This window comes from Mesorhizobium japonicum MAFF 303099 (assembly GCF_000009625.1).
Lineage (GTDB): Bacteria > Pseudomonadota > Alphaproteobacteria > Rhizobiales > Rhizobiaceae > Mesorhizobium > Mesorhizobium japonicum.
The window spans coordinates 113964-343106 of record NC_002679.1 but is presented as its reverse complement, the minus strand read 5'-3'; the positions used below and the strand labels follow the sequence as shown (position 1 = coordinate 343106).

At 59.7% G+C, this 229143-nt stretch carries 208 protein-coding genes, 18 pseudogenes and 1 riboswitch (2 of these 227 running past the window's edge); of the genes and pseudogenes, 106 read left to right on the top strand and 120 right to left on the bottom strand.

The window, feature by feature from the left end:
• Positions 1-1532, top strand: partial view of a sigma-54-dependent Fis family transcriptional regulator gene (locus tag MAFF_RS36480; protein WP_010915926.1) — the 3' portion only. It extends 298 nt beyond the left edge of the window; only the last 1532 of its 1830 coding nucleotides appear in the window; its start codon lies off the left edge, out of view; the stop codon is at positions 1530-1532.
• A 478-nt stretch (positions 1533-2010) separates the two neighbouring features.
• Here MAFF_RS36480 and MAFF_RS36475 read toward each other — a convergent pair whose 3' ends face one another.
• From MAFF_RS36475 to MAFF_RS36440, 9 genes are read right to left on the bottom strand one after another with little or no spacing between them, the layout of a single operon-like run.
• Entirely contained in the window at positions 2011-2841 is an 831-nt protein-coding gene (locus MAFF_RS36475) for an ABC transporter permease (protein WP_010915785.1), read from the bottom strand.
• Between the two features lie 46 nt (positions 2842-2887).
• On the bottom strand, positions 2888-4228 hold the full coding sequence (locus MAFF_RS36470; RefSeq protein WP_010915786.1) for an MmgE/PrpD family protein: 1341 nt from the start codon (positions 4226-4228) through the stop codon (positions 2888-2890).
• A complete protein-coding gene (locus MAFF_RS36790; RefSeq protein ID WP_010915787.1) occupies positions 4228-5358 on the bottom strand; it encodes a Gfo/Idh/MocA family protein in 1131 nt (376 codons plus the stop codon). The genes MAFF_RS36470 and MAFF_RS36790 overlap by 1 nt, the downstream gene beginning before the upstream one ends.
• A complete protein-coding gene (locus MAFF_RS36460; protein ID WP_010915788.1) occupies positions 5355-6185 on the bottom strand; it encodes an ABC transporter permease in 831 nt (276 codons plus the stop codon). The genes MAFF_RS36790 and MAFF_RS36460 overlap by 4 nt, the downstream gene beginning before the upstream one ends.
• Positions 6186-6190: 5 nt before the next feature.
• Positions 6191-7291 (bottom strand): ABC transporter ATP-binding protein, encoded by a 1101-nt coding sequence (locus tag MAFF_RS36455; protein WP_010915789.1) that lies wholly within the window; start codon positions 7289-7291, stop codon positions 6191-6193.
• Between the two features lie 47 nt (positions 7292-7338).
• Positions 7339-8400 carry an extracellular solute-binding protein gene (locus tag MAFF_RS36450; protein ID WP_010915790.1) on the bottom strand — a complete coding sequence of 354 codons (1062 nt, stop codon included), beginning with the start codon at positions 8398-8400 and terminating at the stop codon, positions 7339-7341.
• Positions 8401-8429: 29 nt separating this feature from the next.
• Positions 8430-8684 (bottom strand): hypothetical protein, encoded by a 255-nt coding sequence (locus MAFF_RS39720; protein WP_096459693.1) that lies wholly within the window; start codon positions 8682-8684, stop codon positions 8430-8432.
• 23 nt (positions 8685-8707) lie between these two features.
• On the bottom strand, positions 8708-10027 hold the full coding sequence (gene hutI, locus MAFF_RS36445) for an imidazolonepropionase (RefSeq protein ID WP_010915791.1): 1320 nt from the start codon (positions 10025-10027) through the stop codon (positions 8708-8710).
• Entirely contained in the window at positions 10017-11156 is a 1140-nt protein-coding gene (locus tag MAFF_RS36440) for a M24 family metallopeptidase (RefSeq protein WP_010915792.1), read from the bottom strand. The genes hutI and MAFF_RS36440 overlap by 11 nt, the downstream gene beginning before the upstream one ends.
• A 251-nt stretch (positions 11157-11407) precedes the next feature.
• On the opposite strand from MAFF_RS36440, the gene dctP reads away from it, so the two are divergent.
• From dctP to MAFF_RS36425, 3 genes are all read left to right on the top strand, one after another.
• Positions 11408-12580: a TRAP transporter substrate-binding protein DctP gene (gene dctP, locus MAFF_RS36435; protein WP_044552287.1), complete on the top strand. Its 1173-nt coding sequence runs from the start codon at positions 11408-11410 to the stop codon at positions 12578-12580.
• Between the two features lie 73 nt (positions 12581-12653).
• On the top strand, positions 12654-13685 hold the full coding sequence (locus MAFF_RS36430) for a C45 family autoproteolytic acyltransferase/hydolase (protein WP_044552284.1): 1032 nt from the start codon (positions 12654-12656) through the stop codon (positions 13683-13685).
• A 28-nt stretch (positions 13686-13713) separates the two neighbouring features.
• Positions 13714-14862: a mandelate racemase/muconate lactonizing enzyme family protein gene (locus MAFF_RS36425; RefSeq protein WP_010915929.1), complete on the top strand. Its 1149-nt coding sequence runs from the start codon at positions 13714-13716 to the stop codon at positions 14860-14862.
• Positions 14863-15197: 335 nt separating this feature from the next.
• Here MAFF_RS36425 and MAFF_RS36420 read toward each other — a convergent pair whose 3' ends face one another.
• The 3 genes from MAFF_RS36420 to alr are packed head-to-tail and all read right to left on the bottom strand — an operon-like array spanning position 15198 to position 18170.
• The gene (locus MAFF_RS36420; RefSeq protein WP_044552282.1) at positions 15198-16073 is read right to left on the bottom strand and encodes a TIGR01459 family HAD-type hydrolase; all 876 of its coding nucleotides are present in this window, start codon (positions 16071-16073) and stop codon (positions 15198-15200) included.
• Positions 16066-16983: a DMT family transporter gene (locus tag MAFF_RS36415; RefSeq protein ID WP_048894856.1), complete on the bottom strand. Its 918-nt coding sequence runs from the start codon at positions 16981-16983 to the stop codon at positions 16066-16068. Before MAFF_RS36415 ends, MAFF_RS36420 begins: the two co-directional genes overlap by 8 nt.
• A 20-nt stretch (positions 16984-17003) precedes the next feature.
• Positions 17004-18170, bottom strand: coding sequence for an alanine racemase (gene alr, locus MAFF_RS36410; RefSeq protein WP_010915793.1), 1167 nt, complete (start codon positions 18168-18170; stop codon positions 17004-17006).
• 313 nt (positions 18171-18483) lie between these two features.
• Here alr and MAFF_RS36405 point away from each other — a divergent pair, with 313 nt between their 5' ends.
• Positions 18484-19638 (top strand): NAD-dependent epimerase/dehydratase family protein, encoded by a 1155-nt coding sequence (locus MAFF_RS36405; protein WP_244420869.1) that lies wholly within the window; start codon positions 18484-18486, stop codon positions 19636-19638.
• Between the two features lie 69 nt (positions 19639-19707).
• Here MAFF_RS36405 and MAFF_RS36400 read toward each other — a convergent pair whose 3' ends face one another.
• The gene (locus MAFF_RS36400) at positions 19708-20760 is read right to left on the bottom strand and encodes an RHE_PE00001 family protein (protein ID WP_010915794.1); all 1053 of its coding nucleotides are present in this window, start codon (positions 20758-20760) and stop codon (positions 19708-19710) included.
• 119 nt (positions 20761-20879) lie between these two features.
• Between MAFF_RS36400 and MAFF_RS36395 the strand changes: the two genes are divergently transcribed.
• The 4 genes from MAFF_RS36395 (at position 20880) to MAFF_RS41105 (ending at position 25320) form a co-directional block, all read left to right on the top strand.
• On the top strand, positions 20880-22532 hold the full coding sequence (locus tag MAFF_RS36395) for a Mu transposase C-terminal domain-containing protein (protein ID WP_010915931.1): 1653 nt from the start codon (positions 20880-20882) through the stop codon (positions 22530-22532).
• A 62-nt stretch (positions 22533-22594) separates the two neighbouring features.
• Positions 22595-22774 carry a hypothetical protein gene (locus MAFF_RS36390; protein WP_044552279.1) on the top strand — a complete coding sequence of 60 codons (180 nt, stop codon included), beginning with the start codon at positions 22595-22597 and terminating at the stop codon, positions 22772-22774.
• Positions 22771-23763 carry a TniQ family protein gene (locus MAFF_RS36385; RefSeq protein WP_010915932.1) on the top strand — a complete coding sequence of 331 codons (993 nt, stop codon included), beginning with the start codon at positions 22771-22773 and terminating at the stop codon, positions 23761-23763. The genes MAFF_RS36390 and MAFF_RS36385 overlap by 4 nt, the downstream gene beginning before the upstream one ends.
• A 255-nt stretch (positions 23764-24018) precedes the next feature.
• Complete coding sequence (locus MAFF_RS41105; RefSeq protein WP_044552277.1) at positions 24019-25320, top strand: DUF5623 domain-containing protein; 1302 nt, start codon at positions 24019-24021, stop codon at positions 25318-25320.
• Positions 25321-25356: 36 nt separating this feature from the next.
• On the opposite strand, the pseudogene scpB (MAFF_RS36375) reads toward MAFF_RS41105, so the two are convergent.
• Positions 25357-26065: pseudogene (scpB, locus tag MAFF_RS36375) on the bottom strand (SMC-Scp complex subunit ScpB).
• Between the two features lie 5 nt (positions 26066-26070).
• On the bottom strand, positions 26071-27024 hold the full coding sequence (locus tag MAFF_RS36370) for a DUF1403 family protein (RefSeq protein ID WP_244420867.1): 954 nt from the start codon (positions 27022-27024) through the stop codon (positions 26071-26073).
• Positions 27025-27806: 782 nt separating this feature from the next.
• Here MAFF_RS36370 and MAFF_RS36365 point away from each other — a divergent pair.
• The 7 genes from MAFF_RS36365 (at position 27807) to repC (ending at position 35430) form a co-directional block, all read left to right on the top strand.
• Positions 27807-28043, top strand: coding sequence for a type II toxin-antitoxin system VapB family antitoxin (locus MAFF_RS36365; protein ID WP_010915766.1), 237 nt, complete (start codon positions 27807-27809; stop codon positions 28041-28043).
• Between the two features lie 3 nt (positions 28044-28046).
• Positions 28047-28442, top strand: a complete 396-nt coding sequence (locus MAFF_RS36360; RefSeq protein ID WP_010915934.1) for a type II toxin-antitoxin system VapC family toxin — start codon at positions 28047-28049, stop codon at positions 28440-28442.
• Positions 28439-29608, top strand: coding sequence for a site-specific integrase (locus MAFF_RS36355; RefSeq protein WP_010915935.1), 1170 nt, complete (start codon positions 28439-28441; stop codon positions 29606-29608). Before MAFF_RS36360 ends, MAFF_RS36355 begins: the two co-directional genes overlap by 4 nt.
• Positions 29609-29805: 197 nt before the next feature.
• Positions 29806-30762: a hypothetical protein gene (locus tag MAFF_RS36350; protein ID WP_341872732.1), complete on the top strand. Its 957-nt coding sequence runs from the start codon at positions 29806-29808 to the stop codon at positions 30760-30762.
• A gap of 1098 nt (positions 30763-31860) precedes the next feature.
• Positions 31861-33075, top strand: a complete 1215-nt coding sequence (repA, locus tag MAFF_RS36340; protein ID WP_010915937.1) for a plasmid partitioning protein RepA — start codon at positions 31861-31863, stop codon at positions 33073-33075.
• Positions 33072-34070 carry a plasmid partitioning protein RepB gene (repB, locus tag MAFF_RS36335; RefSeq protein WP_010915938.1) on the top strand — a complete coding sequence of 333 codons (999 nt, stop codon included), beginning with the start codon at positions 33072-33074 and terminating at the stop codon, positions 34068-34070. The genes repA and repB overlap by 4 nt, the downstream gene beginning before the upstream one ends.
• A 154-nt stretch (positions 34071-34224) precedes the next feature.
• Complete coding sequence (gene repC, locus MAFF_RS36330) at positions 34225-35430, top strand: plasmid replication protein RepC (RefSeq protein ID WP_010915939.1); 1206 nt, start codon at positions 34225-34227, stop codon at positions 35428-35430.
• Between the two features lie 4 nt (positions 35431-35434).
• Here repC and pcm read toward each other — a convergent pair.
• Positions 35435-35939: pseudogene (pcm, locus tag MAFF_RS36325) on the bottom strand (protein-L-isoaspartate O-methyltransferase).
• A 377-nt stretch (positions 35940-36316) separates the two neighbouring features.
• Positions 36317-37483, bottom strand: a complete 1167-nt coding sequence (locus MAFF_RS36320; RefSeq protein WP_044552272.1) for an ATP-binding protein — start codon at positions 37481-37483, stop codon at positions 36317-36319.
• A gap of 329 nt (positions 37484-37812) precedes the next feature.
• On the opposite strand from MAFF_RS36320, the pseudogene MAFF_RS41585 reads away from it, so the two are divergent.
• Together MAFF_RS41585 and scpB (MAFF_RS36310) are read left to right on the top strand one after the other, a co-directional pair.
• Positions 37813-38797: pseudogene (locus MAFF_RS41585) on the top strand (DUF1403 family protein).
• A 5-nt stretch (positions 38798-38802) separates the two neighbouring features.
• Positions 38803-39495 (top strand): SMC-Scp complex subunit ScpB, encoded by a 693-nt coding sequence (gene scpB, locus MAFF_RS36310; RefSeq protein WP_044552270.1) that lies wholly within the window; start codon positions 38803-38805, stop codon positions 39493-39495.
• A 36-nt stretch (positions 39496-39531) separates the two neighbouring features.
• On the opposite strand, the gene MAFF_RS36305 is transcribed toward scpB (MAFF_RS36310), so the two are convergent.
• The 3 genes from MAFF_RS36305 to groES all read right to left on the bottom strand — a co-directional run bounded on the left by MAFF_RS36305 (position 39532) and on the right by groES (position 42340).
• Positions 39532-39831, bottom strand: a complete 300-nt coding sequence (locus MAFF_RS36305; RefSeq protein WP_244420866.1) for a DUF5623 domain-containing protein — start codon at positions 39829-39831, stop codon at positions 39532-39534.
• 499 nt (positions 39832-40330) lie between these two features.
• Positions 40331-41980: a chaperonin GroEL gene (groL, locus tag MAFF_RS36300; protein ID WP_010915800.1), complete on the bottom strand. Its 1650-nt coding sequence runs from the start codon at positions 41978-41980 to the stop codon at positions 40331-40333.
• Between the two features lie 63 nt (positions 41981-42043).
• Positions 42044-42340 carry a co-chaperone GroES gene (gene groES, locus MAFF_RS36295; RefSeq protein WP_006203049.1) on the bottom strand — a complete coding sequence of 99 codons (297 nt, stop codon included), beginning with the start codon at positions 42338-42340 and terminating at the stop codon, positions 42044-42046.
• A 374-nt stretch (positions 42341-42714) separates the two neighbouring features.
• Here groES and MAFF_RS36980 point away from each other — a divergent pair, with 374 nt between their 5' ends.
• The 6 genes and pseudogenes from MAFF_RS36980 to MAFF_RS36265 all read left to right on the top strand — a co-directional run.
• Positions 42715-43374 carry a hypothetical protein gene (locus tag MAFF_RS36980; protein WP_010915942.1) on the top strand — a complete coding sequence of 220 codons (660 nt, stop codon included), beginning with the start codon at positions 42715-42717 and terminating at the stop codon, positions 43372-43374.
• Between the two features lie 486 nt (positions 43375-43860).
• A complete protein-coding gene (locus MAFF_RS36285) occupies positions 43861-44049 on the top strand; it encodes a hypothetical protein (RefSeq protein WP_010915768.1) in 189 nt (62 codons plus the stop codon).
• A 182-nt stretch (positions 44050-44231) separates the two neighbouring features.
• Complete coding sequence (locus MAFF_RS36280; RefSeq protein WP_010915943.1) at positions 44232-45131, top strand: DUF3991 and toprim domain-containing protein; 900 nt, start codon at positions 44232-44234, stop codon at positions 45129-45131.
• A 328-nt stretch (positions 45132-45459) separates the two neighbouring features.
• Complete coding sequence (locus MAFF_RS36275; protein ID WP_010915944.1) at positions 45460-46065, top strand: DUF1419 domain-containing protein; 606 nt, start codon at positions 45460-45462, stop codon at positions 46063-46065.
• Positions 46066-46074: 9 nt separating this feature from the next.
• Positions 46075-46473 (top strand): DUF3085 domain-containing protein, encoded by a 399-nt coding sequence (locus MAFF_RS36270; protein ID WP_010915945.1) that lies wholly within the window; start codon positions 46075-46077, stop codon positions 46471-46473.
• Between the two features lie 83 nt (positions 46474-46556).
• Positions 46557-49319: pseudogene (locus MAFF_RS36265) on the top strand (lactate dehydrogenase); the annotation flags it as partial.
• A 371-nt stretch (positions 49320-49690) separates the two neighbouring features.
• On the opposite strand, the gene MAFF_RS39710 reads toward MAFF_RS36265, so the two are convergent.
• Positions 49691-50029, bottom strand: a complete 339-nt coding sequence (locus tag MAFF_RS39710; RefSeq protein WP_157866251.1) for a hypothetical protein — start codon at positions 50027-50029, stop codon at positions 49691-49693.
• 98 nt (positions 50030-50127) lie between these two features.
• Between MAFF_RS39710 and MAFF_RS36260 the strand changes: the two genes are divergently transcribed.
• From MAFF_RS36260 to MAFF_RS36250, 3 genes are read left to right on the top strand one after another with little or no spacing between them, the layout of a single operon-like run.
• Positions 50128-51366 carry a tyrosine-type recombinase/integrase gene (locus tag MAFF_RS36260; protein WP_010915947.1) on the top strand — a complete coding sequence of 413 codons (1239 nt, stop codon included), beginning with the start codon at positions 50128-50130 and terminating at the stop codon, positions 51364-51366.
• Entirely contained in the window at positions 51363-52334 is a 972-nt protein-coding gene (locus MAFF_RS36255) for a tyrosine-type recombinase/integrase (protein WP_010915948.1), read from the top strand. Before MAFF_RS36260 ends, MAFF_RS36255 begins: the two co-directional genes overlap by 4 nt.
• The gene (locus MAFF_RS36250; RefSeq protein WP_010915949.1) at positions 52331-53347 is read left to right on the top strand and encodes a site-specific integrase; all 1017 of its coding nucleotides are present in this window, start codon (positions 52331-52333) and stop codon (positions 53345-53347) included. The genes MAFF_RS36255 and MAFF_RS36250 overlap by 4 nt, the downstream gene beginning before the upstream one ends.
• 46 nt (positions 53348-53393) lie before the next feature.
• Here the strand turns inward: MAFF_RS36250 and MAFF_RS39865 are convergent, their stop codons facing one another.
• Positions 53394-53648, bottom strand: a complete 255-nt coding sequence (locus tag MAFF_RS39865; protein WP_162034380.1) for a hypothetical protein — start codon at positions 53646-53648, stop codon at positions 53394-53396.
• Here MAFF_RS39865 and MAFF_RS36245 point away from each other — a divergent pair.
• From MAFF_RS36245 to MAFF_RS39705, 3 genes and pseudogenes are all read left to right on the top strand, one after another.
• Positions 53614-54495: a site-specific integrase gene (locus MAFF_RS36245; RefSeq protein ID WP_044552253.1), complete on the top strand. Its 882-nt coding sequence runs from the start codon at positions 53614-53616 to the stop codon at positions 54493-54495. The two genes, MAFF_RS39865 and MAFF_RS36245, sit on opposite strands and share 35 nt — an antisense overlap.
• Before the next feature lie 30 nt (positions 54496-54525).
• Positions 54526-55710, top strand: coding sequence for an IS91 family transposase (locus MAFF_RS36240; RefSeq protein WP_010915951.1), 1185 nt, complete (start codon positions 54526-54528; stop codon positions 55708-55710).
• A 375-nt stretch (positions 55711-56085) separates the two neighbouring features.
• Positions 56086-56472, top strand: a pseudogene (locus MAFF_RS39705) (hypothetical protein); the annotation flags it as partial.
• A 90-nt stretch (positions 56473-56562) separates the two neighbouring features.
• Here MAFF_RS39705 and MAFF_RS38850 read toward each other — a convergent pair.
• From MAFF_RS38850 to MAFF_RS41580, 3 genes are read right to left on the bottom strand one after another with little or no spacing between them, the layout of a single operon-like run.
• The gene (locus MAFF_RS38850) at positions 56563-57573 is read right to left on the bottom strand and encodes a tyrosine-type recombinase/integrase (protein ID WP_010915801.1); all 1011 of its coding nucleotides are present in this window, start codon (positions 57571-57573) and stop codon (positions 56563-56565) included.
• On the bottom strand, positions 57563-58513 hold the full coding sequence (locus tag MAFF_RS36225; RefSeq protein WP_010915802.1) for a tyrosine-type recombinase/integrase: 951 nt from the start codon (positions 58511-58513) through the stop codon (positions 57563-57565). Before MAFF_RS36225 ends, MAFF_RS38850 begins: the two co-directional genes overlap by 11 nt.
• On the bottom strand, positions 58513-59373 hold the full coding sequence (locus tag MAFF_RS41580; protein ID WP_425280344.1) for a site-specific integrase: 861 nt from the start codon (positions 59371-59373) through the stop codon (positions 58513-58515). Before MAFF_RS41580 ends, MAFF_RS36225 begins: the two co-directional genes overlap by 1 nt.
• A gap of 563 nt (positions 59374-59936) precedes the next feature.
• Between MAFF_RS41580 and MAFF_RS36215 the strand changes: the two are divergent.
• From MAFF_RS36215 to MAFF_RS36175, 8 genes and pseudogenes are all read left to right on the top strand, one after another.
• Positions 59937-60536, top strand: a pseudogene (locus MAFF_RS36215) (lactate dehydrogenase); the annotation flags it as partial.
• A gap of 376 nt (positions 60537-60912) precedes the next feature.
• Positions 60913-61638, top strand: a pseudogene (locus MAFF_RS38835) (hypothetical protein); the annotation flags it as partial.
• Positions 61639-61987: 349 nt separating this feature from the next.
• Positions 61988-62176, top strand: a complete 189-nt coding sequence (locus MAFF_RS36200) for a hypothetical protein (RefSeq protein WP_006205775.1) — start codon at positions 61988-61990, stop codon at positions 62174-62176.
• Positions 62177-62596: 420 nt separating this feature from the next.
• A complete protein-coding gene (locus MAFF_RS36195; RefSeq protein ID WP_010915955.1) occupies positions 62597-63067 on the top strand; it encodes a MucR family transcriptional regulator in 471 nt (156 codons plus the stop codon).
• Positions 63068-64144: 1077 nt separating this feature from the next.
• Complete coding sequence (locus tag MAFF_RS36190) at positions 64145-65890, top strand: ParB N-terminal domain-containing protein (RefSeq protein WP_010915956.1); 1746 nt, start codon at positions 64145-64147, stop codon at positions 65888-65890.
• A gap of 94 nt (positions 65891-65984) precedes the next feature.
• Entirely contained in the window at positions 65985-66458 is a 474-nt protein-coding gene (locus tag MAFF_RS36185; RefSeq protein ID WP_010915957.1) for a hypothetical protein, read from the top strand.
• Positions 66455-67342 (top strand): DUF7007 domain-containing protein, encoded by an 888-nt coding sequence (locus MAFF_RS36180; protein WP_010915958.1) that lies wholly within the window; start codon positions 66455-66457, stop codon positions 67340-67342. Before MAFF_RS36185 ends, MAFF_RS36180 begins: the two co-directional genes overlap by 4 nt.
• Positions 67342-67665, top strand: coding sequence for a hypothetical protein (locus MAFF_RS36175; RefSeq protein WP_010915959.1), 324 nt, complete (start codon positions 67342-67344; stop codon positions 67663-67665). The genes MAFF_RS36180 and MAFF_RS36175 overlap by 1 nt, the downstream gene beginning before the upstream one ends.
• A 13-nt stretch (positions 67666-67678) precedes the next feature.
• Here the strand turns inward: MAFF_RS36175 and MAFF_RS36170 are convergent.
• A pseudogene (locus tag MAFF_RS36170) lies at positions 67679-67986 on the bottom strand (alkylphosphonate utilization protein).
• Positions 67987-68502: 516 nt separating this feature from the next.
• On the opposite strand from MAFF_RS36170, the gene MAFF_RS36160 reads away from it, so the two are divergent.
• From MAFF_RS36160 to MAFF_RS39695, 3 genes and pseudogenes are all read left to right on the top strand, one after another.
• Complete coding sequence (locus MAFF_RS36160; protein WP_010915960.1) at positions 68503-69090, top strand: hypothetical protein; 588 nt, start codon at positions 68503-68505, stop codon at positions 69088-69090.
• A gap of 325 nt (positions 69091-69415) precedes the next feature.
• Positions 69416-70036, top strand: a pseudogene (locus tag MAFF_RS39700) (ArdC family protein); the annotation flags it as partial.
• A gap of 33 nt (positions 70037-70069) precedes the next feature.
• A complete protein-coding gene (locus tag MAFF_RS39695; RefSeq protein ID WP_244420881.1) occupies positions 70070-70996 on the top strand; it encodes an ArdC family protein in 927 nt (308 codons plus the stop codon).
• Here the strand turns inward: MAFF_RS39695 and MAFF_RS36150 are convergent.
• From MAFF_RS36150 to MAFF_RS41090, 3 genes are read right to left on the bottom strand one after another with little or no spacing between them, the layout of a single operon-like run.
• Complete coding sequence (locus MAFF_RS36150; RefSeq protein WP_010915805.1) at positions 70980-71432, bottom strand: hypothetical protein; 453 nt, start codon at positions 71430-71432, stop codon at positions 70980-70982. The two genes, MAFF_RS39695 and MAFF_RS36150, sit on opposite strands and share 17 nt — an antisense overlap.
• On the bottom strand, positions 71416-72048 hold the full coding sequence (locus MAFF_RS41095) for a hypothetical protein (protein ID WP_244420865.1): 633 nt from the start codon (positions 72046-72048) through the stop codon (positions 71416-71418). Before MAFF_RS41095 ends, MAFF_RS36150 begins: the two co-directional genes overlap by 17 nt.
• Positions 71981-72658 (bottom strand): hypothetical protein, encoded by a 678-nt coding sequence (locus tag MAFF_RS41090; RefSeq protein ID WP_010915807.1) that lies wholly within the window; start codon positions 72656-72658, stop codon positions 71981-71983. Before MAFF_RS41090 ends, MAFF_RS41095 begins: the two co-directional genes overlap by 68 nt.
• Before the next feature lie 594 nt (positions 72659-73252).
• Here MAFF_RS41090 and MAFF_RS36140 point away from each other — a divergent pair.
• Positions 73253-73564, top strand: a complete 312-nt coding sequence (locus tag MAFF_RS36140) for a DUF736 domain-containing protein (RefSeq protein ID WP_010915962.1) — start codon at positions 73253-73255, stop codon at positions 73562-73564.
• A 195-nt stretch (positions 73565-73759) separates the two neighbouring features.
• Here MAFF_RS36140 and MAFF_RS36135 read toward each other — a convergent pair whose 3' ends face one another.
• From MAFF_RS36135 to MAFF_RS36125, 4 genes and pseudogenes are all read right to left on the bottom strand, one after another.
• Positions 73760-75055, bottom strand: a complete 1296-nt coding sequence (locus MAFF_RS36135; protein WP_044552237.1) for a DUF2130 domain-containing protein — start codon at positions 75053-75055, stop codon at positions 73760-73762.
• A gap of 583 nt (positions 75056-75638) precedes the next feature.
• Positions 75639-75924 (bottom strand): annotated as a pseudogene (locus MAFF_RS38805) (WGR domain-containing protein).
• Positions 75925-76138: 214 nt separating this feature from the next.
• Positions 76139-76480 (bottom strand): hypothetical protein, encoded by a 342-nt coding sequence (locus MAFF_RS36130; RefSeq protein WP_010915810.1) that lies wholly within the window; start codon positions 76478-76480, stop codon positions 76139-76141.
• A complete protein-coding gene (locus tag MAFF_RS36125) occupies positions 76477-77169 on the bottom strand; it encodes a ParA family protein (protein ID WP_010915811.1) in 693 nt (230 codons plus the stop codon). The genes MAFF_RS36130 and MAFF_RS36125 overlap by 4 nt, the downstream gene beginning before the upstream one ends.
• A 329-nt stretch (positions 77170-77498) precedes the next feature.
• Between MAFF_RS36125 and MAFF_RS36120 the strand changes: the two genes are divergently transcribed.
• Both MAFF_RS36120 and MAFF_RS36115 read left to right on the top strand, forming a co-directional pair.
• A complete protein-coding gene (locus MAFF_RS36120; protein ID WP_157866250.1) occupies positions 77499-77909 on the top strand; it encodes a hypothetical protein in 411 nt (136 codons plus the stop codon).
• Complete coding sequence (locus MAFF_RS36115; RefSeq protein ID WP_010915964.1) at positions 77906-80176, top strand: relaxase/mobilization nuclease domain-containing protein; 2271 nt, start codon at positions 77906-77908, stop codon at positions 80174-80176. The genes MAFF_RS36120 and MAFF_RS36115 overlap by 4 nt, the downstream gene beginning before the upstream one ends.
• Here the strand turns inward: MAFF_RS36115 and MAFF_RS38800 are convergent.
• From MAFF_RS38800 to MAFF_RS36110, 3 genes are all read right to left on the bottom strand, one after another.
• A complete protein-coding gene (locus tag MAFF_RS38800; RefSeq protein WP_080512165.1) occupies positions 80118-80348 on the bottom strand; it encodes a helix-turn-helix domain-containing protein in 231 nt (76 codons plus the stop codon). The genes MAFF_RS36115 and MAFF_RS38800 overlap by 59 nt on opposite strands.
• Positions 80345-80455, bottom strand: coding sequence for a DUF4158 domain-containing protein (locus MAFF_RS41575; RefSeq protein WP_157866249.1), 111 nt, complete (start codon positions 80453-80455; stop codon positions 80345-80347). The genes MAFF_RS38800 and MAFF_RS41575 overlap by 4 nt, the downstream gene beginning before the upstream one ends.
• Before the next feature lie 259 nt (positions 80456-80714).
• A complete protein-coding gene (locus tag MAFF_RS36110) occupies positions 80715-82901 on the bottom strand; it encodes a tetratricopeptide repeat protein (RefSeq protein ID WP_010915812.1) in 2187 nt (728 codons plus the stop codon).
• Between the two features lie 375 nt (positions 82902-83276).
• Between MAFF_RS36110 and MAFF_RS38795 the strand changes: the two are divergent.
• Positions 83277-83536 (top strand): annotated as a pseudogene (locus tag MAFF_RS38795) (transposase); the annotation flags it as partial.
• Here MAFF_RS38795 and phnN (MAFF_RS36105) read toward each other — a convergent pair.
• From phnN (MAFF_RS36105) to MAFF_RS35945, 33 genes and pseudogenes are all read right to left on the bottom strand, one after another.
• Positions 83508-84077 carry a phosphonate metabolism protein/1,5-bisphosphokinase (PRPP-forming) PhnN gene (phnN, locus tag MAFF_RS36105; RefSeq protein WP_010915813.1) on the bottom strand — a complete coding sequence of 190 codons (570 nt, stop codon included), beginning with the start codon at positions 84075-84077 and terminating at the stop codon, positions 83508-83510. The pseudogene MAFF_RS38795 and the gene phnN (MAFF_RS36105) sit on opposite strands and share 29 nt — an antisense overlap.
• Before the next feature lie 5 nt (positions 84078-84082).
• Positions 84083-84796, bottom strand: a complete 714-nt coding sequence (locus tag MAFF_RS36100; protein ID WP_010915814.1) for a DUF1045 domain-containing protein — start codon at positions 84794-84796, stop codon at positions 84083-84085.
• Entirely contained in the window at positions 84796-85530 is a 735-nt protein-coding gene (phnL, locus tag MAFF_RS36095) for a phosphonate C-P lyase system protein PhnL (RefSeq protein WP_010915815.1), read from the bottom strand. The genes MAFF_RS36100 and phnL (MAFF_RS36095) overlap by 1 nt, the downstream gene beginning before the upstream one ends.
• 16 nt (positions 85531-85546) lie before the next feature.
• A pseudogene (phnK, locus tag MAFF_RS36090) lies at positions 85547-86349 on the bottom strand (phosphonate C-P lyase system protein PhnK).
• Positions 86346-87239, bottom strand: a complete 894-nt coding sequence (locus MAFF_RS36085; protein ID WP_010915817.1) for an alpha-D-ribose 1-methylphosphonate 5-phosphate C-P-lyase PhnJ — start codon at positions 87237-87239, stop codon at positions 86346-86348. The pseudogene phnK (MAFF_RS36090) and the gene MAFF_RS36085 overlap by 4 nt, the downstream one beginning before the upstream one ends.
• Positions 87236-88345, bottom strand: coding sequence for a carbon-phosphorus lyase complex subunit PhnI (locus MAFF_RS36080; protein WP_010915818.1), 1110 nt, complete (start codon positions 88343-88345; stop codon positions 87236-87238). Before MAFF_RS36080 ends, MAFF_RS36085 begins: the two co-directional genes overlap by 4 nt.
• A complete protein-coding gene (gene phnH / locus MAFF_RS36075; RefSeq protein WP_044552231.1) occupies positions 88346-88921 on the bottom strand; it encodes a phosphonate C-P lyase system protein PhnH in 576 nt (191 codons plus the stop codon).
• 56 nt (positions 88922-88977) lie between these two features.
• Positions 88978-89442 (bottom strand): phosphonate C-P lyase system protein PhnG, encoded by a 465-nt coding sequence (phnG, locus tag MAFF_RS36070; RefSeq protein ID WP_010915820.1) that lies wholly within the window; start codon positions 89440-89442, stop codon positions 88978-88980.
• Between the two features lie 46 nt (positions 89443-89488).
• On the bottom strand, positions 89489-90631 hold the full coding sequence (gene phnM / locus MAFF_RS36065; RefSeq protein ID WP_010915821.1) for a phosphonate metabolism protein PhnM: 1143 nt from the start codon (positions 90629-90631) through the stop codon (positions 89489-89491).
• A 17-nt stretch (positions 90632-90648) separates the two neighbouring features.
• Complete coding sequence (locus tag MAFF_RS36060; protein ID WP_010915822.1) at positions 90649-91944, bottom strand: alkaline phosphatase family protein; 1296 nt, start codon at positions 91942-91944, stop codon at positions 90649-90651.
• Positions 91945-91956: 12 nt separating this feature from the next.
• Positions 91957-92790, bottom strand: a complete 834-nt coding sequence (locus MAFF_RS36055) for an ABC transporter permease (protein ID WP_010915823.1) — start codon at positions 92788-92790, stop codon at positions 91957-91959.
• 9 nt (positions 92791-92799) lie between these two features.
• Positions 92800-93741, bottom strand: coding sequence for an ABC transporter permease (locus MAFF_RS36050; protein ID WP_010915824.1), 942 nt, complete (start codon positions 93739-93741; stop codon positions 92800-92802).
• Complete coding sequence (locus MAFF_RS38790; protein ID WP_080512164.1) at positions 93738-94700, bottom strand: ABC transporter ATP-binding protein; 963 nt, start codon at positions 94698-94700, stop codon at positions 93738-93740. The genes MAFF_RS36050 and MAFF_RS38790 overlap by 4 nt, the downstream gene beginning before the upstream one ends.
• Positions 94697-95728 carry an ABC transporter ATP-binding protein gene (locus MAFF_RS36040; RefSeq protein WP_010915826.1) on the bottom strand — a complete coding sequence of 344 codons (1032 nt, stop codon included), beginning with the start codon at positions 95726-95728 and terminating at the stop codon, positions 94697-94699. Before MAFF_RS36040 ends, MAFF_RS38790 begins: the two co-directional genes overlap by 4 nt.
• 5 nt (positions 95729-95733) lie before the next feature.
• Positions 95734-97257, bottom strand: coding sequence for an ABC transporter substrate-binding protein (locus tag MAFF_RS36035; protein ID WP_244420864.1), 1524 nt, complete (start codon positions 97255-97257; stop codon positions 95734-95736).
• Positions 97258-97471: 214 nt separating this feature from the next.
• Positions 97472-97717 carry a hypothetical protein gene (locus MAFF_RS36030; RefSeq protein ID WP_044552222.1) on the bottom strand — a complete coding sequence of 82 codons (246 nt, stop codon included), beginning with the start codon at positions 97715-97717 and terminating at the stop codon, positions 97472-97474.
• A gap of 5 nt (positions 97718-97722) precedes the next feature.
• Positions 97723-99285 (bottom strand): ABC transporter substrate-binding protein, encoded by a 1563-nt coding sequence (locus tag MAFF_RS36025; protein WP_010915828.1) that lies wholly within the window; start codon positions 99283-99285, stop codon positions 97723-97725.
• Between the two features lie 201 nt (positions 99286-99486).
• Positions 99487-100263, bottom strand: a complete 777-nt coding sequence (locus MAFF_RS36020; RefSeq protein WP_010915829.1) for a DeoR/GlpR family DNA-binding transcription regulator — start codon at positions 100261-100263, stop codon at positions 99487-99489.
• Between the two features lie 27 nt (positions 100264-100290).
• The gene (locus tag MAFF_RS36015; RefSeq protein WP_044552219.1) at positions 100291-100872 is read right to left on the bottom strand and encodes a recombinase family protein; all 582 of its coding nucleotides are present in this window, start codon (positions 100870-100872) and stop codon (positions 100291-100293) included.
• A 228-nt stretch (positions 100873-101100) separates the two neighbouring features.
• Positions 101101-101397 carry a type II toxin-antitoxin system RelE/ParE family toxin gene (locus tag MAFF_RS36010; protein WP_010915743.1) on the bottom strand — a complete coding sequence of 99 codons (297 nt, stop codon included), beginning with the start codon at positions 101395-101397 and terminating at the stop codon, positions 101101-101103.
• Positions 101394-101660, bottom strand: coding sequence for a type II toxin-antitoxin system ParD family antitoxin (locus tag MAFF_RS36005; protein ID WP_010915831.1), 267 nt, complete (start codon positions 101658-101660; stop codon positions 101394-101396). Before MAFF_RS36005 ends, MAFF_RS36010 begins: the two co-directional genes overlap by 4 nt.
• Before the next feature lie 154 nt (positions 101661-101814).
• On the bottom strand, positions 101815-104142 hold the full coding sequence (locus MAFF_RS36000) for a type IV secretory system conjugative DNA transfer family protein (RefSeq protein ID WP_010915832.1): 2328 nt from the start codon (positions 104140-104142) through the stop codon (positions 101815-101817).
• Positions 104120-105166 carry a P-type DNA transfer ATPase VirB11 gene (virB11, locus tag MAFF_RS35995; RefSeq protein ID WP_010915833.1) on the bottom strand — a complete coding sequence of 349 codons (1047 nt, stop codon included), beginning with the start codon at positions 105164-105166 and terminating at the stop codon, positions 104120-104122. Before virB11 ends, MAFF_RS36000 begins: the two co-directional genes overlap by 23 nt.
• A complete protein-coding gene (virB10, locus tag MAFF_RS35990; RefSeq protein ID WP_244420863.1) occupies positions 105132-106466 on the bottom strand; it encodes a type IV secretion system protein VirB10 in 1335 nt (444 codons plus the stop codon). Before virB10 ends, virB11 begins: the two co-directional genes overlap by 35 nt.
• A 7-nt stretch (positions 106467-106473) precedes the next feature.
• Complete coding sequence (gene virB9, locus MAFF_RS35985; RefSeq protein WP_010915835.1) at positions 106474-107310, bottom strand: P-type conjugative transfer protein VirB9; 837 nt, start codon at positions 107308-107310, stop codon at positions 106474-106476.
• Entirely contained in the window at positions 107307-108038 is a 732-nt protein-coding gene (locus MAFF_RS35980) for a virB8 family protein (RefSeq protein ID WP_010915836.1), read from the bottom strand. Before MAFF_RS35980 ends, virB9 begins: the two co-directional genes overlap by 4 nt.
• Before the next feature lie 13 nt (positions 108039-108051).
• A complete protein-coding gene (locus MAFF_RS35975; RefSeq protein WP_010915837.1) occupies positions 108052-109122 on the bottom strand; it encodes a type IV secretion system protein in 1071 nt (356 codons plus the stop codon).
• Positions 109123-109348: 226 nt separating this feature from the next.
• On the bottom strand, positions 109349-110032 hold the full coding sequence (locus tag MAFF_RS35970) for a type IV secretion system protein (protein ID WP_244420862.1): 684 nt from the start codon (positions 110030-110032) through the stop codon (positions 109349-109351).
• Between the two features lie 42 nt (positions 110033-110074).
• On the bottom strand, positions 110075-110956 hold the full coding sequence (locus MAFF_RS35965; RefSeq protein WP_010915839.1) for a hypothetical protein: 882 nt from the start codon (positions 110954-110956) through the stop codon (positions 110075-110077).
• On the bottom strand, positions 110953-113364 hold the full coding sequence (locus tag MAFF_RS35960; RefSeq protein WP_010915840.1) for a VirB4 family type IV secretion system protein: 2412 nt from the start codon (positions 113362-113364) through the stop codon (positions 110953-110955). The genes MAFF_RS35965 and MAFF_RS35960 overlap by 4 nt, the downstream gene beginning before the upstream one ends.
• 2 nt (positions 113365-113366) lie before the next feature.
• Entirely contained in the window at positions 113367-113675 is a 309-nt protein-coding gene (locus tag MAFF_RS35955; RefSeq protein ID WP_010915841.1) for a type IV secretion system protein VirB3, read from the bottom strand.
• 5 nt (positions 113676-113680) lie between these two features.
• Positions 113681-113989, bottom strand: coding sequence for a TrbC/VirB2 family protein (locus MAFF_RS35950; RefSeq protein ID WP_010915842.1), 309 nt, complete (start codon positions 113987-113989; stop codon positions 113681-113683).
• A 12-nt stretch (positions 113990-114001) separates the two neighbouring features.
• Positions 114002-114853: a lytic transglycosylase domain-containing protein gene (locus MAFF_RS35945; RefSeq protein ID WP_010915843.1), complete on the bottom strand. Its 852-nt coding sequence runs from the start codon at positions 114851-114853 to the stop codon at positions 114002-114004.
• An 89-nt stretch (positions 114854-114942) separates the two neighbouring features.
• Here MAFF_RS35945 and MAFF_RS35940 point away from each other — a divergent pair, with 89 nt between their 5' ends.
• Both MAFF_RS35940 and MAFF_RS35935 read left to right on the top strand, forming a co-directional pair.
• The gene (locus MAFF_RS35940) at positions 114943-115482 is read left to right on the top strand and encodes a hypothetical protein (RefSeq protein ID WP_044552212.1); all 540 of its coding nucleotides are present in this window, start codon (positions 114943-114945) and stop codon (positions 115480-115482) included.
• Positions 115482-116081, top strand: coding sequence for a thermonuclease family protein (locus MAFF_RS35935; RefSeq protein ID WP_010915763.1), 600 nt, complete (start codon positions 115482-115484; stop codon positions 116079-116081). Before MAFF_RS35940 ends, MAFF_RS35935 begins: the two co-directional genes overlap by 1 nt.
• Here MAFF_RS35935 and MAFF_RS35930 read toward each other — a convergent pair.
• From MAFF_RS35930 to MAFF_RS35920, 3 genes are all read right to left on the bottom strand, one after another.
• The gene (locus tag MAFF_RS35930; protein WP_157866247.1) at positions 116038-116322 is read right to left on the bottom strand and encodes a hypothetical protein; all 285 of its coding nucleotides are present in this window, start codon (positions 116320-116322) and stop codon (positions 116038-116040) included. The genes MAFF_RS35935 and MAFF_RS35930 overlap by 44 nt on opposite strands.
• Positions 116323-116458: 136 nt before the next feature.
• Positions 116459-117697 carry a DUF1173 family protein gene (locus MAFF_RS35925; protein ID WP_010915845.1) on the bottom strand — a complete coding sequence of 413 codons (1239 nt, stop codon included), beginning with the start codon at positions 117695-117697 and terminating at the stop codon, positions 116459-116461.
• Between the two features lie 311 nt (positions 117698-118008).
• Positions 118009-118350, bottom strand: coding sequence for a hypothetical protein (locus MAFF_RS35920; protein WP_010915846.1), 342 nt, complete (start codon positions 118348-118350; stop codon positions 118009-118011).
• 727 nt (positions 118351-119077) lie between these two features.
• Here MAFF_RS35920 and MAFF_RS35915 point away from each other — a divergent pair.
• Together MAFF_RS35915 and MAFF_RS35910 are read left to right on the top strand one after the other, a co-directional pair.
• Positions 119078-119530, top strand: coding sequence for a helix-turn-helix domain-containing protein (locus tag MAFF_RS35915; protein WP_010915966.1), 453 nt, complete (start codon positions 119078-119080; stop codon positions 119528-119530).
• 146 nt (positions 119531-119676) lie between these two features.
• Positions 119677-120009, top strand: a complete 333-nt coding sequence (locus MAFF_RS35910) for a hypothetical protein (protein ID WP_010915967.1) — start codon at positions 119677-119679, stop codon at positions 120007-120009.
• A gap of 43 nt (positions 120010-120052) precedes the next feature.
• Here the strand turns inward: MAFF_RS35910 and MAFF_RS35905 are convergent, their stop codons facing one another.
• The 3 genes from MAFF_RS35905 to MAFF_RS35895 are packed head-to-tail and all read right to left on the bottom strand — an operon-like array spanning position 120053 to position 122107.
• Entirely contained in the window at positions 120053-120763 is a 711-nt protein-coding gene (locus tag MAFF_RS35905) for a hypothetical protein (protein WP_010915847.1), read from the bottom strand.
• Between the two features lie 10 nt (positions 120764-120773).
• The gene (locus tag MAFF_RS38785) at positions 120774-121460 is read right to left on the bottom strand and encodes a hypothetical protein (RefSeq protein WP_157866246.1); all 687 of its coding nucleotides are present in this window, start codon (positions 121458-121460) and stop codon (positions 120774-120776) included.
• A 56-nt stretch (positions 121461-121516) separates the two neighbouring features.
• Complete coding sequence (locus tag MAFF_RS35895; RefSeq protein WP_010915849.1) at positions 121517-122107, bottom strand: hypothetical protein; 591 nt, start codon at positions 122105-122107, stop codon at positions 121517-121519.
• 43 nt (positions 122108-122150) lie between these two features.
• Between MAFF_RS35895 and MAFF_RS35890 the strand changes: the two genes are divergently transcribed.
• Together MAFF_RS35890 and MAFF_RS35885 are read left to right on the top strand one after the other, a co-directional pair.
• A complete protein-coding gene (locus tag MAFF_RS35890; protein WP_010915968.1) occupies positions 122151-123245 on the top strand; it encodes an acyltransferase family protein in 1095 nt (364 codons plus the stop codon).
• Positions 123242-123517 (top strand): hypothetical protein, encoded by a 276-nt coding sequence (locus MAFF_RS35885; protein ID WP_044552204.1) that lies wholly within the window; start codon positions 123242-123244, stop codon positions 123515-123517. The genes MAFF_RS35890 and MAFF_RS35885 overlap by 4 nt, the downstream gene beginning before the upstream one ends.
• Before the next feature lie 230 nt (positions 123518-123747).
• Here the strand turns inward: MAFF_RS35885 and MAFF_RS41085 are convergent, their stop codons facing one another.
• The 4 genes and pseudogenes from MAFF_RS41085 to MAFF_RS41570 all read right to left on the bottom strand — a co-directional run.
• Entirely contained in the window at positions 123748-124023 is a 276-nt protein-coding gene (locus MAFF_RS41085; protein WP_244420860.1) for a hypothetical protein, read from the bottom strand.
• 347 nt (positions 124024-124370) lie between these two features.
• The gene (locus tag MAFF_RS39680; RefSeq protein WP_157866245.1) at positions 124371-124853 is read right to left on the bottom strand and encodes a thermonuclease family protein; all 483 of its coding nucleotides are present in this window, start codon (positions 124851-124853) and stop codon (positions 124371-124373) included.
• Between the two features lie 101 nt (positions 124854-124954).
• Complete coding sequence (locus MAFF_RS39675; protein WP_157866244.1) at positions 124955-125122, bottom strand: hypothetical protein; 168 nt, start codon at positions 125120-125122, stop codon at positions 124955-124957.
• Between the two features lie 252 nt (positions 125123-125374).
• Positions 125375-125830, bottom strand: a pseudogene (locus tag MAFF_RS41570) (ISNCY family transposase); the annotation flags it as partial.
• A gap of 18 nt (positions 125831-125848) precedes the next feature.
• On the opposite strand from MAFF_RS41570, the gene MAFF_RS35865 reads away from it, so the two are divergent.
• Positions 125849-126469, top strand: coding sequence for a helix-turn-helix domain-containing protein (locus MAFF_RS35865; RefSeq protein WP_010915969.1), 621 nt, complete (start codon positions 125849-125851; stop codon positions 126467-126469).
• Between the two features lie 50 nt (positions 126470-126519).
• Here the strand turns inward: MAFF_RS35865 and MAFF_RS36970 are convergent, their stop codons facing one another.
• The 3 genes and pseudogenes from MAFF_RS36970 to MAFF_RS38775 form a co-directional block, all read right to left on the bottom strand.
• On the bottom strand, positions 126520-127722 hold the full coding sequence (locus MAFF_RS36970) for a transposase (protein ID WP_010915852.1): 1203 nt from the start codon (positions 127720-127722) through the stop codon (positions 126520-126522).
• Between the two features lie 186 nt (positions 127723-127908).
• Positions 127909-129423: an ISNCY family transposase gene (locus MAFF_RS35855; RefSeq protein ID WP_010915853.1), complete on the bottom strand. Its 1515-nt coding sequence runs from the start codon at positions 129421-129423 to the stop codon at positions 127909-127911.
• 204 nt (positions 129424-129627) lie between these two features.
• Positions 129628-130059, bottom strand: a pseudogene (locus MAFF_RS38775) (recombinase family protein); the annotation flags it as partial.
• A gap of 447 nt (positions 130060-130506) precedes the next feature.
• On the opposite strand from MAFF_RS38775, the gene MAFF_RS35845 reads away from it, so the two are divergent.
• The 4 genes from MAFF_RS35845 to MAFF_RS35830 all read left to right on the top strand — a co-directional run bounded on the left by MAFF_RS35845 (position 130507) and on the right by MAFF_RS35830 (position 136245).
• Positions 130507-131550: a hypothetical protein gene (locus MAFF_RS35845; protein ID WP_157866243.1), complete on the top strand. Its 1044-nt coding sequence runs from the start codon at positions 130507-130509 to the stop codon at positions 131548-131550.
• A gap of 24 nt (positions 131551-131574) precedes the next feature.
• On the top strand, positions 131575-132630 hold the full coding sequence (locus MAFF_RS35840; RefSeq protein ID WP_010915972.1) for a cysteine synthase family protein: 1056 nt from the start codon (positions 131575-131577) through the stop codon (positions 132628-132630).
• Positions 132630-135347, top strand: a complete 2718-nt coding sequence (locus MAFF_RS35835; protein WP_010915973.1) for a lyase family protein — start codon at positions 132630-132632, stop codon at positions 135345-135347. Before MAFF_RS35840 ends, MAFF_RS35835 begins: the two co-directional genes overlap by 1 nt.
• Positions 135348-135768: 421 nt before the next feature.
• Complete coding sequence (locus MAFF_RS35830; RefSeq protein WP_010915974.1) at positions 135769-136245, top strand: Lrp/AsnC family transcriptional regulator; 477 nt, start codon at positions 135769-135771, stop codon at positions 136243-136245.
• A gap of 152 nt (positions 136246-136397) precedes the next feature.
• On the opposite strand, the gene MAFF_RS38770 is transcribed toward MAFF_RS35830, so the two are convergent.
• The 5 genes from MAFF_RS38770 to MAFF_RS35810 all read right to left on the bottom strand — a co-directional run bounded on the left by MAFF_RS38770 (position 136398) and on the right by MAFF_RS35810 (position 141758).
• Positions 136398-136889, bottom strand: coding sequence for a GNAT family N-acetyltransferase (locus MAFF_RS38770; RefSeq protein WP_157866241.1), 492 nt, complete (start codon positions 136887-136889; stop codon positions 136398-136400).
• Between the two features lie 540 nt (positions 136890-137429).
• Entirely contained in the window at positions 137430-137843 is a 414-nt protein-coding gene (locus tag MAFF_RS38765) for a Rieske (2Fe-2S) protein (RefSeq protein WP_080512162.1), read from the bottom strand.
• The gene (locus MAFF_RS35820; protein WP_010915854.1) at positions 137840-138955 is read right to left on the bottom strand and encodes an amidohydrolase family protein; all 1116 of its coding nucleotides are present in this window, start codon (positions 138953-138955) and stop codon (positions 137840-137842) included. Before MAFF_RS35820 ends, MAFF_RS38765 begins: the two co-directional genes overlap by 4 nt.
• Positions 138956-138980: 25 nt before the next feature.
• Positions 138981-140045: an amidohydrolase family protein gene (locus tag MAFF_RS35815; RefSeq protein WP_044552361.1), complete on the bottom strand. Its 1065-nt coding sequence runs from the start codon at positions 140043-140045 to the stop codon at positions 138981-138983.
• A gap of 294 nt (positions 140046-140339) precedes the next feature.
• Entirely contained in the window at positions 140340-141758 is a 1419-nt protein-coding gene (locus MAFF_RS35810) for a PLP-dependent aminotransferase family protein (RefSeq protein WP_010915856.1), read from the bottom strand.
• 74 nt (positions 141759-141832) lie between these two features.
• Between MAFF_RS35810 and MAFF_RS35805 the strand changes: the two genes are divergently transcribed.
• Both MAFF_RS35805 and MAFF_RS35800 read left to right on the top strand, forming a co-directional pair.
• Entirely contained in the window at positions 141833-143230 is a 1398-nt protein-coding gene (locus tag MAFF_RS35805) for an NAD(P)/FAD-dependent oxidoreductase (protein WP_244420859.1), read from the top strand.
• Complete coding sequence (locus tag MAFF_RS35800) at positions 143227-143550, top strand: non-heme iron oxygenase ferredoxin subunit (protein ID WP_157866240.1); 324 nt, start codon at positions 143227-143229, stop codon at positions 143548-143550. Before MAFF_RS35805 ends, MAFF_RS35800 begins: the two co-directional genes overlap by 4 nt.
• A gap of 65 nt (positions 143551-143615) precedes the next feature.
• Here the strand turns inward: MAFF_RS35800 and MAFF_RS35795 are convergent, their stop codons facing one another.
• From MAFF_RS35795 to MAFF_RS38760, 3 genes are all read right to left on the bottom strand, one after another.
• Complete coding sequence (locus MAFF_RS35795) at positions 143616-144908, bottom strand: LLM class flavin-dependent oxidoreductase (RefSeq protein ID WP_044552197.1); 1293 nt, start codon at positions 144906-144908, stop codon at positions 143616-143618.
• A gap of 733 nt (positions 144909-145641) precedes the next feature.
• Entirely contained in the window at positions 145642-146742 is a 1101-nt protein-coding gene (locus tag MAFF_RS35790) for an Ldh family oxidoreductase (protein ID WP_010915858.1), read from the bottom strand.
• A gap of 274 nt (positions 146743-147016) precedes the next feature.
• Complete coding sequence (locus MAFF_RS38760) at positions 147017-147817, bottom strand: CmcI family methyltransferase (RefSeq protein ID WP_157866239.1); 801 nt, start codon at positions 147815-147817, stop codon at positions 147017-147019.
• A gap of 245 nt (positions 147818-148062) precedes the next feature.
• Here MAFF_RS38760 and MAFF_RS35785 point away from each other — a divergent pair, with 245 nt between their 5' ends.
• On the top strand, positions 148063-148419 hold the full coding sequence (locus MAFF_RS35785) for a hypothetical protein (protein ID WP_157866238.1): 357 nt from the start codon (positions 148063-148065) through the stop codon (positions 148417-148419).
• A gap of 31 nt (positions 148420-148450) precedes the next feature.
• On the opposite strand, the gene MAFF_RS35780 is transcribed toward MAFF_RS35785, so the two are convergent.
• The 7 genes from MAFF_RS35780 to MAFF_RS35750 all read right to left on the bottom strand — a co-directional run bounded on the left by MAFF_RS35780 (position 148451) and on the right by MAFF_RS35750 (position 157259).
• Positions 148451-150106, bottom strand: a complete 1656-nt coding sequence (locus MAFF_RS35780; RefSeq protein ID WP_010915859.1) for an ABC transporter ATP-binding protein — start codon at positions 150104-150106, stop codon at positions 148451-148453.
• Positions 150106-150930, bottom strand: coding sequence for an ABC transporter permease (locus tag MAFF_RS35775; protein ID WP_010915860.1), 825 nt, complete (start codon positions 150928-150930; stop codon positions 150106-150108). The genes MAFF_RS35780 and MAFF_RS35775 overlap by 1 nt, the downstream gene beginning before the upstream one ends.
• A gap of 9 nt (positions 150931-150939) precedes the next feature.
• Complete coding sequence (locus tag MAFF_RS35770; RefSeq protein WP_010915861.1) at positions 150940-151899, bottom strand: ABC transporter permease; 960 nt, start codon at positions 151897-151899, stop codon at positions 150940-150942.
• 14 nt (positions 151900-151913) lie between these two features.
• Positions 151914-153497, bottom strand: a complete 1584-nt coding sequence (locus MAFF_RS35765; RefSeq protein ID WP_010915862.1) for an ABC transporter substrate-binding protein — start codon at positions 153495-153497, stop codon at positions 151914-151916.
• 195 nt (positions 153498-153692) lie between these two features.
• Positions 153693-154385, bottom strand: coding sequence for a hypothetical protein (locus tag MAFF_RS41075; protein WP_244420858.1), 693 nt, complete (start codon positions 154383-154385; stop codon positions 153693-153695).
• 506 nt (positions 154386-154891) lie between these two features.
• Positions 154892-155908 (bottom strand): 2-hydroxyacid dehydrogenase, encoded by a 1017-nt coding sequence (locus MAFF_RS35755; protein ID WP_010915863.1) that lies wholly within the window; start codon positions 155906-155908, stop codon positions 154892-154894.
• Positions 155909-156083: 175 nt separating this feature from the next.
• Complete coding sequence (locus tag MAFF_RS35750) at positions 156084-157259, bottom strand: amidohydrolase (RefSeq protein ID WP_010915864.1); 1176 nt, start codon at positions 157257-157259, stop codon at positions 156084-156086.
• Positions 157260-157506: 247 nt separating this feature from the next.
• On the opposite strand from MAFF_RS35750, the gene MAFF_RS35745 reads away from it, so the two are divergent.
• From MAFF_RS35745 to MAFF_RS35735, 3 genes are all read left to right on the top strand, one after another.
• Entirely contained in the window at positions 157507-157962 is a 456-nt protein-coding gene (locus MAFF_RS35745) for an Lrp/AsnC family transcriptional regulator (RefSeq protein WP_044552195.1), read from the top strand.
• A gap of 207 nt (positions 157963-158169) precedes the next feature.
• Positions 158170-159129, top strand: coding sequence for an aminotransferase class IV (locus tag MAFF_RS35740; protein ID WP_044552194.1), 960 nt, complete (start codon positions 158170-158172; stop codon positions 159127-159129).
• 66 nt (positions 159130-159195) lie between these two features.
• Positions 159196-160380 carry a glycine C-acetyltransferase gene (locus tag MAFF_RS35735; protein WP_010915979.1) on the top strand — a complete coding sequence of 395 codons (1185 nt, stop codon included), beginning with the start codon at positions 159196-159198 and terminating at the stop codon, positions 160378-160380.
• A 59-nt stretch (positions 160381-160439) separates the two neighbouring features.
• Here the strand turns inward: MAFF_RS35735 and MAFF_RS35730 are convergent, their stop codons facing one another.
• From MAFF_RS35730 to MAFF_RS35710, 5 genes are all read right to left on the bottom strand, one after another.
• The gene (locus tag MAFF_RS35730) at positions 160440-161609 is read right to left on the bottom strand and encodes a M24 family metallopeptidase (RefSeq protein WP_010915865.1); all 1170 of its coding nucleotides are present in this window, start codon (positions 161607-161609) and stop codon (positions 160440-160442) included.
• 189 nt (positions 161610-161798) lie between these two features.
• Complete coding sequence (locus tag MAFF_RS35725) at positions 161799-162230, bottom strand: GlcG/HbpS family heme-binding protein (protein WP_010915734.1); 432 nt, start codon at positions 162228-162230, stop codon at positions 161799-161801.
• 38 nt (positions 162231-162268) lie between these two features.
• Complete coding sequence (locus MAFF_RS35720) at positions 162269-163507, bottom strand: D-amino acid dehydrogenase (protein WP_010915866.1); 1239 nt, start codon at positions 163505-163507, stop codon at positions 162269-162271.
• 138 nt (positions 163508-163645) lie between these two features.
• Positions 163646-163735: riboswitch (glycine riboswitch) on the bottom strand.
• A 308-nt stretch (positions 163736-164043) separates the two neighbouring features.
• Positions 164044-164361, bottom strand: a complete 318-nt coding sequence (locus MAFF_RS35715) for a hypothetical protein (RefSeq protein WP_157866237.1) — start codon at positions 164359-164361, stop codon at positions 164044-164046.
• Between the two features lie 137 nt (positions 164362-164498).
• The gene (locus MAFF_RS35710; protein ID WP_044552188.1) at positions 164499-164690 is read right to left on the bottom strand and encodes a hypothetical protein; all 192 of its coding nucleotides are present in this window, start codon (positions 164688-164690) and stop codon (positions 164499-164501) included.
• Positions 164691-164810: 120 nt separating this feature from the next.
• Here MAFF_RS35710 and MAFF_RS35705 point away from each other — a divergent pair, with 120 nt between their 5' ends.
• Positions 164811-165098, top strand: a complete 288-nt coding sequence (locus MAFF_RS35705) for a hypothetical protein (protein ID WP_010915771.1) — start codon at positions 164811-164813, stop codon at positions 165096-165098.
• Between the two features lie 43 nt (positions 165099-165141).
• Here the strand turns inward: MAFF_RS35705 and MAFF_RS41070 are convergent.
• Positions 165142-165404: pseudogene (locus MAFF_RS41070) on the bottom strand (hypothetical protein).
• 259 nt (positions 165405-165663) lie between these two features.
• On the opposite strand from MAFF_RS41070, the gene MAFF_RS35695 reads away from it, so the two are divergent.
• On the top strand, positions 165664-166068 hold the full coding sequence (locus MAFF_RS35695; protein ID WP_010915980.1) for a Crp/Fnr family transcriptional regulator: 405 nt from the start codon (positions 165664-165666) through the stop codon (positions 166066-166068).
• Between the two features lie 126 nt (positions 166069-166194).
• A complete protein-coding gene (locus tag MAFF_RS35690) occupies positions 166195-167304 on the top strand; it encodes an IS110 family transposase (protein WP_010915981.1) in 1110 nt (369 codons plus the stop codon).
• 292 nt (positions 167305-167596) lie between these two features.
• On the opposite strand, the gene MAFF_RS35685 is transcribed toward MAFF_RS35690, so the two are convergent.
• The 12 genes from MAFF_RS35685 to MAFF_RS35635 form a co-directional block, all read right to left on the bottom strand.
• Complete coding sequence (locus MAFF_RS35685; RefSeq protein ID WP_010915867.1) at positions 167597-168553, bottom strand: HEAT repeat domain-containing protein; 957 nt, start codon at positions 168551-168553, stop codon at positions 167597-167599.
• Between the two features lies 1 nt (position 168554).
• Positions 168555-168788, bottom strand: a complete 234-nt coding sequence (locus tag MAFF_RS35680) for a 4Fe-4S dicluster domain-containing protein (RefSeq protein ID WP_010915747.1) — start codon at positions 168786-168788, stop codon at positions 168555-168557.
• An 11-nt stretch (positions 168789-168799) separates the two neighbouring features.
• Complete coding sequence (locus MAFF_RS35675; RefSeq protein ID WP_010915868.1) at positions 168800-170536, bottom strand: fumarate reductase/succinate dehydrogenase flavoprotein subunit; 1737 nt, start codon at positions 170534-170536, stop codon at positions 168800-168802.
• Between the two features lie 9 nt (positions 170537-170545).
• Positions 170546-170833: a gamma-butyrobetaine hydroxylase-like domain-containing protein gene (locus MAFF_RS35670; RefSeq protein WP_044552182.1), complete on the bottom strand. Its 288-nt coding sequence runs from the start codon at positions 170831-170833 to the stop codon at positions 170546-170548.
• A gap of 272 nt (positions 170834-171105) precedes the next feature.
• Positions 171106-171402, bottom strand: coding sequence for a type II toxin-antitoxin system RelE/ParE family toxin (locus MAFF_RS35665; protein WP_010915748.1), 297 nt, complete (start codon positions 171400-171402; stop codon positions 171106-171108).
• Positions 171403-171459: 57 nt separating this feature from the next.
• On the bottom strand, positions 171460-171720 hold the full coding sequence (locus MAFF_RS35660; RefSeq protein ID WP_010915869.1) for a ribbon-helix-helix domain-containing protein: 261 nt from the start codon (positions 171718-171720) through the stop codon (positions 171460-171462).
• A 167-nt stretch (positions 171721-171887) separates the two neighbouring features.
• A complete protein-coding gene (locus MAFF_RS39665; RefSeq protein WP_157866236.1) occupies positions 171888-172058 on the bottom strand; it encodes a hypothetical protein in 171 nt (56 codons plus the stop codon).
• 28 nt (positions 172059-172086) lie between these two features.
• Positions 172087-172305 (bottom strand): type II toxin-antitoxin system Phd/YefM family antitoxin, encoded by a 219-nt coding sequence (locus tag MAFF_RS35655; RefSeq protein ID WP_010915749.1) that lies wholly within the window; start codon positions 172303-172305, stop codon positions 172087-172089.
• A gap of 66 nt (positions 172306-172371) precedes the next feature.
• Complete coding sequence (locus MAFF_RS36780; protein ID WP_010915870.1) at positions 172372-173055, bottom strand: hypothetical protein; 684 nt, start codon at positions 173053-173055, stop codon at positions 172372-172374.
• Between the two features lie 166 nt (positions 173056-173221).
• The gene (locus MAFF_RS35645) at positions 173222-173470 is read right to left on the bottom strand and encodes a DUF982 domain-containing protein (RefSeq protein WP_044552179.1); all 249 of its coding nucleotides are present in this window, start codon (positions 173468-173470) and stop codon (positions 173222-173224) included.
• Between the two features lie 137 nt (positions 173471-173607).
• On the bottom strand, positions 173608-173910 hold the full coding sequence (locus tag MAFF_RS35640; protein WP_010915735.1) for a DUF982 domain-containing protein: 303 nt from the start codon (positions 173908-173910) through the stop codon (positions 173608-173610).
• Between the two features lie 528 nt (positions 173911-174438).
• Entirely contained in the window at positions 174439-176397 is a 1959-nt protein-coding gene (locus tag MAFF_RS35635) for a putative bifunctional diguanylate cyclase/phosphodiesterase (RefSeq protein ID WP_044552176.1), read from the bottom strand.
• Between the two features lie 245 nt (positions 176398-176642).
• Between MAFF_RS35635 and MAFF_RS38750 the strand changes: the two are divergent.
• The 7 genes and pseudogenes from MAFF_RS38750 to MAFF_RS35610 form a co-directional block, all read left to right on the top strand.
• A pseudogene (locus tag MAFF_RS38750) lies at positions 176643-176809 on the top strand (MucR family transcriptional regulator); the annotation flags it as partial.
• 476 nt (positions 176810-177285) lie between these two features.
• Positions 177286-177498 carry a hypothetical protein gene (locus tag MAFF_RS38745; protein WP_157866235.1) on the top strand — a complete coding sequence of 71 codons (213 nt, stop codon included), beginning with the start codon at positions 177286-177288 and terminating at the stop codon, positions 177496-177498.
• A gap of 291 nt (positions 177499-177789) precedes the next feature.
• Positions 177790-178842 carry an ABC transporter substrate-binding protein gene (locus MAFF_RS35630; protein ID WP_010915983.1) on the top strand — a complete coding sequence of 351 codons (1053 nt, stop codon included), beginning with the start codon at positions 177790-177792 and terminating at the stop codon, positions 178840-178842.
• A 31-nt stretch (positions 178843-178873) separates the two neighbouring features.
• Positions 178874-179755, top strand: a complete 882-nt coding sequence (locus MAFF_RS35625) for an ABC transporter permease (protein ID WP_010915984.1) — start codon at positions 178874-178876, stop codon at positions 179753-179755.
• A complete protein-coding gene (locus tag MAFF_RS35620) occupies positions 179731-180477 on the top strand; it encodes an ABC transporter ATP-binding protein (RefSeq protein WP_010915985.1) in 747 nt (248 codons plus the stop codon). Before MAFF_RS35625 ends, MAFF_RS35620 begins: the two co-directional genes overlap by 25 nt.
• A 49-nt stretch (positions 180478-180526) precedes the next feature.
• Positions 180527-181873, top strand: a complete 1347-nt coding sequence (locus tag MAFF_RS35615; RefSeq protein WP_010915986.1) for an LLM class flavin-dependent oxidoreductase — start codon at positions 180527-180529, stop codon at positions 181871-181873.
• Between the two features lie 190 nt (positions 181874-182063).
• The gene (locus MAFF_RS35610; protein WP_010915987.1) at positions 182064-182789 is read left to right on the top strand and encodes an antitoxin Xre/MbcA/ParS toxin-binding domain-containing protein; all 726 of its coding nucleotides are present in this window, start codon (positions 182064-182066) and stop codon (positions 182787-182789) included.
• A 655-nt stretch (positions 182790-183444) separates the two neighbouring features.
• On the opposite strand, the gene MAFF_RS35605 is transcribed toward MAFF_RS35610, so the two are convergent.
• Entirely contained in the window at positions 183445-184587 is a 1143-nt protein-coding gene (locus tag MAFF_RS35605; protein WP_044552341.1) for a helix-turn-helix transcriptional regulator, read from the bottom strand.
• A 156-nt stretch (positions 184588-184743) separates the two neighbouring features.
• Between MAFF_RS35605 and MAFF_RS35600 the strand changes: the two genes are divergently transcribed.
• On the top strand, positions 184744-184923 hold the full coding sequence (locus MAFF_RS35600) for a hypothetical protein (RefSeq protein ID WP_010915772.1): 180 nt from the start codon (positions 184744-184746) through the stop codon (positions 184921-184923).
• Here MAFF_RS35600 and MAFF_RS38740 read toward each other — a convergent pair.
• Positions 184917-185696, bottom strand: a complete 780-nt coding sequence (locus MAFF_RS38740) for a PAN domain-containing protein (protein ID WP_157866234.1) — start codon at positions 185694-185696, stop codon at positions 184917-184919. The two genes, MAFF_RS35600 and MAFF_RS38740, sit on opposite strands and share 7 nt — an antisense overlap.
• Positions 185697-186112: 416 nt before the next feature.
• Between MAFF_RS38740 and MAFF_RS36775 the strand changes: the two genes are divergently transcribed.
• The 11 genes and pseudogenes from MAFF_RS36775 to MAFF_RS35530 all read left to right on the top strand — a co-directional run.
• The gene (locus tag MAFF_RS36775; protein WP_010915988.1) at positions 186113-187771 is read left to right on the top strand and encodes a S1C family serine protease; all 1659 of its coding nucleotides are present in this window, start codon (positions 186113-186115) and stop codon (positions 187769-187771) included.
• The gene (locus tag MAFF_RS35585) at positions 187768-189093 is read left to right on the top strand and encodes a hypothetical protein (protein ID WP_044552171.1); all 1326 of its coding nucleotides are present in this window, start codon (positions 187768-187770) and stop codon (positions 189091-189093) included. The genes MAFF_RS36775 and MAFF_RS35585 overlap by 4 nt, the downstream gene beginning before the upstream one ends.
• A 76-nt stretch (positions 189094-189169) precedes the next feature.
• A complete protein-coding gene (locus MAFF_RS35580; protein WP_010915990.1) occupies positions 189170-192295 on the top strand; it encodes a virulence factor SrfB in 3126 nt (1041 codons plus the stop codon).
• Positions 192296-192310: 15 nt separating this feature from the next.
• The gene (locus tag MAFF_RS35575) at positions 192311-195016 is read left to right on the top strand and encodes a putative virulence factor (protein ID WP_010915991.1); all 2706 of its coding nucleotides are present in this window, start codon (positions 192311-192313) and stop codon (positions 195014-195016) included.
• Entirely contained in the window at positions 195013-195981 is a 969-nt protein-coding gene (locus MAFF_RS35570) for a hypothetical protein (RefSeq protein ID WP_010915992.1), read from the top strand. Before MAFF_RS35575 ends, MAFF_RS35570 begins: the two co-directional genes overlap by 4 nt.
• Before the next feature lie 62 nt (positions 195982-196043).
• Positions 196044-196763 (top strand): hypothetical protein, encoded by a 720-nt coding sequence (locus MAFF_RS35565; protein WP_157866233.1) that lies wholly within the window; start codon positions 196044-196046, stop codon positions 196761-196763.
• An 82-nt stretch (positions 196764-196845) separates the two neighbouring features.
• A complete protein-coding gene (locus tag MAFF_RS35560; RefSeq protein ID WP_162034382.1) occupies positions 196846-197688 on the top strand; it encodes a PAN domain-containing protein in 843 nt (280 codons plus the stop codon).
• Between the two features lie 2 nt (positions 197689-197690).
• The gene (locus tag MAFF_RS35555) at positions 197691-198875 is read left to right on the top strand and encodes a glycoside hydrolase family 3 N-terminal domain-containing protein (RefSeq protein ID WP_010915995.1); all 1185 of its coding nucleotides are present in this window, start codon (positions 197691-197693) and stop codon (positions 198873-198875) included.
• Positions 198876-198893: 18 nt separating this feature from the next.
• The gene (locus MAFF_RS36955) at positions 198894-199955 is read left to right on the top strand and encodes a PAN domain-containing protein (RefSeq protein WP_010915996.1); all 1062 of its coding nucleotides are present in this window, start codon (positions 198894-198896) and stop codon (positions 199953-199955) included.
• Between the two features lie 399 nt (positions 199956-200354).
• Positions 200355-201215: a PAN domain-containing protein gene (locus tag MAFF_RS35540; RefSeq protein ID WP_010915997.1), complete on the top strand. Its 861-nt coding sequence runs from the start codon at positions 200355-200357 to the stop codon at positions 201213-201215.
• A 960-nt stretch (positions 201216-202175) separates the two neighbouring features.
• Positions 202176-202814: pseudogene (locus tag MAFF_RS35530) on the top strand (IS110 family transposase); the annotation flags it as partial.
• 76 nt (positions 202815-202890) lie between these two features.
• Here the strand turns inward: MAFF_RS35530 and MAFF_RS41565 are convergent.
• Positions 202891-203280 (bottom strand): annotated as a pseudogene (locus MAFF_RS41565) (peptidylprolyl isomerase); the annotation flags it as partial.
• Here MAFF_RS41565 and MAFF_RS40200 point away from each other — a divergent pair.
• Positions 203200-203520, top strand: coding sequence for a hypothetical protein (locus MAFF_RS40200; protein ID WP_044552162.1), 321 nt, complete (start codon positions 203200-203202; stop codon positions 203518-203520). The pseudogene MAFF_RS41565 and the gene MAFF_RS40200 overlap by 81 nt on opposite strands.
• 143 nt (positions 203521-203663) lie before the next feature.
• Here the strand turns inward: MAFF_RS40200 and MAFF_RS35515 are convergent, their stop codons facing one another.
• Positions 203664-204914, bottom strand: coding sequence for a glycerophosphodiester phosphodiesterase family protein (locus MAFF_RS35515; protein WP_010915876.1), 1251 nt, complete (start codon positions 204912-204914; stop codon positions 203664-203666).
• A gap of 842 nt (positions 204915-205756) precedes the next feature.
• Positions 205757-206482, bottom strand: coding sequence for a phosphonate metabolism transcriptional regulator PhnF (phnF, locus tag MAFF_RS35510; protein WP_048894852.1), 726 nt, complete (start codon positions 206480-206482; stop codon positions 205757-205759).
• Between the two features lie 348 nt (positions 206483-206830).
• Between phnF and MAFF_RS35500 the strand changes: the two genes are divergently transcribed.
• The 21 genes from MAFF_RS35500 to MAFF_RS35400 all read left to right on the top strand — a co-directional run.
• Positions 206831-207973 carry an alpha-D-ribose 1-methylphosphonate 5-triphosphate diphosphatase gene (locus MAFF_RS35500; protein WP_010915999.1) on the top strand — a complete coding sequence of 381 codons (1143 nt, stop codon included), beginning with the start codon at positions 206831-206833 and terminating at the stop codon, positions 207971-207973.
• Between the two features lie 41 nt (positions 207974-208014).
• Positions 208015-208479, top strand: a complete 465-nt coding sequence (gene phnG, locus MAFF_RS35495) for a phosphonate C-P lyase system protein PhnG (protein WP_010916000.1) — start codon at positions 208015-208017, stop codon at positions 208477-208479.
• Entirely contained in the window at positions 208476-209111 is a 636-nt protein-coding gene (phnH, locus tag MAFF_RS35490; protein ID WP_157866231.1) for a phosphonate C-P lyase system protein PhnH, read from the top strand. Before phnG (MAFF_RS35495) ends, phnH (MAFF_RS35490) begins: the two co-directional genes overlap by 4 nt.
• A 1-nt stretch (position 209112) precedes the next feature.
• The gene (locus MAFF_RS35485) at positions 209113-210219 is read left to right on the top strand and encodes a carbon-phosphorus lyase complex subunit PhnI (RefSeq protein WP_010916002.1); all 1107 of its coding nucleotides are present in this window, start codon (positions 209113-209115) and stop codon (positions 210217-210219) included.
• Positions 210216-211106 carry an alpha-D-ribose 1-methylphosphonate 5-phosphate C-P-lyase PhnJ gene (locus MAFF_RS35480; protein WP_010916003.1) on the top strand — a complete coding sequence of 297 codons (891 nt, stop codon included), beginning with the start codon at positions 210216-210218 and terminating at the stop codon, positions 211104-211106. The genes MAFF_RS35485 and MAFF_RS35480 overlap by 4 nt, the downstream gene beginning before the upstream one ends.
• Positions 211107-211108: 2 nt before the next feature.
• The gene (gene phnK / locus MAFF_RS35475) at positions 211109-211906 is read left to right on the top strand and encodes a phosphonate C-P lyase system protein PhnK (RefSeq protein ID WP_010916004.1); all 798 of its coding nucleotides are present in this window, start codon (positions 211109-211111) and stop codon (positions 211904-211906) included.
• Between the two features lie 17 nt (positions 211907-211923).
• Entirely contained in the window at positions 211924-212655 is a 732-nt protein-coding gene (phnL, locus tag MAFF_RS35470; protein ID WP_010916005.1) for a phosphonate C-P lyase system protein PhnL, read from the top strand.
• A gap of 175 nt (positions 212656-212830) precedes the next feature.
• Entirely contained in the window at positions 212831-214381 is a 1551-nt protein-coding gene (locus MAFF_RS35465) for an ABC transporter substrate-binding protein (RefSeq protein ID WP_010916006.1), read from the top strand.
• A 124-nt stretch (positions 214382-214505) separates the two neighbouring features.
• On the top strand, positions 214506-215363 hold the full coding sequence (locus MAFF_RS35460; protein ID WP_044552154.1) for a phosphodiesterase: 858 nt from the start codon (positions 214506-214508) through the stop codon (positions 215361-215363).
• Positions 215364-215370: 7 nt separating this feature from the next.
• Positions 215371-216384: an ABC transporter ATP-binding protein gene (locus MAFF_RS35455; RefSeq protein WP_010916008.1), complete on the top strand. Its 1014-nt coding sequence runs from the start codon at positions 215371-215373 to the stop codon at positions 216382-216384.
• Positions 216381-217388, top strand: a complete 1008-nt coding sequence (locus MAFF_RS35450) for an ABC transporter ATP-binding protein (RefSeq protein ID WP_010916009.1) — start codon at positions 216381-216383, stop codon at positions 217386-217388. The genes MAFF_RS35455 and MAFF_RS35450 overlap by 4 nt, the downstream gene beginning before the upstream one ends.
• Positions 217388-218329 carry an ABC transporter permease gene (locus MAFF_RS35445; protein ID WP_010916010.1) on the top strand — a complete coding sequence of 314 codons (942 nt, stop codon included), beginning with the start codon at positions 217388-217390 and terminating at the stop codon, positions 218327-218329. Before MAFF_RS35450 ends, MAFF_RS35445 begins: the two co-directional genes overlap by 1 nt.
• Positions 218326-219216 carry an ABC transporter permease gene (locus MAFF_RS35440; protein ID WP_052292115.1) on the top strand — a complete coding sequence of 297 codons (891 nt, stop codon included), beginning with the start codon at positions 218326-218328 and terminating at the stop codon, positions 219214-219216. Before MAFF_RS35445 ends, MAFF_RS35440 begins: the two co-directional genes overlap by 4 nt.
• Before the next feature lie 92 nt (positions 219217-219308).
• Positions 219309-220031 (top strand): DUF1045 domain-containing protein, encoded by a 723-nt coding sequence (locus tag MAFF_RS35435; RefSeq protein WP_010916012.1) that lies wholly within the window; start codon positions 219309-219311, stop codon positions 220029-220031.
• Between the two features lie 4 nt (positions 220032-220035).
• A complete protein-coding gene (phnN, locus tag MAFF_RS35430) occupies positions 220036-220599 on the top strand; it encodes a phosphonate metabolism protein/1,5-bisphosphokinase (PRPP-forming) PhnN (protein ID WP_010916013.1) in 564 nt (187 codons plus the stop codon).
• Between the two features lie 135 nt (positions 220600-220734).
• Positions 220735-221229, top strand: coding sequence for an Lrp/AsnC family transcriptional regulator (locus tag MAFF_RS35425; RefSeq protein ID WP_044552151.1), 495 nt, complete (start codon positions 220735-220737; stop codon positions 221227-221229).
• Positions 221230-221698: 469 nt separating this feature from the next.
• Entirely contained in the window at positions 221699-222874 is a 1176-nt protein-coding gene (locus tag MAFF_RS35420; RefSeq protein WP_010916014.1) for a cystathionine beta-lyase, read from the top strand.
• A gap of 416 nt (positions 222875-223290) precedes the next feature.
• Complete coding sequence (locus MAFF_RS35415; RefSeq protein ID WP_244420877.1) at positions 223291-225564, top strand: helix-turn-helix transcriptional regulator; 2274 nt, start codon at positions 223291-223293, stop codon at positions 225562-225564.
• A 463-nt stretch (positions 225565-226027) separates the two neighbouring features.
• Positions 226028-227593: an ABC transporter substrate-binding protein gene (locus tag MAFF_RS35410; protein WP_010916016.1), complete on the top strand. Its 1566-nt coding sequence runs from the start codon at positions 226028-226030 to the stop codon at positions 227591-227593.
• A gap of 146 nt (positions 227594-227739) precedes the next feature.
• On the top strand, positions 227740-228753 hold the full coding sequence (locus tag MAFF_RS35405) for an ABC transporter permease (RefSeq protein WP_010916017.1): 1014 nt from the start codon (positions 227740-227742) through the stop codon (positions 228751-228753).
• Positions 228753-229143: the beginning of an ABC transporter permease gene (locus tag MAFF_RS35400; RefSeq protein WP_044552329.1), read on the top strand. The gene runs 497 nt beyond the window's last position; only the first 391 of its 888 coding nucleotides appear in the window; it begins with the start codon at positions 228753-228755; its stop codon lies beyond the right edge, outside the window. The genes MAFF_RS35405 and MAFF_RS35400 overlap by 1 nt, the downstream gene beginning before the upstream one ends.

Here is a 229143-nt window from a genome sequence, read left to right as displayed (position 1 = left end):
TGCCCTTCGCCAAAGTTCCCGTTTTCTTCGGCGCCTGTGCTTGTGATCCTCGGTGCTCGATAGAAGCTGAATTGCAAACAATTGCGGATGCCGGCTTTGGGGCGATCGTGAACTTCCCGACATGCATCTTCCTCGACGGCCGCTTTCGAGCTGACATCGAGAGAGCAGGCTTGGGGTTCCAGCGTGAACTCGAAATGCTCCGGGCCGCGCAGAACAAAAGCATGGCGACCCTCGCCTATGTTCGAACTGTGACAGAGGCACAGCAGGCGGCCGAAGCCGGCGTGGACATCATCAATCTCAATCTCGGCTGGAACGTCGGAGGAACCGTCGGAGGCCGCCCCGGGCTCAGCCTGACGCAGGCGGCCGAGTTTGCGAAGATCGTCTTTCGTCAGATACGCGGCATTTCAAAGGACACCCTATGTGTTCTGGAGGGCGGCCCTATCGTCAGCCCGGACCAGATGTACGAGGTCTCGGCGGCTTCCAAAGCCGACGGATATATCGGCGGCTCCACCATCGACCGAGTGCCCCTCGAGGCTTCGATTGAGCAGATCACATCGGCCTTTAAATCCGTCGGCACATTGCAAAAGCGGATTGATGAACTGGAGCGCCAACTCGAACATGTGCAGCGCGAATACTGGATCGTCGGGCGGTCGCCGTCGATCCAGCAGATCAAGCAACGGATCAAACAACTCGCAGCCTCTCCTCTCCCGGTCCTGATTACCGGGGAGGCCGGAACGGGAAAGAGGCTTCTGGCACGAGGCATTCATGAAGCTGCGAGACGGCCTGCCAGCAAGCTCATCAGTGCGAGCACCCCGGTGCCAAGCGGAAAGTCACTGTTCGGCTCTGCCCCCCCCGAGGGCGGCCGCAAGGTGCTTGGGCTGTTTCAGTACCATCCCAGGGCAACGTTGCTGATCGAGAATTTCGAAACCCTGTGCCTTGACGCCCAGGAACGGCTGGTGGAGGTCATTGAAACTGGTGTCTACCGGCGCCTAGGCGATAGCGACAAAGGGCGGTTCGAAGGACGCCTCATCCTGACATCGACGCAGCCGCTCTCCCAGCTCGGCGCAAGCGGGGTGCTGATACCTTCGCTAGAGTCGCGTCTCGCCCCCGGACACGTCTTCCTTCCCAAACTGCGCGATCGCCTAGAAGACCTTCCCCTTCTTGCGGAACACTTCCTCCAGGCCCTCCGAAAAGATCGTCGCAGCCGCAAACTGGCGGTTGACCACTCGGCCTATCGGGTTCTCATGACATATGGCTGGCCCGAGAACATCCGTGAGCTGCGCTCCGTGCTCGAGACCGCCGCCATTCATTGCGAAGGCGACTGGATCAAGGCCGAGCATCTGCCGCCCCTAAGCGATCCGGACGCGCCGAAGCCGAAGCCGGCAGACGAACGTGAATGGATACTCGACGCACTTCAGCGTCATCGTTTCCGCCGCGGAGAAACAGCGCGCTATCTCGCGATTTCGCGAAAGACCCTTTACAACAAAATGCGCGCTTACGGCCTAACTTTGCAGCCACGGACAAACGCGTAGGCCAAGGAACCCTGCCTGATCTACAAGACACTTTCAATTTATCGCGGACCGCTGCTCCGCTGATTGTGAATGCCCCTTCTAAGCATCGCAGTGGCGTCGATGCTGCGCGCTGATTCTCACCCGCCAAATGTTCAACATGCAAACGGCCGCAGCGCAGGCAATCGCTCCGACCGAAAGAGGAAGCCAAAATGATCGCTACAATCCAATCGAAAGGCTTCACCGGTAGCCAAGTGGCTGAAATTCGCGACTTGGGTGTCCTTAGTCCTTATGTTGGTTCCAGCTTGTGAGGACGGTGCAGCGCCCTGCCTGGGAGAGGTTGCCTGTGATGACGGGCACGCTTTGCGGGACCGGCTCCGTTGGCTTCCGAGCGGGCTGGCGCGATGCTGATGAATGGAAGGCGACGCCCCTGCTTCATGACGTGCCGCAAGGCTTCTCGAAAAAATCGAGATGCAGTTGCTGCTGGTCGTAGCCCATCATCTTATGTCGCGCCAGACGGGCTAAGCTTCACGCTTACCCTCAAGCGGCGCCAAAGCCACAAGAACGCGGCACCCTGGATCAGGATACCAATCCCAGTTACCATAGAGGCGACCGCGGCGATGCTGGGCGTAATCTCGAGATTGATGGAACGCCACATCAAGCTCGGAATAGTGAGTGTTCCGCCTTGTCCGACAAAAATGGCAATGACAGCTTCGTCGAACGAGTTCACGAACGCCAGCGCCGCGCCCACCACGATTGCAGGGACAACAAAGGGAAGCAAGACGGTCCGCCACGCGTAAGAACGTGACGCGCCAAGCGACTCCGCAGCTTCGATAAGCTGATCATCGAAATACTCGAGCGCGGTGGACACGGAAACGAAGACAAATGGCATGACGAGCAGGCCGTGCCCAATCGCCACACCAAATCGCGTCCCCACAACGCCGAGTTTGGCCAGCACGAAGAAAAGGGCGATAGCAAGTACGATGACAGGGACAATCATAGGGCCTGCGGCCGCCGACCTCACGAATGCCCGCCACCTAGGTGGAGCGTAATGGTTCGCGAGCGCCAGTCCGAGGCCGGCTGGAAGTGCAATAGAAACCGCGAGCAATGCTATTGAAAAAGAATTCAGAGCGGCTTGGCGCCACTGCCCGTTCGTAAGCACTTCTTGGTACCATCGAAGTGACAGTTCCTTGGGTATAGTGAGAAACTGCCCTGCAGAAAACGACATAATGACAATCACGGACAGCGGCAGCAAAAGGAAAAGAATTGTCATGATCGTCCAGAGGATCAGGAATCGCTCGCGCCATCCCTCTGCATCGAACGACCGTCTCATTGGTTTTCTCCGTGCGTTTGGCAGAGCTTCCGAACCGTCGGCCGATTCATGTTGGTAGGATAATTTCGGAGATGTGCTGAGTGACATTGTCAAGTGTCCTATCGTCTAGGATAGCGAAGGCAGTAGCAAGCCGGGCTGCTTTGGAAGGACCGTGACCAAAAGTGCAGAGCCGCTCAAATTTCTCCAAGAGTTCGGAGCGGGTCATTGCGTTGTCTGGCTCTCCCTTTGGGAAGTCGACTTGGTGTTCATAGACGCCTGATCGCGTCTCCACGACCAACCGGGCGCTAGTCCGAGCCGGAAAAAGGGCGTCGAGTTCGGGATCGATCCTTAGGTCGACCTTCCGCGCGAAGCTGATGAGATCCGATCGGTGAAGGACGGCAGGATCGGGCAGGACCAGGGCATTGCTTCCTTCAATCGCTGCCACCGCAAGGCAGAATGGAACACTGAACTGGGCCTCGAAATGTGCCGATGGATCCGGTTTGTTGTTCAATCGGACCGCGGGTCCGATCGTATGGACCCCCACGCGGGAGATATCACGTGCCAGCACCGCCTCGCGATCCATGATAATGCGCAGAGCATCAATGGCTGCGTGAATCCATCTGCAACACGAATAGGGCTTGGTGTAGGTGCGATCGATCTCGATCACCTCTCCCCAGTCGCGATCCAATGCGCTCCCATCGAAAAGCTCTGGTATATCGAAGATGTCGAGCGATGCAGTGAATCCATTCTGTGCAAGGTCGACCGCCACGAAGCCGGTGAAGGAAGCCCAAGCTATGCCCTCCTTAGCGTGTCCTAGCTGTTTGCTGGTCCCACTTGGCAGTTGCGCTGGGCGATGGGTCGCGGCTATCGCCAAGGCCTGCGCAACGCTCGCCCTGTCGAGGCGGCGGAGAAAGCCAAGCCCCGCAGCAACTGCGACAGGTGCCCACCGCCCCGTCGCATAGAGGCGGCTATCCTGTCTGTTGGACTGGGCTGAGGCGACACGGATGCCAGCCTCATATCCGACAACGATCGCGGCGAGCAGCTCCTCGGAACTCGCGCCGCGTGCTTCCGCTTCAGCGATCATGGCCGGAATGATTGCCGCACCCGGATGCCCGATCGCTCGCCGGTGTCCATCATCAATGTCGAGGGCAACTGCAGCCGCGCTATTTGCAAACGCAGCGGCGGCAGGTGAGAGCCTTTTGTCAGTGAACCAGCACAGTGCCAAGCCGGGAAAGAAGAGGCCTTGGCACACGGCGCGGGTTGCAGCGGCGGCCTCGGTGCGAGCCCCGGCCGCGGCGGCGCCAACGACGTCAATGACCAGATCGGATACCTTTCCACGCGTGGCCTGCGAAATGACCGAAGGATCAAATTCGGTGATGAGGCCCGCCAATTTTTCCGCCGACCACATCAGAGGATCCCCGATTTGCGTTCATCGGCCCGCGACCTCGCCGAGGTTTCGTCAAGGCTCACCCACCTCCGTTCCGCGAGCGAAATGCCGATGGCTTTAAGGGCGCGCTGGCTTTCGAGTCCGTCGTGAAAGCCCGGAGAGCGCCTAGGAGCCCCTGCGATCTCGGCGGTGAACTGATGGGCGAGGCCGCTCATGAAGCAAGCACGCCACGATTCCGCCCAACCGACACGGTCGGTATAGCGCCGGTCGATCTCGATCGGCTGCATCTCTCGCGTGGGATCGATACTTGACAGAACCTGGCAAAACGGCCAGCTTTCGGTCTTGCGCCAGCCTAAAGCTCCTTTCTGACCGAAGACCGCGAACTCGACGCCAAAGCTAAGACTGGAACTCCAGCTGACGTGGAATAGGCCCTCCGCCCCTCCGGAAAAGTTGGCAAGCCAGGAGCAGACTTCATCCACGTCGACCTTCTGCATGGCGCCTCCGACATCCGGCCGTTCGGGAACAAGCGTGCGTGCATTGGCGCACAATTCTGTAATATCTCCGGCCACGGATCGAGCGAGGTCCAGACCATGGCAGCCGTATTCGACTGACACGCCGCCGCCGGTGCGTTCGGCGTTCATTGTCCAGTGGCAGGGCGTCTGCGGATCGAAGAACTGAGCAAAATGCGAATGGTAAAGGATGCTGTGAATTGGACCCACAGCACCACTTTCAAGCAGCTCCTGCAACTGAAGGAAGGCTGGGCTGAAGCGCAACATAAAGCCCATGCAATCAACCACTCCGGCTGACCCGGCCATCTCCTTCAGTGTCGCAGCTTCGTCAACCGTGCGCGCCAGTGGCTTTTCGCACAGTACATGCACCCCCCGGCGCAGCGCCGCAGACGCTATCTGGAAATGCTGGTCAACAGGCACAGCAATCGTGACGGCGTCCACACCGCCGGCGAGCAGGTCTTCGTGATTGTCGTAGACGCTGGGTATACCAAAACGGCTGGCAAGCTCCCGCGCTCGATCGGTATTGGGGTCCGCGATGCCGACGATCTTAACTCCGCCGATGCGGGCAAATGCCGGCAGATGTGCTCGCGCAGCCCAAAGGCCGGCCCCCACGATGCCGAGCCGAATATGTTTCGAACTCATTGTCTTTGCCCCGCCCTGAAGACCCACTGCACCGCACTGAGCAAGAAAAGTGTAATCACCATCAGCAGGACGCCGGCCGCCGCCGCAAAGCCGAAATCACCGAACTTCGATATGCTGATGGCGATCAACTGCCCCAGCATCATTTCGCTTGGACCGCCAAGGAGCGCAGGGGTGATGAAGAATCCCAGCGCAATCACAAAGACTAGTGACCCGGCGTTGATGATGGAGGGCAGCGCAAGCGGAAAATAAACGGTACGCAGCGCGTACCAGCGCGATGCGCCAAGACCTTCAGCTGCTACCACCAGATCAAAGGGCATGTTGCGAAATCCCGCGAAAGCGGTCAGCGCGTAGATAGGAAGCAGGAAATGAATCATGCCGACAACCACTGCTACCTGGGTTGCGAGGAGGGTATGTACATCCAGCCCGGCTGCGTTGAGAATTGCCACGATCGGCCCCTGTGCTCCGAACAAGATCATCCAGGCGAACGCGCGTATGAGCGAACTCGTGAGAAACGAGAGCCCCAACACGGCGAGGGTAGCGACGACCAAGGCGCGACGCTTCGAATGGGCAATTGCATAGGCAACGGGCGTGCCGATGAGGACGCACCCGGACATTGCAAGGAAGGATATCCAGATGGTGCGCCACCCCACTCGGAGGTAAGTCTGGGACCCTAGTACCGCTTTATAGTTACCCAAGCCAAACTCTGGGTCTGTGAGACTGCGAACTGTTAAGTTGGCGAGCGGAATGGCAAAGAAGATGACGAGCAGAGCAATTCCGGGGGCAGCGGCGAGAACTATCGGATTGATTTTGATCCGGTGAGCTGGCATGGCAATCAACCCGCTGGCAGAACGATTAGATTTCCGGCGCGCCAGGCAACGTCTACTGATTGGCCAGGCGCATAGTCGTTGTTCAGGTGAGCTGTGATTTCCCCATGCCGGGTCGAAAAAACCACCTGGTAGTGCGTACCCATGAAGGTCGTGCTCAACACCGGCCCGGACATGGCGACCACGCTCGTATCGATACGGTAGCCAGTCTCGGCTTTCTCCGGTCGTAATAAGAGAAGCGATTTTTCGCCCACACCAAGCCGCTCAGTAACACCTGCCGGAATGGGAACACCGACCTCCGTCCCATCCCCGAGCTTGACCGTTGCGAGCCGCCCATTGCGAGCAGTGACGGAGCAACACACGATGTTGCTGTTGCCGATGAAGCCCGCTACAAAGCGAGAATTCGGTTCAAGATAGATCTGCTCGGGTGATCCCACCTGCTCCAGTCGACCATCACGCATAATGACCACCAGCGATGAAAGCGCCAGAGCCTCAGACTGATCGTGCGTAACGTGAACAAAGGTAATGCCGAGGTCTCGTTGCAACTCCTTCAGGAAGTCCTGCATCTGCCCGCGTAAATGTTTATCGAGCGCGCTCAGGGGCTCATCGAGCAACAGAAGCTTGGGTCGGTAAACCAGGCTGCGTGCCAAAGCCACGCGCTGCTGTTGTCCACCGGACAACTCGCGCGGATAGCGATCGGCCCACTCTGACAGGTGCACCCGCTCTAGGTATTCCAACGCACGTCGGCGTCGCTCCTCGCGCGGCAACCTGCGGACTTTAAGCGGGTACTCAACATTTTCTCTCGCCGTGAGATGGGGGAAAAGGGCATAGTTTTGGAAGACCATGCCGACATCCCTGGCGCGGGCAGCTCTGTCGGTTACGTCGACACCTGAAATGCTGACTGTCCCCTCACTAACACTGGCAAAACCAGCGATAATCCTGAGGAGGGTCGTTTTTCCAGAACCGCTCGGCCCAAGAAAGGTTGTGTAGGAACCTTCCGGAATTACAAGGTCGAGACCTCGCAACACTTCCACTGCGCCATAGCACTTCTTCAGTCGGCTGATCTGGATTGCGGGTGGCGACCCGCAATCCTTACTGGCGTTGGACACGATTGTTACCTCATTGCTTGCTATCGACCGTAGGCGATCGAACTCGCCTACTTGGTGAGCCATTCATTAAAGCGCGCGGTGACGTCCCGTGCGTTTTTTGCCCAATATTCGTCGTTCCACACGACGACGCCCTTCAGATTATTCGGGTCGACAGTGAACTTCTGATCGGCAGGCAGCAGGTCGTACGCCTTACGAAGGGCTGGAGCGTAGCCGATGCAGGTTGCGAATTTGGCCTGTCGTTCAGGGTTGTCGATGAAGGCAAGAAAACGAGCTCCGAGTTCGGAATTGCCCCCCTTTGGCAGAATCCAAAGATCCGGTTTAACGATCGCCTGCTCAGTGGAGAATTCGATCGTACCGCCGTCTCGCTGAAGGGCTTTCACTCGGCCGTCCCAGCCGGCCCCGATCACTGCGTCGCCTTGTTGCAAAAGCGCGACTTGCTGAGTTCCAAAATCATACCAAAGGATGTCGCTCTTGATAGAGTCCAACTTCTTCAGCGCACGGTCTACATCCAGCGGGTAGAGATTTTCAGGCGCGACCCCGTCGGCCAGAAGGGCAACTTCCAGCACTCCGAAGTCGACGGGGACGTTGGAAAACAAACGTTTGCCTGGGTACTTTTCGGCATTGAAGACATCAGCCCAGGTCTTGGGCTTGTCGCCCTTAAATGCCTTGGAATTGTAGGTGACGACAGTCGAGAAAATTTCGGTGGGTAGAGCATAGATTTTGCCATCAAACTTGGGCACGAGGCCCGGAAAATCGACGAGGCCTCCATTTTTATTAGGGAGTTCTGGATCAATCGGCATGACCCACCCATTTTGGACCAGCTGGCGCAACTGGCCGGGGTCCGATGTGGCAACGTCCCACTCGGTCTTCCCCGTCTCCTGCTGTGCCCGCCAAACACCGAGGTCCCATGCCCCACCGCCTACAACGACTTTAATGCCTGTCTCTTTCTCCCACCCGTCAAGATAGGCTGCCTTGACGCAGGCGTCGTATGACCCCCCCGAAGCAGAAATCGTAAGCGTCTCTTGGCTCTGCGCATGCGAGACATGGAGCAGCAGAGTAGCCACGATTGCTCCAATTGAAGTCTTCGAGATCGTTCCTATATTCTTCATATTTTCCTCCCAGGTTGCCTGAACTGAGGTCAGTTCAGGTAGACTTTCCCTTCTTGATTGTGGTTTTGACCAGCAGATGGTCGATCAAGCATGGGATTCTCTCGATATGACTCAGCCTCAAGGACGACGAAATCGGCGGGCCGTCCTATTTTTTGGCAGCCGGCCGCCTCTTCGAGGGCCAAGAGCACAGGCGGCACAGCGACCCCGTCCTCGATCAGCGTTCGCCTGTCAGGCAGCTTACGAGCCAATTTGTAGTGGTGGGTTACGGGCAGCAGCACGGCCACTTTATTCCCCTTTGTTGAAGTTGTTATTTTATGTGCTTGCCGAAGACAGCGCCGTCCTTAAGGGTGTATCGGATCAAGTTTTGGTCGATCAAATATGCTAGATCTCGATAGGTCGGCGTCTTTAGGACCACCAGGTCCGCTGGGCGCCCGATCGCTATTTGGCCCGCAGTTGAGGCGGCTCCGATGGCGTGGGCGGCGTTACACGTCGCCGCGACCAGCGCCTCGGCCGGATCCATTCGCAACCAGGAACATGCCAGACCCATGACGAACGGCATTGAAAGGGTCGGACTGCCTGGCCCATGATCTGTCCCGAGCGCTATCGCTACTCCGCCGTCAATGAGGTGGCGGGCGTCCGCGAACTTGGGAGCAAGCAGATAGTGACACGTCGCCGGAAGCAAGACGGCAACCGTTTGTGCCTTGGCCAGCGTTTGGGCAGTGTCTTTTCCCAGGAAGCATAAATGATCGGCTGAAACAGCGCCAAGCTCAGCTGCGAGTTCGGCACCGCCGGCGGCGGAAAATTCATCGGCGTGAATCTTGAAGTTTAAACCGCGCCTGCCCGCTGCGTGCAATATTTGCCGCGCCTCATCGTGCGAGAAGGCCCCGACATCGCAAACGACGTCGCAGAAGCGTGCATGGGAGGCAACGGACGGTAGAACGTAGTCGATGACGTATCTGGCATATTCCCCAGCTCCACCAAATCGTGCCGGCGTGCCCAACGCGACATGGAACGTCTGAACGAGATCGACTGGCTGAGACGCTGAGACTTCGGCGATGATACCCAGCGCCGCGCCTTCTCCTTCCGGGTCGACCCAGTAACCGGTTTTGATCTCCGCAGTCGTTGTCCCATTCAGCAACGCCTTCGCCAGCCGTACCGTCAACGCCTGCTTGAGTTCGCTTGAGGTTGCGTCACTGCTTTCGCGAATTGTGCGGGTGACGCCGCCGCCCCTGGAACTAATTTCGCCATAACTAGCGCCCGCGACCCGCATTGGGTACTCGTCGGCCCGCGAACCGCTATAGAGCAGGTGGGTATGGCAGTCGACGAAACCAGGTACCACCGCGCCTCCGGCTGCATCAAGAACTCTAGGCTCTGCTCCCTTCGGCAATCCGACCGCCACTCGTTCGGCAGGCCCAAAATCCCTTATCCGTCCGTCAACGACATGGATTGCAGCGTTCCTGATCGACTTTAGGTGTTTCAGGCCACCTCTCTGAGGACCCGGCCCGAATTCATCGAGGGGTGTTAGTTCCGCAATGTTCGTGATCAGCAGCCCGCCAGCCTCGCCCTTCCGAAGATTGGAATTCGGGCCGGAAGTGGCGCTGGTCGACGTGGTGGGGTTATTGGGCAATGTACAGCTCCCGCGGCAGGGAAGTCAGGCGTTCCGAACCCGTTTCCGTCACCAGAATAGTCTCGCTGAAGGAGATGCCGTTGGCATTGACGAGCATGTGAAAGATCATCCCCGCCTGGAGCAGCCAAGTATCGCCTGCCATGAAGTCGCATACTTCCCACTCACCGGAAACGGGGGGGAAGCCGATGCCCAAGGAATAGCCAACACGCGGATAATAGGTTTTCCGAAGTCCTGCCTCTAAGACCGGTTGACGTACGGCCGCGTCGACTTCGCCAGCAATTGCGCCTGGCTTCATGATGCTGAAGGCACGGTCCTGGCAGCTTATCAGCAGATCAGCGGCCTGAGCAATTTCGGCACTCGGCGCGCCCATCACCGCAGTGCGCATCATCGCTGCGCTGTAACGCTTCACGCAACTGGTGATCTCGAATTTGAGGAGGTCGCCGGCCTCGATCACCTTCTCGGTCGGCGTGGCATGACCGATCCTCATTCTATAACCAGATGAAAGGTAGTTCGGCAGGCTTGTGTACTCGGAACCGCCTAGGACTTGTTGTTCCTGGATCGCCGCTGCGATTTCGAGTTCTTCTTTCCCGACGGCGAGGGCCTCAAGTCCTGTACGCATCGCAATGTCGGTTATTTCGGCAGCTCGACGCGCATAAGCGATCTCCTGCGACGATTTGATGAGCCGCACGCGACCGACGATACCTGACCCATCGACTACTTTATTCGGCCTCGCAGCATGGCAAAGCTCCTCGTAGTCTCTTACTGCCAAATTGAAGCAGGTTTTTTCGACACCGATTGGGTCGCTGGCTGCCGTCCATCCAAGTTCAGCCAACCACCGACCCGTCACGGAAGCCGGATCTTCGTTGTCGAGATAAACGGCCTGCCGGTCGAGAGCCAGCCATGAATACTCGTCAGCATTGGTCCGTTCCAGTTCACGGACCAATAACAGCGGCTCGCCGTCGGCGGGGACGAACAGGACCTGGTAAGCGAAAAAGCCCGAGGTGTGATAGCCGGTGAGATAGCAGATATTATGCGGCGAATGCACGAGCAGGCCAACCATCCCGCGCTGTTGAATGGCGTTTTGGACCTTTGCCAGCCTTTCTCGATATTCTTGAGGCGAAAACGCCATATTCCGTCCAGTCACGGCTTTATCTTCTCTCTAAGTATGGCGCTGTGTCGATCACGGGCCTTGATGCCGCCTATGGGCACATGACTTTATTTTCTTGTCAAGAAAATTCTTGTGCATCTGCTACCATCTGTTTTTTCCGATCGGGACGTGTTAGGGGTGAACAAAGCGGCCCAGAGATTTCCCCTGCCTTCCCCCACACGCGTTAGGTGCAGTGTAGCGGCCGCGATCGAAGCAAGCGCGCAGGAGCGGTAATGGACGCAAGATCCGAAGTGGAAAAACAGATCAATGGCATGGTTGGAAAGCGGCTGCGCGAGGCCCGGAAGGCCAAGAGCCTTAGTCTCGAGGCCCTCGCTGGAAAGGTCGGCATGTCTGTGTCGCAGCTATCGAAGCTTGAAACGGGAAAGGCCCCGGCGTCGATCGCAGCTTTAGTGCGTTTCGGCCTGGAATTGGACCGATCAGCGCAATATTTTCTTCAGTCGGATTCTGAAATGCCGCGTTGTTTGGGCACTCTGGTACCGTCTTGGGATCCTGAGGGCAGAGCTATCGAGATGTTCTCGTCCCTAGTCAGCCAAAAAACAGGATACGATCTTGCGATTTCGGTATTTCCCGGGGGCCAACTTGGTCCCGCTGAAACTCAAGTGCGAGCCCTCGTCAATGGAATTATTGACATTTTTGTCGAAAGCCTGGGGTTTTTTCAGCACTATTCGGATCCCGTCAAACTAGCATCACTCCCGTTTTGCTTCGACGATGAAAAGCATCTGGAACGATTTTCGGAGAGCTCCTTGTTTGATCGAGAAGTCAGGCAGGCTCTCCGAAGCAATTCGGTCGAACTGCTAAATCCGAGCTTGAAGTGGAAGCGGGGCCCTTCCCTAGTTTTGTTATCGCGGACCCCTATCTTATCTCCGGATGACCTAAGAGACTTGCCCATAAGGTGCCCTGAAAACGATACCATGTTCCGCTATCTCGAGATTATGGGCTGCCGACCTGTAGTTGTCCCGTGGAATGAGGTGGGGGACGCGCTCCAGGACGGCAAATTTTCAGCGATGATTACCAATCTCAGTCATGTTGTGAGCATGCGTTTCACGCGATTTGCTCGGTTCATGACAGCATTGGACTACCGGCCGCTCGACCTGACATTTGCAATGAACCTACAGCGTTATCAAATTCTCGCTCCGCACATTCAAACCGGGCTGGAACAAGCTGCCATCGAGGCTGCAGAATTTTGTTCGAATTTGCTTGGCCACACGTGTGATCTTTTGCCTGCCCTATTGGAGGAGGACGGAGCGGTTTTGTGTAATGTCGGGGTAAAGGCGTGGCGCGCAAAGTCCCGCCAGGTTTTTGAAGAGATGGAAAAGGAGGGCGCCTGGCGTAGTGGTCTGGTCAAGGAGATCAGCGCACTAGCCCAAGTTGCAGGCGACACTTGAATTTTCTTGACAAGAAAATTTGGAGGGCTAAGACAGGCTAGTAATTTTCGTACTGACAAAGGCCGCGATTACGATGGCGTTTGCGCTACCTATTCCAATTATGGTATTGTCGGGATCTCCATACGAACGTGGTTTTCAGCATGGCAATCGGTTCGCTGACCTAATCAGTCAGGCCTTGGACCGTCGTTTAGCATCCTTGTCAGCCGCGGATTTGTCCCAAGCACACAAGCGCGCCAGCGATGTTCTGGCGACGATCGATGTGATGGCTCCTCATGTTGGAACCGAGTTGCGCGGAATCGCAGACGGTGCCGGCCGCGAGGTGTCGGGTATCGTCCTGCGCAGCTCATTTGAACTTCTTGCGTCGCCTACGGCGACGGGCTGCAGTGGTCTGGCAGTGCAAACGCGTGACGGAGCGCTGATTGCACAGAACTGGGACGGGCCGCTCGGGAGCGATGTGGAACAGGCCCTTTTCATTCATGTCGGTACAAGTGGCTTCGAATTCGCCACCGTGGCAGCCGTAGGTGCCCTCGGTTGGGTAGGGTTCAACCGAGCGGGCTTTGGTTTCGTCAACAATGACCTTGTCTTGAAGTCACGTTGCGATGGAATTCCAAGCCAAATCGTTCGCCGCGTTTTTCTTGGCTGCCCGGACGTGAATGCAGCAGTCGAAGCGGCAAAGTCGCTGCCGCATATGGCTGGTCGGGCATATCTTTTCGGCGATGCGTCAAACAAAATCGCCTCGATAGAGGTCTCTGCGAGACATGGCGTGTCGGTGTGCAGATCAGGTTCATTCCTTGCTCACACCAATCATGCCTTGAATGATCAAATTCGCGCTGACGAAGATGCTGAGCTTTTGGCCAGGCAATATCCGTCGAGCCAGAAGCGCCTCGAGGTTCTGAAGATGCGAGAAGCAGGCTGCGCAGACGCCTGCGAGGTCATGGATATTCTTCGGGATCGGACCAATGCACCTGACTCGGTCTGCAAGCAGACCTCTTTGCGTGAGCCGACTCAGACGGCCTTTTCGGTCGTCATGCAGTGCCGGAACAGAACCTTGTTTCTGGTTCGAGGAATGCCCTCAGCGACCGAGTATCAGCGCATCAGCCTTTAAGCTCACACCATCGGATTGCGAGGCGACTATGAAAATTACTGGTGTAAATATCTATTTGCTCAAATCTGGCCGCCTCCATCCTGTCTTGGTTGAAATCTCGACGGACGAAGGCATAACGGGGGCTGGCGAGGCGGGAATAGCCTATGGCGTTGGCGGGACCGCAGCGGCAGGGATGATCAAGGATCTCTCGGAAAGATTCTTAATCGGCAAAGACCCATCTCGGATCGAAGAGCTGTGGTCAACAATGTATGATCATTCATTTTGGGCAAAGAATGGTGGTGCGATTATCTTTGCCGGCATCAGCGCGATAGAGCAGGCTCTGTGGGACATCAAAGGCAAATGTCTCGGGGTCCCCGTTTATGAGCTTTTCGGCGGAAAAATCCGGGACCGTGTGCGCGCCTACGCGAACGGTTGGTACGGTGCGGCTGACACGCCGGACGAATTTGCCCGGGCGGTAGAACGCCCTCTGAAGGAGGGGTATGGGGCGCTCAAATTCTACCCTTTGGCACAGCGGGTCGGCTCGGCTTTACAGCACGTGACACGACGATCGATGTCCGCCGAAGCAATTGAGCTTGCATACCGCCGGGTCAAGGCTGTCCGTGATGCGGCCGGGCCCGAAATTGAGCTCATGGTCGATCTCAGTGGGGGCTTGACTACCGATGAGACGATTCGGTTTTGCCGAAAAATCGGTGAGCTCGATATTTGCTTTGTAGAAGAGCCATGCGATCCATTCGACAACGGGGCGCTGAAAGTAATTTCGGAACAAATTCCCTTGCCGATAGCGGTTGGAGAACGTGTCTATACCAGATTTGGGTTCCGTAAGATCTTCGAGTTGCAGGCTTGCGGGATTATCCAGCCTGATATTGGAACGGCGGGAGGCTTGATGGAGACGAAGAAGATTTGCGCAATGGCAGAAGCATACAATATGCGTGTAGCTCCACATGTGTGCGGAAGCAGCCTAATTGAAACTGCAACGCTCCAGCTTGAGGCTAATATCACGAATTTTATGATCCACGAGCATTATCCTGCTTTTAAGGCGGATGACGGATATGTTGAGGTTCTTGAGAATCCGCCGTCGATCAGTTCTGGATACTTTGAAATGCCCAACGGGCCCGGACTTGGAGCAGTTCTTATAAAACGAAACATCGAACCGTACCTCTGGGCTTCATGCACATAGGCATCCACTACCGATAGACTTCCGCGAGTACGGCTTTCGAGATGCGACCCGTGGCCTCATCGATGAGGACTGTCGAGGAGGCCCAATCGCTCACCTGGGGCGACCCTCGAATTGCTCTCGCCAGCCATCCATCAAGTTCAACCTGCTGCGTAGACGCTTGAGAACCGTGACCAAGTATTCGGCCGCGGTGGAACTGATCCGGGCGGCATCGTGAAAAACTCTATATCGACGCGCACCGTGGTTGTCCAAATCCGTCGGCTCAGATTCTCAAATCGAGATCATCCTTGAAATCAATTAACTTGCCAAGGGTGGTCGTTCTCGTCACCTTTCCTCTCCTACCACCTAAATTGGGAAGCAGCGAACGTGGGAACGACTGGTTCTCCGGCAAAGACCTGTTGGAGCAGCGCACTGGGGAATTTGCCCGCTTTGAAGTCATCAGCAGCGTCCCTATGTATGCCGCTGGCGATGAAGAGCACGTCCATACCCTCGTTTCGACCACCCGCAACGTCGGTCCGTAGCGAATCACCCACTGCGAGCACTTCATGTCTTTCGTAGCCGAGGAGGTCGAGGGCGCTTCGGTAAGCCGATGAATACGGCTTTCCATGATAGAAAACCTCCCCTCCCAACGCTTCGTATTGCTCGGCGAGCGCCCCCGCACAAACAACAAGTTGATCGCCAACTAGAACGACCAGATCGGGATTCGCGCAGACCATTGGAAGTTTGCGCGAAGCACATTCCTTCAACAGTGCCGCAACTTCATCTGGCGGCTGAGTGCTCCCCCCAGTGGTTAAAATAAAGTCGGCGTCCCGAGGTGAAAAGACCTCGAACCGATCTAACCCCCGGAGCAAGCCCGCCAGCTCAGGTGGTCCGATATGGAAGTAGCGAGCTGCTAGTGCTCTATGCCAGTCGTCTGAGGCATTTTCCAGCGCCTTGTAAACCAACTCTCCAGATGTGACAATATAGTTATATTGAGATGGCTCTATTCCCATCGACTTTAAGTGTTTAGCGACCTGGTAGGCACGACGGGGGGAGTTCGAAAGGAGACAGATATCAATCTTCTTGTTTCGCAAAGCATCCAGGGCAGTGATCGCGTGAGGAGAGGCAACGTTCCCGTCGTGTAAGACACCCCATAGATCAAGAATGACGGCACGATACTTTTCTATGACCGCCGCAATGCCTTCTATTATGATTGGCGCTTGCAAATTATTCATTGAGCTTAGCTTCCTTTTTCACGCCTTCCTGCAACTCCTGAGACGGCCAAACGTCAGCGTTACGTGCCGCGAGTCCGGCCATCGCTAGAAGGTATCCAACTGTTGATGCAGTAATGATCCCACCCCCAACGAGGGTCGACACGGAGGGTGTTTCGCCGAATGCGAGCCACACCCAAAATGGAGCGAGCGGCGTTTCTAGCGCTCCAATCAAGGAGGCTTGCGAAGCTGGAACGCGACGAGCGCCAGCCGAATAGAACACAAAAGCCAATCCCACTTGCACCAGGCCAAAAAGCGCAAGATATGCCAGATGTTTCAGACTTGGTGATAGCGGCGCAGCGAAGCACAAGCTGACCAGTGAGACGAAAACGTTGGCCGCGCAGATAGAAGCCAGAAGCGATTCTTTGCGGTGCCGGCGGATACACACAGCAACAAACGCGGTCATGAAGGTCATGGCGACGGCAAGAGCGTTGCCAACAAAGTCGGAGTCTAGACCTGTGCCCCAGACGAGCACGCCGGCACCTGCAGCCATCGTTACTATTGCCAACATGGTCGCAGGATGAATTTTCTCTCCCAGCCAAAGCCACCCCAGGATAGCCGTGAAGACCGGTGTCGTCCCATAGAGGGCTGCTACATTGGCGATCGAGGTTAACTGACACGCGGGGATGAACGCTAGCAGGGCGATTGCCAACGAGGCTGCAACAATCACCCCTCGCGCTGTTGGGCGGAGGCTATGTCTTGGCCCATCTACAAAGAGGTGAATTGCCAGGAAAGCCGCTGCAAACAGGCTGCGCCAGAACAAAATTGTCCAAGCGTCAAGTGGCAGAACTCTGACGAACAGCCCTGCGGTGCTCCACGCGACTGCAGAGATCGTGACAAAAAGAAGCCCTTTCGTATAACTATCTAGAAACAAGGCAGTCGGGCCTCTTCGCTCTAGCCAAGGATGGCGCGCGGATCGTGGCCAGGGCCCGCATTAGTCAAATTGCCCGGGAACCCCGCAGATGCAGAAGAACCATCCAGATACTGCCTTGCGCAACCGACACCAAGCCGCGTGAGCACTTCTTGTGGATGAACGCCAGCGGACGCGGCAAGGTCATCGACGGTGAAATCGTCACTCAGCAGTTCCACATTCGTACCCGGACCGCAAAGCGCTTCAGGAACATCCGTTACATCGATTGTTATGTATTCCATGGACACCCTTCCGACTAATGGAGCGGAATATCCAGCAAACCGGACGGATATCTTGTTGGCGCAGGCCCATGGAAGGCCATGCTTGTAGCCGATCCCGGCGATTGCTAGGCGGCTGGCTCGGCCCGTTCGAAAAGTCGCACCGTAGCCAACTGCCTCACTCCTTGCTACGTTGCGCGCGTCGAGTGTTTTTGCCTTGACGCCGACAACGGGCTTTAAAGGATTTGGCCGGATGCCGGCACTATTAAGTCCGTAAAGGGCCGAGCCCACCCGCACCATATCGAAGTGATAGCGCTTCCCTAGCCACACACCGGCGGAGGCCGCGAGACTGAGAAGTGTCGGTTTTAGCAGGTCTGACGTCGCCCGAAAGCGGTTCCATTGTAGCAGATTCATTGCGTCCCCAGCGCGTTCGCTGCATGCGAGGTGGCTGAGCACGACCGAAGGCGGACGCCGCTTGAAGATACCACCAAGATACCTGCGCCGTACATCATCGAAAGCGAGCCCAAGGCGAGAGAGCCCAGTCTCCACGTTGAGGAAGTATGCTTGCGGCTCCCGTGCGCCGCAAATGGCATCCAGTTCGACAGAATTGTTCACAACTGGTATGAGGCCGTTCGATCGATAGTGTTCGCCATACCTCGCAAACTCATCACAAAAAACCGCAACTGCCGCGCTAATGTGGGAAGATCTCAGAAGCAACGCTTCGTGCAGATTGCCGACGAAGAGCAGATCGCATCCGGCGTCAATGAGCGCGCCTGCAACCTTAACCAAGCCAAGCCCGTAGGCGTCGCTTTTGACGACAGCGGCTACCCTTACCTGTGGCCCAACGAGAGCCGATATAGTCTGAAAGTTCGCCTGAATTGCGCTGAGATCGATTTCGAGTACAACATCGGCAGGTCGTACCGAGGTCAACATGCCTTGCTCTCCACCGTCCTCGGTTCGCGCTTCGAAGCACCGCAATTCGTCGGGCGACATGTAAGCCGTTACATCAAAGGCTTAGTCGCACTCAATACCTCCCGCCACACGTCTGCAAGTATCAGCTTTGACAATGATATATGCCGATAAGAACAACAAGCCAGCCAAAAGTCCAGTAAATATAATGTAAAATAATGTAAAATTACATTGCACTATTGTTTCGCACGTTGGACATAAAATTCACGGAACTCTCCTTTCATCCTTGCAAATGTCACGTTACAACCCTCTTCGGCAACGAAGGTGGAGGTCTGCAGTGAATGGCCGGGTAAAGATACTGATTGTTGGGCATGGCGTACTTGGTGGGGCCGTTCTTGATTTTCTCTGCCAAAGTGGCAGACCCTACGATCTGCACGTTGGAGCACGAGATCTCCAGCGGGCCTCGTTGAGGGTCAACCTCTCAAAGTACACTGCCCTCAACCTCGGGCTCTCTCCTGCCATTGAGATAGTTCCGCTGGATTTGATGAATACAGAGGCGACAGCAGAGCGCCTAGCGGCCCTCCGTCCTGACATAATTTTTAATGCCACGACTTTGCATTCCTGGTGGCGGATAACGCAATTGCCGACCGATGCCTATCAGCAGATCGATCGAGCACGCGGCGGGGTATGGACGCCTATGCATCTAATGCTCATACGACGCCTCATGAAGGCTGTGCGGGAAGCTGGTGTGGAGAGCATCGTCGTAAACGCATCCTACCCTGACGTGACGAATGCCGCGCTTGCGGCCGAGGGTCTCTCGCCGACAATTGGGATCGGTAACATCGCAAACGCCGTGCCGGGCATCCGGTTGGCAGCCGCACATCTTCTGGGTTGCGAATTGAAAGCGGTGGATGTGCAGTTTTTTGCCCAACATTATGTCAGTTATCGTATGCCAAGCACCGGTTCCACGGACGGAGCGCCCTATCACTTGAGCATATATCGGAACGGCCAGGAAGTTAAGCCACAGGAACTGGGGCATGATGAGATCTTCGCGAACGTGGCCGGACGTTTCCGCCGGGTCAAAGGTCTTGCGGGCCAATCCGTCACCGCTTCGTCAGCGACAGCCATTCTACGTGCGTTTGCCGATCACTTGGAACGCGTTGTTCACGCGCCGGGACCACTAGGTCTCGTGGGAGGCTATCCCGTTAGGATTGCTCCAACTGGTATTTCGATCGAACTGCCTCAAGGCTTGTCATTGGACGATGCGGTGGAGATCAATTCACAATGCCAGAAGTACGATGGGATCGAGGCGGTCGAAAGCGACGGTACCGTGCGCTTCACGGTTGAATCGGCAGGAATCCTGCGTGAGTTGCTCGGCTATGATTGCGAAGCAATGCCGCTGGATGAGTGCGAAAAACGCGCCGAGGAGTTGGCAGCTAAATACGCCGAATATTGCGGTCGCCTTCAATCAGGCGCGATTCGCGCCGCCTGACTTCAAGCGTGCGTGTCCCAATGGCGTTGACCAAGCGCGCGATCCGCACGGGATGGCAGGCTTTTGGGATTACATAATCCCCCACGCCCGAAACCGTCCCCTGCCCGTCATCTCGCGCAGTCCTAGCTCGCCGACCAGGTTGAGCGCCCCCTGCTTCGAGACTTTTAGCACCTCCTGAACCATGCCGGTGGAGACAATCGGCCGCGACAGCACAAGCTCGAGCAGGTCAGGCAGTTTCGAGCTGGCGCGGCGTTGCTTGAGCCGCCGCTCCATCTGGCTTTTCGCCAGTACGAGACGGTCATGCTCCTTCAGGCCAGCCGCGGCTGCGTCGTGAATGGCATCGAGGGAGGCCAGCAGCCGGTCGCTCCGATTGCGCGCCCGCCGCCGCTCCCGCGGAATGGTTTTTGCCCCGACATGAAGTCCGGCGAGATGGTGCGCGGCAAGGCCCTCTTGCCGCAGCAGCGCTGCTACGAGCAGTGATCCAAGCCAGGTGGCATGCTGCAGCACCTCGATGTCTTGCCAGGCCTCGAGGAGGATCGCGGCGCGCATCACCAACGGCCACTTCCGCGTCTCGGAGAGCACGGCCTGCCATTCGGCCAGCCGTTCTTCTTCATTCCAGTCGAGATCGTAGATCAGGTATGGCCGATCGTCCGAACGCGGCGGCCTCGCCGGCACGTCGGCGCCGTTCAGGATCCTTGATGAGCGTGCCAGGACGGCATCGATCTCGGCAAATTCTTCGGCCAGAAGATCGGCCTCAGCATCCTCCCGAACATCGGCTTCAACGGAACTGGCTCCAGCCTCCTGCCCTTCCCGGTTTTTTTGGCCCTCCGCCGCCGGCATGGCGCCACCCCGGCCGGTCAGGGCCAAAAAACCGTCCCGGCCGAGCGCCCAGTCCGGCTTTTGCGACAGAATTCGCCGACGGGTCCGCAGCACCGCATGTGCCCGCGTGAGTTCATGGGTCGGGGTGCGGATGTCCATGTGGGCGTCGTGCAGAACGAGGTCCTCGAGGTGGACAAGCTCGCCCTCGAGCCACAGTGCTGCGGCCGCGTCAGCGAAGTGCTGGCGTTCGATGAACCCTTCGCGGACCAGCGAGCGGGCCAGCCGCTCGTCGAGCCGCGCCAAAACCTCGGTGGCTGTCGCTTTTACTTCCCGATTTCAAATGCCGGAATGTCATGTGGCGGTTAGGTTTGCACGCTATCGGAGGCGCAAATTTTCGCTAACGATTTCACTGAGCGCCCGATTTGCCGAACCGATTGCACAACCGAAAAGCGGTACCCGCCCCGTCGCATTCCGACGAAGCCTGGTCGGCGGCACGTCGTCTCGCTCGCGAGCTCGACAGGGTTCTCGACGGTTCGGGGCCACGACGCGCGGCGATCAACCGGGCTGCGGCCGAGCTGCGCCTCTCGACCCGGCAGGTTTACAATCTGCTCGCGCGCTACCGCATCGATCGGACCGTGACGTCGCTGCTGCGCAAGTTGGGTGGCAGCCGCAAGAAGCGCCTTGATCAAGGCATCGAGGCGATCATGGCGACAACACTACGAGAGCAGTGGCTCGTGCTGGAGGCTCCGCCGCTCGCTCCCGTCGTGACCGAAATCCGGGCTCGCTGCGAGGAGGCCGGCCTGGCCGCCCCGTCCTATCTCACCGTCGCCCGCCGAATACCGGGGCTGTTCAGCCCCGAGGAGATCGCGAGGAAACGGTCCGCCAATCCGAAGCATCTCCAGCGACTCAAACCTCGGCCAGGATACATCCAAGCGGCGCGCCCGCTCGATGTCTGCCAGATTGATCACACGCCTACCGACATCAATTTCGTGGAGGTTATCGACGGCGGCGGAACCTTCATCGGCCGGGCATATCTCACGATCGTCACCGACGTGGCCACCCGCTGCATTCTTGGCTTCTGCCTCACGCTCGAGAAACCGTCGGCGCTGTCGGTCGCACTCTGCCTGGCGCATGCCATGTGTCCAAGGGAGGCATGGTTGGCCGCACGCGGCATCGAGCATGGATGGCCGATGCTCGGTCGACCACGGTCGCTCGTCACCGACTCCGCAAAGGAGTTCAAAGGGCATGCCTTCCAGCGCGGGTGCGAGGACCACGGCATTCGGATCCGCTACCGGGATCGTGGCCGCGTCCACCAGGGCGGAGTGGTCGAAAGGCTGCTCGGGAAGCTCAACGCCGTTCTTGCGACGCAGCCCGGCTCGACGGGCAGATCCGTGGCGAACCGCGACCAATATCCCGCGCAACAGCGAGCCCGTCTCAGCTTCGCGGATCTCGAGCGATGCGTCGCGCTCGCGGTGATCGACCACAACCTTCAGGAAAACGCGAGGACATTGAAGGTGCCGGCCACAGAGTGGGAGCGGCAGGCGCATGATTTCTCCCGCTTTGACGATGATCCTGTGCGTGTCCTGCTGGCCTTCCTGCCCGGCGCAGAGCGACGCCTCTCGCCGCAGGGGATCAGCATGTTCGCGCAGGACTACTACTCGCCGTGGCTGGGCGGCCTGGTTCCGCAGCGAGACCGGCTGGGCAGGCTCGAAGTGCGGTACGACCCTCGCGATATCAGTCACATCTACATCCGGGATCCGGAGACCAGAGAATTTCGATCTGTGGAGCGGCGCGACGGCATGCTTGCTCCGATAACGTTGTGGGAGCACGAGGCCGACCGCCTGCAGCGACGCGCCGCGAACGCGCGCACGGACGTCGAGAAGGTGACGCTGCGCCGCCGGATCGCGGAGATTGCCGGCGGAACGAAGCCGTCGAAGGCGGAACTTCGTAATGCTGTGCGCAGAAGTCATGCCGCAGACGCCCCAAAGCCCTATGACGCGATGCGGCCGGCGGCGCCGGCACCCGCCGATCATCCCGCTCGCCCAAAGCGTCGCCTGCCGGTGGAGGATTGGTAAGATGACTGATCATCTTCTCGATCACGTTCGCCCGCATATCGACCACAGCACGGAAGAGCGGATTGCGTATATCCAGACGCCGCGATGGACTGATCGGCGAGATCGTGGCGATTGTCTCCGCGGCGGCCGCGGCCGCGGTGAGGTCCCGTGAGGAGCGGATCACGAAACCGGGGATCGAGGCGCTTCGCTACGTCCCGGTCTCGAAGCGCCGGCGGGCACCAGTGCGCGACGACCTGCTGTGATAGGTGATGGCGCACGGGCGGGCTTCGCGATCGAGATTCGCGAGCGATACGGCGACGTCGTTCCTAGTCGGTGGCCGGTTTCTGTCGACCCGCAGCCGGACGAGCTGCTGTCGAGCTGGATCAGCCGTCTCGCGCTCGCAAACGGAATCGCACCGCGGTCGTTCGCCAGCGTCCTCGGGCTCGGCAACGGGATGTGGTCGCCGCGCCTCGATCTTCATCTTCCACGCCACGTCGCCGCTTGGCTCGCTGATCAGACGAGTGTTCCGCGTGAAGAAATCATAACGATGACCATGACCGGTTGTGCGTTGATCCCGCTCCTGCTGCCTCTTCGCGAGAACGCGCACCGGAGCCGTTCCACCTGGATGCAGTATTGCCCTCTGTGTCTCGCCGACGACGAAGCACCGTATTTTCGCCGGCAGTGGCGGCTGTCATCTCGGATATCCTGCTTCATGCATCGTTGCAGCCTTCGCGATCGATGTCCCAACTGCCACGCCGGTGTCGCCTCTTTTGACCTAACTGAGCTCCGCCCACAGCATTTCTGCGCGCGATGCCGCTTCGATTTGCGTGGCGCCCCGAAGACCTCCATCAACGCAGCGTCGCGGCGGCTCGAACGTGCCATCGCGGACATCTGCAGCATCGAAATTGCCAAACGCTCGCCCACGATCAAAGATCTGGTGTCGCGCCTGCTGCATGCGCCAGTTGTCGCCGACATTCGCTCGGTAAAGCGCCTGACCAGCCTATCGGCTGCAACGCGCATCCACTGCTTCAACGCGCTTACGACGCAGCCTGCAGACTGGTTGTTCAGCAATGAGGATGGTGCCATCGCGCATCGACGTCGGGCTATTCTGTCTGAGGGCGGCCACTCAGAACTGATCGCTCGATTTACAGATATCCTGGAGAAGACTCAGCAATCGCAATTGTCAAAGCGCTCACCACCCCCGAATGCTGGCCTCATCGATCTGCTTGAGGCGTATTCGCGAGTCATTTGATCGGGATCCCCTCAGGGCAGCATCTCGTAAGCCGTCTCTGTGACCCTCGAAATTGGGGGGCAATGCAGTCGCCCAAACGCTTCTCACGAAGGGGGATCAATTGTATTCTGCGATTCGGTGCTCTGGCAGGAGCGCGCCGCCCGTCGTTGCGAAGCTGTTGACAGCACTGCCGTTGCTGACGCTCCCGTTCATGTCATGTTCGGGCTCGCGAGGTGGTTGACGGGCGACACTTCCCCACGAGCCAGGAGAACTGGCATGTCCAAGACAGATATTCAGCCGTCCTCGATTGAGGGCATAAAGCGCCTTGCCAAGGCGATCTCAAAGCGAGATTCGATCTCGCACAGCAAAGCCCTCGACACAGCATCACAAGCATCGGGCTTTGGCAATTTTCAGCATGCACGGCGATCGTTGACCGCATGTTCAGCGGAAGCCGGCTCGACGCGGCAGGCCGTCTACATCTCCACCTTCTGGCGCGATGGCCTAACAGGAGCCTCCGGCCGTGAGACGATCCGGGTATTCTTATCAACGCCACTCGATGAGCTGATCAAGCCATCTCAGTATCGATATGCTCATAAGCTCGGTCGTTTCCGACGTCATGCCTCAGACCATGTGGTCGATGAGTATCGACCGGACTCGGCGAGCGCGGCTCTGGAGCGCGCTTGCGGAGCCGCGAGGGTACTGCAGTTCATGGACATCACCGGCCTGCAGCCATCCAAGGCAGACGTCGAACGCGGAGCGGTATATTCGGCCCGCTTGCCTGGACGTGATCATGGAAGTGTCTGGTACGATCCAGTGGCAAAACATCATGTCGGCGCCGACGAACCTTACGCCGCGAGTGTTCCGTCGAAAATTGCCGAACGGGACGCCTGGGCGCGGCAGCACAACTGGTCGCTTGCAAGGCCGGAATGGGCGGGGATGTACTATCCGGAAGGCTGTGAACTTTATCTGTATGCCGATACGTCGAAGGGATATTCGCTGGATCGGCTCCTCAAGGCGCTTTCCAAGGCTCCTTCACCGATCGTGCCCGCGAATTGTGACAGGGTCGCCGTCGAGGGTCACGTTCCTTTTGTGACTCCGGGAGAGAGGGCTGAGGCCGAGGCGAAGCTCGCGAGAAACGTCCAACGAAAAGCTCCCGCGCCACGCGGTCCCAAAACCACTGTCGAGTACCGGCTGCCGCTCAGCGGTCAGCGCCGCCGGCGTCCGAAGGCGGCAATGCCCGTGGACGCGCATGCCAGGATAGGCACCCTGCTGAAGAGTGTGCTGACCGACACGCGAGCGCGCGCGGGCGTGTACAAGCGCGTTGATGCCGTCCGAAGCGAGCTTGATGACTGGGTTCAATGCGAACACGATCGGGCGGCCATGCCCGATGCGGTATTTTTCGACCTCTACTACGGAGAGAATTCCATTGAAGGAAAGCCAAAAGCTGGCGAACAGCACATCGAGAACCTCCGCCTCGCACAGTCCGTGCTGATGCAGCACTATCCGGATTGTGCGCCGTTGAGAGAGCTCATAGGGAAAATCGATCTTGCTGTCCGATCTCTCGAGAAGCTGCGGTGACGATGGCCGGTCGCCGCCGGCCCAGGCACAGGGCCTCTATTCGTCGGCGTCGGCATTATTCTCGCCGGGGCCCGAAAACCCCGGCATGATGTCGCCCGCAAGCAGCTTTTTCCTTCGACAGCAGCCCGGCATCCTCCAGCGCCTCGAAGTCGGGAAGATCGCGCAAGGTTTCGAGCCCGAACTCCAGCAGGAACTCTTTTGTCGTCACGTAGGTGTAGGGCGCGCCCGGGGTCGGGCTACGCGGACCGGAAGCGATCAGACCGGCACCGCGCAGATGACCAATAAAATCGCGACTGATCTCCTTGCCGAAGAATGACGACAACTCGGTGCGGGTGATTGGCTGGAAGTAGGCGATGCACATCAGCACCAGCACCTCTGACTGCGAGAGGTGTACCGCGCGATCGTTGCCGCCGGCTGCACTGCGGATGGCGTCGGCATAGGCAGGCCGGGTCAGGTGCTTCCAGCCACCGGCGACGGCGACGAGGTCATAGGGTCGGCCGCGCAATTCCTCGCGAATGTCGTCGATCAAAAGATCGATGCTGCAGCTTTTGCCGACAATCCGGGCGAGCGTTTCGCGTGTCACCGGTTGGCTGGCCGCAAAGATCGTTGCTTCGACACGGTTCATCCATTCGCGCCAGCGCGCCTCCGGCGGCAGGTGATCCAGCTCGCGATCAAACAAATGGTCATTTGGCCGGCCGTCGCCTCCTTGCGCCCCTCCCCTTCTCCTACGTGCACTCTCCACCATCGTCTTCACAGCCCGTAGATACGGAAGGCCGGACGGCCGGACAGCTCGCGCACGGCGCCGAGTTCGACCAGCCGGTCGAACAGGCGGCGCAGCCCACGGTCACTCATGCCGGCGATCTTTTCCGAGGCAACGATCGCGTCGTCGGACAGGAGCTTGTCGACAACAGCGTCCGCCGCCTTGGCCCTGAGTTTCGGGGCAACAGCAAGCAGCCGGCCCGCGCGGCGCTCAAGCTCGGCGGAAAGATCAATGGCGCGCAGGGCAGCGCGCGCCTGCGCGGCAAGCAGACTTTTGGCACGCTCAGGATCTGTCTCAATGCCTGTCGCCAGAGAGCTGGCTGCCGATCGACGCGGGCGGGCGCTTGTACCCAAGCCTGCCTCGGCGCCCAGCAGCGGCACCGCGTGGGCCCAACCCAGCCGATGCGCCAGCAGGGCGTCGGCGAGCCAGCATCCGAAGGCTCGTGCGAAGCCATATCTTTCGGCAGCCGTGAACGCGCCGGTCAGCATGCCGACCATTCCGATGCCCCCGGGGAGCTGTCGAAGATCGTCCGCCAAGTCGCTGACTGCGTCGTCGTCGCGGCGGAGACCGAGGTCATCCAGCACCGCGCCGATGCTGGCCTCGGTCAGCAGTTTCTCGGCAGGCGTGCTGGCCAGCCGGCGCCAAGCCAACAGCATCGATCCGGCGGGACCGACGGACAAAAAATCGCCCGGGCGTGTAAGCAGCACGGCGTCGCGCAGCGCGCTTTCGTCCTCGACGCGGCCGGCCTGCTTCGCCGTTGCCGCGGCCGCCGAAAGCGCCAGGCGCTGCCGCCAGGCGCCGGACCACCGCTCCTGCCGGCGGACCACGGCATCGAGCGCGCCTATGGCAGCGCCGACAACGAGCGCCACATCCTCTGCGTTTTTGCTCGCAAGGCCTTGTGCATCCGGGACGGCGCGGCGCAGCCAGGCCGGCACCGTTGTCATCGGCGCGGTCGAAGGGGCACCGGCAAGCGTGGCGTGGTGGCGCGGAGAGGGTTTGGGACGCAGAATCATCGAAAGCACGATGAATCACGACGGCGCTTTTGGCAAGCACATCACCTCCTAACCGCCGCGCCTGTCGTTTGCGTGTAATGAATGATAATCTTGCATTATCGTTCGTTGTGGAAATCCCTGTCGGTCATCCTGTGTCGCTCGCCCTGGATGGGTGGAAAAGCCGGCATTTGCGCGGTTTCAGGCGTCGGTTTCATCCCAGATCGGCGGATTCTCACCTTAATTGGGTGGACAGCGCGACCAAGATAGGTGGAATTCGCGGGACGCGACCGCCAGTTCGGCCGGTTTTGAATCGGTTTTCGTAAGACTGCGTGCCGGAAAAGTTCGTCAGCCGGCCGCTAACCTCTTGAACTACCTTGGTATTGTCCCACCCCTCCGGCAAAGACGCGCCTTGTCACGCAGTCTCACGATTTCCGACTCGGATTCACGTGGTCTCATGAAATCCGCTTCGCCCGCCGGTGGAACTAAAGCCAAATCGATCGTCCCTAGCGCCTCGATACCGGTCCTTCAGGTCGCTCCGGCTCCAAAAGACCAGTTTTGCCCGTTTTCGGCGGTAGCGCGCCCGTGGACGTTATTGTGGCCCCTTCCGAGAACTCGCCCGGGTAACGATTTGCAGCGCCTCTATTTCGCTTGCAACGGCATACAGGCCGCCTTGCCGGAGACGGCGGGAAGATCTATATATGATCGTATAGCCGTATAGAGCACAGGGTATGGAGATGGCATTTTCCGTCAAGGACGAAAGCACCGATGCGGCGGTCCGCAGACTGGCAAAGCTCAAGAACATGAGCCTTACCGACACGATCCGCGACGCCGTCGAACAGGAGTATCAACGCAGCCGCGGCGCAATCCCCCTGCCCCAGCGGCTGAAGGCGCTTGCCGAGCGTTATCGCGCCTTTCCCGAAACCAGCGCCCAAGCCGACAAGGCCTTTTTCGATGACCTGTCCGGAGAATAGCTGATGTTTGTCGACGCATCGGCCATCATCGCCATCATAGGCGACGAAGAGGATGGCTTGGCGCTTGCTGCGCGCCTTGGTCAGGCCGGGAGTGTCCGCGTCTCGCCGATCGTTGTGTATGAGGCCGTCGCCGGCCTGGCGCGCAAACGTGCCTGCCCGATCGAAGAGGCAGAAGAGCTTGTTACCCTTATGTTGGACGAGATTCCCGCGCAAATCATCGAGATCAATGGCGCGATCGGGCAGGAAGCCATCCGGGCGTTCCATCGGTTCGGTAAGGGCCGGCACAAGGCGGATTTGAATATGGGCGATTGTTTCGCCTACGCCTGTGCCAGGCTGTACGGCATTCCGCTGCTATTCAAGGGCAATGATTTCGTGCACACCGACATCGAGGTGGCATGATGGACCGGAAAGCAGAGGGCGAACATACCGCCGGAGAAGACAAGGCCAGCGACGACCTGCCAGATATCGTCGACGTGGTGATGGAAATGGGCCAAGCTCCCACCGATCCCCCCTCCCCTCCTCCGCAGCCGGCGTACCGGTCGCAGCCGGCGTCCAGTTCGGAGCCAACGTTGGGCCTTCCGGCTCATCTGGAACGGCTCGCTGACCACGCGCGAAAATATGTCCAGGCGGCGAGCTCCGCTAACACCCGCCGTGCCTACGCCGCCGACTGGAAGCACTTTGCCGCCTGGTGCAGGCGTCAGCATCTTGACCCCCTGCCACCGGATCCGCAGATCGTCGGCCTTTACATCACCGCCTGCGCGTCCGGTAAGGGAACAGGAGACAAGAAACCGAACTCCGTCTCAACGATCGAGCGACGTCTCTCCTCGCTGACCTGGAATTTTTCGCAGCGTGGCCAGCCGTTGGACAGAAAAGACCGGCATATCGCGACTGTGCTGGCCGGAATTCGCAACAGCCACGCCTCCCCTCCCCGGCAGAAAGAAGCCATTCTCCCCGAGGATCTGATTGCCATGCTCGAAACGCTAGACCGCGGTGCCCTGCGGGGCCTGCGTGACCGCGGCATGCTGCTGTTGGGCTTCGCCGGGGGCCTGCGCCGCTCCGAAATCGTCGGTCTCGACTGCGGCCGTGACCAGACCGAGGACGGTCGCGGCTGGATAGAGATTCTCGACAAAGGGATTTTGGTGACCTTGCGCGGAAAGACCGGTTGGCGTGAGGTCGAGATCGGCCGCGGCTCGTCGGATACTACCTGCCCCGTGGTCGCCCTGCAGACCTGGCTGAAACTCGCCCGCATCGCGCATGGACCGTTGTTTCGGCGTGTCACGGGGCAGGGCAAGGCGATTGGTTCCGAGCGGCTCAACGACCAAGAAGTGGCGCGGCTGGTCAAGCGCGCGGCACTCGCCGCCGGTGTTCGCGGGGATCTTTCCGAAGGCGAGCGTGCGACGAAGTTTTCGGGCCATTCGTTGCGCGCCGGCCTTGCCTCGTCGGCTGAGGTCGACGAGCGCTACGTGCAAAAGCAGCTCGGCCACACCACCGCCGAAATGACCCGGCGCTATCAGCGCCGAAGAGATCGATTCCGCGTCAATCTCACCAAGGCGAGTGGCCTTTAGTGGGGGGTCAGCGGCGGAATCTACGCGAGGCGGAGCGGCTTGCCCAGCGCGCCTGATGCTGCAGAGGAGTGTTGTGGCGCGGACGCAAAAAGCGGGAGCGCGCATCCATGGAAACTAGGATCATCTGACAACCGGAACGATTTTGCGCGATGACAATAGAGCCGATCCGCCTGCCCGATGCCGCCACCGTCGAGGCCGTGCTCGCCGGCCTCGATCCGACCTCGGCCGACACGGATCTGGCCCTTGCCCTGACGCAAACCTTTCCCGGCTTCCCGTTCACGGCCGCTGCGGTCGATGATTTTTACTGGCGCGGCGACGCCCGCACCATCTTGTCCGCCGACGGTACCCGCCTCGGCGACCATCGCGTCTGGGTCGAGCGCGAGTTAGCCGCGCTCGGCGGCAATCTCACCGCCTTCTGGAACCGGCACCGATCGGGTGACCAAAAATTCACCGAATGGCGTGGCACCAGCGTCTTTGCCTTCGCCCGCACCGGCCGCGGCGTCGCTGACTTCGTCCAGATCTCGCGCGGCCGCGACGTCGAATATCTGGCCGGGTCGGTCGTCGATCCGGACTACCGTCCCTACAGCGCCGACGATCTGTTCGACCCGTCCTGGGTTCGGCGCGAACCTGACACCGACGCGCCCGTGCTTGCCGGACCCGTCTACCGGCTGCGCGGCCGCACGGGTGGTGGCATCGTCCACATGAAGAGCTTTCTGGCGCGCCGGACCCGCATCGAAGCGGAGCAGCGGCAGGCGCAACGACCGGAGGCCGGCTTGATCCGCGAGGTCGGGCCGGACAGCGCACGTGACACACCATCCATGTATGCCAATCCCGAGTGGTTCGATTTCGTGCCGCGCGAAAACCGTTTTTTTGCGGACTGGGAACGACCGAGTGCGTCTGTCGAAAGAATTTTTGACCATTGGGCTTTCGACATCCACGATTTGGAGCATCGCGGCAGGCGCGAGATCGGTTTTATCCCGCGGCCGCTCAAAATGCCCCGCCGAGAAGCTGCTGTTGGACGACGGCGTTTCGGTGCACCACCTGATGGAGGGGACAGAGGCGGTAGACGCCGAGATTGGCCAGCCCTTCGCGTGGTTCTTTCTGATGACGCACGGGCACTGGGTCGATCCGGACGTCGGCGACGCGATCGCTAAAGGCCTGCGTCAAGGACGGGTGCGTTTGCCCAGTCGAGACGCCGCCGTACTGCTCGCCTGGGCCGGCCGGCGCTATCTGTTCTAAGCGCCACAGATGCACATCTCCCAAAAAGGCATCGGCGCGAATTCGCTGCGCGCCTGACCTCGGTTTCGGTTACCTCGAAGCACGGTCTCTGGCCGCAACCGACTATCCCTGCCCTGGCCGCCACCGGAAGCGCTGTTGGTATCGTCGCGCATCATCTGGGGACAGAGCCAGGCGCGAAGCCGATCCGGGCGCACGGCCTCGACGGTCCGCCGGCGGCGGCGAAGTGGGGCGGCTTGGCGGGAAAATTCAACGCACCGGGGCTGCAGAACGCCATCAAACCAAGCGAGCTGGCCGTGCGCGCCAGCGCCCGACCGCGCGGCGCAAGAGCAACGATGAGGTCATCGCCGATATTTTGCCCGCCCTCCTTGGCAGCCTTCGCTGGGAACCGTCTCCTCTCGGACTCGGCCACCGTGCCGTTTTGCTGGCTGCTCTCGCATCTGGTGGTCGCCGTCGCAGCGAAACTGCTACTCTCCCCGCGTCGAACAGGGTCGAGGAAGAGTCGGTGCCGGCCCGATCCCAAGGCGCACCCCGACGGCGAAAGGCTGCCCTGCCTGTCGATCCGCTGGCATCAAGACGACACAGGCCGGCAGCGACGCTTTCGTGCTGCCAGTCGCCCGGCAGGTGCCTTTGCCGCAGTCGTGGTTGGATCGGGCCGGGTAGTGGTCCAGCACAGGCGACAGCGCACTGGAGTAAACGTATGGCGGAAGGCCGGGAGGGTGGGTTCGCGCTGAGAGTGCCGCGGTGCTCGAGCGACTTCAGTCCTCCTTTTTCTTCACGTGAATCCAGAACGGAGCAGTTGGCCGCGGCCAACTTTGCAGGTTGACCGCGACAGAGGCACTATTGGCACCGGTGCGATTCGCACGAAAGAAGAGTTGGCCGCGGCCAACTTTTGACGGCCGACCACCGGAAACCGTTGAATCATAAGGGTTCTTGGCATGGTTACCGAATCGTGCCATGTTCGATACGGTTTTTTAGCAATTCGCCGCTAAAAAGCGCATCGAAAGGGGAAATCGATGTTGCAGACTCAAAACGTATCGACGGCCATTTCTTCCGACGCGCGGATTGCTCATCATGCGCGCCAGCTGTCTATGCAGCTGCAGTTACTGCGAGAGCGCCTGTTTCCGCCGTCCTCCCAGAAGATGTTGAAGACGTTCACCTCCGGCGAGGCCGCTCAGCTCGTCGGGGTATCGGACGGCTACCTACGGCAGCTTTCAATAGATGGCAAAGGCCCTTTGCCCGAGGTATCCCAGACGGGACGACGTTCGTACTCGCTCGCCCAAATTCATGATTTGCGGCAGTACATGGCTTCTATCAAGCCGAAGGATGCACTCACGTACCTTCCGTGGCGGCAGAGAGGCGAAAAGCTCCAGACGATTGCCGTTGCCAACTTCAAGGGCGGCAGTGCAAAGACAACGACATCCATCTACCTCGCACAGTATCTTGCCTTGCAGGGATATCGTGTTCTCGCGGTTGATCTCGACCCCCAGGCTTCGTTGTCGTCGATGCTCGGTGTTCAGCCGGAGTTCGATCTAGCGGAAGGCGATACGCTCTATGGTGCGATCCGTTACGACGAGAAACGGCGGCCGCTGAAGGAAATAATCAGAAAAACGTACTTCGCTGGCCTCGACCTCGTTCCCGGGAACTTGGAACTGATGGAGTTCGAGCACGAAACCCCGACTGCACTGATGGAGCAGCGGAAAGCAAGCAACAGCGAAATCTTCTTTCGGCGCGTCGGCATGGCCTTGGCCGAAGTCGAAGCCAATTATGACGTTGTGGTGGTCGACTGCCCGCCGCAGCTCGGATACCTGACGCTTGGTGCGGTTTGCGCAGCGACATCGCTTCTGATCACCGTCCATCCTCAGATGGTCGACGTGGCGTCAATGTCGCAGTTTCTGCTGATGACTTCCGACCTTCTGTCGGTCGTCCGGAAAGCAGGCGGCGATCTGAACCACGATTTCATCCGGTATGTCATAACGCGCCATGAGCCGCACGACGGTCCCCAGGCACAGATCGTTGCCTTGCTGAGAAGTCTTTTCGGGGACGAGGTTTTGGCGGCGACAGTGCTGAAATCGACGGCGATCGCCGATGCCGGGCTTACGAAACAGACACTCTATGAAATCGAACGAGGACAAGTCCGCCGCTCGACATTCGATAGGGCGATCGAATCCCTGGATGCAGTCAACGGGGAAATCCTCGGCGGCATCGAAAAGGCATGGGAGCGGTCATGAGCAGGCGAGACGTTCTGAACGGAATATTTGCCGATACGACCCGAGAGTTGGCCGCGGCCAACTTTTCCAAAGAGGCGGATGGCGGTCGTGTTCTGGCGGGTCCCGTAAGGACGATGGGACTTGCCCTCGACCGCATGGACCAGGAAGCCAGAGAACTTCGGGAAGCCTTGAAGTCCGGCGAGAGGGTTGTCGAACTCGATCCCGAACTCATTGACGGCTCATTCGTGCGTGATCGCCTCGACGGCGAGGTACCCGCTACGGACGATATTGTGAGGTCGATCGAGGAAAACGGCCAGGAAGTGCCCATCCTCGTCAGGCAGCACCCCGATCTCGAAGGACGATATCAGGTTGCCTATGGCCATAGGAGGCTTCGTGCTGTCCGGCTCCTCGGGCGGAAGGTAAGGGCGGTTGTCAGGCGATTATCGGACAATGAACTCGTCGTCGCACAAGGCATCGAAAACACTGCGAGAAAGGATCTCTCTTACATCGAGAGAGCGGTCTTTGCCTTAAGCCTCGAGACACACGGCTTCGGCCGCGATCTGATCATGCAGGCGTTAAGCACTGAGAAGACGGAACTGTCGAAATTGTTGTCCGTCGCCAAGGGCATTCCAGGCAGCCTAGTCAAAGCTATCGGTGCCGCACCCTCTATGGGCCGTCGCAGGTGGATGGATATTGCCGAAAAGATCACTGATCCCAAAGCGATGGAAGTCGCTAGAAATGCCATCCACAGGCCTGAATTCGAGGCCTTAGGCTCGGACGAACGCTTCATGATGGTTTTGGCTGAGGTTTCGAAGAAGCCGCCGCGAGAGCAGACCATCAGCGAGTGGAAACCGAACGGTGGCAAGGTTGCGGCAAAGATCAAGGACACCGGGAGGGCCTATACGCTCTCTCTCAAGACTGCCGAAGCCGATGAAGGCTTCGGCGCATATCTGACAAAACGGCTGGATGATCTCTATGCCGACTGGCAGGCAAACAGGAAATCGAAGCAGGAGTGAACCGCAAAAGAAAAAGGCCCCCAAACGACCTTAGTCGTGGAAGCCTCTCTCATGTTGTCGCAAACTGAGAATCGCATTTCCACGAATCACTGTCAAGAGTCTAGGCGTCGATTCGGCGAGCAGATTTCTTTTGCCTAATCGAGGGTGAAAGAAAATGGAGACGGGTATTGCAACGACGCCCTTTGGGCGGCGGCCGATGTCGCTTGCCATGCTGGCAGCGCAAAACGAGTCACGGGAGATCCCCAAGGGCAAGGTCATCGACAAGTGGCAGATCTATCGCAACCTCTGCGAGGGCAAGAGCATCGTCGGCATCGGCGATCGCGCCCTGGCCGTCCTGAATGCGTTGCTGTCATTCTATCCTGACAGCGAGCTGAGTGAGGAAAACGGCCTCATCGTCTTCCCCTCGAACGCACAGCTGTCCCTCAGGGCGCACGGCATGCCGGATTCCACCTTGCGGAGGAACCTGGCGGAACTGGTGGATTGCGGTCTAGTCATCCGTCGGGACAGCCCGAACGGCAAGCGTTATGCACGGAAGGGCAGGGGTGGGGAGATCGAGGAAGCATTTGGCTTTTCCCTGGCGCCGCTGCTGGCCCGTGCTCACGAGTTCGAGGCGGCGGCCGAGCGTGTTCGCGCCGACAACAGGGCGCTCAGGCTTATGAGGGAACGCATCACGCTACACCGCCGGGATATCCAGAAGTTGGTCGAGGCGGCCGTTGAGGAAGACGTGCCGGGCGACTGGGGAGGCCTGTGGAGGCGTTTCCGCGCCGTTGTGGAGGCAATTCCGCGCCGAGCATGCATTGCCGAGCTCGAACCGATCGTGGCCGATCTGGCCGCGCTGCGTGATGAGGTGGATAAGCTGCTGGAAATCCATATGAAATCCACGCATCCGAGCGGCAATGACTCTCAAAACGAGCGGCAGCAATCTGATTCAAATACCGACTCTATTTTTGAATTTGAACCTGCTTTAGAGAAAAGCGGGGCGACGGCCGAGCCAAGGACGAGGACCGCAGAGGCGCCGAAAACATACCCGCTGGGGATGGTGCTGAAGGCCTGCCCCGAAATTGCGGATTATGCCGTCGACGGGATCGGCAATTGGCGCGATCTCATGATAACGGCTGCCCAGGTGCGGGGATATCTGGGCGTTTCGCCGTCAGCGTATGAGGAGGCTTGCCATGTGATGGGCCAGGAGATCGCGGCGATCGTGATTGCCTGCATCCTGCAAAGGGCGCAGCACATCAACTCGGCCGGCGGCTATTTGCGGGTGCTGACCGAGAAGGCGAGGGCAGGGGAGTTTTCGGTCGGACCGATGCTCATGGCTGCTTTGAAAGCTAATGGGTCACCTACCAGGATGGCCGGGTAACCGGCTAATGTGACGATGGCCGCCGTCGCGGCTTGTTGATGACAGTCAGAAACTGTGCTTCTTCAGATCCCAACGGCAGGACCAGCCGTCCCCCCGGTTTGAGTTGCTTCACTAAAGCCGGCGGCGTCTGCTCAGCCGCCGCCGTGACCAGGATCTTGTCGAATGGGGCGTGCTCGGGCCAGCCGCGAGACCCGTCCCAGACACCAATGCCGACATTGGATAAATCGAGCCCCCTGCAGGAGAGCCTCTGCACTGCTTGCGAATTCCTCGACGATTTCGACGCTACAGACTTGCCCGGCGAGCTTCGCGAGAACTGCGGTTTGGTAGCCCAGGCCGGTGCCGATCTCGAGTACCGCCTCGTGCGGTTGCGGTGCAAGGAGATCGGTCATGAGAGCAACGATGAAGGGCTGCGAGACGGTTTTGTCAAAGCCGATCCACAGCGGCATGTCCTGGTAGGCGTAAGGCACAACCGATGCTGGCACGAAGCGATGCCGCGGCACCCGCCGCATCGCTGCCATCGCCCGCTCATCGAGCGCCGCCTTGCCAAGTTCTTCGCTTGCAAGGTCGGTATGGATTGCAATCATCTCGACCATGTGCCTGCGTAGAACCGCGAGGTGCTCTTCGGTCATTGGCTTCATGACGGACGGTGCTTTCCTCAACCATGCTTGCTGCCACTCAGCCTTATATCCTGTTGTCACAGCAACGCCCGCCATCGTTTCCAGTTGCAGGTGGCGCACTCGCTGAAACGAACTCAGACGTACGAACGACCGTTGAGGTCACGGACGATCGGGAGTGCCGCAGCCGTGGGAGTTATGGCCCTAAGAGCTCTCAGCCCTCTGCCCAATCTGGTCAGGCAAGGAACCCGCGCCGCTCGCCGGCTTTTGCATTATGCTTCGCCAAGCAGCGCCCGGCCTAAGTCCCGCAGGGGCATCGCTTCGATGCCATGCTTGAGCGGAAAACGCTCCGCTCCCGGAAAGACGACGATGCGCCGCTCCGGAGCAAGGTCCTCGCAGGCCTGATGGAAACCTTTTTCCACCTTCGGCGTCAGGCTACGCTTGACTTCGATGGCCCAGAGGCGCTGGCCCGGCAATGTAAGCAGCAGGTCGATCTCCGCGCCCGCGGCGGTTCGGTAGAAATGGCTCAGCGTGCCGGCGGGGGCGGCGGCAGTGAGGGTTTCGATGACAAAGCCTTCCCAGGAGGCGCCGGCCACCGGATGTCCAAGCACGTCTTCCTGCGTGGCGAGACCAAGCAGCGTATGGGTGATGCCGCTGTCGCGGACATAGACGCGCGGTGATTTGACCAAGCGCTTGCCGACGTTGGCGTGCCAAGGTTCCAGCCGGCGAACCAGCAGTAGATCGACAAGCAGGTCGAGATAAGACGCGACAGTCTTGCCGTCGACGCCGAGCGCGCGGGCGAACTCGGCGGCGTTGAGCAGGCCGGCCTGGTGGTGCGCCAGCATGGTCCAGAAGCGGCGCAGCGTCTCGGCCGGGATGCGCGGACCGAGGAGGGGGATATCGCGCTCCAGATAGGTGCGGATGAAATCCAACCGCCACCGCTGGCTGGCGCGGTCGCTGGCGGCCAGAAAGCTGTCGGGGAAGCCGCCGCGCACCCATAGCGGACCAAGATCGCCGGCGCCAACCTCGAGACCGTCGATCGGATGCATTTCGAGATAGGCGATGCGGCCGGCAAGGGTTTCGCCTGACTGCTTCAGAAGATCGATCGACGCCGATCCCAACAGCAGGAAGCGGCCAGCTTTGCGGCCGCTGCGCCGACCGCGGTCGATCAGCCCGCGCAGGTTCTGGAACAGGTTAGGTAGCCGGTGTACCTCATCCAGGATGACCAGCTTGTCCTCATGATCGGCCAGATAAAGTTCCGGCTCGGCAAGTCGGGCGCGGTCGGCGTCGGATTCGAGGTCGAGATAGATCGAAGGACGCCGTTCGGCTATTTCCAGCGCGAGAGTGGTCTTACCAACCTGACGCGGTCCGAGCAGCGCCACGGCGGGCATGCTGTCCAGCAACTCGGTGAGTTCGGTCGTGATGCGGCGCTCAATCATCCTTGCAATTATGGAGTGCAATTCCGATTGTGCAAGGAAGAATCGAGGCTCGCGCCGCGCGGGTTCGTAGGGGTTAGAGTCCGCTGGCTTTGGTGAGATTGACGTCGCGACGGCGGAAGCGTGACCAAGCTGCTTTTGCACATAGCGCTCGTCGAGCGCAGACGGTGCCAAAGCCATTTCGGGGTTTTGATCGACGAGAGAGGCCATCTCCTCTATAAGGAGTAAAACGAAAGTTAAGGCTTATCGTTCGTTTTAAACTGTCGACAGGGTGCGGCGGCTTTCGGCCATTTTCGTTGCCAGAAGCGCCGCGATGGGTCATCCTGTCGACGATGATTCTGCGCCCGAAACTGCTTCGCCATGCACCTGTGGCCGTCGGTGCAGCCCTGGCTGCGCTGGCCACTCCCGTGCCGACCTGGCTGCGCGCCGCGGCGGCCGGTCCGGACTCGGTTGAAGACGCTGCGTTTGCCGCGGCCGCGGCGCTGACCGCCCTCGACGCGGTGGTGCGCCGGCAGGAGCGATGGGCCGGCGTCTGGCGGCAGCGCCTGGCACTGGCGGCGGCAGCGGCAACGGCGAAACGCGCCGGCCGGGTCGAGGACGAAGCGGCGCTGCGCGACGCGCTGCTGCTCACCCGTCCCGGCGACGACGTTGGACCGGCCGGCCGTATGCTGCTTGCCTGGCGAACACTGGCATCGCGTCCGGTCGCGACGTTGGTCAGCGAGGCGGTGTTGGTCGATGTCGCCGCGGATCTGGGGAGCGCGCTTGACAAGGCGGCAGCCGGCCAAATCGGCGACGAAATCCAGGCTATGGCTGGCGCGGTCGGTAATGCAGTCGGTGGCGCGGTCGACGCCATCGCCCTGCTCGAGCGTCATGACAGTCGCGCCGCGCGTGAGCTTGGACCATGGCTTGCCGACGCTGTTCTGGCCGGCCGGCTGGGCTGGGCGCATGCGGTGCCCCTGTCTGGCTTGCACCCGGTGGCGGGCGGTCGTCGGTCACCACAATGCCGAACGGCAATCGGGGCAGGCGTCCCGGCAACGCATTTTGGCGGCTTATGCGCAGGCGGCGCTGCAGGCGATGGATCTTGCGGCCGAGCTCGGCCGCCGCGGCGACGGCCTGCTGGCTGTCGCCCCAAAACTGCGGGCGAAAGGATCGGATGCCGTCGTCGAAAAGCTGCTTTCTGACGATGCGGTCGTCGCCTCGGAAAAGATTGCCGGCATGAGCGACCGCGGTATGCGCCGCCTGTTCGACCGGCTGGTCGAACTCGGCGCCGTGCGTGAGCTGTCCGGCCGCCCGACCTTCCGCATCTACGGGCTGTGAGACCGATGGTGGAGCAGGCGCGCGGGAGAAGGGCGAAGGAGCGATCAGATGACCACCTGTTCGATCGCGAATTGGATCACCTGCCGCCGGAGGTGCGTTGGCGCGAATGGATGAACCGCGTCGAAGCAACCATCTTCGCCGCCGGCGAACCGATCAGCCGCGAGGTGCTTACCCGCATCGTCGGCAAGACCTGCAGCATCGACCTGCTGATCGACGACATCCGCGAGGAACTGCGCGGCCGGCCCTACGATCTGGTCGCGGTCGCCGGCGGTTTTCGGCACCTGACCCGCCCGGCCTATGCCGACGCCATCCGTATGGCCGTCGGCTCCAGCGAACGCGCCGTCGACCTCACGCAATCCGAAGTGCTGGTTTTGATGTGCATCGCCTTCTTCCAGCCGATCACGCGCGCCGAACTGTCGTCCTTCTTCGGCAAGGAGATCAGCCGCGACCTGATCGGCAATTTGCGCTCCTTCGGCCTGATCGCCTCCGGCCCGCGCAGCCCGACGCCGGGCGCCCCCTATACCTATGTCACGACAAAGGCGTTCCTGCTGGAATTCGGGCTTGAAACCTTGCGCGATCTCCCCGACTTCGAGGCGCTCGAGGATGCGGGGCTGCTGTCGAAGGAAAAGCTGCTCGCGGGCGACATCATGCCGGGGTTTTTGGGCCCTGGCGAGAGTGGTGCCGACGCCGACGAATAGAGGGCCTGTGCCTGAGCCGGAGGCGACCGACCATCGTCACCGCAACTTCTCGAGCGATCGGACAGCAAGATCGATTTTCCCTATGAGGTCCCTCAACGGCGCACAATCCGGATAGTGTTGCATCAGCATGGATTGTGCGAGGCGGAGGTCCTCGATGTGTTGTTCGCCAGCTTTTGACGTTCCTCCGGCGGAATTCTCTCCGTAGTAGAGGTCGAAAAACACCGCATCGGACATAGCCTGGCGATCGTGTTCGCATTGAACCCAGTCATCAAGCTCGCTTCGGACGGCATCAACGCGCTTGTAAACGCCCGCGCGCGCTCGCATGTCGGTCAGCACGCTTGATGCCCTCAACCGAGGACGGCTGAACATCTGTCTTGGACATGCCTGTTCTCCTGGCTCGTAGGGAAGCGTCGCCCGTCAACCACCTCGTGAGCCCGAACATGACATGAACGGGAGCATCAGCATCGGCAGCGCTGTCAACAGCTTCGCAACGACGGGCGGCGCGCTCCTGCCGGTGATCTTGGACATTGTTCCATCCTTTTCGAGGGGCGGCCGCAAAGCAAAGCCGCCTCCCTCATCTACGAAATCGCCACAACGGATTTATGAAACTGACATGAATTTTCGCGAGCGGGCTGCGCCCCGTGCCGCGCGAACTGGGGTTAGCGCAAGCATGATCCGCGTGACAGCGCGTTCTGCGGGCGTCTATCCGACATCGGCATGTGGCCCGGATATACAGGCGAGAAATTTCGCGAGCGCCGAACTTTTCCGACCGGATTTGCGCTAAAGAAAAGGGCGGCAATGCTGCCGCCCTTGAAGATGTTGAGATGCGTGGGCCTTAGAAACCACCCATACCGCCCATGCCGCCGCCGGGCATACCACCCGGCATGCCGCCGCCAGCCGACTCCTTCTTCGGAGCCTCCGCGATCATGGCTTCGGCGGTGACCAGCAGGCCGGCGACCGAGGCCGCGTCCTGGAGAGCCGTGCGCACGACCTTGACCGGATCGACGATGCCCATGGCGATCATGTCGCCATATTCGCCGGTCTGGGCGTTGTAGCCGTAGGTCGCGCCCTTGTTCTCAAGGATCTTGCCGGCAACGATCGAGGCTTCCGCACCGGCGTTGGCCGCGATCTGGCGGGCCGGAGCCTGCAGCGCACGACGCACGATGCTGATGCCAGCGGTCTGGTCGGAGTTTGCGCCGACAGCGTTGATGCTCAGCGAAGCGCGCAGCAGGGCAACGCCGCCGCCGGGAACGATGCCTTCTTCGACGGCTGCGCGTGTCGCGTTCAGCGCATCGTCAACGCGGTCCTTCTTTTCCTTGACTTCGACTTCCGTCGCGCCGCCGACGCGGATCACCGCAACGCCGCCCGCGAGCTTGGCGAGACGCTCCTGCAGCTTCTCCTTGTCGTAGTCCGAGGTGGTCTCCTCGATCTGCTGCTTGATCTGGGCAACGCGGCCCTGGATCTCGGCCTTCTTGCCGGCGCCGTCGACGATGGTGGTGTTCTCCTTGGAGATCGACACCTTCTTGGCGCGGCCGAGCATGTTGAGGCCGACGTTCTCGAGCTTGATGCCGAGGTCTTCGGAAATGACCTGGCCACCGGTGAGGATGGCGATGTCTTCCAGCATGGCCTTGCGGCGATCACCGAAGCCCGGCGCCTTGACGGCGGCGATCTTCAGGCCGCCACGCAGCTTGTTGACGACCAGCGTGGCCAGAGCCTCGCCTTCGACGTCTTCCGAGATGATGACCAGCGGCTTCGAGGTCTGTACGACAGCCTCGAGGATCGGCAGCATGGCCTGCAGGTTGGAGAGCTTCTTCTCGTGGAGAAGGATGTAGGCGTCTTCCAGATCCGCAACCATCTTGTCGGCGTTGGTGACGAAGTAGGGCGAGAGGTAGCCGCGGTCGAACTGCATGCCTTCGACGACTTCGAGTTCGGTCTCGGCGGTCTTGGCTTCCTCGACCGTGATGACGCCCTCATTGCCGACCTTCTGCATCGCTTCCGCGATCATCGAACCGACCGAGGAGTCGCCGTTGCCGGCGATGGTGCCGACCTGGGCAACCTCTTCCGAGGTCTTGATCTTCTTGGCGTTCTTGATCAGCGTCGCGACGACGTCGGCAACCGCGAGGTCGATGCCGCGCTTCAGGTCCATCGGGTTCATGCCGGCGGCAACCGCCTTGTGGCCTTCCTGGACGATCGACTGTGCCAGAACGGTTGCGGTCGTGGTGCCGTCGCCGGCGATGTCGTTGGTCTTCGAAGCAACTTCGCGGACCATCTGCGCGCCCATGTTCTCGAACTTGTCCTCAAGCTCGATTTCCTTGGCGACGGTGACGCCGTCCTTGGTGATGCGCGGGGCGCCGAACGACTTGTCGATGACGACGTTGCGGCCCTTGGGGCCGAGGGTCACCTTCACCGCGTCGGCGAGGATGTTCACGCCGCGCAGCATGCGCTCACGGGCGTCGCGGGAGAATTTTACGTCTTTGGCAGCCATGTTTTAGCTCCTGGCATGGGCTTGCGATCAAGCCCGAAATTCAGTTGACGGTGAGGCCGATAATCAGCCGATGATGCCCATAATGTCGGATTCCTTCATGATCAGAAGGTCTTCGCCATTGAGCTTGACTTCGGTGCCTGACCACTTGCCGAACAGGATGCGGTCGCCAGCCTTGACGTCCAGGGGAACCAGCTTGCCAGCTTCGTCACGAGCACCGGAGCCGACAGCGATGATCTCGCCTTCCTGCGGCTTTTCCTTTGCCGTATCCGGGATGATGATCCCGCCGGCGGTCTTGGATTCGGATTCGACCCGGCGGACGACCACGCGGTCATGAAGCGGGCGGAACTTCGACTTTGCCATTTTTTGGATATCCCTAGTACGGAGGTTGAGCGGTTCTCCGTTGCCGGAGAGCGGTTAGCACTCGGCAGAGGCGAGTGCTAACGTGGCGGTGAGATAGGCCACAGGTTGGTGCTAGTCAAGACGGAAGAGGGGACGCGCAAAGCGTATAAGATTTGGAATCGGCGCGCGAAAGCACCGGGATCCTTTGCGGGAGGACAAAGCTCTTTTTGCATCACCGACCGCGACTACCTCTCGGTCAGCCGACAGCACTTGACAGGTAAATGGCATACCCGTCCGTTCGAACTGGCCGGCCTGGTTCTGCCACGACGTGAGTCTGATGGGCCTTCCAAGCGCCGATTTGGCCGGTTAGGATTTGCAGGGGCGCGAACAACCGGATGACGAACGCGATGATGCTGGAAAAACTGCGCGCCTGTTGGGGGTTTACCCCGACCGTCGATAGGAACGTCGCCCTGGTGGATGGTTTTCTGAAGGGCAAGCGCTTCGCCGACCTGGCGCAGGAACATGACTTGTCGACATCGAGGGTGCGCCAAATCATCGAGAAGGCCGATCGGCTCGTGGGCGGCGGCATCCTAACCAAGGCTGAACCGTCCAAGGCCTCGCCTCGATCCGATTTCATGGTCGACTATCCGTATGTGTGGAACCTGGCCCAGATGCACCGGCTCGGTAGCGTCACGCCGCACCATTTCTTTGCGGAGTTGGAACGCGCCGGATCGCTGGAGCGGCTGGTCGACAAGATGAAGCGGTTGCCGAGCCGCGCACGAACAACACGTGAGCTGGTGCGCCTCGTTTGGCTAAAGGAAAGGGGCGAGAGCCCATGGCCTGCAATGAAGCGATCAAACATTGCGATCGTGCAACCAAGCTGCCCGGTCGACCATCCGGACCGCGGCCTTCAATGCCAGCTCGCCTTGGAACCGGCCCTTCAGCAATTGGTTCAGCGTGCAGCAGAATCCGGCTGGAGCGAGGACGAGGTAGCCTGCGCGCTCCTTGATCTCGCCGGCGCACGCCTCAAGGGACAGCTACCGAGCGGGGCGTGATTTGATCGGGATACAGGGACCTGGATACGCAGCATCTGCAGCTCCTTAACCGCCAACCCCCCAGGCGACAAACGCTATCGGCGGTCCGCCCGATCAGGCTTGATGTGTCTCTCGTATTCTCGTCGGCCATGGTGTTGCCCGGATGGGGTTCTTTGTGCGACGCCACTATCGTGGCGGCATCGTCGGAAGAACGGTTTTTTCGCCTAGACCTTGATGAAGCCGGCACAAGTAGCCGCAAGTGCCGCAGGCATGAATCCGCGAGGTTTCGTGGCAAGTGACTTGGCTCTATGCGGAGCCCATTTCCCGCTCTTTCGGCTTAATTCCCTTGTTCCAGCCCGGACCTTGCCGATCAACCCGCTGCGGGGTCGGACTACGCAAAGCGTGCCGTCGCTCATGGCTTCGCCATCGCGATGATCGCGGTCCCGGCTGGACCCGACGGGCGCCTGTCGAGCGGGGAATGGTCCCCGCGACCAAGGAGCCAAACAAATGTCGCACGAACTCAGCCTCGCTCAGAGCCACGCCTGGAACCTCGCTCGCATCCTGATGACGCCGGTCATCCTGTTCAAGGTCGATGACAACGAATACAGCGTTCTTCCTGCCGAAGACCTCGACGGCGACGAAGTCGACGCGATCGCCGAATGCTGCCCATACACAGGCGGTCGGCCGGTTCATTGAACCGGCCCTCTATGCCACGGCGTGCCGCTTGCGAGCGGCAGGCCGCAAGGGAGGCTGCGCCGCGGCGGAAGCCGCGCCCTTGCGCCCTTTGCTCTTCGCGGCGGTCGTGGAGTGTTCCCCAAATTGTGTGGAAAGAGATAGACTTGGAGAAAGGCCGGCCGGAAGGCTGCCGGGAGAGAAGAATGGAAAAGGCCGATATAGAAGAGCTGCGTGGCCAGGTCGGCTGTGCGGCGGTGCTGGAGACCGGCGGCTTCGCGGTCGACCTCAAGGAAAGCACCCGCAAGGCGGTCAAATACCGCCGTGGCGATGATATCATCATCGTCATCCATGATGGCAAGGGATGGTTCGACCCGTTGTCGGATGCAAAGGGCGATGTCTATTCTCTGGTGCAGCATCTGGACGGTGGCGATTTCCTGGAAGCCTTCGTGCAGGTGGCATCGCTTGTGGGTTTCGTGCCGAGCGAGCCCGAACGGAAACGGCATTCCCGGGAGACCGAACCCGACCAGTCCGTCCCGCAACGATGGGCGGCGCGACGCAAGCCGTGGCGCGGGTCGGCGACCTGGCGCTATTTGCGCGATGAGCGGCATATTCCCGAACGGGTCATCGCGACAGCGATCGCTCAGAACGTTCTGAGGGAAGGCCCGCGCGGCAGCATGTGGGCCGCCCACAGCGACGCGGCCGGTATCGTCACAGGCTGGGAGGAACGCGGCCCGCAATGGCGTGGTTTTGCGGCCGGAGGCGGCAAGGTGTTGTTCCGGTTGGGGACGGTGACAGCCACCCGCATCTGCGTCACCGAAGCGGCGATCGACGCCATGAGCCTGGCCGCGATCGAACGGATCCGGCGCGACACGCTGTATGCCAGCACCGGCGGCGGCTGGTCGCCGGCGACGGACACGGCTCTTCGCCTGTTAGGAGGAAGGCCGAACACGCGGCTTGTAGCAGCCACCGACGCCAACCCGCAGGGCGAGGCATTCGTGTCGAGGGTGCGTGAGCTTGCCGGCGACTTCGCCTGTGACTTTGAGCGGCTGAAGCCGCTCGCCGAAGACTGGAACGCGATGCTGCAGGACGCGGCGTCCGCCTGACGGCGCCGATCACTCAACCGCCAGGGCAGGATTGAAGATCGCCGGCCCGGGCTTTGCCATGGTCACGTCGACTCGAAAGGGTGCGCCCGCGCGGGCATGACAGTTCGCCGCCAAATTGGGGAGGGCAAAAGGGGAGAAAAGGAGGGGAAACCCGGCTGCCGCATGCCCGCCGGTCGCGTGCAAGGGTGAAGCTTCGCCCGGCTGCGCCGGCCCTTGACCCGCCCGGACGGAGAGGCGGCCGCAGGGGAGGGGTCATAAAGGGCTGAAGATGATGGACTTCCACGAGGGTGCTCCGCGCTCAGCCCGACGAGGCTGAAGGAGCCCGCCGATGAACCGCTTTTCTCCCAACCGTAAAGTCTACCAGGGCATTGCCGACCGCCGGCAGATGTTCCGTTTGTTCGACCGCCATGCGCAGCGCCCAAACCGGGATCACGTCGATGCCGGATCTCTGTATAGCGGGGAGTGGTTTGGAGTCGGCCGCGTCGAGCACGACTACATGCTGGAAATTCTGCCACCGCTCTGGATGCGAAGCGAGATGTTCGCGCTGCGCGAGTTCCTTACCGACAGCATCACCAGTGTCTTCTACACGCTGCGCATCGACGGTAGAACGCGTTACTATCATGCCTATTGCGACCTGAATGTCGCGCGATCGCCTGCCGAAATGCGCGATGCCATCGTCGAGCGCGAGTCCTGGCCGGTGAAGGCGATGACGCGCGAAGAGCGGCTGGAGCATATCTGGAGCGCCACGCACGACGATTACCGTGGCTATGCCGGGGACCGCTGGCTGCCGGAGCATCGCGGCAAGCGCACGGTGCTCTGTTATGGCGGCCGGCAGCGCACCATGCTGAAGCTGCTCGGCGAGCTGACTGATGATGAGATCGCGGCCAAGCTGCCGGTGCATCTGCGCCATCTCCCGATCCAGGCGGCGGCGTGAGGTGGGGCGATGTTCACTTTTCCCATTCTTGCAGTTCGCAAGGTGATCGATCGCGGCATTGCCGATGCCGCCGCCAATGGCGGCTTCCGCAATCCTTACTATGGGACGAAGCCTGGCGAGGGCGAGCGGCCCGGCCTCTGGCTGGTCGGCGACGAGGGTGTCTACCTATTGTCCAACGGCAAACTCGTCGAGGGCGCCCGCGCGCTCGTTGTCTATTCGGAACAATGCCACCCTGTCGGCAATCCCGACTGGTGGCACTACAAGCGCCGGCATTTCGGCGGCGATGACGGCATCGAATTCATCGAGGCCGAGCGGCTGACCCCGCTCTTCGACCGGAATTTTCGCGCAACGCACCTCAACGTGCAGCTCAGCGAGAGCGACATCTCCCTCTCGCTGATTAGACGCTGATCCCTCCAACCCGTGCCGCCGATCCTCCGGCCGATCCGCTCGGTCGGAGGTTTGCGCGCGGCTTCTCGCAAGGAACTATCTCAATGTCCAACGACGACCCCTTCACGCTCGATCTCTTCGGAAATACTGCCCTCTCGTCAGGCCTCGGTCTTGGCGTCACCGCCTTCGGCGACGAGCCTTCGCCCGCTCCTGTCGAACCAGAGCCGAAGACCAGTCCCCAAACTGCTCCCGGTTTCCAACGGGTAGACACATATGCGGCTCGAGGGGAGAACTTCTTTCTCGTAAGCGATCGTGGGCTGGCCCGTGGCTGGAAACAACGCGCCCGCGACAATCTCGCTGCGATCCGTCTCGCCGCCGATATCGAGGCAGCGGATCGTCCCGCGACAGTGGAAGAACAAGCTCGGCTGATCCGGTTCTCCGGCTTCGGTGCATCCGACCTTGCCAATGCCGTGTTCCGCCGGCCGGGCGAAAACGGGTTCCGGAAGGGCTGGGACGAAATAGGATTGGAGCTGCAGGATGCGGTGACAGCCCAGGAATATGCCTCGCTCGCGCGCTGCACGCAGTACGCGCATTTTACGCCGGAGTTCATCATTCGGGCAATCTGGGCGGGATTGCAGCGTCTCGGCTGGCGAGGGGGCCGTGTGCTCGAGCCCGGCATTGGCACGGGCCTGTTCCCGGCGCTGATGCCCGAAGACCGACGGGGCGTGAGCCATGTCACCGGTGTCGAGATCGATCCCGTCACGGCGCGCATTGCCAGGCTAGTGCAGCCTCGTGCCCGTATCGTGAATGGTGATTTCTCGTGCACCGACCTGCCGGCATATTTCGATCTTGCGATCGGCAATCCGCCGTTTTCGAATCGAACCGTGCGCTCCGACCGGACGTATCGGTCGATGGGATTGCGGCTGCATGACTACTTCATTGCCCGGTCGGTCGATCTGCTGAAGCCAGGGGCTCTGGCCGCCTTCGTCACCAGCTCTGGCACCATGGACAAGACAGACAGCATCGCGCGCAAGCACATTGCGAAGTCGGCCGACCTGATTGCCGCCATGCGCTTGCCCGAGGGTAGTTTCCGAACTGACGCCGGCACGGACGTCGTGGTCGACATCTTGTTCTTCCGCAAGCGCAAGGTCACTGAGCCCGAAGGGGATCTGTCCTGGCTCGACATCGAGGAAGTCCGCCAGGCAACACAGGATGAAGGCGCGATCCGCGTGAACCGCTGGTTCGCGCGCCAACCGGATTTCGTGCTCGGCACGCATGCCACGATCTCGGGGTCTTACGGAGAGACCTATTCCTGCCTGCCCCATCCCGGTGTCGATCTGGAGCGGGCGCTCACCGCAGCGATCTCCCTCCTTCCGGAAGCCATTTATGACGGCGCGCCGGACGAGATTGATCATGACGCCGCGCCCAGTGCCGATGTCGTCGATGCCCTGCCGGAAGGCTCCGGCGTGCGCGAGGGCAGTTTCTTCGTCGCGAAAAATACCGCCCTCGTGCAGATGATCGATGGCGCTGCTGTGACCATCACCGTGCGCAAGGGCGGGGCGAGCGAAGGCGTGCCGGAAAAGCATGCGCGTATCATTCGCAAATTGATCCCCATCCGTGATGCCGTGCGTGAAGTCCTGAAGGCCCAGGAGTTCGACCGGCCCTGGAAGCCGGCCCAGGTCAGGCTGCGCATCGCCTGGTCGAATTTTGTGCGCGACTTCGGCCCGATCAACACGACCGTCGTTTCCACCAGCGAGGACGCCGAGACCGGTGAGGTCCGCGAAGTGCATCGCCGGCCGAACCTGCAGCCCTTCCTCGACGATCCCGATTGCTGGCTAGTCGCCTCCATCGAAGACTACGATCTCGAAACCAATACCGCCCGGCCGGGTCCCATTTTTACCGAGCGCGTCATCGCGCCGCCCGCGGCACCTATCATCACAAGTGCCGCCGATGCGCTTGCCGTCGTGCTCAACGAACGCGGCCATGTCGACGTCGATCACATCGCCGAGCTGCTGCATGGGGATGTCGATGACGTCATTGACGAGCTGGGTGACGCCATCTTTCGTGATCCAGAGACCGGTTCCTGGCACACGGCCGACGCCTATCTCTCCGGCCAGGTCCGCGACAAGCTCAAGGCCGCAAAAGCCGCTGCCGCACTCGACCCCGTCTTCGAGCGCAATGTCCGTGCCCTGGTCGAGGTTCAGCCGGCCGATCTTCGGCCTTCCGATATTACCGCGCGTCTTGGCGCACCATGGATCCCAGCCGCCGATGTCGTCGCCTTCGTCCAGGAGACGATGAGTGCCGAGATCAGGATCCATCATATGCCGGAGCTGGCATCGTGGACCGTAGAGGCGCGGCAACTGGGATGGATGGCGGCCGGTACGTCCGAATGGGGCACCGATCGCCGTCATGCCGGCGAGCTCATAGCCGACGCGCTGAACAGCCGGGTGCCGCAGATCTTCGATACGGTGAAGGAGGACCATGCTGAAAAGCGCGTGCTCAATGTTGTGGATACGGAAGCCGCCAAGGAAAAGCTGCAGAAGATCAAGACCGCTTTCCAGAACTGGATCTGGTCCGATCCCGACCGGACCGACCGGCTGGCGCGGGTCTATAATGACCGCTTCAACAACATCGCCCCCCGACGATTCAACGGGGATCACCTGCGACTTCCAGGCGCCTCCGGCGCCTTTTCTCTTTATGGGCACCAAAAGCGCGGCATCTGGCGCATCGTCTCGGCCGGCTCGACCTACCTCGCCCATGCCGTCGGCGCCGGCAAGACCATGACGATTGCCGCGGCCGTCATGGAGCAGCGCCGGCTTGGCCTGATCGCCAAGGCCATGTTGGTCGTTCCCGGCCATTGCCTTGCGCATTATCTCACGTCCGGTTTTATCTGGGGTATTTTCAGCTATGTTATTGGTTGGCTGGAGTTTTCAGCGTGTTGGGCTCCAGATAAAGGTCGCGACCCCGGCGCAGAACGAATATGTTCGAGGGATCGACGTTGCAGATACCGTTACGCACCATCTCCACCAAGGAGAACTATGTTGCCACGGAAGAATGGAGCCGCGCACGGTTGTCTCATTGCCCACTCCATCCAAACGGTGGCTGTGCATTTCGACGACATGGCAGCTATGCTCGCCTAACCAGCCCCGGTGTCCGAATCGCTCGGTACTATTGTCCAGAAGGGCACGTGACGTTCAGCCTGCTCCCGGATTTTCTCTCCGCTCGGCTGCCGGATTCGCTAGCAGCGATTGAACAGGTCATCGGGGTGGCTGCATCCGCGAGAAGCATCGAACAGGCAGCAGATGCAGTGCGCGGTCCCGATATTTGCCTTCCAGGCGCTGTGCGTTGGCTTCGCCGTCGTATCGTAGCGGTGCGTAAATCCGTTGCTGCTGTCGGAGTAATGGCACCCGGGCTGTCGCACTTGGTAACGAACGAGACGCTGGCCCTTACGGATCTGCGGCGTGCCCTTCCTCCACAACTGCTGCTCGACATTCCGGTGCCCGTAGGCTTTCGCCTTGGTCCACGAACGAATGATTGCGGTGCGCTCGGATGCTTGGCTTCCGGTGATGTCGGACAAAAGGTTTCGATCGTGCCGCGGACAACCATTACCAACACGATGCGGGGCCTGATCTCACCGTCGCGGCTGGCTACAGTTTCACCAATCGAGGTGAAGCCATGTCCATTCATAACAAACGAAGCAGTGCAGCCATCGCTGCCGCGCCCACCACCGATGAGATTCGCCGCATCTGGAGCGGGGAGCGGCGGTTTGGTGCAGGAACGGCGGACAAATATCTGATATGTATCCAGCAGTTTCGTACCTATTGCAGCCAGCTGGGACTGATCGAGCGAGAAGAACTGACCCTGGAAGGCGCTAATCGGTTCATCGGCTGGTATGCGCGGCGCCGGAGCCGGCCTCGAAGATCCCACCAGAATTTCCGGAGTGCCCTGCGGTCGCTCGCCCGTGTCTACCACCGGATGGGAGTTGCTCCTCCCGACTGGCAACCACCAAGAGCGGTTCAACCTCCGCCTTCACCATTATTCGCGGAGTATGATGCGTATCTCGTGCAGCATTTGGGTCTTGCTGAGCGTACGATCCACAAGCAACTGAGCCATCTTAGCAAATTTTACAATTACCTTGTCCGGGCAGGAAAGGAATGGTATTCGATACAACTGACCGATGTCGATGCATTTCTTGTTGGTTGCTCAACTCAATACTCTCGATCCTATGTCAGCAACATCGCCTCCACGGTACGTTGCTTTTACCGCTTCCTGCACTGGAGCGGTAAAAACCCGATCGATATCAGCGAAGCCATCATTGCGCCTATACAACGACCGTTCGAGCGTCCCAGGCGCGCTCTGCCTTGGGAGGATGTGCAGCGGCTGCTGAATGCGGTGGATCGGTCGACGCCGGTGGGACTTCGCGATTACGCAATCCTGTTGATGCTAAGCACCTATGGCCTTGGCGCCGCCGAGGTCAATCGCCTTCAATTCCAGGCCATTGACTGGAACGCCAACACTTTGGCGGTGTATCGCCCGAAGACGGGGGTCTCATTTACGTTGCCGTTGTTGCCGCCGATCAGCGAGGCATTGGCGCATTATCTTCGTTATGGCCGGCCGGTTGACACCCCCACGCGTCATATCTTCGTGCAGATGCAGGTACCCTTCGAACCGTACGTCCGTTCGAGTGCGATCGGCCACATTGTGGCGAAGCATGCGAGGAAGGCGGGGATCAACGCACCCTCCCTGGGCAGTCATGTCCTGCGGCACAGCCATGCGGGACGTCAGATCGATTTAGGCACTCGACCGCAGGTATTGTCCGAACTGCTCGGCCACAGCGATCCGGAGTCGGTTTCCGCCTATGTGCGGATCGCCACGGATTCCCTTCGTGAGATTGCCCTACCGGTGCCCGCATGACCACAATCGTCACCTTGATCGAACTGAAGAACGACGCCGAGAGCTTCGTGACGTTCAAGCGAGCGATGGGCTACCGCTATCAACGCGGTGCCTACGAGATCGACCGCTTTCTTCGCTTTTTGAAGCAACAGTGGAACGATGTAGACGCTATCCCGCTGGCCGATGCGATCAGCAACTGGTGTGGGCGTCTTCCCGGCCGCAAGGCTATCTCGCTCAGTGGCGAGTTCGGGATAATCCGGCAATTTTGCCTGCATCGCCGCCGTCGTGATCCCACCTGTTATGTGCCCGAGCACGCCTTCGCACCGGTGAAGGAGTCACCCTTCTTCCCGTACATTTTCAGCCGCGAAGAGGTCCTACGGATCCTCGCCGCTGCATCCGCGCACGAAGGCCATTTCATATGGGCGTCTATGTTGCGGAGGTTGGTCCTCATGCTCTATTGCACCGGAATCAGGCTCGGCGAAGCCACGCGCCTCAAGATGGAGGATGTCGATCTCGAGCGTGGAACGCTGCTGATCCGCAACAGCAAACGGCGGACCCGGATAGTCCCCATTCGCGAAGATCTTATCGGCGAACTTCGGCTCTACCTTCACGATCGGCGTAGGTTGCTTCTCGACCTCCATCGTCCGGATCACGGTGCCTTCTTCATTCGTCAAAAAGGTGGGCCGTTGGATATCAGTGGAGCCTCGGTGGCCATTCGAGAGATCTTACGCCGCCTCGACATCAAGCCTGCACGCGGACGCGTTGGAGCGCGACCGTATGAGTTCAGGCACGCCTTTGCTGTCCACCGCCTCACAGCCTGGGCAGAAGAAGGCGCCGACATCCATGTGAAGCTTCCGTTTCTCTCCGCATATCTGGGACATCAGAACATCCTTGGCACCGAGGTTTATCTGAAGGCGACCCCGCAACTGCTGGAGCTGGCAAGCACCCGGTTCGAGCAACATGTACGAAGCGCGAGGCAGCCTCGATGAACACCGCCACGCCCAAAGCGCTCTTTGCCCTCGTGGAGTCATTTTTCATCAGCTATCTGCCACGGCAGCGTGGTGCAAGCCCGCATACGACACGTGCTTACCGCGACACGCTGAAGCTTCTATTCCAGTTTGTCGCCCAGCGCCGCGGACGGGAGATCGCCGATCTCGTGCTGGAGGACCTGAACGCCGATACGATTGCCGGTTTCCTCGACCATCTTGAAAGCGAAAGATCCAACTCTGCCGCCACGCGCAATTGCCGGCGCGCTGCCCTGCGCAGCTTTTTCAAGCACCTTCTTCGCAATGACCTGGACAACGCTCTCCGTTATACACGGGTGCTGGCGCTGCCGGCGAAGCGGATGAAGCAGAAGCCGGTGACCTACCTCGAAGCAGTTGATGTGCGAGCGATTATCGGCAACCCCGATCGCAGGACGCACGATGGTTGGCGCGATCACACGCTATTGCTCTTTCTCTATAATTCAGCAGCGCGAGTGAGTGAAGCGACCGGACTGTTGTGGCGTGATTTGCAGTTGACACCGCCGCGCCAGGTTCGGTTAAGAGGGAAAGGGCGCAAGGAGCGGCTTGTTCCAATATGGCGCGAGACGGCGGACGCGCTGGGCCGGCTACGAAAGCTATCAGGTGGCGCGGACCACGAGCATGTTTTCGTCAACCGCCACAACCAGCCTCTGACCCGCGACGGTGTAGCATATATCCTGGCCAAACATGCTGCGTCGGTCGCCCGCGGGCGGCCAAGGCTGGCACGTGACCGCATTACGCCACACGTTCTTCGACACAGCGCGGCCGTCGCCCTGCTGCAGTCGGGCACAGATGTGACTGTCATACGCGATTATCTCGGCCATTCGAGCATTGCCACCACCAACCGTTATATCTCAACGAACCTGAAGATGAGACGCGATGCGCTCGAAACGTTCTGGAAACATGCGGGCATCGAAGCGACCCACGACAAGCCGTGGAAACCGAAGCCGGATCTGCTCTCTTTTCTCCAGTCACTTTGACTTTATCTGGAGATGTGGCCCGGTCTTTTCCGGCAATTGACGACGTTCACGAACAGCTACCCCAGATAAAACCGGGCGTGAGATAATGAGCATTGGACGAACCCGCTTCGCGGGCAAGCCTTGCTCGGAGGTCATTGATCCGGTGCAGGCGAGGCATCCTGGCATGATGGGCCGGACGTAATCGGCCGGGTTCATAGGGGCTTGCTTCAGGCAAGGTGACGCTGCTGCCCACGCGCAGCGTCACCTCAATGCCAAGGAGCCCTTTAATGACCCCGCTTCGGTTACGCATGATAAACGACATGCAGGTCCGCAATCTGTCGCCGCATACGCAGGACTCGTATCTGCTGCAAGTTTCGCAGTTTGCCCGCCATTTTGCGAAGTCGCCCGCCTTGCTCTGTCAGGAAGATGTCCGCACCTACCAAGTCTATCTGACGAATGAGAAGAAGCTGGCGCCGAAGTCCATACACGTGGCCGTTTCGGCGCTCCGTTTTTTGTACCGCGTCACGCTCGGCTTTGAATGGGATTTCGACCGCATCATTCCGTGCCCCAGGGTGCCCAAGACACTCGCCGTCATCCTCAGCCCCGAAGAGGTATTACACTTTCTCGGCTGCGTGGAGAGCCTGAAGCATCAGACGATCCTGACGACATGCTACGCCGCCGGGCTGCGGATTTCCGAAGCGGTGCACCTGAGACCGGAGGCCATCGACCGACAACGAATGGTACTGCGCGTCGATCAAGGCAAGGGGCAGAAGGACCGTTACGTCATGCTCTCGGCGCGCTTGCTGGAGACGCTGACCGACTATTGGCGTGCCGTCCGGCCGAAGACGTGGATGTTTCCCGGCACCATCCCCAACGAACCGATATCGACCAATGCGGTGCAGAACGCCTGCGGCAAGGCGCACCGGCTGTCGGGCCTGGGCAAGCCCGTGACGCCGCATTCGTTGCGGCACGCCTTTGCCTGCCACCTACTTGAGGCCGGCACCGATATCCGTACCATCCAGCTTTTGCTCGGCCATCGCAGCCTGTCGACCACCTCGCAATATCTGCGGATCGCAACCAGCAAGGTCTGCGCGGCGACGAGTCCGCTGGAGTTGTTGCCACGGCCAGTCCCGAAGGCGGCACCACCGCTACCACCTGAACATTTCTGACGGTCGCCCCATGGGGCATCTGGTCCGGAGGTGGCGGATGTATTCCGCCGCTATGGTGCTGCTTGGCGTGAGCAGCACGGCGCCTCGCTGTCGACCGAACGGCGTGCAGCCATGACGGCCATCGAGCGCTGCCGCACGGCGGCGCTCGGTGGCCATGTCGAACAATGCGACCGATGCGGTGAGCGGCGGATCGCCTACAACAGCTGCCGTTCGCGCAACTGCCCCAAATGCCAGTCCCTGGCGCGTGCGGATTGGATCGAAGCGCGGCGGGCGGAGCTTCTCGACACGCAATATTTTCATGTCGTCTTCACCGTGCCCGACGAGATCGCGGCGATCGCCTTCCAGAATCCCGCTACGGTCTACGACATCCTATTCCGCGCGACCGCCGAGACGCTGCGCACCATCGCTGCCGATCCCCAGCATCTCGGTGCTCAGATCGGGTTCTTCGCGGTGCTTCACACCTGGGGACAAAACCTCTCCCATCACCCCCATCTCCACTGCGTCGTTCCGGGTGGCGGGCTGTCGCCGGACGGGAGCCGGTGGATAGAATGCCGTCCCCGCTTCTTCCTTCCGGTGGCTGTGCTCTCGCGGCTGTTTCGTCGGCTGTTCCTGGAAGACCTGCAGAAAGCCTTCACAGCCGGCAAGCTACGCTTCTTCTCGTCGCTGGCAGGGCTCAGCGACGCCGCTGCCTTCCGGCGTCATCTGGATCGGGTGCGCCACATCAACTGGGTGGTCTTCGCCAAGGCCCCCTTTGCCGGCGCCGAGCAGGTGCTGAGCTATGTCGGACGCTACACGCACCGTGTAGCGATCGCCAACAGTCGCATCGTCGACATTGAAGATGGCAAGGTCCGTTTTCGGTGGAAAGACTATCGTGACGGCGATCGGCAAAAGGTGATGACGCTGGAGGCCGGGGAGTTCATTCGACGCTTCCTGGTCCACGTCCTGCCCGACGGGTTCAAACGCATTCGCTATTACGGGCTCCTGGGCAACCGTCATCGCAAGGAGAAGCTTGCCCGTTGCCGCGAACTGCTTGGAATGGCGCGCGCCGATGTACAGGCGGAACCGAAAGACAGTGCCGATTATCACGACAAGGTCGAGAAACTGACCGGGGTTTCCCTGCGCGAGTGCCCGACCTGCCAACAGGGACGGATGGTGTGCATCGAGGTCCTGGTGCCGTCTTCATCGAAGGTCGTGCAATTTTCGGATACGTCATGACGAGCGGCTGCACGCAACCATCGTTGGTTCGCCATGCTGCCTGTCGCGTCAGGCAACGGGCACCCTGTTGCCGGGCTTCCGGAATTGACCGATCGACGCTTCGTACTCGCTGCCCTTGCGTGTCACGACAACATGCTTTGACGTGGATCTTTCGTCTTGATGCCGCGCTTGGCTACGTCCCTCGGCCAAATCAGCGCCGGCATGCGCAGGGGCACAGCATTCAAAACCCATAGCAGCAACGTCGCGCCCTGCGGCTTCGTCCAACACGTTTTTAGCTTACCGGCGCAGCCAATGTAGGCACTTGAATGGTTGGCGGCCGCTACAGCGCCGCCAACCTAAAAACGCTCTCTATTATCTCGAGCTCGAGATAATGTCCAGGCGGCCCGCGAATTTCTGGCGCTCTATCCGACCGCGCGAATCCTCGTGGCCGATGAGACGAATTTTTCCAAGGACAAGCGACATCGCTTCCTGTCACGGGCGGCGACCGCCGCTTGGGACGCGATCATCATCACGCACAGCGCCTTTCGCTTCATCGGCGTGCCGTCGGCATTCGAGCAACAGATGATCCACGACGAACTGGAACTCTACGAGAGGCTGCTGACCAAGGTCGAGAGCGACGACCGCGTCTCGCGCAAGCGTCTCGAGCGGCTGAAGGAGGGGCTCAAGGAACGGCTGGAGGCGCTGGCGACTCGCAAGGACGACCTGCTCACCATCTCCGAGATCGGCGTCGACCAGATCATCGTCGATGAAGCCCAGGAGTTCAGTTATGCGCAGATCGATATTATGTGCAGCTCACCGTGCGGCGTAAAAGTGCCAGCGCAATTGGCTAACGCTGAACTGCACATAATAAAGTTAGAGTGCCTGCAGGAACTGCATCAAGGCGTCGGGTGGCCTATAGCGGGTTCTCCCAGTTTGCAGAGGTTGGAGACGCGCAAGAGCGCGCTCCTTCATTGATAAATCAGCCTGAAGATAGTTGTGCGTCGTCGTCGGGCTTTCGTGGCCGAGCCAAAGCGCGATTACAGAGATATCAACTCCGGACTGCAGGAGGTGCATTGCTGTTGAATGTCGGAAGGTGTGAGGAGATATTGTCTTCGCAAGAAGTTGCGGTTTTTTCTCCGCCGCTTTCTTGACGTAAAGAGCGAGACGCTGTGTTACGTTTGATCGGGTCATTGCAACGCCATCCCGATTAGGGAAAAACGCTGCGGACCCCGCAACATCTCCGGCTTCACGCCTCCATGCCCGAAGCAGATTGGCCGAACTCCGCCACAGGGGAACTGTGCGCTGTTTGCGCCCTTTGCCATTGATATGGATGCACGCAGAACCGTCCAAAACGACATCGGAGACACGAAGGCCAATTAATTCCGATACTCGGCCTCCCGTATTGTACATCGTTGTGAAGAACGCTTGATCCCTTCGACCGGTCCATTCCAGCTGGTTCGGCGCATCGAGAATGGCCTGCATTTCCTCCCGAGAGAGAAACTCGAGCAGGGGTTTGTCGTAGCGCTTCTGAGGGATTGCCAAAGCTCGCTGGATGGTCGGCAAAGCGGTAACGTCATGATGGGAAGCGTAATGAAGAAAGGACCGGATTGCGGAAAGACGAACGTTGCGGCTGCGCGGGCCGTTGTCGCGCTCTCGCTCCAGATGGTCGAGAAAGGCGAGGATCAATTCCGAATCGAGATCCAGCAACTCGACATTTGCCGGGGCCTTGCCAATATGCCGCTCCGCGAAGCGCAGCAACAGGCGGAACGTATCCCGATAAGCCGCAATAGTCCGCGGACTGACCGCGCGCTGATTGGTAAGATGTTCGGTGAAGTACCGCTGTAGCAAGACCGCGAAGGAAGGGTGCGTTTTTCTATTCGGCATTTTCGGCCCCCCGCGCACTCTCAGCAAACGCCTCGAAGCGCTGGCCAACAACCGTCATGAGTTCAGGAATGCCGGTAAGGTACCAATAGGTGTATGTCACTGCCACGTGGCCGACGTAGGTCGAAACGTATAGCATTGCGTTATCGATGTCGGCTCCTTCCTTGTGCCATTGGGTCACTCGCCGGCATATGAATGTATGCCTCAAGTCATGAATTCGCGGAGCCCGCCAGTTGCCACGAGGCGCCCACCCCAATTTCGTGCGCAATCTGATGAACACGCCTTCGACTGTTCGGCGTGGAAGAAGACCCCCGGTCTGGGAGACGAAGAAGTAGCTCTCCGAGGTCAGTGGCAACTGTTGCCTGACACCAAGATATCGGGACAAAACCTCGCACACTGTAGCGTGCAGAGGAACCAGTCGCGATTTGCCCAGCTTTCCCTGACGCACTATCAGGCGTCCTGACCTCAGATCGACATCGGAACAACGTAGATGAAGCGCTTCTGAAAGGCGTAACCCTGTCGAGGCCAGAAGACCGAACAGCGTCTCATAAGTTGCCGATGGCAACGTGCCGGGTAGTTCCCTGGCCGCAGCCAGCAGTTCGGAGATTTCCAGTTCAGTATAGATGTGAGGTGTTGGTCTTCCCTTTGGTCGACCAAAGACATCAACCCGAGGTACTTCAGATTTGCCGTCCACTCGTGAGCAATGGCTTATAAAACGACGAATGTTGATTAAACGCTTCGTCCATGTAGTTGGCTTCTTGCTGTCAGTGCTTTGCGCCCAATCAAGAATGATGTCGGATGTCAGCGCTCCGGAGTGTCCGCGTTGATCGACAAACCGAGCAAATGACAGCAGGTAGGCACTTGTGGTGGTCAAGGCGTAGCCGAGACGACGGCTATCGTCGATATATTCTTCGGCTCTAGATTGCCAGGTTTCATTGCACATCAGACAACCCTCCCCGGCCACGGGAGTGCGACTGCGGCTAGGCGATCCGCGTCAACCTTCAAATACACCATCGATGTATTCAGGCTCCGATGTCGAAGGACATCGGAGATTTCCTTCAGAGGGGCTCCGTCCCGAAGAAGTTGGCTGGCGACGCTGTGACGGAGAATATGAGGTCGCGTGTGGGACCAACCGCAGCGGCGATAGGCTGCCTTGACGATATTATGCACCACCACTGTGCTGAGCGGCTTATCAAACGGCGCCTTGCACCGAACAAATAGCGCGCGGTTTGATGTCGCCGGACGCTCTTTCGATAAGTATTCCGCGATGGCACGACCCGTCTCGAATGGTAATGGAAGCATGTCCGTACGGCGACTTTTGCCCTTTACTATTCGCAACGTGCCGTTTCGCCAGTCGATATCGCTCAGCGTAAGTTTTAGAACTTCGCATCCCCTCAGTCCGAGGTCGGCCAGGCAGCGCAACATCGCATGGTCCCGCCGCGCGGATGGTAGAGATCCATCAGACGAGGCGAGAAGATCGGTGATTTCCGATTTTGAAAGTGTGACAGCGAGCTTTGCAAGTCGTCTGTTGGCCGGCCGCGGGATCGTTCCCGCTAACAACTCAACCGGATCGCCTGCAAGCGCTCGAAACCGAAGATAACAGGAGAGTGCCTGGCCCTTTACACGCGCAAGGCCGGTGCTCCGAGAGCCAGTCGGCACATCAAGAACGAACTTTCTAATGTCAGCGGCAGTTATCGCGGAAGCTACTACGCTGCCCCTGCCGAAGCGTGCAGTAAGAAAACGCGTGAGAAGGAGAACCCGTTGATGGCGCGTCCTTGAGGCAAGTCCCCTTACATTGTCCATGTACTGGTCGAATTTTATCATCTCCTCCGCGATAGCGGTCACTTCATCGGGAGCACAATGAAGGCGGCGTGACCTAATAACTCGGTAAAGTAGTGATATTGCTGCGTTATTGGTGTTACGCCATATAATCCGTGGAGGTGGACATTCGCAGCGCGGCAGGTGTTCTTCTATAAAACGGCGGCCGGAGGATTCATCAATCTCCTCTAATGGGATCTGCTCCGCGGCGATCCAACTGGCAAAATGTCCGACGCAACACAGATATCCGCGCCTGGTACTTTTGGCATACCGACCGTCGCAGAGAGCGGACTCGTAATCCACTGCGTAAGCTTCCAGAACTCCTCCCATCGGCGAGATGGGTAGCGGGGCTCTGTTCTTCATCACGTAAACCATATAGGGCTCCTGTTAGTTGAAAGCCCTCACAGCAGATCCCAAAATTATGTGCAGTGCGCGCGGAAAAAAGTGTGTCAGAACGACTAAAATACTTGCGCCAAATGCTTGGACTTAACTCATCGATGTTCATAATATCGATCTGCGCATAACTGAACTTAGGATAATATGTTCATAAATTCCGGAAGCTCAGCTTCGCCACCAACATGTCCACGCTCAAGGGCGTCGATCCGAACGGCTCGCAGCGCGCCTGGGACCTTTATGTCAACTCCCGGTTCGTGGAGACGAAGAATCCGGGCCGGGCGCTCGTGCTGGCCTCCGGCACGCCGATCACCAATACGCTTGGCGAGATGTTCTCGGTGCAGCGCTATCTCGGCTACGAAGCGCTGCTTCAGCGCGGCCTGCACGAGTTCGACGCCTGGGCTTCGACCTTCGGCGACGTCACGACTGAACTCGAATTGCAACCATCCTGCAAATACAAGCCGGTGACGCGCTTCGCCACCTTCGTCAACGTGCCGGAGCTGATCGCCATGTTCCGCTCCTTCGCGGATGTGGTGATGCCGCAAGACCTTCGTGAATATGTGAAGGTGCCGGCGCTTTCGACCGGAGCGCGTCAGATCATCACCGCCAAGCCGTCCGCGGCCTTCAAGCGCTACCAGATGGTGCTCGACGCCCGCATTAAGGCCATCGAGGAACGCGACCGTCCGGCAGAACCTGGTGACGACATCCTGCTCTCGGTTATCACCGATGGCCGGCACGCTGCTATCGATCTGCGGCCTCCGACTTCTTGAAATCCTGCATGAAGGCAATTTCCGATGCCGGAACGCCCAGGCGGACCAGCTCGTCGCGAATCCAGCGATAGGCCGAGAAGCCTCTGGTTTTCTCGACGCTGATCGTGCCGAGATCGGAAAAAATCATCTGCGCTGCGCCCGGAAGCTCGAACGGCTTGCCGTCGGAGCGGACATAGCTGCTTTCCGCTGTTTCTTGCCAGATACGGAAGGCATTGCCGATCAGGTCGTTGAGCTTGTTGTCCGGCTCGTTGTCGTCGTCCGGATCGATCAGGCCGTGTCTCCGGACAGGGCGGCCGCGATGAAGCGCGCCTTGCGCTCGTTGTTCTGCCACATCTGTGCGTCCATCGATCCTTCCGTGGCGTCCATTCGGCGGTTGGAGGATACGGGCGAGGGGCAGGCCAGCCAGTTCGCGATGGCCAAGGCGATCGCCTCGGGCGATCCGCGTCTGATGCAGAAGGCAGGTCTGGAGGCAGACATTGCCCGTCTGGAGCGCCTTCGCGCGGCCCACATTGATGATGAGCACGCCGTTCGACGGCAGATCCGCGATGCCGAGCGCGATATCCAATGCTCGACCCGGCGCATCGGCGAGGTAGGGAAAGATATCGAGCGCCTCGTGCCAACGACCGGCGATGGGTTCAGCATGGTGGTCGGGGGCGAGGCGTTCACGGAGCGCAAACTTGCCGGTCGCGCGCTGATGAAGGAAATCCTGACTCTCGTGCAGCTTCAGAAGGAAGGCGAAACCACTATCGCCTCCATCGGCGGGTTCGATTTCGAATATTCCGGCGAGCGTCTCGGCAAGGACGGCTACCGCTATGCCACCATGTTGATGCGCACCGGCGCAGATTGTGAAATCGAGCTCCCTGTGACCACCGCGCCGCTTGGTGCCATCGCCCGGCTCGAGCATGTCTTGGCCGGCTTCGAGAGCGAGCGGGAACGATATTGCCACCGTCTGGAGGAGGCCGAGCGCAGGCTCACCTCCTATCGCTCGCGTGAGGGCGGCGAGTTCGGATTCGCTGGTGAACTGGCTGAGAAGCGCCGGCAGCTTGCGGAGATCGAAACCGATCTTGCGTCTTCAATTGATGGCTAGGATCAACGTGCAGCCGCATAGTAGCCTCGACACAAGCTGCCGGTGATTGTCAGCCATTCACCGGCGGCAAAGGTTCAAGGCCACTCGGGTGCAGGCGATGCAGGAAGCGCGCCGAACTGCTTACCCACATGTTGATGCCACGTTTCGGTCATGCTCGGCTCCGGCCAGCCAGACCACATGACGTAACGTCAAGAATCAGCTAACTGGATCATTGCGGCGGACCTGATTGGACCGTCCGGCCGGCGCCTGCCAGAGCCCCCCGCAAAAGCAGGCGCCGGCCTTTCAGCGCTTGAAGGGCGAGCAGTCATATTGTTTCGTCTTGTCCCCATCCAGATACGAGGCAGTTGCGATGGACGACACCAAAGGTGGCGCAAACCACACGTCCGTTGAGATAGTCGAGGCCATGGGCGAATGGTTCGTCCGTGTTGTTGGGAACGGCGAAGAACTTACCCGATCATTCGACCTAGAATCGGTCGCCCTTGCCTTCGCTGAAGGCCAGCGGATACGTCTAGGGCTTAAGGACTTCAAGCGGATCTGACCGGACTTCCGCGTTCACACCATCGCCGCCTAAATTCAGTTTGCTATCGATCCGTTGCGGATGGCCCTGTGTCGTGCCGATCAACTTCCGTTCTTCACCATAAGACGGCAGGACCAAAGTCTTGCGCCATGCGAGCAAAGGCCTGACGTAACCGCTGTGGTTCCGTACTTGTCCGTTGGACGTTCCGTTATTTTAGCTAATCCGCATGTAATCGGCCCGTCACTTAGGTGGCTGACGGGCCGCCTGTTTTATTGGTCTACAGCTTAGTCACGGCCAAAAAGAACGCGTCAATTTCGGCGTCGCTCTTGCCCAGCGCCGCAAAGCCGGCCGCCATCATTGGCCTAGAATAGATCAGGCCCAGTTGCGTACTGGACATTGCTCAAATAGAGATGGGACAAATCAGACAAAAGGACCGACACATTGACAGAAGAATCCGACCACCGCGCCGCCGAACTAGCCGAGCTTACTGCGGAGATTGTGTCCGCCTACGTAAGTAAGAACCCTTTACCGGCTACCGGCCTGCCTGAACTAATCGCATCCGTGCACATGTCTCTGTCCGGGCTTGGCACGCCGACCGCGCCAGTCGTTGAGCCGCAAACTCCCGCGGTCAACCCGAAGAAGTCGGTGACGCCAGACTTCATTATCTGCCTCGAAGACGGCAAGAAGTTCAAATCCCTGAAGCGGCACCTTAGCACGGACTTCGGTTTGACGCCGGACGCCTATCGCGAGAAGTGGGGCTTGCCGCGCGACTATCCGATGACGGCTCCGAATTACGCCGCTCAGCGCTCGCAACTGGCGAAGTCCATCGGACTTGGCCGCAAGGCTGAACCCGTCGCGCCAGCCAAGAAAGCACCTGCGAAGCGGAAAGCCAAAGTGTCCGCCACCACCTGACGCGACGTAACAGCTATGTCAAGGCGCGGCGGATCCCAATCCCGCCCGTGGCGGGTGCCATTCGGATAAGCTTCAGCGAGGGCGCCGGCCTTTGTTCTTAGCGGGGCGGAACTCGCCGGGCGAAGAAACCCCAACCACCTCAAGCCCGGCGAGCCTACACGGGATCAACCCGCACCACGTCCGAAGCAAGAGCAATGCCAGCACTTTGGTCCCGAAATGGGACATACCGGGGTCCCCGCTAGCAGCCGGGTTTCTCTTCATAGAGAACAAACACAGAGCAAAACCTTCTGGGCTGTCGCCACGGAGCCGCCGCGCCGCGACAGAAAACCGTCCAACGACCCTGCGAGCGCTGATTGAGGTCCACAAGACAGCATACGCGGCGTTCGGCAAGGCCTCTACGAAGTGGGCGAAAACAGCCGTGACCAGGATAGAGCGAGCCGAGTTGAGGAAATGGCGCGGCTGGCCATCTGCGCCTATCCTGCGATCAGGGAAGGCAATGCTTGGCTAAGGCCCGATATCTTTTAGAGTTCGAGGCGCGCGGCTCCGCTCAACGATGTGGGAGGGTTGAGATAGACTGCCTGGTGGCCTCCATCAGATGGTTCGGAGTTCGCCGGTCGACGTCTTTCCGGAACGTCTGTCCTGCACGAGTTCGTAGCTGACCTCCTGACCATGAATGGGTGACCTCATGATCACAGCGCGACAGCTTCGAGCCGATAGAGGGCTCCTTGCAGCGTCCGTAGGTTCAAAGACGTTAACCTCCAGTTTGCCGTGCTAAATTCCGCTTATCCCCATACGACGGTCTACGTCGCAGGGATGAGGAAAGGAAAACGGAGGAAGAATAAAACCCGCTCGCAGATCGGGCGGACCGCTGACGCTGGCGCTCAACCGCGCCGCTCGCGATCCCGGCCGCGTCGTCCTGCGCAGGGCCCAAGAGCCCCGCTCGGCCAGCCGGGCAGGGATGCTCGGCCGCAGTTGCACCGGCCCGTCCGCTCCGCGGGCCGGGGGATGTCTTCGGGAAGAAGGCGAGGAAGGACGCTGCGATAGGCGGTGTCCGCAAACCCTTGAAGGAGCATCTCCATGGAACTGAAGTTTGTCGATCCGCGTGCGCTGAAGGATAACCCTGACAAGGCGCGACGCTCGAAGTCCAGCCCGCAGGCCGACGCGCTGCTGCTGGCTACCATTCGCGCCGTCGGCATCGTGCAGCCACCTGTCGTGGCGCTGGAGACGGATGGCGGCAATGGTTACGTCATAGATGCCGGCCATCGCCGGGTGAAGCAGGCGATTGCCGCGGGTCTGGAAGAGATCGCCGTCTTGGTGATCGAGAGGGCCGAGGATGGCGGCGCAATGCGGTCGCTGGCCGAGACGTTGGCGCATGAGCAGCTCAATCCCGTCGACCAATGGCGCGCGATCGAGCGACTGGTCGCGCTCGGCTGGATCGAGGAAGCGATCGCCATGGCGCTGGCGCTACCGGTACGCCAGATCAGGAAGCTGCGGCTGCTCGCCAACGTAATGCCAGCCATGCTCGACCACATGGCCAAGGGCGACATGCCGAACGAGCAGCAGTTGCGCACGATCGCGGCCGCATCGCTTGATGAGCAGAAAGAGGTCTGGAAGAAGCACAAGCCGTCCAAGGCTGATCCGCAGGTGTCGTGGTGGAGCGTGGCGCAGGGTCTGACGAAGCGCCGCATGTACGCGCGCGACGCCAGCTTCGGTGACGATCTCGCCCAGGCCTACGGCATTGCCTGGGTCGAGGACCTGTTTGCTCCGGCCGACGAGGACAGCCGCTATACCACGGATGTCGAGGCCTTCCTTGGCGCGCAGCAGGAGTGGATGGCAAACACTCTGCCCAAGCGTGGCGTGATTGTGGAAGCCGGTCAGTGGGGCGAGCCGAAGCTTCCGCCCAAGGCCGAGCGTGTGTACGGCAAGCCGTCAAAGTCCGATCACACCGCCATGTATGTCGACCGCGACGGCAAGGTGCAGTCGGTCGCGTACCGCATGCCGGCGGCCAAACAGCCCAAGGGCAGGAATGGCGCTGATGTTGAGGCCGATGGCGATGATATCGTCGTTACGGCAAAGCCGCGTCCGGACGTGACGCGCAAAGGCATGGAGATGATCGGCGACCTGCGTACAGACGCGCTGCACGAGGCGCTGTCGCGCGCACCGATCGAGGACGACACGCTGATGGCGCTGCTCGTTCTCGCCTTCGCGGGCCAGAATGTGACAGTGGCATCTGGTGCCCGCGACATCTCCTATTACGGTGCCGCAGGCCTTGGCGAACATGCCGCGCGCCTGTTCGACCAGGAGGGCAAGCTCGAGTTCGACATGGAAACGCTGCGCATTGCCGTGCGGTCCTTGCTGATCGAGGTTCTGTCCTGCAGGGAGAATCGCTCGGACAGCGGCATTGTCGCCCGTGTCGCCGGCGACGTCATCGCCGCCGACAACTTCCTGGCCAACATGGGGACGGAGGATTTCCTGTCATGCCTGTCGCGGCCGGCATTGGAAGCCGCCTGCGCGGATACATCCGTCCTGCCCCGTCAGAAGGTCAAGGATACCCGTGCGGCCCTGGTCGAGCACTTCAAGGAAGGCCGCTTCGTCCACCCGTCGGCGCTGTTTGCGCCCACTCCGGAAAAGCTCACCTCCTGGCTGAAGAAGAACGAGGCCAGGGAACAGCCTGAGGATAACGGCACGCCGGAGGACCAGGACGAGCTCGACGGCGATGCAGTTGTCGAGCCCGCGCACGACTACGTCGGCGAGGACCGCGCTCCGCAGGACCAGGACCTCACTGACGGACAGATCGAAGCTTACAAGGTGGCCGCCGAATAGCGGCGCGCGCCTTCTTCCTTCCGTTCGCATTCCCGCCGCCGGTGACCTAACCGGCGGCGGTTTTGTTTTCACCATGAGCAACACGGAGACCATCATGTCGGCTCAATTGATCTATGACCTCGTTCCACTCGGTTCGATCGTGAATTATTCCGACGGATCACCCCGCCCGGCAGACCGGCATCGCAAAAAGCTCGCAGCCTGGGAAAATCGCAACGGTGGCGGCCGCCTTATCCGCAAACAGGCCGAGGCCCGCGTCGGCAATACGACGCTGCCCTCGATCACCCTGCACAAGGGTGATTATGGCAGTCAGGGAACCATCGTGCTGCGCGTCCACCAGACGTTTTCGGTGAACAGCGACCTGAAGTTTTCGGCCAACGAACGGCCCGCCATAGGCACGGTTCTCGTTCTCGACCGCGCCGGCGACGATGCGGAGCTTGTCCATCTTGCCGCCAATCGCACGGGCGCCGAGGAATGGCTTACCCGCCACGGCTATCCGAACGCGGTTTTGCAGCAAGTCACGGCCAACACCGTAGCGGTGGATGCCGTAGAGGGGAGGACGGCAGCATGACTGCGCGAACTTCTGAAACCCATGTCGTCGAAACCACCCCCGGTTTTCCGGGAGTTTCTTTTGGCCGAAGCGCCGATGGGCTTTGCGTTGCCCTTGTTGGTGAGCACGCCTTTGCCATGGCTCCAGCGCGCGATGGCCGGCACTATCTTGTCACGGGCTGGCGTCTCCGCCGGCCCATGGCCGAATGGACGCGCGGCGATTTCTACGGTCATGCCGGTGAGCTTGCCGACGAGGCGGCGTTTCGCGCGCATGTCGAGGAAAACGCCCTCCACCAGCAGCAGCGCGCAGCTCTCGGACGTCGTGAGATCCACTCCCGTGCCCACACGCCATGGGGAAGGTCGCAGGGAGCGACCGTCTATGCCGAGGGCGTCGTGGCTCACTCAACGGCAGGCCATGGTGGGTTCCATCTGTCGGCGGAGCGAAATCGCAAAGTCCATGGCATGCTCCGTGCCAATGACGGTTGGTATGAAGAGGACTGCCATTGGGCGGCCGTCGCCCAAGCCTTCTCGCAGCTCTTCACGGACTTCGAGAAGGCTGGTGCGGAAAAGTCGATCCGCGACTGGTACCCGGATGCATGGGAGGCGATCCACGGGAGGGTGCTCGAACCCGGCCAATCCGCGAAAAAGGACGAGCGGGCATTTTTCGAGAAGCATACCGATGACTGGGTCGTAGTGTCGGCGCTCCGTTCCGAGCACCGGGCCGGTTTCACCGAAGTTATCGCGACCCCTGGCGGCAAGCGCGGACCGGGCACGGAGGAACGTCGCTTTCTCATCGCGACCGGCGAATACCATGTCGGCCGCTTTGGATTCGTCATCGATGTTGCACGCCACCGTGTCTATGGCGGGTCATCGAGCTTCACGGATTGGCAGGGGAGGGACACATAATGTCTATCCGCGATCGCCGCGCGCAGCTCTTTCGCATGGAAGAGGCTCGGCGCCAGACACAGCGCCAGCTCGATATGATCGACCGGCAGATCATAGGGCGGATGACGGCGATCATTCCGCAGCTCAGACCACAACGTGCCGGTTATCGACGCGGGAGCGGCCCGGAGCCGGCAATGTTTCTCGAACGATATCGGGCCAACCTTGCAGCAATCACACTGGAGAGGCAGCACGAGATCGACGCTCTCTCCCGCAAGCTCGCAAGGCAGGATGCTGCAATCGAGGTGCTGCGTGCCAGACTCCCACCGGACCTGATGCGCGCTTGATACCGCGGCCTGGTCAGCGCTTGCGGACGAACTCCGTTCGCAACACCAGCCCCTTGATCGCATCATGCCGACAATCGATTTCTTCGGGATTGTCGGTGAGGCGGATCGACTTGATCACCTGCCCTGCTTCAGGGTCTGGCCGGCACCCTTGACCTTGAGGTCCTTGACGAGGACGACGGAGTCGCCGTCGGCGAGCACGTTGCCGGCGGCATCGTGCACTTCGATGCTTCCGGCAGAAGCTGCAATGGCAGCCATCTCCGACGCTGGTCGCCATTCCCCTGTCGTATCGTCATAGACGTAATCGTCGTTATGATCGGTCATCGCTGCCCTCGCCTCGGGATTGAATGCAGTGCGCTGTCAGTCCGACGTGGGAGCAGGCCAAAGATCTGATCCACAACGGCGGACCGCGGCGCAGCTCATCTATACCAGCAGCAGCCGGCGTTCAAACCGCGGACGCCCAGCGTCATTGGACAGGCCGTGCGATGGCATGGCAGCGCGGGTCGACCGGGTGCTTATCCTTCCCGCATGCCGGTATCCGTGCCATCCCCTTGCCGGTCTTCCCGGCGGGTTGCTGCGGTCTGAACCCGCGGCTGTCCGCTTCAAGGCCGCTGTCGCGCCGCAGAGCGGCCGGAACCCGCTGATCTCGGCAAGGCTGGCCCGCGTCCCGCGCAGGGCCAGTGAAGAACTGGCCCCGCTTGTCCGCAAGCCAACCTCGCTCGCCTGGCAGGCTCCGGACCCTGAAGCGTCCAGCTTTCGCCGGTTCCTTTTGACCGCACCCGCAGGGAAAACCGGCAAGGGCCGGAACACCTGAAGGGCATCGCTAGAAAGGAAAGCTCAATGTCCAGTTCAACCCGCTCCACCAAGACCAAGGCCCGCGTCGTCCAGCTCCGCAAGGGCACCACCCTCGAAATGGTCCGGCTCTGCTGCCCGGACGGCCACCAGGCCATGCTCATCTCCGAAAGCTTCGGCCTTCCCATCCTCGACAGCGACGGCATCCGCGAATTCCACGAGCGCAGCTTGATCGACGGTGCCGACACACTCTCCGAGGGACTTTCCGACAAGGCGATGCAAATCCACCTGCAGAGGATCGTCGGCTCCTACGTCGGCTCCGCCTTTGGAGCAGGCCAGTTCTACTCGAAGGCCGTCACCGAGGCCAAGGACGCCACGGCCAAGCTCGCCAATGACACCCGCGACGAGGACATTGACGGTCCGGTCGGCTTCGACAGCAAGGCCCAGCGCAAGCGCGAATTCGCCGCCGAAATGGGCCTGCAGGCACACGCGCTGCGCATGGCGGCCGAGGGCGCCGTCGCCGCCTACGAGCACGTCGTCGGTGAAGCCTGGAAGCCCTACGAACGCCAGACCGAGAACCCCGGCCAGGGCGTAAGCCGCCAGGCGGCCGATCTCCAGATGTCGGCCCTTGGCTAAACCCTCAATGGGCGGAGCTTCGGCTCCGCTCTATCCTCTCACACGGAGGCTGGTGTCCCTTGAGGGCACCGGCCTCGTTGCTTGTGCCGAAGATGGAAATAGGCCTGTCGCCGAGACCGCGCCAATCGCGGCCGTCACGAATGATGGTCCTGCTCCGGTCCTCGTGCCGCGAAACGGCTGCGCCGTCCTCCACTGACGTTGCGGCCCGCAAGCGATGTTTCCCTGCCTTCCGATTGCTCTTCTGCGGGTTCGCGGACCTGCGGTCCTGCGCTTGCGGACCTCGTGACGGCCGCGATTGGCGCGGCCTCGAATGGAGGTTCGGAAAATGGACAGGAAAAATAACAAGCCCCGCGTCGACATCTACGCGAAAATCACCGATCGCATCGTCGCGGACCTGGAAAAGGGAGTGCGGCCCTGGGTCAAGCCCTGGAGCGGGGCGAACACCACGGGGCGTATAACGCGCCCGCTCCGTCACAACGGCCTGCCGTATCAGGGGATCAATACTCTGCTTTTGTGGTCGGAGACGGTCGCGAGGGGCTTTGTCTCTCCTGTCTGGATGACGTTCAAGCAGAGCGTCGAGCTTGGTGGCCATGTGCGCAAGGGCGAAACCGGTTCCATGGTTGTCTATGCCAGCCGCTTCACCCGGACCGAAACCGATGCCCAAGGCGAGGAGGTCGAGCGCGGCATTCCCTTCCTCAAGGCCTATACGGTGTTCTGCGCCGACCAGATTGACGGTCTCCCAGCACAGTTTTACGGCAACCCCGCGCCGGTAGCCGATCCTGTGGAGCGTATCGAAAATGCGGATGCCTTCTTCGCCAATACCGGGGCTGTCATCCGCCACGGCGGCGACAAGGCATATTTCAATCCAGCTCTCGATATTGTGCAAATGCCTGCGTTCGGAAGTTTTCGCGACGCGCCCAGCTACTATGCGACCCTCGGACACGAGTTAGGTTTCATCGCAAGTGTCCTCCTTGCCGCGATGCCTGTCGCTGGGGAGGGCCTGACCATGGCTTCTCTCGATCGCGCGGACGTTTACGCCCGCCTAACAGCCGAGATTGTTGCGGCTATCGAAGCCGGCGCCGGTGAGTATGTCATGCCTTGGCACCACAATGGCTCCTCGACGGCGCTGCCCGTCAATGTCGCGTCAGGCAAGGCCTATCGAGGCGTGAACACACTCGCCCTTTGGGTCGCGGCGCAAAGCGCCGCATATCCCATGGGCCTTTGGGGAACCTATCGCCAGTGGCAGGCGCTCGGGGCTCAGGTGCGCAAAGGAGAGCGCTCCACGACCGTTGTTTTCTGGAAGCAGATCGGCGGTGACTGCGACGAGGATGATAGCGGCTCGGATGATGGGGCTGAGCGCCGACGCTTCTTTGCTCGCGGCTATTCCGTTTTCAACTGCGCGCAGGTTGATGGCTACGAACCAGAACTCATTGTCGCTGCCTCGGACGAGGAGCGCATCGCCCATGCGGATGCTTTCTACGCCAACCTTGGCATCGCCACTGTCTATGGCGGTAACGAAGCCTATTATTTGCCATCAGCTGACCGGGTCCACGTCCCCAGTTTCAGTTCATTCAGGGATGCTGCGTCTCATTATAGTGTGCTTTTCCATGAAGGGCTCCATGCCACGGCAGCAAAGCATCGACTTGACCGCGATCTATCCGGACGGTTCGGCTCCGAGGCCTATGCCATGGAGGAGATCGTGGCCCAAGTAGGGTCATCGATGATCCTCGCAGACCTTAGGATTGCGGCGGGTCCACGACCTGATGACGCCTCGTACATCTCAAGTTGGTTAAAGGTCCTGCGCAATGACTCTTCTGCTATCTTCACCGCCGCCAGCAAGGCTCAACAGGCGGCCGACTGGATGCATGCTCGGCAGCCATCCAGCCAGGTCAGCGCAGCGGCCTGACAGACAGTTCAGCGGCGGGCGCCGTTGCCGCTCGCCGCTGCAATGAAGCCAGTTGCCCTTCGGCAACCCTTGCTCTGTGCAGAAGGGCAAGGTTCTCGGTCGCCAACTGGCGCTTTTCTTCGGCGTGCCGACGGGCGTCCGATCGCAGGAGCGCAATTTCTGCTTCCATCTCTTGCACTCTTGCAGCCAGATCCTTGGCCGGCCCCGGTGCCTGCGAAGCTGCCTCGATTTCATCGAGGATGTCGCGGTGTGTCGTGTAAAGCGGATTGCGGCTCTTGCCTGCCTCCCGTGCAACGGAAGCCGGACTGATCCGCACTACGCGACCCTGATGATCTGGGTGGCGTCCTTCGCCGCGGGCCAGACGGGCAAGAGCAGCACGATAGGAACGGGCAGCAGACATTGCTGACGGCGACCGCGGATCAGATGTGCTCATCATCTCCTCCGATCCTGTTCAACACGTATTCGCACTGGTCGATCGCTTCTATGAGAACGGCGGCCGTCATCCGATTGGCACCTGGCATCAAGGCTTCATTGCGGGCCCGCCGGTCCCGCCAATACGGCGCATGACGCGCCTCGATCACCATGTTGGCGCACTCCAGGCAGACCGAGGGGCTCCTGCCTGCCTCGCTCGGCGCAACTTCGCCGCCGCATCGGCTGGTTTCCGACTGGAAGACACACCAGCCGTAGTCACAGGCATGGATCCGCAGGTCCGTTTCCTTCAGCACGAACTCTATGTAATCGCGCCTCACTTGCTCGCCGGCGCGTCCCCGGAAGCGCGCGTTTCCCGCGACAATCCGGTCGCCCATCCGTCCCGCGAGCCGGTCGCTCACCAACAGCCTTTCCAGCGCTGTCGCTGTCTCTTCGCGGCTTTCATGGTTGACGAGCTGATGAAGATCGAAGTCGCTGCCGACATATCCGCGCGCGGTCATCGCGACCGACGCGTGCTTGTAATGCTCGGCCAGACCGAGGAGCTGCGATCGGTCTTTACGCGCGATGAAGCGAGCGAAGGTTTGCGGAACTGGTGAGTGCTGAAGGCCAAGGTTTTCCTTCATGCAATGGCACTCCGACATGACGGGCAAAGTCATTGATCCGCCAGCCGATGTGCATCTGGGTGACCGGTACGATCTCGCCGTACTGCGTATTTTTGACAAGGAAGAGCTCGCGCCTGCCCGACACCTCCCGGAACGGCGCGCTCAACTGCTCGAGCAGCTTGACCGCTGTCACGACAGGTTCCGGAGCTATCCAGCGTTCCAACCGTCCGCCATGCTGGTCGACGGTCTTGAAGAGCCTGGCCACGACATAGGCCTGCTTGACGCCGGTTTCGCCGATGGCGCGGAACTCGATTGCGCCAACCTCCATCGAGAGGATTTCGCTCACGCGCATGCCGACGAAGCCGGCGATGACGATGTAACAGGCCTCGACAAGATGGGTGGCGGCATGGCGTACGGCATATATCGATCGGGCGATCCACACCGGCCTGCGTGGCATACGCGGCGAGGTCTTCCTGCATCGCTCCGGCGTCCCCTCGGTGAAGCCGATTCGTCTACAGCGGCCGACCGCGGCCAGCTCAACCTCTGACCCAATGCGGTCGTATCGTCCCGCCTGGCACACGTCGGTGGCTTTAGCACACCGGCGCACTGCAGCCGCTGAAGACCCTGCCATGGCTCCGGTCAGTTCGGGTAGTACCCCAGCGGGCCGAGTCAGATCAGCCGGTCCGTGCGGACGTCCAGCCCGAGATGGTTATTTCCAAGACCGTGTAACGGACATCCATCTTGAAGGGGCAGACGCCGGACCCTTGGAGTTTCGCCAGTCGGCCGGTCGTCAACCGACCGAAGTGAGGAGCGGTCGCATCCCTTTCCGGTTGGACGGTCTGTCGTTATGCGATGGCGCCCGACGGGGAGAGACGGGTTTGATGGCGCCTCACCGTGGCTGCGGTTGCCGTGATCATGCCGATGGGTTGGCCTGTCGTCTGGCCGCGGTTTCATGGAAGGGCGCACCAACTGCGTCCTCGATGTGACGGGTCTGACCGAAGGCCGTCTTCGCTGCGCTCCGCCTCGTTCTCAAGCCCGCAACAGCCGGTCGCGACTTTCTTCCCCTGCTGGCTTCGCCATCATTCCTCGCGGGACAAGAAAGCCTCGCCCTGGCTGCCCTCCACTGCGTTGCGTCCCCTGCGGGGTGCGGGCCGATCGCCTCCGGTCTGTCGACCGCTATCGAGGTCGCGGTGGTCGCGGCCCGAGAAACTCAAGGAGACGACAAATGGCTACCATCGGCACTTTCACCTCAAACGGCAACTCCGGCTTCTCCGGAGCCATCAAGACCCTCAACCTCAACGTCAAGGCCAAGCTGATCCGCGTCGAGAACCCTTCCGACAAGGGCCCTCACTTCCGCGTCTACTCGGGTAGCGTCGATCTCGGAGCCGCCTGGCAGAAGGTCTCCAACGAGGGCCGCGACTATCTCTCGGTCAAGCTGGACGACCCGAGCTTCGCCGCTCCGATCTACGCCACCTTGATCGAGGTGGAAGGCGAGGAAGGCCTGCAGCTGATCTGGTCTCGCCCCAACCGGGACTGACCGCCTCGACGAGGGCTCCGCCGCAAGGCGGGGCCTTCGGCCTTTTCAAGCGAACGCCGGCAGGCGGAGGAGTCAGCGTGACGAAGCGACGGCTGCGGAGGGGGAGCTTGAGCTCCCTCTTTCAGCCGCGTCCTCTAGTTGCGGCTCAGTCGTTGTGAAGGCGTCCTTGATCACCTTGGCCGGCGTGAAGGTCACCTATTCGGTTTCGGGAGAAGAGGCTTCAATCGCCAGCACATCCAGCCCCTCAATCTCCTGCATTACTTTTCCGGCGATACCCTGCAAGTCACCATACATGCCGACGGTCGACTCGATCACCCCTTGGATCTGCGCCTCGCGCTTGGCCCACAGGCGTGTTGTGGCCTTGCGTTCCTTGGCGAGGTCCCCCTGCATATCCGAGAATTTCTCCACGATCGCCTCGACGCGGTGGCGGAACCGCGGACCGGTCAGGTAGCCGTAGACCTGCTCCATTTTGGTGGCCTGGCCGTTCTGGGCGAGGCGGGAGTTGGCCAGCTCGATCAGGGCTTGTCGAAGCATGATGGCGATCGGGATCGCACATTTGGGATGGGCGACATAGACTCCGTCCACAAGATCGAAGGTTTCCACGCCGAAAGGCAACGCTTCCGAGATCATCAGCGCGATATCAGCTTTCGCCGCGCGTTGATCCGACCGGAGCTTGCCCAGCCAGCCCTGGCTCCAGTTCTTGGTGCGTTTCGACTCCCACAAAATGGCGCCGCATGACTGGCCTCCCGGTCCGACCACGCGGTGCAGGACATCTCCGCCGAACTCGCCCTTGGCAACCGGTTCAATGATGTCCATCGGGAACCGGCTGGCAATGAGGGACTCCAGCTCCAGCTCGAGGACCTCGCCCTGCAGCTGCTGGGAGCCCTGTTCCGCACGGCGCTTCAGCTCCTCGATCTGGCGCTGCATGCCGGCGATCTGTTCTTCTTTTTCCGCAACCTTCATTTTGAGGCCGTCTTCGGCTTCGGACCTCGCCTTCACGCGAACGGCGTCCAATCCTTCCTGGATCTTCCTTTCGATGGTCAGCGCCATCTCCCGCTTTTCATCGTCAAGCGCACGCTGTTGTTTCAGGAATTCCGCCTGTTGCTGCTGGGCCTCGGCGAGCTTTTCGTCGCGCGCCTTCAACGTCGCCTCCAGCTCGGCAAGCTTGTTATCCCTGTCCTCCAGGTCTACCGACAGCAGCAATTTTGCCTTGCGGGCTTCCTCGACCACGATTGCGGCACGCTCAAGCTTGATTTGCTCAGCCACCCGGTTGCCGATGTCCTCTTTGGCGGCGGCGATCTCGGCCTGCTGGCGCTTAAGCTCCTCTTTTCTGGCAGCCATCGATGCGTCGCTCTGCGCCAGGCGGATTTCGTATTCTTCGCGCGTGGCGGCAACCAATGGGGCTGCGAGCGACTCGTTGAGCTTGATGTCGGCCTTGCAGCTTGGACAGCTGATGGTTGGTTCATTGAGAATCCTGGGCTGGATGGTCATTGGCGCTGACTCTGCTGAGGGCTGATGGAGTCTCAGACTATATATTGCCGGGCGCATTTGGAAAAGAACGAAGAGTGAACGTGAGTGTTATCCCCAGCGCAAGCACGGAACGGCGATTTCGTGGTCGACCGCGCTCAAGCAGTCCGCATCGGCTTGGTCAAACATCCTGAGATCGAGACAAGTCCGATCGCCATGAAGCCAAGGACGGCCTGCTCGCCGGCGCCCCAATCTCGTGGCCCATGTTCTCGCTCGCCGCGCGGTACCCGCAACTTCGTCTCCGAGATCGGTGTTCGCGTACCGATGGGAGGAAGCGCGATCGAGCTTGTGACACTTCCGATCCTCAAGATTCTGCAAGAGAACACCTGCACAACAGCCTCGCCGAAACTTGGCAGAAGCACGCAAGGGCATGACGGTCGCGGTCTTGGGCGCATTCACTGCACCAGTGGACGGACAACGCGGCATCGAGCGCTATAGCTCCAAAATCGTTGTCGGCGCCGTCGAATTCCCCGCTTGACTCAAGCCGCGACAGCTCCAACCAGAGCGAGGACAAGGACGACTTCGCCTGGCTCCCGTCGCCCAGCGGCTACCCTGTCAACCAGACGGGATCGATTTTGCGCGTCGGGTAGGCGGATCGCGGCTGATAGCCGCGCATCCGCTTGGCGCGCAGAAGCTCGAGGAAAAGCTCGATGGCTTCGCCCTCGGTATCGAAGGAGTGCTGTACCGTGCGGCCGGTGGTTCCGACGGCCCCAACGGCGGACCAGGCAGGTCTGGCCGAACAGGGTCTCCTCGATCGACAGCGCATAGAAGCGCGCCATGTTCCGATCCGCGTCGCGGCGTTCGATCCAGAGGCGATAGAGCTGCGTGGTCATGGCAGACAGAATCGCGCAGCCGGACGCGCGCGTCCAATGAATGGTTTGAATCAGCGGACGCGGATCGATTCACTCTCGTGATGGATAGAACCGAACGTTAATCGATCAGCAGCGTCTTTGATGGCCTTCCCCGGAGAGATGGAGCCAATCCTCTTTGGGCCCGAGTCATGGGCGGTCGGTCGTAACGAAAATCGACGCTGATTGGCGCGTCTGGCTACTTTCGCTGCCGCGCAAGGAATTCCGTTATCAGGCCCTGTACCACCTCCTGCATGGTTGTTCTATTGCGCGCGCAATGGACCTGCAGCTCGATCATCTGCGAGACCGGAATGCGTGTATGCAGCCGGGCTGTCCCGCCGTCAGCCTTTGGCCTTTCGAGCTTCGCTTTGGCCGCTCCAGCAGACTTGGTTCTCGTCTGCTGCTCGAGGCTGTCCGTTTCGCTGATGCTGGACTCCACGATGGCAGCCATGTTGCGTGAGAACGGATCATCCGAACGGGCACGCGGTTTCAAGGCGGGCAGCGGCAGCTGGTTTGCGGTCCGATCGCTTTTCTCGTTCATTGGGGGGTGGCTCCGTTCAGTTTGCTGATGATCTCGGCGGTCAGGGCATTCGTCTGGTCGCGAGCATCCTGCACGGCCTTGTTCACAGGCCGGACTTCGTAAAGCGTCCCGGCGGTTGCGATTGAGGCGAAGGTCGGCCGCTGCGACAAAAAGGTCTCAAGCACGCTGGCATCAGCCTGCCGCAGCAACTGGATCGCTGTGCGGAAGGCCATCGTGTTGTGCTCGATCCCCGAAACCATGTTGAGCATCACCGCGTAGGGAATTTCGCGGTGGCGTCCGCCAAGCGAGCGGATGTGCCGGATCAGACCGAGGCATTGCTTGACATCGAAGACGTGCGCTTTCGTCGGGATCAGAACGAAGTCGGCGTTGGCGACGGCCGGTCCGAGGGCGGCCACGGCCGTGCCCTGGACATCGACCAGCAGCAGGTCCTCGGCGTCGGATTGCGCGAGGCGATCGATAAGTTCGTCGGTCGAGCTGATCGGGATGACGTCGATGTTTGAAAGAGCGTATCCCGCGCGGCGGCTGTTTTTGCTCCATTCCACCGCGGACAGTTGCGGATCGGTGTCGAGCACCGTCACCCGATGACCAGCGGCGGCGAACTCGCCAGCGAGCAGGATGGTGGTCACGGTCTTGCCTACCCCGCCTTTGGGAGAGGCCACTGTGATTTGCACCGCGCGTTGTTCCGGCATTGCTTTTTCCCAATGTTCGCGTTCGACTTTGGCGTCAAGGCACATAGGCGATTTGGCGCCAAAGTGACTTTCTTGCATTATGCCTATGCGCCGATGCAACAGAGTGCAAAGGCACATAAGTGCCTATGTGATAATATGAATTTGCGCATCGGTGCAATGTTCCGGGATGCATAATTGGTTCCGGATTATTGAGACATCGCATCAGTATAATGCTGCATGGTGAATTGACAAGATACGCAATTTGGGTCCAAATTGGCTGAGCAGGTCGTCGCTTCGCTTGACCTGGACCGTCTTCGACGGGAGGCCCCATCCGCCATAGTGAGGAATTTTTGGACACCAGCGCCGCCCAGAAAGACGCTCGAAAGCGCTCCCGGATCGATCTCGGGCCGGAGGCGGGCGCGCTCCTGGACGAGGCTTGCAAGGTGTTCCAGCTTGACCGGGCGGAGACGTTGCGGCGCATTATCCGGGCCAGTCTGGATATCGGTCCCGCTCTGTCAGCTGAGAATGCACGCACTGTCGCGGCGTTGGCCTCGCAAGTCCGGATGGTCGGCCGAAACCTCAGCCAGCTTCTCCATGCCATTCATTCCGGCGATGCTGTTCCCATGGAGGCGGTGTTGCCGATATGGGAAGCACTGGATGAGAGGGTGAGAGCTGTCGACGCTGAACTGACGGCGATGACGATCGGCCATGGCCTGAAACTTCGGAAGGCGGCGCATCTGCTGGATGGTGAGGGCGCGTGAACCTCGACCAATCGTCCATACAGGCCATAGCCGATCGGATTCGCGCGAGCGCAGCTTTTGAAGACGAGAACCGCAAGCGCCGGCATCGGGCCATGTTGTCCTTTGCTGCGAATGACGATGATTGGTTGTTCAAGACGGTTCGCGGCCGGAAGGGGGAGGGCGGTTTCGGGGGAAGCCAGCCCTCGGAACCGGCCGTGCCGCGCTCGTCTGCCCGGGAGCTCGAGCCGCCGCGCGGTAAAGCCGGGCGATTAAACCTCGCTGTGCCAACGAAGCGGCGGAAGCTCGCCGGCGGACCTGTATCGAGGGCGGCTGCCGACAAGCTGGCGGCGGGGTATCAGCCGGCCGTTCTGAAGGTGATTTCCTACGGGCATGGCGTCGCGAGGGCAGCCGCCATCGGTCAATATATCCAGAAGGAGGGCGTCACGCTCGAAACTCATGATGCGCGCATCCTCGCAACGCAGGGGGCCGTTGCCGAGGAAATGAAACAGTGGGGCAAGGGCTTCGACAAGCGGCGGGAAAGCGAGGATGTGGCGACGTTCCGGCTTTCGCTGGCAGGGGAGGAGAGTGCCGAGCGCCTTTTACAGGCAGTTCAGGCCGGTTTCGCCGGCCACGGTTTCGCCTATCGCATCGACGCATTGCAGGATGGATCGAGCGCCGCGCGTGTTGTCGCGACAATGGCCGGACACAGCGTCGTGCAGAGTGAGAACGGGGACAAGAAGGTGAAGCATCGGTTTCACCTTTCCGATCGGCGCCAGCATGATCGCCAGTTCTCGGCACCAACCCGGGCCATGATCGCCTCGCGGATCTCCGAGGCGCTTGGTGTCAAGGAGGATGCCGTTTCGGTGAAGCCGCTCGGGGAACCCAGCCACGGCAAAGCCGGTGTCGTGTTCCAGCTCTCGCGCCTCACCCATGACGGAGCGGCGATCGGCGCCGACGGTGCGGCGATCGCGTCTGAGGGTGCGGTTCGGCAGACCGCGCAGTCCTGGGACAAGACCCTGAATTCCTACAAGCCTCGCGACACCATGCACATGATCCTATCGGCCAAGGCGGGCGAGGACAGGCAAGCTCTGGTGAGGGCCGCGCGTGGGTTCCTGCATGAGCAGTTCCCCAATCACAAATTCGCCTTCGGCATGCATGCCGACATGGCCGAGGAGGGCGGCCACATACATGTCCATGCCGTCGTCGCCGTGAAGGGTGAGGACGGTGAGCGCTTGCGACCAGGCCCAGCCAAGCTTCGCGAATGGCGCGCGCTCTACGCTCAGCACGCACAAGCGCAAGGTATGAAAATCGTCGCGACCTCCGCGGCCTATCGTGCGTCATCACAAAGCTATGGTCCGCGCGACAAGGCGATTGTGGCCGCAGCCGACAAGCCGCGGCCGGGCAGGGAGGCGCGGGACCGCGCCTATGCCCGTTCAAACCCGCATGTCATCGAGAAAGCTCGCCAGCGGATCAGCTACGCAAAGGCCAACCCGGTAAAGATTCCGATTTCGGCGCGCCAGCTGCAGGCCACCCAGACAAGCCTTCAGGACTGGCGCTCGGTCGCTGCTTCTCAGCCGAATAACGCGATGGTGAGTCAATTCATTGATCGGATGACGCAAGCCTTCCGATCCGGTACTGTTGTGGTCGCTATTCGAGATGGAAAGGGTGTTCAAATGAGTTCAGAAGCCACCGCGGCCCAGATGCGGGAAAACCTAAAACAGATCAACGAGACCGTTAACAAGACAGCGGCCATGATGAACGGCCAGACCAAAGCGGAGTTCTTGCGGCGCGCGGCGCCCACCATGGAGCTGCTTGCGATCCGGACGGATCTCAAATCCCTGCAGGAAGGTGGCGTCACGCATGTCAGTGAAGATCAGGCCCATCGGATTGCCGGCGCGCGCGCCGAAGCTTTGATCCATCGCGCACAGGAGATCGAGGCCGCTGAGCGGCTTGAGGCCGATCGCGCTCGCGAGATCCGCAACCGCGCCATCGAGCAGGAGATCCGCGACGAACGAGCTGGATCGGCTGATCCGACCTCGCTTGAGCAGGTTGCGCAAGACCGCGAAATGGTGCGCAACGCCGAAAGCATCGCTGCGAAGGAAGCCCGCCAGGCACAAGCCGCAAGCGAAGCCGCGCGTGCATTGGCGCAGAATCCTAACGAGCGGCTTGATCCCGAGATCGTCAAAGGCGAACGGCTCGAAGAACTGCAGCGCCTGCAGTCGAGGAGCATTAACACCGCTCCGGTCGAAGGCGAAGAGCCGGATTCACTAAAGCCGCAAAAGCAGTAGTTGCCTCGCCACTCGTTGCGGAAGCGGCGATGTTGACGAGCGCGTCAAGCGAGAAGTTGGCGAGCTTACCGCGCAGCAGATCAGTGGTGCGAGGGCGCGTCAGGCCGAGCCGCTTGGCGGCTTCCTCCTGGGGAATGTCCCAACGCTGGACTACCTTGGCCGAGCAATTCATGCGGGGATCGATTGATCGGCGCGCGGGCCAAACCCGGGATGGCGCAACAGACAGAGCTGGGCCGCAATGCCTATCCGATTGCGCGCCCCGCGCCTGGCAAGCGCCATTCAAGCTCCTTGGTATCGAGCGTATAGTGCCGAATGAGCCCATCACGGTCCGTTGGGATGCCAAATAGCAGTTGTCGTTCGTCGTCGGCGAGCAAGCCGCCAGCCATCCTTCCTCCCGGTACGCGCGATACCTGCCTTGCAGAAGCTGCCATGCTCGGCCGCCGGCCAGGAAATAGCGCAGATGGCAGAGCTCGAATGGGGGAGGCGTCTTCGCCATGACTCGCCTCATTTCGCTGCGCCATCTCGTGCAACAAGCAGACTAACTCGCCAATGCCATGCGGATATGGTTGCGCGTGGCCTCGTAGTCGGGATCGCCGGCAAAATCGACGGCTTGATTGGCATGCTCCAACGCCGCATCAGGCTGCTTGGCGTTGAACAGCTCAATTGCAAGGTTGTTGTGGGCCGGCGCATGACGGGGATCGATATCGAGGGCCTTCTGATAATGAGCGATGCTCTGCTCAGGCTTCTCCAACTCGGAATAGGCAAGACCCAAGTTGCTCTGCAGGTCCGCATGTGAGGGAACGAACTCAGCGGCAGCAAGGTAAGCTTCAATTGCAGCAGAAGGGTTTCCGGCTGAGAGAAGGATATTGCCTTTCTCCAGCAGAGCTCGCCATTCTTCGGGCTTGATCGACAGAGCGCGATCAAGATCGGAAAGCGCGCCTTGTGTATCACCGAGACGTTTACGGAGACCTGCCCGGTTCAAATGCGCCTCGTAGTAAGGCGGGCAGAGCTCGATCGCGCGCGCATATGCATTTGACGCGTGAACTTCACGGCCCGGGACTTTGCCGAGGAGATTGCCAAGATCGTTCTGGTATTCGCCGTAATAAGGATCAACCGCGATGACATCGCCAAGATTTTTCTCCGCCAGAGAAAGTTCGTTTACAAGCTCGTATACCTGACTGATATTATACATCAAGATTGACTGATGTAGTTTGAAGCGATTGTCGCCATATGTCTCTGACATTGTCGCCTTACCTTCCGTGCAAAGCTGGAGAGCTTCATCAAATTGACCCTGCCTTGCCTTGATATAGGCATAGGCGTTTTCCGCAAAAACCTTTATGTAATGGTATTTTTCGTGATATTTGAAATCGCGCTCAATTGTGTCGAGGTTTCGCAGCGCGTATTGTTCCGCCAATGGAAGGTTCACTGGCTGTTGATATCTGGCATAGGTCATTGACTGGGCGTAAAGCACCGTGGGCGTGTAGCGGCTTGATGGGAATTTCGAGTAGAAAAGATCGAGATAGGGAACCGAGACGCAGCCGCAGCCCAAGCTGTAAAGAACAAAGGCTGCGTTGATGAAAACCGCGTTGATCGCATCGTTTCCTGTTCCGTAAACGCGCAACTCGGGATCCGCAAACATTTCGCCGAAATAGCTGAACCAAGTGTCATAAAGCCCAATGCTCTTTAGAATTTCGCTTGGCTCCGCAATAAGCTCGAGCCGCTTGAATTTGTTGCGAACAGATAAGGCGTGGAATGTCACCAAGGGTGACTTTCCAGCGAGATATTTTTCAATTGCGGCCCGATGCATTTCTGCATGCAGACCGTCAGCATACCCCCGATCGAATGTCTCATAGTTGCGTTGGGCGATGAGATCGGTCGGGTTGCAGTCTGCTTCCACATAAGAGCGCAGCATCTCGCTGCGTTCCTCAGGGCTCAGGCTCGCCAGGTGCAAGTCGATAGCAGCATTGGAGCTCAAGTATCCAACAACGGGCATGCCGGCCTGATTGCAGGTGATCAGAGCGCGAAGGAGTAGCGGATTCCCGCGAGCCGCCTCAAAAATCAACCGCCGCTTCTGTGGTGCCATGTCAGGTTTAAAGAGACCGACCAGTTCATCTATCGAATAACAGCCGAAGTTGACTTCACAGGCCCCTTCAATGAACACGGAATTAGAATGGTCCACGAGAACAAAGCGGAAATGGCGTTCGCTGTCGAGCCGCCGCAACACTTTCACTAGGTTGACGGCCGTAGGTGACATCTCTGAAGCTCGATCGATGACCAGCACAAAGCGGAGACCGCTTCGGCTAGCATATTCGAGCAGATATTCGGCGAGCCCCACGAGCAGCTTGTTCTGATATTCGTGATGGTAGAACCGTGTTCGCTCTTCCTTGCTCGATGTGTTGGTGAGGTCTTTTGGAACGGTAAAGGCGGCGCTGGAGAGAAGCGGAAACAGGCGCTTAAGCGATTGCTGGTGCTTCTCGATCAGGTGCGGGCATTCTTTGGTCGTCCATTCCAAAGCCGCATCAACCAGGTTTTGGAATCCAGCGAGATAGCCGCCACGTTGCCAATCACCATCGGCAAACTCGACATTAGATCCACAGTCTGCAAGAGCTGTCGCGATGGTGGCTCGAGGAGCCATGCCTTTGCCAGCCTTGAGCACGGTTATTGTTGAGGCGCCAACCGCCTCCGAAATCAACGCCAAAGCGTGCGACTGTACAAAATCGGCCATATTGCTCCCCGTTCTTGGTTGAGGGAGGGTGGCGCATTGCCACCCTCCCAAGTCATCAGACCGTGCCTGTGTACGGCGTGGTCGTACGGATGACCGTGGTGGTTTCTGCGATCTTCTTCTTCATGGTGCATTCCTTTCTCGTGGTTTGGCGGATGCTACTCAGTGATGTTGCCGTACGCCGGCTTCCTGCTGTCAGCACCCTGCAAGGATGAACAGCAACTTTCGTGCCGCGCGTGTAGCGTCTTTGAAGAACCTCCGAAATTTCATGAGCGTTCTCAATTGCGCGGAAAAGGTTTGTCGCGCCGCTCCACCCTCGGGGCGGCAGAATTGTCGTGTGTGGGACAAATGTTGGCTACTTTCGGCGGTGCAATTCGCTGGGACAACCTGCCCGCCCACAAGGCCGCCGGCGTGCGCGACGCGATTGAGGCCGCAGGCGCGAGCCTGCTCTACCTGCCGCCCTACAGTCCCGACTCAATCCGATTGAGAACGCCTTCGCCTAACTCAAGGCGCTGCTGCGAGCAAAGGCCGAGAGAACCATGAAGGCTCTGCGGAACGCAGTCGGCGCGGTCGTCGACCACTTCACCCCAGCCGAATGTGCCAACTACTTCAAAACCGCAGGATATGAACCGGATTAAACAGGACGTGCTCTAGAAGGCGCTCGCCAGCAACCTCCGGCGCACCCGAATTGTTGATATGCACCACATCGTCACCTTGGACGCTTTGCTGCTCGCCTCGGATCAAACGCTGCCTGATGCTCTCCAGATTTTCGCGTCCCCGTTCGACCAGACGCAACGCCAAGACACCCATGGGCGCGGTGACATTGACCACGAGCAGTTGCGGGTATTTCCGCCGCGCGTCCGGCAAAATGGCTCGGGAGGCATTGGCTACCACGACGTCGCCGCGGTCCAGCCAGTCATCAATCTCCGACGGAATGCCGTAGGAAAGGCCGTGCGCCTGCCAGTCGAACGAGAAGCCGCCTTCGAGAGCACGACGGTTGAACTCGTCCGTATCGACGGGTTCGTGATCCTCACCCGGACCTGTCGGGCGGCTGATGATCCGGCGGACGAAGTGAACACGCTGATCGGCCCGAAGCCGTTCGCGCGCATAGTCGATGAGGGTGTCCTTGCCAGCGCCGCTGGGACCGACGACAAGGACAAGGCGGCCAAACAATTCCATGGGCGTCAGACCACCGACTTGAGGGCCGCGCCGGTCTTGAGCGCGAACTGCGATCGGACCACGAAATCGGCACTGCGGTGTTCCTGCACGAAGAGTGACATGGCATCGATGTGGTAATCTTCGGATAGATACGGCTCGAACCTCCCCTCCAGGCGCGCCCGCATCGCCTCGCGTCCATCTCGCGGCACGCGATCGGTCAAGGTCATGTGGAAGCGGAACAGGCCCAGGACATAAGGATAGCCCCAGGTGATGAGGTTGGTCGTTTCGACCTCGTCGACTTGGCGGCTCATGCGCCGCTCGAGGTCGTCTCCGTCCATCGGCGCCCGGAAGCGATCGAATTCTTCGACGGTCTGCGCCGCAAAACCGCGCAAGGTTGGGATAGGACTGGCGGGAACAAGCGCGAAGAAGTCGCCGAAAAGATCGATTTTGAACGGTCCGATCGGACAAGGAGGCCGCGAGGCAGCAAACCTGCCGAGCGCCTGTTCCAGTTCCTCAACCGAAGTGTCTTCTCTCAACCGGAAGGGTGCCTTGAGCGTGGCGTGAAAACCGTATCGGCGTGGTTCTGAGGTGATAAGGCCGCCAGCTTCCGGCCGGGCATCTCGGGTAGCATCAGCCTGAAACGCATCGCGGCCAAGCCATGAAATCGCCGCCACCGTCAGCGGATGTTCCCGAGCTGGGGTGTAGTAAATTCCGTAGCGAGGACTGCATGGTTCCGGCATCAGGCGCAGGCTCCCGCGCCGGCCAGAGCAGGCTCAACCGTGGTGGTCCCTTGACTGCCGACCTCGAACAGCCTGTCGGCAACGGTTTCTCGCACTTCCTCGTCATGGAAGATGCCAACGATCGCGGCACCGCGGGATTTCGCCTCGTTGATCAGGTCGACAACGGTCGCACGGTTGGAGGCGTCGAGCGAGGCTGTCGGTTCGTCGAGCAGCAGGACCGGATAGTCGACGATGAAGCCCCGGGCGATGTTGACCCGCTGCTGCTCACCACCGGAAAAGGTGGCCGGCGCCAGCGACCATAAACGTTCGGGAATTCGCAGGCGGGTCAGCAGGGTCGTGGCGAGCGCCCTGGCGTCCTTTGCCGGCATACCTTTGGCGATCACCGGTTCGGCTACGACATCAAGGGCGCCGACGCGCGGGATGACCCGCAGGAACTGGCTGACATAGCCGATGGTGCTGCGGCGGATCTCCACTACCTCCCAAGGCTCAGCAGCGAGCAGGTCCACGGTCTCGCCCATATGCTCGACGAGGATCTTGCCCTCATCCGGCTTGTAGTTGGCATAAAGCGAGCGCAGAAGCGTCGACTTGCCGGCGCCGGACGGCCCGTGCAGGCAGACGCATTCGCCGGACTTCACCGTAAGATCGATGTTGTCGAAGACGGGCAGGACGATGCCGCCCTGGGTGTGGAGCGTGAAGGTCTTGGTCAGACCCTTGGCGTGCAAACGAATGGTCATCAGTTGTCCTTTTGTCTCAAACCTGCAGGACGGAGGAGACAAGCAGTTGCGTATAGGGATGATGGGGGTCGTCGAGCACTTGGTCGGTCAGGCCCTGCTCAATGACGCCGCCGCGCTGCATGACCATCAACCGATCGGCGAGCAGCCGAACGACGGCAAGGTCATGGGTGACGATGATGACAGCGATACCGAGTTCGCGGACAAGTCCGTGTAACAATCGAGCAGGCGCGCCTGGACCGAGACGTCAAGTCCGCCGGTCGGCTCGTCCATGAAGACAAGCCGGGGACGGGTGACGAGATTGCGGGCGATCTGCAGACGCTGCTGCATGCCGCCGGAGAATGTGCGTGGCCTGTCGTCGGTGCGAGTAAGGTCGATTTCCACCTTCTGCAGCCAGTCCTGGGCCTCAGCCCGAATGTTGCCGTAATGGCGGGCGCCGATCGCCATCGGGCGTTCACCGATATTGCCGCCTGCCGAGACGTCCAGCCGTAGCCCGTCGCGCGGATTCTGGTGGACAATGCCCCAGTCGGTGCGGGCAAGCCGTCTCCGTTCGGGTTCGGAGAGGGTGAGAACATCGACCGGTCCCCGCTTCTTCATGTCGTAGGTTATCGTTCCGGCATCCGGCGTCAGCCGGCCGGAGAGGCAAGCGAGAAGCGTCGACTTTCCGGAACCACTTTCGCCGACGATGCCGAGCACCTCGCCTGGCCGGATCGCGAAAGACACATCGCGGCAGCCGATCTGGCCGCCATAGGACTTGCAAAGCCCGGAGACTTCAAGCAGCGGCGGCTTCGAAGTGAGCCTGCGGATCGCATTTGTGGTCAAGACTGCCCTCCGGCGGTCTTCGGTTGCGCCGCGGCCTCTCTCTGACGGGTGTTGCAGAAATCGGTGTCGGAGCAGACGAACATGCGCGAACCCTTGTCATCGGTAATCACCTCGTCGAGGTAACTCACCGTCGAGCCGCAGAGGGCGCAGCATCCCTTCCAGCTCTGCACCTCGAAGGGGTGGTCGTCGAAGTCGAGGCTGCGGACGGACGTGTAGGGCGGCACAGCATAGATGCGTTTTTCCCGGCCGGCGCCGAACAGCTGGATGGCCGGATTGTTTTCCATCTTCGGATTGTCGAACTTCGGAATCGGCGAAGGCGACATCAGATGCCTGCCGTTGATGATGGCCGGATAGTCGTAGGTTTTGGCTATGCGACCGAAACGGGAGATGTCCTCATAGAGCGTCACCTGCATGGCACCATATTCGGCATAGGCATGCATCTTGCGGGTCTCAGTCTCGCGCGGATCGATCTTCCTTAGTGGCTCCGGCTGCGGCACTTGATAGACCAGCACCTGGCCTTCCTTGAGTGGCGCCTCCGGGACGCGGTGGCGCGTCTGGACGATGGTTGCGTCTTCGGTGGATTCGGTGACGGCGACGTCGGCCACTGTCTGAAAAAAACGGCGGATGGAAACCGCATTGGTTGTGTCGTCGGCGCCCTGGTCGATCACCTTCAGACGATCGTTAGGTCCGATGACGGCCGCCGTCACCTGGATGCCACCGGTGCCCCAGCCATAGGCGAGCGGCATTTCGCGACCGCCGAAGGGCACCTGGTAGCCCGGAATGGACAGGGCCTTCAATAGCGAGCGGCGGATCATCCGCTTCGTCTGCTCATCGAGATAGGCGAAGTTGTAGCCTGTATCGCTGTGGTTCGTCGTCGTGCCAATGCTCATTCGGCGGCTTCCTTCTTCTGTCCTGCCCCGCGGGCGACCTGGTGCTCGGCCCGCAGTTGTCGGACAAGCATCAGTTCCGCCTGAAAATCGACGTAATGCGGCAGCTTGAAATGCGAGACCATGCCGCTCGTCTCGACATTGTCCGTATGGGCAAGGACGAATTCCTCATCCTGGGCGGGGTAGCGTACGTCCTCGGCAAGTTCGCGGGCGCGCATCGCCCGGTCGACTAATGACATGGCCATCGCCTTGCGCTCGTTGTGGCCGAAGGTGAGGCCATAACCGCGGGTGAACTGCGGCGGTCGGGCAACCGTGCCACGAAACTGGTTGATCATCTGGCATTCGGTGACGGCGATTTCCGCGACAACAATCGGAAAACCGAGCTCCTCGGGGACGATCTCGACCGTCACTTCACCCAATCTCAGTTCGCCGACGAAGGGATGCGCGCCGCCGTAACCACGGACTGTCGAATAAGCGAGCCCGAGCAGAAAACCCTCGTCGCCGCGCGCCAGGTTCTGCAGGCGCTGGTCGCGCCCTGCTGGAAAGCTCATCGGCTCGCGGGTGAGATCGAAGATTTCGCCCTGACCTTCGTCGCTTTCCTCTTCGATCAGACCTTCGCTGTCGAGCAGGTCGATGACCTGCGGCACATCTTGTTCGAGCGGCTCGGCGGCCAAACCTGCCTGGGGCCGCTGGAGGCCTTCGGCGGCGAGGGCAAAATCGAGCAGCCGGTGCGTGTAGTCGTAGGTGGGCCCAAGCACCTGGCCGCCCGGGATATCCTTGAACGTCGCCGAGATGCGCCGGCGGATCGTCATGCGCGACGTATCGACCGGTTCTGACAGCGCGATGCGCGGCAGCGTGGTGCGGTAGGCGCGCAGCAGGAAGATCGCCTCGGTCACATCACCCTGCGCCTGCTTGAGGGCAAGTGCGGCGAGTTCCCGGTCGTAGACCGATCCCTCTGTCATCACCCGGTCGACGGCCAGGCCGAACTGTTCGCTGATCTGGGCGAGCGTCAGTTCGGCCAAGGCCGGATCGCCGCGACGGGTTTCCGAGATCAGCCTGAGGGTGTTGAGGATGGCCTGTTCGCCACCCTTGACGGCAACATAAGCCATTTAAGCCTCCACCGCGATTGTGCGCGGCAGGCCCACCAGGGCATTGCCGTTCGTGAAGATGACGTCGATCCCGCGCGGGTAGAGTTCTCTATTCATCTCCCAGTCCGACCAGTACCAGAAGGGCAACCCGCCGATGCTTACGCGAGCGCTCGTCTTGATGCCGGGGCCGGTCCAGGTGGTCGCCGGCCCCTCGTTGAAGGACGGAACCTGGATGATCAGCGTCATCGAGCGATCAGGGTATTCCACGTCGCCTGGGTGAAATTCGACGAGGCGCGGCATTGTCAGCGCATCGGTCACGACAGCGAAACGCGCCTTCATAGGATCGTCTGTGACGGGCAGGCCGCAGTGAAAGCGGAGCCAGGCAACCGCCTCGCCGGATGCCGCCTGGCGGTCGAGCCAGGCCAGCGTCTCGAAATCCATGAGCGTCAGGCACAGTGCCGCGGTTGCCGATGAAAAAGGCCGCGGCGACGCCAATGCGCGATCGACTGGCACGACACGGCCGGGATAGGCGGTCGCAAGCAGGCTCGCGCGAAACACCGCCTGGGCATCGAAGACCGGATCGGCAAAGCCAGGCATCAGCGAAGTGCTCGTTGAGGATCGGTCATGCAAAGATGATGTTGAAGATTTTACCGTCACGCTGGGTCCTCCCCGCGAACCATGGTGAAGAACTCGACCTTGGTGGCTGCCGCCTTGCGGCTTTTTTCGAGCCGCCGGACTTCGGCTTTTTCCCGAAGCGGCTCGACCACCTTCGCCATGGTCTCGTCATGGCGGTCCGGCTGCTGCAACAGCGCATCGATGATAGCCGCCAGCTCCGCCTGGCGCTTGTTGCGGCCCTGGACGTAACCGTGCCCGACAGTGCCGTCTTCAAGCCGGACCGAGGCGCGGGTGACGGTCATCTCGCCGAGATTGAACACGTTGCCCGTACCACCAGCACGCCCCCGGACCATCACCAGGCCGACATCGCAAGTCCTCAGCCATTCAAATGCCACTCCGGTCGCCAGGTCAGCCGCCAAGGCCTCAAGCTCACTGCTAACACTGCGCGACAGGATACCAAGCCAGTCGGAGCGCTCTGCGATGGCAAGCTGCTCCGCTTCCATCTTCGTTTTTGAGTTCATTTTTTGTCCTGTGGCGCGTGAGCGCTCTTTACAGATACTGTCGACCGGCCACCCAGATGTTGCGGATCACCGGCACGCCTTCGACGAGGCGCACGCGGATCAAGTCGGCGCGAAGGCCCGGCGCAATGCGGCCGCGATCGGAAAAACCAAGCAGGTCGGCGGGGGTTTTCGTCACCATGGCAACCGCCTCCGGGAGATCGAACCCTTTGGCGGCCAGCGCGAATGCGGCATGCAGCAGACTTCCGGGCACGTAATCCGAGGTTAGCACGTCGAGGAGACCCCGATCTGCGAGCTCCAGGGCACTGACATTGCCGGAATGCGAACCGCCGAGAATGATGTTCGGCGAACCCATGACGATCTTCATGCCGAGTTCTCGCGCGCGGCTCGCGGCCTCGACAGTCGTCGGAAACTCGCTGATCGTGATCCCGTCGCCGCGGGATTCGTCGACATCCGCGGCTGCCGTGTCATCGTGGCTGGCGATGCGGATATCGCGCTCGCGGCAGAGGTGTCCGATCGTCGAACGGCCCGGCGGGACATATTGTTGCTGGTGTTCACGGCGTTCGGCGAGGTGGAGCGCGAATTCCTCCTCGTTCCACACCCGGGCGTTCTTCTTGCGGCGGAACTCGCGATAGAGTGTCAGATTGTGCCACTGCCGCTGGCCGGGCGTGTGATCCATCATGCTGATGAGCCTGAGGCCGGGATTATCGACATGCCGCTCGACGATCGGCAACAGGGCCGGATCGGAGAGTTCGCAACGAAAATGGAAGTAATGATCGGTCTTGAGAAGACCGCTCGCTCGCGCCTGCGTCAGCCCGTCGATTGCATCATTTAGCATGGCGGTGCGGGTGCCCCCGCTATCGTAATCGCCAAGTGCGAGCGCATCGAGCACCGTCGTGATGCCGCTGCCGAGCAGCTGCCAATCGTGTGCAAGCACGGCAGCAAGGGGCGACGGCCACTGCACGCCCGGCCGCGGTTGCATGAAGTGTTCGACACTGTCGGTATGCAGGTCGATCAGACCAGGCAGCAGGAAGTCGCCATCAAAATCGATAGCTTCCGCTTTCGAAGTCCCACCTTGTTCAAAACAGTCGATAAGGCCATCGCAGATTGCGAGGCCCGCCTCTACTAAATGATCTTCGCACACAATGCGCGCGTTGGAGATTTGTAACCACATTGGACATCTTCTTCGATTTACTTGAGGTGCAGTTCAAGCGATTGCGGGCTCCGCGCTATGGGGCTCTCTTCTGCGATCAGGGACCGCCCAGCGTAAGGCTCCAACGGCAGGCCGAGCACGCTCGCCAGCGTTGGTGCAAACTGATCGGCATCCGCCGCCTTAATGACTTTTGGTGCAATGCCGCCACCGGACAGGATGAACATGCGATCATCTTCCGGGCTGCCCGGCCGGAAGCCGTGGGTCGAAATGAGGTGCGGACTACCGGTCGCCACGAGCGGTCCGGATGCATCACTGGGCCGCTCTTCGAACGAATGCCGGGGTGGAGCGACAAACATTGCAACCGTCCCACGAAGATTTTCCGGCACGTGGTGGTCGTTCCAGAGCTCAACGCCATATGGCAAAAGCCGCTCGGTCACCCTCTCGAGATCGCCGGCGGCCTTGAGCGAAACGTAGAGGCTTGCGCCTTCCGTCATCCAGTGCATGTCGGGTATGATGGCTTCCGGAAAGATTGCCGTATCGACAAAGCCATGACCGTGATCGCTGGCGACGGCTATAACGTAATCCTCGCGGCGCCCGGTGCGCTCTAGGACGGCGAGCAAGTTGCCGATCAGCATGTCGGCGAACTCCACCGACCAAATTCCCGCCGGGCTGTCGTAGCCGAGATAATGCTGGAACGCATCCGGCATCTCGATCTCCGTCAGCAACAGATCCGGCGGCCGGTCGGAGCCAAGCAAGGCAACGACCGCGCGGTTGAGGAACTGGTCGAGCGCCAGGCCCGAGATCAGATGCGGAGCGCCGCCGTCGGCAGCATCCCTAAACGCGTCCATCTCCGTCAGCCCGGCCTTGGCTAGCCTATCTTCAGGATCGTGGATTGCTCGTGATGCCGCCAACGCTTCCGGCGTGACCATCTTGCTGAAACGATAGCCCGTCATGAAGCCGCGGAGCCACCAGGGCGAGACATAGACCGATGTATCGCGGGGATTGACCAGCGCCTGACCGATAGCAGCCACATCCAAGCCAGCCTGCCTGGCATGAGTTGCGATCGTCGGCACCAGCAGATCTTCGGCCAGCGGCGCCACGGAAGCGTCGCCGCGGAAGATATGGTTGCCATAGATGCCGTGAGTTTCCGGACCGACGCCGGTCAACATCGTCGCCCGTCCGGGGACAGAGGTGGCCGGAACGGCTGATTTCAGGCGGCGAACGCGCAAGCCCCTTTCCGCCAAATGGCGCATGTTGGGCAGGCGATGAGCATGCTTTTCGAAAGTGTCAGCGCTGACGCCGTCAACAAGGATGGAAATCAGTTTTTTCCGCATGGGAGATATCCGTTACTTGAGAGTGGGATCGAGTTTGTCGCGCAAGAAATCGCCCAAAACGCTGACGGCGACGGCCGTCAGCACGATGACGATGCTGGGGCTAAGCAACATCCAGGGCGCGCGCGTAATGTATTCGCGGCCAGTGCCGACCATGACGCCGAGGCTGGTCATAGGTGGCTGGACGCCGAGCCCGAGGAAGGACAGGCCGCTTTCGACCAGAATGATCTCCGGAAACGTGACCGTTGCCGCAACAAGAAGCGTTGCCGCGCTGTTGGGAAGGATGTGACGGAGATAGATGCGCAAGGGATGAGCGCCGAGCTGACGGGTCGCGCCCGCATATCCTTGCGCGCCGGCTGCAAGTGCGAGACCACGCGCGAGCCGCGCGTTGCGCTCCCATCCATAAAGGCCCATCAAGCCGACGACCAGCGGCAGCGAGTTGCCGAAGAACGCCAGCATCGCCAGCGCGACGATCAGGAAAGGCAGCGACGCCTGGACGTCGATGAGCAGCAACAGGAAATGCTCGATGAGGCCCCGGAAATAGGCGGCAAGAAAGCCGATCGCGGTTCCGACGAGGACGCTGATAACGGTTGCGCCAAAGGCGATGAGCAGGCTGGTGCGGATCGAGTAATAAAGACGCGAGGCGACATCGCGGCCAAGATCGTCGGAGCCGAACAGGTGGACGGCCGCGCCGCCGAAGCCGAAGGGCGGCGCCAGGCGATGACGCAAATCCATCGCGGTGATGTCATGCGGAGCGATCAGCGGCGCGGCCGCCGCGATCAGCAGCATCAGGCAAAGCCAGAGCGACGCAAAGAGCGTCGGCAGGTCAATCCGTGACTTCTTCTGCATCTGGCTTCCTCAGTGTGATCCCGGGCGCGCTTGTCGCAAGCGGGGATCGACGACGCCGTAGAGCAGATCCATCATCAGGTTCGCCGACGTCATGGTGAGTGCCACGAGCAGGAGGATGACCTGCACGACCGCGAGATCTCGATTGCCGACGGAGACCACGAGCAGTTGACCAATGCCCGGCCAGCCGAAGACGTTTTCGACCAGCACCGCCCCGGCCACCTGTCCGCCCAGCATCAGACCCAGCAATGTGAGAATCGGGATGATGGCGTTGGGGAAGGCGTGGTGGTGAATGACCTGGCGCCAGGTGACGCCCTTGGCGCTGGCGGCAACGACGTAGAGCTGCGACAGAACCTCGATCATGGCGCTACGCGTAAACCGCGCGAGCATTGCCGCCCCGCCTATGCCAAGCGTCAGCACCGGCAGAACAAAGCTTTGCCATTTGTCGGCCCCGCCTGAGGGAAACAGGCCGAGCGTCACCGAAAATATCAGGATGAACAGCAAGCCGAGCACGAAGCTTGGCACGGTAAAGCCGAGCACGGTCAGCATCATCACCGACCGGTCGATCCAGCTGTCTCGATGCATGGCCGCATAGGCGCCGACCGGGATGCCGATCAGCACGTTGAGCGCGAGTGCCGGCAGCATCAGGGCCAACGTCAAAGGCATTCGCCCAAGCACAAGCTCCGCGGCGGGCTTGCCGGCCAGCATCGAGTTGCCGAAATCGCCGTGCAACGCGCCCCAGAGATAGCGAAGATATTGAACGTGCAGGGGCTGATCCAATCCCCACCGCTGGCGAAACGCTTCGAGGTCGGGGGCGCGAGCGCCGGGCCCGAGAATCTGCAGGGCCGGATCTCCTGAAGCGCGTAGCACGAAGAATGTGATCGTCACGACGACGATGATCGAGAGCGCGGCCCGCAGAAGTTTGGGGCCGATGTAAGGGAGCAAGCCGGTCATGGAATTGATACCAGATGGCAGGCGACCCGCCGTTCTGGTCCGTGTGGAAGGAGTTCAGGTTGCGTCTGCCGGCAGATATCTTTTGCCAGACGACAGCGCGGATGGAATGGGCATCCCGAGGGCCGCTCAGTTGGGCTTGGCGGCTCGCCCGGCAAGGGCAGGTAATGATCGAAGCCACCGGCAAGCCTCGGCATGGCCGAGACGAGCGCCTGCGTATAGGGATGCAAGGGCTGGTCGATGACGGCATCGGCGCGCCCGTCCTCGACCACCCGGCCGAGATACATGACGACGATGCGATCGCTGACATGGCGCACCACCCTCAGATCATGGCTGATGAACAGGATGCCTACTCCAAGTTCCTGCTGAAGATCGACGAGCAGATTGACGATCTGCGCCTGGACGGAGACGTCGAGGGCCGAGACTGGCTCGTCGCAAACAAGAAGCGAGGGCTTCGGGGCGAGTGCACGTGCCAGAACCACGCGTTGGCGCTGCCCGCCGGAAAGCTGATGCGGATAAAGAGCGCGATGGTGCTCGCCCAGGCCAACGGCGTGCAGCAGATCGAGCACGCGCTGTTGACGGATTGCTCCGTCGCCGATTTCATGGATGACCAAAGGCTCCGCAATCAGATCACCGACTGTCATGCGCCGATCGAGCGCGGCCAGCGTATCCTGGTAGACCAGCTGCATCCGCTGACGCTTTGCGCGCCATTCCCGGGTGTCGGTCACCGCGAGCTCTTGACCTTCGAACAGGATTTGGCCGCTATCGGCCTGTTCCAGGCCGAGTGCCAGGCGTCCCGTGGTGGATTTTCCGCAGCCTGACTCGCCGACGACGCCTGTCGTCTGGCCTTTTCTGACCTCGAGCGACACCTGGTCGACAGCGGTCAGAGATTTCCGCGATCCAAAGACCGTGTTTCCGATCGGAAACCGACGGCTGACGTTTTGGAGCTGAAGTAGGGTCATTGACACATCCCTTCAGCAACGCGGAGGCAGCGGACGACATGGCGTGCCGATATCGTCCGCATATCCGGCCTTGTCATGCCGCATGCGGCGTCAGCACTGCGGCAGCGGGGCGCATAGGCACAACCTGCCGAAACGCCCCCATGGGGCGGGGCACCGGGGATGGCCGTCAACCGGACACGAGGGCCATCCGAGGGAGGGATCGCGCCGATCAGATCGCGCGTGTAGGGATGTTCCGGCCTGTTCAGAAGTGTATGCGTGGGTGCCGCCTCGATGATGCGGCCGGCATACATGACACAGACGCGGTCGCAGATGGCGGCCACCGCAGCAAGATCGTGGCTGATCATCACGAGCGCCATGCCGGTGTCGCGCTGGATGGTTTTCAAAAGCAGCAGGATTTGCGCCTGCACGGTGGCGTCGAGCGCCGTCGTCGGCTCGTCGGCGACCAGGAGTTCGGGTTCACCGGCGAGCGCGATGGCGATCATCACCCGCTGGTTCTGCCCGCCTGAGAGTTCGTGCGGATAGGCATTGAGCCTGCTGGTCGCATCAGGAATGCCAACCAGGTCCAACAGCCGCTGCGCCTCTGCGCGCGCTGCCGCGCCCGTGAGGCCACGATGCAGGCGAAGCGCCTCGGTGATCTGGGCGCCGACACGATGAACAGGATTGAGTGCACTTGCGGGATCCTGAAAGATCATCGCAATGCGTCCGCCGCGCACCTTATCAAGACTGGACTGGCTGGCGCCGGCGAGGTTGAAGCCATCCAGACGCGCTTCGCCCTTGACCTCAGCCGACTTTGGCAGGAGGCCCAGCACCGCACGCCAAGTCACGGACTTACCGCAGCCGGACTCTCCGACGATACCAATCGCCTCGCCCTTATCAACGGTCAGGTCGACGCCGTGGAGCACGGGGACACCGCTGAAGGATACGGTGAGGTCGTTGACCGTGAGAACGGGTCGTTTGCGGTGATCGACGACGTCCTGACTGGCGAACAGCGCGGCGTCCGCGCTGTTCGTGCTGAATGCGTTCAGCATCGGGCTCAAGCCACAGGTTCGGACGGCAACTTCGGGCCAAGCCACATCTGCGGCAACGGATTGGGCGTGAACTCCAGGCCCGTCTTTTGCCCGTAGATAAACGGCATGGAGTGCAGCGGCGTGATGCAGGGGTCATCGATTTCGACAATGTCCTGCATGCGCTTGAACGCTTCCTTGCGCTTGGCGAGGTCCAGCGTCGTCTCAAGCTGATTGCCGAGCGCATTGAATTCGGCATTGGTCCAGCCGCCCGAGGCCTGGAGGTCGTTTGTCGGACCGATGATCTGCCAGAGCATGGAGACAGGGTCGGCGTAGAAGGCGCCACCAGACGTGTCGTTGATACCGCCGATATTGCCGACCTGGTCCCAGTTCTCGCACATGATCAGCTTGACATTGATGCCCGCGGCTTTCCACATCTCCACCAGAGCCTGGTTGTCCGGAAGCTGCATGGGGTAATAGGTCCCGACGGTCGGATAAGGAATTTCCTCGCCCTTGTACGACGACTTGGCGAGCAGTTCCTTGACCAGGGCCGGGTCGTAGGACACGCCCTTGCGCTCGGGATCGTTGATCTCGCCGAAGATCGGCAACTGCCAGCTGGTCAGCGCCTTTGCGCGGCCGTTCCAGAGACCGTCAGCCAGCGCGTCCCGGTCGATCGCGAAGGCGAGCGCGCGGCGAAGATTGACATCTTTGAGAACAGGCGTCTTGAGCGGGGCAAAGGTCAGGAACCGGAACCACATGGCCTCGCCACCGGTGACGGAAAGCCCGCTGACGCCTTCAATCTCCGAGATATGGTCAGGCGTAATGTCGGTGACGATATCGTAGTCTCCGGCTTTGAGGCCGGCGATGCGCGCGGCAATCTCGGGCAAGCGCTTGAAGCGGATGGAGGCGAACGGCGGCTTACCACCCCAATATTCGTCATGGGCGATCAGGGTCATCTCATCGCCGCTGCGCACATCACCGATCTTGTAGGGGCCGGTACCAATCGGCTTTGCCGCCCATGCGTCGTAGCTGGCGGCGGCTTTCCAAGCGTTCGCGCTGATAATCTGAGTACCCCATGCGCCGAGACGATCGGTGAAGACCGGATCCTCAGTTTTGGTGAACAGGCGGACCGTGCGATCGTCGACCTTCTGCACATCGGCGAGCGAAGAGAGGAAGTTGGCAACCACCGCGGCACCCGGCGCCTTGTCGCCGCGCAACCGCTCGACGCCAAGCGAGAACGCCACGTCGTCAGCGGTCATCGTCGAGCCGTCGTGGAATTTCACATTGTCGCGCAGGACGATCTCATGGGTCTTCGCGTCGATCTGCTTCAATGATGTCGCGAGCGCGAAGTTGAGGCGGAAATTGTCGTTGTAGTCGGTCCGCAGCAGCTGATCAAAGATACTGTATTGCACCCGCCAGGAGACGTTGGCGATGGAAGAGCTGGCCACAGGCTCGAGGATCGTGCGCAGGTCCTGGACGGCGATGTTGAGGCTTGGCCGCTGGCCGGCTGCGGCCAGAAGCGAACGCGGCAAAGCCAGGGCGCCAGCAACCATGGCAGTCATGCTGAGAAATGATCGACGTGTTGTCTGCATAATCTAACCCTCTCGTTGTCAACCGGGAGAGCAAGCTGAAGAGTCAGGTGCGTCCCGAAGCCGGGAGACACATAGCGCAGCTGTATGACGGTTTTATGAGGGTTTAAGCCGGACTATGATGGATTTATCCGGCAACGCGACTTAAGTTCTTGTCGAAACAACGGGATATGTGTGCTCAAAGTTTTTGCCGAGCTGCACCATTTGCGGGATCATGACGGATTTTGACGGTGTAGAACTGCCCCGCCCGCGGCTTCCTCGGGCCCCGCCCTCGGCTTCCTCGTAGGTCATCGGTCGGATGCACGGCGTTGACGCCAATGAATGCGACCTCGATCCGCTGCTCGCGCAGCATACGCAAGGCGGCAAAATCGATCCTGTCGAACAGCGCGACATCCGCGCTGTTCGTGGTGAATGCGTTCAGCATCGGGCTCACGCCACAGGCTCGGGCGGCAACTTCGGGCCCAGCCACATCTGCGGCAACGGATTGGGCTGCCAAGAGATGTCCTTCCTTTGCCCATAGATGAACGGCATGGAGTGCAGCGGCGTGACGCAGGGATCTTCGATCTCGACAATGTCCTGCATGCGCTTGAACGCGGCTTTGCGCTTGGCGGGGTCCAGCGTCGTCTCAAGCTGATTGCCGAGCGCATTGAATTCGGCATTGGTCCAGCCGCCCGAGGCCTGCAGGTCGTTGGTGGGCCCGATGATCTGCCAGAGCATGGAGACGGGATCGGCGTAGAGGCCGCCACCGGACATATCATTGATGCCACCAATATTGCCAACCTGGTCCCAGTTCTCGCACATGATCAACTTGACATTGATGCCCGCGGCTTTCCACATCTCCACCAGAGCCTGGTTGTCCGCAAGCTGCATGGGGTAGTAGGTCCCGACGGTCGGATAGGGAATCTCCTCGCCCCTGTAGGACGACTTGGCCAGCAGCTCCTTGACGAGAACCGGGTCGTAGGACACGCCCTTGCGCTCGGGGTCATTGATTTCGCCGAAGATCGGCAGCTGCCAGCCGTTGAGCGCCTTCGCGCGGCCGTTCCAGAGGCCGTCTGCCAGCGCATCCCGATCGATGGCGGACGCAAGCGCACGTCGCAGATTGGTATCCTTCAGGACGGGAGTCCTGAGCGGAGCAAATGTGAGAAAGCGGAACCACATGGTTTCGCCACCAATAACTGAAAGGCCGTTGACGCCGTCAATCTCCGCAATGTGATCCGGGGTAATATCGGTGACGATATCGTAGTCACCAGCTTTGAGGCCGGCGATGCGCGCGGCAATCTCGGGCAAGCGCTTGAAGCGGATGGAGGCGAACGGCGGCTGGCCACCCCAATAGTCGTCGTGCGCGATCAGCGTTATCTCATCGCCCGTTCGCACTTCGCCGACCTTGTAAGGACCCGTGCCGATCGGCCGCGCTGCCCACGCGTTGTAATTCGTGGCGGCCTTCCATGCCTTGGCGCTGATGATCTGGGCGCCCCAGGCGCCGAGACGGTCGGTGAAGACCGGATCCCCCGTCTTGGTAACCAGACGGACGGTTCGATCATCGATCCTCTGCACATCGGCAAGCGAGGCAAGAAAGTTTCCAAACACTGCCGCGCCAGGCGCCTTCTCGCCGCGCAACCGCTCCACGCCAAGCGAGAACACCACGTCGGCGGCCGTCATTGTGGAACCGTCATGGAACTTCACATTGTCGCGCAGGCCAATCTCATAGGTCTTCGCGTCGATCTGCTTCAGCGACTTCGCGAGCGCGAAGTGCAGGCGATAGCTATCATTGTAATCGGTTCGCAGGATTTGATCATAGATACTGTACTGCACGCGCCAGGAAACATTGGCGTTAGAGGAGCTATCTACCGGTTCCAGAATGGTACGCAAGTCCTGAACGGCAATATTGAGGGTCGGCCGCTGGCCGGCTGCGGCCACGATGGACCGCGGCAATGCTATTGCGCCGGCGGCCAAGGCCGTCATGCCAAGAAATGTGCGACGTGATGCTTGCATGTCAGAAACCCTTCTCTCTGGCGGACGAACAGACAGTCCCGTCCCAACCGAGATATAGAGCAAGCATATGACAGTTTTTCGCGGGAGTACGACGGATCGTGATGGAGACAGGCAGGAGTGGCGGTTAAATTGTGTCAACCAAACAAGAATTTGAGGCATTTCTTCCCTCCGTACGCCGCTACGAAGGGTTTCAATGCGGTGTTATGACGGATTTTGCGGCGGATATAGGACGTCAGCGCCAGCGCCTTCGATGGCAGTCAGCACATGCGGTTCCGGTTGCTGATCGGTGATGATTGTAGCGATGGCAGAATGGGGCAGGGTTCGGTAACGCGCCGACCGCCCGAACTTGCTATGGTCGGCGAGCACAGTGATCTTCCGTGCCTGTTCTGCAAGCGTCGCTGCGAGTTCCTGCCCACCCTGCTCATGATCAAAAACGCCGAGCGTCGGGTGCACCGCATTGACCCCGATGAATGCGATATCGATCTGCTGTTCGCGAAGCGTGCGCAGCGCCGCAAATCCGGTCACGACGCGATAGTCGCCGTTGAAATCGCCGCCGAGCAAGACGACGCGATGCCGGCGGCCTTCGGAGGCGGCGATTGCAGTATCAACCATGTTGGTGACGATACGCATTTCCGGCAGCATGGATATCCGACGCGCCAGAGCCAGCACCGTGCTCCCCCCACCAAAGAAAAGATTCTGCCCCGGCTTCAAGAGGCCGAGCGCTATTTCGGCGATAACGTTCTTTTCTGCCAGCTCAGAAATGGCACGCGACGAGATCGTCAGGAGCTTCGGTTGCTGTGTGGCGACTGCACCGCCATGTACGCGCACGACCAACCCATCTTGCTCGAGTTGCTTGATGTCCCGTCGGGCGGTCTCTTCGGATACATTGAAATGCACCATCAGATCGCGGATCCGAACTTCGCCGTCCGTTTGGACCATCTCGATGAGCTTCTTATGACGATTGTGACTGAGCGACATTCTTCTCTCTTCTCTCGCGCGCAGAACTCATACCGGTTTGACGGTAGATGCGACTGACTTTTCGGCCTTCAGCGCTTCATAGAGCGCAGTTTTCCCTATTTTGACGCGCGCGGCAGCTTCGCGCACGTTGAGACCGGCTGCGAGCAACTGGCGAGCCCTTTCAAGTTTTTCAGGCGTCACGACAGCCTGCCGCCCACCGCGTCGGCCTCTTTCCCTTGCGGCTTGCAGGCCGGCGCGGGTTCTTTCCCTGATCAGATCGCGCTCGAATTGGGCCAAAGCGCCGAAAAAATGGAACACCAAGCTCCCGCCAGATGTCGTCGTATCGATATTTTCAGTAATGGATCGGAAACCGACGCCTTTAGCCTCCAATTCAGCGATGATCTCGATTAGGTGCTTCATCGAGCGGCCGAGGCGGTCCAGCTTCCAGACAGTGAGTGTGTCGCCCTCCCGGACATATCGAATGGCTTCGCCGAGACCAGGCCGATCAGTCTTCACGCCCGATGCTCTGTCTTCAAATACCCTATCACAGCCTGCTTTGCGCAATGCGTCGAGCTGCAGGGCAGTTTCCTGGTCGCCGGTGGAGACCCTTGCATAGCCGATGGCGGTCATGAGGCATGACGTGTCCGTTTTCTCGTTGAATTCGGACACTGTCCGATTTGCCGACGAATGGCAAGGTTTTCGGACAAATTCTGCGTACTCGTTCCAAAACGTCCCTACTGAAATCCTCTTTTGACCTCTGCTGCAGTCGTCTCCTGAAATCGACATCAGTACGGCAGCACGAGCCCGGTCGGCGCGCTGCCGAAGGATCACGCCGAGAACAGCCGGTGCCAATTTATGTTAGTCCTCAAACAGTATCGCGGCATAGTCAATCGCGCCGTGGAGGACATGGATGATCACAATCTGTTCGCGTTCAACACGGTAGAAAATCAAGTAACCGCCATGAACCCTGCGGCGAATGCCGTGCTGTTCATATCGAGGCACCAAAGGAGAGCCCTTTGGCGTCTCGGCTAAGGCTTCACATTTACCGCGTAGCTCTTGGATGAACGAAAGAGCACGACGAGGATTATCCTTCGCTATGTAGGCGGCAATCCGTTCAAGATCGCTTTCGGCTTCGTCCGAAAACTCAACGATCATGCTAACTTTTCGGCCTGTTCAGCCATAGAGCGATACTTTGCTTCAAGCCGGTCAAAAACGTCGCTCGCGGGTTTCGTTCGGCCTGCATCAGCATCGGCAATACCGCGCGTGATTGAGGCGTCAAGGGCAAGAAGGCGCGTCTCACGATCTTGAATCAGCCGCACGCCCTCCCGCAGCACTTCACTTTTCGAGCCATAGCGGCCCGTATCGACGAGCTGCTGGATATAGCTTTCGAGCTGTTTACCCAGATCGGCACTGATCATGTACGAAGCCTCCTTCGGACGAGCTGCTCTCAAGATAGGCCGTTTATCAACTATTATCAAGGAACCAGCGCCATCGGCCCGGCCGGGAATAGTGTGATGACCTCATGACTTCATGAGATCACGGCTTGCCTTAAGCAGTTTCGGCGGGCGTGTCCTAGCGATCGCCGTGACGTCTAATTTGATCCTGCAGCTCTTCAATTGCGGCTGACGGTACCCCGTCGACATCTCCGCTATCCACTGACGGCGACAGTGAACGAGCGCCGGCCTCCACCTCCTGATCGAGCGATGCGAGCAGCGCGGCGACCGACGTGGACTTGTTTCCCGGCCGGACTTGGAATTGCAAGACGCTTGCCTTGCCTTCAGACGCGCTCGGGTCGGACGCGTTTGATGCTGCCGGCGCCGATCGCCGGCCAAGGGTGGGAAGCGGTCGCGGCGCATTGTCGGCCGTCTGATCGGTCCGCTTCGGTTTCAACTCCGAAACTTCAGCGGCGTCCTCACTCTTTGCTTCAGCCTCGCCACTCGCTCGAAGGCCTGGGCTTGGCAGCGCCCGAGATGCGCCCGCGCTGTCGCTATCCACTTTCGGCTTTGGCCCAACAGGATCAACCCCGTCAGCGGCCGCACCGGTCGCCGGCGGCGCAGCATCGGCAAAGGCTTTATCGCCCGAAACCGGCGCTTCGACGGTATCGGGTTCCCGCAACTCGAAAGGCGCCGCTGGTGCGGTGTGAGCCGCCGCTTCGACGTCGGCCAGGGAGCGCAGCGGAAGATCCTGCCATCGGGAGAGAGGCGGAACCTTCAAGCGCCGGTGGCGAAATTCCTGATAGGTCGCCTTATAGGGAGCGTCCTTATAATAGGTGACCTTGCGCACCATGAAACCAGGTGCGCTCGGCACCAGAACCACGGCCTGCTTCGCTGGCATCTGTCGAAGCTCCGCCGCCGTCCGGAGCGGCCTTTCCTGATAACTTAAACTCTTGTCTCGGGCGCCGAATATACCTTGACCGGCTCTGATAATCGGTGTGGGCACCTCGATCGTGGTCGGTCCCAGCATTACAGAGACATATTCCGAGGTCTCCACGTCGTTCATGCGGATAAAAAGCTTCACCTGGCACGCGGACACCGTGGTCTGCCGCGTCGCTTTTCCATAGACTTCGTCGAGCTGGGCGAGGTCCTGCAGGACCAGGACCATGCGGAAGCCGTATCCCGCGTTGATCGCCAGCTTGGACACTATAGACTCCATTTTGCCGAGTTGGCGAAACTCGTCGATCATCACCAGGACCTGGTAGGGCTCGTCCGGGCCCGGCAAGGAGGCCATCAACACATCATGGATTTGCTGAACCAGGATTTTGATGATGGGCCGGAACACGTCGAGCTGCGCCACCGAGCAGCCGATGAAGAGAGCCGTCGGGTCCTTGCGAAGCTTCGAGATATCGAAATCGGTCGACGCCGTAGCGGCTGCAACGAGATCATTGGTCCAGGGGTTGAGAGCCGCCGTCAGGTTGAAGTAGGCCGAGTTTCGCGTTTCCTTTTCCAGCGCGATGAACTGGTTGAGCCCCTGCACGACCCACGAAGGCAGATATTTTTCCTCGTCATTACGGATATTCGTCAGTACCCTGAGAAAATCCACGCCGGTCGACAGAAGCATCGCGACAGCTCGCAAATGACGCTGCCCCTCATAGCGTGGCGATGTCAGGACATAGCCGATCATGGCCGTAAGCAGCTGCCGGCCGGCGCGCGCCCAGATCTCGGAACTCCCTGTGGCCTCCGGGATGATGAAGGAGGAGACCACCGCGCAGTCCGTCGGCATGCGCGCATCGGGCCGGATGAAATCCAGCGGATTATAGCGATGCGAGTCCCGCTCGCCGGGGGAAAAGAAAAAGACCTTGTCGCCGAGAGCCTGCCGGTGTGCACCGAACGCCTCGAAATTCTCCCGCTTCGGATCGAACCACACCGAGGATCCTCGCCACATATAACCGTTCGGAATGACAAAGCTGACGCCCTTGCCGGATCGGGTCGGCCCGACCACCAGGACGTGCGCGGGATCGTCCGAGCGGATCGTCGCCCCACCCATCTTGCCGAGGATCAAGCCTTGCTTTGCCAGCAGGTTTTTCCTTTCGGCGTCCATGATCGTGCCGAACCGCGCATCGCCGTAGTGCTTTGGCTTGCGATTGATCAGGCTTGCAAAGATCAGGCCGACGCCGATCGCCACGACAACCGCGGCCGCGATCGCGCCGCGGATGATCGTCTCGCCCTGCGTGGGACGATAGGCCAGGCGCTGGCTGAAATGCTGCCAGGCAACCAACAGGCCGCTTAGGCTGCGTTGCGCATTCTGGTATTTTAGAAGCCCCCAGCGCGAGGCGCCTTCGGAAGGGAGGGCGGGGTTCCACCGCCATGTCGCCACCAGCTCGTAGGCCAGGCTCCAAAGGGCGAAGAAGGCGGCGAGGCCCATGAGGCCGAGGAAAAGCCTATAAGCCAATACGCGCGACATTCTGGGAAACCTTTCTGGCGGCTCTCCATTCGGTCATGCGGCTGAACCAGATCGCCGAAGTTCCACGCCAGCCGCCCCGGCGCGTCTGTTGGATGACAATCGGCAGGACCGCCCGCACGTAATCGATGATCTCTGCCTTCCTCAGCCCGAGCCCAGCCTGCATGACCATCAAGGCTAACTGCTCGAACGCACCGGTGGGGCTGTCGGCATGGATCGTCGTGATCGATCCTGGATGGCCCGTGTTGACGGCGCGCAAGAACGAATAGGCTTCCGCTCCCCGGATCTCGCCCAGGAAGATTCGATCCGGCCGCAAGCGCATGGCCGCCTGCAGCAGCGTTTCAACGGTCACGTGCGCCAGGCCCTGGTCGCCCTTTGACACGACGAGGGGCAGATAGTTGGGCTGGCGTGGTTTGACTTCTCTCGTATCCTCAATGGTGAGGATCCGCTCATCCGAGGGCACCTCGTGCAAAATCGCGTTCAGGAACGTCGTTTTGCCCGACGATGTGCCTCCTGAAAGTAAGATCGAATACCGTTCCCGCACGGCCAAGCGGAGGAAATCCTCGATCTTGCCGGCGTCGAGATATTCGCAAAGGGCGCTGTCGGTCTCGCTCAATTCGCCGGGATCCTGGACGGAGATCGTATCGAACGACCCCCGCTTCCGGTAATCATCAAGGCGCATATCCTTCACGACCTGCTTGCGGATCGCGAAGGCGCCTCCTGTCGGCGTCGCCGGCGCAAGCACGCCCTGGAAGCGTTCGCCGCCGGGGAGGGCGGCCGAAAGCAAGGGATTTTCCTCGCTGATCGATTGCGAGGATGATGCCGCTATACGTTCCATGAGGTAAGTGATCGCGGCGCGGTCGAGCTCGGGCACGTCGAAGGGCTCCATATGTGTCGAGCCAACAATTTCGACCCACACAAGTCCAGGCCCGTTTGCGCAGATTTCGACCACGCGATCGTCGTCGAGCCAGCGCCGCACCGGCTCCAGCGCCTTATTTAGAAAGACGGTTCTTTGCTGCCCGCTCACGTCGTATCTCCGTCAACGCCTCGCGTACCGGGTCCGGATAGAACTCCGAAAAATCGAGGTCGCGGCGCACGAACACCATTATTCGCGATCCCTGATCGACATGGATCGTCGGCGCGATATTGATCGAATTGCGAAGCGCCTCTTCAGCAATGCGGTTGAGGCTTTGTGAGACCTGTTGCGCGCCGATCTGGCGCGCGTTCTGCACGTACTGATTGGGTTGCGTCTGGATTGTCACCGTCTGTCCGGTCTGCGGATCAGTATAGGTCTGATTGGTGTTCGACCCGTTCTGATCAGTGCCAAGGTTGGCGATGAACTGCGTCGCGCCACCCACGACACTTAAAAGGATCGCCGAGCCGAACCGCTCGAAATAATGGTTGTCGACCTCGCCCGGCATGCCGCTGCGACCGAGCTCGTCGGTGCCGGTCGAACCGAGCTGCACCGACATGCCGTCCGATCGAAGCAGGCGTGTCCACACAATGAACACCCGCGTTTGGCCGGTTGCGAGGCCACTGCGATATTCACCGATAAGGCGGGAGCCACCGGGGATCAAAACCCTGCGACCGTCGAACGACCACACATCCTCCGACACGACGGCCCGAACCATACCGGCAAGATCGCTCTGGATCGCGGTCTCGAGTACGCCCTTGATCATCGTCCCTTGGGCGACCAGAGCGTCCGTGCGCGGGTTCATCGTGGCCTTCGATGTATCCGCTCCGCTCTGGCTCGCCCTTGCCAAAAAACGCCGATTGGGGTCCTCCTCGCCCTCGCCTGCGTTTCCGGCCGCCGCTGCATCCGTACCATTGCCGCCCAATGCTGACGCGCTGCCAGGCGCATCGCCGCTATCGACGACGAGCTGCTTGGCGCGCAAGCGCTCCCATTTGCGGCGCTCCTCTTCTTCCTGCCTGCGCCGTTCTTCCTCAGCCAGACGACGGGCCTCGGAATCGTCCTGAACCTGCGGTGGAGCTGCAGGCGGTTGCAATGCTGGCGGAGGTGGAGGGGGAGCCTCGATCGTCGACGGCGGCTGCGCCGGCGCAGCCGGCGGCTCCTCGGGAGCCGTCGGGATCTTCAGGGTGCCGTTGTCAAGCTGGGGACGCGGCGTATCGAGCCCAGGTGCGGGAAACTGTGTGGTGTGAAACTCCTCGCCATCCGACGCCGTCAACAGCGGCTTGTCCGGCGCACGCGTCGCCGCATAGATCATCCAGCCGGCGAAGACCACCGCGCCCAGCGGCACCGCGATCTTGAAGAATGTGCTCGCCCCGAATTTTGGCGCGGCGACCGCCGTGCCTTCCTCAGCGAGCATTCTGTACTCATTGGGAGATGGCATCGGGTCCCCTCACTTTCTGAACAACCCCACCACCGACACGCTGTGGCTGGTAAGGTTCAAGCCCGGTCGGTTCGTTCACATTGTTCAGTCTCAGATTGAAGACGCAGGTTGCGTCGTGTCCGTTGCGCAAGGTCCATTGGAAATTGACCTTGTCGACGACGATGTACGCGCCCTCGCGGCGATAATTCACAAGGGTCTCATTGCGCTCGCTGTCGACGACATAGATCGCCGGCACTTCCCTTGCCGGATCGAAGCGGAACCAGGTCTTCACGCCGTCGTCGTAGATCACGAGCGGCTTATTTGCCGACGAACCCTTATAGGCATAGGACGAGTTGGCATTTTCGGCCTTGAAGCCCTGCCGGTTCGGTTGTGATGCCCGGGCCCGGGCTTCGTCCATCAGCGCCGCGTCCGAGGCCTCTTCGGGATAGCGGAACTTGATCGCATAGACCTGTTGCGCAACCGGCCGAAACTCGCCCTTCAGGAAGAACACATAGCTGCGCTTGTTGGTCAGGACGTTGAGATTCCCGCCCGCATTCTTCTCGATCGGTTTCACAAACAGCACGTTGCCCTTCTTGTTGGGCTCGATGCTCCAGGCCGGGACGTCGCCGGCGCCGAGGGTTTCGATTTTCTCGTCATCGCCGAATTCGATCATGGTCGAGGCGCCATAGCTGGCCGGCACCGACACCACATCGTCCTTCTGATACCAGACGAAGCGAATGCGACTGTCACGAGATCCCGCCCGAGGAGTCTGTTCGGCAAGGGCCGGCTGAACCGCGCAAACGCCGAGCCCGATTGCCATCAGGATGCCGGCGACGTTCATTGCGGTGTCTCCGCGGTGGGTGCCGGCGCCGTCTCCTGATCGCGCCGATATTCGAGCACCTGGAAGCCGAGCGGATTTTGAAAGCGGATCTCGTTTTTAGCTGGCACGCCGGTGTAGCGGAACCGGATCAACGACACCCAATGCCGCTGCACGGTGTTCGCCTGGCTCTTTTCCTCAGTCATGAACCGGACCAGGGCGGTCCTCTGGTTGGGAAATGTCACGGACTTCACGGTCACAGCCACGACGGTGTTTCGCCCGTAGAGCACGACCGGGTTCGTCACCTTGTTCGCCGGGCTGAAAAGCTCGACGAGCTCCCTCGAGGCATCGCCGGTGCTCAGCAATTGCGCGAGATCGAAGTTGTCCTTCAGCGCCTTCGGATCGTAGGTCTCGCGAGCCTTCACATAACGGACGATATCGAACATCCCCATCGACTCGTCCTGCTGCAAAGGACCGTCGGCCAGCGGCCGCTTGACCTCGACAAACCCGGTGGATTTGTCGACCACCACCATGTAGGGCTCATAAGTCTTGAGCGGCAGCGCAAGGATCAGCGCGCCCACCGCTGCAACGGCAATGACCGAGGCGACGCTTGCCACACACCACGCCAGAGATCGCGACCAGCGATTGCGCCGCGCGATATCTTTTTCCCAGATTGCCGCATCCACGTAGTACGGCAATGGAGACTCGGTTTCCTTCGCCGGTCCCCCAGCGCTTTCCTTCACATCGCTCATTGGTGCCCCAAACCTATGCGGGATCCGTCAGCTTTCGGGAAAGCCGTGCATATTCCGCTGAATCCTCGTACCTTCTCTGTGCGAGGCTCACGCGCGCCCGCTCGCGACCCGCCAAGCGTTCCTGCCTCGTGCTCCAGCCCATCCGTCCCATCAGCGCCCGCTGACCGGCTTGGCCCATCGATCCGAAAGCGCCGCCGTAGAACCGCCCAAACGAAGGAGTTCCAATACCAATTCCGCCCGCGAGAGAGGCGGCAACGTTTGTGATTTGCGACAGCAGCAGCACGCCGACGAGGCAGATCAGGATGAGCGGCGCGGCTTCGGTCAATGTCGTTGTCGCAGCACCGTTCGACCGGTTGACCGCGTCGAAATAGGTCTGGGTGATCGAGATGAAAAATGCGCAGAAGGCGTAGACCAGAATCTGCACACACATGTACTGCACGATCGCGGTTACCCAGCCAGCGAAGAACCGGGTCGTGTAGCCGAACAGCATGAGAATGATGAACACTGGGGCGAGCGCCAGCAAAAGCCAAAGAAAGATCTTCGACAGGATGATGAGGAAGATCGCGTAACCGATGAGCAGCGCGCCGACGACCAGGATGATCGCCGCCAGTACGTAGCCGCCGAAGTTCAACACCCCAAGGCTCTTGATAAAGGCAGACGTGGAATTGGCAAGCGAATCCCAGATATTTTGCAGGGCCGTCTGCACGGAGTTGACGGAGTTCAGCCCGGCCGATGTCCCGGTCACATTGGCCGACACGCTCGTGAGCAGGCTGTTCCCGATCGCCGAAGGTGTCTCATTCGCGAACGAATAGGCATATGTTTGAAAGTCCCCCCAACTCGTCGCCAGAGCGTAGATGACGAAGGCGCGGAACAGGCGCCAGACCATCTCCTTTCCCGATCCGGTCGAGGTTCCCTGCCAGATGCTGATAGCCCAGAATATCACGTACAGCGTCAGCATCAGGCCGGCCACACCCACCTGTCCCCCGCCGGTCAGGGCCGACGCGAGGTTCTGGTAGGCTTGCGATACATAGTTATTGCCGAACCTGTCGACCTGTTGCAGAAGCGTCGTGATATTGAAGTTCATTTTTTCGCCATCCCACCTGGAAACAGAGATGGATCGCTATTGAGTGCCTTCATCGGACCGCACCCAAATGGCCTCGCCGGTTCTGTTTTTGGGTCGAGCGCCGCGAACGCCAGTGGCTGCATCGGTCCCTCCTCACGAGAGCACGGAGCCTTGAGTGGCTTGTGGCTGCATCCCGAGGTCGCGACAGCGCCAATAATGGCGGCCGCCAATAGAAGAAAGCGCACCGTCATTGGCCGGACTTGTATTCGAGCCCCCGCGAGGCCTGCGTGATCAGGTTCATACGATCGATGTTTTCCTGATTGGCGGCCGCCGTCGCGGTGTTCACCGCGCCGATCAGCTCGTTCACGGTCAGACCGGTTTGCACCATGATCTGGCTGTTCTGATCGATCGAGCCCTTGATGTCCTGCGCCGTTCCGATCCGCTGAGCGCCCGACTGAAAAGCGCTGGAACGGGTCTTCACCCCATTTTGCGAGGAGTCGACCAGTCCGGTGACCGTGGCCGCGACGTTGACCAGGGCGCTGTAGTTCTTATCCATCTGCGTCGTCTGGCCATTGATCAGGCCCGAAATCGTTTTCACCAGCTGCAAGCCGTTGATCATGTTCGAAACGATGCCCTGCGATCCATTGCCGAGGCCGGCGAACGACAACGAGCCGCCCGAGATCACGCTACCAAGCGAAGGCGCGCTCCCCATGGAGAAGCCGCCATCGCCCAAGGCCATCTGCGCGAGCTGGCCCGCCTGGCTCGAACGGTCGCCCGTGACGGCCTGGAGCGTCTTTTGTGTATAGTTCATGATGTTGCGGTCGGTGCTGAGGATCTCGCTCGTGGCCGATGCAATCTGCCGAGCCTGTTCCAGATTAGCCTCGTCGATCGTAGGCACTTGCGCAAAGGCGATGCCGCCAAGGCCAAGCAAGAGTGCCGCTGTTAACGGAATTCCACGCATAGCGCTTTTCTCCTATTGAGCCTGATATTGCTTGACGGCCGACATAAGTTCGTCAGTCGTCATGGTGACGGGGGCGCTGTTCGCGTCCCTTTGGATTTGCGAAAGCATGGGCGAGACGTTTTCAACCGTGTCGGTCGTGCGCGGCGCCGTGCATACGCTGTCCGTCGACAGGCAGCACGGGTTGCCTGCCGTACCGCCGCCGCCCGTACCTCCGGGGCAGCTCGTCGCGCCAGCCGCGCCAGGCGGCGGGGGCGGGGGAGTGGGCACTACCAGGCCGGAGGATCCCCGGCTTGTCAGTGTGGCAGTGCCGATGTTTCGCACGTTGAAAGCTTGGGCGAAGAACCCGGTTGCCTGGATGACCTCGTTGAAGGTCAGCCCGCCTTGGGCGCGAATTGCGCTGTTGCGGTCGAAGGCTTCCATGACCGTTTTGTCGGTCCCGATATCCTGCCCCATGGTCTCGAAGGACTGCCTATTGGGGGCCACCGTTGACATGCTGCCGTTCATGCCCCCTAGAACTTGACCGGTGATATCCAACTGGCCCCTTTCGCCGGCATTGCCGCCGATAGCGCCCGATCCCGACCCGGTCGAGGCGAACGCCGAAGAGCCCTTGATGTCCGGATTGGCCTGTTCCAGGGACGCCCGGCCACTCGCCGGATCGACCGAAGCCTTCGGGCTCTTCAAGTCCTGCGCCTTTTTGGGTGTCGTTACCGAGCAATTGACACCCTGCGTGGCGGACTTCGTATCCTCCTGGATGAGCTTGATCTGAACCTTGTCGGCCTTGTCCTCGCTCCGCTGTGACAAGATCGGGCCGTCAGAAATCGGCACGGCCGCTATGGCCGTCGATCCCGCGAAAATCGTCACAAGGGCGACCGTCGCGCCCATGATGGTCTTCATTCCGGGTCCCTCCCAAGAAAGACTGGCAACCAAACGTCCGGATCGTCGCCCACGCGCGCGCGCAGCGCGTCGAGCTCCTGAACTGTCTCAATTCGACCGGAGAGGATCTTGATCGCGTCAGGCATCGCGCCCAGATTGAGGCGCGCAATGACGCTGTCCTGATCATGCTTGATCAGGAATTTGCGGGCTTCCGGCGGGGTTTCGCGGATCCATTTAATCTCACGCTCCGACAGTCCGAACGCCCTGTGCGATTCCTCGTCGGCCTTCGGGTTGGGGAAAAAGATATTGGTCGGGGTCTGTTCGATCAGCGTGTTGGCGATCGATGACTTCACAATATCCGCCGCGGACTGCGTGCCGAAGCCAATGATGCCATTCAACTTACGAATGGTTTTCAGCTTGTCCTTGATGAAGTAGCTGAAAATATCATTGTCCAGGAGCTTCCAGCCTTCATCGAGGAAGATCATGACCGGTTGCCCGTCAAGCAGCTCCTCGATACGATGAAAAATATAGAGCAAGGCCGCCGTACTGGTCGTTGCGTCGCTCAACACGCTCGTCATGTCGAAGCCGAAAATGGACGACATCGAAAACGAGTCTTCCGCGTTGTTGAACAACCAACCGCGCTGATCCGGCCGCATCCATGGCTGAAGGCGCGAATACAGGTCGTCATCGCCGGCGCGCATCGCACCGCGCAACAGCTCCGCGAACTCCTCCATGGTTCGACCTTCGGGCGGCGCGCTCGCCACCTGGGCGATCGCGTTGCGAATGACTTGCTCCTCGCGCGTCGAGTGGGCATATCCGTCGGATCGACGCAGGATGAAGCTGAAAAGCTGGAAGAGGAATTCCCGGTTGCGCGGCGTATCGGGCAGGCGCAACGGATTGAAGCCGGAAGGCTCACCGGCCTTCAGAACCTCATAGCGGCCGCCAAGCGACCGCACGAAGATATCCAAGCCCCTATCCTTGTCGATCATCACCAGCTTGGGGCGCGGCGTGATGCGTTGCGCCTGTGCTGCAAGAAAGCCGAGCAGCACCGTCTTGCCCGAGCCCGAGGGACCGTTCAGGGTGAAGTTGCCGAGGTCTCGAACGTGGAAGTTGAAGAAGTAGGCCGTTTGCGACGTCGTCTCGAGGACGCTTATCGGCATTCCCCAATGAACCCCGCCAGTCCGGCCGCTGGGATAATTATGGAAGGCCGAGAAGCCCGCCATATTCTTAGATGAGATCATGGACTTGCGCGCCACATAGGCGAAATTGCCAGGCAGGGTGGCCCAGAACGCAGGTTCACAATTCAGGTCCTCGCGAACCCACAGGGCGGACACCTCCGTCAGCGCCGTGCCGACATCGGTCACGCAGCGTGCCACGTCGTCCATGGTTTTCCCGAGGCACAGCACCGTCAGGTGATGCAAGCCGTAGAGCGCTTCCGAGGACAGAAGCTCATCGCGCGCTTCACCGAGCTGATCACCCACGATCGAGTCGGCTTCATCCGACATGTCGATCTTGCGCCCAACCCGCTCCATCTGGGTGAGCGCCTGGGGCTTGTCGATGATGGCGAAGGATTGCGTCACGATGAATTCGTGCGGCACCTTCAGCATTGGGTTGAGCATCCCCGGTCCCGTAATGGAGGGGTACTCGCCTACCGAAATGATGGCGCCGTATCGCGTTTCGCCAGGGAATGCCCCGCGAATTTCCAGCGCATTCGGGCCAAAGAACAGCCGCTTCGTCGCCAGCGCCTCCGCGAGCTTCATGCGCGGCAGTGCCATCGGGCGCGGAAACCCGCCATTGACAAGCTGCACCAGGAATTCCAGCGGCTCGGAATGCCAAACGTCATTGCGCTTGACGACGGTGAGAACCCGCGCGCCATACGCCTGCAGGCTCTCTCGGACGGCTTTCATCACGTCCGTGAGTTCGATCAGCGCCCGCTCCTCGCTCGAAGAGCGACCGTCCGCAGCCCTGCGTCCCAAAAGCTTGCGGATCACAAGATCCGCCGTTCCGACCGTGCCCTGCAGCTCGCGCCGCACGATCGTCAGGTAGATGTCGTTCACAAACATGCGCTGGGTGCGCAGGGCCGCCGTATAGCGCTGATCCAGCTCTTGGCAGAACTTATTTTCGAAGCTCGACTCGATCGCCGGCTTCACCTCGCGGCGCACGATGTGCGAGTAGATCGCATAGCGCGAATTCGCCAATCCCCGAATAAGGTCGTTGCGGCCGAGCAGGCGCGAATTGATCTCCGCGATATCGATCGTCTCGAAGCACAGGCCGCTCATGTGAACGAAGGACATCAACATGCCGTCCTGCGTCTTGATCACCTCGTCGGACACATGCCGTGAATAGGGTATGTGAGCCGAAACGGGGTTTTCCCGACGAGATACGGCCCCGAAACTCAGTTCATCACGAAGAGCCCGCGCGATTGCCACGGTCACACCCGATAACTGCGCGCACCCCAGAAGCTGGCGCTTCGGGGTGGCGTCTTTCGTGAACGGATGAACATGATCTCGATGAACATGGAATCGCGCATGATCGCGATCCTGGCGACCGCATAGAGCGGCACGCAGATACAGAGCATGAGCAGATTATGGGTTGCGAGGAACACGACCGCCGTCAGCACGCCGATGAACCCGGCAAGCTCGTAGGGAATGCCGAGCACCGTCGGCGCTCGGGTCAAGCCCTTGACGAGCGGAGTGATCAACAATTTGGGCTCGCCAGGATCGATCCGGCCGTCTGCCATCCCGATCACCTGCCGACCGCGGACTGAAAGAATTCGACGATCTGGGCCGAGCCGAAGACCAGCACGATGCCCAAAACCCAGCTTCCGGCCACAAACCATGACAGGCGTGCCGCCCAGGCCATGAAGCCCATGAAAATACAGAACAGAACCGCCAGAGCCGTCGCGATCGGCCCGGTCAGGGTCTGCACCAACGTCTGCAGCGTGCTTTGCACCGGCTGGAGATTTCCGCCCCCGGCCATCGCCTGCGTTGCCAAGAGCATGAGCGGCATCGCCACACCAGCGCTGCGTGTCGCAATCATCTTCCACAAGGTCATCAAAGCTTCTCCTCAGTCAAAGTTTTGCACCATCCCGCCCTGCCAGACCGGCGCCGTCGCTTCGCCAGACTTCGTGGTGCCGCCATTGCGGGAGTTGGTGCGGGATGTCGGATCATTTTGTTGATCCGCCGCGCCGGCCGCAGCCGGTTGAACGCCGGCCAGGTCAAGGCTCACCGCCCCTGCGGGCATCACTGCCTCAGATCCGACCGATGGCCATTGGTAGAAATCGTTGATGACGTTGGCGACGTAGCCAACCGTCTCGGTGTAGGGCGGCACGCCCTTATATTTGAGAACCGCGACCTCGCCGGCGTTGTAGGCGGCGAGCATGTATATAGGGTTCGGAAACCTGCGATGCAGATCGCGCAGAAAGCCGATCCCACCTTTCACATTATCCGCGGGATCGCAGATATCGACCCCGTAGCTTTCTGCCGTGGACGGCAGAAGCTGCATCAGGCCATAGGCACCTTTGGGCGATAGCGCGCCGGAATTGAAGCGGCTTTCGGCCCGGGCAACCGCGAGGACGAGCGGCGGGGCAAAGCCTTGCTGGCGCGCGACCGTTTCGACGATACGCTGTCCGTCTTCCTTCGACAGGGCAGCGACGCCGGGGCAGGGGTTGTCAGCCTTGGCCGATGTCACCGTAGCGGCCGCGCCGTCAGTGCTTTGCGCCGTCCCGATCCGTTGCACGTCTTGGCTCTCAACCTGATAGGCCGGCATCACCCGGCCATTGGCGTCGACGGCAGCATTAACGATGCGCGTGACAGGTGCCGTAACTCGGTACTGGAATTTCTGCGAAGCTTCCTTCGCAAACGCCACTTGGCACACCACCAGGGCCGCCGCCAGTACCGTTTTGCGGGATCGAATCACTAAAATAATCCTGCGCCGTTGTTGATTTGACGATATCGAATTAATACAATGATTCGATGAACTGCAATCCCGAAATTGAGGCTGGCACAATGAAAATGAGCACGGTTCTTCCCGTTGTGGTGGTTTTGCCGACCTTGGCGGCTCTGTCCCCGGCGCCGGCCCAAGCTGATGATTTTGGCTGCAAGGTCTTGCTGTGCATCCTCAACCCGCAGGGTTGGGCGAGCGTCGGGGAATGTGTGCCCCCGGTCGAGCGCGCTTTCCGTATGGTCGCGCGTGGGGAGTCTTGGCCTCAGTGCCCCGAGGCCGGCAGTTCCGGTCGTATCGGGTATGAGGAATTCAAACCTTGCCCGGACGGCACGATCGCCGTCTCGCCCGATGCGGAATCGAGCGGGAGCGACAACAGCTCTCGCTCACAAACTGTCTACAAGCCCGACAGCAACGGCACTTTCTGCGCTCCGCGGAATACGACGACTGCCTCCTGGGGCACGAACCCGAGAGGTTCGGGTTACGGAACGCGTCCAACATCGGCCGTGACGCCGCGCGAGCAGAGGGCGGAGCCAAACTATCTCGATCTTACAACGACCGACGGCAAACAACGGTTCTGGTTCAATCTGAGCAGGTACCAATAATGCAGCCTGGCTTCGCCGCCGTTGGCATTCTCGCGGCCTTCCTCGCCAGTGTTCCGGCACTGGCCGAGGACAAACCCAATCCCTGGTTTCCGATCCCCACCACAGCATCTTTCAGCACCGGCGACACCTGGACCTATGCCGGCGAGACCCACCGTCTCTACGGCATTCAAGCCTGCCTGCGAGGCACTTATTTCACAAATGCGGCAGGGGGGCGTGTCGATTGCGGGGAGGCAAGCCTTGCCATGCTCGTCTCTCTTATCAGGGATCTCAAACCTCAGTGCTATACGGCCGCCTGGCAGGCCGCGACCAAAACGCGCTTCGTCGTTTGCGTCGCACAGCCTACTTCAGGATCCGCGGCCGGTTCTCGCATCGATCTCGGCACGGCGCTGATCTCAACCGGCTGGGCTTTTGCGGCCGTCACTCCGAACGGCGCTCCGGTCCATGCTCCCTATATCGTCGCGCAGGAGGTCGCTAAAAAGCAGCACCTTGGCCTGTGGCAGTTTGCCGACGTGCCCGATCCGAATGCCATCATTCTCCGCGATATCCGAAACGCATCTAACCAGGTTGGTCAGTCTTCGAATCCGCCCGCAAATCGATAACCGGTCCCCGCCGCATTGGATCATACTGTACATTCTGCAGAGGCCGTCGCCGGACCACCAACGCGACGGCTAGCGCAATCGCCGAAATCAAGCCAAGGACAATAGCCGCGACCAGCCCCGGCTCTCGCCAAAAGGATAGACTGTTCCACTGGCTCAAAAGACGGGCGCCGGACAGCACCAAAATGAGGATTGTTGCGATGACAATGCCCGTTCCCGGATCCATGTCGAATTTCTTCAGCATCGCTTTCTCCTTTTCGCACTCCCTGATCATGGCCCCGACGGTCGCTTCTAGCGCAAACACCGGCGCCAGGCGCAAGCCCCTAGGCTCAGCCTGCCCTCTGGGTGCGCCAGCCGTCGCCCGCGCTTAGGCTTTTCAGTTATTCGGTCGATATTCCAAAGCCTGCCTGCCTGCCGGGCGGAGCCGAAAGCCGCTGCTGTTTGCCCGGTAGCGCCGGTCGGGGACCGCTTGTGTCCCAGCGCCAGGTCTCGAGCTCGCAGCTTGAAATCAGATGGTCGAATTCCGCCTGTACCGTCTCCGCGGCATCGTGCGGTACGACAAAAAGCGCAGTTCCCTGTTGGTCAACGTCGGTCAGAAGGCCGAACGCCATCGGCACCGCCGGCAGCACGTTGTAGCGCAACGTTTTCACAAACCTCCGATGCTCCCCGGTCAGGACCTCGATCAATTCCTTTTCGTCGTTGTGCTGAAACGGAATCCAATTCTCCGTCACGTTCATAAAGCCGATTTCGTCGATCGACAGAATGCCGGACGGCATCTGCATAACCGTTGCGATGGTGATCAGGCGCGAATTTTCGTGCAGTCGCCACAGGTCTAATTCACCTGCAAAGCGCTTCGGCACTGCATTGAACATTTTCTCATCCAGGAAGAGCGGCGCGTCGGGCATATGCTTGATCGACAGCTTGCCACCAAACCGGGCGGGATCCAGCGATTTCACAATTCCGATCACGATCTTCTTGTGCTTCGCCTTAGCTGCCGCCGCGAAAGCCCGCTCCCGATCCGCTGCCAGGCGATCCTTGTGTTCAGGCGAGTACATTGCCGGCATAAACAGCAGCTCGCGCAACTGGAACTTCTGGCTCGACTTTGCATCGGCCGCGCCCCAAAGAAATTTCCGGACCAACCCCCAATTTCTTTTTCCCACAAAGCCGGGCGCCATTAATGTCAGTTCCGCCTCTTCCCAGAGATAGTCAAGCAAGCCTCGCAGCGTGAGCTTCTTCGGATCGGCTTTCACTGTGTGGTGCGAAGTCCCCTCGCCGGATGAACCCTGCCGCGCCTTGCCTTGTGTCAGTGCAAAGGCCAGCTTCAGCCGCGCGGCCTCCGATGCAGGATCCTCAATGATCGCTTGACCCAGGACTTCGGCCTTTCCCGACAGGGCAAGGGGCAGTTCATAACGATCACAGTCTACCGCATGGTCCTTGCCGGTGTTCGGCATGCGCTTGACGATCAATTCCTCGCCGACAGCGGCAATGTACATCGGCACTCCGGGATGGCGACACAAACACAAGACACGGGCCTGCTTGTCCCGCGCCTGGCGCAAGAGCGTCTGAATTTCCGGATGCTGTGGGCCAACCGTGCGACCCAGAATAGCAAAGTCACTCATAAGGATGCCATCCGACTTTAGATCGTTTACCCTATGATTAAATCATTGAACCGATATCTCATTCAACCCACTGGGCATCAACGATGCTCCCCATGGATTGACGTGGTTAAGCCTGGTCGTCGCCGCGTCAGGGCGATCGTCCATTCCACCGCCATCGCTTTCCCTCCGAACAAAGCGACGTTCATGGACTACGCGGGCCTAACATGCAGTGTGCAATCATTTGCGCCACCTATCAGGCAGATCAAAGACCTGATGAAACAGGCGGACGGTCTGTGCGCGTGATTGAGCGGTTCCTGGCGCGGTTGGGACTGTTAGAGTTTGAAGCGGCCAAGGCGCCGATCGTTGAGGCGGTACTGCCAGATGAGGTTCGGATCCTTGGGGTTGACGCCGGATGTCGACCAGGCGGACCGCTCTAACTTTGCAGCGTCATGCAAAGGAAGATCGTCATCACCGTGCGACGGCTGCAAAGACGAGCGAAGACGATAACGTCCGAGTTTGCGCGTCAGAAACGCGATGACACAGACGGCGGCGAGGGACAGGATCAAGAAAGCAGTGGAAAAGCTGAGCATGCGAAGGCCGGCTTCCTGATCAGGTAGGGCGAAGAAAGCCAGCACGCCGCCGGCGAAAATTGCGAACGCGAACCTCATGAACATGACGGCAAGCCTCCTATTTCGATGTTGATCATCATAATATCACGGATCGATCGTCATTATAATGATCAATGGAGATGGGATGGCCCCTCATGGATCAAGCGTTTTTCGACGGCTGGGGGCGTGGTGCCGCTTTTGGCGGTGCCGGCTTCAGAGTGCGGCGTATTACCCGGCGCCTTTTCCAGCTCGAACAGGGATAGAGATTGGATTCTCGCCGACTCCGCAGGGGCCAAGCATTGCGGCCCGTTTTGAGAGTAATCGGCAAATGCGAATCGTGAACTGCGCAGCCTAATATCGTTGCATAGCCGTGAAATCATCCACGCTCTTGAAACAGCGGCGTAGAGGTTTCGCTTCTGGTTTATCTGAACCAAGTCACTCGAAATGGTATGGGGCAACGATTGCAGGGCCTGCCTGCCGCGGGGGAAGAAAACAGGGTTGTCCCTCCGGATGAGGCGTTACACGATAATTTCACAAGTCGGATGACCAGGCCATCCAAACTGGATCATTGAATTATTCATTGTCAACAGGGCATGCAGATCGAAATGCTATCGTGCCCTGGAATAATTTGCGGCGGCCAAAAGCTATACGGCTCACTTTGAGAGAGGCATGGGGGAGGATGCCGCGACACTTTGATGGGGCGATGTGTCATCGTTTCGGTCTACCGACCTAACCACTAGACATTTTACGGAAAATAGCGGTCATATTCCGACCGATAAGCAGGAGTGCAGCTGTGCCGATATTTAAAAACAAGACAGAAGACAGCGATGGCTGGCTTTCGATCCTGCTCGCACTGCGACTTCGCCAAATCGAGAACGAGTACCCGGACTATGCGAGTTTCGCCGACGCTACTGGGCTGTCGCGTGGCACGCTCTACCAGTTGCGGACGGGGAAGGGAAACCCGACGTTCGTTACTCTTGAGCGTCTGGCACGGCATCTGAAGGTGCCGGTGTGGACGCTGATCGGCCGGACTGGTGACGACGACAGCGTGAAGCGGGACATCGAGACGTTCGCCTTCAACTTCAACGAGATTGCGCGGCATATTGAGGCCACGCGTGCTGTGAAACGCTCGATGACGGAGTTCAGCGGTGTACCTTCTTTGAAAGAGGCAGCCAGCCCCGCTGGGGCAAGTTCCGAGAAGAAGCGGCTACCTCCGGCCAAAAAGGGACGCAGGACAAACCGGTAGCATGCAAGTAAAGTAGAAGATGCTAAACAATCAGCGTAGATGCATTTGCTACGATAGGCAGCAAATCTATTCTATATTTCTTTGACTCGCATCAGAGAATCCACCAGCATCGATGCAGGGGCATCATTTTTGCTGAAGGGTTCACGATGCAAGCGAATATCTGGCAAATTGCAGGAGACGATGCGCTCTATAGGGACGCGGCTGCGTTCGTCGATTGCCACCCGAAACCATGGGTGGAAGAGGTTTCGGAATTTCTGCGGAAGAAAGGCAAGCCCGAGACGATCACGTTGGTGATCGGACAGTTCATCGTGGCGGCCCTGTTCGAAGGACGACACGCGGATCTGCTGTACTGGTCGCTGGTTGCGGCCGAAGTAAATTGCGTTGCGATGGAGCAATGGCCTGACGAGGTGCGCCAGGAGCTGGCGAGCCATCTGAAACGGGGAGTTGGAAAGCTCTCGTCGCGAAATCTCTCCCATTGAAGACTGCGGCCGGATGGCGTGGCCTCAAATAAGGGAGACGGAGTCACACCTGACCAGAGGCGACGTTGATGTCGCTGCCGGCGGGACCGGGAGCGGATGAAGCGAGTTTTGTGTCGCCTCCTGTATTGAAATCCCCCGGCCCCAAGCACGCGGCCGGGTCACCTTCCTGGCAGCTGGCGTCGGCCATGGAGCGGGCGTTCTTCGCCATATCGCAGATCGTTGTCCCGTTGATATCGGAGAATCCGCTACAGCGCCCGGAGCGAACCATCTGCTGGCAATTGCCAGTCCCCAATTGAATACAGGCGGCAATAAATGAGGCATCGACCTTCTGACCGTCGAAGGTCCCCATCTGGATGAGCTGCTTGACGGGTGCGGAGTTATAGCCGTCGTTTGTAAGTTTGGCCCAGGTGTCGACCTGAAACTGGAGGGATTGGCAGCCAAACTCGGAACGCGACATGCCTGCGTAGTTTTTGATGTTGGTGTTGTTCAGCTGGAAAATGCCGGTGCAGCAAGAGCCATTGTAGATGCCTTTGTTGCCGCCGGATTCGAAGCGACCGAGTCCGCCGAGGCTGCACGATGTGGTTTTCAGCTCGTCGTGCAGGGACGAATTCTTCACGGCATCTGTGATGTCCTGTGCGGAGTAGTCGGTGCGCTCGCAATATTGTGCGCCGGCTGCATATGCTGCCGCCACCGAATTGCAGACTAGAAGGCCGGCGGCAAGGACGCGGCTGAGTTTGGAATATAGATGATGCATAGGATGTGCCTCACGGAAGCTTGACGCTGGTTGTGCATCGAGGCCAATTCGTGCCGCCGACGAAGGAACGAAAGTGAATCTCTTTGGCGTTCGCTTTGACGTCGATTTCGGTTCGATCGTCACGATTGGCCTGGGGTCGATCGTCATCGGACAGATCGACGTAGCAGGCTTCGGCGCGTGCAACGATTTTGCCGCTGTCTGGATCAATGATGCGCGCCTCGCATAGGTCAGGCTCTATGGAAGAACTGGCGTTGTTTGCGCCAGTCTCGCATTTGCGGGTCGAGGCGATCGAGACGATGAAGGTATGCGATCCGACTTTGATGGGCTTCGACAGGATATCGAGTGGCGGTATCTGCCCGGCCGGAATGGTTCTGTGCAGCTCGTCACGCCAATAGGCGGCATTAGAGGCGATGATATCGGACCATGCGGTCTGTATGGCCGGTTGCGCGTCTGTGGTCGTGAGCGACTGGTAGCCTAGAGGCTCCCATGCGTGTGCGGAGATGGCAGACATGGGGATAATCGCGAGGGCGGCAAGCGTGGACATGGTAAACCTCCTGAGCTTCACACCGCCGTGGCCGCCGGCAGGAGCCGCGGTCAAGGCCTCGCATCGCGCGCCGCCAGGGAAGCATTGATCCGCTGGCGATGGCCGGTGGCAGGCTGGTGTCCTGAATAACGTCAGGTTCTCCATGTCGATCATGATTGCGCTCCTTCGGGGTATCGAGGTTGCCGAAACACAGGCGTGGGCTGCTTCCTCTAGGGTTGCGGGACAGGGACCCGGAATTGGCATTCCGGGGCGATTTCACCTTGGAATACGATGCCGGCGCGAATGGTTTTGGCTTGAACATCATATGCACCCATCGCACCATTCCGGGCGAGGTCGGGGCGGACGTTGTTCGGTTGCGCGCCATATTCGATGAAACAGCCGGAGCCAGCGTCGGCGACCGTGGATCGGCCATTCTGATAGATCGCCAAGCGCATCGGGCATCGTTTCAGCGTGGCATTGCCGACGGGGTCCGTGCGGATGGGCGAGCAGCCGGTAAGCGTGTGCAGGACCGAGAGGACGACGGTTTTCGTCGGGCTGCGCACGACGATGTGGCTCTCGGAAGCCGGCGCGTTGGCGACCACAAAGCGCGTATCGCCTTTGGCCGCGTAGAGGTCGTTGTTCTTCTTCAGCCGGTCGGCCCATAGCGAGGCGTAGGGAACAGCTTCCGAGTTCGGGAGCTCGAGATCGGCATAGGCGACGGCGCGCCAGGCGTTCGGATCATGCGTGAGCGACTGAGCCGAAGCGTGAGGCGCCAATGTAAGGGCAGCCGCGACTGCGACAAATGTCAGGCGTTCGTGCATTCCTTGCCTCGCTTGTATGCCCTATGATTAAATCAATGTACTAGTGATTGTCGAGCGTGATATTTGGATGGAACAAGAAGCTCGCTTATCGGGGCTGGATGAATTGCGAGGCCTGGCGATCGGGCTGGTGGTGCTGTCGCATGTCGGGCCGGTCTTCGGAGAAGGCGGGACGGCCGCCGCTCTGCTGTTTGCGCCGGCATGGAGCGTCGGGGTCGACCTGTTCTTTGTGATTTCCGGCCTGGTGGTGGAACGCTCATTACGAAGCCTGCGCCATGAGCGCGGCGCGCTCGAAGCAGCCTTGGCCTTCTATGTCAGGCGTGCCATGCGGATCGTGCCGCTGGCCTGGTGCGTCGGCACCATCCTTTCGATCGGGTTGATCATCCCGGGAAGCGGCATTGAGCCTGAGGATGCGAAGGCGGCCTTCGCGTTTATCTCGAATGTACATTGGGCGCCCTGTTTCGGGGGCGCCGCAGGGTGCGGGAACGCCTTTGCGTTCGCGCCATTTTGGTCGGTCGCCGCCGAGGTGCAATTCTACCTGCTGGCTCCGCTCCTGGTGTTCCTGCTACCGCGTCGTGCGCTTGTCGCGCTGGCCGGGCTCGTCCTCGTGGTCGGGGCGTTCACGCCCCGGCCATGGGGCGGGACGCTTTGGACGTTTCGCATCGATGCAATCGCGGTCGGGCTGGCGATCGGAGCAATCATGGGGACAAGCTCATGGCCGCGTCTGGCGGAACACGTGCGGGCGATCGGCAACATGGAAGCGGCGTTCTGGATGTCGGTCGCGGCCTTCATTTTGGCGATCTTGCCGCCGGCGACGCATGGCGTGGCGACTGCCATGCTGGCGTTGATGTGCGGTTGGATCGTGGCAAGGGCGACCCTGCAGGCCGGTTCCGTGACCTGGCCAGGGCGGGTGCTGCACCGACTAGGAGGTATCTCATATGCCCTCTACCTGATCCATCTGCCGGTGCTGGCGCTGTACAACTGGTCGCTTGGCCATTTCCTGGGTGCCTCGGCGACCGCAACGTTATCGATCGCGACGGCAATCGGGATGTCTCATGTGCTGACGGCGGTGATGGGAGATCCGCTCCGCCAGCTCGGGCGCCAATGGTCAAATCGAACAGTGCAGGAGGTGTCGCCGTGACGGAAGAAAATCGTCGATGGTCGCTCGGTGGCGAAGATATCGATCAGATTCCGCGAGGGGTGAGAGCGCTGGCGGAGCAACTATTGACGGAGAACGACGGCGATGCCGTGGCAGCGCTCGTCGGGGCATGCTGCGTTATTGGAGCCATGCGGCCGGCGATGTCGAGGGGCATGGTGCGCAATATATCCTCCTCAGGGGTTGATATAGCGCAAGTGCTGGATGTGTTCGTGCGAAGCGAGCACCAGCCAGAAGAGCATGACCGGCAATGGTGAATTGCGTGTAGCTGCTAGAATTTATCCGCGACCGCCTGGGAAAAATAGGCTCGGCGAGAGCATTGCCGAGCGGTCATCGGCCGATAGCGAGAGAGACGTGGTAGTAAATCGGCAAGCTGCGTGACGACACATCCGTAGCGTCGCAGAAGCCAGTCGCGAAAGCTTTGGTTTTGCGACAGGGACCGTTCCGCCGTATGTTCGGCTCGACCATTGGAGTGTGACGGCGCCGCTTAATAGCGGTCGCCGAACCAACCCTTGCTCTTTGGGGGCGAGGGTTCCTGATAGGCCCACGGCACGGACTTGTAGGACGGTCTTGGGTCTTGGACGCGCCAAGCCTTCTGCCAGTAGTAGAAATTGAGGGGTACTCGGGCCAGCACGCGGCCATCTTCCGACAGGAGGTCGCAAGCGCAGGCGACGACGGGGCCGTTGTAATATTGCACGCGGCCGGAATAGCCGTTGAGCGCTCCTGGCCGGCAGGCAAAGACGCGGACGCCTGCGGCAATCATGTCCGGGGCTTCTGCGGGGACGGAGATCGTCTTTATGCCTTCCTTCGTGAGCGATCGCACAGGCACGGAGCTCCAACGCGAGCGGCGCAAAGCGTTGTTCGCCTGGGCTTCTGTTGGGTAGCCGGTGAGCCGGGTCACGATCGGCGGGAAGCGGCCCCAGTCGGGGGCATACTCCTGCCTGCTGCGGCTGACCCAACCCGGCGTCCAATAGGGGTCAGTGACCGCAACGGGGCTGGCGAAAGCAGAATGTGAAGCATCCGGCGAACGCCCGGCGCAGCCGGCGAGCAACGCCGCGGATGCAACGACGGGAAGGATATGGCGAAAGGGACGCATGTCGTGCTCCGGGGTCATGGATTTGGCGAGGATTTCCGGTACAGCCAAGGCATCTGGAAGGCGCTGGCCCAAATACCGCGATAGGATTCGCGAGCTTCACGCTCGAGCTGGGCGTAGATGGGGATGCGACGATCGGGATCGTCGGGGAGGGTGATGGCTATACCGGCTTTCAGCATTTCGCCTGCGATGTCGGCCATTTCGCCGGTTGCGCAACGCGCGACGATGACAGCCTCGTCTTTCCGGATCGGCGAGCAGACAACCCATTTGTTCAAGGTGGCGTTCACGAGCCATGCCATGGCGACAACGCCACATGGCCATGTCTGCTTTCCGAGCCTCGCGGTCTGGCCCAGGTCGCAGGCGTCAACCCCGTAGAGCCGGTATTTTTGCTTGCTTTCGACATCCTGAAACGTCGTGGGCGAGAGGACCACGACGCGCATCGGATTGCTCGCTACGTGGTCGCCCGGGGTATAGACGTCGAGCGTCGTGGCGGTGTCCAACGTGGGAACCTGCGCTGGGGCGACTGGCGGCATTATCAGGGCGAGGCCGCAAGATGTCGCCGCGATCGCAAGGGCAGCGCCAATGGTTTTACGCGCCGGCTTCACTGATCGGGTCTCGGGCTGGCGTGAGCGAACAGATCGATGTCTTCGGCGATCACGTCCGTGGTGGAGTGGATGACGCCGTCCTTCTGATGCATGCTTTCCGACACGCGCGCCTGGACGAGCACCTTGTCGCCTTTGTGAATCTGGCGCGGCACGAAATCGGCCATAGAAGGTGACCGTCATCCAATCGCTGACTGATTTTCTTTGGCACTCCTCGTCGAGCCATGACCGGTTGGTGGCGACACTGAGCTTGACTGTGTTGCCGACCTGGCGCGTTTCGCGACCGACATTTCCAGGAAGCAAAAGTTGGCCGCTGGTTCCCATGACTAACTTCTCTCCAGGTTCATTGGATCAATAAACTATTTCACAAATCGCTGTGCAAGTGTCTCAGGCTCAAAATCCGGACGGTGGGGGAGGCGCACTTCACCAAGCCGCTTGTTCCCGGTGATCGCAGTGTGCGTGACGCGCTGCTCCTTGCCAACCAGCCCGCACGAGATGCCGTTCTTCTCGAGTATGATCTGTTTGCGTTCGTAGGAGAACGACAACTGCTGGCCGATATAGCGCTGCTCGCGCTTGCAAAGCACGTCGCGGAGTCGATCGGGCGCGACGTTCAAGGCGCGATGCAGATTGTCACGCCGGGTAGGGGGCCTTGGCGAACTTCTGGTTGAAGCTCGTAGTGAACACCGGCAGGAAGGCGTTGGCCGCCTCGATGTCGGATATGCCCGCGAGGCGCAGTTCCTTCACAAGCCGGTCCTAAAGCGTGCGATTGACGCGCTCCACGCGGCCTTGGCCTGGCTGGAATTGGCGCAGAGGATCTCGATGTTCAGTTCCGCCAGAGTTCGGCCGAACTGTGTCCTGCCGCGGCCAGCGCGCGCAATCGCTAAGGCTTACGAATGAACGCCGGGGTCGGAAATGAGTGGCGCTCGGGCTATGTTGTCTGTCATTTTACTATGGGCTACATCGTCAGGGCAAAAGGGCCGAGCGACAGGCAAATTGTGCGCACGCATCGATTTATGAAGCGAAATGGAAAGGGCGAAGTGGACAACCCGCTTCGCGCCAACATCGCGACGGTCCTCGAGGCCGAACGCCGACAAAGGCGACTTCGTCACCAGGACATGGCGAAGTTGTTTCATACTTCGCCTGGTAAGGGTCTCGCCTACCGGACCTATATCAAAACTGCTCGGCGTAAGAACAATGTCACCTTGCGTACCCTAGACATGATGGCCCGTTCTCTTCGGATCTCGATTGCGACGTTGTTGACAGCCAAAACCGATATCGAGCCCTGGGTTCATGAGCTTGGAGACCAATCAATCCGGAAGCGCCTTGGCGCCATTATCAACAGTGAGCGCGAGCGCCGAAACCTTTTGCGCTATCAGATGGCAGAGTTGATCGGCGTCTCGGAGATTACATTCGCGAAGTTGGAACGCGGCGCTGGAAATATCAGTGTCGATACAATTGCTGGCATCGCTAAATCGCTATGTCTGGATCCCACGGCATTTCTGTTCCAAGACTAGATGTCGTGTTGCCTCAAGGAATTTTGTTACCGGCTGCCTCATCAAGAATGTTACCCGCTCGCCAGACGTGCGGAGTCTGAAGCGACATACGGCGCTAGGCTGCTGACCTCGCCGATGAGCCGCTGCACGGCTTGTTGTCGCCACGCCCTTACTCGCTTCTGCAACGTGTGAAGCTGGTGCAAGCTGTATCGTCCGGGGTGACGGGCCTGGAACTCGACGAGAAGTTCAAGTGCGGTCTGATCCGGACGCTCTTCAAGGCATCGTGCCATCTCTTCCCAATGGTCCTTAACGATGTCGGGACGTCGGCCGCGCGGTTTGTCGTTGAGCCGACGATAAGTCTTTGGCCCAACGACAACACCGCGGGCGCGAGCCGCTTGGCGCCAGAGATTGACCCGTCGAACGAGTGTTTTGTACTGCTTGCGGGTAAATCGACCTGGAAACTGGACGCACAGCTCCTCGAAGAGCTGCGTGGCGTTGATGTTGGGGAATTCCTCCAATCGGCGACAAACGATCGGCCACACCATGCGGAGCGCCTGGACGCGGGCTTGGCCAGGCTCGGCGTAGACCGGCTTCGGCTTCTCCTGCATCGTCGCGGGAGGAGTGGGTGGGATCACCGGTTTGAGCGTCGGCGAGGGACTCGCAATAAGGGTTTGTGTCGAGACCTTTTGTAGACTTCGCAGGTAACGCGGTTTGGCTTCGATGGAGAAGGTCGGACGGATTTCGCCCGCATGCCAGGCGCTCGATAGGCTGGCTACGAACGCGGCCAGGTTGGGCGGTTCCGATGTCGCCGGTGGCGGTGTTTCGCCGTCAGCCAGCGCCGCCAAATAAGCCTGGACAGCTCGCATCTCCTCCAGCAGCTTCAGCGGATCGAGGTCGCCGGCGATCTCGCGCAGCTTGTTCTTGGCGGCCATCGGGATAGCCTCCGCCTGCAGGAGACGCTCGCAGGGGGTCTGCGGTGGATGATAGCGCTTAGCCACCTTCGCACCGTCACGCTGTTTGGCAGCCAGCTTGAACGAGGGCTGGAAGAAGTTCACGAACAGCCGGGATGCCGCGTAGAGGCGCGTGATCGCTCTGGCCGCCGCCAAGCCCTCGAAGCGCCGATACCCCAGGAGCTTCCGTACCACGGCACCATTTTTCTGCTCTATCCACGCTTGGTCATTCTTACGGTAAGGCCGCGAGCGAGTGAGTTCGATGCCGTGACCGAGGCAATATTCGATCAGCCTGTTGTTGACGAACTCGCTGCCATTATCCACATCCAGCGCTCTCAGGGTATAGCGCGACGATCTGGATGAGAGGCCCGTATTGCCTCACGTAACGATGCTCCCTGAGGCTCGAATGTTGCCTCATCCATTTTGCTCCCGGCTTGGGTGAAGGAGGCCCGGCGCGGAGATGGCCGGGGTTTCGGAGCGTCGGGCCTCCTTGGCGAGCGCCAGGAAGCCTCAGTTTGGCCTTGCGATCTCCGGGATCGGTGGCCCGTTGTTTAAGGGGCCAAACAGCAGCGCGTCCGCCTGTTCGCTGCGCCAGACCTTCAGCCGACGCTGAAGTGTTCGAAGCAGTTTGTTCGGGTAATCGCCGGGATACTCGGCCTGCAGTCGTGACAGAAGTTCGCTGCCGGTTCGCCATGGTTCGGCTTCGAACCAATTTCGCAAGTCGGCAGTTGCCTTGACGAGAGGGTCAGGACGCCGCCGCCCTCTTTTGGCCTTCACAATCGGGCGATCCGTCGGCCGGATAGCTCCGTCCTTCCAAGCTGTCCGCAAACTCGCCAGGAAAAGGTCGATTGGTTGAGCTGTGCCGTCAGGGCGGATGGCCTGCGAAGTATCGGCAAGCGCAGCGAGTCGCTCCTGCACGGCGCGGATATCGCGCAATAGCAGGACAGGATCGAGCCCGGCGTAGATTTCCTGCAGACGGGAGCGGACTGCATCGGAGGTGCGAGCGTCGGCAACCAGACGCTGATGCGGCGTAGCTGGCGGACTATACGTCTTGCGCATACGTGCGCCGTCGCGCTGCTTCGCGATCAACTTGAACGATGGCTGAAAGAAGTTCACGAACAGCCGCGCTGACCGGTAGAGCTTCGCTAGCAGCGTGGCGGCCTCCAGCCCCTCGAACCGACGATATCCGACCATCCTACGCACCACGGCGCCATTCTTCTGCTCAACAAAGGCCTGGTCATTCTTGCGGTAGGGGCGGCAGCGCGTGAAGACGATGTTGGCGGCGTCGCAATAGGCCTTCAGCGTCTCGTTCATGAAAACGGTGTCGTTGTCCGTATCTAGGCCCAGAAGCGCGAAGGGCAGTTGCTTGCGCAATTCAGTGAGCACCGTGCTCAACAGTGTCTGTTCGCGAACCAGCAGGGGCGCACATTCCGTCCAGCCGGTCGCGATGTCGGTGAGCACGAACGTTTGGATGAAGCTGCCGCGAGTCGAAGGGCCGCTATGGGCCACGAGGTCCGCCTCAACGAAGCCTGGCGCAGGATCGTCCCAATCCGCCGACGTTCTAATGGGAATGCTCCGTCGCAGGGCGTGCGCCGCGGGCCGTCGTCGGGGACGTCCCAGGCCTTCTCGGATCGGTCGCAGCGTCCTGTCGATCGTGGCCGCGCTCATCGCCAGCAATTTGCCCCGGATTTCCAGCGCTGGGTCAAAATGACCGTGCCGTTCCATTGCCTCGATAAGGACGGACAGCAACGCTTTCAGCCGCTTGCCGCAGACGCGGTCAGACGCCTCCCAGAGCAATATGAGCGCATTGCGTTCCGCTTCATCATAAATTCGCGGCCGCGCTCGCCGGCCTGAAAACGGCCCTTCACGGCGTCGTAGCAGCCGCATCGCGTGCTTGCGGTGAAAGCCCGTGATGACGACGAACTCATCCAAAATTCTCGCCTTCTCCGCTCGCGTCGAAGCACGATAGCGCTCTGAAACCGCCGTCGTCAGTTCTTTCCTTGTCGCCATGCTCAGCCGTCCCATCGTCGCCCCTGCTCATACCCCTCGGTAGGGAGCAACTTATGTGAGGCAACGGTTGAATATTCGGGAACAATTCAGGCGAGGCAATGCGCGACACCAGATTGCTGGCGACCCCTCTCCTCAAGCGTAACGTCGCGCTGCCAACCCTTTGGAATCTACGTCGCGGTCGTCCTCAATGCCTGGGCACGGTTGATCATCGGTTACGCCGGCAATCGCGGCCAGCATGTCCAATGGCATCCCGTTGAGGGCATCGAACATGCGGGCGGTAAAATCATCGTCGCGGCCGCCCATCATCATACGCGAGGTCGGGAGGTCGAGGGCGACCACCTTGACGCCTTGACGTGGCGCCGGCGAATCTCATCCTTCAGCCGCTCCCAATCGGCCGTGTTTAACCGGCTAAGGCGGTCCACCCGCTCAGTCAGCAGGATGTCGCCTGGCTGGCGTCAGCAGGCGGAGCAGCTCAGGGCGGGCGAGGCGGGCGCCGCTCTCGGTCTCCATGTAGGTCGCGGCGATCCGCAGACCGTGCTGCTTCGCGAACGCCTCAAGGTCGGTGCGGGCGCGTCCGGCGTCTTGCTCCTTGTTTGAGGCGCGCAAGTAGGCCCGGACAAAGGTGGCGTGGCCGTTCGGTTCGTTTTGCAGGGTTCGATTATAAGTGGTTCGCTTTAAGCTTCGATCGATATTTATCGAACCGCACGGGGAGCAGTTCGCTAGAAGTATGCCCAAAACACACCGTCTGGATTTGCGGATTTCTGATTTCTATGTGCAACAGAACGCCCCCGGCGTGAACCGGGGGGCTTATCGTAATCAGTGTTGCGTGTGGGCTCCATGCTTAGTGCGGCACAGGTCGCTGTAACGCGCGGTAGAATCGCGTTCGGCGTCGGGTCGACAATCAACATGGCAACAAATCCTTCAAGTTACTTCACAGAATCTTTGCGTCCGCAAATCCCTGACAATGGTACGTTCCCCCAAAGTCTGAGGTCAGGCACCTGGCACCCTAGGTAGAAAGTATACAAACTGAAACCCGAGCCCTGTTGCGATCCAGGTCTGGTCCCTTAGCAATTCAATGTACCTGACGGGGGAGGTGATATGGCGATTCAGAATTCCAGGCATCCCATCGACCCTCCAAGAGACGGGGCGGGCATGTCGACTAGCGAACTTCTCGAAGCGGCCGCCGATGAAATTTGGAGGCCATACATGTCTCACCAGACGTTCGATGGCCCGGATGCGACCCAGATCATCGCTAAGGACGGGCTGCAGCCAAGGGTTCATTCCAGCGACGCTCTTTGTTGCGGAACATTCGGCGAGTTGCTGCAAGGTCAGTTGCCGGTCGGCTCCATTGCCCGGGACTCTCACTTCTTGGTCACGATGCCCATCGCGCTTTTTGCGCGAGCTCACTTCATACCGATTGCAGGCACCCGATCTGTAACCGTTTATCCGTCGCATAAAGTCAAGGCTAAACGACTGGCTGAAAATCTCGTGACTGCGCTCAGCGCCACAGGAGGAGTCCTCCTTTTGCAATCTGAACTCCCCGAAGGCAAAGGGCTGGCGAGTTCGTCTGCGGATCTTGTTGCGACTGCTCGGTCAATCGCCTGCTGCTTCAGGCGCAGAGTCCGGACATCACTAATCGAGAAGCTAATGGCGGAGATCGAGCCATCCGACGGGGTGATGTACCCAGGCGTGGTCGCATATCAGCAGCGAGCATGTCGCCTTCTCTCCTTCCTAGGCCAAATGCCTCCGCTAGCAATCGTTGGTATCGATGAAGGAGGGACGGTCGAAACCGTCGACTATGATCAACGGCGAGGTGAGATCTCCACCAATCAAAGAGCCGAATATCAAGAACTCCTGAACCGCGCACGGATAGCAATTCCATGGGGTGATGCGGCGACGATAGGCAAAATAGCCACATCCAGCGCTCTTTTGCATCAGGAGCGAACTCCAAAGAAGCATCTCAACTCGATGCTGAAAGCATGCGAGGCCACCAGCGCTCTCGGGGTTATCGTCGCGCATAGCGGCACAATGATCGGAATCCTGCTTGATCGAATGGCGGCTGACTTTCCACGGAAGCTTCGGTCCGTGCTCGCCCGTGTAGCGCCGTTCTACAACTCGCCAAAAATATATCTGACCATGTGACTGGCTGCAGGTGAGGCAAGCAATATGGACGCTGTTCGCAAACGCCTGCCATACGCCGGATATTCCGAAGCCTATGCCCTCCCCAGCATTATTAAGTGTGAGACAAATCTTTATCTCGCGCAGTTTGCGTTCATGAAGCTTCTCCCAGCGAAGTACATCATTGAGCAAGCGCTGGCTCAAGGGACTTTGACGCACGGCATGAAAGTTCTCGAGACCTCGAGCGGAACCTTCGCGCTGGGTCTGGCCGTAGTTTGCCGGGAACGTGGATTCCAGCTCGAAATCTTCACCGACCCAGTGATGGACAGAGGCCTGGAAAACAGGTTGACCTCCTTGGGAGCCGAGGTCTGCATCATAACTGAAAAGGCGAGGGAGGGTGGATATCAAAGAAGCCGCCTCGATGCATTGCATGCCAGGATGAGACAGTTAGGCCACTCCTGTTTCTGGCCCCGGCAATACGAAACACCGGACAACCCCGCAGCCTATAAGCTCTTCGCCGATCAAATATCGGGGATGCTGGACGCCGACGTAACGTTGGTCGGTTCTGTGGGATCAGGCGGCTCTACCTGCGGAACGATAGAGCGCCTCCGCCAAAAAGCCCCTGGCGCGCGCCTAATTGGAGTGGATACCTTCAACAGCGTCATTTTTGGCCAACAGGATGGCGAACGGAAGCTGCGGGGGCTGGGGAACAGTCTTGTCCCCAAGAACGTGAAGCATGAACTCTACGACGAGGTGCATCTCATCTCGGCTCCGCTCGCATTTGCTGCAACGCGAACCCTCCACGAGCGGCACGCCGTTTTCGCCGGTCCGACCTCTGGAGCGAGCTACATTGTCGGGCGTTGGCGCGCTCGGCAGTATCCAGGAGAAACCGTCGTCGTCATATGTCCCGATGAGGGGCACCGCTACGTAGAAACCGCTTACGACCACGAGTGGCTCAGGCAGAACGGATGCCTACATGAGGGAGCTCTCCAGGACACTCCGTCTAGCGAAGAGCATCCCTCGACCGCTCTCCCGCCATGGAACCGATACCTTTGGAGGCGGAAAAGCCGGGAAGCTGTCCTGAGCCTTTTGGAGGAAGTTTGATGAACAGAGGTAGCTTCCTTTTCGTGGAAAGCAACACGACTGGCACTGGCGAACTATTGATGAAGCGGGCCCGACTCCTGGGCTTTGAAACCTACCTCGTTACTCGCAATCCAGCGCGCTATCCCTTTCTTAGGGACTCCGTCGCCCAACTAATCGAAGCTGAAACGCGCAGTCCGGATGAACTCGTCGGGGTCGCTACCAAATTAAGCGGCCTGGCAGGAATATACTCGTCGTCGGATTATTTTGTGGAAGCAGCGTCTAGTGCCGCGATGGCGATGGGGCTACCAGCAGCGAATGCGCGGGCTATTGCCACATGCCGGAACAAATGGAAGCAAGCGACCGAGTTACAGCGGCATTCAATCCCGATTCCTGAAACTTGGTTGGCCACTTCCATCCGAGACGTCGAGAATATTCTTGCCCATGGCACTCTACCGGTGGTCGTGAAGCCGGTATCGGGAAGCGGTAGTAGCGGCGTGCGGTTATGCGACAGTGCTGCGGCCGCCATCGCGGGCTTTAATAGCGCGAAGAGTGTACTGCAAGACCAAGTGGATTTGCCCAGTCCCGACATCCTCATCCAGCAATATGTCGAGGGTAAGGAGTACTCTGCGGAGATAATTGCGTACGATGGGAAGCTGCATTGTCTTGGAATTCTTGCCAAACACAAAGGCCCGCCTCCCTGCTTCGTCGAGGTGGGGCACGATTTCCCGGCCCCGCTATTGGAGCCGTCCCTCCAGGAATTGGCCTCTTTTGCCTCAGGCGCAGTGTCGGCCCTCGGCCTGGAGTTCGGACCGGCTCATGTGGAGTTCGTGATAACCGAGTCAGGCCCCGTCATCATCGAGGTCAACCCCAGGCTGGCTGGAGGAATGATTCCAGTCATGCTCTCCCACGCCTTGGGAACGTCAATCCTTGACATGGTGATTAGGCTCTACGCGGGAGAAGGGTTCACGCCTCCACGCGGGAGCGCAAGGGCGGGAGCTATCCGTTTCCGACTTGCTCCCACGTCAGGGAAGCTCAAAAGCCTCGGCTTTTCTCGAAATCCAGACCCGACAGTGCCAGAGGCCGGGCTACTGAAATCTGAGGGAGGCGACGTTCAAATAAAGGGCGACTTCAGAGACAGAGTAGCCTACGCCGTAGGCGTCGCTGATGAACTCGATGCTGCCGCCGCGGCGGCTGATCGGATGATCGATTCCCTTGTAATCGATATCGAGACGGCTGCTGACGAATCGGACAAGCAAGACCCTGGGCCGGGCGAGGGCAGGTGGGCCCTGCATCCTGAAGCGATGAAGTTGCTCGCCCCCCCTATCGAAATCTCGCGCGATGGCCGCCTTCTGCAGCATCAGGCGGCCATAGACGAAGCACATCTGGTCATGCTTGCGGACCAGGGCTTGGTCAGCCAGGCGGCCGCTGCCGATCTCCTCAAGCACATTTTGGATCTCCAAGACGAGGGCTTTCAGTCTTTGGAGGGCCGCGATGCCCCGCGTGGCGTCTATCTGGCCTATGAGGCCGAACTTGCGGCCAGAGCTGGCCCGGAAAAGGCCGGCTGGCTGCACCTTGCGAGATCCCGTAACGACTTGAACGCGACCATTTCTCTCCTGGTTCTTCGGGAGGCTGCATGTTCCATTTCACAACAGATAGGAATTGCACAAGGTGCCCTGCTTCAGCGAGTGGAGGAAGCGTCAAGCCTTGTGGCCCCGCTGTACAGCCAGTACCAGATCGCACTCCCCGGATCGCCAGGGCACTATCTGCTTGGCGTCTTCTTCGCTCTGGGGCGCGAGCGCCAGCGCCTCCATAGCCTGCTGGAAGACATCAGGAACTGCCCTATGGGAGCTGGTGCCGGCGGAGGCACCAGTATGCCGATTGATCCTTTGAAAACCGCAAGTCTTCTGGGATTTGAAGAGCCGTCGTTCAACTCCCTTGATGCGGTCGCGAGCCGCGACCATCACCTGCACGGGCTTTCTATCTTTGCTAGCATCTCAACCTTGCTCAGTCGTGTGGCCCAGGATCTGCAGGTCTGGACAACACGCGAGTTCGCTCTGATCGATGTTCCTCGAAATCTTGCCGGCGGCTCTTCCATGCTGCCGCAAAAGAAGAACCCGTTCCTGCTTGAACACATCAAGGGGTCGGCAAGCACCGTAATTGGTGCATACGTCTCTGCCGCAACGGCTACCTGCAAAGCGCCTTTCAGCAACTCGATTGAAGTAAGCAACTACGGCTGCTCACCTCTCAGGCTTTCCGAGGAGGCCCTGCAGAGAGCCCTCATCCTCACATCGCTTATCGTGAAGGGCATGTCGTTCAACGTGAGGTCGATGCGCGATCATCTCGAAGACGGGTCATCAATGACGGCTATCGCCGCCGAACGGATGGCGTCGCGAGGCATCCCTTTCAGGGAGGCCCACACACAAATTGGCGAGATCGCCCAGCGCCTGTCTCAGGATGACTGCGCCACACAGCGCCGAAGCGAGCTTGCCAGCCAACTCGCTGGTGTGTTCCCGGTGAGTCTTGAAGAGTGCAGGGATGCCCTGCAGTTCGGAGGAGGACCCGGAAAACGATCGACCGATGACCAGCTTTCCGTAGCAAAAACGCATTTTCGTGAGATGGAGCTGAAATGCGCCGAGATATCGGAACGCTGGGCGCACGCCGAGGCGCACTGCAAAGGGAGGGTAAAAGAACTGATCGATAAACACCGATCCACTTGTAGGAGTGGGGTGTGCGGATAAAGTCTGGCGGGTGTCTGGGGACCCGACAGGGATTGCGGTCCGAACCGACCTCGGGATTGAACGACGCCGCTGACTTGGCGTGAGGAGAGGTCGCGTATCCGTTGTCGGTTCGTTGACTGGTTTGTGTGGTTCAGGGTCTACCTCCCATATTCAAGTCAACGTTCTCAGGACTGTCAGGAATTCTCTGCGCGAGGCCGGTTTCGCCAGGCTGACGAACCCTACGACGAAAGCGACGGCGAACCGGGTCTTAGCCTCGAACCATCCACGCGGTGGTCGTTTCCACTCGTCGGCCCGTGGTTCAGAACCAAACATAGCAGCCTCATGTCGTTCGAGCCCTCCTTACCGTCCAGACGCTGCGACGTGAGAACTATCATGGCCCAGAATTTGCGCTGAGAGCCACCTATATCAGGAGAACGCCTAGATGACGCAGGCTGGCAAAACTCGGCTCGACGATTTCGACATAAAAATCCTGCAATTGGTGCAGTTCGACAGCCTCATGCCGCAGCACGAAATTTCGGACCGCGTTGGCCTCTCTGCAGCGGCGGTGGCGAGACGCCTAAAACGGCTTTCGTCCACAGGGATAATCAGAAAGGACATGTCCATCTCAAACGAGAGAGCGGTTGGGAGTCCTCAGACGGTCATCGTCGAGGTGACGGCTAAAAACGGAAAACCGCATTTGCTCGACGGGATGAAAAGACGGTTCCTGAACTGCCCTCAGGTGCAGCAATGCTACCACGTTACCGGAGGGGCAGACTTCATCCTCATCATTAACACCAGGGGGATGGACGAGTATACGTTTCTCACACGCCAATTATTTTTCCAGGAAGGAAACGTGAAGAGCTTCCGAACTCGCGTCATGATGGAAGAGGTTAAGTCCGCGGATCCAATCCCGCTTTAGCCATCGCAATTCCGGCGCTTCGACTTCAGCTTCGCCGCTTCACGCTCGAGGTACTGGATCAGTTTGAGAGTCTGAACGGGTATAGCAAGAGCGATTTGACCGCTGCGATGATCGGGCAACAGCCGACAAAGGAAGTCACAATAATCTCGACTTCAGACGGAACCGATCTCGCGTTCAAGGACATTTTGCAAGCCAAACTTTTTGTCGCAGTAAGTAGCGCCGGTGTCAGAAAACCCAGACGCCAGATAAAAATGTCTAGCCCTTACATTATCTTCTTCAACGGCAAGCATGAGGCGGTTGGCAGATGGGCGGTTTGTGGAAATCCATTGAGAGACAAGTTCAGTGGCCGCTTTTCCATATCCGTTACCTTGGTATCCTCGACCTACGCGAAAGCTGTGCAAGGTAATCACGCCTGGCGGGGCCCATTCAGGCAAGGCCGCTTGTTCACGCAGGACAAAGAAGCCAACGATCTGATGGCGGACATCGACTGCAAATGGGTGCTCCAGGTCGGGGCGTGCGTTACCTTGAAGCTCGGAGAACACAAAATCCAACTCGTCGACAAACCGTTCTTGCTCGGGCTCGAGCTCTAAGTGGGCGACGCGAGCTCGATCAAAATGAGATAAAGTCTTCAGCGTCGCGTGCATGCGGGCTAGATCTCCCTTTCGGTGGAAGTTGTAGCCTCTGATGAAGCACGAATGGATTAACTCAAGCTCCACCCGAATGTCGGTGGGCAACTCCTCCCGACTCCAAAGGGACGGGAGCAAAAGCCGTGCCACCTGAGCAGAATTAACTCGTGCGATGTTTTATGGGCCATGAATTCAAGAGCATGAGAGTGAAGTTGAAGGACGGACATCGAACACCGTGTCGCGGACGCGACAAACGTCATGTGCTCGACGTCTTGCGCATTGGTGGGATTGGTCAGGAACCGATCACGCGGGCGGTGATATTTTCCCGGTCATTTTGACCGAGATATGGCCGAGCTGCGTCTGTGTGGAGCGCTGTCGATGTCGGCGGAGGATGCATGGCCGGAGTGCAACGAGCGGCCCGAGAATAGAGCGCGCTCCGCTTCCGGAAGATCGGCGAGGACACCGGGGACGTCGGCACGGTGATAGCGTCGCCAATAGGATCGCTGGTCTTCGAAGCCGTTGTTGGAAGAGGGCTCGGTTCGGTCGCGCCAGTGCCGCTCAAACTGTGATCACGACATAATTCCCGTCAACATTGACCGCGACGGTTTCTGCCTGCAAAGGGCCTTTGGCCAAGACCTCGCCGGGCTCGACTTCGACGGTGAAAGTACGCGCCTGCACGCTATCAGGATCGCACCAGGATTGACCTGTGCGAATGTCGAATTCCCAACCGTGCCAAGGGCAACGCACTATCTCTCCGCGACGGGTGAGGCGATATTCCCCAGGACAAGGCGACTCAGCTCTGCTAACCAAGTCGCCTTGGCAAAGCGGTGCGCCTTGGTGAGGACAGCGATTAATTAGAGCAAAGAACTCGTCCTTAAGGCGGAACACGCCAATTTCCCGTCCTTTGACCGTCACGACCTTGCACGTGCCAGATGCAATTTCGTCTACCGTGGCGACCACATGGCGGCTCATGATTGGCTCAGCCCATACAACGTGCGTGCATTATCATGGAAGATCTTGCGCTTCCACGCTTCAGGCAAGGCGGCCTTGAATGCATAGCGCGGATCGTCTTGGTCCCAGTGGGGGTAATCTGTCGAAAACATCAACCGATCTTCCCCGATCCATTCGATCGTGGACAGCAGATCCTGAGGTCGCTCCGGCTCGTCAACGGGTTGGGTGGTAAGCCAAATGCGCTCGCGGACATACTCGGATGGCTTTTCACGCAACAGTGGCACCTCTGCGCGCAAACGTTTCCACGCCGTATCCAGTCGCCAACATAAAGAAGGCAGCCATCCGAATCCGGATTCCAGCAGGATCACCTTCAGATTGGGAATGTGCGACAATACACCCTCGCAAACCAAGCTAATCACCGTATTCTGCATGGCCTGCACATAGGCGGGATGTTCCTCATGATAGTAGGAGGGCCAACCGCCGGCAGTGGACGGGTGCCCCCCTATTCCCCCGATATGGATCGCGATCGGAAAGCCGTTAGCCGCGCAGGCCTCCATAATGGGCCAGTACCGCCTACGCCCGATCGGCTCCACGCCACGCTGCGGAAACTGCACCTGCACAAAACGCCGATCTCCCGCCCGCCTTTCAATCTCCGCAATGGCCGCCTTTTCATCCTCCACGTTGATTTGAACCGCGCCCTTCAACCGCGGTTCCGGATCACACCAATGTGCGAGCTGCCATTCGTTGGCTGCGGTCGCCAGGGCCGCGCCGAATTCGACATTGCGCTCGCTGCTAAGCTCCATGGGCTGCACCATGATGCCGTATTCGACGTTGAACAGATCAAGCAGCTGCTTTTGCATCATCGGAAGGTCAGCCCCGGGAACGCAGCCGTTCGATGGCCAAGCATCCTGCCGTACTCCGCCGCCCTTGCTCATCCGAGGGTAGTTCATTGTCTTCGCCAGTCCCTGGCGCCAGCGCGAGCCAATGGTTTCGCGATGCTCGCGCCAGTATTGAGGCAGGAACTCATCCAAATCGGCCAACGAGTTCCAGGTCGCGTGAATGTCGCAGTCAATAAACCCCGTATGGCTCGGAGCGGCGACCTTCGGCTTCTGGTTGAGCAGGTTTGTGTCCATGTTGGTAATCTTCGCTGTTCTTTGGTCAGTTCAGGCGGGGATAGGTCGCCAAAGCGTTGTCCGCGAGCATCTTCGATAGTGATTCGTGCGATAGCCCCTGAGGAACCGCATCGGTTCCGTCGAAATGCCAATGCGGATAGTCGGTGGAGAACAATAACATTTCATCGGAGCCAATTTGATCGATGATCGTCTGGACCTGCCCGTCTGTTGGGGGGGCATCGAAAGGTTGGACAGTCAGCCGCACATGCTCGCGAATAATCTCCGACGGCGGGCGGGTAAGCCAGGGAGTTTCAGATCGTACGCCGCGCCATTGTTTATTCGCGCGCCATAGATGCGCCGGCAACCAAGTCACACCGGACTCCAGCAATACGACCTTGAGGCGCGGAAATTTGTTGAAAACACCTTCAACCACCAAGCTATTGAGAGCGCCAGAGAATCCCGGTGCCTGTGATACGTAGTCGTCGATATAGTGCGACGACCAGCCCAAGGGACTGGGCGGATTGCGAAGACTACTTCCCGCATGGATGCCAATTGGCAAATCGTGGCGCTCGGCCGCGGCATAGATCGGCCAATTCTGTCGCCTACCAAGTGGCACCTCACCCATAGCCAACATGAGCACCTGCACGAACCGTAGATCGGCAGCGCGATGTTCGATCTCTGCGACTGCTAGTTCAGGGCTGTGTACCGGCACGACAATTGACGCCCGAAGTCGAGGGTCGCGATCAAGCCATTCCGCGCTAATCCAGTTGTTTATGGCGCGACAAAGTGCTGCGGATAGGTCCTCGCTGAACATGATCTGCGAGCCATGCAGCACGTTGCAAATGGCGAATCGTGACTGAAATGGGTCAAGTACCTGATCCCGCAATTGCTCGAATTGTGAACCGGGAAGCCCTTGCTGGGGACGCCAGTCCGGGCGACACGATAGAGGGAGGCTTGGCGGATACGAACTGAGCTCTAAGTCTTCGCGATCAAGACCACGGCGGATGACGTGCTCCCGCCAGTAGTCGTCAAGATATGGTAGCAGCGCGCGAGTGTCTGGGAGTGCCACGTGGACGTCGCAGTCGATCGGGCGGGCCGGGGAAGAAACCATTGTCAGCACTTTGTCTGGCGACTTGGCAGGAGTAACTCACCAATGCATTACTACTGCAGCCGTGTTGCGTGGTTTGGGGCTCTTGATACCAGGCCCATGTCGGAGTTTTCGCGCGATCTGCGGCGCCACGCAATGTACAGATTTCGGAAAAGCGCATCAGTACAGTTTGTCGCGCAGTCCGCCGGTGAAGGCGCCGGCTATGGCAAGGCGGACGCGGGAGTTGAAGCTCTCGACCCAGGCCCTGGACGGGCTCTCGAAACGGAATGCCTCGCGGTCTCCCAAAGGTCGCAGAAGTCAGCGTCCGACAATTTGTGCGATCAAATCGCCGATGCTGCCAATCTTCGCTTCGTTTTCCGCTGACCATGGAAACGACAAGTTCAGGGCAAAGAAATTTTCGAATGACCGGGCTGCGGCGGAAAATACCGAGCCGGGCAAAATGCTGACGTTCTGCTTGTGCAGTTGGAGCACCGCAGTCATGGACGTAAATTTTTGTGGACCACGAACCCAACACATGTAACCGCCCGTTGGTCGGCTTACGGAACATCCCGTCGGCAAGCTGTCGGCGAGCAGTTGAAGCCCTCGCTCCATGCGCGATGCAAGAGTCTCCCGAATGCGTCGCAACTGCCTGTCGTGGCTTCGGCTGGAAAGATACTCCGCTACGGCCTGCTGTATGCGCTGATCATTCGGCGCGTAGTCGCCCAAGTAGGACGCGGCCAATATTTTCTGCGAATGTTTTCCGGCGACAATCCATCCAAGCCCATATTGTGGGGATAGACCGCACTCAAAGCTGCTAAATTGCAATACGGTTTCACCGGAGTCGAATTTTCGCAACGAGTTATCAGTTACACTGTCGTACGTTATATCATCGAGCATGCTATTCGCTATGATCGTAACGTCATTCTTTTTTGCTACCGAGACGATCCTTTTCATTCGATCTTCGCTATAGGTGATTCCGGTCGGAAAATGGTTGCTCGCCATTAAAACGGCCACCCGGATTTCATTGTTCCTGACCAAATGCTCCAGCTGGTCAGGATCAATGCCATTTACTGGGTGTGAATAGATCTCGATCACACGTAAATTTCGTCGCTTAATACTCGACAAGGCAGGGAAATACGACGGACTTTCTACTAAGACGACATCGCCGGGATCAGTAAGGGCATCGAGACAGAGGTTGAACGCCTGTATCGCTGAACCGGTAATGACAATGTCTTGAGGACGGGTAACGACGCCGCGCTGCGCTGCGCGCTTCGCAATTTGGAGGCGGAGTTCAGGGTCGCCTCCTACGGAGTTGGCGGCAATCGCCTTTCTCCGCCTTAGAAGGCGACACATCACCCTGTCGACGTCAGCGCAATCGAACAGGTCGGCGCTGGGATGAGGTGCGCCGAAGGCATCCAGCGTCCGCTTTTGCCATGACAGCAGCAGGGCATGTGGGAAGTCCACGATCGAGATAGGTTCGATCGAGTTCTCGCCGTCATGTGGAAAATCGCCCATTTGTTGTAGTGGGGTACGCACCAGGTAAAACCCTGATCGGGGGCGCGCACTGCAATACCCATGGCTTTCAAGCAGTTCGTACGCGTGGTGGATCGTGACGGTGCTGAAACCGGTCAGGAGGCTGAGCTGCCTGATCGACGGCAGACGGTCGCCAACCTTTAGAGTGCCAGCGCTTATTTGCTTGTGAATAAGGTCGACAACAGAATTGTAGCGATAAGACATTATGCCAGCGTAACAGTGCTGATCTTCGCTGTCCAATGGACGTAAAACCATGACAGTTTTCGGCGCGTTGACTCGTGAGCGGCGCACCGACAGCCGGTCTAGAATCGGATTGTGATGATCAAAATCGAGCGCAGCTGTATCTAGGAACGTTCCAGCCGTTGATGTTAAGCGTTATCAGATACCGCTTAGAGACGGACACGGGAACGGATCTGATGGGCGACTTTGTTATTATCGGAAGTGGAGTGGCTGGCCACCGTGCTGCTGCTGAACTTCACCGGCTCGACCCAAGTCAGTCTGTGTACGTTGTCGGGACAGAACCAGGGGCGCCATATGACAGGCCACCCCTCTCAAAAGAATACCTGAAGACAACAGAGCCAGTTCGTCCGGACCTTGGCCCTGCCGAGATCTATAAGTCGAACGTGACACTGCGGGACGGCCTCACTGCGACCAGCATCGATCGCCCCAATCAAACGATAGCGCTATCGGATGGCTCTTCTATTCAATATGATAGGCTCTTGTTGGCCACAGGATCGCGGCTACGCCATCTGGATCTACCGAATATCGACCCTGCGCGCGTCTTCTATCTACGCACGATTTTAGATGCCCAGCGACTAAGGACGGCCCTGGATAACCATCTGCGTATTGCTATCATTGGAGGCGGCTTCGTTGGTTTGGAAATAGCAGCGGCAGCAAAGCGCAATGGATGCACCGTCACCTTGCTGGAACGCGCACCGGAACTCTTGTCGCGTGGCGCCACGCCTCCACTCGCAGAGTTTGCCCGCAAGATGCATTCCCGACAAGACGTCAGGATTTTTCTTGGCATCAACATCAGCGAAGCCTTCCAGGACGGAAGCGATATTGTTCTGAGGTGGCCTGAAGGCGAGGTCAGATCTGACATTCTGGTCGTGGGTGTTGGCATTATTCCTAACATCGAGCTTGCCCTTCAATGCGGACTAGCTACGGCTGATGGAATCCTGGTCGATCAACAATGCCGTACCTCCGACGAATGGATTTTTGCTGCTGGCGAGGTGACGAGCTATCCTGTCGATCGCCTAGGGGTGCATATACGCACAGAGTCATGGAGCTCTGCTTCAGCTCAAGGCACCGTGGCAGCGACCAGCATGTTGGGAAGAAATGGTATGTTCAACGAGCTTCCATGGTTCTGGTCTGACCAATATGACTGCAACATTCAATGCCTTGGATTACCGAAGAGGGCATCGCGTTTCCACCAGATCGGCGACCTGAACTCCGAGAGTTGGCTGCGCATTGGAGTTGACGATGCCGGATCCTTGGTAGGGGCTGAAAGCGTTAATAAAGGGCGGGAGATGTCGGCACTTCGGCGCGCCGATCGAAGGGGCGAGCCAATTCCAACGGCGCTCATCAAGGACTCAATACTGGTACAGAGTTGCTCAACGGTTGGTGATTTGGGAGCTGGATCCGCGAGCCTCAATGTAAATGTGAGGACGCAATGACCATGAATTGGGTAAGCCTGTGCCATCTGGATGACTTGGACACCGACGGGATGTATCCATTCGTCATTGGTGAAAAGAAAATTGCGATATATTTAATGAGCGGCGCTGTCTACGCAACGGATAACGTATGCAGTCACGCTTATACTCTATTGACGGATGGCTGGCTCGAAGATGGACTGGTCGAGTGTCCTTTGCACGGTGCACAATTCGACATCACGACTGGGCAGGTGGTCAGAGGACCTGCCGATTGTCCAATTGCCGTTTTTGAGACGAGGATCCGCGACAATGTCGTCGAAGTCCTCATCGAAGGGACCGTCTAAGCTGTGGTCAGTTCGGTACCCGGAACGCCGCTTCGGTAGTTCCAATTGTCACGTCATCGGATCGCTTACGCTTTGATCGTTTCCCTCAGAGTCGAGCCCGGATACTCCTTGCGGAATAGACCGCGCTTCTGGAGGATCGGGACGACCGATCGCGTGAAGGCCTCGAAGGAGCCTGGCATTTCGGTGGGCGTAACGATGAAGCCATCACAGCCCTTATTTTCGAAGAAATCCTGAAGCTGGTCGGCCACGGTCTCGGGCGTGCCCACGACTTGAGGGCAGAGTTCGCTTACGGCAAAATGCTTGGCCGCTTCGCCGAGCGTGAGATTGTTGGCCTTGGTGCCTTGAAGGATGATATCGAAGGAACCGCGCGAGCCGGTTTCTGCCGGGATGTCGATGATTGGCTTGTCGACCGGATACTGCGACAGATCGAGCCCGGTGTGGTCAGACATGAAGGGGATTCCGACGTGAGGGTCGACCAAGTCATTGATGTAAGCCTGCTTTTCGCGGGCAAGCGAGTTCGTTTCGCCGACGATCGGGTCCACTGAGACAAGGATGGCGCAATCGTCCGGATTCCGCCCCGCCCTGCCGACGCGATCCTTCATCTCGGCATAAAATTCCTGCATGTCCGGCAACGAGTGCTGAAGCGTAAAGACAAGCTCGGCGTGGCTGGCGGCAAAATCGCGGCCGCGCGGTGACGATCCGGCCTGCATAATGACCGGGTGTCGCTGAGGGCTCGGTGGGACGGTGAATACGCCCCTTGCTCCGACGTATTTCCCGGCGATCTCGGTGCGGCGCACCTTCGCCTCATCAATGAAGTCGCCGCTCTCCTTGTCAAGGACGAGCGCGCCGTCCGCCCACCCCGTCCACAAGTCGAGGCACACTTTCAGGACCTCCTCGGCGCGCTCGTAACGTTCACTGCGCGGAAGGAGCGCCTCCTCGCCAAAGATCTGCGCATCCAGGTCGCTAAAGGAAGTCACAATGTTCCAGGCGATGCGGCCACCACTTAGCACATCAAGCGAGGAAAGCACTCGGGCTATCGCATAGGGGTCTTGGAAAGTCGTCGACAATGTCACACCGAGTCCAATGCGCGACGTCGCCCGGGCCATCATCGCCACTAGCGGGACAGGATCAAGCAACGACATCTGCCCGCCTCGCGTCATAGTGGTTTCGTTATGGAAAGAGAGAACATCCGCGAAGAACAGTCCGTCAAATCTGCCTGCCTCGAGCGTTCTCCCCAGCGTTTCCCAGAACGCGGGGTCGAGAAACCGATTCTCTGTTTGCGGATGGCGCCACATGGCATGATGATGGCAAGTTGGCCCCGCCAAGAGAAACGCTACAAACTTCATCTGGCGAGACATTCTGGGATCCTTCAATTTGGCTTTTGATGTATATGCTGTTCTCATTGCAAGGGACGTGCCGACGGAGAAAACGTCCAGCTAGGTAACTGATTTACAATCGCTTTCCTCAAGCCATCCAAGGATGGTGCGAAAACTTTCCCGCAAAGCACTAGGAATGTGGGGCTAATGTTAGATTCTGGACACGGTCTTGTTCATAGTCAGACTGGCTACGAACCAATGAAAGCGGATCGTTGCGCGAGCGCACAAGGTGGGTCAGCTGCACACCTGATCGCGAGTGGTTACGGGGCTTCGACCGCCCAGGCTAAGTAACGCGTGCGGTCCGCGCTGACGACCTGATCGCAGCAGGCCTCTGCGTAGGCCGTAGGCCACAAAGTTGCGCAGGAGCAGCGACTGGGTGCGGAACTAGAACCCGCGGGCGTGATGAAGCCTGATGTGCCGATCCAGATCCTCACTCAGCATCACGCCTCTGCGACTGGCGCCTTTGGACGGGGGATCCCTCGACGCCGGCCCGTCGCAAGGAGCGGTCGACGATATACGAGATCGAAGAGGACGTCGTGAACGGGCGATAGAGCGTCTTCGATCGCAGAACAGCCGATCTTCCACCACCATCGGCCGCCCGTTCTTGATTTATGTGTCAAACGCCGCGTCGCCGACTTCCTGGGGCAGTGGCAGGCGAACGCTCCGCGGTATTACGCCAATATGCGTCAAACCCGACCTTCATCCGTCATACATTTCAGGCGAGATCAAGTTCTCCGGCAAGCCTGTAATTACGCGCCAGCGTGCGCAGCTTGTCCCAGGTCGCTTTCTCTATCTCAATGCCGTTTGCCATGCGCTCCTGTGCGCGCAAATATCCGATCTCTCCGGGGTAGAACACGCCGGGCGAGCCTTCCGACGGCGTCGCCGATTTAAGGTACCGCGCGAACTCGGCGACCTCTTGTTTGAATTTGTTAAGCGGGCAGAACGCTGCCACATTGAAGACAGCCATAAAGCAGCCTAAATTCTCCCGGCCGCTCGGCTGGGGCCCGAAACCAGGATCTGGCAGCAGTCCGCACAACAGTTCCACGATTGCGGCGAGGCCGCTGCCCTTGTAGCCCTCGGGACCGCCGAGCGGCAGTAGCACCCCGCCCTTGAGGTAGTCGTGGGGGTTGGTCGTGGGGCGTCCCTCGGCATCGATCAACCAGCCCTCGGGAATTTTCTCACGACGCGCGATCGCCACTTCGAGCTTGCCGGCGGCAGCGGCTGAGGTTGCCATGTCGAGCAGAAATGGGGCTTGGAGATTGGAGGGCACCCCGATCGAGATGGGGTTGGTGCCAAGCCGCGCCTCACGTCCACCGAAGGGCGCGACACAATCGGGAAAGCTACCGGAACCAGCGACCGCAAACCCGATCATGCCGGCGCTTACCGCCATCAAAGGATACGCGGCTAGCCGTCCGACATGGCTCTGCCTGAAGACTGTGCACGCCGCGACGTTCGCGATCTTTGCTTTTTCGATCACGAGCGCCATGGCCTTAGCGTTGACATGAAAACCAAAACCCCAATTGCCATCGATAACAGCCGTGGTGGGGGATTCTCGCACAATTGTCCACTCTGCACCCGGCACGATATCCCCTGCCTTCAGGCTGTCGATGTAGCCTGGAATGGCGATGACCCCATGAGAATCATGGCCAGCCAGGTTGGCGTTGACGCAGCCGGTGGCGACTGCTTGCGCTTCGTCCTCTGAAGCGCCGGCTGCTTTCAACAGCGCCGCGCATATGCGCGTGAGACGGTCGGACTTCACCACCAAAAAGCGCCCTTCGTGCGGTTCACCCAGCCGTAGGTCTTCGGTTGAACTCATTGAACGTTTCCTCGATTCAGGCCCATCACCGACCATCAGGCGGCGTAACACCCCGTGCAAATTTCTTGCCACCCGCGTGGGTCGAACTCGTGAGTAAGGCTAGTCCTCAAAACTCACTGGCGCGGCTACGCCGCTCGCGCCACGGTCATGGCGTCTAACCGGCCGCGATCACCCGACTGCGCTATCCCTGTGGATCGCCCCGTCGACAGACTCGCAACTCCGGTCGAGCTACGTCCTGCCTGGGTTACGAGCGAAGCTCTCTCTCAGAGCCAAGCTACGACTTTCGAAGCCATGCATTTGGCGCACAAGTAACATTAATCCCGAACGCGTCGGTGTAATAAGTATCTATTACGAATCCTGATTCTTCTATCAATCGAAATCCATCGATAACCTCCTGATTTACTACAGCACTATTATCCTCTATTACATAGTAATCGCCGGATGACATAAATCTGTTCAAGTAACTAAATATTGAGAATACCTTCACGTGCGCATCGTCAACCACAAGCCAGGGATGGGGCAGTCTCGTCAGCAAATCTTCATCGAAGTTAGCAACGTCAGATAAGTCTACTTGATGAAAGGTCAGCAATGGATGCTTCTTGGCGTTTTCGTGAACGCATTTCGTATACAAATCAAAGGAGTGAACTTCACCGGGTATATCACAGAGCACCGACATGTTATCAGCAAACCATAGCCCACTGCCACCCTGATATGATCCGAGTTCTAGAATTGTTCTCGGCTGAAGTTCCCAAATGAGCCGTGGATATAAAGCGAGGTCAAAAGGAAGCTTGAGAAGTATCAGCCCTTTATAAGTCTTTGCTAAGGCGCCAGCTTTTGTGGAGCGCTTGTCAGCACTCCATGGGAAGAGAGTCTGCATCCATACCCGATCGGACGGCTTTGCAAAGCGGTCAGAATGATCAGCATTCAGGACGTTGCTGATGGTGTCACACATTCCTGGCCAGTCAGGAAGGAAATCTTGCCACCCCTGATCAAGAAGTCCGCCTGGTTTTATCTGATCGGGATAGTTCTCGTGGGCGGCATCCCAAAAGGCCTGATAGCCGGAAGTGAGTTTCATAGGTCTATCTCCATATTGCGTCTGCCTCATTATCCGCGCAATCGGCGTGCCACTCGCGGAACGAGGTTCGCACACGCTTTAACGAGGGTGATCAACCCATGAATGCCGGCGTGCCCGCTGTCAGGTGTCGGCGCGCTTTGTCGGGTTCGGGACATCGGCGCTCAGATGGCACCTGCTACCTGAGTGACCTCTAACGGTACATGCGTCCTAATGCCGAGCACGTCCTCGACTACTTCCAGATCACAATGCGCATCACCGTCCTGCAACAGATGGCGCGAGGCCTACCTGCGCCGTTCGATGCGGCTGCACCTGCGGCAGTCGCCGTGCTTGAAAGCGTGAGGCGTCATCTCTGGCATGCCTACGTCGATGGGGCCCTGGCGCTTTTGGAGGATTTTGGCGATGGCTTTGATCTCATTAGCGATCCGCCACATGAAGTGCGCAAGCTGCGCCGATATCTGGAAGAGTTCAGCCGCTATGTCGCTATGTCGACAACAATGCCGATCTCATGCCCAAACGCCGAACGCCATCGCTATGGCGAGGTCGTCTCGACCGCGTTCGTGGAATCGACGGTTAATCGAGTGATCGGGATCGGGAGGCGATGACACCCCTGGCACCTTGCTTTAAGAATTCGGCCTAATGCCCCGCGCTCGCCATTTTCCTGCCACCAATGGCCTGCTCGAGCCACCCGATCTCCATTGCCGGCACCGACGACAGGAGCAGGTCCGTGTAGTCATCAAACGGCGGCGTTAGCACCTTGCTTTTGGAACCGTAGCGCACCACCTCGCCGCGATACATGACCGCAATGGAGTCGGCGATCGACTTGACCGTCGCGATGTCGTGTGTGATGAAGAGGTAGGCGACCCGTTCGATCTGCTGAAGATTAAGCAAAAGCTTCAGAATGCCATTTGCCACCAGAGGATCGAGAGCCGAGGTCACCTCGTCGCAGATAATGAGTTTCGGCTTAGCGGCCAGCGCCCGGGCGATACACACTCGCTGCTTCTGGCCGCCCGAAAGCTCGGCCGGATAGCGGTCGATGAAGCCCTGACCCATCTCGATCTCTTCGAGCAGTTCTTTCACACGATTGTCGCGTTCGGCACCCCTAAGACCAAAATAGAAAGTCAGCGGCCGGCCGATGATGGTGCCCACCGTCTGGCGCGGGTTCATCGCCACGTCGGCCATCTGGTAGATCATCTGCAGCTGACGCAGATCTTCCTTCGGCCGGTCGGCAAGCCGGTTGGCAAGTGGCCTGCCGTCGAAGGTGAGGGTGCCTTCCATGGGCGGTAGAAGCCCGGTGATCGCGCGCGCCAGTGTCGATTTGCCAGAGCCGGATTCGCCGACGACGGCCAAGGTCTGGCCCGGATAGATTTCGACCGAGATGTCCCTCAACACCTTGACGTTGCCACCCCCGTACGCGGCGGTGATATTCTTCACCGACAGAAACGGCGTTGCGCCAGGCTTCTGCTCAGCGTGCTCGATCTCGTGCACGGAGACCAGGGCGCGCGTATAATCTTGGCGCGGTTCCTTGATGATCTGTCGCGTGTCGCCACATTCGACCAGCCGGCCGTGGCGCAATACCATGATCTCGTCGGAGACCTGGGCGACGACGGCAAGGTCATGGGTGATATAGAGCGCTGCCACGCCGGTGTCGCGGATGGCATCCTGGATCGCCGCCAGCACGTCGATCTGCGTCGTCACGTCGAGCGCGGTAGTCGGCTCGTCGAAGACGATCAGGTCGGGCTCCGAACAGAGCGCCATGGCCGTCATCACGCGCTGCAACTGGCCGCCGGAAACCTGGTGCGGAAACCGTTCGCCGATGGTTTCGGGGTTCGGCAAGCTGAGCTTCTTGAATAGTGCGACGGCGCGCTTCTCGGCCTCCGTCCGCGTCGCCATCCCGTGCAGAAGTGTGGCTTCCACCACCTGGTCCATCAGAGGGTGCGCCGGGTTGAAGGCGGCAGCCGCCGATTGCGCGACATAGCAGACCTCGCGGCCGCGAAGCTTGCGGAAGCCTTCCTTGCCGCCTTTCATGATGTCGCGGCCATTGAGGATGACCTCGCCACCGGTGATGCGCACGCCGCCGCGCCCATAGCCCATGGACGACAAGCCGATGGTCGACTTGCCGGCGCCGGACTCGCCGATCAGGCCGAGCACCTTGCCCTTCTCCAGGGTCAGCGAGACATCGTGGACAAGGGTGATATTCCTCGGCGACTCGCCTGGCGGATAGACAGTGGCCTCGATGCGCAGATTGCGGATGTCGAGCAGCACGCCGGGTTTCGTTTTCGTGTCAGCCATCAGCCGCGTCCTCCCTTCAAACTGGTCGTGCGGTTGAGCACCCAGTCGGCGACGAGATTGACTGAAATCGCCAGCATGGCGATCGCCGCCGCCGGGATCAGCGCCGCCCCGATGCCGAACACGATGCCGTCCTTGTTCTCCTTGACCATGGCGCCCCAGTCGGCATCTGGCGGCTGCACGCCAAGGCCGAGGAAGGAGAGCGTCGACAAAAACAGCACCGCATAGATGAAGCGCAGTCCAAGTTCGGACACCAGCGGCGACAGCGCGTTGGGCAGGATCTCGCGGAAAATGATCCAGCCGCTGCCTTCGCCGCGCAGCTTGGCGGCCTCGACATAGTCCATCACGTTGATGTCCACGGCGACCGCCCGCGACAGCCGGTAGACCCGGGTTGAGTCGAGAATGCCCATGACCAGGATCAGCGTCACCAGGTTGGAGGGCAGCACCGAGAGCACGACCAGGCCCATGATCAGTGTCGGGATCGACATCAGCAGGTCGACGAGGCGCGACAGGAGCATGTCGAACCAGCCGCCGAACACCGCGGCTGAGAAGCCGAGGATGGCGCCGAGCGAGAACGACAGCGCCGTCGCCAGCACGGCGATGAACAGCGTGATGCGGGCGCCGTAGATCATGCGGGACAATAGGTCACGGCCGAGATTGTCGGTGCCAAGCCAGTGCGCCGCAGTCATCGGTTCCCAGACATCGCCGATGATCTCGCCATTGCCGTGCGGAGCGATCAACGGGCCGAAGATCGCCGCCAGGACAAACATGGCCGTCAGCACGATCCCGATCAGCGCCGGGATCGGTATGCGTTTGATATCGAGCATGCCCGGCGCCTATTTCGGATGTCTGAGCCGTGGATTAGCGACGATCGCCGCAATGTCCGCGATGATGTTGAGGCTGATATAGACGGCGGCGAAGATCAGGCCGACCGCCTGCACCACCGGCACGTCACGCTTGGTGACATGGTCGACCAGATATTGTCCCATGCCCGGATAGACGAAGATCACTTCAACCACCACCACGCCGACGATGAGATAGGCAAGGTTGAGCATGACGACGTTGATGATCGGAGCGATTGCGTTCGGAAAGGCATGCCTGCGGATGACGGCGAAGGCCGACAGGCCCTTCAGCTCGGCCGTCTCGACATAGGCCGACTGCATGACGTTAAGGATCGCCGCGCGTGTCATGCGCATCATATGGGCCAGCACAACCAAGGTCAGGGCCGTCACAGGCATGGCGATCGCCTGCATGCGCTCGAGGAACGGCATGCCGTCATAGACGGTCGAGATGCCGGGGAAGATCTGCCACTTCACGGCAAAGAAATAGACGAGCACATAGCCAATGAAGAATTCGGGAAACGAGGTCGAGGCGAGGGCCAGGCCGGAGATCAGCTTGTCGACCCAGCCATTGCGGTAGCGCACTGCGATCAGGCCGAGGATGATCGCCAGCGGCACAGCCACGGTCGCCGCCCAGAAGGCCAGAAACAGAGTGTTCCACAGGCGGCCCTTGATAGCGCTGCTGATCCCCTGTCCACTCGTCATGGACGTGCCGAGATCACCGGTGAGCACACCCCCCAGCCAGTGGAAATACCTGACATAGGCAGGCTGGTTGAGCCCGAGCTGCTCGCGCAGATTGGCGAGCGACTCCGGCGTCGCGGACTGTCCGAGAATGGCTTGCGCAACGTCGCCGGGCAGGATCTGGGTGCCAGCGAAGATCAGGACCGAGACGGCCAATAGCAGCATGATGCCCAGCGCAATCCGCTGGGCACCAAGTTTCGCGATAGAAGAAGACATCTACTGGTTCCGATTCAACCGGCAATCCAGCACCGTGACAGGGCATAGTATCCTGACAGCTCATAGTTCGGATCGTCGATCCAACCCTCAACCTTTGCGCCGGTCGCATCAATGAACTGGTTGAACATCGGGACGATGGTACCGCCTTCCTGATTCACAATTGTGCCCATGTCTGCGTAAATCTTCTTGCGCTTCTCGGGATCCAACTCGGCGCGAGCCTGGAAAAGCATTTTGTCAAACTTGTCGTTGACGAATTGCGATTCGTTCCAGTCAGCTTTGGAGTAGTAGCCCACGGAATACATTTGATCCTGGGTCGGGCGGCCGCCCCAGTAGGAGGCGCAGAAGGGCTGCTTTTGCCAGACTTCTGACCAGTATCCGTCGCCCGGTTCGCGCTTAATCTCGAGCTGGATGCCGGCCTTGGCAGCACTTTGCTGGAACAGCTGTGCGGCATCGACGGCACCGGGGAAGGCGACGTCCGACGTCCTCAGCAGCACGGGGCCGTCATGGCCGGACTTCTTGTAGTGGAACTTGGCCTTGTCGGGATCGTATTTGCGCTGCTCAACCTCGGTGAACAGCGGGTAGGCGGCGTTGATCGGGAAGTCGTTGCCGACCGTGCCATAGCCGCGCAGCACTTTGTCCAGCATCTCGTCGCGGTCGATCGCAAACTTCAAAGCCAAGCGCAGGTCGTTGTTGTCGAATGGCGCCGTCTTACAGCGGGCGACAAAGACGTAGTGGCCACGGCCTGACACGTTCCGGATGGTCATGCCCGGTACCCGCTTGATGAGATCGACGAGTTTCGGCTGGACAAAGTTGACGATGTGCACCTGGCCGCTCTGCAAAGCGGACATTCGGGCCGTCGCATCATTGATGACAATGACTTCGACCTGGTCGGCAAAGCCGCGGTCGTCGCGCCAATATCCGGCGAACTTTTCACCCCCGAGACGGACGCCGGGTTCGTTGGTCGTCACCTTGTAGGGGCCGGTGCCAATCCCTGCGGCCGGGTTGTCCTTGCCGCCATTCGGCTGAATGATCAAGTGGTAGTCATCCATTAGGAAGGGGAGGTCGGCGTTGGGGTCCTTGAGCGTAAAGACCACATTTTGGCCGTCGACAGCAATCTTATCGATGCCCTGCATGATGCCGAGCGCGCCCGACTTTGAATTCTTGTCGGAATGGCGCTCCATAGTGGCAAGCACGTCGGCCGGGGTCATTTCCTTGCCATCGTGGAAATGCACGCCCTTGCGGATTTTGAAGGTCCAGACCTTGGCGTCCTTCGACGAGCCCCACTCTTCGGCGAGTGCCGGCTGAAGTCCGCCCTTGGGATCGATCTGCACAAGCTGTTCACCCCATGCGCGACCGAAGGTAATATCTACCGAGGTCGAAAAGTGTGCCGTGTCCAGAGTGTCGGTGGCCGCTCCGCCCTGCAGGCCAGCCTTAAGTGTTCCGCCCTTGACCGGTTGCGCGGCGCGCGCTGCATTGGAAAGCAGCGAGTTGGCGAAAGGTGCGCTAAGACCGAGCGCAGCGGCACGCCCAAGAAAATCACGACGAGATAGTATTCCCGATACAACCTGTTGGCCTAGACGATGGATTTCATTTGTCATGGTACTTCCCCTTTTTTACGCCATTGCGGCTAGTTATCTGAGTGTGCTTTTCATCAACCTGCATGACGATCTATATACTGGTATGATGCTTCTGGTGCTGCGCTGATCTAAAATCCCGTTCGGTGGAATTGCAGCTGAGCAAGGTTCGAGAGCCTGAGCGGATCGGCGCGCCGAATGTCATTGCGGTAAGTTTTGTCACGCGGCCGCATAAGTGAGCTGACAGAGGGTTGTGATGTCGTAGACCGGCAATCCGGTGCTTCGTCGGATGGCCGGAGAGACCAGGGGGAACAATGTACATTCGAACAGGACCGCCTGGATGTCCGGGTGTTTCGATCGTAAGCCCTTCAGGCACGCCGAGACTTCCTCTTCAATAATGGATGGATCTGTATACGGCGGCGGGCGCTGCATCTCGTTTTGCCACATGACACCACCTTCGATACCGCCGATCACAACGCGCTCACGATCCGCCGAATCTTGAACGGCGAGCATCTTGTCATCGAGGCAGCTCGAATCCGCCGCAATCACCGCAATTCGTGCGGGAGCAGGAAACTGCCTAAGGAGCAATGGAAGCAGTACGAGACTTGTGGCCGCCACGGGGACTTTAACTGCCGCAGCGACGGCGGCTTGGTGACGGACCGAGTAACCACAGTTTGCGCTGATCGCCACAGCTCCTCGAGCAACGAGGCGACGAGCGGCAGCAATGTAGGCTGGCTCAAGCGCTGGGTCACCCTGAATGACGTTGTCGGCCCAAGCTCCCTCAACGGTCTCTGCGATGACTGGAAAAGGAAGCCTCTCCTTAAAAGCTTCGATGGCCTCGTCCGACGCAGACTCGCCGGCGCGTGCTCCTCTTTCAAGATTGAGAATGCCAAGGGAACGGGGGAGCGACAATTCAGAGCCTCACAAATTGATCTGCCTCAGCTAGGACTATGACGCAACGCTCAGCCCGCTTTGCGCCAAAGATGCCGGATGCATGAAATGAATGACGCACAAAGTTAGATGCATTTGAAATGTGTTCTCCGCAGGTGGCGCTACCAGGAGCGGTTGCAAGTACGACCTGGAGGGGTTACCGCGCTAGACGACCCCTAGCCCAGCCCGCGTTTGCGCTCCATGGGCGCCAGTTGAAGCAATACCGGGTCAAGGCTTACCCAGCAGCACTCAGCGCTGCCCACGGGTGCGACCTATCCTATCTGAGAGAATGAGTGATGCAGCCAAAGTCTGGCCGAAGTGCATGCTCAAGCTGGAGACTGGCAGCTTGCCGCGCTCTTCATTTGAAGCTTGGGTGGGTGGGCCGAAGCGAACCTGCGCGGTTGGGAAGCAGCCCAGGGGCCGCAGAACGCTCCGCCACGACCACGTGAGCATCGGTCCGCAAAGGGGCGGACGCCTGTCGGTGCGGCCTAGTATCCAAGGTCAAGATCTATCTTCCAAGTAAGTGGCTTGTTGTTGGAAAACTGAACCAGACTCTCCACGCATCGATCGATGTTCCCATCAAGAACACCGTCCGCATTCACGGCCTGATCGCCTGACCCTATGACGTTTGGAAGCCGCTGTATCCCGGTTCTTGAAGGGGCTGGAAAATGGTACGTCGCAGGATAAGCATTTTTATAATTCCACCAGACATCCGCACCATAGCCAAAGATCTTGCCGGCCTGCAGCGCATCATAAAGAGGTTTCTCTTGGATGAGATTGCCACGTGCGACGTTCACTAAGACAACACCATGTTTCATCGCCGCAATCTCGGCGGCGCCAATGAAAGCCTCGGTTTTTTTTGTGATTGGCGTCGACAGTACTACGTAGTCACTCTGCGCCAGCACATGATGCAACTTGTCGATTCCGAACACCTCATCCGCTACGCCGGCACCAAGCTCCGGATGAAGACGAACCCCCAGTACCTTCATATCGAAGGCTTTGGCACGCTTGGCGATTGCCGACCCGATCTGCCCCAAGCCGATCACGCCGACAGTTCGACCATTCAGCATGGCCGACCGCGTTTCGTTGGCAAAAACCAGCAGGGGGTCGCCGTTGACGACAGCTTGGTGCTTAAAAAGCAATCGCTTGGCCAAACCCAGCATAATCGCCATGGCCTGCTCAGCCACCGGAATACTGTTGGCTCCACGTAGATTGGTGACCTGGACACCGAGCGTTTTAAGGCGAGCTAGGTCAAGCTCGTCGCAACCCGTATGCATCCAACATATCAATTTCAGCTTCTTGGCGATGTCCAGTGCACCGTCGGGCATGACCCATCCAACGAAGCAATCTGCGTCACTGATGTCATTTGCAATCGACTCGAGTGTCAGATCGAACCGAGAAAGGTGAGGTTCAGGACGGGGGCCAACAACGGTGGCACCAGGAACCGCCGTTTGAAACCGAGCCAGCTCGTCATCGGTCGCGTGCCATCCAACAAGTATCTTCATTACAACGCCCCGGCTTGTCGTTAGTTGATTGCTGCAGGATCATGGAGGAAATGACCGCGTCCAATCGGCCAAAACTTCAGACGACATGAAACGTATCGTCCACAAGTGGCAGGGGTTTGCAATGAGCTCTTCAAATTGCCTTGCTGGTGCTGGGCGGCTGATCGGCCCCGGCCGGTTAACCGCCGCCAACACCAAGCGTAACCTCTACGACGTTGGCCCAATAGGCCACCCCATACGGAATTGCTGCGTCGTCAAAGTCGTAACCGGCATTATGCACCGCAGCCGAAGGACCATTTCCGATGAAGATGAGGGCCCCTTGGCGCGCCTGCAACATGTAAGCGAAATCCTCGGCGCCCATGACCGGCTTCAACTTCGCGTCTACTGCGGTCGCGCCGGTGCCTCCCGCCGCACGAATGGCAAGGGCGGTGGCTGCGGTGTCGTTCACAGTGGCTGGAACCGATCGGCGGTAGCGGTAAGAAATGTCGCCTCCGAAAGCTTGTGCGATTTTCCGAGCCGTCGTCTCTAAGTGGGTCTCAGCGAAGTCGCGCAGGACAGGGGCCAACGCGCGGACTGTTCCTGCAAGTTCGACTTCGTCGGCAATCACATTATAAGCATTCGAAGCGCGGAGTTTCGTGACTGAGATCACCAGTGACTCGATTGGATCGGTGCTGCGCGACACTAGAGCCTGCAGGCCTATAATGACCTGTGCGGCGATAACGACGGGATCAACTGTTAAGTGCGGGGCTGCAGCGTGCCCGCCGCGACCCTGTACAACGATGTCAAAATCATCCTGGGAGGCCATCATAGGGCCTGCGCAAATGGCGAACTTACCGACATCGATCCCTGGCCAGTTGTGCATGCCGAAGACCTGGGAGATTTGAAAACGGTCTAAAAAACCGTCCTCGACCATCTTTAACCCGCCCGAGGGCAATTCGACCTCCTCGGCCGGCTGGAAGATAAGCGCGACGGCGCCCCTGAAATCCCGTTTCCCAGCGAGGTACTTCGCAGCACCAAGCAGCATCGACGTGTGGCCGTCATGACCGCAGGCGTGCATCTTCCCGGGGGTCTTCGAGGCCCAATCCTTTCCCGGCGTTTCATGGATCGGCAATGCGTCCATATCGGCACGCAGGCCGATAGTCGGCCCTTCGCCACCCTCACCCTGGATCAAAGCGACGATGCCGGTGCCGGCTATGCCAGTTTCAATGTGGTTGATTCCAAATGACGCCAGCTTGTCCGCAACAAACCGTGCCGTCTCGTGCACGGCAAAGTCGAGTTCGGGGTTTTGATGAAGATGCCGGCGCCAAGCTGTGACCTCGTCGGCCAGGTGATAAAACTCGTCGACTGAGTGCATGCTGGCTCCCTTCAGCAAAGTCTGGCGGCCATCATATGGCCCTGGTTTGTACCATGTGCAGAATGCCCCAAGCGTTTGAAATGGTTTGGGCGAAATTTGCGTCCGTGTGAAATGAACCGTCGCATTTCCGCGACGATTGCAACAGTGACACCTTTCAAGTGGGGTAACGTTTCATCGAGCGTCAGATCCTGCAACGAGCGTTTCGGATCGCTTTGCGCAATCGTGGATTCGCCTCTAGGGTATTAAAATGATGGATGACCTTGACCGGCGCATACTTGGAGCCCTGCAAAAGAACAACCGGTTGTCATTCGCCGAGTTGGCTGACCTGGTGGGATCCTCAGCTGCCTCATGCATGCGCCGCGTGAATAAGTTACGGGCCGACGGTGTTATCACCGCTGATATCTCCTTGGTGGACCCCAAAGCGCTCGGGAAGTCTCTGACGGTGGTCGTAACGGTGGAGCTCGATCGTGAGCGTCTGGATCTTGTCGACGACTTCAAGCGAGCGATGAGGGCGGCGAAAGAAGTTACTCAATGCTATATGGTGACAGGTGATGCTGACTTCGTTCTTATTGTAGCAGTGGAAGACGTCGAGGACTTTGACGTTTTTGTGAAAACCAAGCTCTATACAAATCCGAACGTCCGCAAGTTCAAGAGCATGATTGCGCTGGACCGAGTAAAATTTGAGCCACGGGTGCTAGTGTAAGCTCTAGCGTTTCCCTCACTTCCATCCAATTTTTGAAGCGTCCATTGCGGCGGAGCCGCTACTTTGATCGCAATCAATCCATCGAAGTCTGCGATTTAATTGTTCCGGCGGCCGTACCAAAGGCGGCCACGCGCGGTGTGCAGCCGGTCCGGAGCCGCTGCGGCGGTGATGCGCTTATGCGAGATTGCAAGATTGGAGGACTCAGGAATGACAATTGCAGCAGCCGAACCTGCAACGACGCTCCCAGCCATAGAAAAACGGCACCAGGATCAACGACAGTATCCTCACGGCGTGGCGTTCATGGATGGTCAGTACCTGCCGATGTCCGAAGCCAAGGTGTCGGTTCTGGACTGGGGCTTTCTGCATTCCGATGCCACCTACGATACCGTTCATGTGTGGGACGGGAGGTTCTTTAGGCTGAATCTGCACGTGGACCGGTTCTTCCGCGGGATGGAAAAGCTCCGCATGAAGCTTCCCTACAACCGCAGTGAGATCGAAAAGATCCTGTCGACCTGTGTAGCGCTCTCCGGACACAAGTCGGCCTATGTCGAAATGATCTGTACGCGAGGTGGCTCGCCCACCTTTAGCCGGGACCCGCGCCAGTCGGAGAACCGGTTCATCGCATTCGCGGTGCCTTTCGGGTCGGTTGCCAACAAGGAGCAGCTCGAGCGCGGCCTGCATGTCGCCATCAGCAACACTGTCCGGATCCCGCCCAAGTCGATCGATCCGACCATCAAGAACTATCACTGGCTCGATCTGGTGAAGGGCCTGTTCGATGCGTACGACTATGGTGCCGAAACTGCATTGATCGTCGACATCAACGACAACATTGCCGAAGGGCCTGGCTTTAACGTTTTCACCGTCAAAGACGGCCGCTTGAAGACGCCGGCTTATGGTGTCCTTGCCGGCATTACCAGGCAGACCGTATTTGATCTGTGCGACGAACTGGGCCTATCCGTCAGCGCCGGCGACATTGATCGCAACGAACTGAAGGGCGCCGATGAGGTTTTCATCACGTCTACAGCAGGCGGGATCATGCCGGTGTCCAAGATTGACGAAACCGTTGTAGGCGACGGCAAGGTTGGCGCTCTAACACGCCAGCTGGCAGACCTGTATTGGGAGAAGCATGCTGATCCCGCATGGTCGACAGCGGTAAATTACGCATAGTACCGCAACATACTGCCGAGAGGTCCTCCCCAGTGCGGGGAGGGCTGTGCTGCCGTGAGTCTGCCGATGACCGACGCTTTCATTTCTCATCTCTCGAACGAGCTTGCCGGCCTGAAATCGGCCGGGCTCTACAAATCCGAACGGGTCATATCCTCGATGCAGTCGGCCGAGATCGAGGTCGGCGGCGAAAAGGTGCTCAATTTCTGCGCCAACAACTATCTCGGCCTCGCCGACAGCGCCGACCTGCGAAAAGCGGCTACCCAGGCGCTCGACCGTTATGGCTACGGCATGGCGTCGGTGCGCTTCATCTGCGGCACGCAGGAGGAACACAAACAGCTCGAGGCGACGATTTCATCCTTCCTCGGCCTGGAAGACACCATCCTCTATGGCTCCTGCTTCGACGCCAATGGCGGCCTGTTCGAAACGCTGCTTGGTGAGGAAGATGCGATCATCTCGGATGCGCTGAACCACGCCTCGATCATCGATGGTGTCAGGCTGTCGAAGGCCAAGCGCTTCCGTTACGCCAACAACGATATGGCTGATCTGGAAGCGCGGCTGAAGGAAGCGAAGGATTGCCGCTTCCGGTTGATCGCCACCGACGGCGTGTTCTCGATGGACGGCATCATCGCCAATCTCAAGGGAGTCTGCGATCTCGCAGACAAATACGACGCCATGGTCATGGTCGACGACAGCCATGCGGTCGGGTTCGTCGGCAAGAACGGCCGTGGCTCGGCCGAGCATTGCGGCGTCGAGGGCAGGGTGGACATCATCACCGGAACGCTCGGCAAGGCGCTCGGCGGTGCATCCGGCGGTTACACATCGGGCAAAAGCCAAGTGGTCGACTGGCTGCGCCAGCGCTCGCGGCCCTATCTGTTTTCCAACACGCTGATGCCGGCGATCGCCGGCGCCTCGATCAAGGTGTTCGAGCTGATCCGCAATGGCGACGCCTTGCGCGAACGCCTCTATGCGAATGCGGCACGGTTCAGGTCGCAGATGGGCAAGCTCGGCTTCACGCTGGCCGGCGCCGACCACCCGATCATTCCGGTCATGCTGGGCGATGCCACGCTGGCGCGGGAAATGGCGGCCCGCATGCTGAAGCGCGGCATCTATGTGATCGGCTTTTCGTTTCCGGTGGTACCCAAGGGGCAGGCACGGATCCGCACGCAGATGTCGGCGGCGCATTCCACTGCCGACATTGACCGTGCGGTTGAGGCGTTTGCGGAGGTTGCAAGGGAGCTTTCGATCATATGACCGGCGGTCGCTAGCTACCTCGTCGCCAAACAGAGCTTCGGTGAAAGAAAGGAACCCCATCAGCGTATCTGGGCTAGCTGCTTCGGCGCCCGAAGGGTGAGCAGTTGGGCCTTTCCTTCAGTGACCACGACTGTTTCCTCATGCAGGACGATTTTACCGGGCTCGTACTCCAAGGCAGGCTCAATGCAGAGCACCATGCCTGGCTGCAACACCGTATTGTCCTCCAGTCGAATTGACGGCGGTTCGGTCAGCCGCAAACCAAGTCCATGCCCCATGCGCCCGTTGCTGTTGAGGTCCGTCCCACCGGACGAAAGCGCCTTGGCCATCTGTTCAAACACATATCCGGCCGTAACCCCTGCTGTTACTGCTTGAAGCCCAATCTCGTGCGCTTCCCACACCTTCTCGTGGGCAAACCGTAGGGCATCTGTCGCCCTGCCCACCTGGTAGTTGCGATCGTAATCGCAGAAATACCCGTCGAAGGTCGTGCCCGTGTCGATGAAGAGCAGATCGCCATCAGCGATTGGCCGGTCCCTTGGCCCGCCCGTAATCTCGAAAGGCCCGCCGACGTCGGATCTGCAAATGAGGGTCGGGATAGCGCCGGCGCCGCCCATATTCAAGCGACCACGGAACTCCCGAAGGATCGTACGTTCAGTATCGCCGATGTTAACGAAATCGGGCACCTGAGCGTATACGGCGCCCGCGATGTCGATAGCTTTCTTGATTTTACAGATCTCGGCCGCGCTCTTGATCATGCGGAGCTGCCAAATGAGGCTCGCGCCATCCACAATCTCAACGCTTTTCAGATCACCGATGATCGCATTCAATTGCGTTACCGGCATCCCCAGTCGCAGTTCGAAACCAAGCTCAGCTCCGACTCGCCCGTGTCGACGGGGCAGGTCGGATATCGCAGCGACAACGAGAGATGTGCCTTCGTCCTCGGGCCGAGGCGAAGGCCAGGATCTGATTTCCTTGATCCACGTCTTCTCGATGATAGCCCTTCCGATCTCCGGAATGATCGCAAGGGGAACCCCGGTAGCAGGCACCAATACGAACCAAGGTCGGGTGTAACTCTCCCAGAATGTGGAATCGACACCGATGAAGTACCGGATATTGTCCATCGAAGTGAGCAACAGGCCGTCCAGGCGATGTTGGCCCATCAACCGCTGAGCCCTGGCGACACGCTCCTCGAACTCAGACGGCGCAAAGCCGTAGGAAGCTTGCTGATCCATTCTGTAACCCTCTATCCAAACGTTCTCGACACTGGCGGCTGCATCTGCCCACCAATCTAAAGGCGCTCAGTGCACGAAAGATGCCAAATTCTCGCCGACGGAGCAGACGCTATTTCAAATGTGCCTGATCGGCCGCCAGATCTGCGTCTCTTGCCCGACGAACTCGAAACCCTTGCCTAGTTGCCTGAGTCAGGCCGCTTGAGCATTCAAACCGCCAATCTCGATGGCCTCCACGGCCACTGCTTCATCGTTGTCGGATGTATCTCCAGTAATCCCTACCGCACCAAGCAACCGACCGGCCTGGTCTCTCACCAGGACGCCCCCGGGGACGGGCACAATCTTGCCACCTGATATAGAGGTGAGTCCGGCTACAAAGTGAGGGCGGTCGGCTGATGCTTTGTCGAGCCAGCGTGAACCGAAACCGACGGCCAAAGCTCCGTATGCCTTGCCGAATGCAATTTCAAAGCGGAGCATCGAAGCCCCGTCCTGCTTCTGGAACGCGACCAAGTGGCCACCAGCATCCAACACCGCGACGCTCAAGGGCTTGAGACCTTTTCCGCTTGCTGTAGAGCACGCCCGATTAATGATGGAATTGGCGACTTCCAATGTCAGTTTGGTCATATTCAATTCTCCTTTGAGCTTGCAAGCAGGGACTTCTTCTATGCTGCCAAACGAGCATCAATCGGAAGATCCGTGGCCACAACCGTGGCCAGCATGGCCGATGTTGCGGCAGAAAGCGTCCACCCTAGATGCCCGTGACCCGTATTATAGAAGACACCCGGAACCCGGCTTTTGCCGACCCGCGGCATCATGTTCGGCATCATCGGTCGAAGCCCTGCCCACGGCACAACGTGTTCAGTCGCCACTTTCGGGAACATCATCCGCGTCCAGTCGACCAAGGGTCTGATGCGATCTTCGCGGATGTCGAAATTGACGCCATTGAACTCTGCGGTCCCTGCCACCCGCAGCCGAGCTGCGCCGAGCCGGCTGGTCACGATTTTTGCGCGGTCGTCCAGAATGCTTACCCAAGGCGCGGAGGAATCTGCCGCAGCCCCGTCCAACTCCACCGTAATGGAATACCCTTTCACCGGATAAATATTGATGCGATCCCCGAACATCGCAGCGATATCGCGGCTATTTGTTCCCGCACACACTACAATCCCGTCGGCTACCAGCGTCTGATCGGCGCCATCCGTTGCGCAAACGATGTTAAAGCGATCCCGGCGTTCAATGCGGGTCACTGCGGCGTCATAGATGAATTGGGCGCCACGCTTTGTGCAGGCCTTCTCCAAGCCCGCGCAATATTTGTGGATGTCGCCGGTCGAATCCGACGGGGTGTAAAACCCTCCATAAAACTTGCCATGCAAGGCAGGTTCAATCCCGGCAAATTCGCTGGGCGTCACCGATCGCCGGTCGAGGCCGCCCTCGTTCAGCATCTCATTCACCTTCAACGCATGGTCGAAGCCGTCTTTGTCCCAGTAAACATGCAGGATCCCGCGACGGACGTGATCAAAGTCGATGCCTTCACGGTCAGCGATCTCGAAGAGGTGCTTTCGGGCAGCGATAGCCAGGCGGGTCGTTTCAATCGTGTTTTCACGATATCGCGAAATATTGGATACGAATTCAAGCAGCCAGCTGTACTTGTGCCACGACGGGGTAGGGTTCATGAGGAGCGGCGCATCCCGCCGAAGCATCCACTTGATGCCCTTGAGGACGGTTGACCAGTGATTCCAGACTTCGGCATTGCTTGCCGACAGCTGGCCGCCGTTGGCGAATGACGTTTCCATCGCGGCATAGCGTCGCCGCTCGACCACAGTGACGTCGTAGCCTTGCTCCAACAACGCATAAGCCGTCGATACACCGGCAATTCCGGCGCCAATCACAACAATTTTGGGCATTCTGAACTCCGAGCAGTGCAATGGGTGCGAGGTTGGCCCGCAGCGAAATCCCCAAATCTGTCTCGGCTACCTGAGAGCTTAACCGGGCCTGCCGGCTTTCCCCTTCGGTGGACGCTCGAGGCGTCTCTCTCCAGATCGTTCGGCGGTGCGGTCACTTTTGCCTGAGAGTTTCCTTGGGGGGTTGCTCCGTCGGCGTCGGCAGTAGCCGATCTCTCCCGTCCAGCCTTTGAACACCGCAGTTATACGATGATAGGCCATGCCGTTGATCGCCATTTCCGCGGCCGTGCTGAAATGGACGGACCATTTTTCCAGTGTTTTTGACTGATATGAGCCCAACGTGCCCAATTTCAACGAATCGGTTCAGAGTGGTCCTGGCGCGCTGGTAAGCGGTTTGACATCGCACCTAGATGAGATCAGCTCGGCTAAAGCTGAGCGGAGGCAGTGCTGCCGGCCAATCGGTCTAGATTTAACATAATGGATATTATCAGCACTAAGCTATTGTTTTATTTATGAGCCCGCCAGTTCCATAATTCAGATTATGCGACTATTTGCAATCCCCGTTTGTATATTTTCTTGTACTTCACGAACATGCCTTGGAGATTATACGTTACTGAGATCTCTGGCAAGATGATCAAGAGCGAGCGCATTGCGAAAAGCAAGGAAAGCGCGAGGGTGGACGCCGCCTCCTCAAGCTCGTCCCTCCCCACCTTGGGCTCCAGCGTCAACTGGACGTCACCGTCCTTGTCCGTAAAAACGTGACGATGCAGCGACGTCCAGCTTACATGCAATGCATCGGCCGATATTTCGCGGTAGACGTGGCTGAGTCTTGGCACGGGCGAGTCAATATCGGACACTAGCAAGCGCTGCTTGGGGCCGTGCATTCGCTTGATGAATTCATTGAGGACACTGGCATGCTCCTTCGGTAGTCGGCCTTCATTGACAGCCAGATGCCGTTTGGCGCGGGATCGCCTGCTGTGCTCGTCGTCCTCTTTTAATCGTATTGGGGGTCGGTTTCGGCGGCATACAGGTGTAGGGCACAATCGATGACTGACCTGCAGGCGTTCCTGAAGGCCAGTTCCCGCCTGGCGTCGATAAGCACCAGGGCGGAATCGAGCTCTGACTGAAGACGGCCGAACAATGCCAAAGCCGTGGACTTCAGTTCAGCTTTGTCGGCTTCGGTCAAATCGATGTCCTGCAGAGCCAGGGCCTCAACGCTTTTCTGGAAGTCGCCGAACCATCGGCGCCAAGTTGGACGGATCGGCTAATCGCTCTCTCCCCTGGATTCATCCGACATTTGAAGCTGATGCTAGGCGCAGGCAAACGCATTGTGCAGGCCCAGATCAGGCATATGTTTTCCCAGACAGTTGAGGACATCGGTGTGGGAAATCACGACAGCGTTGTAAAGGGCTGGGAGGGGCTTGCTGACGGTGAGGCGATAGAAGCGGCGACCCACCGGCATGGCAAAGACCCTATTACGTCCGTCGCCTATTGCGCCTTCGAAGCGTCCGGCAATGGCGAAGATCCTGAATACCGGTTCTGGTTCGATCTGTTCCTGAGACTTTCCAAAAAGGACCATGTCGGATGGGCATAGCACTCAAGCGAGCTTGCCCGCTACCGCTTCGACCCTCGTTCCCCTAGTGTGTCCTTTGATTTTCGGTCCAATGTGTCGCTGGCGAGGCGGGCTCCATGTACCGGCCAATCGAGCGCAGGTAGGCAACGATCTCCGGCAGCAAAAAGTCACGATCGCCGAACTCTTCACATATACGTTGGAGATCTTCGGCCCCCGCCCCCATCTCCTCATGGTCACCGAGTACGTAGCCCAGTGGCCGATGGCGCAGATGTCGCAGCCGAGCTCGATCACCTGGTCGACGAAGGCAGGAATCTCGCTCGCCTTCATTAGTCGCTGGCTACCGGACATCTCTGATCATCCTCTCGTTGGCTCTTATCTTACGAGCGGGCTATCCCAGAACGAAGCCGATTTACGGTTGCGTGTCTGTCAAAGCAGCGCTGGGCTTACTCGTGCAAGCGGTTTGCCATATCTGATCGCCCTAATTAACGCGAACAGAAACGGAACATACGCTGGACGGATAGGAATAGGTTCCTTATTCCTATCATGATCTGGGTGAGAAAGGACCGACGGCGAGACGGGAGAAGCATTGAGTGAATGCCGGATGCTGTTCATACCGGCCAATGCGTTGAGGAAGCTCGTCGTCGAACTTCCGAATTTTGCGCTCTGCCTTCTGCAGGGGCTTGCGGCGAAAGGCAGATGCTACTCGGCGATGGCTCAGATGCTGGGCACCCGTTCGGTGATCGAACGTCTGGCGCAGTTCCTGATGAATCTCGGCAGCCTTCATGGCGTGCGCGATGGAAAGGCAATCGTCATCAATGCCAAGGTGACGCATGACCAGATTGCGGCCATGGTTGGCTCCACACGCCAATGGGTGACGATGATGATGAAGCGCTTCCAGAAGGAAGGGCTGGTGACGGTGACGCCGCGCCATATCCGTATCGAACGCCCTCACACGTTGATGGAAATGGTTTCGAAGCGCGCGGCGGGGTGAGGCTGCGCTTCGGCTTCCACTAGACGTCATGTTCCGAGGCGGAGATCGGTGGCCCGCCCTTTCGTGCGATTAAAAGACGAGGGTTGCTCGGATGGGCCGAGCCGATCCTCACGCACGGAGGGCGCCATGGGAGAGTATAGCGAAGCATTTGTCGCGTTTGATGTAGCCAAGAAGAAGCACGCGGTTGCGATCGCGGAGGGCGGCCGCACCGGCGACGTCCGGTTCGTCGGCGAGATCGAGAATAGTCCGGCGGCGATAGAGCGGACGATCAAGAAGCTGGGAAAAAAGTATGATCGACTGCACGTCTGCTTCGAGGCTGGGCCGACGGGTTACGGGTTGTGCCGGCAGGTCCGCGATCTTGGACACGACTGCATGGTGGTTGCGCCGGCCCTGATCCCGAAGCGACCGGGCGAGCGCGTCAAGACCAACCGGCGGGACGCGGTGACGCTGGCGCGGCTGCATCGGGCGGGCGAACTGAGCGGGGTGTGGGTGCCGGACGTGGTCCACGAGGCTGTCCGCGATCTGGTGCGAGCCCGGGAAGCCGCAGCCGACGACCTGCGCCGCAAACGCCAGCAGCTACTTTCCTTCCTCCTGCGCCATGGGCGGATCTACGAGAACGGCGGTCATTGGACGTTGGCGCACCGGCGCTGGCTTGCCCACCAGAGCTTCGAGCATACCGCGCAGCAGATCGTGTTCCAGGAGAAGATCGACGCGATCGAGGACGCGGCTCAGCGACTCCACCGCCTGGACGAGCAGTTGCGCGCCGTCGTGCCAACCTGGTCCATGGCGCGGGTCGTCGAGGCCTATCAGGCCATGCGCGGCGCCTCGTTCCTAGTCGCAGTGATATTTGCGGCCGAGATTGGGGATGTGCGTCGCTTCGATACGCCGCCGCAGTTGATGGCCTTTCTCGGCCTTGTCCCGGGGGAGCGCTCGACCGGTGACACGGTTCGCCGGTCGAGCCTGACGCTCGCCGGCAATCGACGCGCCCGCCGCGCCCTGGTCGAAGCGGCATGGACTTATCGCTATCCTGCCAGGGTCAGCGAGACCCTGAGGGCCCGGCTCGAGGGGCTGCCCAAGGCTGTCCGCGATATTGCCTGGAAGGGGCAGGTCCGGCTCTGCGCCCGCTATCGTCGCCTCAGCGCCGCCGGCAAGAAGCCGCCGGTGGTCGTGGCTGCGATCGCACGCGAGATGGCCGCCTTCTTGTGGGCCATCGGCCGGGAGGTCGCGCCGTCATAGCCGGCCTCGACCCAACCTGCTGCGCAGTGCTGGGGTGGGGCCACGGTGGGGAATTCCCGTCGCTAGTTATGTGGCCGAGCCGATGCGCCCGACGCCCGCCCTCTAGACCGAGGACAGCCCCGAGACGAAAACACGGAAGGCCGGTACCCAACCCGCGGATGAGAGTCTGATCAACCGTCGTCTCTGAGCTCCACCCCCAGCCCTGTGCAGCTTCAGCCGATCCGACTGCTTCGCAAACCTGCCAAGCAGGCGAGCCTTCTTGCCTTCAACCCTTGACAGGGAACATGAGAGACTAACCGAGGCGCGTTAGCGCCCAGCAAACGGTCTTGCGCACGTCCGGATCGGCGTCGCCGATATGGTGCATGAGGACAGCCCGCGACGATGGATCGGCGATTTCACCCAGCGCCGCCGCGGACTCCTTGCGGAGCGAGGCCAGGTCGCTCGTCAACAACTCGGAAATCTGCCGTACTGCCGATTGCGCCTTGAGCTTGCCAAGCGCATTCAGGCATTTTTGCCGAACCTGCCAATATTCGTCGGAAAGGCCGGCGGTCAGTCCGTCGACGGCCGAGGTTTGGCCGATACGGCCGAGCGTATCGGCCGCCGCGGCCCGTACCTGCCAGTTCTCATCGTCGAGGGCAGCTGTCACGGCGGCCGCTGCGGCGGGCTGGCTCGTGAAGGATAAGGCGTTGACCGCAACCGACCGAACGATGGCTTCAGCATCGCGCGTCGCGGCAATGAGGGACGGCAAGGTCTCTTCCAGCTTGAGATAGGCAACCACGCCGAGCGCCTGTGCACGCACATTGGCATCTTCATCCCGCATCGCCGCCAGAGCGGGGGCGAGTGCCCCACGCGAACGCAACGCTTTCAGCCCGCGAAAACCCGCAGCCCGGACGAAGGCGCGGCCATGACTGACGAGCGGCAAAATGGAGTCGGCTGTCGCCGGATCCTTCAGTTCAGCAAGGCTATCGGCTGCTGCCTGGGCCACCGTCAAATCCTGATCCGCCGCCAGGCGGGCAAGGCCCGCAGCCGCCTCAACGGTGTCGAACTCGGACAGTGCGATCGCCACCTGCAAACGCACTGTCGCGTCGGGGTCGGCAACTGCGGTCAGCAGATGCGGCAGCACATCCGCGTTCGCGGTCTCGGCAAGGTCGATCACGGCAAGCCGTCGCACGGCCGGGTCTGCATCGTTCAGACGCTCGCCGATTTCCTCGGTGTCGCCAAAATCTTCGAAGGGATCGAATGCAGTCATGTCAGCGCAACAGATAGGGGATGCTGACGGTGACAGCGCCAGTCGGGCAATCCTTCTCGCACGGCATGCAGTACCAGCACTCGTCGAATTTCATATAGGCTTTGCCAGTGAGATCGCTGATGCGCAGGACATCCAGCGGGCAGACATCGACGCAGACCGTGCAGCCTTTGTCGGCGATGCATTTTGTTTCGTCCACGACGACGGGAACGGCCGTGGGTGAAAGCGCAAGCGGCATGGTTTTCCTCGTCAAGCTTGATTGGAAACGCGCAGACGGTCATAGGCCGTCCGCTCCTCGTTCTCGATCGGAACGATGTAGGGTTGGATTGGCCGCTTCTCAGAAACCAAGCGGCCGTCGACCTTGCGAAGAAGCGTATGGCAGAACCAGTTGTCGTCATCCTTTTCGGGATAATCGACGCGGTTGTGATAGAGCCCCCAGCGGCTCTCCGTGCGGAACAGCGAGGCATGCGCCGCCATGTCGGCGCAGTCGAGAATGGACGACACTTCGAGCGAACGCATCAGTTCATGGGCGTTGCGTACGACGAGGGCGGTTTCGAGATCATCCCTGACCTCGGCGAGCCGCGCCTGGCCGATCTGCATCCTGGCCGTCACCTTGGGCGGCTGCAGATAGTCGTTGACCAGCCGCCTGGTCTTGTATTCCAGTTGGTTGGGCGGGATGCCGTCTTCACGCCGCGTCGGTGCCAACACGCGCTCGCGCTCCGCCCGGACGAACTCGCTGTCGAAATCCGCGAGGCTGGTTTCCAGCGCGACTTCGGCAGCGTGCTCGCCGGCGACGGCTCCATTGGTGAAGGCGCCGAGCATATAGTTGTGTGGCACGCTCGCCATGTCGCCCGCAGCGTAGAGGCCCGGCACCGTGGTGCGGGCAAATTCATCGACGAATACGCCCGACGCGCTGTGACCCGAGCAGAAGCCGATTTCGGAGATGTGCATCTCGATCATCTTTTCGCGGTAATCGGTGCCCCGCGCCTGATGGAACCTGCCGCGCGACGGGCGCTCGACCTTGTGCAGGATCTCTTCGATCTCGCTGACCGTGTCGGCATGAAGGTGGTTGAGCTTCAGGAACACCGGCCCCTTGCCGGACTGTAGTTCGTTGTAGAATTCCTGCATCATCTGTCCCGACCAGTAGTCGCTTTCGATGAAGCGGTTGCCCTCACTATTGGCGGTATAGGCTCCGAACGGACCGGCAACGTAAGCGCAAGCCGAGCCGTTGTAGTCCTTGATCAGCGGATTGATCTGATAGCATTCGAGATTCGCGAGCGCGGCGCCCGCATGATAGGCCATGGCATAACCGTCACCGGAATTGGTCGGATTCTCATAGGTTCCGAAGAGATAGCCGGAATGCGGCAATCCGAGCCGGCCCGCCGCGCCCATGCACAGGATCACGGTCTTGGCACGCAGTACCAGGAATTCAGCCGTGCGCGTGTTCACAGCAGTGGCGCCCGCGATCCTGCCGTCCTTGGCGGTCAACAGGCGCGTTGCCATGAAGCGGTTTGAGACCAATATCCGTTCGCGCTTTATCTGCCGATAGAGCGCCTTCTTGACGGTATCGCCATTCGGCATCGGCAGCACATAGGTTCCGAGATGGTGGACCTTCTTCAGGTCGAAATCGCCATTGGCGTCCTTCTGGAAACGGATGCCGAAACGGTCAAGTTCCTGGATAATATCATAGCAGCGCGAGGCATATTTAAAGACCGGCGCCTGATCGACGATACCGTCATTGGCGATCGTGATCTCCTTGGTGTATTGCTCGGGCGTCGCATATCCTGGAACGACGGCGTTGTTCAGTCCGTCCATGCCCATGCAGATAGCTCCCGAACGCTTCACATTGGCCTTTTCGAGCAGGACGACCTTCAGAGCAGGATTTTTCTGCTTCGCCTTGAGCGCCGCCATCGGTCCGGCAGTGCCGCCGCCGATCACCAGCACATCGCAGCTGACTTCCGACAGCCCTTCCACAAAATTGTCCATTCTCGTTCCTCAAGCCTCGGAATCAGCGATTTCGCGCAGATAGCTCCAGGGATAGATGCCCCGGTCGTGCCCGTCGGAGAAAACCAAACGTATGGCATAGGAACCGATCGCCTCTGCACTCGTCACGGTGACGGTCTCGAACGAGCGTTTGTTACCGTCGATGTGCGCCCGCACCTCCTGTGCAGCGCGGCTGCGTGCCCGCAGCGTGGAGGCTGGGATCAGCGAGACCGCACCGTCATCCCATGCAACGGAGAGAAGGCTGCGCGCGGCAGTGACCTTAATTTCAAGAGGTATCACGGCGTTCCCTGATGGTTCGCCCCATCTTAGGCAGCCGCGGAACGTGGACACGCAATAAATTGCCTGCCTGCAGTTGCTTATTGACCCCGCGATAAGTCCGGCTTGCTACCATACGGCCGCGCATACAGGTTTGGACGTCGATCAGCCACGCAATCTCGCGAATCCGTTGCCGGGGAGTGATAAGGGTAGGTTAGCCATGCTTGCAGCAGCGACCAAGAGCTCGATGCGGCCGCCGGTGGCGCAAAAATCGAAGCTTCCGCCGACTGGGCCAACTACCTGTCTTCGGATCGCGATTGCAGGGCCTGGAGATCCTCGGCCAACCGCACAGGCACGTCCATTCGATCATGCAGTATGCTTATGACGCCGATCCGGTCACCGGAAAGCTTCCGAAAGAACACGTAGTGACGGCCGTGGTGGCTGAAATAGGCGTCCAGCTTCAAATCGGCCGGAATCGCCAGGTTGCCGGGGAGCTTTCGCCAGAGCGCAGGTGTTTCGGAAAGGGTCTGCAGGTGCTTGTGCAGGTATGTAGCGGATGGCCTGCGCTTCGCCCCATTTCTCAACGGTATCATTCCAGATCCCGTCCTGCGCCGCGTCCGCTGGCGGGTAGAACAAGAACCCTGCCATGCCTAGAGGCTTCGGCTTTGGTTGCGCTGAATGACATCCTGGGCCGACACGGCCTTGAATTCGCTTTCGTCAGCCCTTAGGCCCGGTTCAAGCTGCCTCTTCAGCCAGTCCCATGCTTCATTGCGGGTCTGCAGATCGCGGCGAATCAAGGCGCGGATATATTCGCTCGCGTTTTCATAAAGGCCGTTCTCGCCAATCTGCTGCTGGAGATGGGCGTGGAGTTGCCCGCCGACGCGGACATGAATGCTATTATCTGCGGCCATGAGCCAATCCTTTTCTTCCTCCAGAATTATGGGGAGTGTGACAAATATTGTCAATATTTGCTACAGTGGCGCTAGAGGGCTACTCGTAGAGGCCAGCGAACAGATCGCCCGGTGGCCAGCGCGCCCTCACTCCCCTCGCTGGCCGCTTTTCAAAGGCTTGATGCGCGTCAGACGACTCCTTTCAGAGTGACGCCCTTAAAAGCAGAGGCCGCGTGCGGCCATCCTTGCTTGCGACAACTACCATCACGCAAGTCGTCCGAGCCTTTCGGCCACGCGATCGAATTCTCGCGCCACAGGTAGGAATAGAGAATGACGTGGCCGTGTTCGGGTTCAGTCATTCTCCGTTATCCCTCGAGGTGACGGCGTTCAGGCCAGCGAAAATTTCATCACGCTCAGCTCCCTTGAGGTCTTCGACACAATACGCCGCTGTGCGTTTCGTTCCGACAATCGATCGAAGTGTTCAGCGGTCAGAAGCACAAACTTGCGCGTGCCGCGCTTTGTGATCTCAACAGGCCCTCGGTATGCCGCCTCGACCACCTCGCCGGATTTGTTGCCGAGGTCGGTTAGCGTAAAGCGGGTCATCATAACTCTCCACCCTTACCCCAAACAGGTGAAACAGCTGTTTTCCCCAATATGGCTGAATTCATTGTTTCAGGAAGCACTATCCCGATCCAACAACGCCCCGCTCGGTAGCTGCCCCTTGAGGCGCACGCCGGCGAGCTCGAGGAGCGCGTATGCAATCTCGTCCTCGGTCCAGCCTGATCCCGCCGCGCTCTCAATCAAGTCCTGGAGGGCCGGTTCCAAGGCGAGCTGGCATTGAAGGCCACGGTTCGGATGGTCTACCGGGCAGCTTGGTTGCACGATCGCAATGCTTGACCGCTTCATTGCAGGCCACGGGCTCTCGCCCCTCTCCTTTTGCCACACGAGGCGCGCCAGCTCACGTATTGTTCGGGCGCCCCCGGGTAATCGCTTCATCTTGTCAACGAGCCGCTCCAGCGATCCAGCGCGTTCCAACTCCGCAAAGAAATGGTGCGGCGTGACGCTACCGAGCCGGTACATCTCAGCCAGCTTCCACACATACGGATAGTCGACCATGAATTGGGTTCGAGGCGAGCCCTTGGACGGTTTGGCCTCGGTCAGGATGCCGCCGCCCACGAGCCGATCAGCCCTCTCAATGATTTGGCGCACCCTCGATGTCGACAAGTCATGTTCCTGCGCCAGGTCGGCGAAGCGCTTGCCCTTCAGAAAACCATCCACCAGGGCGACGTTCCTATCGACGGTCGGGGTAAACCCCCAACAGGCGCGCAGTTTTTCCAGCATCATCGCGTTCGTCATCCGGTTGTTCGCGCCCCTGCAAACTCTAACCAGCCAAATCGGCGCTTGGAAGGCCCCAACTCAGGTCATGGCCCTGAACAAAGCGTATGAGCGGACAGCCGGATCGCCTCGCCAATCAAAAAGCAGCCAGCAGCGATGCGAAGGAGAAAATCCTGAGCATCCAGCTTTAATCGCTGCGCAGGATCTTTGCTTCGAGCGCGGCTGCGACGAAAGCTCTTCGAGCAGCTGGCGGATGAGCCTCACCACGCAACACCTGCAGACAGGCGTCCATGGCTACCTTGCGTTTCAAGGTCTGCCGTTGAAGACCGCGGAGCAAGATAGCGGCCGCGTCGTTGACGTCGACCACGATGCGCTCTGAGCTGTGTGGGCTAACCTGGACAACGACCGGCCTCTCAAATCTGCTCAAGCCGCTCATCCCTGCCCCCAAATCCGGTCGTGCCGCAACAAGCCCCCCGCCTTGTTTGCCGAGCCGAGCCGTTCCGCTGCATCGTGAAAGTCGATACAATGCCCTCTCGACGTGCCTAGCGCCAGCCCCGCATACGTTGCTGATGCCTAGACTTGCACTTTTCCACCACCCGATTTGCAGACAGCGAGCCACTGCATGGCGGAAACTGCATCTTCCAATATGGCGGCCCGTTTTGCGAAGTCGAAAAAAGCATTGCGCGCTACGCTTACAGGTTTTCGCCCGTCGTATGCGTCATAGCATGTCCTGAGGGCGGCTTCGTGGATCGGGTCTCTGCGATCTTCTGGCCACTCATTGAGGAAATCGATAGCGTCCGCAAGGCTGGCAATCTCCTGCACGATGTAGGCTGCGCGCTTCACGAAAACTGGGCTGCTGAAAGCCTCAAGGTTCATTCGTTCCTCCGGACCTGCTGAACGCTGGTTTGCTTGCAGGCGCCTCCTCGACCCCCGCCGACCATCGCAGAATGTGTTGTCAGGGTATTGACGGTTCAAGAGACGGCGTGATGCCCCAAGGTAGGTAAGCAAGCCAATTCCAAACAAGCTGCTGCAACCGACTCACCAGTTGGCAAAATACACCGTTCCCACCATTCCGGCCGATCTGTTCGATATATCGTCCGGCCCCGATCCGCCACGAGGATGCGGCGCCCACCTCCCCGGAAAACCTGGCTCACGGGAGTGCCGGCCGATCACGCAACTTTCAAAGCTACAGCCCCGATCTCAACGTCGCTGCGATCAGCCACTCCTCTCCTCTCCCGAGACCCGCGCCAGCGACGATCGACGTGGTGACCACCTCGATCGGATGCTTCGTCACGTCAGTGCTTGCACCAGGACTTTCGGCCTTCGGTCTACCTCAGTAAGGCGGCCGTCAACGTGGGGTACGAGACAACCAGGCCATCGCACCAAGATGCCGGGTCCTGCGATTCAATTACTTAGCTCCAGACCAAACGGCTTCGCGGCAATGCCAGGAATGTCGTCTATCCGGACAGGTTTGCCGATCAAATAGCCTTGAGCTTCATCGCATCCGACACGGCGCAGATAGTCGAGCTGCTCGGGAGTTTCCACGCCTTCGGCCGTTACCTCAATTCGAAGCTCATGCGCCAGCTGAACCAATGATCTTACAATCGCGGCGCAGTCCGCATCGGCTAGCATATCCTGGACAAAAGACCGGTCGATCTTGAGCCGCGAAAGAGGCAATTTGCGAAGATATGTCAGGGATGAAAAGCCAGTGCCAAAATCGTCAAGGGCAACCGTGACGGACAGAAAACTCAACGATTGTAACAATGAAATAGCGTCTTCAAAATCCGAGATCAGAACCGATTCCGTGATCTCGACCTCAAGTCGCTTTGGCTCTAGGCCAGTCTCGGACAAGGCCATTACTATTCCATCCAATAACGCCTTATCCTTAAGCTGGACCGCCGACAGATTGACGGAAACCCGGAGGTCGCGCGGCCAATGCACTGCTGCCAGGCAAGCCGTCTTGACGGCCCAATGCCCGATGGTGTGAATCAATGCGGTTTCTTCAGCGATAGGTATGAACTCCGACGGAGGGATCGCGCCAAGGGTCGGATGCTGCCATCGCAGAAGTGCTTCAAAACCTCGGATGCGTTCGCTCCCGAGGTCGAGAAATGGTTGAAAGGCGAGCCAAAGCTCGTCGTTGGCGAGTGCAGATGCCAGATCGCGTTCAAGGGCATTGCGCCTTGCGGCAGCGTCATCGTCGCTCGCGCTGAAAAACTGGATGGAGCCCGCCCCCAGAGTCTTGGCCCTGTGCAGCGCGGTGTCGACGCACCGCAAGAGCTGGTTAGCATCCAACCCGTCAGTGGGCGCCAAAGCGATACCGACAGAGGTCCTGCAATAAATTTCGCGGCCTTCGATCAAGAAAGGAGCGCGCATGACATCTATGATCTGTTTGGCCAAGGACCCGATTTGATCTGGCCTGATATCGCGCGCAGCGATTATTGCAAATTCGCCACCCTCCAATCTGGCAATGCCATCGCTCTCCCGCGTCGATTTGCGAAGTCGCGCAGCCATTTCGACCAAAACGGCATCCGCCATTGCCCGGCCAAAGTGATCATCCACCTCGTCGAAATTGCTAAGATCGAACAAAAGCAGCGCAAAGTGCTGGTCAAACTGCCTTGCGTCCACCAACGCGTTCTCCAACCGCTCGTTGAAGCTGAACCGGTTTGGCAAACTCGTTAGGACATCCCTGCGAATGGCATTTTCGCTTTCCGTTTGCAGAATGAAGCTTTGGGTAAATTCGGACGCGTGAGCAAGCACTGCACGAAACAGCGTGATGGCGTAGCTTACTATCAGGATTGCGACGGGCAGATTGACGGCGCCTTCCATCCACACAATCGCAACCGCCGAACCGACGAAGATCGGTAGCGTATACGCGATGGCCGCAATAGGAATCGTGTAAAAGGACGCGGCGCCGCCCGCGATCATCCCCGCGCTCAGGCAGGTGATGACGACCTGGGCGGCATTTGTTGCCGCGCCGAAGAACAGAACGGGAAGTGCGCCCCACCAAGTGCCGAACAGGAATGCGTTGCGCACCAGGTTTTGCGTTGTCCGGCGAGACACCGACCTTGGTTTGACCGACTGAAACGATGATCTCGCTCTTAGGCCGACGAACCCAGCGGCGCCGATGATGACACTCGCCCACAGGATGGCTTTTGTCTGGTCGGGCGAACCCCAAACCGCCATAACAAAAGTGACCGCATTGAGTATGTTCGCAACCATGCCAAGAGGCGTGTTGCGAAGCACGATACTGACCTGCTCCGCCCTGATGCGGCCGGCGAGCGGTTCGATCGTGGAGGGCCCACCAAAAACACGCAGGTCTCCCGCCAGAAGGTCACCGAGCCTTGCGGCAGACAGACGCTGCATCACTCTTTCACTCCCCCAGTAGAGTAGTTAGCTGCGTGTTGGTCGGTCCCCTAGCACCGAACAATTCGGAAAAAGTAAATTTCAACCGCAAATCCTTTACCTTTCCGTTGTCCCTGTCGGCCGTCGCCGAGATACTCGGCAATGCAGCTCAGGTTTGTTCCTTGGATACGGCTAGGTGGGACTGACCGAAGCTTGCCAGCGAACGAGCACCGCAATAATCCTGCCGGGCTGTATTTGCTTTCAACGACAACCGCCGCGCCAAGTGGCATTTGCCGGCGGATTATCCCATGGTCGCGCCGAATTACACCGCGGCGCGCTCGGCATTGGCCAAGACGATGGGCTCGGACGCAAACCGAAAGAGCCTGAAACGCCGGCGCCGGCGAAGCGGAGCCGTAAGGAGGTCGCCTCTTAGTTTTCGTCTATCGAGGTTCGTCCCTGCGCGCGCCAGCCACTGGCATAATCCGCGCAGAATATGAAAAAGGCGGCGACCGACCCGCTTACCGCAAGCAGCCGGGTTTCGCATGGGATTCACGACGGCCTGCAACAATCTGCCGCCGGGCTGAGCCATGTTCTCGCACGCCGTATCGAGCGGCCGTGAACATATCTGAACTTGCTGCGTCCTTCCTGCTCTTGCCAGGATGCAGGCCTCTCAGCGAGCCATGCCGAGGCTGCCAGCTGTAAATTGCGTAGTCTGTTTGTGAACGGGGATAGACGCGATCTGACGCTGATCCTGCCGATCGTGCCGCCAATCGCGTCGGTAGAGTCCCAAGAGCAGCTTTTGTTTTGCTAAAACAGCGGCAGTTAAATTTAGAGCGTTTCGGCTTGCCGGAAGTTAGGGCCTCGGGTGGCACAACCGACCATGGCTTTTGGGTGCTAGCAGGAAGACCGATGCGCGGACGTGGATGGATCAAGGCGTTGCGTCAGGACGAGGCTCGGCAAATGCGTGCGCGCATTGCCGAACTGGAGCGCGACCTCATGGCGACCACACCTCAAGGACGCCATCGACGTTTCGAAACCGGACATGAACTTCGCAATACGAAGTTCCGCCTGGAGCGCCTCGAGGAATGCATCGCTGGAATACCGAACAAATGTGAGCGTTAGCGGAAGCTCGGTCCTTGCCGCGGGGTCCGGCTGCTCAAGGCAAATAGGCGGGTGGTGATCGGCTTCGTCCTATACGCAGCGGCGAGTTCGCCGGCCGATGCGGGGCAATGCCAGCACCCGACAAGTGCTTCGATCTTCGTCGCCGTTTGAGCTTCACGTGCCCCAAATGAGCATTGGAGACGAACAGCGTTTCCCTCGGGTGACGAAGAACAGCATCCGATACTTTATCGTCTACATAAATGATAGACATACTGAATAGCGAAAGTAGGAGCAAATAGGAGCAAGACGAGGATGTCAGCTGTGGAGAGATTTTCGAGAAGGAAGTTCGGCGCCCTCGTGGCCGCTTTTACGGTGACCTTGGTCGCTTCATCCGCCCCTTTCGGGGCTCTGGCGGGTAGTCCGGACGCGGGTAAGCTGCCGACCACAATTCCGGAGGGCACGGTGCTTCGCATCGGTGATCCCGAGACGCAAAGGGCGCTGGAACTCTCGGGCCTGATCGACAAACTGCCGTTCAAGGTGGAGTGGGCCAATATCAGCGGCGGTCCCCAGACAATCGAAGCTTTTCGCGCCGATGCGCTGGACGTCGGATCGGTCGCCGATATTCCGCCCATCCACGCGACCTGGACCGGGCTCAAGGTCAAGATCATTGCCGCGAAGTTCCGCAAGGATCCTGTAGCGCACCCGATTTATCAACTCGGGATTGCACCGGGCGTCGATGTCAAGACGCTCGCGGACTTGCGCGGCAAACGGATCGCTTTCAGCCCCGGCCAGGCACAAGGCGCGCTGGTGCTGAGGGTCCTGCAGGCCGCCGGCCTCAAGAAGGAGGATGTCAATCTCATCGAACTGCCCAGCAAAGGCGATGCCTATCCGGTGGCGCTCGCCGGCAAGCAGGTCGACGTCGCGCCGATCTCAGGCGTTCTCATCAAGCACTATCTGCACCAGTATGGTGCTGACGGCGCTACCACCATCCCGCATGGCTTGCGTGACGATCCAGAGCATCTCTATGCGCCACAGGCGGTGCTGGACGACCCAGCCAAAGCTGCCGCTCTCGGAGAATATGTGCGCTACTGGGCACTTGCGACCCGATGGGTGCAGGAACATCCCAAAGAGTGGGTCGAGGGCTACTACGTCGCCACCCAGGGCCTCAACGCAGAAGATGGCCAGTATCTCGTCGACGCCGACGGACAGTTCGACATCCCGTCCAACTGGAACGATGTGATCGTACGCCAACAGGCGACGATCGATCTCCTGGCCAAGGAACTGAACAGGCCCACGATCAAGGCCCAGGATCTTTTCGACAGACGTTTCGAGACGATCGCCGCAAGCGCGCTGAACGCGTCCTGACTCCTGCTTCCCCAAACTGGAGACGACGCAGATGAACGCATTCTCCAATACCGCCGCGGTTGCCGCCAACATTGGCTATGCATCTGATGAGAGGGCGTTGATCCCGCCCGCCGTAAAACCCCGCAAGACTGGGACGAGGCGTCGCCTGGCGCTTGGGCGGCCGATCCCGTTCGGCGCGCTGATCGGGCCCGCACTTCTTCTCGTGATCTGGTCCCTTGGCAGTGTCGCCGGCCTGATCGATCCAAGGACGCTGCCGGCGCCCTGGTCGGTTGTCGGCACGGCTATCGATCTCATCGCCGAAGGCAAACTTCAGGATCATCTGATGACGTCTGCCTGGCGGGCGGCACAGGGGCTGGCGTTCGGTGTCCTGATCGGCACTGTGCTGGCTCTCATTTCAGGGTTGTCGCGGCTTGGCGAGGCGATCATCGACGGCCCCGTTCAGATCAAGCGGGCGATCCCGACGCTGGCCCTGATCCCGCTGCTGATGCTGTGGTTCGGCATTGGCGAGGGCATGAAGGTGACGGCCATCGCGCTGGCTGTGCTGATCCCGATCTATATCCAGACCCATAGCAGCTTGCGCAGCATCGACAGCCGTTATGTCGAACTGGCCCAGACCTTGCGGATGGGATACGGCGAATTCATCCGCGAGGTCATCCTGCCGGGCGCCCTTCCCGGCTTCTTCCTTGGCCTGCGTTTGGCGGTGACCTATGCCTGGCTGTCTCTGGTGGTGGTCGAACAGGTCAATGCCACCAGCGGCATCGGCTACATGATCGATCTCGCGCGCAATTACGGCCAGACCGACATCGTCATCGTCGGTCTCGCCGTCTACGCATTGCTCGGGCTCGGCTGCGACGGCATCGTCCGCGTCTTTCAGGAAAGGTCGCTGGCATGGCGTCGCACCTTGGCGGATTGAGGGACGCGCCGGTGGTGCGGGTCGAAAGCCTTGTGAGGAGTTTCGGGCCACGAACCATCCTCGACGGCCTCAGCCTCGACATCGAGAAGGGAGAATTCGTCGCCCTTCTCGGCCGCAGCGGATCGGGCAAGAGTACATTGTTGCGCGCGCTCGCCGATCTCGATGACAAGGTGTCCGGGTCCGGCCGGCTCGAGACACCCGACAAGAAATCGGTAGTGTTCCAGGATGCCCGGTTGTTGCCATGGAAACGCGTGCTCGAGAATGTGGTTCTTGGCCTCGACCTACCCGACGCCGCCGAACGCGGACGGGCCGCTCTCGAGGAGGTTGGCTTGAACGGTCGCGAGACCGCATGGCCGGTCGAACTCTCTGGTGGCGAGCAGCAACGGGTGGCATTGGCGCGCTCGCTGGTTCGTGATCCTGATCTGCTGCTGGCGGACGAGCCGTTCGGCGCACTCGACGCGCTGACCCGCCTGCGCATGCACGATCTGCTGCGCCAGCTCTGCGCCCGTCACCAGCCGGCAGTGCTGCTGGTCACCCATGATGTGGACGAAGCCGTGACGCTGGCGGACCGGGTTTTGGTGCTCGACAAGGGCGCGATCGCCGCCGACATCGCAATCGATATCCCCAAGCCACGCGATCATGGCCATCGCCGGTTTGGTGAGATCCGCTCCGAACTTCTGCGTCATCTCGGCGTCGAGACAAGGCCCGTGCTGCCCGTCTGACGGGCCGAGGACCTTTCGCTCAGAGCCATCCCCCCAGGAGGACCAACACATGCCCGCCGAACAACGACAGTTGAACCTCAACCTTTTTATCTATCCTGGCGGCCATCATGAAGCCGGCTGGCGCTACAAGGAGTCCGCCCCTGAGAGAGTGCTCGACATCGCCTATTACCAGGAACTGGCGAAAAAGGCCGAGGCGAGCAAGTTCGACGCGCTGTTCTTTGCCGATGGCCCTGCGCTCGCCGACAACATTCGCTACGCAAGCCGCTTCAGGCTGGAGCCGCTGACATGGATTTCGGCGCTCGCCGCCGTGACGCAACGCATCGGCTTCATCGCGACCGCCTCGACCACCTATAACGAACCCTACAACCTGGCCCGGCTGTTTGCCTCAGTCGATCATCTGAGCGGCGGGCGCGCCGGTTGGAACATCGTCACGACCGGCGATGCGTCGGCAGCGTTGAATTTCGGCTTTGACCGACATCCAACCCACGCCGACCGCTACGAACGCGCAGGCGAATTCGTCGATGTGGTGACAAAGCTCTGGGACAGTTGCGAGGACGACGCGCTCGTCTCGGACCGGGCGTCCGGCATCTTTGCCGACACCGACAAGATCCACCCAATCAACCACATCGGCAAATACCATCGGGTGAAAGGCCCGCTCACGCTCCCGCGCTCGCCACAGGGGCGCCCGGTCTATGTCCAGGCGGGTTCGTCCGAAGATGGACGATCGTTCGCAAGCCGCTATGCCGAGGCGATCTTCACAGCCCATCAGACACTTGGCAACGCGCAGGAATTTTACGCTGACATCAAGGCGCGCGTGAAGTCGGTTGGCCGCAACCCTGACCACGTCAAGGTGTTGCCCGGCATCAGCCCGTTCATCGGTTCGACCGAGGCGGAAGCCCGCGCGCTGCATGACGAGTTCAATGAGCTCACGCAGCCGGAATATTCGCTTGACCAGTTGCGCCGCATCGTCGACGCCGACCTTTCCGGCTACAATCTGGACGGACCATTTCCGCGCGAGCTGATCAGCGTCGAGGGCGAGCGCGGTGCGAGCAGCCGCTTCCACGTCGTCCTCGACATCATCGAGCGCGAGAACCCAACCATCCGCCAGTTGCTGCACCGCCTTGCCGGGGCCCGCGGGCATTGGGTCCAGGCCGGGACGCCCGACCAGATCGCCGACAAGATCCAGGAATGGTTCGACAATGGCGCCGCGGACGGCTTCAACGTCATGCCGCCCTATCTGCAGGGCGGGTTCGACGTGTTCCCCGAGGAGGTGGTGCCGATCTTGCGCCGCCGCGGACTTTTCCGGCACGACTATGACGGCGCAACGCTGCGGGACCATTTCGGTCTGCCGCGCCCGGAAAATACATTCAGCCGGCCGCAAAAGGCGAGCGCCTGAGCTACCTCCGGATTGAGCACACGCATGCTCGTGTCCCGCGGCTGACAATGTCGAGGCAGCCAGGAGGGATCAAAATGCAAGACAGCAGCCTATCGGGTCGTATCCTTTGCCACTGCGATGCCAACATCGCTTGTCGTCATTCGGTAACCGGCTCCGGCTAGGGAAGGCACGCGGCCGGCACGGCGGATGAATGACCAGATTGCAAGACCCACTGGATGGCATTTCCCAGGAAGCCTTGGCCGGATTGGTGGCCCAGGCGGTACAACAGGCATTGATGCAGCACGGCTTCTTTCTGGACGCAGAAGCGCTAGTTTCCACCAGCATGATCGCCGGGAGCGTTGCTGCCGCCCTTCCCTTCCTGCCACACGCACAGCGGCTCGCGATCGGCTCTTTCGGAGGCGACTTGCCCGCGCTCACCTCGGAGTTCTTCGGCATGATGACGAAAAGGATCTCCCGCAGCGATGCTGCGTCCGACTGCGCCTGTGACAGGACCGCACCGACAGATGGGATGCCTGTATCCAGACACATTGCCGATCGCGCCTCCGACCTCCAGGCGGTGCTCATCGAGGACTGGGCAGGAGAGGTTGCCGGGTCGACCTATCTGGAGGAGAAATTCCGCATCCCTCGCTCGACGCTGCATCGCTGGCAGCGACGGGGCGAAGTTGTGGCGCTGCGCAAGGGCGGTCGCAAACATGTCTTCCCGCTCGCCCAGTTCGTCGACGGCAGGCCAGCCCTGGGCATAAGGGAGGTGTTGGCTGCGATTTCAAATCCAAGACTTGCCTGGTTGTGGTTAACACGGCCCTGTCCAGAACTCGATGGCCGGATTCCCATAGAAATGCTCCGCGAGGACTTGATCGAGGACGTGGCGCAAGTCGTATGCACTCTTCAGCCACCCCCTCGAGCAGCGCCGACGTAAGACCAACAGCCTGTTTCAGCGTCGAACTTGAACCGCCGCTCGAAAAAATCGCGGGGACCCGGCGTCGCCGCCGGCCCAAAGTAGGCAGCCGGGGCGAGGGCCGCAAAAGTAGCCCATGCATCCAACCCCTTCTCTGGTAAAAATCCCGCTTGAAGTTCGAGGCAAGTTCCTTGAGCGCGCCCGGCTGAATGTCTCCGGCGGGACATTTCCGACTTATCCCAAATGGGTGATGTGCAGGCCGACACAAGAACCCAAACTACCGTCCTCTAAGGTCATCGCACGCCACCTAAAGGGGACGGAAAATGAAGATACTCCCAGTCATAATCGCACTTTCAGCGCTGAGCCTTCCGCATCAGGCAAGCGCTGGACCAGAAACCCAGTCAAGAAATGTCGACGTTCCAGCGATTACCTACATAAACCTTCCGCTCATGACCGGAACGCTCAAGCACTTGCACCTGACTCCGTCGAACAGGCTCCTTCATCACGTGAGCCAGTGCACAAAGGGTTGCGAGATAGTGTATCGACATTGCAAGGCGGTCGGGGCGCCGAATTGCGAAAACAACTATAACGTTTGCATGAACTCGTGCGCCTAGCACCAGATTTGCTTGTCACGACAATTCCAGCGCCAATGCAAAAGCCTGATTGGCGTGCCTGATCAATGCGAGCGCCGCTCATCGGAAGGCACGCGATCGATGATGTTGGATGCACTTGCCACGCCACCGAGAAGCTTTACCAGCTCGGTCTGCCTATGTGTTCCGGTCTTGGCGAAAATCGCCTTGAGCTGCACGCGCACGGTATCGATCGAGACCCGCCGCGCCCGCGCGATTTCTTCAAGCGATGCGCCCGACAGTATGCTGTTCGTAATGGAAATCTCCGCCGGCGTGAAATCGAAGAGGCTGAGCAGGATTTCGGGCGCTATCTTTTGGCTTGTCTGGCTTGACGCGAATATCATCAAGGAGTCCGCGACTGGGAATATGTCCCTTCCGGCCCCGGCCACAGGAAGGACATGCACGATGAACATCGGGTGCTCTTCGGTTGAGGCGATGGGAAACGTTCCGTTCCGAAATGCTGCCGGCTTGTCCAGGATGCTGGCCCACCTCTTGTCGGCCGACGCCTGCTGGAACGTCAGGCGACTGCGCCGATCTTTGGCGACGTCGGGCACCAGTTTTTCGAAAAGGCTGTTTGCCAATACCAATCGGCCATCTCTCAGCGCAGCAGCCGGCAGTCCAACGGAATTGAGCACTTCGACCGCGGCGTGAAGCTGCGCGAATCTCAACCTTGCGGTCAGAGTGCAAGCCCGAGCGATATGCGGCCTCAACCAAGTAAGCCTGTCGACAAGTGACGGGTCTAACGGTCCCGCGTCAAAGCTCCTATGGATCGAAAATTTCACCGTATCGCCATTGGGCGACATTATGTTGGTTCCGGCGTGCCAGTACATGCCGTATGGCCGCATGAAATTTTGGTAGTAGTGGCTTTCCTCCATCTCTCTGGCCGACATCACCTCAGTGTCGAGAACAAAGCGCGGTTGTGAAAACCGACGCAGGCGCTCGGCGCTTTGGACGTACGGATTCTTGGCGAGCCAGTTGTCCCGCAGATAGACTACCAGTTTTGGGAAAGCGTTCTCATTGGCAGTCCATCCTGCGAGAGTGTGATCGCGAACTGACATGATTGCGCCGTCGGTGCAGCCACAGAGGTGGGCCAAGGTCTCCAAAACACCCCTGCCGCCCCATTTTTCAGGAATCGTGGCGGCTTCGTACAGGCGGTCGATGATGGCCTCGTTTTGCTCATCATGCAGCATCTCGCGCTCCCGTATCATACCCCGTTTGGGGAATGCGCTGTCTTCCTAGCGCATCCATGCTGACCTCACCACACAAACATTACTGCTGCGCGATATTGAGAACAGCCTTGATGAACGGGACAATGGCAACTTGAGTCCGTAATCGGAGAAGATAAAATGGACTATATTATTGGTTTCATCATTGCCGCAGCGATCGGCGCCTGGGTGACCAGCGATGCCAATAGTCGCGGAATGAACGGAAGGTTTTGGGGGATTTCCACCATTCTGGTGATGATCGTCGCCCTTCCAATCTATCTGATTGTTCGAAAGCCGCGGCTTAAGGCGAACTCTCACTGATGGCTGAGCCATATGTCGATACGGTAACGGTCCGACTGATCCCGCGCCTTGCCATCCGCGCGCGTTCCGATACCCAACGGCCGAAGGATCGGACCCATCTCCTGTAGCGCGGCTCCAATTCTCCACTCCTGCGCATTCGCTGACGAATAGCCAATAGCCTTGGGGACGCTCGCGCATTGCGGCGTCGTGCTCCTGTCAAAGTGCTCGATCCTTCCAGGGATGAGCCGCAATGACTCGAAAACGAAATCGTTGACCGAGGCGCGCAAGGAAGTCGCGTCCACAGGCGCTCCGGTGCAGACATTGATGTAGACCCATCCGATCGGGCGCGGATCTCCCGGAATGGTCCGATATTGGACCTTGCGGCCGCTGACATCCGGTGGCTCCGGCAAGGCTGGTTCGGTTCGAGGTACCACGGCCGGAGGTTGTGCGGGCGGATTTGAAGGCGGGCGATAGGCAGGAAGCAGGCTTCGCGTTCCCGCCATGAACGTCGGGCTGTCGTAGGCGGAGTCCACACTGGCGAACAGCCTGCAAACGCCAGTGTCAGACCGACGGTCAAACCCGACGCACCCCGAACGCGAAGTACAGATTGAATGGCATTCTTGCAATGGAACGACTATCTGCGCCGAGGCCGTCCCCTTCAGAGCGGTCCCAGGATAATCGAAAAGTTCGGCAGTCGCCTGCCCGTTTGTCCGTTGAATTCCCAACGCCAGCAATGCACTCAAGGCCCCGATTACGAACCCGGCGGTTCTGGCGCGAACAGGATAGGCAAACATGTGTCCCCCCGGCATATGTGCCTGTCGTCGGATCGGCGCTGGTGGGTTCCGACCCGATTTGCCAGAGATGAGCAGGCCAGAAGCCTCATGGCAAGGCCGCCAAAGCATATGGCCGGCTTGAATGCACCATCCAGTCGTCGGCAATTTGTTCACGCGGGGCAATACGACGCAGGCAATCATATTTCTGCAGCGTATGCCGCTTGATCCCCCAAATAGGGTATGTGGCAAAGTAAAATTCATACGAACCTGGGCTAGACTGACGAACGCAAGCAAATATGACGTCCGCCCCATCAGGTTAAGCATGGCTGCCAAATCCACTAAGCGCTTGTTGACTCAGAGTTTGGTTCCGTCGAAGTATGGCCGTCGGGGATGCCGCGCATAGTTGACGGCAAGTAGGCGCGGCCGGGGAAGACTGGATGGCTGGAGGGGGCAACGTCCACTTCATTCGATCGACGCAAGCGCGATCCGTCGACGTATTGGCTGTTGACGGGAAGTCGCTATGGCGTGACTGCGATGCGACGTTCGCCCGCATAGAAAAACTGTGCGGGGATGACGCGTCGCGGCTGTTCGCCGAACCGAACGTCAAGGAGCAGGACGACGGCCGCCTGGTCGTGGCCTGGTTCGGTGCATTCGACGACGAACCGAAGCAGCTGGATATGCTCGACCGAGGTATGCGGTCGCGGGTCCTGTCGAGCCTGGCCGCACGGTTCGAGGCCCTTCGCCCGGCGCTGGCGGACCGGGAAATCGGCGAGACCGTCGCCGCGATGCTCAATGTCGCCGACGACAGCTCGATCGTGGCCGTCGGCGAAAATGCTGTCCTCACGAACTGGGGAATGCTGCCTGAAGAGGCCCGCTCCTCCCCCGCCGCTTTCGTCCGGCACAGTGAGAGGACTATAGCCTCCTACCTTCCGTCCGGAATATCGCCCCGAGTGCCCGGCCAGACGTGGACGATTGGCGGCGCCGCTCTCGGGACGGCAAGGGTGGTGTCTGCACCGGAGCGTGCCGAGCCCTCCAAGCCCGTAAGCTCCTCCCCGGTGTCTCAACCGATGACTTCGGCAAAAACCAGACGGATTTCGCTTTGGCCTGTCCTGGCGATAGCGCTTGTATTCGCGGCTTGCCTGATCTACGCGGCATGGCCGGGCAACCTGCTTTATCCTGAGGCGCTTCAACCGCCGCAGCCGCCTTCTTTGGTGGACAACGCGGAGATCAACCGAAGCCTCGAAGCGCGGATCGGCAAAATCAAAGCGGAACTCGCAAAGGCCGCATGCAATGCGGACGCATCAGTGCTTGGCCCCCAGATTCTGGACCCCCAAAAGCCCGGCGCCGCCGTCGGGCCGCCTCCCCCGCCCGGTTCACCACAAGCCCTTCTAGCCTCCCTTGACTCGGCCACGGTCCTGGTGCTTGCGCCTCTCACCGGGAACTCGCTCAGTACCGGAAGCGGATTCTTCGTCGGCCCACGAGACATCCTCACCAACAACCATGTCGTCGAGGGCGCTGGCGACACGGTGTTCGTCGCGAGCAAGGCGCTTGGGCGCGCGGTTCCCGCGCATGTCGTCGCGAAAGCCGCCGCAAGCGCGACCGGAGACCCGGACTTCGCGCTCCTGCGCGTGGACGACGCGCCCAGCGGCGTGACGGCCCTACAACTTTCGACCGGAATCGGAAGGCTGGACAGCGTCATTGCGGGTGGATTTCCAGGCTTCGTGATGTCCATGGACAAAACCTACCGGGACATCATCAACGGCGACACAAGCGGCATTGGCAATCTCGAGATGGTGGTCACGCAAGGCAACGTGATGGCCATGCCCCAGGACGGCGCGACGAAAGTCATTACCCATTCCGCGAATATTTCGCGCGGCAACAGCGGAGGCCCGCTTTCGGACGCTTGCGGCCGAGCGGTCGGGGTGAACACCTTCATAATCCTCGACGGAGAGAACGCACAGAAGCTGAACTTCTCCCTCAGCGCTCGCGACGCAATCCGCTTCCTGTCGTCAAACGGCGTGACGGTAACCACGACTGACAAGCCGTGCGTCCCAGCCGCGGCCCCGACGCCAGGGCAGCCGGGACCCGCCAAATGAGCCAGTTCGTCGCCACCACCACGCTCAGCCTCATGCGTTCCCTCGGGTCCACCGCAGAACGTTCGGTCCATAGGATGCAGGCGCTCCTCAGCCGGGAATTCCCCAACGGGATCGGGCTGGAACTGGCAGAGCCGGTGCCTCGCAAGGACGGAACGGGGATCGACTGGTATACGGAGCGCGAAGATCCGCTTGTCCGATTGACAGACCTCCCTGCCGAAACGGCCGATTTCTACAAAGCGCGTCTCCAACATTCCGTCCAAGCGGTCCTTCGTGCAGCCGCCGCGCACGATAGCCGCGGCGACACCACCGCAAGGTCCACGGCCACGGCGCTTCGCAACGCGGTGACGTTCCCGGGAGACGAGAACGTTTGGATCTCGGGCGGTTCAGGCAGGGGCGACGGAATGCTCGTCCTGACGGCATGGGGGTACGAAAGGCACGACGCAGAGACGAGCGGCGGAGGAGAGATATCCGGGAAAACCGATAGAATACCGATAGCCGACAACATCAAGCCGCCTCCGGCCCGGCCAGGCGGCCGCTCCTGGAGGTGGCTGGCCGCCAGCCTTCTGTGGCTCATCCCCATAGCGCTCGCCGGAGCCACCGCCTGGCTGCTGTTGCCGGCATGCGGCGTGTCCCTCCCATTTGGCCTCACGGCTTTTGGAAAAGGAGGAGGCGCTTACTGCGCCCTTGTGGCGCCGCCGCCGACGGTTGACCAGGAAAGCCTGCACACACAGGAGCTGATGGCTGAAGCCGCAGTACTCGAAGAGCAGCTCCGGCGGCACCTGAACTCGTGCGTACGGACGCCGCCTCAGTCGGACGTGTCGAAAGACATGGATAAGAAGCTGGACGACAGAAAAGGGCAAACCGGGAAGCTGCAAGTGACATTGACGTGGCACACGCGTGACGACCTTGATCTGATCGCTGAATGCCCTGGCGGAACTCTTGGCTGGAACGACAAGGGCCCCGGGATTTGCGGTGACGGCATAAAAGACGTCGATTCAAACAGGTTTCGCAGAGAGAACGTAAGTTCTGAGCCAGTCGAGAACATATTTTGGCAGAAGGACATTCCGGCCGGGTCTTATGTATTTGAAGTGAATCCTACAAGCATCGATCTGGAAGGAAACCCTACTAAAGAGATCCCGTTTGAGATACGTTTTAGGTACAACGATAAAGAAAAAGTCTGTCTTGGCAGCGCTTCGTCTGCCACAGGCGGGGACGGGAAGCAGAAATCAATAAAGTGGAATCTAGGGGACCCTCTGCCGGAGTGCAATTTTATGACCGCAGACGTTCACGCATGCAAGAAGAAATCAGAATGCAAGCAGTAGTTGGTATCGATATGTTTGACATTCCACTTCGACATAAGACCTGGGACGTAACTCGCGGAACAGAGGGGGTGGCTGCGTGCTGACCAACCTCGCCGATTTCAGCGACGGCTTCACGCTGGTGCCTGACAGCGGCATCCAGTTCGTCGAGTTCGGGTTCGACCTCGACGCGTCCCCCCGCCTCTCCCGGTCGTTCGTCGAACGGACGTCGCCAGCCGAAACAGGTTCGGACGGAAAGGCCGTCATCCGCCTTCTGCCCAACTGGAGCGATGACGATCCGGATTCCGACCAGCCGCCCTATCCTGCGAAAGGCAACGACGAGGCGTACGACATCAACAAGTCCGTGGCGCTCAATACCTTCCTCGACCGCTGGGTCCCAATGCCGTTCTTCAAGATCGAGCCCGGCAAGGACGACCTGGGCAACGAAATATACGCGCAGGGACCAACCGACTGGGTCCGGGTAAGGGTGACGGAGACCAGGAACGCCCACGGCGACCGGAAAGGAACGCATCGGGCGATTTTTGCCTTCGACAGCTCGCTTGCCCCCCGGAAGCCCAACCGTCCCTACCTCGCGCCCTGTCCGGAAGACGCGATGCGGACGGAATCATTCCGGTTCGTCAGCCGGCTCCCCGACGTCATCTCGTTCCTGTCCCACAAGATCGAGGTTCAAGGGCAAGGCCCGGTTGACGCGCAGAAGTGGCTGGACGAATGGCTGAAGGACATTCTCCATTCTTTCAAGAAGCAACAGAGGAAGGGCAAGGAGCTTCGCCCGGAAGATTTTCCCTACCAGTTCGAGCATCTCGCCCGGTACATCACCTTCGTCCAGTTCCTCGCCAGCGTGATCAGCCCGGTTCGTGTCACGCTTGTCGACACCATCAGCGACAACAGGAACGTCCAGCCTGTCGACGTGGATCTCGTGCTTGACCTGGGAAACTCGCGGTCGTGCGGGTTGCTGATCCAGTCGTTCCCTGACGACGTGAACGTCGACCTCAACAACTCCGTCGTCCTGGAACTGCGGGATCTCTCGAAGCCCGAGCTTGTCTACCGCGATCCGTTCGAAAGCCAATGCGAGCTGGTGGCCGCGGAATTCGGAGCGGAAGACATCGCCAGGCGGTCTGGCCGTCCCCGGGCGTTCTTCTGGCCAAGCCTGCTCCGCATCGGCCCGGAGGCATCGCGCCTGCGCGGTGAATCGGAAGGCACCGAGGCAGCGACCGGGCTTTCCTCGCCGAAACGGTATCTCTGGAGTTCCGATCCTGTCCTGCAGGAGTGGCGGTTCCGCTCGGCATCGCATAGCGATTCGGGAACAGAACCGCTGATCGAGCGCTCCATGTACCGTTTCGTGAACAACCGTGGCGACGTTCTCCAGCAGATCGAGGAGGACAGGCGCAAGTTCAAAGTGAAGGTCAAGGAGGGCGATTTGGAGACGGCGAGCCGCTTCTGCTTCTCAAGGTCGTCCTTCTTCACGTTCATGCTCGTGGAGATCATCGCGCAGGCGATGTCCATGATGAACAATCCCGGCACCCGCCGCGAACGAAGGCTCAAGGACGCTCCGCGCCGGCTTCGCAAGATCATCTTGACGATTCCCACCGCAATCCCGATCCAGGAACAGCGCATCCTGAAGTCACGGGCGGAAGCCGCCGTCAAGCTCCTCTGGTCCCTGTCCGGGTGGGGCGACAGCAGCACGGGGATCAACAGCCAGCGGCCGGAGATCCAGTGCGAGTGGGACGAGGCAAGCTCGGTCCATCTCGTCTACCTCTACGGTGAGGCCGTGCACAAGCTGGGCGGATCGATCAGGACGCTGTTCGACGTGCTCGGCAAGGACAGGGAACGGCCGTCGTCGCTTCCGGCGTCCAAGTCCAAGCAGAAGACGGAGCGGTCCCTGCGCATCGCCAGCGTCGACGTGGGCGGCGGCACGACCGACCTCATGGTGACGACCTACTACCAGACCGACAACGTGGCGCTGTATCCCGACCAGAACTTCAGGGAGGGATTCCGCATCGCCGGCGACGACCTGCTGAAGACGGTGATCGAGAGGCTCGTTATCCCGAGGCTCGAGGAAGGGCTCGCCCAGGCGGGACTGCCGAACGCGCGCAACTACCTCAAGGACCGCTTCGCCGGGGACAACCCGAACATGTCCGAGCAGGAAAAGCACCTGCGCCGCCAGTTCGTGCTTCAGGTCCTGCAGCCGATCGCCATCGGCGTCCTGTCCGAGTGCGAGACCCTGCCGCCGACAAGCCACAAGACGGAAATCCGGAAGGCAGGCAGCTTCTTCGAGGCGGCCGGCAGGGCGGGGCGAGACGGCGAAATCCCGGTCGACGCCCGCATACTCGGGTATCTCAAGGAAAACATGGGAGGGCTCGAAGCAGGGCAGTTCAGCATCGCCGACTGCGACATCGCGATCGATCCCCAAGCTGTGGAGGAGTGCGTCCTGTCGATATTCGACGGCGTGTTCGACAACCTCGCCGAGGCGATCAACCACCTGGACGCCGACGTGGTGCTCCTGACCGGGCGGCCGATGCGCCTACCGCCCATGATAAACCTCTTCATGAACAAAATGTCGGTGCGCCCGGACTGCGTCATCCCGATCAAGGACTATCGCGTCGGCACCTGGTATCCCTTCCGGGGCGTGAGCAACACGCATATTGACGACCCGAAGACAACGGCGGTCGTCGGCGCGATGCTGTGCGCGCTGTCCGAGGCGCAGATCACCAACTTCACTCTCTATTCCAAATATCTTCGGATGAAATCGACGGCCCGGTACATCGGGCGGCTCCAGGGCAACGCGACGCTTCCTGACGAAACTCTGCTTTTCTCAGACATCGATCTTGATAAAGCAGAGGCGTCGGCCGAGGCGGAGTTCGACTATCACAGCCCGGTCCGCATCGGCTTCAGGCAACTGCCGCTCGAACGATGGGTGGCCACTCCGCTCTACAAGCTAACGGCGGCCGCCTCGCGCTCGACGCGAAGCATGCGCAAGCCAGTGCGCGTGACCATCGCCCGAAACGTCCAGGTTCCCGACGAGGACGATCCGAGCGAAGTCGAGCTTCTGTCGAGCGAGGCGACCCGTGAGGAATTCGTGATCGAGGACGCGGAAGACGCCGACGGCGCTCCGGTGAAACGCATGATGGAACTGAAGCTGGACACGCTCGCGGTCGAGACGGGCGACGGTTACTGGCTCGACACCGGCATAATCTCCATCCAGTGAAATGGCGGCTGAACAATGCGTGAAGAGTTGAAAAGAAGCTGCGGCACCGCCCTGAAATCGGCGCAGGATGGCCTTGCCTGGATCGGGACCGCCGCCAACGCCGAGCGGGTCGGCGACACGCGCGCCAGCGCCGAACAGCATCTCAGGAAGTCGGTCGTCGCGGCCCGCAAGGCGATGGAAGCGATCGACCGCCCGATGTGCGTCGGCATATTCGGCCCCAGCCAGGCTGGCAAGTCGTATCTGGTGTCGGTTCTTGCCCGCCATGGGAGCGCACCCTTGATGGCGCGCTTCGGCGATCTCGGCAGGGAGGTCGACTTCATACGCGAGATCAATCCAGGCGGCGAACGCGAGTCGACAGGCCTGGTGACCCGCTTCTCTGTCAACGAGGAGCCCAGCCCCGCGGGCGCTCCGGTCGTCCTGCGCCTGCTTAGCGAAACCGACATCGCGAAGATTCTGGGGAACAGCTTCTTCCTGGACGGGGACGCGAAGAAACGCACGCCGCTCGCGCCCGAGACCGTGGTGTCCGCCCTCGAGGCGGCGCGGAGGCGCGTGTCGTCGCAGGTTGCCACCGGCGGACTCGTCGAGGAGGACATCTGGGACATCCAGGAATATTTCGAGAAGCAGTTCGCCGGTATGCCGAACATCGAAACGCTCGGCGCCTATTGGGAGGAGGCTGCGATCCTCGCGCCGCGGCTATCGATTGCGGACCGCGCGGAACTCTTCTCCGTGCTCTGGGGCGGCTTTGGGAAATTCACCGATGTCTACCTTGAACTCGCGCAGGCGCTGGAGAAGCTCGGATTCGCCAAGGACGCCTACTGCTCCATCGAAGCGCTTGTTCCCCGGGACCGGAGCATCATCGACGTCGAGACTTTGCTCGGTCTTGGCAAACCCGGCCAGGAGGAGCTGCTGATACGGCCAATGAAGGGTCCGGCCGTGTCGCTCCCGCGGCCCGTCATCACGGCCTTGGCCGCCGAACTCCGCATCGCCATCTCGCAGCGGCCGTGGCCGTTCTTCGACCACACGGACCTGCTCGACTTCCCCGGTGCGCGCAGCCGCCAGAGGGTGGACCTGCAGGCCTATTTCGACGACAACCCCCAGGCGCTGAAGGACCTCTTCGTCAGGGGCAAGGTTGCCTACCTGTTCGACCGCTACGTCGCCGAGCAGGAACTCTCGAGCATGCTCCTTTGCATCAAGCCTTCGAACCAGGACGTCGCGACGCTTCCCGACATGATCGACGACTGGATCAGGGCGTCACATGGCGAGACCCCGGCCGACAGGGCGCGCGTCGAGACCGCGCTTTTCCTGGTGCTGACGATGTTCGACATGCACTTCAGCGAAAAGGCGGGCGAGGAGGGGCAGAGCCTTTCGGACCGTTTCAGCGCGCGAATGGGTTCCTCACTGACGCGGTATTTCGGGAAGGCCCACAAGTGGCCGTTCGAATGGACGCCGGGCAAGCCGTTCAACAACACCTACTGGCTGCGCAATCCCAACTTCAAGGCCGAGTTCCTGATTAGGTACCGCGGCGGCGAAGAAGTTGAGATTCTGCCCGACAAGGTCAAGAAGGTCGCCGCCATTCGCAAGGCATATCTCCAGGTCAGCGAGATCCAGCAGCATTTCCGCGATCCGGCGAAGGCGTTCGACGAAGCCCTCAGGCTGAACGACGGCGGCGTCAGTTACCTGGCGGAAAACCTCGCGGCGATCTGCCGTCCCGAGATCAAGTATGGACAGATACAGGGCCGCCTCGGGAACATCGCCCACGAGATACGCCGCGTGCTCGCTCCCTATTTCGTCGAGAGCGACATCAACAAGCGTATCGCCGAGCGTCGGGAGGTATCGGACCAAATTCTTGCGTGCCTCACCGAGACATGGGAGCGGGAGCAGTTCGGCGTGGCCATGAAGATGCTCCAGATTTCTCAGAACGGGATTTCCGAGCATCTCCACATCGAGTACGGCAACCGCATCAAGCGCCAGAACGCTCCCGAGGAGACCTCGGATGGTCGAGCCGATACCGTCGTGAAGAAGCGCGTCGCTCCGCCTCCGCGGCCCGGCGCCCCTCCCCTGCCGGGGAACAAGAAGAAGACAGTCGCCGCCACGGCGCCTTCCGGGCCGTCGGTTTCGCAAAAGGCGCTCCCCCGAGAGGCCTACCTCGCCCACTCGGCGATGCGCCACTGGCTGGACGGGCTTCTGGCGCTATCAAGGAATGACGGCGCACTCCAGGCCATTGGCTTTACCCACAAACTGGCAGGCGAGCTGATCGCCGAGCTTGCCGCGGCGGCCCGGCGCACCGGGGTCGAGGAGCAGATTGCCGACGATCTCGCCAAGCTCTCTGGAAGTTCGGTCGAGAGGTCTGACATCCTGCTCGAGAGGGCAGGTTTCCTCGCGACCAGCCGCATCAACCGTTTTGTCAGCACGCTTGGCTTCGATGGAGTGCCGGAAGAGAAGCGGCCGATGGCCCCGGACGGCACGGAGGACGGCGAGATCAGGGTATTCGCCCGCCGGCCGAACGTCACCAACTGCGACGAACTTGCCAAGGAACGGCGGAATTTCTCCTACCTGGCGCTCTCAGAGTGGATGTACGCCTTCAACCAGCTCGTTACCGACAATGTCCTCTCGGGCGAAGGCATAACGGTAAACGTCGATGAGAACGAGCGACTGAGGGCAATCCTGGAGGCTCTCAATTCGGCGCCGCCGTCAGTCGAACCTGCAAGGACGGTTCGATGATGCAGGTTCCGTTGAAAGTAGCGGAGGATGAGTCGCGCCTGTTCGGGCACGCCCTGATCGTGTTTCCACAAGAATTGGGCAGTTCCCGGCTGCTGCGGCTGTCGATCACGCGCAAGTCGGGAGACACACCGTATTTGGGCGATGGCGGGTGGCAGGCGCGGCCGGCTACCGTGGCGGCGGAGGTCGTGAACCGGACCACCGGATCGACGACGATGGTCGTAGGGCCTGAAGTCTGCGACCGAATCCCGGTCGATCTCCAGGTGAAGATCGAAGTCGATGGCCTGAACGTCTGGGGCAATGCGTTCTGGCCTCCGGTCACGCCACAACCTGGCGGATGGTCACAAGAGCTGACCGCTCCTCCCGTGGCCCTCCCTCCTCTGCCTGAACGTTTCATCGATCGGGTTCCGGTTCCGGACCCACCATTGCCACCGCCGCCGATAGCCCCTGTTGCGCAACCTATCGCGAAGCCAAAGAGCGGGTGGCGGTACCTGTATTTTGTTATTCCTCTAGCCCTTCTTCTGGCTGCAGCAGGAACCTACGGCGGCTACAGACTGGGCTGGCTGGATCCCTGGATAAATCCGCCTGAGCCCTTGGCCGCGCGTTTCGAAAGGCTGAAGCGCACGGATAAGGATGGCCACGAACTCTTCGCCTTGAGCGGCGACGCATACCGCCAGGGAAACGGAGGCATCGGCTTGCAGTCGATCAACCTTGCGATGGAACGGGGCAACCAGGACGCCAAGCTCCAGATCGCGCGCTGGTACGACCCGATCTCCTTCGATCCGGCCAAAGCGGATCGGCCTGACGCGAACAAGGCTGCCCGATACTATTTCGAGTTGGTAATAGAGGGCAAAGCGGAAGCCAAGGATTTGCTCCGTTCACTTTGTGCCAAAAACGCAAGCTCCCCTCAGGATCCTACGTTCAACGGGTTCCTGACGAACACCTATTGCGAGGGGACCTTGGAATGACAACCAGGAACGGCATGGCTCGGCAACTCGCCGCTTGCGAAGCCATCGGAGGACAGAGGCAAATGCGGAAGAACGGTTTGTGGCTTGCCGTCGGGGCCGTAGCGGCGTTGGCGTTCCTGGGCGCATCCGGGCAATTAGCTGCCCAAAGCGCAACGGAGGACGAGCTCTTCATTTATCCGGACACGCTCCTACTCGGGATTGCGAGCGCAGAGTTTCCCAAGCCGCTCGAAGAATGCCGAAAGCTGTGCGTGGGGCGTTCGGGTTGCATGGGCGTCGACATTTCCCCGAAGAACGAATGCCACATGTACGCCAGCATAACCGGGGGGCGGCAGGATACGGGGTCAACAGCCCAGACGCGCAGCCTGATCCCGAACTACCGCGAGCCACTCAACCCGCCACTCGCAGCCAGGCTAGAGAAACTCAAGCCGACAGACTCGGACGGCCACGAACTCTTCGCCCTGAGCAAAGAGGCCTTCGATCGCCACAACCGCGACGTCGGCATGCAGGCGATCAACCTCGCCATGCAGAGAGGCAACCAGGACGCCAAGCTCGAAATCGCACGCTGGTACGACCCGCGAACGTTCGCGCAGGACCGCGTGGACGCCGCCGACGCCAACAAAGCTGGCAGGTCCTATTTCGAGCTCGCTCTGGAAGGCAATTCGGAAGCGAGCAAGCTGCTCACCTCACTTTGCCAGGATGTCGGCGACAGCAATTCGAGCCATGCCGCGGCCTACCAAAGCTTCCTTCGGACTACCTACTGCGAGGGGTCGATCAACCCCTGACCCAGTGCCTGCGCATTGGTGATGAATTTGGGCAATCGGGGAAATTGAGGGGATGCAGCTAAGTAGTCGGGGCCGCGCGCGCATGGCGGGAATCGCTGTCGCGCTGCTATTCCTTACACTTGCAGGTTCTGGGATTGCACCAAAGGTGTCGGCTGAAGGCCAGCCGGATTTTTGGGACTATCCTGGGACAGCGCTAGAGGGAGGCACCAGCGCGGAGTTCGAACGGCCTTTGGACGACTGCCGGAGACTTTGCCGGGAACGTTCGGGTTGCGCGGGCTTCGACCATTCGTCAGTCACCAATATCTGCCGCCTATTCACCGGTATCGGCTCGGCTCAGCCCAACACGCTCTCTACCGCAGGCACCCGGAACCGGATTCCGGGCTACAGCGATCCGCGCAACGCCGAGTCCTGGTATTACGCGGCCTACAGCGGCGTCGACCTTTTTGGAGGCGACCTCGTCCCGAAAGGCATGCCCGCGCCCAATGCGGAAAACTGCCGGGCGACATGCGACAGCCAGAACTCGTGCCGGGCCTTCACCTATAACCTCGAGGCCAACCGCTGCTTCCTGAAATCGGGTTTCGATTTCGTGCAAACCTACGCGCTGGGGTGGTCCGGCCTCTACTTCAAGGCTGGCCCCGCGGCCCCTCCCCCAAACCTGACCGTAGGATGGGAACTCTTCACGACGAGCGCGTTCATCGGAGACAGCGCGGAGACATACGCGGCCTCGTATGAAGAATGCATGCAGCAATGCAGCTCGAACGGCCAGTGCGGCGGCTTCACATGGGCCAACGCGCGGCCGAACCGATGCTACCTGGTCTACAGCTCGAACCTCTATCCGGTGCGCAGAAAAGGCATGACCTCGGCGCGGAAAAATAGCCGGACGGTCCAGCCTGACTTCGTTCGCCCCGTCAGCCCAAGGAATTGAATATGTCGCGGTGGATCGCAACCTTCATAGCTGCCGCATGCACACTCCTTGGCATTTCCGCACCTCTGCGAGCTGACCCGGCGCCGGAAGCCCACCTGCGGACGGCCAACCTGCACCGCGCCGTCGAAGATGGCAGACTGCGCCAAATGATCGGACAGATGGTGCTGGTCGGCTTCGTCGGCGACAGTCCCGACGACGACGGATACAAGCGGGTCGTCAAACAGGCAGAGGCAGGTGAAATAACTGGCGTCATCTATCTGGGACGCAACATTTCGAGCCTTGAGGCCGTTCGGCAACTGAACAAGGGTTTGCAGCAATACGCCACGGCCCCCCTGCTTGTCGCCATCGATCAGGAGGGGGGCCGCATCCAGAGGCTTACCGGCGAGGTCGGGTTCAGGGAGGTGCCAAGCGAGGCGACCGTGGCAAAGACCATGAGTCCCGACGAGGCCAGCGTGGTTTACCAGGACCTCGCTTCAGATCTCTCAAGCCTGGGATTCAACCTCAATCTGGCCCCGGTCGTCGACCTCAACGTCAACCCGGCGAATCCCATCATCGGCAAGCTTGGCAGGAGCTTTTCCGCCGATCCGCAGAAAGTTGAAGCGTACGCCAGGGCTTTTATCGAAGCGCATCGCGCGAAGGGAGTGCTAACGGCCCTGAAACACTTCCCTGGACATGGCTCCAGCACCAAGGACAGCCACAAGGGTATTGCAGACGTCACCAAGACATGGAGCGACAAGGAGCTTCTGCCTTATAAGGGCCTGATCGCGTCGGGGGACGTCGACATGGTCATGGCCGCGCACGTGATAAACGCGAAGCTGGCCTTCTCCCCCGATATCCCCGCCTCGCTGTCCCGTGCGACGCTGACCACGCTTTTGCGCGACAACATGCACTTCAAGGGCGTGGTCATCAGCGATGACATGCAGATGCAGGCCATCACCGACAACGTCAGCTTCGAGGACTCGGTGCTCCGGGCGGTCATGGCTGGCAACGACATCCTGATTTTCGCCAACGACAAACACCCTGACCCGGCCATCCCGGAAAAGGTGGCCGCGATCCTTTCCGAGGAAGCGCAGCGGAATCCCGAAATGCTCGATCGCATCAAGACATCCTATGAAAACGTGATGCGCCTGAAAAGGAAGCTAGGATCGGCCGTTTCCCAGGAGACGACCGTGGTGAGGGAGCGATAGCGACCAGGCATGCGAAGCATGTTGGCGTTTGGCATCACGCGCACGACCGCAAGACTTCTCTTTGCGGTGGCAGTCGCCGCCGTCCTGACTACTGGAGCCAGGCTTGCGGACGCACAGGCCGACAGCGGGTTCTTCGACTATCCGCAGACCACGCTCGATGGAGAGATCAGCGCGAACATGGCCGTCCCCCTGGAGCACTGCAAGGAGATCTGCTCCGAGCGTTCGGGCTGCCTGGGATTCGATTACTCGCACGAGGCGGGCATCTGCAGGCTATTCAAGACTATCGCCAGGGCGACGGCGAACGCCTCGCGCTCGGCCGGGACCCGGAGTGTTGTCCCGGGCTACCGTGCGCCGTCCAACCCGCCCCCGAACGACGCGGCGGCCACGCTGCTCAGCCGCTCCTGGCAATGCGCGCCTGCGCGTGAGAACTCCAACAAACTGCACCTGTCGTGGAGCGTGCTTTTCGACCGCGGCTGGCGAAAGACCGACAGCGAAGCCGCTTTCGTCGACAGACGGACCCAGACTGTCCGAAACACCGATGCTAACATCGTCACGACGCTTTCGCTGGAGGCAACGTTCCAGGTGGATTGGTCTAGGCTCGGGACGGTCGAAATCGACCGAAACGTAGTCACCCTTCAATGCGTCAACGATGACAGCTGCATCCGCTCGCTTGTATCGACCAGCCTGTCGACCGACTGTCGCGGCTTTTGCGGCGGCCAACCCTGGACCACCGAAGCCAGCATCAGCCACCAGACGCTTCGGTTCTGCAACGCCGATGCGGCATTGAACGCAACGGTCGCGCTACGCCAGCTCAATCCCAGAGTGACGGTCTCCTCGGCTAAACCCCAGGAACGCCGTGATCCACCCCTGGTGTGCTGGATCACCGATCCGACTGGCACCCCGCTCAACGTCAGGAACAGGCCCTTTGGAGATCTGACCGGAGAGGTCCTCCAGAATTCCAGGTCCATCAAGGTGACCCAGTTCTCCTGGGATTCGAGAGGGCATCCATGGGCAGCCGTTCCGGGAGGCTGGTCGAGTGCGAAGTACATGACGTGCCAAGCGCCCGACCCCTACGAATGAAGTCTTTGGAAGGGGGCAGCCCATGAAATGGAAATCATCCGAAACCCTTGTCGGCCTTCTCGTCTTGACGGTGGCCCTATTCCCGCTTTCGCACCGCGTTCCGGCCTTTCCGCGATTGATTGCAAGCCTCGTGCTGCTCATAGGGGGGCATAATCTCGTTGGCTGGGTGCTAGGTCATATGGAGAATGCAAGTTTCGCACACTGGTGGGCTGCAATCAGCCTATTCCTGATCGCGATCTATTTGGGGATGCGAGCTCGTGACGTTGCAACCAATGACGAAAGTTCCCCCTTTCTGAGGATGCGACTGGTCGCCCGATGGAGATGGAAAGCCCTGTTCTGCGTAGGGCTGACACTTCTGCTTGTGGTCCTCCTGGCAACTCGGCGATAAAGGCAACTTGAATGCGACTGACCAAGAACCGACAAGCCAGGCTTCTTTTCAGCGTCGCCTTTGCCGCCGCTGCTCTTTGGCCTGGAATCCGGACAGCGGGCGCGCAGTCGACCGACGTCTTCTTCGACTATCCGCAGACCATGCTGAACGGACCCGTCAGCGCGACGGTCACCATCCCTGTCCTCGAGTCCTGTCGGAGGCTCTGCTCCACGCGTTCCGGATGCATCGGCTTTGACTATTCGTCGCCCGGGGGCCTCTGCAGGCTCTTCTCGGCCGTCGTCGGCGCGAGAGACAGCCAAGATCACACGGCGGGCGCCCGCAGCCTGATCCCAGGCTACCGTCCACCGACCAACCCGCCTGCGCCGCCCGTACCGGTGCCCGAGGTGGTCGCCGTTCAAGCGCCCCCAGTCAGTTTCTCGCGTTTCCTCAACAGGGACCTCACGGGCGGTTCGATCGCCTCCATGGCAGCACAGGACGCCGATCAGTGCGAAGCGATTTGTCGAACTACGGGTCCCTCCTGCCGGGCCTACACTTATGACGCCTGGAACAGGAAGTGCTTCCTGAAAGGCGAGACTGGCCAGCTCCTGATGAACGCCCGCGCCACCAGCGGAGTCGTTTCAGACCTTGGCGCGCCGAGCTCGTCGGGCGCGCCCGTGCACATGGAATACTTCAACAGCAAGGCCTTTTCCGGAAACGGCTTCCGTGTCCTGGCGTCACCGAACCGGGACGCTTGCGCAAACGAATGCTGGAACGTCGAACAGTGCGTGGCGTTCGGATTTACCGTTTCGCAAAGGCGTTGCGTCCTCTTCGACCAGCCGGGCGAATATTTCAGCAGCCGGGGCACCGACAGCGGCGCGAAACGCCAGAACTGAGTTATTCCATAAGGATAGGCTAGAACTCCGTGAAACAGCTTCCTGTCTGGTTGCAGCCGGCTTGAGTCACCCCCTGGACGGTCTGGTAACAGCTGCAGTTGCAGAGATTGAGGATCGGATACCCTCGCGGACAGCACCATACCTGGCCCGACTGCGCACAGGATGAGAAGCCGCAGTTCATTTTCCCGGGACATTCGCCCATGGCTGCTGCCAGTCCCGGAAGGGCTGTGGCGAGCGTCGCCCCCGCAACGGTTTTCAGGAAAAGGCCTATGAGGGCCCGGCGACTGAATGTTCTCGGCTTGTCCAAACCGTCTTCATCCTGACGCGGACTGCGGGCGTAAGTCGCCGCCCGCAGCCCGAAGACGACGATGTGAATAATCCACAGAGCCGTTGCCGCGCTTGCGAGGCTGACGACCGCCAGCGTAAGCGCTGGAAACGATCGCTCGAACCCTGCGGTGATTACTATGGCGCCAGACACCAATGCCATGGCTGCAACGAATGATTGGCGCATGCACTTTTGGCATTGACCTATCCGATAGAGAAACCCCAACGGCGGAGCGAGACTGACAGATTGCGGTTTCATGGTGCTTCCCTCTTGTTGCGCCTTTACGCGCTCGTCATAGGCCGAGCGCACAGTCTAATTGATGCGTCGCACGGGCGGGCAAACTATATTAGCGAAGTCGAAGATGCGCATATCCCAAATAGGGGATGCCTTCGTCCCGAGATTTTTTCGGCATTGGTTAGGCAGCAGAGCCAGCAGGTCTAGCAGGCTTCTCTGATTGGGGTTGTTGAGGTCAAGCTCCTGTTGCGTTTTTTTCGGACCGTGTCGCCCCGCGGGTCACTCGCTTCTCTTCGCGGTCGGCGCAGGGCCGCCGCATGATGTTGGGGTGGACGGCCCCCGCACGGCATCGATGTGCCAGAATGAGGTCGTTACAGATCTCAAGCAAAGGGAGACCGTCCGTGGAACAAATTATTCGCATTGGCATCGACACGTCAAAACACATCTTCCAGCTCCATGGTGTGAACGCAGCTGAGGAGCCGGCGCTGCGCAAAAAACTGCGGCGCAAGGAGGTGGTGGCGTTCTTTGAGAAGCTGCCGTCGACAGTGGTTGCGATCGAAGCGTGCGGGGGCTCGCACCACTGGGCACGCCTGCTGCAGTCGTTTGGGCATGAGGTGAAGCTGATCCCTCCTCAATATGTCAAACCGTACGTCAAGCGCGGCAAGAACGATGCGGCCGATGCCGAAGCGCTGTGCGAAGCGATGAGCCGGCCGACGATGCGGTTTGTGCCGGTCAAGACCGCTGAACAACAGGCGGCATTAATGCTGGTTGGCCTGCGCGACCGGCTGATCCGCAATCGCACACAGCTCGCCAATGCGATCCGCGGCTATGCGGCAGAATACGGGCTGATCGCTGCCAAGGGGATGTGCAAGATCGAACCGCTGCTCGAGCGTATCGCGGCAGATAAGACGCTACCGGATTTGGCGCGGGAGCTGTTCGCGCTCCATGCCAAGGAATATGCGCAGCTGCAAACACATCTGAAAGACGTCGACGCCAAATTATGGCGTCGATTTGCTGATCGACTATCTGGCTCTTTAGCAGGTTCACGATGTGCCGGCGTGCATCTTCGAAACTGTTGTCGGAACGCTTGATGACACGAACCAAGTGGTAGCCATAGAGCGTCTTGATAGGGTGGGAGATCTCGTTCTCCTTGAGATCGGCGATGCCCTGGGCGATCTCCGGCAGCAGATTGCGCGACGCCGTTTCCGGCAACAGACCGCCATCGCTCTTAGAGTCGTCGTCATACGAATAGCATTGAACGAGTTCGGCAAAGTTTTCCCCCTCCAGGAGCTGCTTTCGCAGCTGCTCGGCTTCCGCCCGAGCGTCGTCCTCTGCCATATCCTTTCGCCCGACGTTCCTGGCGCTCTCGGCGCCGTGGTAGCCGATCACCAGATGCTGTAGCGTATAGTCCACGAAGTCACTGACATGCTCGTCATAGTAGCGCCTCACTTCTTCATTCCCGACTTGCGTGCGCTGATACAGGTCGTTCTTGGCGGCATTCGCCATGACCCCCTCGCGGACCCATGCGAGCCGCTGACGAATGTCCGCATCCTGGTCCAGGTGGCGGGATTCGGCCAGCTGCGCGAGCAGGTGCATGTCGGCATAGCGCTTGGCGAATACGTCAGGTTCGGCAGCCGCCTCCTCCTTCACCTGCGGCGGAGTATCCAACATGAGGCGCTGGAACTGGGAGGCGGTCCATCGTTCGTGGCCAATCGAAAGAACGATGGGGTCGTCGTCCGAGGATAGGGCCGTGAGGGGGACGGTCGTCAGCGGCAAGGACAGAAGGGCGGCGGCGTAGACGCGTTTGAAGGGCATAAAATGACCTTATGCGTGTAGATTCTGATTACAAAATCCGGCGCACCGCCCGTCGTCGGCGGTGCGTCGGCGCATTATTCCATGGCCTTTTTGTCTCCGCGCAGACCCTTCGCGGCGAGATCATCGATCATCTTGCCGGCTTCATCCGTTGTGATGAAATCGAAGGCCTTCCAGCCTTTGCCGTAAAGAAACGACCAATCCCAACGGTCGACGGTGCCATCCCCGAAGGCCAACGACCAGAGCCGGTAGCAGCACTGTCCGGTGTTCATGAAAAAGGCGCGGTTGTGACCATCGCCGTCCCACGCTCCGGGATCGGCAATGGGATTGAAGATGCCGACCGGCTTACGGGATTGGCCCACCAGATTGTAGGCGTTCTGCAACCGGCCGTTCTTCATGTTGAGGTTGACTTCCATGCCGAGCGTGTAGTCCTTAGTCAAATAGTTCTTTTCGATCTCGATTAGGTTGTGGAATTTGTCCAGCATGTTGTTCGTCAGCAAAGGAATTCCGAGGAACGGCTCCTGACTGTTGTCGTTATGCGGATCGGCGTACTTGAATAGGTCCGCCTCGAGATCGGCCGGGTTGGGATAGGTGGAGACGTTGAACTTCACCGCCACCCAGTTTCGCGCCAGCGAGCCATGGCTATCCCGGTGGTTGTTCATCAGCCGCCAAACTTCTTGCATGGAGCCGCGGTCCTTTACGTCCAGCACAACAATGCCGCTGGTCTGTTTGCTCCGGTAGCTATCGAGTAGCTGTGTGAAAGTGGGAATGTGCTGGCTGTCCAACCGGCTCCGGTCGGGAGAGAGCAGATAGTGGTGCTCAAGGTCGCCGTACCAGTCGATCTGGTTTACGTATGGGTTGTAACCCTCTGGCTGGTCGTGGCTTTGCGCTGAGGGATCGAACTTGGGCTGACCGGTGCCCTGATATATGTCCGTAGTGCGTCCCAGGGTGTAATCGTGCATCAGGATGGGAACGCCATCGCGGGTCATTTTAATGTCGACTTCGACGGCCTCGAAGCCGTTGTGCAGCGCGCCGATTACGGCATCGATCGAGTTCTCCGGCTGGCCGGATGCATAGCTGACATTGGCACCGCAGGAGTTGGACGGCCCTTTGTGATCGCCCCACCAGCCACGATGGGCGATAACGATCGCCATGTTGCGTTTGGTGTTGAGGTTCTTCCAAACGTCGAGAATCTTGTAGTTCTGGTATACGCACGTCCGGGGGACATCAGCAGCGGACGCCTCAGGTGCCAAAGCGGCGTCTGTCGATAGCAGCAGCAAGCTACTTACGGTGCGTAGCATCGACTTGTTATTATTGTAACGCTTCATGAGTTAGACATCCAGTTTAAGAGTGGACCCGAGCGAAATCTACAAGGGGATCTCCGTCAGCGATGCGTTGCATGCCACGCGACGTAAATAAGCTGAAGTCCCTCACCATTTCGGCGGTACATGATCGGAAATACGTTTGCCCACCACATTGTTTCTCCTAGGCTGGCAGCTCGGCGGGTCGGCCAACGTTGCGTCTTCGCTGGCAGCTCTCTTGCAGCCACAAATCGCAAAACCCATGCCAGTTTCCTGACTTGGCTCGGAACATAATTTTCGCACTGCTCTTCAGCTACTTATGTCAGGGCGAAACAAGAGAATGGCCAAATATACTTTTGTCGGGGATCAAACAAATCCGACAAGGTCGAAGCGCGTTATTTGTGCCGTATCCGTGGGCCTCGTCGGGGCCGTGCCCCCGCGGCAATCCCTGGTACGCTCACCGCCGGGTCGGTTTTCAACGGAAAAATCAAGCCGAGGCCACGCTGACGATCAGCAGGTTGAACCCTTTTCAGCGGTCGGATCGCATAGTGCTTGAAAGCGGCGACGGCATCATTTCTCTGTCAGCAAGGAAGTTCCCCAAGGTGGTGCAAAGGCTTCTGTCCGATGGCAGTTGCCCTGCTGCATTGAAACCAAGGAGTCCGACCGCACGCGATGCTCAAAGCCAAGCGCGACACTTCTTCAACAGATGGGGTGATTGGGATCTCGCCCGGGCCCAGATGCGGGCGGCTGCTCCTGTCGGGATGTTAGAATGGAGCGCCACCAACATCGCGGGAGGAGCAGCCGTACTCCGGGCGACCCGTCACGCTGAATTTCCCTGGCGACTGGCTGCGGGAGGGCGAGTAGTCGATTCAATTATCAAAATATACCGAGACCCGCGCAGCTGAGAAGCGACCGATGCTGTAGTCGATCGGGGTTTGGTCGATCATTTTCACACTTTCCACTTCAAGGATGGGTTCGGTCTTTGGCTGTTCGAGCCGTCTGGCTTCTTCAGACGAGGGCAAGCGCGCTTCTATGTGACAATGAGTACGACGCGTATTTTCGTATCCAAAGAGCCGATAGACTTCAGTGATGCAGGAAAAACTCGAGATCCGATTGAGTGCATCTGGAAAAAGGCGCAAAGGCAAGTGATGCCGCGAAACTGAGATCGTCAGATCGCTTGCCTTACCAACCGTATCGATGACGAGGACGGGCTCACCTATCGGTATCTGCAGTCGATTTGCGATTTCCGTAGAGGCAGACACCTCAAACTTCGCAAGAATCTCTACCGCGGGCTCCAAGCTCGCGTCGCGAAGGTTAGCCATAAAGGAAGACCCGGCGCCAAGTCCGTACTGAATCCGACGCTCTACGAAGGCGCCACGTCCACGTTCAATACGCAGCACGCCCTTATTTTGTAGTTCTCCCAATGCCCGCCGGACCGTTGTCCTGGTAACGCCAAAATGAGGCGCAAGCACATTTTCGCCCGGCAGCTTTTGCCCAACCCTGAAAGCGCCGGAATCGATTTCCTTCAGGAGTGTCAGTTCGATCTGCCTCCACCGCGGCAGCTCGTTCATCAACTCGTGGCTCATCTCATTCATTCGTTTCTCTTTCGAATAGTCATCTCACTGTCATGAAACTGTGCGATCTGCACCGCCATGTTGACATGTCTGAACATGTTTGGCTATCTTATCCCGCGCAGGCACAATCGACAACCATGGATTTCGTAGCATGGCAACCAAACCGAGCCCAGCTGTCTTCCTCGAGGCTAGCCGGCGGCAACCTCACAGAATGACGGCTGAAAACTTGATCCATGGAGAGCTCGATGAGCGGTTGTTCCACGCCGACAGGCTGTCGCGGAAGGACCTAACCCGCCTAACAATTTTATTCCCATCGGCCGACAGGCTCGGGTCGTTTGCTGTCGCCAAACAAGTTGAGGGTGACAGCCAATGAGCTTGCAACTTAGCAATGCACGGATCGTCCAGGAAGATCGCGTTACCGAAGGCGCCCTGGAAATCCATGACGCAATGGTGTCTTCCATTGGCGCTGCAACGACGGGCCGGATCAATGTGCTCGATTGCGAGGGCGACTTCCTGCTGCCCGGCCTGATCGACCTGCACACCGACAATGTTGAGCAGTTCATGCACCCGCGGCCGGGCGTTCAATGGCCTATACCACTCGCCGCCTTGCTTGCACATGATTGGGAGTTGCTCGGCGCCGGCATCACGACCGTGCTTGATGCGCTGTCGCTGGGCGACTACGACAGCGGCCGCGCCCGCACTGCCATGCTGAACGAGGTGATCAACGGACTGACGACGGCGCGCGCCGCCGGTCTCCTCAAGATCGATCATTATTTCCATTTTCGTTGCGAGCTGTCAGACTCGGCCCTGCTGCCATTGGTCGAACGGCACATCGATAATCCCGGGCTGAAGCTGATCAGCATGATGGATCACACGCCGGGCCAGCGGCAGTGGCATAATCTGACGCTCTATCGGGAGTGGCGCGCCAAGAAGAACGCCCGGGTCTGGACCGAGGACGAGTTCGCGCTCTACATCGCCGAACGCCGAGACCATCAGCAGCAATATGTACCGCAGAGCCGTTCGACGATCGGATGCCTCTGCCGCGAGCACAATATTCGCATCGCCAGTCACGACGACACGACGATCGGAAACGTCGAAGAATCTCACAGCGACGGCATCACGATCAGTGAGTTTCCAACCACCCTCACAGCGGCACGGCGCGCCCGTGAACTCGGCATGCAGATCGTCATGGGTTCGCCGAACATCATTCTTGGCGGCTCGCATTACGGCAATGTCAGCGCAATGGAACTTGCCGACCACGGTCTGCTTGACGTGCTGACCTCCGACTACGTGCCGGGAAGTCTGCTTCATGCCGTATTCGCGCTGGCGGCCAAAGGCTTCGATCTCCCGGAGGCGGTTGCCATGGTGACGAAAAATCCCGCCGACTTGCTTGGCTTTACTGATCGCGGCCGCATCGCTCCTGGTCTGCGCGCCGACCTGATCCGCGTGCGCCTCGTCGACGGAGTGCCGGTGATCCGCAACATTTGGGTCGCTGGAAAACAATATCTCTAACGACGCCAAAAGGAAGACAACTGATGAACTCGAAAATGGAGATGCAAGCCGAGTCGGTTGCCATTGCAAAGCGCTCCGAATGGCTCGGGATTTTGTCCCGCAGTGTTGGCAGCGAGCTTAAGGCCTTGGCGGCCGACTTGGTGCGCGGCGTGATCTTTGAATGGCTTCGCACTCCCAATGTCGGCCTGGTGATGGTTCGGGGCCGTGCCGGTGGGACGGGAAATGTGTTCAACCTCGGCGAGATGACGGTCGCCCGCGCCTCGGTCCAACTCAAAGAGGGGACGGTTGGCCACGGTTACGTCCAGGGACGTGACAAGCGCCAGGCAGAACTGGCAGCCATCGTCGATGCGCTGTTGCAGCAACCGGACCGCCATGACGAGATCATAACCAAGGTAATCGAGCCGCTGCGCCAAAAAGCCGAAGTGCGGCGGATGGAGAAAAGCCGCAAGGCCGCATCCACCAAAGTCGATTTCTTCACCATGGTGCGCGGGGAGGATCTGCCGTGACAGTCCAATCTGGTACGTTTGCCGAGGGCGCCGTGTCGTCCGCCGGCGTTTCATTGAAACCAGGCTTTGTTGATCCGGTCTTCGACGCCCAAGCCGTGTTTCGTGCCGCTCTGCTTGCGACAGCGTATCCCGGTCGCGTCGTGCCGCTCGACCGGACGCTGACCGCGCCGCGGCCCTTCTCGTCGGCAACCGCTGCTCTCTGCCTATCACTGATGGATTTCGAAACACCGGCCTGGCTCGACAATAGTCTAGATTGTGGCGAGCTGACCGCATGGCTTCGTTTTCATTGCAGCCTGCCGCTGACCGAGACTGCTGGAGAAGCTCGCTTCGCCATCGTTTCCGATCCAGCGAACCTGCCGCGCCTCTGCGAACTCCACCCAGGCGATGCCGAATATCCCGACCGCTCGACGACGCTCATCATTCAGGTCCCTTCCTTTACCGATGGCCCGACAACGACCTGGACCGGTCCAGGTGTCAACGGAAGCATTCCAGTCGGTATTGCGGGACTGCCGTTCTGGTTCTGGGCGGACTGGGATCTCAACAGCGAACTTTATCCGCGGGGCATCGACGTGGTCTTCACATCGGGCAACGCCGTGATCGGTCTGCCACGTACAATCAAGGTGGAGGCTTAATATGTATGTTGCCGTCAAAGGTGGCGAGCAGGCCATCCTCAATACTCACAAACTGATCTCTGAGACGCGTCGAGGCGATCCCGAGATCGCTGAACTGACGCTGCCCCAGATCAGCGAGCAGCTTGGGCTCGCCGTGGATCGTGTCATGGCTGAGGGCTCGGTATACGACCGCCAACTCGCCGCACTAGCGCTCAAGCAGGCGCAAGGGGATGCAATGGAGGCGATCTTCCTTCTTCGTGCCTATCGCACCACACTGCCGCGCATCGCCGTGTCGGAACCGATCGATACATCCAGAATGGCGATCCGCCGGCGCATCTCGGCTACATTCAAGGACCTTCCCGGCGGCCAGGTGCTTGGCCCAACCTACGACTATACCCACCGTCTGCTCGACTTCGCGCTTACAGCGGAAGGTCTTGAGCGGGTGCGGGCGGTCCCGGCCGCCGAGCCGCTCGACCAGAGCGTCCCGCGCGTCGTTGACCTTCTCGATGACGAAGGCGTGATCCAGGAAGAGAATGATGACGATCAGGAGGAGGTCTTCGATCTAACCCGCCAGCCGAAGAGCTTTCCGGCCGGCCGCGACCAGCGGCTGCAAAATCTGGCACGCGCCGATGAGGGTTTTCTGCTCGGCCTCGCCTACTCGACCACGCGCGGTTACGGCTTCAACCATCCATTCGTTGGCGAACTCAGGCTCGGAGAAGTGACTGTCGAAATCGTTCCCGAAGAACTCGGGTTCCCCATCGTGGTCGCGGAGGTCACCGTCACCGAATGCCAGATGATCAACAGCTTCCGAGGAAGCGCTGAGCAGCCCCCGCAATTCACGCGCGGCTATGGTCTCACTTTCGGTCATAATGAAGGCAAGGCTATGTCCATGTCGCTGGTCGATCGAGCGATGCGTGCCCGGGAACTCGGCGAAGACGTACGTTACCCGGCCCAGGACGAGGAATTCGTCCTCTCACACACGGACAATGTCGAGGCCAACGGGCTCGTAACCCACTACAAGCTGCCGCACTACGTCGACTTCCAGGCGGAGCTGCAGCTCGTGCGGCAATTGCGGGCGGAATATGAAGCTGCCCGCGCAGCCGCACAGACGAGGGAGGCTGCAGAATGAGGAGTATCACCACAAATTATAGCGACGACGGCTATAACTTCGCTTTTCTCGATGAGCAGACCAAACGGATGGTCCGTCGGACGCTGCTTAAAGCCCTCTCTATCCCTGGATATCAAGTACCATTCGGTGGTCGTGAGATGCCGCTCGCCTCTGGCTGGGGCACCGGCGGGATTCAGATTACGGCAAGCGTCCTTGGCCCGAACGATCGCCTGAAGGTGATTGACCAAGGCGCAGACGACACCACCAACGCCGTCTCCATCCGCCGCTTTTTCCAGACGGTCGCCGACATATCCGTCACCGAATCCACCGAGGAAGCAACCATCATTCAGACGCGCCACCGTGTGCCGGAAGCACCGCTTACGGAAGGCCAGATCCTCGTATATCAGGTTCCGGAACCTGAGCCTTTGCGGAAGCTGATCCCGCGCGAGAGCGAAACTCGCAAAATGCATGCCTATGCCGAGTACGGCGCCATGCAGGTGACGCTCTATGAGAACATCGCCCGTTTCGGCCGTATCGCCAAGACGTACGACTATCCGGCGATGATCAATGGCAGGTTTCTCATGTCGCCATCGCCGATCCCGAAGTTTGATAATCCAAAAATGGCAAACAACCCCGCAATTCAATTTTGGGGAGCGGGCCGAGAAAAACGTATCTATGCCGTGCCGCCCTACACTTCCGTCCGCAGCCTCGATTTCGACGACCATCCGTTCGAGGTGCAGACCTGGCAAGGATGCTGCGCACTTTGTGGGTCAACCGTGAGCTACCTCGACGAGGTGATCACCGACGACAAGGGGTCGCGCATGTTCGTCTGCTCCGACACCGATTTCTGCAACACTCGTCAGGCCCAGGCTGCGGCACAACCGAACAGCGCCGGAGGGGAGTCATGACCATGAATGCGATCCCCAAGCTCGCCCCGAAACCGGCCCTCCTCGACGTCGTCGGTCTGTCAAAGTCCTATGGTGGGCAGATTGGGTGCCGCGATATTTCGTTCACGATCCGGCCCGGTGAGGTGCTTGGCATCGTCGGCGAAAGCGGCTCCGGAAAGTCGACGCTTCTTGCCTGCCTGGCAGGTCATTTGCCGCCCGATACCGGTACCGTCACCTATGACATGCGTGGCCGCGGTCCAGTGGACATCCTGACACTATCTGAACCCGAGCGCCGGCGGCTTGCACGCACTGACTGGGGCATCGTGCATCAGAACCCCCGCGATGGGCTGAGGATGGATGTAAGCGCCGGCGGCAATATCGGCGAGAGGCCGATGGCCATCGGCGCCCGGCATTACGGCAACATCCGGGCCGAGGCGCAGGACTGGCTGCAGAAGGTCGAGATCGACCTTGGTCGCACCGATGACCAACCGCGCACCTTCTCCGGTGGCATGCAGCAGCGCCTGCAGATCGCCCGCAACCTGGTCACACGGCCGCGCCTGGTCTTCATGGACGAGCCGACCGGCGGTCTCGACGTCTCGGTGCAGGCTCGCCTGCTCGATCTCCTGCGTGGGCTGGTGCGTGAACTCGGCATCGCCGCCATCATCGTCACCCACGATCTTGCCGTCGTGCGCCTGCTCGCCGACCGATTGATGGTCATGCAACGCGGTCGCGTCATCGAACAGGGTTTGACCGACCAGGTGCTGGACGACCCCCATCATCCCTACACACAGCTGCTCGTCTCCTCTGTCCTGCAAGTTTAAGACAAAAAGGACATCCCATGACCATTCGATTGCACGCCAAGGGTCTTGCCAAGACCTTCACGCTCCACACCCAGGGCGGCACCATCCTGCCCGTCTTCGACAATATTGAGCTTGCCGTAAAGGCCGGCGAATGCGTCTGCCTGCACGGACCATCCGGTGCTGGCAAGTCGACGCTGCTGCGCTCGCTCTATGCCAACTACAAGCCGGACGCCGGTAAGATCCTCGTCCAGCACATTGGCGACACCGTCGATCTCCTGGCTGCCGAACCCTGGGAAGTGGTTGAAATCCGCCGCCGCACCATCGGCTATGTCAGCCAGTTCCTGCGTGTGATTCCAAGGGTGCCGACGCTGGATATCGTCGCCGAGCCGGCGATCGTGAACGGCGTTCCCCCGGAGAAAGCGCATGCCGCTGCCCGCGCCCTGCTGTCGCGGCTGCGCATCCCCGAGCGTCTTTGGTCTCTAGCCCCTGCCACCTTCTCCGGTGGCGAGCAGCAGCGCGTCAACATCGCCCGCAGCTTCATCGCCGACTATCCAGTGCTGCTGCTCGACGAGCCGACGGCCTCGCTCGACGCAACCAACCGGCAGACAGTCATCGAACTGATCAACGAAGCCAAGGCACGCGGTGCTGCCATCGTCGGAATCTTCCACGACGAGGAGGTGCGCGAGGCTGTCGCGGACAGGTTATTCGAAGTTACACCTCGCTCGCCGGAATGGACGGCGCGTTCGATACCGGAGCCAACCCGCGCGTGAAAGCGCGATCGGGCACCGCAGAAGCTCGTTCGTCAGTGATTCCGTTTTGTCGAGCGTCTCTGTCCCCGTTTGTCATTCGACTGTCATTCTATCATGCGAACGCTCTTATGTAGACATGTCTAACCAAGTTGCGAAGATCAGCTTCTGCTAACTTGACAATGGAGGGTAGCGCACCATGAATATGACTCGCCGAAATTACCTTAAGGTGATGAGTGCCATTCCACTGCTTGGCACAATCGCTCCGCGAATTGCCAACGCACAGCCCCGAACCGATTTGATCATTGCGGTTCAGGATAATCCGCCTCAACTCGATCCCCTCAGGCTCACTACGAACATCACATATCGTCTTGCGGCAAGCATCTACGACACGCTGATCCGTATCGATTACCTTAACGGCGAGCGCCTGGTGCCGGGCCTTGCGGAGTCTTGGCACCAGGTCGATCCACGCACCTGGGATGTTGTCATCCGCAAAGGGGTCCACTTCCATGATGGATCGGTGATGACCACCGAAGACGTTGCCTTTACGTTCGGACCGGAACGCATGTTGACGGAGGGCCTTCCGGGTCAAAGCATATCCCGGCAGTTTTTCAGCGTGCTGGAAAAGGTGGCCGCCGTCGACGAAAGCACTGTGCGTTTCGTAACCAAAGAGGCTGATCCCCTTTTCGAATTCAGGCTGTCCAACTGGACAAGTCAGATCATCAGCAAGGCTGCGTTCCAAAAGGCTGGAAACTGGGATAAATGGGCGCTATCACCGGTCGGCACCGGCCCTTATCGCGTCGCTGAAGTCAAGGCTGGCGATCGAATCCGACTGGTCGCGCATGACCAATACTGGGGCGGCCAGCCTCCGTTCTCTTCGCTGACTTTCAAGGTCATGCCGGAAGCGGCAAGCCGCGTCAACGCGCTCGCGGCGGGCGACGCCCACATCATCACGGAAGTTACGCCGGATCAGATCGCGACGATCAGGGGACACGGCAACCTTGATGTCGTCGGCGGGCCCATCAACAACATCCGTTGCGTCAACTACGGCACGTTCGGCGGGCCGCTCAAGGATGTTCGCATCCGTCAGGCGCTCAATCTTTCTATCGACCGCGAATCCATTGCCAAACAATTGTTCTCAGGCATGGTTGATGTTCCCAGAGGCTTTCAGTGGCAGGCCTACGGCGACATGTTCGTCGAGAATTTTCCGATGCCAGCATACGATCCCGATGCCGCGAAGAAACTTCTTTCCGAGGCAGCCTATTCCGGTGCCCCGATCGAATATCGCATTCTGGCCAACTACTATACCGCAGAGCTCGACGTGGCGCAGACGCTCCAACAGATGTGGCAGGCCGTCGGCATCAATGTTCAGCTCAAGGTTTGCGAGAACTGGGGGCAAATGTTCGCTCAGCCAAATTACGCGATCTTCGACGGTTCGGCCGACATGATCTACCCGGATATATTGGGGTCGCTATGGACCAACTACGGGCCAGACGGCTTTATCCGCTTCGAAGCCAAGAGCTGGAGCAACGCGGAGTTCGACGAGATCGGCAAAAAACTGCAGACGCTGACTGACCGTACTGAACGCCGCAAGCTTCACGAACGCGTTCTGAAAATCTTCAATGAGATCGATCCGCCTGGCACTGTGCTCTACAATACGCCCATGCTTTACGGCAAGCGGGGAGACATTGCCTGGCTGCCGCATCGCACCCCGATGATGGACTTCGGTCCATTCAACATGCCCGCATAGTCTTGTGCTTACCGGGCATCATGCGCCCGTCAGGGCGTATGATGCCCATGCATCATCCAATTCATCCACCGGGTTCCGAGGTCGATTGAGGCTGTCGGTGGCGACTACTGAAAGGCAATGCTCCATGATCATAGCGCATCTCAGTGATCTTCATATCCGCGAGACGGGCAAACCCTTCGCTTCCGGAAACGTGGATTGCACTGCACGGGCGGCGCAAGCGTTCGAGCGCGTCGCCAACATGACTCCAAGGCCGGACATGATGGTGGTCACCGGGGATCTGGCTGATAGCGGCCAAATCGGTGAATATCAGCTGCTTAAGGAGTTGACCGAAGGGTTGCCGTTCCCGGTCCATCTGGCGCTTGGCAACCACGACATCCGGGAGAATTTCCTGGCTGTTTTTCCCGAAAAGAAGGGCCCTGGCGGCTTCGTGCAGTTTTGCGTCGAACACGACAAGCTGCGTGTCATCGGGCTGGACACCCTTGTTGAAGGCGAGGGCCTGGGTCGCCTTTGCTCCGAACGACTTTCGTACCTTCGGGATTGCCTACAGGAGCGGCCCAATACTTCTACCCTCATTCTTCTCCATCATCCGCCTTTCGCCTTTGGTGGGGGTATTTACGACGCCGTGAGGCTGATCGACGGAGCGAGGGAGCTAGGCGAGATTATCACAGCCAACAAACAGGTCGTTCGCCTCCTCTGCGGCCATCATCACCGCGCGATCGACTGCCTATGGAATGGCACGCTCGCCTCGGTAGCGCCGTCGGTTGTAAGCTCCTGCCATCTTCAGTTGGGCGATGTTCGCGTCTTTAAGAACATCAATGAGCCCCCGGCATTCAAGCTTCATGTGCTGGTACCTGAAAGCGGGTTCGTATCGCACAACGTCTTCGTCGAAGATTTCGGTCCGGCTTACGAAAACATCCCCGATCCCAACTACCAGGCGCTGGCTTCCATGAGGAAGCAAACCGCGCTGGCAGCGTCTCGGTAGTACGGTCATGCACGATACCAGAGTCGCACCGCTCCTGCAGATCAGGGACCTTCGCGTTCGGCTCGAGTCGACACGCGGATCCACCGAGATTTTGCGGGGCATCGATCTGGATATCGGCCGCGGTGAGATTCTCGGCCTTGTCGGGGAATCGGGATGCGGGAAAAGTATCACCTGGCTTGCCATCCTCCGGGTACTGGGACGGCAAGCAAAGACCACAGGTTCCGTTCTCTTCGAAGGATCGAACCTTCTGGATCTCAACGAAAAAGCCATGGCAGCCCTTCGTGGCCGGCGCTTGGCAATGATTGTCCAGGATGCCACTGCCTCTCTTAATCCGATCCACACGATCGGCTTCCAGCTTGCCGAAACACTGGTTTTGCATCGCAAGATCGGATGGAGCACCGCGCGCGGCGAAGCAAAGCGATTGCTCGATCGGGTTCGAATACCAGGCGCACAGCGACGTCTCGGTCAATATCCTCACGAGCTTTCCGGAGGCACCAACCAACGTGTCGCAATCGCCATGGCGCTGGCCGGAGAGCCGGACCTCCTTGTCGCAGATGAGCCCACAACGGCGCTCGATGTTACGGTGCAGGCCCAAATCTTGGACCTGCTCAGAGAGATCAGAAGCGACACGGGCATGTCCATCGTCCTCATCTCACACGATCTAGGCGTGGTGCGCGAAACCAGCGACAGGATTGCCGTAATGTATGCCGGGAGATTCGTAGAGATGGCGCCGTCGGCTGATTTCTGGCACTGGGCGCGACATCCTTATACGCGTGGTCTTCTCGCCGCCGCTCCCGATATCGATGAGCCGGTAGGCCGGTTACGAGCGATTCCGGGTCACGTCCCCGCACCAAGTGATATATCGAGCGGATGCGCATTCGAGGCCCGATGCGCCGAAGCGATGCCGAGTTGTTTACTAATGACGCCCGCAATGGCCATGGTTGCGAACGGTCATTGCGTCGCCTGCCTTAGAACTCAGTCCTCCGATGCGGAGACGGATAAGATAAAGGTTCCGGCATGACCTCGTTTCTGACTGTGCAGGGGCTGACGAAACATTTCAGTGTCCGATCCCGAGCGGGTCCTTTTTCGCCCAAGGTTCCGTTAAAGGCGGTCGATGAGGTGTCCTTTTCCCTGAAGCGGGGAGAAACGCTCGGCGTCGTTGGCGAGTCTGGTTGCGGCAAGTCGACAACCGGCCGCCTCGTTCTCGGGATGATGGCGCCGACACGTGGGTCGATCCTGCTTGACGGCATGCCGGTGCAAACGCGCCGCGATGCCGTCTGGCGAGCGCAAAGACAAAGAATGCAGATGGTCTATCAGGACCCCTTGTCTTTTCTTGATCGACGTCTCCCGATTGGCCGTCAGGTCATGGAGCCGCTCATCGTCCATGGCGTAGGTTCCTCCATGGCGGAGCGCAGAGAAAAGACCCAGGCTCTGTTGTCGACCGTCGGGCTGCGTCCGGACCAGTTTGCCAGCTACCCTCATGAACTCTCCGGCGGTCAGCGGCAGCGGGTGATCCTGGCGCGGGCGCTGGTGCTCGATCCGGATCTTCTGGTATGCGACGAGCCCGTTTCCGCCCTCGACGTCTCCGTCGGGGCGCAGGTGGTCAATCTGCTGAAGGATGTACAGGCGAGCAGAGGTCTCACCTATCTGTTCATCAGCCACGATCTGAAGATCGTTCGCCAGATCGCCGACCGAGTGATCGTTATGTACCTCGGCAGGATCATGGAGGAAGCATCCGCCACAGAACTTTTCCGCAATCCCCTGCATCCTTATACGCAGGCGCTGCTTTCGGCGGTCCCCAGCTTGAAACCACACCCTCAGCGCCGCCTCATCATCCAAGGGGATCCGCCCAATCCGATGGAGGTCCCGAACGGATGCGTCTTGCATCCACGCTGCCCTCGCGCATCGACGCTGTGCCAAACAGAACGGCCTGAGCTGCGCATCATCGCGCCAAACCGCTCCGTAGCGTGCCATCACCCCCAAGACGACATGGTTTCCTCGCGCGGGAAAATGGAGAACGCGTGATGTTGGAATATATCTCCGCGCGCTGCTTGCGTGCCTTGGCGACCCTTCTGTTGATCGTGACAATCACTTTCGTCGTCCTTCGCCTCTCAGGCGACCCGGCCATCAATATTCTGGGCCTCGATGCCTCGGGCGAGGCCATCCGCGAATTTCGCCGAAGCTGGGGGCTCGACCAGTCCATATGGATTCAATATGTCAGATATCTGCAGGCGGTCATGGAGGGAAATCTCGGACGCTCCATGCTTGACGGGCGCAACGCATTGGATGCCGTCATGGAACGCTTGCCGGCGACGTTGGCGATCACCGTTCCTGGCTTTATCCTGCAATTGCTGATCGGCATCCCGGCTGGCGTATTCAGTGCCCTTTGGCGCAACACTTGGGCTGATCGGCTCATCATGACCGGGTCCATTGTCGGCTTCACCATGCCGAGCTTCGTCCTCGGTCTGCTGTTGGTAATGCTGTTTGCCGTCAGATTGCACTGGCTCCCCTCTGGAGGTGCGGGCACTGTCTTGCATGTTATCCTGCCCGTGCTGACACTCGGCGTGTTCGGTGGCGCAACGCTGGCCCGATTCACACGTTCGGCGATCATCGACGTACTAGGCCAGCCGCACGTGCGGGCCGCGACGCTCAGGGGGATTCCGCGTTCGCAAATTATGTTGCTCCATGTGGTTCCGAATGCGGCCCTGCCGATCGTCACCATCATTGGACTGATGCTGGGTCGCCTGGTGGCGGGAGCAGTGGTCGTTGAAAGCGTGTTTTCCTGGCCAGGAATCGGCCGATTGTTGGTCTCTTCGGTCGCAAACCGGGATCTAGCCGTGGTTCAGACGATCCTGCTGATGATAGGTGTCGCCATGGTTCTCGCCAACTTCGGCGTGGACCTACTCTATGGACTTCTAGATCCCCGTCTGCGGCACGCGCAGAGCGACGGCGCAGGCAAAGGATGACCCAGATGGCTACGGTGGCGGCTCGCTCTATGCCCACGTGGCGCCGCATGGCGCGGCGTTTTCCTCCTTCAGTGCTCCTCGCAATTCTCTGGATCGCGGTCATGGGTGTAATCGCGCTGTTGGCAAACCATCTCGCTCCCTTTGACATAGCGGCGACGGATTTGCGTGCACGCCTTCGCCCTCCCGTTTTCCTGGCCGGGGGAGACTGGAAGCATCCTCTTGGAACCGACCAGTTGGGCCGCGATACGCTTTCGCGTCTGTGTTTGTCGATCCGAACGAGCATGACGATCGGGCTAATTTCGACATTCATCGCGGCAGCCATTGGTATCGGGCTTGGGTTCCTTGCAGCCCACAGCCGGGGTCGTCTTGAGCAGATCATCCTGATGCTGATCGATGCTCAGGCCGCTATTCCCTTCATGATCGTCGCGCTGGCCGTTCTCGCCTTTTTCGGCAATAGTCTCGTCCTTTTCACGGTGCTCCTGGGCTTTTTTGGATGGGAGCGCATCGCCCGCCTCTGCCGCGGACTGGCTCTGTCAGCATCCGAGCAGGGCTACACAATTGCGGTGCGGGATATCGGTGCTTCGCCTATGCGCGTGTATGCACTGCACATCCTTCCTAACGTTGCCTCCAGCGTGATCGTCGCTATGACGCTCAATCTGCCCGAAGTCATCTTGCTCGAAACGAGCCTGTCATTCCTTGGACTTGGTGTGCAGCCACCGCTGTCGAGCCTTGGCAACATGCTTGGAGCTGCGCGCGACTATATGGAAGGAGCGCCTTGGCTCGTCTTCATCCCGAGCGCCGTTATCATGCTAACTGCGCTATCGATTTCCATTGTCGGTGATTGGCTGCGGGACCGCGCCGATCCCACCAGCGAAAGTGCCCGTTGAGCGATCGCCTTGACGAGGCCACGACCGCACATTGAGCACGCTCGTCCACCCGAAAGTGTTGCAGTGTTTCCACTTCCCATGAAGGCATCAGTATGAGTTGTGCCCAACCGAGTGAACGCCGATACGCAATCTACTACGCGCCAAGGCCTGAACACCCGCTGACGGCCGCCGCAGTACATTGGCTCGGCCGCGATGCGTTCGGCAGGGTTGAAGTTGGCGGAGACGCCCGACCCGAGGGCGAGGTCCTTCTCACGTCGGAACCGCGCCGGTACGGCTTTCACGCGACACTCAAGGCACCCTTCCGGTTGAGAGAAGGCGCTTCGGCCGAGGATTTGGAGGAGGCGCTCGGTGGGTTTGCAGCGTCACGGCCGGCCTGCCCGATCGGGCCATTGAAAATAGATCTCATTGACGGTTTCTTCGCGCTCGTTCCCGTCAGTCCCATCCCGGCCTTGCGCGGGTTTGCGGCGCAGATCGTCGAAGAATTTGACTGTTTTCGGGCACCAATGGATGGAGACGAGCTCGAGCGGCGCATGAGCCGCCAATTCGACGAGGTCGAGATGACCAACCTCGTCACCTGGGGCTACCCCTACGTCTTGGGCCGGTTTCGCTTCCACCTGACCTTGACCGATCGCGTACCCGAAAACGGGCGCGCCGCAACGCGGGCACGCCTGGAGGAGAGGTTCGGGCCGTATCTATCCGAAGATTATCATATCGACACCCTGTCGCTCTTCGTGCAGGAACACCGTGGTGCCGATTTCGCGGTCCGATCGCAGTTCGCACTGAAGACCGGCGCGGCCCTTACGTCGGTGGTTTGAAGCCATGAAATTGTCTGGCGGTTTTGTCCTTGTCGTCGGTCCCAGCGGCGCCGGCAAGGATACCCTTATCGACTTTGCGCGCGATCGTCTTAGGGCCGTTCCGCGTATTCACTTCGTACGCCGGATCATCAGCCGCCCGGCAAGTATCGGCGAGGATCACGAACCTGTCGATACGATCGAATTCGACCATCGTGCTCGCGAAGGTGGGTTCTCGCTCCGTTGGCAGGCGCACGGCCTTTCCTACGGAATCCCATCGGACATCGACGAATGGCTCGAACGCGGCGATGTCGTGGTAGCCAATGGCTCTCGAGCCGTCCTGCCGGAAGCGCGGAGGAAATACCCGCAATTGCTCGTCGTCAATATTACCGCGCCCATGGACGTTTTGGCGTTGCGTCTGGTCGAACGGGGGCGGGAAAATCTGGAGAGCATCAGGCAGCGGCTGCTTCGGAGCGAACAGCAAAGCATCGAAGGTGGAGATGTGCTGCATATCGACAATTCCGGTCAGCTGGAGATTGCCGGGGAACGCCTCCTTGCCGTGCTCACCGCACAACTTGGCGAGACCATATGAGGTGCGTCCTTGGCGAAGGCGCCTCACCCCTATGTTACGGTTATCGGGTTTTCTGGTTCTCCTCGTTTGCGTCTTTGTTTTTTATTGTAAGGCGCCCGCGCTCTTGAATTCGAGGCAGAGAACGAGAAAAATCTCATGGTTAGATCACACAGTGCGAAGAGGTCAGTCGATCTCGACGAATTTGATCTGGCTATTTTAGATATTGTGCAGCGGGACAGGGAAACTCCTCTTCGCGTTATCGCTGAACGTGTGAACCGCTCTACTGCGGCCGTCCAGCGCCGCCTTCGTAGATTGGAGGAAGTTGGCGTCATCACCGCACATGTCGCACTCGTCGACTCAACTTTGGTGGGAAAACCCATTACAGTGATCGTGGAAGTCCACATAGATCGGGTGCAGTTAGACCTGCTAAATGAAATCAAAAGACGGTTCTCGGGCCCTGAAGTGCAGCAATGCTACTATGTAGCTGGCGAAGCAGATTTCGTTCTCATCTTATCAGTCGCAACGATGGAGGAATATAACCGCATCGCACATCGACTGTTTTACACGAGCGAAGACGTCAAATGGTTTCGCTCCACGGTGGTGATGGATCGGGTCAAGGTCGGTCTTACTATTCCATTGGCCACTGAGTGAGTGCGGGTATGCACTACGATATGTGTTTTCTCGTTCGATATAGTTGACGGCAAATCGCATTGACTCTCTCCCCGGTCGCGGGCGCAAGATCTTCGAGATGTTCATCCGCCAATGTATGCAGCCGCGAGTCCTCAAGCATGTTGTCCGGATACTGTGCTGAAATGAAGGTCTGGCACCGGACCGAGATTCGTATCACTGCCCTTTTCCGTTCGCGCCGCGCAGTCCAGCCAAGCGATTTGATCGTTGTTCTGATGGATTACAAGGACCGAAGATGAATAGGTTATCGTTGTTCAGGCAAATGCAAAAAAATTTCATTCACCGGGCAAAAAACGCGCACACTTATCGTCCTTCGTGCAATACGTTCTCTCCCGCAAAGGGTGAAGAGGATCGCAGTCGCCGAAAGTATAGACACTGACAAACGTCACACCCAGGCATAGCTATCCGTAGATAATCCAGGGAAAAGGCCACCATGCACTGGCGCTCGAAGCTTATTCACCCGACCGCTCAGGCCCCGTCAGGGTTTCGCTCGCTCGTGACGCCGACCTATCGGGCTTCGACCATTCTGTTCGAGCGGCAGGCCGATGCGGCAGACGATTGGCGTCAGAGCGAGGTCGGTTATACGTACGGCCTGTATGGAACGCCTACCGTGCTGGAACTTGGAGCGCGTATTGCGGAACTGGAGGGTGCACGCCACAGCTTCGTTGTACCCGGCGGCCAAGCTGCTATTACCTTGATCTATTTCGCCTTCTGCAAGGCTGGCAGTCACGCGCTCGTACCAGCTTCCGCCTATGGGCCCAACCGCGAGCTCGCGGACGGTCTGCTCGCACGGCTCAACATCGAGGTCGAAGCCTATGACCCTCTGATCGGCGGGGGCATTTCGGCCCTCATCCGTGACAACACGGCGCTGATCTGGACCGAAAGCCCAGGCTCGGTGACGATGGAGATACAAGACGTGCCAGCCATAGTGGCAGCGGCGCATGCCCGGGGGGTGCCGGTTGCCCTCGACAATACCTACGCAGCCGGTGTGCTGTTCGACGCCTTCGCCAAGGGCGTAGATGTCAGCATGCAGGCGCTCACGAAGTACGTAGGGGGCCACAGCGACCTTCTGCTCGGCACGGTGTCAGTCGGGACGCAAGCGGCGTACGACGCGGTCGGACCCGTGCTGAAGCAGCTCGGCGCGGCCGTCTCCCCGGATGATGCAAGCCTTGCCTTGCGTGGGCTACAGACGCTCGGCGTGCGACTGGAGCGCCTCGAATCATCGACGCTGCAGGTCGCCAATTGGCTGGTTGCCCAGCCTGGAATCGAAGCCGTCTTTCATCCCGCGCTCCCGTCATGCCCGGGCCACAAGTTTTGGCAGCGCGACTTCACAGGCTCGGCCAGCGTGTTCTCGATCCTGTTCCGCCGTGAGGTTGACCCTGGGCAGGTCGAAGCCTTTGTTGACAGTTTGAGGTTGTTCAAAATTGGCTTCAGCTGGGGCGGCACAACCGCACTGGCGATCCTCTATCCAAAGCTTGACCGACTGGGCAAGGACTATGACGGCCGCCTTGTACGGCTCAATATTGGCCTGGAGGAGCCTTGCGATCTCATTGCGGATCTCGAGCAGGCTCTCGGGCGCATCAATCAGCCCGGCGCGGCCGCTGCCTGACCTCTCATATACGAACGAGGCGCCGACGTACTCATCGGTGTTGTCATGACGGCGGATTGCTGGCGCGGTGTCGTCACATCAAGTCCCTGGGGGTCTTTTGTTCTTAAGAGCCGGCATGGAAACGAATGGCCGGCTCTCGCGTCGCGGCGATCTTTGGTATCTGGACCGGCGGCAAAGCGGCGTTGCCTGAAACTAAAGATGCCCCAAGGCTCCGCAGGCAGAGGGACCTAATGTGACAAAACCCATACCTGATGACATCGCTTGCCGTCAGTCGGGCATCCAGTATCGCAAATATTGCGCCACCTGGGGCACGGGCGCATAGATATCGCATAAATGCGGACTTCCCACGCACGGCGATCGTCCACCAGATTCTGGGCCGCCCTGAGGCGATTGTCGTCCTAGAGGCCCCCGCCGGCATGGGCAAGTCGGTGATTTTGGACCAGATCGCCGGGCAGAAAAAGCTCAGGGTTCATGCCGACGCCAACCCGCCGAAGCTGCAAACCAACAGGCTTGCGCTGTGGGACATCCCGCCCCACGCGATTGCGGGACCGTTGCCGGAGCAGCTTCTGTCAGGCGGCAGCCGGGCCATAATCGCTAAACGCCCGGACACGGAAATACCAGGCCTGCCCCGCGCTCTCGCCTATGGCGCGGCACATGTGCTGGATCGGGAGATGCTGCTGGTTTCCGCCGAGGAGGGCGAGCGATTATTTGGACCGAAGCAGGCGAAGCGGATAATGGCGGTTTCGGGTGGATGGCCGCTCATTGCTTTCCGCGGCGACAGCTCTGGCAACCTGTCGCAGTTCCTGCGCTTCGAGTTTCTCGCTGATATGGTTGACGAAGAATTGGTCGATCTGAAGCTGCTTGCCGAAGGTGCCGCTCTACCGCCTCGCAGCAGTGATGGACTTTTTCCGATAGCGCGGGTGGGACAGAATCGCCGGCTTCAGCTTTGCGCGCAGGGTCTTTCCAGCCACTTGTCCTCAGCTGTCGAGGCGGTGATATCGGAGCGCCTGTCGACACCTGCGGGCGCCAATGCGATTGCCGAAACCTATGCCGAACACGCAAGGCCGGTGGATGCGATCACCACATACCAACAGGTCGGCTTTTACGACAAGGCGCTGGCCGAGTTCAACCGCGCCGGCGGCCTGTTCTTCATCTACTTCCACGGCACTGCCGCAAACGACCGCGTGCTTGCCGGCTTCCCTGCTAGCTTCGCGCATCAACGCGAAATCCTTGTCCTGTCGCTGGCGCTGCCGTCGCTCAAGCGCGGGGATATTTCCCGGGCACGGCGGCTGATCGCCGACCGGTTCGGCGACAGCGCCAACGATGTCGAGACCGTGTTCGCCTCGCGCACGCTGTTCTCCCGCGAGTTCCGGGAATTCCGCTTCCTGATGCTAATCTATGAGGATCACCAGTTCAGTGAGGAACTGCTCGCCACACTTTTCAACTTGATTGCCGAATTCCCGGGTGACGCGCATCTCTTCCGCGGCACTTTTTACAATTCGATGCTGGAATATTACATCCGCCGCCGCGAATTCGCCAAGGCCGAGCAGATGGCGCAGCGGGCCATGCATCACTATCAGTCCGCCCATGCGCCGATACTCAGCTTCTATATCAGCCTCCACCAGGCGATGATGGCGTTGATGAAAGGCGACACGATCGCGGCCGGCAAACATGCGATGCTGTCGGCGAAGAGCCTCTCGGAGGTGCCGTTCGAAACGCTGAACGACATGCGGCTACAGGCGCTCTTGGAGGCTTGCGTCGACTATGACGGCGGCCGGGCCGAATCTTTGGCGCGCTTCCTCAACACCGAAATCGACGATTTTTCGCATGGCGAGATCTGGCCGAGCCTTATGGAATTCACCCTGCTCTATGGCAGCCAGGCGATGGCCACCCATTTCTCGCTCCTGGCGGCGCGCGGGTTCCTTGACCGCTGGCGGGTGTATCAAATTACCAACCATGCCTTCCAGGCCATGGTCAGCATCCGCGAGGCGATCATCCTCCAGAATGCCAATCGCTGGTCGGAGGCCGCGACGCGGCTGAGAAGCATCGCCACATCAATCGATCGCGACTGGGTGCTCGCCCATCCCGGCGACGTGTCCCGCCTGGTCGACCGCGACGATATCGGCTTGCTGCTAGCCTGGCTGCGGCAAATCCTGCATGAGCAACCCGACCTGCCGCCGATCGAAACGCTGCTCGCCGCTACATTGAGCAATTTGAGTATTACGGACCGGCAGCGTATGGGGGTCAACGTCTGGCTCGCCTATATCCACCGCCGTCGGCGGGATCTCACCAAGGCGCGCGCCATCCTGCTGCGCGTGTTCGAGGATGCGGCCCGGCTGGGTTCGATCGCGCCGCTTGCCGAGGAGAAACTTTTCCTCGGCGAACTGTTGGACAACAAGCGCATCAGCGAATTCCTCGGCGCTTCGTCATCGGCACGCCAGGTGATCCGCAAACTGCGCGACAGCGGCCATCTGAGCCCCGTTCCCGGCATCCGCAGCGAACTGTCGCGGCGTGAAAACAAGATTCTGGTGATCGTCTGCGAGGGCGCCGCCAACAAATCGATCGCCGTCATGCTCGGCGTCAGCGAGGCGACGGTGAAATTTCATCTGGGCAACGTCTATCGCAAGCTCGGCTGCCGGACCCGGCAGGAGGCGATCAGCATCGCCAGGGCTACCGGGATCGTGGGCTAGAGCCCCGCAAGCTTTTGTCTGCCGTAAATCGGCCCGGATGTTCCGCTCGCACTCGGTTCCGCGTGCTCTTTGGTACGTCTGCGCCTGTCCACAAATTGCTGATCGGGTTAATCGATGCTTGGCTGGCGGCGGGCCTGCTATGACGCCTTGGCTTAGACCTGTTTGTCACCGCATCGCACCCTATGAACCGCGTCGCCAAAAACTGACGAACATCATCAAGCATCGCCTGACGTACAACTGAGGACGCCGTGTAGCAAACACCTCACGCCAGCCAACCGACGACCTAGCCATGCGACGGCAGTTTCGAAAAATCTATACTATTAAGACGAAAACCTAGACTTCTACCGCGTTGTCGCCACGCCCATTCGCTGCAATTCTGCCTCTAACGCGGAGGGGGCAGTCGCCCCAAACGATCGACAAGACGGCCGAAGGCCGCTGGGAACGAAGCTAACCGGGAGTCGCTATGAACAAGCTCAGATTTTTCGCGTCCACCACGGCGTTGACGCTGATGATCGGCTCGGCCGGCGTTTCCACTGCTTTCGCGGAAACGGTCGTTACCATGAACACGGTGCAAATCTTCAGCACAATCGACCCGGCCAAGATCTCCGATTATACCGACTACATGGCTGCCGTGAACCTTTATGACGGCCTGGTCACCGTCGATTCCAAGGGCAATTTGGTGCCCGAACTGGCCGAAAGCTGGTCGATGTCGCCGGATGCCAAGGAGGCGACGTTCAAGCTGCGTGCCGACGCTAAATTCTCGGACGGCTCGCCGGTCACCGCCGCCGATGTGGTCTACACCGTCAATCGCCTGCTGAAGATCAACCAAGGTCCGGCGACGCTGTTTGCCGGCGTGCTCAGGCCCGGCTCGGTGACCGCCGTCGACGACAAGACCGTGAAGTTCACGCTCGAAAAGACCTTCGCGCCCTTCCTGAGCACGGTGCCGGCGATCTTCATCGTCAATTCCAAGGTCGCCAAGGCCAATGAAGGCAGCGACGACGGCCAGACCTATTTCGCCACCCATGCGGCCGGTGCCGGTGCCTATCAGCTCAAGGACTGGGACCGCAGCGCGAAGATGACGATCGTGCGCGACAAGAACTACTATAAGGGTTTTGGCAAAGGCCCGATCGACGAGGTGCGCTTCATCATCACCAATGACGAGGCAACGGTGAAATCGCTGGCGGCCTCCGGCGAACTGACGATGTCGAGCCAGTTCCAGTCCCCCGATACCTACAAGGCGCTTAAGGAAATGGGGCGGTTCAATATCGTCAGTCAGGACACGACGATCGCCTTCTACCTGAAGCTCAACACCAAGGTACCGCCGACCGACGACGTGCATATCCGCCGGGCGATCGCGCTCGCTACCGACTACCAGACTGTCCGCAACGACATCTATCCGGGCGGGGAGATGCGCGGCCCGCTGCCAAGCGGGTTCTCGGATTTCTATGCCTCGGACCTGCCGGAGCAGAAATACGACCTCGAAGCGGCAAAGGCGGAGATCGCGCAATCGAAATATGCCGGCCAGGAAATCCCGATCACGCTCGGCTGGGAGGCCGGCACCAAGTACGAAGAAGAAATCGGCCTGCTCATGCAATCCAATCTCGAGCAGATTGGCTTCAAGGTGACCCAACAATCCAATCCGTGGAACCGGGTGACCGAGCTCGCCTCGAAGGTGGAGACGACGCCGGCGATCAACCAGATCTTCTTCGGTCCGACCTATCCTTCGCCGGACTCGATGTTTTATGCCCAGTACCATTCCAAATCGGCCAGCACCTGGATGTCGATGGAATGGCTGCAGGATAAGGATATCGACAAGATGATCGACGACGCCCGCTCGACAGTCGACGTCAAGAAGCAGGCCGAGATCTACAAGCAATTGCAGCACAAGATCGTCGAAGCGCAGCCGGATGTGTTCCTGCTGACTCAGCGGGTGCAGCATGCCATGGACAAGTGCCTGACTGGCTTCAATGCCGTGCCGATGCAGTCCTTCGATTATGATTTCGCCCGCTATTCCTGGATCTGCAAATAACCGCGTTGCCTCCCGAGACCGGCCTCTTCCGCGAATGGAAGGGGCCGGACCTCGAGACGCTGACTGGCGATCCGCCATCGACGGCTGCTCCCGGCGCAAACGCTGTTGTCCCATTCGCTCAGAGAAGGCTTCTTTAGTTGGAATTCGTGCTTTTCCTCGTCCGGCGAGTACTGTGGTCGATCCTCGTCCTCGTGGGCCTGTCGATCGTAATCTTCGGCATCGCCCGCGGCATGCCGGGCGACCCGGCCCGGCTGGCGCTCGGGCCGCGAGCGACGCAGGAGCAGGTTAATGGGCTCTCCCACAGCCTCGGCCTGGACCGACCGCTCTACGAGCAATATGGCATGTTCGTCTCCGGCCTTGCCAAGGGCGATCTCGGCCTGTCGCTGCTCACCAAGCGGCCGGTTAACGACGACATCCGCGACACATTCGCGGCAACCTTCGAACTGGTGCTGGCGACCATCAGCCTCGCCTTCGTGCTCGGTGTGCCGCTCGGCGTCATGGCCGCCCGCTGGAAGGACAAATGGCCGGATAATCTCGTGCGGCTGATCGCTATCGTCTCGGCTGTGACACCAAGCTTCTTCCTCGCGCTTCTCTTACAGATTCTGGCCGGCTATGTGCTGCACATCCTGCCGACCACCGGGCGACTGCCGCCGACCATGACCTTTTCGGCCGATATAACCGGCCTGATGACGATAGACTCCCTTCTCCATGGTCGACTGGACGTTTTTGGCGAGGCATGGCGCTACCTGCTGCTGCCGTCGATCGCGCTTTCCGCCGCGACCATGGGCCAGATCGCCCGCATTACCCGCGCCTCGATGATCGATGTCTCGAGCCAGGACTATATCGAGGCAGCCCGCGCCTTCGGCATTCCAGAGCGGCTCAGGGTATTCAAATACATGCTGCGGCCCAGCTTCGTGCCGCCGCTCACCATATCCGGGCTGGAATTCGCGTCCTTGATCGGCAATGCCTTCGTGATCGAACTGGTGTTTGCCTGGCCGGGCATGGCGGCCTATGGCGTGCGCACGATCATGCAGAAGGATCTCAACGCCGTTATGGGCGTGGTGGTCGTCTCTGGCGTGTTCTTCGTGCTCGTCAATCTCGTCATCGACGTGCTGGTCGGCTTCGTCGATCCCCGCGTCCGCATCAGGGGGCATCGATGATGGCCGAGCTCGAAACCCTGGCACCTGAATCCTTGCGCCTCTCCAACGCCTATCAGAACTGGTATCGCTTCTCGCGCAATCCGACGGCGGTGATCGGGGCGGCGATCGTTATCCTCACGATTCTCGCGGCCATTTTCGCACCCTACATCACGCCGCATCCCGAACATGTCGGCGCCGCCGTCAATTTCCGCGCGCGGCACCTGCCGCCTTCCGCAGAATATTGGTTCGGCAGCGACAATGTCGGCCGCGACATCTTCACCCGGGTGATTTTCGGCGCCCGCATCTCGCTGCTGCTGGCACTGGTGGTGCTCGGCACCGCCGTACCGTTTGGTACCGGGCTTGGCTTGCTGGCCGGCTATTTCGGCGGCTGGGTCGAGGCCGTGATCATGC

Excerpts from the sequence above, each read along its gene's own strand:
- MAFF_RS36475 (WP_010915785.1), bottom strand. The coding sequence starts at position 2,841 with ATGAGACGGTCGTTCGATGCAGAGGGATGGCGCGAGCGATTCCTGATC.
- MAFF_RS36470 (WP_010915786.1), bottom strand. The coding sequence starts at position 4,228 with ATGTGGTCGGCGGAAAAATTGGCGGGCCTCATCACCGAATTTGATCCT.
- MAFF_RS36790 (WP_010915787.1), bottom strand. The coding sequence starts at position 5,358 with ATGAGTTCGAAACATATTCGGCTCGGCATCGTGGGGGCCGGCCTTTGG.
- MAFF_RS36460 (WP_010915788.1), bottom strand. The coding sequence starts at position 6,185 with ATGCCAGCTCACCGGATCAAAATCAATCCGATAGTTCTCGCCGCTGCC.
- MAFF_RS36450 (WP_010915790.1), bottom strand. The coding sequence starts at position 8,400 with ATGAAGAATATAGGAACGATCTCGAAGACTTCAATTGGAGCAATCGTG.
- MAFF_RS36440 (WP_010915792.1), bottom strand. The coding sequence starts at position 11,156 with ATGGCGTTTTCGCCTCAAGAATATCGAGAAAGGCTGGCAAAGGTCCAA.
- dctP (WP_044552287.1), top strand. The coding sequence starts at position 11,408 with ATGGACGCAAGATCCGAAGTGGAAAAACAGATCAATGGCATGGTTGGA.
- MAFF_RS36430 (WP_044552284.1), top strand. The coding sequence starts at position 12,654 with ATGGCGTTTGCGCTACCTATTCCAATTATGGTATTGTCGGGATCTCCA.
- MAFF_RS36425 (WP_010915929.1), top strand. The coding sequence starts at position 13,714 with ATGAAAATTACTGGTGTAAATATCTATTTGCTCAAATCTGGCCGCCTC.
- MAFF_RS36420 (WP_044552282.1), bottom strand. The coding sequence starts at position 16,073 with ATGAATAATTTGCAAGCGCCAATCATAATAGAAGGCATTGCGGCGGTC.
- alr (WP_010915793.1), bottom strand. The coding sequence starts at position 18,170 with ATGTTGACCTCGGTACGACCTGCCGATGTTGTACTCGAAATCGATCTC.
- MAFF_RS41105 (WP_044552277.1), top strand. The coding sequence starts at position 24,019 with ATGTCCAAGACAGATATTCAGCCGTCCTCGATTGAGGGCATAAAGCGC.
- MAFF_RS36370 (WP_244420867.1), bottom strand. The coding sequence starts at position 27,024 with ATGACAACGGTGCCGGCCTGGCTGCGCCGCGCCGTCCCGGATGCACAA.
- MAFF_RS36365 (WP_010915766.1), top strand. The coding sequence starts at position 27,807 with ATGGCATTTTCCGTCAAGGACGAAAGCACCGATGCGGCGGTCCGCAGA.
- MAFF_RS36360 (WP_010915934.1), top strand. The coding sequence starts at position 28,047 with ATGTTTGTCGACGCATCGGCCATCATCGCCATCATAGGCGACGAAGAG.
- MAFF_RS36355 (WP_010915935.1), top strand. The coding sequence starts at position 28,439 with ATGATGGACCGGAAAGCAGAGGGCGAACATACCGCCGGAGAAGACAAG.
- repA (WP_010915937.1), top strand. The coding sequence starts at position 31,861 with ATGTTGCAGACTCAAAACGTATCGACGGCCATTTCTTCCGACGCGCGG.
- repB (WP_010915938.1), top strand. The coding sequence starts at position 33,072 with ATGAGCAGGCGAGACGTTCTGAACGGAATATTTGCCGATACGACCCGA.
- repC (WP_010915939.1), top strand. The coding sequence starts at position 34,225 with ATGGAGACGGGTATTGCAACGACGCCCTTTGGGCGGCGGCCGATGTCG.
- MAFF_RS36320 (WP_044552272.1), bottom strand. The coding sequence starts at position 37,483 with ATGATTGAGCGCCGCATCACGACCGAACTCACCGAGTTGCTGGACAGC.
- scpB (WP_044552270.1), top strand. The coding sequence starts at position 38,803 with ATGGTGGAGCAGGCGCGCGGGAGAAGGGCGAAGGAGCGATCAGATGAC.
- groL (WP_010915800.1), bottom strand. The coding sequence starts at position 41,980 with ATGGCTGCCAAAGACGTAAAATTCTCCCGCGACGCCCGTGAGCGCATG.
- groES (WP_006203049.1), bottom strand. The coding sequence starts at position 42,340 with ATGGCAAAGTCGAAGTTCCGCCCGCTTCATGACCGCGTGGTCGTCCGC.
- MAFF_RS36980 (WP_010915942.1), top strand. The coding sequence starts at position 42,715 with ATGACGAACGCGATGATGCTGGAAAAACTGCGCGCCTGTTGGGGGTTT.
- MAFF_RS36285 (WP_010915768.1), top strand. The coding sequence starts at position 43,861 with ATGTCGCACGAACTCAGCCTCGCTCAGAGCCACGCCTGGAACCTCGCT.
- MAFF_RS36280 (WP_010915943.1), top strand. The coding sequence starts at position 44,232 with ATGGAAAAGGCCGATATAGAAGAGCTGCGTGGCCAGGTCGGCTGTGCG.
- MAFF_RS36275 (WP_010915944.1), top strand. The coding sequence starts at position 45,460 with ATGAACCGCTTTTCTCCCAACCGTAAAGTCTACCAGGGCATTGCCGAC.
- MAFF_RS36270 (WP_010915945.1), top strand. The coding sequence starts at position 46,075 with ATGTTCACTTTTCCCATTCTTGCAGTTCGCAAGGTGATCGATCGCGGC.
- MAFF_RS36260 (WP_010915947.1), top strand. The coding sequence starts at position 50,128 with ATGTCCATTCATAACAAACGAAGCAGTGCAGCCATCGCTGCCGCGCCC.
- MAFF_RS36255 (WP_010915948.1), top strand. The coding sequence starts at position 51,363 with ATGACCACAATCGTCACCTTGATCGAACTGAAGAACGACGCCGAGAGC.
- MAFF_RS36250 (WP_010915949.1), top strand. The coding sequence starts at position 52,331 with ATGAACACCGCCACGCCCAAAGCGCTCTTTGCCCTCGTGGAGTCATTT.
- MAFF_RS36245 (WP_044552253.1), top strand. The coding sequence starts at position 53,614 with ATGACCCCGCTTCGGTTACGCATGATAAACGACATGCAGGTCCGCAAT.
- MAFF_RS39865 (WP_162034380.1), bottom strand. The coding sequence starts at position 53,648 with ATGTCGTTTATCATGCGTAACCGAAGCGGGGTCATTAAAGGGCTCCTT.
- MAFF_RS38850 (WP_010915801.1), bottom strand. The coding sequence starts at position 57,573 with ATGCCGAATAGAAAAACGCACCCTTCCTTCGCGGTCTTGCTACAGCGG.
- MAFF_RS36225 (WP_010915802.1), bottom strand. The coding sequence starts at position 58,513 with ATGTGCAATGAAACCTGGCAATCTAGAGCCGAAGAATATATCGACGAT.
- MAFF_RS41580 (WP_425280344.1), bottom strand. The coding sequence starts at position 59,373 with ATGGACAATGTAAGGGGACTTGCCTCAAGGACGCGCCATCAACGGGTT.
- MAFF_RS36200 (WP_006205775.1), top strand. The coding sequence starts at position 61,988 with ATGGACGACACCAAAGGTGGCGCAAACCACACGTCCGTTGAGATAGTC.
- MAFF_RS36190 (WP_010915956.1), top strand. The coding sequence starts at position 64,145 with ATGGAACTGAAGTTTGTCGATCCGCGTGCGCTGAAGGATAACCCTGAC.
- MAFF_RS36185 (WP_010915957.1), top strand. The coding sequence starts at position 65,985 with ATGTCGGCTCAATTGATCTATGACCTCGTTCCACTCGGTTCGATCGTG.
- MAFF_RS36180 (WP_010915958.1), top strand. The coding sequence starts at position 66,455 with ATGACTGCGCGAACTTCTGAAACCCATGTCGTCGAAACCACCCCCGGT.
- MAFF_RS36175 (WP_010915959.1), top strand. The coding sequence starts at position 67,342 with ATGTCTATCCGCGATCGCCGCGCGCAGCTCTTTCGCATGGAAGAGGCT.
- MAFF_RS36160 (WP_010915960.1), top strand. The coding sequence starts at position 68,503 with ATGTCCAGTTCAACCCGCTCCACCAAGACCAAGGCCCGCGTCGTCCAG.
- MAFF_RS39695 (WP_244420881.1), top strand. The coding sequence starts at position 70,070 with ATGCCTGTCGCTGGGGAGGGCCTGACCATGGCTTCTCTCGATCGCGCG.
- MAFF_RS36150 (WP_010915805.1), bottom strand. The coding sequence starts at position 71,432 with ATGATGAGCACATCTGATCCGCGGTCGCCGTCAGCAATGTCTGCTGCC.
- MAFF_RS41095 (WP_244420865.1), bottom strand. The coding sequence starts at position 72,048 with ATGAAGGAAAACCTTGGCCTTCAGCACTCACCAGTTCCGCAAACCTTC.
- MAFF_RS41090 (WP_010915807.1), bottom strand. The coding sequence starts at position 72,658 with ATGGCAGGGTCTTCAGCGGCTGCAGTGCGCCGGTGTGCTAAAGCCACC.
- MAFF_RS36140 (WP_010915962.1), top strand. The coding sequence starts at position 73,253 with ATGGCTACCATCGGCACTTTCACCTCAAACGGCAACTCCGGCTTCTCC.
- MAFF_RS36135 (WP_044552237.1), bottom strand. The coding sequence starts at position 75,055 with ATGACCATCCAGCCCAGGATTCTCAATGAACCAACCATCAGCTGTCCA.
- MAFF_RS36130 (WP_010915810.1), bottom strand. The coding sequence starts at position 76,480 with ATGAACGAGAAAAGCGATCGGACCGCAAACCAGCTGCCGCTGCCCGCC.
- MAFF_RS36125 (WP_010915811.1), bottom strand. The coding sequence starts at position 77,169 with ATGCCGGAACAACGCGCGGTGCAAATCACAGTGGCCTCTCCCAAAGGC.
- MAFF_RS38800 (WP_080512165.1), bottom strand. The coding sequence starts at position 80,348 with ATGAATTGCTCGGCCAAGGTAGTCCAGCGTTGGGACATTCCCCAGGAG.
- MAFF_RS41575 (WP_157866249.1), bottom strand. The coding sequence starts at position 80,455 with ATGGCGCTTGCCAGGCGCGGGGCGCGCAATCGGATAGGCATTGCGGCC.
- MAFF_RS36110 (WP_010915812.1), bottom strand. The coding sequence starts at position 82,901 with ATGGCCGATTTTGTACAGTCGCACGCTTTGGCGTTGATTTCGGAGGCG.
- phnN (WP_010915813.1), bottom strand. The coding sequence starts at position 84,077 with ATGGAATTGTTTGGCCGCCTTGTCCTTGTCGTCGGTCCCAGCGGCGCT.
- MAFF_RS36100 (WP_010915814.1), bottom strand. The coding sequence starts at position 84,796 with ATGCCGGAACCATGCAGTCCTCGCTACGGAATTTACTACACCCCAGCT.
- phnL (WP_010915815.1), bottom strand. The coding sequence starts at position 85,530 with ATGACCATTCGTTTGCACGCCAAGGGTCTGACCAAGACCTTCACGCTC.
- MAFF_RS36085 (WP_010915817.1), bottom strand. The coding sequence starts at position 87,239 with ATGAGCATTGGCACGACGACGAACCACAGCGATACAGGCTACAACTTC.
- MAFF_RS36080 (WP_010915818.1), bottom strand. The coding sequence starts at position 88,345 with ATGGCTTATGTTGCCGTCAAGGGTGGCGAACAGGCCATCCTCAACACC.
- phnH (WP_044552231.1), bottom strand. The coding sequence starts at position 88,921 with ATGCCTGGCTTTGCCGATCCGGTCTTCGATGCCCAGGCGGTGTTTCGC.
- phnG (WP_010915820.1), bottom strand. The coding sequence starts at position 89,442 with ATGGAAGCGGAGCAGCTTGCCATCGCAGAGCGCTCCGACTGGCTTGGT.
- phnM (WP_010915821.1), bottom strand. The coding sequence starts at position 90,631 with ATGTGGTTACAAATCTCCAACGCGCGCATTGTGTGCGAAGATCATTTA.
- MAFF_RS36060 (WP_010915822.1), bottom strand. The coding sequence starts at position 91,944 with ATGCGGAAAAAACTGATTTCCATCCTTGTTGACGGCGTCAGCGCTGAC.
- MAFF_RS36055 (WP_010915823.1), bottom strand. The coding sequence starts at position 92,790 with ATGCAGAAGAAGTCACGGATTGACCTGCCGACGCTCTTTGCGTCGCTC.
- MAFF_RS36050 (WP_010915824.1), bottom strand. The coding sequence starts at position 93,741 with ATGACCGGCTTGCTCCCTTACATCGGCCCCAAACTTCTGCGGGCCGCG.
- MAFF_RS38790 (WP_080512164.1), bottom strand. The coding sequence starts at position 94,700 with ATGACCCTACTTCAGCTCCAAAACGTCAGCCGTCGGTTTCCGATCGGA.
- MAFF_RS36040 (WP_010915826.1), bottom strand. The coding sequence starts at position 95,728 with ATGCTGAACGCATTCAGCACGAACAGCGCGGACGCCGCGCTGTTCGCC.
- MAFF_RS36035 (WP_244420864.1), bottom strand. The coding sequence starts at position 97,257 with ATGGTTGCTGGCGCCCTGGCTTTGCCGCGTTCGCTTCTGGCCGCAGCC.
- MAFF_RS36030 (WP_044552222.1), bottom strand. The coding sequence starts at position 97,717 with ATGCTGAACGCATTCACCACGAACAGCGCGGATGTCGCGCTGTTCGAC.
- MAFF_RS36025 (WP_010915828.1), bottom strand. The coding sequence starts at position 99,285 with ATGCAAGCATCACGTCGCACATTTCTTGGCATGACGGCCTTGGCCGCC.
- MAFF_RS36020 (WP_010915829.1), bottom strand. The coding sequence starts at position 100,263 with ATGTCGCTCAGTCACAATCGTCATAAGAAGCTCATCGAGATGGTCCAA.
- MAFF_RS36015 (WP_044552219.1), bottom strand. The coding sequence starts at position 100,872 with ATGACCGCCATCGGCTATGCAAGGGTCTCCACCGGCGACCAGGAAACT.
- MAFF_RS36010 (WP_010915743.1), bottom strand. The coding sequence starts at position 101,397 with ATGATCGTTGAGTTTTCGGACGAAGCCGAAAGCGATCTTGAACGGATT.
- MAFF_RS36005 (WP_010915831.1), bottom strand. The coding sequence starts at position 101,660 with ATGATCAGTGCCGATCTGGGTAAACAGCTCGAAAGCTATATCCAGCAG.
- MAFF_RS36000 (WP_010915832.1), bottom strand. The coding sequence starts at position 104,142 with ATGTCGCGCGTATTGGCTTATAGGCTTTTCCTCGGCCTCATGGGCCTC.
- virB10 (WP_244420863.1), bottom strand. The coding sequence starts at position 106,466 with ATGCTCGCTGAGGAAGGCACGGCGGTCGCCGCGCCAAAATTCGGGGCG.
- virB9 (WP_010915835.1), bottom strand. The coding sequence starts at position 107,310 with ATGAACGTCGCCGGCATCCTGATGGCAATCGGGCTCGGCGTTTGCGCG.
- MAFF_RS35980 (WP_010915836.1), bottom strand. The coding sequence starts at position 108,038 with ATGAGCGATGTGAAGGAAAGCGCTGGGGGACCGGCGAAGGAAACCGAG.
- MAFF_RS35975 (WP_010915837.1), bottom strand. The coding sequence starts at position 109,122 with ATGAACTTCAATATCACGACGCTTCTGCAACAGGTCGACAGGTTCGGC.
- MAFF_RS35965 (WP_010915839.1), bottom strand. The coding sequence starts at position 110,956 with ATGAAGACCATCATGGGCGCGACGGTCGCCCTTGTGACGATTTTCGCG.
- MAFF_RS35955 (WP_010915841.1), bottom strand. The coding sequence starts at position 113,675 with ATGGCAGACGGCCGGATCGATCCTGGCGAGCCCAAATTGTTGATCACT.
- MAFF_RS35950 (WP_010915842.1), bottom strand. The coding sequence starts at position 113,989 with ATGACCTTGTGGAAGATGATTGCGACACGCAGCGCTGGTGTGGCGATG.
- MAFF_RS35940 (WP_044552212.1), top strand. The coding sequence starts at position 114,943 with ATGAAAATGAGCACGGTTCTTCCCGTTGTGGTGGTTTTGCCGACCTTG.
- MAFF_RS35935 (WP_010915763.1), top strand. The coding sequence starts at position 115,482 with ATGCAGCCTGGCTTCGCCGCCGTTGGCATTCTCGCGGCCTTCCTCGCC.
- MAFF_RS35930 (WP_157866247.1), bottom strand. The coding sequence starts at position 116,322 with ATGCTGAAGAAATTCGACATGGATCCGGGAACGGGCATTGTCATCGCA.
- MAFF_RS35925 (WP_010915845.1), bottom strand. The coding sequence starts at position 117,697 with ATGAGTGACTTTGCTATTCTGGGTCGCACGGTTGGCCCACAGCATCCG.
- MAFF_RS35920 (WP_010915846.1), bottom strand. The coding sequence starts at position 118,350 with ATGTTCATGAGGTTCGCGTTCGCAATTTTCGCCGGCGGCGTGCTGGCT.
- MAFF_RS35910 (WP_010915967.1), top strand. The coding sequence starts at position 119,677 with ATGCAAGCGAATATCTGGCAAATTGCAGGAGACGATGCGCTCTATAGG.
- MAFF_RS35905 (WP_010915847.1), bottom strand. The coding sequence starts at position 120,763 with ATGCATCATCTATATTCCAAACTCAGCCGCGTCCTTGCCGCCGGCCTT.
- MAFF_RS38785 (WP_157866246.1), bottom strand. The coding sequence starts at position 121,460 with ATGATCGACATGGAGAACCTGACGTTATTCAGGACACCAGCCTGCCAC.
- MAFF_RS35895 (WP_010915849.1), bottom strand. The coding sequence starts at position 122,107 with ATGCACGAACGCCTGACATTTGTCGCAGTCGCGGCTGCCCTTACATTG.
- MAFF_RS41085 (WP_244420860.1), bottom strand. The coding sequence starts at position 124,023 with ATGATTGCCGCAGGCGTCCGCGTCTTTGCCTGCCGGCCAGGAGCGCTC.
- MAFF_RS39675 (WP_157866244.1), bottom strand. The coding sequence starts at position 125,122 with ATGGCCGATTTCGTGCCGCGCCAGATTCACAAAGGCGACAAGGTGCTC.
- MAFF_RS35865 (WP_010915969.1), top strand. The coding sequence starts at position 125,849 with ATGAACGCCGGGGTCGGAAATGAGTGGCGCTCGGGCTATGTTGTCTGT.
- MAFF_RS35855 (WP_010915853.1), bottom strand. The coding sequence starts at position 129,423 with ATGGGACGGCTGAGCATGGCGACAAGGAAAGAACTGACGACGGCGGTT.
- MAFF_RS35845 (WP_157866243.1), top strand. The coding sequence starts at position 130,507 with ATGGCGATTCAGAATTCCAGGCATCCCATCGACCCTCCAAGAGACGGG.
- MAFF_RS35840 (WP_010915972.1), top strand. The coding sequence starts at position 131,575 with ATGGACGCTGTTCGCAAACGCCTGCCATACGCCGGATATTCCGAAGCC.
- MAFF_RS35835 (WP_010915973.1), top strand. The coding sequence starts at position 132,630 with ATGAACAGAGGTAGCTTCCTTTTCGTGGAAAGCAACACGACTGGCACT.
- MAFF_RS35830 (WP_010915974.1), top strand. The coding sequence starts at position 135,769 with ATGACGCAGGCTGGCAAAACTCGGCTCGACGATTTCGACATAAAAATC.
- MAFF_RS38770 (WP_157866241.1), bottom strand. The coding sequence starts at position 136,889 with ATGCACGCGACGCTGAAGACTTTATCTCATTTTGATCGAGCTCGCGTC.
- MAFF_RS38765 (WP_080512162.1), bottom strand. The coding sequence starts at position 137,843 with ATGAGCCGCCATGTGGTCGCCACGGTAGACGAAATTGCATCTGGCACG.
- MAFF_RS35820 (WP_010915854.1), bottom strand. The coding sequence starts at position 138,955 with ATGGACACAAACCTGCTCAACCAGAAGCCGAAGGTCGCCGCTCCGAGC.
- MAFF_RS35815 (WP_044552361.1), bottom strand. The coding sequence starts at position 140,045 with ATGGTTTCTTCCCCGGCCCGCCCGATCGACTGCGACGTCCACGTGGCA.
- MAFF_RS35810 (WP_010915856.1), bottom strand. The coding sequence starts at position 141,758 with ATGTCTTATCGCTACAATTCTGTTGTCGACCTTATTCACAAGCAAATA.
- MAFF_RS35800 (WP_157866240.1), top strand. The coding sequence starts at position 143,227 with ATGACCATGAATTGGGTAAGCCTGTGCCATCTGGATGACTTGGACACC.
- MAFF_RS35795 (WP_044552197.1), bottom strand. The coding sequence starts at position 144,908 with ATGTCTCGCCAGATGAAGTTTGTAGCGTTTCTCTTGGCGGGGCCAACT.
- MAFF_RS35790 (WP_010915858.1), bottom strand. The coding sequence starts at position 146,742 with ATGAGTTCAACCGAAGACCTACGGCTGGGTGAACCGCACGAAGGGCGC.
- MAFF_RS38760 (WP_157866239.1), bottom strand. The coding sequence starts at position 147,817 with ATGAAACTCACTTCCGGCTATCAGGCCTTTTGGGATGCCGCCCACGAG.
- MAFF_RS35785 (WP_157866238.1), top strand. The coding sequence starts at position 148,063 with ATGCGCATCACCGTCCTGCAACAGATGGCGCGAGGCCTACCTGCGCCG.
- MAFF_RS35780 (WP_010915859.1), bottom strand. The coding sequence starts at position 150,106 with ATGGCTGACACGAAAACGAAACCCGGCGTGCTGCTCGACATCCGCAAT.
- MAFF_RS35775 (WP_010915860.1), bottom strand. The coding sequence starts at position 150,930 with ATGCTCGATATCAAACGCATACCGATCCCGGCGCTGATCGGGATCGTG.
- MAFF_RS35770 (WP_010915861.1), bottom strand. The coding sequence starts at position 151,899 with ATGTCTTCTTCTATCGCGAAACTTGGTGCCCAGCGGATTGCGCTGGGC.
- MAFF_RS35765 (WP_010915862.1), bottom strand. The coding sequence starts at position 153,497 with ATGACAAATGAAATCCATCGTCTAGGCCAACAGGTTGTATCGGGAATA.
- MAFF_RS35755 (WP_010915863.1), bottom strand. The coding sequence starts at position 155,908 with ATGAAGATACTTGTTGGATGGCACGCGACCGATGACGAGCTGGCTCGG.
- MAFF_RS35750 (WP_010915864.1), bottom strand. The coding sequence starts at position 157,259 with ATGCACTCAGTCGACGAGTTTTATCACCTGGCCGACGAGGTCACAGCT.
- MAFF_RS35745 (WP_044552195.1), top strand. The coding sequence starts at position 157,507 with ATGATGGATGACCTTGACCGGCGCATACTTGGAGCCCTGCAAAAGAAC.
- MAFF_RS35740 (WP_044552194.1), top strand. The coding sequence starts at position 158,170 with ATGACAATTGCAGCAGCCGAACCTGCAACGACGCTCCCAGCCATAGAA.
- MAFF_RS35735 (WP_010915979.1), top strand. The coding sequence starts at position 159,196 with ATGACCGACGCTTTCATTTCTCATCTCTCGAACGAGCTTGCCGGCCTG.
- MAFF_RS35730 (WP_010915865.1), bottom strand. The coding sequence starts at position 161,609 with ATGGATCAGCAAGCTTCCTACGGCTTTGCGCCGTCTGAGTTCGAGGAG.
- MAFF_RS35725 (WP_010915734.1), bottom strand. The coding sequence starts at position 162,230 with ATGACCAAACTGACATTGGAAGTCGCCAATTCCATCATTAATCGGGCG.
- MAFF_RS35720 (WP_010915866.1), bottom strand. The coding sequence starts at position 163,507 with ATGCCCAAAATTGTTGTGATTGGCGCCGGAATTGCCGGTGTATCGACG.
- MAFF_RS35705 (WP_010915771.1), top strand. The coding sequence starts at position 164,811 with ATGCTAGGCGCAGGCAAACGCATTGTGCAGGCCCAGATCAGGCATATG.
- MAFF_RS35690 (WP_010915981.1), top strand. The coding sequence starts at position 166,195 with ATGGGAGAGTATAGCGAAGCATTTGTCGCGTTTGATGTAGCCAAGAAG.
- MAFF_RS35685 (WP_010915867.1), bottom strand. The coding sequence starts at position 168,553 with ATGACTGCATTCGATCCCTTCGAAGATTTTGGCGACACCGAGGAAATC.
- MAFF_RS35680 (WP_010915747.1), bottom strand. The coding sequence starts at position 168,788 with ATGCCGCTTGCGCTTTCACCCACGGCCGTTCCCGTCGTCGTGGACGAA.
- MAFF_RS35675 (WP_010915868.1), bottom strand. The coding sequence starts at position 170,536 with ATGGACAATTTTGTGGAAGGGCTGTCGGAAGTCAGCTGCGATGTGCTG.
- MAFF_RS35665 (WP_010915748.1), bottom strand. The coding sequence starts at position 171,402 with ATGATACCGTTGAGAAATGGGGCGAAGCGCAGGCCATCCGCTACATAC.
- MAFF_RS35660 (WP_010915869.1), bottom strand. The coding sequence starts at position 171,720 with ATGGCCGCAGATAATAGCATTCATGTCCGCGTCGGCGGGCAACTCCAC.
- MAFF_RS39665 (WP_157866236.1), bottom strand. The coding sequence starts at position 172,058 with ATGACTGAACCCGAACACGGCCACGTCATTCTCTATTCCTACCTGTGG.
- MAFF_RS35655 (WP_010915749.1), bottom strand. The coding sequence starts at position 172,305 with ATGATGACCCGCTTTACGCTAACCGACCTCGGCAACAAATCCGGCGAG.
- MAFF_RS36780 (WP_010915870.1), bottom strand. The coding sequence starts at position 173,055 with ATGACGAACGCGATGATGCTGGAAAAACTGCGCGCCTGTTGGGGGTTT.
- MAFF_RS35645 (WP_044552179.1), bottom strand. The coding sequence starts at position 173,470 with ATGAGCGGCTTGAGCAGATTTGAGAGGCCGGTCGTTGTCCAGGTTAGC.
- MAFF_RS35640 (WP_010915735.1), bottom strand. The coding sequence starts at position 173,910 with ATGAACCTTGAGGCTTTCAGCAGCCCAGTTTTCGTGAAGCGCGCAGCC.
- MAFF_RS35635 (WP_044552176.1), bottom strand. The coding sequence starts at position 176,397 with ATGCAGCGTCTGTCTGCCGCAAGGCTCGGTGACCTTCTGGCGGGAGAC.
- MAFF_RS38745 (WP_157866235.1), top strand. The coding sequence starts at position 177,286 with ATGCGCGGACGTGGATGGATCAAGGCGTTGCGTCAGGACGAGGCTCGG.
- MAFF_RS35630 (WP_010915983.1), top strand. The coding sequence starts at position 177,790 with ATGTCAGCTGTGGAGAGATTTTCGAGAAGGAAGTTCGGCGCCCTCGTG.
- MAFF_RS35625 (WP_010915984.1), top strand. The coding sequence starts at position 178,874 with ATGAACGCATTCTCCAATACCGCCGCGGTTGCCGCCAACATTGGCTAT.
- MAFF_RS35620 (WP_010915985.1), top strand. The coding sequence starts at position 179,731 with ATGGCGTCGCACCTTGGCGGATTGAGGGACGCGCCGGTGGTGCGGGTC.
- MAFF_RS35615 (WP_010915986.1), top strand. The coding sequence starts at position 180,527 with ATGCCCGCCGAACAACGACAGTTGAACCTCAACCTTTTTATCTATCCT.
- MAFF_RS35610 (WP_010915987.1), top strand. The coding sequence starts at position 182,064 with ATGACCAGATTGCAAGACCCACTGGATGGCATTTCCCAGGAAGCCTTG.
- MAFF_RS35605 (WP_044552341.1), bottom strand. The coding sequence starts at position 184,587 with ATGCTGCATGATGAGCAAAACGAGGCCATCATCGACCGCCTGTACGAA.
- MAFF_RS35600 (WP_010915772.1), top strand. The coding sequence starts at position 184,744 with ATGGACTATATTATTGGTTTCATCATTGCCGCAGCGATCGGCGCCTGG.
- MAFF_RS38740 (WP_157866234.1), bottom strand. The coding sequence starts at position 185,696 with ATGTTTGCCTATCCTGTTCGCGCCAGAACCGCCGGGTTCGTAATCGGG.
- MAFF_RS36775 (WP_010915988.1), top strand. The coding sequence starts at position 186,113 with ATGGCTGGAGGGGGCAACGTCCACTTCATTCGATCGACGCAAGCGCGA.
- MAFF_RS35585 (WP_044552171.1), top strand. The coding sequence starts at position 187,768 with ATGAGCCAGTTCGTCGCCACCACCACGCTCAGCCTCATGCGTTCCCTC.
- MAFF_RS35575 (WP_010915991.1), top strand. The coding sequence starts at position 192,311 with ATGCGTGAAGAGTTGAAAAGAAGCTGCGGCACCGCCCTGAAATCGGCG.
- MAFF_RS35570 (WP_010915992.1), top strand. The coding sequence starts at position 195,013 with ATGATGCAGGTTCCGTTGAAAGTAGCGGAGGATGAGTCGCGCCTGTTC.
- MAFF_RS35565 (WP_157866233.1), top strand. The coding sequence starts at position 196,044 with ATGCGGAAGAACGGTTTGTGGCTTGCCGTCGGGGCCGTAGCGGCGTTG.
- MAFF_RS35560 (WP_162034382.1), top strand. The coding sequence starts at position 196,846 with ATGGCGGGAATCGCTGTCGCGCTGCTATTCCTTACACTTGCAGGTTCT.
- MAFF_RS35555 (WP_010915995.1), top strand. The coding sequence starts at position 197,691 with ATGTCGCGGTGGATCGCAACCTTCATAGCTGCCGCATGCACACTCCTT.
- MAFF_RS36955 (WP_010915996.1), top strand. The coding sequence starts at position 198,894 with ATGTTGGCGTTTGGCATCACGCGCACGACCGCAAGACTTCTCTTTGCG.
- MAFF_RS35540 (WP_010915997.1), top strand. The coding sequence starts at position 200,355 with ATGCGACTGACCAAGAACCGACAAGCCAGGCTTCTTTTCAGCGTCGCC.
- MAFF_RS40200 (WP_044552162.1), top strand. The coding sequence starts at position 203,200 with ATGCTCGTCATAGTAGCGCCTCACTTCTTCATTCCCGACTTGCGTGCG.
- MAFF_RS35515 (WP_010915876.1), bottom strand. The coding sequence starts at position 204,914 with ATGAAGCGTTACAATAATAACAAGTCGATGCTACGCACCGTAAGTAGC.
- phnF (WP_048894852.1), bottom strand. The coding sequence starts at position 206,482 with ATGAATGAGATGAGCCACGAGTTGATGAACGAGCTGCCGCGGTGGAGG.
- MAFF_RS35500 (WP_010915999.1), top strand. The coding sequence starts at position 206,831 with ATGAGCTTGCAACTTAGCAATGCACGGATCGTCCAGGAAGATCGCGTT.
- phnG (WP_010916000.1), top strand. The coding sequence starts at position 208,015 with ATGCAAGCCGAGTCGGTTGCCATTGCAAAGCGCTCCGAATGGCTCGGG.
- MAFF_RS35485 (WP_010916002.1), top strand. The coding sequence starts at position 209,113 with ATGTATGTTGCCGTCAAAGGTGGCGAGCAGGCCATCCTCAATACTCAC.
- MAFF_RS35480 (WP_010916003.1), top strand. The coding sequence starts at position 210,216 with ATGAGGAGTATCACCACAAATTATAGCGACGACGGCTATAACTTCGCT.
- phnK (WP_010916004.1), top strand. The coding sequence starts at position 211,109 with ATGAATGCGATCCCCAAGCTCGCCCCGAAACCGGCCCTCCTCGACGTC.
- phnL (WP_010916005.1), top strand. The coding sequence starts at position 211,924 with ATGACCATTCGATTGCACGCCAAGGGTCTTGCCAAGACCTTCACGCTC.
- MAFF_RS35465 (WP_010916006.1), top strand. The coding sequence starts at position 212,831 with ATGAATATGACTCGCCGAAATTACCTTAAGGTGATGAGTGCCATTCCA.
- MAFF_RS35460 (WP_044552154.1), top strand. The coding sequence starts at position 214,506 with ATGATCATAGCGCATCTCAGTGATCTTCATATCCGCGAGACGGGCAAA.
- MAFF_RS35455 (WP_010916008.1), top strand. The coding sequence starts at position 215,371 with ATGCACGATACCAGAGTCGCACCGCTCCTGCAGATCAGGGACCTTCGC.
- MAFF_RS35450 (WP_010916009.1), top strand. The coding sequence starts at position 216,381 with ATGACCTCGTTTCTGACTGTGCAGGGGCTGACGAAACATTTCAGTGTC.
- MAFF_RS35445 (WP_010916010.1), top strand. The coding sequence starts at position 217,388 with ATGTTGGAATATATCTCCGCGCGCTGCTTGCGTGCCTTGGCGACCCTT.
- MAFF_RS35440 (WP_052292115.1), top strand. The coding sequence starts at position 218,326 with ATGACCCAGATGGCTACGGTGGCGGCTCGCTCTATGCCCACGTGGCGC.
- MAFF_RS35435 (WP_010916012.1), top strand. The coding sequence starts at position 219,309 with ATGAGTTGTGCCCAACCGAGTGAACGCCGATACGCAATCTACTACGCG.
- phnN (WP_010916013.1), top strand. The coding sequence starts at position 220,036 with ATGAAATTGTCTGGCGGTTTTGTCCTTGTCGTCGGTCCCAGCGGCGCC.
- MAFF_RS35425 (WP_044552151.1), top strand. The coding sequence starts at position 220,735 with ATGGTTAGATCACACAGTGCGAAGAGGTCAGTCGATCTCGACGAATTT.
- MAFF_RS35420 (WP_010916014.1), top strand. The coding sequence starts at position 221,699 with ATGCACTGGCGCTCGAAGCTTATTCACCCGACCGCTCAGGCCCCGTCA.
- MAFF_RS35415 (WP_244420877.1), top strand. The coding sequence starts at position 223,291 with ATGGGCAAGTCGGTGATTTTGGACCAGATCGCCGGGCAGAAAAAGCTC.
- MAFF_RS35410 (WP_010916016.1), top strand. The coding sequence starts at position 226,028 with ATGAACAAGCTCAGATTTTTCGCGTCCACCACGGCGTTGACGCTGATG.